This is a genomic window from Paractinoplanes maris (assembly GCF_023544465.1).
GTDB lineage: Bacteria > Actinomycetota > Actinomycetes > Mycobacteriales > Micromonosporaceae > Actinoplanes > Actinoplanes maris.
Map to the genome: position 1 here is coordinate 1 of NZ_JALPVL010000002.1, position 227,965 is coordinate 227,965.

At 71.1% G+C, this 227,965-nt stretch carries 219 protein-coding genes, 1 tRNA gene, 1 pseudogene and 1 riboswitch (1 of these 222 cut by a window edge); of the genes and pseudogenes, 74 read left to right on the plus strand and 147 right to left on the minus strand.

Translation table 11 applies throughout. The features are described 5' to 3' along the window. Window positions 1-72 precede the first annotated feature (72 nt). Window positions 73-1,227 (minus strand): acyl-CoA dehydrogenase family protein, encoded by a 1,155-nt coding sequence (locus tag NAG42_RS04880; RefSeq protein WP_250028384.1) that lies wholly within the window; start codon window positions 1,225-1,227, stop codon window positions 73-75. A 183-nt stretch (window positions 1,228-1,410) separates the two neighbouring features. Here NAG42_RS04880 and NAG42_RS04885 point away from each other — a divergent pair, with 183 nt between their 5' ends. Genes NAG42_RS04885 through NAG42_RS04895 form a run of 3 tightly spaced genes read left to right on the plus strand, consistent with a single transcriptional unit; the run spans window position 1,411 to window position 7,825 of the window. After that, window positions 1,411-6,525 (plus strand): SCO7613 C-terminal domain-containing membrane protein, encoded by a 5,115-nt coding sequence (locus NAG42_RS04885; RefSeq protein WP_250028386.1) that lies wholly within the window; start codon window positions 1,411-1,413, stop codon window positions 6,523-6,525. After that, window positions 6,525-7,157 carry a histidine phosphatase family protein gene (locus tag NAG42_RS04890; protein ID WP_250028388.1) on the plus strand — a complete coding sequence of 211 codons (633 nt, stop codon included), beginning with the start codon at window positions 6,525-6,527 and terminating at the stop codon, window positions 7,155-7,157. The genes NAG42_RS04885 and NAG42_RS04890 overlap by 1 nt, the downstream gene beginning before the upstream one ends. A gap of 50 nt (window positions 7,158-7,207) precedes the next feature. Continuing rightward, the gene (locus tag NAG42_RS04895) at window positions 7,208-7,825 is read left to right on the plus strand and encodes a hypothetical protein (RefSeq protein ID WP_250028390.1); all 618 of its coding nucleotides are present in this window, start codon (window positions 7,208-7,210) and stop codon (window positions 7,823-7,825) included. A gap of 1 nt (window position 7,826) precedes the next feature. Here NAG42_RS04895 and NAG42_RS04900 read toward each other — a convergent pair whose 3' ends face one another. The 10 genes from NAG42_RS04900 to mca all read right to left on the minus strand — a co-directional run bounded on the left by NAG42_RS04900 (window position 7,827) and on the right by mca (window position 18,853). Then, window positions 7,827-8,276, minus strand: a complete 450-nt coding sequence (locus NAG42_RS04900) for a SitI3 family protein (RefSeq protein ID WP_250028392.1) — start codon at window positions 8,274-8,276, stop codon at window positions 7,827-7,829. Between the two features lie 3 nt (window positions 8,277-8,279). Further along, window positions 8,280-8,861 (minus strand): CdiA C-terminal domain-containing protein, encoded by a 582-nt coding sequence (locus NAG42_RS04905; protein ID WP_438872366.1) that lies wholly within the window; start codon window positions 8,859-8,861, stop codon window positions 8,280-8,282. 120 nt (window positions 8,862-8,981) lie between these two features. Continuing rightward, window positions 8,982-10,487: a PstS family phosphate ABC transporter substrate-binding protein gene (locus NAG42_RS44805; RefSeq protein ID WP_250028394.1), complete on the minus strand. Its 1,506-nt coding sequence runs from the start codon at window positions 10,485-10,487 to the stop codon at window positions 8,982-8,984. An 82-nt stretch (window positions 10,488-10,569) separates the two neighbouring features. Further along, the gene (locus NAG42_RS04915; RefSeq protein WP_250028395.1) at window positions 10,570-10,983 is read right to left on the minus strand and encodes a glutaredoxin domain-containing protein; all 414 of its coding nucleotides are present in this window, start codon (window positions 10,981-10,983) and stop codon (window positions 10,570-10,572) included. 9 nt (window positions 10,984-10,992) lie between these two features. Continuing rightward, window positions 10,993-11,490: a 5-(carboxyamino)imidazole ribonucleotide mutase gene (gene purE / locus NAG42_RS04920; protein WP_250028396.1), complete on the minus strand. Its 498-nt coding sequence runs from the start codon at window positions 11,488-11,490 to the stop codon at window positions 10,993-10,995. After that, window positions 11,490-12,632, minus strand: a complete 1,143-nt coding sequence (locus tag NAG42_RS04925; protein ID WP_250028397.1) for a 5-(carboxyamino)imidazole ribonucleotide synthase — start codon at window positions 12,630-12,632, stop codon at window positions 11,490-11,492. The genes purE and NAG42_RS04925 overlap by 1 nt, the downstream gene beginning before the upstream one ends. Window positions 12,633-12,644: 12 nt before the next feature. Next, window positions 12,645-14,636 (minus strand): thioredoxin domain-containing protein, encoded by a 1,992-nt coding sequence (locus NAG42_RS04930; RefSeq protein ID WP_250028398.1) that lies wholly within the window; start codon window positions 14,634-14,636, stop codon window positions 12,645-12,647. A gap of 160 nt (window positions 14,637-14,796) precedes the next feature. Continuing rightward, a complete protein-coding gene (locus tag NAG42_RS04935; RefSeq protein WP_438872378.1) occupies window positions 14,797-17,289 on the minus strand; it encodes a putative bifunctional diguanylate cyclase/phosphodiesterase in 2,493 nt (830 codons plus the stop codon). A 303-nt stretch (window positions 17,290-17,592) separates the two neighbouring features. Next, the gene (locus NAG42_RS04940) at window positions 17,593-17,949 is read right to left on the minus strand and encodes a hypothetical protein (protein ID WP_250029305.1); all 357 of its coding nucleotides are present in this window, start codon (window positions 17,947-17,949) and stop codon (window positions 17,593-17,595) included. 22 nt (window positions 17,950-17,971) lie between these two features. Beyond that, window positions 17,972-18,853 carry a mycothiol conjugate amidase Mca gene (gene mca, locus NAG42_RS04945; RefSeq protein WP_250028400.1) on the minus strand — a complete coding sequence of 294 codons (882 nt, stop codon included), beginning with the start codon at window positions 18,851-18,853 and terminating at the stop codon, window positions 17,972-17,974. Between the two features lie 128 nt (window positions 18,854-18,981). Between mca and NAG42_RS04950 the strand changes: the two genes are divergently transcribed. Together NAG42_RS04950 and greA are read left to right on the plus strand one after the other, a co-directional pair. After that, window positions 18,982-19,404, plus strand: coding sequence for a DUF4307 domain-containing protein (locus NAG42_RS04950; protein ID WP_250028401.1), 423 nt, complete (start codon window positions 18,982-18,984; stop codon window positions 19,402-19,404). A 138-nt stretch (window positions 19,405-19,542) separates the two neighbouring features. Next, window positions 19,543-20,037, plus strand: a complete 495-nt coding sequence (gene greA / locus NAG42_RS04955; RefSeq protein WP_250028402.1) for a transcription elongation factor GreA — start codon at window positions 19,543-19,545, stop codon at window positions 20,035-20,037. A 56-nt stretch (window positions 20,038-20,093) separates the two neighbouring features. Here greA and ilvA read toward each other — a convergent pair whose 3' ends face one another. Genes ilvA through NAG42_RS04970 form a run of 3 tightly spaced genes read right to left on the minus strand, consistent with a single transcriptional unit; the run spans window position 20,094 to window position 23,895 of the window. After that, on the minus strand, window positions 20,094-21,344 hold the full coding sequence (gene ilvA / locus NAG42_RS04960; protein WP_250028403.1) for a threonine ammonia-lyase: 1,251 nt from the start codon (window positions 21,342-21,344) through the stop codon (window positions 20,094-20,096). Window positions 21,345-21,365: 21 nt separating this feature from the next. After that, window positions 21,366-22,727 carry an amidase gene (locus NAG42_RS04965; protein WP_250028404.1) on the minus strand — a complete coding sequence of 454 codons (1,362 nt, stop codon included), beginning with the start codon at window positions 22,725-22,727 and terminating at the stop codon, window positions 21,366-21,368. Between the two features lie 16 nt (window positions 22,728-22,743). After that, on the minus strand, window positions 22,744-23,895 hold the full coding sequence (locus tag NAG42_RS04970) for a cystathionine gamma-synthase (protein WP_250028405.1): 1,152 nt from the start codon (window positions 23,893-23,895) through the stop codon (window positions 22,744-22,746). A 24-nt stretch (window positions 23,896-23,919) separates the two neighbouring features. Between NAG42_RS04970 and NAG42_RS04975 the strand changes: the two genes are divergently transcribed. The 5 genes from NAG42_RS04975 (at window position 23,920) to NAG42_RS04995 (ending at window position 26,516) form a co-directional block, all read left to right on the plus strand. Then, the gene (locus NAG42_RS04975) at window positions 23,920-24,333 is read left to right on the plus strand and encodes an HIT family protein (protein WP_250028406.1); all 414 of its coding nucleotides are present in this window, start codon (window positions 23,920-23,922) and stop codon (window positions 24,331-24,333) included. A gap of 48 nt (window positions 24,334-24,381) precedes the next feature. Further along, the gene (gene msrA / locus NAG42_RS04980; protein WP_250028407.1) at window positions 24,382-25,044 is read left to right on the plus strand and encodes a peptide-methionine (S)-S-oxide reductase MsrA; all 663 of its coding nucleotides are present in this window, start codon (window positions 24,382-24,384) and stop codon (window positions 25,042-25,044) included. A 23-nt stretch (window positions 25,045-25,067) separates the two neighbouring features. Then, a complete protein-coding gene (locus NAG42_RS04985) occupies window positions 25,068-25,406 on the plus strand; it encodes a hypothetical protein (RefSeq protein ID WP_250028408.1) in 339 nt (112 codons plus the stop codon). A gap of 2 nt (window positions 25,407-25,408) precedes the next feature. Continuing rightward, complete coding sequence (locus tag NAG42_RS04990) at window positions 25,409-26,059, plus strand: nucleotidyl transferase AbiEii/AbiGii toxin family protein (RefSeq protein ID WP_250028409.1); 651 nt, start codon at window positions 25,409-25,411, stop codon at window positions 26,057-26,059. 127 nt (window positions 26,060-26,186) lie between these two features. Next, complete coding sequence (locus NAG42_RS04995) at window positions 26,187-26,516, plus strand: hypothetical protein (protein ID WP_250028411.1); 330 nt, start codon at window positions 26,187-26,189, stop codon at window positions 26,514-26,516. Here NAG42_RS04995 and NAG42_RS05000 read toward each other — a convergent pair. After that, complete coding sequence (locus tag NAG42_RS05000) at window positions 26,513-26,686, minus strand: hypothetical protein (protein WP_250028413.1); 174 nt, start codon at window positions 26,684-26,686, stop codon at window positions 26,513-26,515. The genes NAG42_RS04995 and NAG42_RS05000 overlap by 4 nt on opposite strands. Window positions 26,687-26,796: 110 nt before the next feature. Here NAG42_RS05000 and NAG42_RS05005 point away from each other — a divergent pair, with 110 nt between their 5' ends. The 4 genes from NAG42_RS05005 (at window position 26,797) to NAG42_RS05020 (ending at window position 30,942) form a co-directional block, all read left to right on the plus strand. Beyond that, a complete protein-coding gene (locus NAG42_RS05005; protein ID WP_250028414.1) occupies window positions 26,797-28,215 on the plus strand; it encodes a CYTH and CHAD domain-containing protein in 1,419 nt (472 codons plus the stop codon). Between the two features lie 54 nt (window positions 28,216-28,269). After that, complete coding sequence (gene ppk2, locus NAG42_RS05010) at window positions 28,270-29,244, plus strand: polyphosphate kinase 2 (RefSeq protein WP_250028416.1); 975 nt, start codon at window positions 28,270-28,272, stop codon at window positions 29,242-29,244. 280 nt (window positions 29,245-29,524) lie between these two features. Next, window positions 29,525-30,439, plus strand: coding sequence for a ribonuclease Z (locus tag NAG42_RS05015; protein WP_250028418.1), 915 nt, complete (start codon window positions 29,525-29,527; stop codon window positions 30,437-30,439). Continuing rightward, window positions 30,436-30,942 (plus strand): GNAT family N-acetyltransferase, encoded by a 507-nt coding sequence (locus NAG42_RS05020; RefSeq protein WP_250028420.1) that lies wholly within the window; start codon window positions 30,436-30,438, stop codon window positions 30,940-30,942. The genes NAG42_RS05015 and NAG42_RS05020 overlap by 4 nt, the downstream gene beginning before the upstream one ends. A gap of 291 nt (window positions 30,943-31,233) precedes the next feature. Here NAG42_RS05020 and NAG42_RS05025 read toward each other — a convergent pair whose 3' ends face one another. After that, window positions 31,234-31,503, minus strand: a complete 270-nt coding sequence (locus NAG42_RS05025; RefSeq protein ID WP_250028422.1) for a hypothetical protein — start codon at window positions 31,501-31,503, stop codon at window positions 31,234-31,236. A 214-nt stretch (window positions 31,504-31,717) separates the two neighbouring features. On the opposite strand from NAG42_RS05025, the gene NAG42_RS05030 reads away from it, so the two are divergent. From NAG42_RS05030 to NAG42_RS43945, 3 genes are all read left to right on the plus strand, one after another. Further along, window positions 31,718-32,662: a S1C family serine protease gene (locus tag NAG42_RS05030; protein WP_250028424.1), complete on the plus strand. Its 945-nt coding sequence runs from the start codon at window positions 31,718-31,720 to the stop codon at window positions 32,660-32,662. Window positions 32,663-32,828: 166 nt separating this feature from the next. After that, window positions 32,829-33,122: a hypothetical protein gene (locus tag NAG42_RS05035; RefSeq protein WP_250028425.1), complete on the plus strand. Its 294-nt coding sequence runs from the start codon at window positions 32,829-32,831 to the stop codon at window positions 33,120-33,122. A gap of 145 nt (window positions 33,123-33,267) precedes the next feature. Further along, window positions 33,268-35,418, plus strand: a complete 2,151-nt coding sequence (locus NAG42_RS43945) for a TPM domain-containing protein (protein WP_284044922.1) — start codon at window positions 33,268-33,270, stop codon at window positions 35,416-35,418. Window positions 35,419-36,005: 587 nt separating this feature from the next. On the opposite strand, the gene NAG42_RS05045 is transcribed toward NAG42_RS43945, so the two are convergent. Both NAG42_RS05045 and NAG42_RS05050 read right to left on the minus strand, forming a co-directional pair. After that, a complete protein-coding gene (locus NAG42_RS05045; RefSeq protein WP_250028427.1) occupies window positions 36,006-37,364 on the minus strand; it encodes a cystathionine beta-synthase in 1,359 nt (452 codons plus the stop codon). Between the two features lie 3 nt (window positions 37,365-37,367). Beyond that, on the minus strand, window positions 37,368-37,712 hold the full coding sequence (locus NAG42_RS05050; RefSeq protein ID WP_250028429.1) for a YkvA family protein: 345 nt from the start codon (window positions 37,710-37,712) through the stop codon (window positions 37,368-37,370). 175 nt (window positions 37,713-37,887) lie between these two features. Here NAG42_RS05050 and NAG42_RS05055 point away from each other — a divergent pair, with 175 nt between their 5' ends. The 3 genes from NAG42_RS05055 (at window position 37,888) to NAG42_RS05065 (ending at window position 41,080) form a co-directional block, all read left to right on the plus strand. Further along, window positions 37,888-38,940, plus strand: coding sequence for an SGNH/GDSL hydrolase family protein (locus NAG42_RS05055; RefSeq protein WP_438872379.1), 1,053 nt, complete (start codon window positions 37,888-37,890; stop codon window positions 38,938-38,940). A gap of 18 nt (window positions 38,941-38,958) precedes the next feature. Continuing rightward, window positions 38,959-39,750 (plus strand): SGNH/GDSL hydrolase family protein, encoded by a 792-nt coding sequence (locus NAG42_RS05060; protein WP_250028430.1) that lies wholly within the window; start codon window positions 38,959-38,961, stop codon window positions 39,748-39,750. Between the two features lie 85 nt (window positions 39,751-39,835). After that, on the plus strand, window positions 39,836-41,080 hold the full coding sequence (locus NAG42_RS05065) for an acetyl-CoA C-acetyltransferase (RefSeq protein ID WP_250028433.1): 1,245 nt from the start codon (window positions 39,836-39,838) through the stop codon (window positions 41,078-41,080). A gap of 247 nt (window positions 41,081-41,327) precedes the next feature. On the opposite strand, the gene NAG42_RS05070 is transcribed toward NAG42_RS05065, so the two are convergent. The 18 genes from NAG42_RS05070 to eno all read right to left on the minus strand — a co-directional run bounded on the left by NAG42_RS05070 (window position 41,328) and on the right by eno (window position 55,240). Then, entirely contained in the window at window positions 41,328-41,630 is a 303-nt protein-coding gene (locus NAG42_RS05070) for a hypothetical protein (RefSeq protein WP_250028434.1), read from the minus strand. Window positions 41,631-41,840: 210 nt separating this feature from the next. Beyond that, a complete protein-coding gene (locus NAG42_RS05075) occupies window positions 41,841-42,668 on the minus strand; it encodes a Bax inhibitor-1/YccA family protein (protein ID WP_250028436.1) in 828 nt (275 codons plus the stop codon). 145 nt (window positions 42,669-42,813) lie between these two features. Next, window positions 42,814-42,896: transfer RNA gene (locus NAG42_RS05080), tRNA-Leu, on the minus strand. 78 nt (window positions 42,897-42,974) lie between these two features. After that, window positions 42,975-44,339, minus strand: a complete 1,365-nt coding sequence (locus NAG42_RS05085) for an NAD(P)/FAD-dependent oxidoreductase (RefSeq protein ID WP_250028438.1) — start codon at window positions 44,337-44,339, stop codon at window positions 42,975-42,977. 100 nt (window positions 44,340-44,439) lie between these two features. After that, the gene (locus tag NAG42_RS05090) at window positions 44,440-45,000 is read right to left on the minus strand and encodes a hypothetical protein (protein WP_250028440.1); all 561 of its coding nucleotides are present in this window, start codon (window positions 44,998-45,000) and stop codon (window positions 44,440-44,442) included. Then, window positions 45,000-46,349, minus strand: coding sequence for a DUF58 domain-containing protein (locus NAG42_RS05095; protein WP_438872367.1), 1,350 nt, complete (start codon window positions 46,347-46,349; stop codon window positions 45,000-45,002). The genes NAG42_RS05090 and NAG42_RS05095 overlap by 1 nt, the downstream gene beginning before the upstream one ends. After that, window positions 46,346-47,356: an AAA family ATPase gene (locus NAG42_RS05100; protein WP_250028442.1), complete on the minus strand. Its 1,011-nt coding sequence runs from the start codon at window positions 47,354-47,356 to the stop codon at window positions 46,346-46,348. The genes NAG42_RS05095 and NAG42_RS05100 overlap by 4 nt, the downstream gene beginning before the upstream one ends. A gap of 13 nt (window positions 47,357-47,369) precedes the next feature. Then, the gene (locus tag NAG42_RS05105) at window positions 47,370-47,954 is read right to left on the minus strand and encodes a hypothetical protein (protein WP_250028444.1); all 585 of its coding nucleotides are present in this window, start codon (window positions 47,952-47,954) and stop codon (window positions 47,370-47,372) included. After that, window positions 47,951-48,637, minus strand: a complete 687-nt coding sequence (locus NAG42_RS05110) for a DUF4129 domain-containing protein (protein ID WP_250028446.1) — start codon at window positions 48,635-48,637, stop codon at window positions 47,951-47,953. Before NAG42_RS05110 ends, NAG42_RS05105 begins: the two co-directional genes overlap by 4 nt. A gap of 10 nt (window positions 48,638-48,647) precedes the next feature. Beyond that, window positions 48,648-49,385: a uracil-DNA glycosylase gene (locus NAG42_RS05115; protein WP_308201112.1), complete on the minus strand. Its 738-nt coding sequence runs from the start codon at window positions 49,383-49,385 to the stop codon at window positions 48,648-48,650. Window positions 49,386-49,436: 51 nt separating this feature from the next. Continuing rightward, window positions 49,437-49,889, minus strand: coding sequence for an LppU/SCO3897 family protein (locus NAG42_RS05120; protein ID WP_250028447.1), 453 nt, complete (start codon window positions 49,887-49,889; stop codon window positions 49,437-49,439). 97 nt (window positions 49,890-49,986) lie between these two features. Continuing rightward, entirely contained in the window at window positions 49,987-50,985 is a 999-nt protein-coding gene (locus NAG42_RS05125) for an HAAS signaling domain-containing protein (protein ID WP_250028449.1), read from the minus strand. Continuing rightward, window positions 50,982-51,311, minus strand: coding sequence for a PadR family transcriptional regulator (locus NAG42_RS05130; RefSeq protein ID WP_221376724.1), 330 nt, complete (start codon window positions 51,309-51,311; stop codon window positions 50,982-50,984). Before NAG42_RS05130 ends, NAG42_RS05125 begins: the two co-directional genes overlap by 4 nt. 69 nt (window positions 51,312-51,380) lie before the next feature. Next, a complete protein-coding gene (locus tag NAG42_RS05135) occupies window positions 51,381-52,286 on the minus strand; it encodes a Ppx/GppA phosphatase family protein (RefSeq protein WP_250028451.1) in 906 nt (301 codons plus the stop codon). Beyond that, window positions 52,283-52,777 carry an amino-acid N-acetyltransferase gene (locus tag NAG42_RS05140; protein WP_250028453.1) on the minus strand — a complete coding sequence of 165 codons (495 nt, stop codon included), beginning with the start codon at window positions 52,775-52,777 and terminating at the stop codon, window positions 52,283-52,285. Before NAG42_RS05140 ends, NAG42_RS05135 begins: the two co-directional genes overlap by 4 nt. Further along, entirely contained in the window at window positions 52,777-53,274 is a 498-nt protein-coding gene (locus NAG42_RS05145; RefSeq protein WP_250028454.1) for a DUF501 domain-containing protein, read from the minus strand. Before NAG42_RS05145 ends, NAG42_RS05140 begins: the two co-directional genes overlap by 1 nt. A gap of 2 nt (window positions 53,275-53,276) precedes the next feature. Further along, window positions 53,277-53,840, minus strand: a complete 564-nt coding sequence (locus tag NAG42_RS05150; RefSeq protein ID WP_250028456.1) for an FtsB family cell division protein — start codon at window positions 53,838-53,840, stop codon at window positions 53,277-53,279. A gap of 116 nt (window positions 53,841-53,956) precedes the next feature. After that, window positions 53,957-55,240: a phosphopyruvate hydratase gene (gene eno / locus NAG42_RS05155; RefSeq protein ID WP_250028458.1), complete on the minus strand. Its 1,284-nt coding sequence runs from the start codon at window positions 55,238-55,240 to the stop codon at window positions 53,957-53,959. A gap of 221 nt (window positions 55,241-55,461) precedes the next feature. Here eno and NAG42_RS05160 point away from each other — a divergent pair, with 221 nt between their 5' ends. The 5 genes from NAG42_RS05160 (at window position 55,462) to NAG42_RS05180 (ending at window position 59,417) form a co-directional block, all read left to right on the plus strand. After that, complete coding sequence (locus NAG42_RS05160; protein ID WP_250028460.1) at window positions 55,462-56,091, plus strand: PilZ domain-containing protein; 630 nt, start codon at window positions 55,462-55,464, stop codon at window positions 56,089-56,091. Between the two features lie 42 nt (window positions 56,092-56,133). After that, window positions 56,134-56,802, plus strand: a complete 669-nt coding sequence (locus NAG42_RS05165; protein ID WP_250028462.1) for a hypothetical protein — start codon at window positions 56,134-56,136, stop codon at window positions 56,800-56,802. 529 nt (window positions 56,803-57,331) lie between these two features. After that, window positions 57,332-57,844, plus strand: coding sequence for an RNA polymerase sigma factor (locus NAG42_RS05170; RefSeq protein WP_250028463.1), 513 nt, complete (start codon window positions 57,332-57,334; stop codon window positions 57,842-57,844). Continuing rightward, window positions 57,841-58,281 carry a hypothetical protein gene (locus NAG42_RS05175; protein WP_250028464.1) on the plus strand — a complete coding sequence of 147 codons (441 nt, stop codon included), beginning with the start codon at window positions 57,841-57,843 and terminating at the stop codon, window positions 58,279-58,281. The genes NAG42_RS05170 and NAG42_RS05175 overlap by 4 nt, the downstream gene beginning before the upstream one ends. A gap of 902 nt (window positions 58,282-59,183) precedes the next feature. Continuing rightward, window positions 59,184-59,417, plus strand: coding sequence for a hypothetical protein (locus NAG42_RS05180; protein WP_250028465.1), 234 nt, complete (start codon window positions 59,184-59,186; stop codon window positions 59,415-59,417). A gap of 256 nt (window positions 59,418-59,673) precedes the next feature. On the opposite strand, the gene NAG42_RS05185 is transcribed toward NAG42_RS05180, so the two are convergent. From NAG42_RS05185 to mfd, 4 genes are all read right to left on the minus strand, one after another. Next, window positions 59,674-61,290, minus strand: a complete 1,617-nt coding sequence (locus NAG42_RS05185) for a DUF885 domain-containing protein (protein ID WP_250028466.1) — start codon at window positions 61,288-61,290, stop codon at window positions 59,674-59,676. A 10-nt stretch (window positions 61,291-61,300) separates the two neighbouring features. After that, a complete protein-coding gene (locus NAG42_RS05190) occupies window positions 61,301-62,350 on the minus strand; it encodes a nucleoside triphosphate pyrophosphohydrolase (protein ID WP_250028467.1) in 1,050 nt (349 codons plus the stop codon). Between the two features lie 138 nt (window positions 62,351-62,488). Further along, a complete protein-coding gene (locus tag NAG42_RS05195) occupies window positions 62,489-63,238 on the minus strand; it encodes a hypothetical protein (RefSeq protein WP_250028468.1) in 750 nt (249 codons plus the stop codon). A gap of 134 nt (window positions 63,239-63,372) precedes the next feature. Beyond that, the gene (mfd, locus tag NAG42_RS05200; protein WP_250028469.1) at window positions 63,373-66,993 is read right to left on the minus strand and encodes a transcription-repair coupling factor; all 3,621 of its coding nucleotides are present in this window, start codon (window positions 66,991-66,993) and stop codon (window positions 63,373-63,375) included. Window positions 66,994-67,177: 184 nt separating this feature from the next. Between mfd and NAG42_RS05205 the strand changes: the two genes are divergently transcribed. From NAG42_RS05205 to NAG42_RS05230, 6 genes are all read left to right on the plus strand, one after another. Further along, on the plus strand, window positions 67,178-68,932 hold the full coding sequence (locus tag NAG42_RS05205) for a hydrogenase maturation protein (RefSeq protein WP_250028470.1): 1,755 nt from the start codon (window positions 67,178-67,180) through the stop codon (window positions 68,930-68,932). Then, window positions 68,932-70,668, plus strand: a complete 1,737-nt coding sequence (locus tag NAG42_RS05210; RefSeq protein ID WP_250028472.1) for a glycosyltransferase family 2 protein — start codon at window positions 68,932-68,934, stop codon at window positions 70,666-70,668. Before NAG42_RS05205 ends, NAG42_RS05210 begins: the two co-directional genes overlap by 1 nt. Beyond that, entirely contained in the window at window positions 70,665-72,614 is a 1,950-nt protein-coding gene (glxA, locus tag NAG42_RS05215; RefSeq protein ID WP_250028474.1) for a radical copper oxidase GlxA, read from the plus strand. The genes NAG42_RS05210 and glxA overlap by 4 nt, the downstream gene beginning before the upstream one ends. Beyond that, the gene (locus NAG42_RS05220) at window positions 72,614-73,618 is read left to right on the plus strand and encodes a glycoside hydrolase family 6 protein (protein WP_250028475.1); all 1,005 of its coding nucleotides are present in this window, start codon (window positions 72,614-72,616) and stop codon (window positions 73,616-73,618) included. Before glxA ends, NAG42_RS05220 begins: the two co-directional genes overlap by 1 nt. Before the next feature lie 114 nt (window positions 73,619-73,732). After that, window positions 73,733-76,528, plus strand: coding sequence for a phosphoenolpyruvate carboxylase (ppc, locus tag NAG42_RS05225; RefSeq protein WP_250028476.1), 2,796 nt, complete (start codon window positions 73,733-73,735; stop codon window positions 76,526-76,528). A 132-nt stretch (window positions 76,529-76,660) separates the two neighbouring features. Beyond that, the gene (locus tag NAG42_RS05230; RefSeq protein WP_250028477.1) at window positions 76,661-78,064 is read left to right on the plus strand and encodes a cellulase family glycosylhydrolase; all 1,404 of its coding nucleotides are present in this window, start codon (window positions 76,661-76,663) and stop codon (window positions 78,062-78,064) included. A gap of 55 nt (window positions 78,065-78,119) precedes the next feature. Here the strand turns inward: NAG42_RS05230 and NAG42_RS05235 are convergent, their stop codons facing one another. The 4 genes from NAG42_RS05235 to NAG42_RS05250 all read right to left on the minus strand — a co-directional run bounded on the left by NAG42_RS05235 (window position 78,120) and on the right by NAG42_RS05250 (window position 84,035). After that, window positions 78,120-78,659 carry a hypothetical protein gene (locus NAG42_RS05235; RefSeq protein WP_250028478.1) on the minus strand — a complete coding sequence of 180 codons (540 nt, stop codon included), beginning with the start codon at window positions 78,657-78,659 and terminating at the stop codon, window positions 78,120-78,122. Continuing rightward, window positions 78,659-82,360 carry an ALF repeat-containing protein gene (locus tag NAG42_RS05240; protein WP_250028479.1) on the minus strand — a complete coding sequence of 1,234 codons (3,702 nt, stop codon included), beginning with the start codon at window positions 82,358-82,360 and terminating at the stop codon, window positions 78,659-78,661. Before NAG42_RS05240 ends, NAG42_RS05235 begins: the two co-directional genes overlap by 1 nt. A gap of 199 nt (window positions 82,361-82,559) precedes the next feature. Continuing rightward, complete coding sequence (locus NAG42_RS05245) at window positions 82,560-83,039, minus strand: hypothetical protein (protein WP_250028480.1); 480 nt, start codon at window positions 83,037-83,039, stop codon at window positions 82,560-82,562. A gap of 231 nt (window positions 83,040-83,270) precedes the next feature. Continuing rightward, window positions 83,271-84,035, minus strand: coding sequence for a hypothetical protein (locus NAG42_RS05250; protein WP_250028481.1), 765 nt, complete (start codon window positions 84,033-84,035; stop codon window positions 83,271-83,273). 131 nt (window positions 84,036-84,166) lie between these two features. Between NAG42_RS05250 and NAG42_RS05255 the strand changes: the two genes are divergently transcribed. The 5 genes from NAG42_RS05255 to NAG42_RS05275 all read left to right on the plus strand — a co-directional run bounded on the left by NAG42_RS05255 (window position 84,167) and on the right by NAG42_RS05275 (window position 88,220). Further along, window positions 84,167-85,081, plus strand: a complete 915-nt coding sequence (locus tag NAG42_RS05255) for an ABC transporter ATP-binding protein (protein ID WP_250028482.1) — start codon at window positions 84,167-84,169, stop codon at window positions 85,079-85,081. Then, a complete protein-coding gene (locus NAG42_RS05260) occupies window positions 85,074-85,937 on the plus strand; it encodes an ABC transporter permease (protein WP_250028484.1) in 864 nt (287 codons plus the stop codon). The genes NAG42_RS05255 and NAG42_RS05260 overlap by 8 nt, the downstream gene beginning before the upstream one ends. Beyond that, window positions 85,934-86,845, plus strand: a complete 912-nt coding sequence (locus NAG42_RS05265; protein ID WP_250028486.1) for an ABC transporter ATP-binding protein — start codon at window positions 85,934-85,936, stop codon at window positions 86,843-86,845. The genes NAG42_RS05260 and NAG42_RS05265 overlap by 4 nt, the downstream gene beginning before the upstream one ends. Beyond that, the gene (locus NAG42_RS05270; RefSeq protein WP_250028488.1) at window positions 86,845-87,555 is read left to right on the plus strand and encodes an ABC transporter permease; all 711 of its coding nucleotides are present in this window, start codon (window positions 86,845-86,847) and stop codon (window positions 87,553-87,555) included. The genes NAG42_RS05265 and NAG42_RS05270 overlap by 1 nt, the downstream gene beginning before the upstream one ends. Window positions 87,556-87,650: 95 nt before the next feature. After that, window positions 87,651-88,220, plus strand: a complete 570-nt coding sequence (locus NAG42_RS05275) for a DUF4352 domain-containing protein (RefSeq protein WP_250028490.1) — start codon at window positions 87,651-87,653, stop codon at window positions 88,218-88,220. Window positions 88,221-88,223: 3 nt separating this feature from the next. Here the strand turns inward: NAG42_RS05275 and NAG42_RS05280 are convergent, their stop codons facing one another. Then, window positions 88,224-89,564, minus strand: a complete 1,341-nt coding sequence (locus NAG42_RS05280) for a glycoside hydrolase family 26 protein (RefSeq protein WP_250028491.1) — start codon at window positions 89,562-89,564, stop codon at window positions 88,224-88,226. A 245-nt stretch (window positions 89,565-89,809) separates the two neighbouring features. Here NAG42_RS05280 and cysC point away from each other — a divergent pair, with 245 nt between their 5' ends. From cysC to NAG42_RS05320, 8 genes are all read left to right on the plus strand, one after another. Then, a complete protein-coding gene (gene cysC, locus NAG42_RS05285) occupies window positions 89,810-91,330 on the plus strand; it encodes an adenylyl-sulfate kinase (protein WP_250028492.1) in 1,521 nt (506 codons plus the stop codon). A gap of 97 nt (window positions 91,331-91,427) precedes the next feature. Beyond that, window positions 91,428-93,209: a Wzz/FepE/Etk N-terminal domain-containing protein gene (locus NAG42_RS05290; RefSeq protein ID WP_250028493.1), complete on the plus strand. Its 1,782-nt coding sequence runs from the start codon at window positions 91,428-91,430 to the stop codon at window positions 93,207-93,209. Next, the gene (locus NAG42_RS05295; protein WP_250028494.1) at window positions 93,206-94,576 is read left to right on the plus strand and encodes a hypothetical protein; all 1,371 of its coding nucleotides are present in this window, start codon (window positions 93,206-93,208) and stop codon (window positions 94,574-94,576) included. The genes NAG42_RS05290 and NAG42_RS05295 overlap by 4 nt, the downstream gene beginning before the upstream one ends. Then, window positions 94,573-95,802 carry a hypothetical protein gene (locus NAG42_RS05300; protein ID WP_250028495.1) on the plus strand — a complete coding sequence of 410 codons (1,230 nt, stop codon included), beginning with the start codon at window positions 94,573-94,575 and terminating at the stop codon, window positions 95,800-95,802. The genes NAG42_RS05295 and NAG42_RS05300 overlap by 4 nt, the downstream gene beginning before the upstream one ends. 11 nt (window positions 95,803-95,813) lie before the next feature. Continuing rightward, window positions 95,814-96,689, plus strand: coding sequence for a sulfotransferase family protein (locus tag NAG42_RS05305; RefSeq protein WP_250028496.1), 876 nt, complete (start codon window positions 95,814-95,816; stop codon window positions 96,687-96,689). Continuing rightward, a complete protein-coding gene (locus NAG42_RS05310) occupies window positions 96,677-98,239 on the plus strand; it encodes a lipopolysaccharide biosynthesis protein (protein ID WP_250028497.1) in 1,563 nt (520 codons plus the stop codon). The genes NAG42_RS05305 and NAG42_RS05310 overlap by 13 nt, the downstream gene beginning before the upstream one ends. Then, window positions 98,236-98,970, plus strand: a complete 735-nt coding sequence (locus tag NAG42_RS05315) for a methyltransferase domain-containing protein (protein ID WP_250028498.1) — start codon at window positions 98,236-98,238, stop codon at window positions 98,968-98,970. Before NAG42_RS05310 ends, NAG42_RS05315 begins: the two co-directional genes overlap by 4 nt. Then, on the plus strand, window positions 98,957-99,958 hold the full coding sequence (locus NAG42_RS05320) for a glycosyl hydrolase (RefSeq protein ID WP_250028499.1): 1,002 nt from the start codon (window positions 98,957-98,959) through the stop codon (window positions 99,956-99,958). The genes NAG42_RS05315 and NAG42_RS05320 overlap by 14 nt, the downstream gene beginning before the upstream one ends. On the opposite strand, the gene NAG42_RS05325 is transcribed toward NAG42_RS05320, so the two are convergent. From NAG42_RS05325 to NAG42_RS05335, 3 genes are read right to left on the minus strand one after another with little or no spacing between them, the layout of a single operon-like run. After that, window positions 99,948-100,313 (minus strand): VOC family protein, encoded by a 366-nt coding sequence (locus tag NAG42_RS05325; RefSeq protein ID WP_250028501.1) that lies wholly within the window; start codon window positions 100,311-100,313, stop codon window positions 99,948-99,950. The two genes, NAG42_RS05320 and NAG42_RS05325, sit on opposite strands and share 11 nt — an antisense overlap. Before the next feature lie 29 nt (window positions 100,314-100,342). Next, window positions 100,343-100,690, minus strand: a complete 348-nt coding sequence (locus NAG42_RS05330) for a TraR/DksA family transcriptional regulator (RefSeq protein ID WP_250028502.1) — start codon at window positions 100,688-100,690, stop codon at window positions 100,343-100,345. A 9-nt stretch (window positions 100,691-100,699) separates the two neighbouring features. Then, window positions 100,700-101,497 carry a WecB/TagA/CpsF family glycosyltransferase gene (locus NAG42_RS05335; RefSeq protein ID WP_250028504.1) on the minus strand — a complete coding sequence of 266 codons (798 nt, stop codon included), beginning with the start codon at window positions 101,495-101,497 and terminating at the stop codon, window positions 100,700-100,702. A gap of 62 nt (window positions 101,498-101,559) precedes the next feature. Here NAG42_RS05335 and NAG42_RS05340 point away from each other — a divergent pair, with 62 nt between their 5' ends. The 4 genes from NAG42_RS05340 (at window position 101,560) to galT (ending at window position 105,404) form a co-directional block, all read left to right on the plus strand. Beyond that, window positions 101,560-102,504 carry a sulfotransferase gene (locus tag NAG42_RS05340; RefSeq protein WP_438872368.1) on the plus strand — a complete coding sequence of 315 codons (945 nt, stop codon included), beginning with the start codon at window positions 101,560-101,562 and terminating at the stop codon, window positions 102,502-102,504. Continuing rightward, complete coding sequence (locus NAG42_RS05345; protein WP_250028505.1) at window positions 102,501-103,415, plus strand: glycosyltransferase family 2 protein; 915 nt, start codon at window positions 102,501-102,503, stop codon at window positions 103,413-103,415. The genes NAG42_RS05340 and NAG42_RS05345 overlap by 4 nt, the downstream gene beginning before the upstream one ends. Window positions 103,416-103,542: 127 nt before the next feature. Next, window positions 103,543-104,319 carry a DeoR/GlpR family DNA-binding transcription regulator gene (locus NAG42_RS05350; RefSeq protein WP_250028507.1) on the plus strand — a complete coding sequence of 259 codons (777 nt, stop codon included), beginning with the start codon at window positions 103,543-103,545 and terminating at the stop codon, window positions 104,317-104,319. Next, the gene (gene galT, locus NAG42_RS05355; protein WP_250028508.1) at window positions 104,316-105,404 is read left to right on the plus strand and encodes a galactose-1-phosphate uridylyltransferase; all 1,089 of its coding nucleotides are present in this window, start codon (window positions 104,316-104,318) and stop codon (window positions 105,402-105,404) included. Before NAG42_RS05350 ends, galT begins: the two co-directional genes overlap by 4 nt. A 274-nt stretch (window positions 105,405-105,678) precedes the next feature. Here the strand turns inward: galT and NAG42_RS05360 are convergent, their stop codons facing one another. Further along, a complete protein-coding gene (locus NAG42_RS05360) occupies window positions 105,679-106,896 on the minus strand; it encodes an NADP-dependent isocitrate dehydrogenase (RefSeq protein ID WP_250028509.1) in 1,218 nt (405 codons plus the stop codon). Between the two features lie 251 nt (window positions 106,897-107,147). Here NAG42_RS05360 and NAG42_RS05365 point away from each other — a divergent pair, with 251 nt between their 5' ends. Further along, window positions 107,148-108,341: a PP2C family protein-serine/threonine phosphatase gene (locus tag NAG42_RS05365; protein ID WP_250028510.1), complete on the plus strand. Its 1,194-nt coding sequence runs from the start codon at window positions 107,148-107,150 to the stop codon at window positions 108,339-108,341. 44 nt (window positions 108,342-108,385) lie between these two features. Here NAG42_RS05365 and mdh read toward each other — a convergent pair whose 3' ends face one another. The 4 genes from mdh to purN all read right to left on the minus strand — a co-directional run bounded on the left by mdh (window position 108,386) and on the right by purN (window position 112,215). Continuing rightward, on the minus strand, window positions 108,386-109,336 hold the full coding sequence (gene mdh, locus NAG42_RS05370) for a malate dehydrogenase (protein ID WP_250028511.1): 951 nt from the start codon (window positions 109,334-109,336) through the stop codon (window positions 108,386-108,388). Between the two features lie 105 nt (window positions 109,337-109,441). After that, window positions 109,442-110,035 carry a pentapeptide repeat-containing protein gene (locus NAG42_RS05375; protein WP_250028512.1) on the minus strand — a complete coding sequence of 198 codons (594 nt, stop codon included), beginning with the start codon at window positions 110,033-110,035 and terminating at the stop codon, window positions 109,442-109,444. Further along, window positions 110,035-111,600, minus strand: a complete 1,566-nt coding sequence (gene purH, locus NAG42_RS05380; protein WP_250028513.1) for a bifunctional phosphoribosylaminoimidazolecarboxamide formyltransferase/IMP cyclohydrolase — start codon at window positions 111,598-111,600, stop codon at window positions 110,035-110,037. Before purH ends, NAG42_RS05375 begins: the two co-directional genes overlap by 1 nt. Continuing rightward, the gene (gene purN / locus NAG42_RS05385) at window positions 111,601-112,215 is read right to left on the minus strand and encodes a phosphoribosylglycinamide formyltransferase (RefSeq protein WP_250028514.1); all 615 of its coding nucleotides are present in this window, start codon (window positions 112,213-112,215) and stop codon (window positions 111,601-111,603) included. 148 nt (window positions 112,216-112,363) lie between these two features. On the opposite strand from purN, the gene NAG42_RS05390 reads away from it, so the two are divergent. Continuing rightward, window positions 112,364-112,711, plus strand: coding sequence for a DUF4190 domain-containing protein (locus NAG42_RS05390; protein WP_250028515.1), 348 nt, complete (start codon window positions 112,364-112,366; stop codon window positions 112,709-112,711). A gap of 160 nt (window positions 112,712-112,871) precedes the next feature. Here NAG42_RS05390 and NAG42_RS05395 read toward each other — a convergent pair whose 3' ends face one another. The 4 genes from NAG42_RS05395 to icmB all read right to left on the minus strand — a co-directional run bounded on the left by NAG42_RS05395 (window position 112,872) and on the right by icmB (window position 117,351). Next, on the minus strand, window positions 112,872-114,368 hold the full coding sequence (locus NAG42_RS05395; protein ID WP_250028517.1) for a cell division protein PerM: 1,497 nt from the start codon (window positions 114,366-114,368) through the stop codon (window positions 112,872-112,874). A 110-nt stretch (window positions 114,369-114,478) separates the two neighbouring features. Continuing rightward, window positions 114,479-115,360 carry a succinate--CoA ligase subunit alpha gene (gene sucD, locus NAG42_RS05400; RefSeq protein WP_250028518.1) on the minus strand — a complete coding sequence of 294 codons (882 nt, stop codon included), beginning with the start codon at window positions 115,358-115,360 and terminating at the stop codon, window positions 114,479-114,481. A 2-nt stretch (window positions 115,361-115,362) separates the two neighbouring features. Next, window positions 115,363-116,541 (minus strand): ADP-forming succinate--CoA ligase subunit beta, encoded by a 1,179-nt coding sequence (sucC, locus tag NAG42_RS05405; RefSeq protein WP_250028520.1) that lies wholly within the window; start codon window positions 116,539-116,541, stop codon window positions 115,363-115,365. Between the two features lie 405 nt (window positions 116,542-116,946). After that, window positions 116,947-117,351: a coenzyme B12-dependent isobutyryl CoA mutase small subunit gene (icmB, locus tag NAG42_RS05410; protein WP_250028521.1), complete on the minus strand. Its 405-nt coding sequence runs from the start codon at window positions 117,349-117,351 to the stop codon at window positions 116,947-116,949. Window positions 117,352-117,740: 389 nt separating this feature from the next. On the opposite strand from icmB, the gene NAG42_RS05415 reads away from it, so the two are divergent. Beyond that, entirely contained in the window at window positions 117,741-118,478 is a 738-nt protein-coding gene (locus NAG42_RS05415; RefSeq protein WP_250028523.1) for a M23 family metallopeptidase, read from the plus strand. Window positions 118,479-118,670: 192 nt separating this feature from the next. Beyond that, on the plus strand, window positions 118,671-119,432 hold the full coding sequence (locus NAG42_RS05420) for a M23 family metallopeptidase (protein ID WP_250028525.1): 762 nt from the start codon (window positions 118,671-118,673) through the stop codon (window positions 119,430-119,432). Here NAG42_RS05420 and pcrA read toward each other — a convergent pair. Beyond that, window positions 119,429-121,801, minus strand: coding sequence for a DNA helicase PcrA (pcrA, locus tag NAG42_RS05425; protein WP_250028527.1), 2,373 nt, complete (start codon window positions 121,799-121,801; stop codon window positions 119,429-119,431). The two genes, NAG42_RS05420 and pcrA, sit on opposite strands and share 4 nt — an antisense overlap. Before the next feature lie 188 nt (window positions 121,802-121,989). Between pcrA and NAG42_RS05430 the strand changes: the two genes are divergently transcribed. Together NAG42_RS05430 and NAG42_RS05435 are read left to right on the plus strand one after the other, a co-directional pair. Then, window positions 121,990-123,837: a bifunctional metallophosphatase/5'-nucleotidase gene (locus tag NAG42_RS05430; protein ID WP_250028528.1), complete on the plus strand. Its 1,848-nt coding sequence runs from the start codon at window positions 121,990-121,992 to the stop codon at window positions 123,835-123,837. Between the two features lie 318 nt (window positions 123,838-124,155). Then, entirely contained in the window at window positions 124,156-124,455 is a 300-nt protein-coding gene (locus NAG42_RS05435) for a chorismate mutase (RefSeq protein ID WP_250028530.1), read from the plus strand. A 4-nt stretch (window positions 124,456-124,459) separates the two neighbouring features. On the opposite strand, the gene NAG42_RS05440 is transcribed toward NAG42_RS05435, so the two are convergent. Beyond that, entirely contained in the window at window positions 124,460-125,014 is a 555-nt protein-coding gene (locus NAG42_RS05440; RefSeq protein WP_250028532.1) for a hypothetical protein, read from the minus strand. A gap of 145 nt (window positions 125,015-125,159) precedes the next feature. Between NAG42_RS05440 and NAG42_RS05445 the strand changes: the two genes are divergently transcribed. Next, complete coding sequence (locus NAG42_RS05445; protein WP_250028533.1) at window positions 125,160-127,376, plus strand: helix-turn-helix domain-containing protein; 2,217 nt, start codon at window positions 125,160-125,162, stop codon at window positions 127,374-127,376. Window positions 127,377-127,380: 4 nt separating this feature from the next. On the opposite strand, the gene NAG42_RS05450 is transcribed toward NAG42_RS05445, so the two are convergent. The 7 genes from NAG42_RS05450 to NAG42_RS05480 all read right to left on the minus strand — a co-directional run bounded on the left by NAG42_RS05450 (window position 127,381) and on the right by NAG42_RS05480 (window position 135,052). Further along, entirely contained in the window at window positions 127,381-128,364 is a 984-nt protein-coding gene (locus NAG42_RS05450) for an ABC transporter ATP-binding protein (RefSeq protein ID WP_250028535.1), read from the minus strand. After that, on the minus strand, window positions 128,357-129,385 hold the full coding sequence (locus tag NAG42_RS05455) for an ABC transporter ATP-binding protein (protein ID WP_250028537.1): 1,029 nt from the start codon (window positions 129,383-129,385) through the stop codon (window positions 128,357-128,359). Before NAG42_RS05455 ends, NAG42_RS05450 begins: the two co-directional genes overlap by 8 nt. A 7-nt stretch (window positions 129,386-129,392) precedes the next feature. After that, window positions 129,393-130,292 (minus strand): ABC transporter permease, encoded by a 900-nt coding sequence (locus tag NAG42_RS05460; RefSeq protein ID WP_250028538.1) that lies wholly within the window; start codon window positions 130,290-130,292, stop codon window positions 129,393-129,395. Next, entirely contained in the window at window positions 130,285-131,211 is a 927-nt protein-coding gene (locus NAG42_RS05465) for an ABC transporter permease (RefSeq protein WP_250028540.1), read from the minus strand. Before NAG42_RS05465 ends, NAG42_RS05460 begins: the two co-directional genes overlap by 8 nt. Before the next feature lie 93 nt (window positions 131,212-131,304). Beyond that, window positions 131,305-132,939, minus strand: coding sequence for a peptide ABC transporter substrate-binding protein (locus NAG42_RS05470; RefSeq protein ID WP_250028541.1), 1,635 nt, complete (start codon window positions 132,937-132,939; stop codon window positions 131,305-131,307). 215 nt (window positions 132,940-133,154) lie between these two features. After that, window positions 133,155-133,832: a response regulator gene (locus tag NAG42_RS05475; RefSeq protein WP_250028543.1), complete on the minus strand. Its 678-nt coding sequence runs from the start codon at window positions 133,830-133,832 to the stop codon at window positions 133,155-133,157. Continuing rightward, on the minus strand, window positions 133,829-135,052 hold the full coding sequence (locus NAG42_RS05480) for a PspC domain-containing protein (protein ID WP_284044991.1): 1,224 nt from the start codon (window positions 135,050-135,052) through the stop codon (window positions 133,829-133,831). The genes NAG42_RS05475 and NAG42_RS05480 overlap by 4 nt, the downstream gene beginning before the upstream one ends. Window positions 135,053-135,238: 186 nt before the next feature. On the opposite strand from NAG42_RS05480, the gene NAG42_RS05485 reads away from it, so the two are divergent. Genes NAG42_RS05485 through NAG42_RS05495 form a run of 3 tightly spaced genes read left to right on the plus strand, consistent with a single transcriptional unit; the run spans window position 135,239 to window position 138,459 of the window. Continuing rightward, complete coding sequence (locus tag NAG42_RS05485; RefSeq protein ID WP_250028545.1) at window positions 135,239-136,837, plus strand: PspC domain-containing protein; 1,599 nt, start codon at window positions 135,239-135,241, stop codon at window positions 136,835-136,837. Further along, window positions 136,834-137,187, plus strand: a complete 354-nt coding sequence (locus NAG42_RS05490) for a hypothetical protein (protein ID WP_250028547.1) — start codon at window positions 136,834-136,836, stop codon at window positions 137,185-137,187. The genes NAG42_RS05485 and NAG42_RS05490 overlap by 4 nt, the downstream gene beginning before the upstream one ends. A 27-nt stretch (window positions 137,188-137,214) precedes the next feature. Beyond that, window positions 137,215-138,459, plus strand: a complete 1,245-nt coding sequence (locus tag NAG42_RS05495; RefSeq protein ID WP_250028549.1) for a phosphatidylserine decarboxylase — start codon at window positions 137,215-137,217, stop codon at window positions 138,457-138,459. Window positions 138,460-139,768: 1,309 nt separating this feature from the next. Here NAG42_RS05495 and NAG42_RS05500 read toward each other — a convergent pair. The 3 genes from NAG42_RS05500 to NAG42_RS05510 form a co-directional block, all read right to left on the minus strand. Beyond that, entirely contained in the window at window positions 139,769-140,650 is an 882-nt protein-coding gene (locus NAG42_RS05500; RefSeq protein ID WP_250029311.1) for a CDP-alcohol phosphatidyltransferase family protein, read from the minus strand. Between the two features lie 368 nt (window positions 140,651-141,018). After that, on the minus strand, window positions 141,019-141,924 hold the full coding sequence (locus tag NAG42_RS05505; RefSeq protein ID WP_250028551.1) for an NUDIX hydrolase: 906 nt from the start codon (window positions 141,922-141,924) through the stop codon (window positions 141,019-141,021). 5 nt (window positions 141,925-141,929) lie between these two features. After that, on the minus strand, window positions 141,930-142,880 hold the full coding sequence (locus NAG42_RS05510) for an NUDIX domain-containing protein (RefSeq protein WP_250028552.1): 951 nt from the start codon (window positions 142,878-142,880) through the stop codon (window positions 141,930-141,932). 204 nt (window positions 142,881-143,084) lie between these two features. Between NAG42_RS05510 and NAG42_RS05515 the strand changes: the two genes are divergently transcribed. Further along, window positions 143,085-143,366 (plus strand): PspC domain-containing protein, encoded by a 282-nt coding sequence (locus NAG42_RS05515; RefSeq protein ID WP_250028554.1) that lies wholly within the window; start codon window positions 143,085-143,087, stop codon window positions 143,364-143,366. A 7-nt stretch (window positions 143,367-143,373) separates the two neighbouring features. Here the strand turns inward: NAG42_RS05515 and guaA are convergent, their stop codons facing one another. The 3 genes from guaA to NAG42_RS05530 form a co-directional block, all read right to left on the minus strand. Beyond that, a complete protein-coding gene (gene guaA / locus NAG42_RS05520) occupies window positions 143,374-144,921 on the minus strand; it encodes a glutamine-hydrolyzing GMP synthase (RefSeq protein ID WP_250028555.1) in 1,548 nt (515 codons plus the stop codon). Continuing rightward, window positions 144,918-146,312, minus strand: coding sequence for a S8 family serine peptidase (locus NAG42_RS05525; protein WP_250028556.1), 1,395 nt, complete (start codon window positions 146,310-146,312; stop codon window positions 144,918-144,920). Before NAG42_RS05525 ends, guaA begins: the two co-directional genes overlap by 4 nt. Before the next feature lie 104 nt (window positions 146,313-146,416). Further along, the gene (locus NAG42_RS05530; RefSeq protein WP_250028558.1) at window positions 146,417-148,207 is read right to left on the minus strand and encodes a S8 family serine peptidase; all 1,791 of its coding nucleotides are present in this window, start codon (window positions 148,205-148,207) and stop codon (window positions 146,417-146,419) included. A 131-nt stretch (window positions 148,208-148,338) separates the two neighbouring features. Between NAG42_RS05530 and NAG42_RS05535 the strand changes: the two genes are divergently transcribed. Beyond that, window positions 148,339-149,406 (plus strand): LCP family protein, encoded by a 1,068-nt coding sequence (locus tag NAG42_RS05535; RefSeq protein WP_250028559.1) that lies wholly within the window; start codon window positions 148,339-148,341, stop codon window positions 149,404-149,406. Here NAG42_RS05535 and NAG42_RS05540 read toward each other — a convergent pair whose 3' ends face one another. Genes NAG42_RS05540 through guaB form a run of 3 tightly spaced genes read right to left on the minus strand, consistent with a single transcriptional unit; the run spans window position 149,407 to window position 153,490 of the window. Further along, window positions 149,407-150,825 carry a M1 family metallopeptidase gene (locus NAG42_RS05540; protein ID WP_250028561.1) on the minus strand — a complete coding sequence of 473 codons (1,419 nt, stop codon included), beginning with the start codon at window positions 150,823-150,825 and terminating at the stop codon, window positions 149,407-149,409. A gap of 44 nt (window positions 150,826-150,869) precedes the next feature. Further along, a complete protein-coding gene (locus tag NAG42_RS05545) occupies window positions 150,870-151,988 on the minus strand; it encodes a GuaB3 family IMP dehydrogenase-related protein (RefSeq protein WP_250028562.1) in 1,119 nt (372 codons plus the stop codon). Window positions 151,989-152,002: 14 nt separating this feature from the next. Further along, a complete protein-coding gene (guaB, locus tag NAG42_RS05550) occupies window positions 152,003-153,490 on the minus strand; it encodes an IMP dehydrogenase (RefSeq protein ID WP_250028564.1) in 1,488 nt (495 codons plus the stop codon). 122 nt (window positions 153,491-153,612) lie between these two features. Here guaB and NAG42_RS05555 point away from each other — a divergent pair, with 122 nt between their 5' ends. Continuing rightward, window positions 153,613-154,014 (plus strand): DUF5319 domain-containing protein, encoded by a 402-nt coding sequence (locus NAG42_RS05555; RefSeq protein ID WP_250028565.1) that lies wholly within the window; start codon window positions 153,613-153,615, stop codon window positions 154,012-154,014. A gap of 29 nt (window positions 154,015-154,043) precedes the next feature. On the opposite strand, the gene NAG42_RS05560 is transcribed toward NAG42_RS05555, so the two are convergent. After that, window positions 154,044-154,898, minus strand: a complete 855-nt coding sequence (locus NAG42_RS05560) for a helix-turn-helix transcriptional regulator (protein WP_250028566.1) — start codon at window positions 154,896-154,898, stop codon at window positions 154,044-154,046. A 231-nt stretch (window positions 154,899-155,129) separates the two neighbouring features. Between NAG42_RS05560 and NAG42_RS05565 the strand changes: the two genes are divergently transcribed. After that, window positions 155,130-155,519 (plus strand): WhiB family transcriptional regulator, encoded by a 390-nt coding sequence (locus NAG42_RS05565; protein WP_250028567.1) that lies wholly within the window; start codon window positions 155,130-155,132, stop codon window positions 155,517-155,519. Window positions 155,520-155,683: 164 nt separating this feature from the next. Here NAG42_RS05565 and NAG42_RS05570 read toward each other — a convergent pair whose 3' ends face one another. The 9 genes from NAG42_RS05570 to NAG42_RS05610 all read right to left on the minus strand — a co-directional run bounded on the left by NAG42_RS05570 (window position 155,684) and on the right by NAG42_RS05610 (window position 166,693). Beyond that, window positions 155,684-157,270, minus strand: coding sequence for a molybdopterin-dependent oxidoreductase (locus NAG42_RS05570; protein WP_250028568.1), 1,587 nt, complete (start codon window positions 157,268-157,270; stop codon window positions 155,684-155,686). A gap of 71 nt (window positions 157,271-157,341) precedes the next feature. Then, the gene (locus NAG42_RS05575) at window positions 157,342-159,042 is read right to left on the minus strand and encodes a M16 family metallopeptidase (protein WP_250028569.1); all 1,701 of its coding nucleotides are present in this window, start codon (window positions 159,040-159,042) and stop codon (window positions 157,342-157,344) included. Then, complete coding sequence (locus tag NAG42_RS05580) at window positions 159,039-159,980, minus strand: hypothetical protein (RefSeq protein WP_250028570.1); 942 nt, start codon at window positions 159,978-159,980, stop codon at window positions 159,039-159,041. Before NAG42_RS05580 ends, NAG42_RS05575 begins: the two co-directional genes overlap by 4 nt. A gap of 93 nt (window positions 159,981-160,073) precedes the next feature. Next, window positions 160,074-161,252: an ROK family transcriptional regulator gene (locus tag NAG42_RS05585; RefSeq protein WP_250028571.1), complete on the minus strand. Its 1,179-nt coding sequence runs from the start codon at window positions 161,250-161,252 to the stop codon at window positions 160,074-160,076. 34 nt (window positions 161,253-161,286) lie between these two features. Beyond that, window positions 161,287-162,543, minus strand: a complete 1,257-nt coding sequence (locus tag NAG42_RS05590; protein WP_250028572.1) for a sugar ABC transporter permease — start codon at window positions 162,541-162,543, stop codon at window positions 161,287-161,289. Continuing rightward, window positions 162,540-163,355: an ATP-binding cassette domain-containing protein gene (locus tag NAG42_RS05595; protein ID WP_250028574.1), complete on the minus strand. Its 816-nt coding sequence runs from the start codon at window positions 163,353-163,355 to the stop codon at window positions 162,540-162,542. Before NAG42_RS05595 ends, NAG42_RS05590 begins: the two co-directional genes overlap by 4 nt. 161 nt (window positions 163,356-163,516) lie before the next feature. Next, on the minus strand, window positions 163,517-164,626 hold the full coding sequence (locus NAG42_RS05600; RefSeq protein ID WP_250028575.1) for a sugar ABC transporter substrate-binding protein: 1,110 nt from the start codon (window positions 164,624-164,626) through the stop codon (window positions 163,517-163,519). Window positions 164,627-165,019: 393 nt separating this feature from the next. Further along, window positions 165,020-165,505, minus strand: coding sequence for a Cys-tRNA(Pro) deacylase (gene ybaK, locus NAG42_RS05605; RefSeq protein WP_250028576.1), 486 nt, complete (start codon window positions 165,503-165,505; stop codon window positions 165,020-165,022). 18 nt (window positions 165,506-165,523) lie between these two features. After that, entirely contained in the window at window positions 165,524-166,693 is a 1,170-nt protein-coding gene (locus NAG42_RS05610) for a class I SAM-dependent methyltransferase (protein ID WP_250028577.1), read from the minus strand. Between the two features lie 237 nt (window positions 166,694-166,930). On the opposite strand from NAG42_RS05610, the gene groES reads away from it, so the two are divergent. The 3 genes from groES (at window position 166,931) to NAG42_RS05625 (ending at window position 169,412) form a co-directional block, all read left to right on the plus strand. After that, window positions 166,931-167,239, plus strand: a complete 309-nt coding sequence (gene groES, locus NAG42_RS05615) for a co-chaperone GroES (protein WP_015619077.1) — start codon at window positions 166,931-166,933, stop codon at window positions 167,237-167,239. Window positions 167,240-167,310: 71 nt separating this feature from the next. After that, a complete protein-coding gene (gene groL, locus NAG42_RS05620; RefSeq protein WP_250028578.1) occupies window positions 167,311-168,960 on the plus strand; it encodes a chaperonin GroEL in 1,650 nt (549 codons plus the stop codon). Between the two features lie 167 nt (window positions 168,961-169,127). After that, window positions 169,128-169,412, plus strand: coding sequence for a DUF1707 SHOCT-like domain-containing protein (locus NAG42_RS05625; protein WP_250028579.1), 285 nt, complete (start codon window positions 169,128-169,130; stop codon window positions 169,410-169,412). 236 nt (window positions 169,413-169,648) lie between these two features. Here the strand turns inward: NAG42_RS05625 and NAG42_RS05630 are convergent, their stop codons facing one another. The 12 genes from NAG42_RS05630 to NAG42_RS05685 form a co-directional block, all read right to left on the minus strand. Then, on the minus strand, window positions 169,649-171,451 hold the full coding sequence (locus tag NAG42_RS05630) for an ABC transporter ATP-binding protein (RefSeq protein ID WP_250028580.1): 1,803 nt from the start codon (window positions 171,449-171,451) through the stop codon (window positions 169,649-169,651). Beyond that, window positions 171,448-173,139, minus strand: a complete 1,692-nt coding sequence (locus NAG42_RS05635; RefSeq protein ID WP_250028581.1) for an ABC transporter ATP-binding protein — start codon at window positions 173,137-173,139, stop codon at window positions 171,448-171,450. Before NAG42_RS05635 ends, NAG42_RS05630 begins: the two co-directional genes overlap by 4 nt. A gap of 65 nt (window positions 173,140-173,204) precedes the next feature. Further along, window positions 173,205-173,459 carry a hypothetical protein gene (locus tag NAG42_RS05640; RefSeq protein ID WP_250028582.1) on the minus strand — a complete coding sequence of 85 codons (255 nt, stop codon included), beginning with the start codon at window positions 173,457-173,459 and terminating at the stop codon, window positions 173,205-173,207. 9 nt (window positions 173,460-173,468) lie between these two features. Beyond that, window positions 173,469-174,521, minus strand: coding sequence for a tRNA (adenosine(37)-N6)-threonylcarbamoyltransferase complex transferase subunit TsaD (tsaD, locus tag NAG42_RS05645; protein ID WP_250028583.1), 1,053 nt, complete (start codon window positions 174,519-174,521; stop codon window positions 173,469-173,471). Further along, entirely contained in the window at window positions 174,514-174,948 is a 435-nt protein-coding gene (rimI, locus tag NAG42_RS05650; RefSeq protein WP_250028585.1) for a ribosomal protein S18-alanine N-acetyltransferase, read from the minus strand. Before rimI ends, tsaD begins: the two co-directional genes overlap by 8 nt. Continuing rightward, entirely contained in the window at window positions 174,948-175,853 is a 906-nt protein-coding gene (gene tsaB / locus NAG42_RS05655) for a tRNA (adenosine(37)-N6)-threonylcarbamoyltransferase complex dimerization subunit type 1 TsaB (RefSeq protein WP_250028586.1), read from the minus strand. The genes rimI and tsaB overlap by 1 nt, the downstream gene beginning before the upstream one ends. Window positions 175,854-175,991: 138 nt before the next feature. After that, window positions 175,992-176,669 (minus strand): uracil-DNA glycosylase, encoded by a 678-nt coding sequence (ung, locus tag NAG42_RS05660; RefSeq protein WP_250029312.1) that lies wholly within the window; start codon window positions 176,667-176,669, stop codon window positions 175,992-175,994. Between the two features lie 76 nt (window positions 176,670-176,745). Then, window positions 176,746-177,222 (minus strand): tRNA (adenosine(37)-N6)-threonylcarbamoyltransferase complex ATPase subunit type 1 TsaE, encoded by a 477-nt coding sequence (tsaE, locus tag NAG42_RS05665; RefSeq protein ID WP_250028588.1) that lies wholly within the window; start codon window positions 177,220-177,222, stop codon window positions 176,746-176,748. After that, the gene (locus NAG42_RS05670) at window positions 177,219-178,298 is read right to left on the minus strand and encodes an alpha/beta fold hydrolase (RefSeq protein WP_250028590.1); all 1,080 of its coding nucleotides are present in this window, start codon (window positions 178,296-178,298) and stop codon (window positions 177,219-177,221) included. The genes tsaE and NAG42_RS05670 overlap by 4 nt, the downstream gene beginning before the upstream one ends. After that, window positions 178,295-179,473 (minus strand): alanine racemase, encoded by a 1,179-nt coding sequence (gene alr, locus NAG42_RS05675; protein ID WP_250028591.1) that lies wholly within the window; start codon window positions 179,471-179,473, stop codon window positions 178,295-178,297. The genes NAG42_RS05670 and alr overlap by 4 nt, the downstream gene beginning before the upstream one ends. 60 nt (window positions 179,474-179,533) lie before the next feature. Continuing rightward, complete coding sequence (locus NAG42_RS05680) at window positions 179,534-180,994, minus strand: NAD(P)H-hydrate dehydratase (protein ID WP_250028592.1); 1,461 nt, start codon at window positions 180,992-180,994, stop codon at window positions 179,534-179,536. An 86-nt stretch (window positions 180,995-181,080) separates the two neighbouring features. Next, a complete protein-coding gene (locus NAG42_RS05685; RefSeq protein ID WP_250001285.1) occupies window positions 181,081-181,449 on the minus strand; it encodes a holo-ACP synthase in 369 nt (122 codons plus the stop codon). A 153-nt stretch (window positions 181,450-181,602) separates the two neighbouring features. Between NAG42_RS05685 and NAG42_RS05690 the strand changes: the two genes are divergently transcribed. Together NAG42_RS05690 and NAG42_RS05695 are read left to right on the plus strand one after the other, a co-directional pair. After that, entirely contained in the window at window positions 181,603-181,890 is a 288-nt protein-coding gene (locus tag NAG42_RS05690; protein ID WP_250028593.1) for a hypothetical protein, read from the plus strand. Next, window positions 181,887-183,347 carry an alpha/beta hydrolase gene (locus tag NAG42_RS05695; protein ID WP_250028594.1) on the plus strand — a complete coding sequence of 487 codons (1,461 nt, stop codon included), beginning with the start codon at window positions 181,887-181,889 and terminating at the stop codon, window positions 183,345-183,347. The genes NAG42_RS05690 and NAG42_RS05695 overlap by 4 nt, the downstream gene beginning before the upstream one ends. Before the next feature lie 23 nt (window positions 183,348-183,370). Here the strand turns inward: NAG42_RS05695 and glmS are convergent, their stop codons facing one another. Beyond that, complete coding sequence (gene glmS, locus NAG42_RS05700) at window positions 183,371-185,254, minus strand: glutamine--fructose-6-phosphate transaminase (isomerizing) (protein ID WP_250028595.1); 1,884 nt, start codon at window positions 185,252-185,254, stop codon at window positions 183,371-183,373. Window positions 185,255-185,338: 84 nt separating this feature from the next. Here glmS and NAG42_RS05705 point away from each other — a divergent pair, with 84 nt between their 5' ends. Beyond that, complete coding sequence (locus NAG42_RS05705) at window positions 185,339-186,334, plus strand: MmpS family transport accessory protein (RefSeq protein ID WP_250028596.1); 996 nt, start codon at window positions 185,339-185,341, stop codon at window positions 186,332-186,334. A gap of 64 nt (window positions 186,335-186,398) precedes the next feature. After that, window positions 186,399-187,580, plus strand: coding sequence for a pyridoxal phosphate-dependent aminotransferase (locus NAG42_RS05710; protein WP_250028597.1), 1,182 nt, complete (start codon window positions 186,399-186,401; stop codon window positions 187,578-187,580). A gap of 170 nt (window positions 187,581-187,750) precedes the next feature. On the opposite strand, the gene glmM is transcribed toward NAG42_RS05710, so the two are convergent. The 3 genes from glmM to rplM form a co-directional block, all read right to left on the minus strand. Continuing rightward, window positions 187,751-189,103: a phosphoglucosamine mutase gene (gene glmM / locus NAG42_RS05715; RefSeq protein ID WP_250028598.1), complete on the minus strand. Its 1,353-nt coding sequence runs from the start codon at window positions 189,101-189,103 to the stop codon at window positions 187,751-187,753. A gap of 144 nt (window positions 189,104-189,247) precedes the next feature. Then, the gene (rpsI, locus tag NAG42_RS05720) at window positions 189,248-189,772 is read right to left on the minus strand and encodes a 30S ribosomal protein S9 (protein ID WP_284044929.1); all 525 of its coding nucleotides are present in this window, start codon (window positions 189,770-189,772) and stop codon (window positions 189,248-189,250) included. Between the two features lie 20 nt (window positions 189,773-189,792). Beyond that, a complete protein-coding gene (gene rplM / locus NAG42_RS05725; RefSeq protein ID WP_250001294.1) occupies window positions 189,793-190,236 on the minus strand; it encodes a 50S ribosomal protein L13 in 444 nt (147 codons plus the stop codon). 691 nt (window positions 190,237-190,927) lie between these two features. On the opposite strand from rplM, the gene NAG42_RS05730 reads away from it, so the two are divergent. Then, window positions 190,928-192,073 carry a uroporphyrinogen-III synthase gene (locus tag NAG42_RS05730; protein WP_250028599.1) on the plus strand — a complete coding sequence of 382 codons (1,146 nt, stop codon included), beginning with the start codon at window positions 190,928-190,930 and terminating at the stop codon, window positions 192,071-192,073. Window positions 192,074-192,349: 276 nt separating this feature from the next. On the opposite strand, the gene NAG42_RS05735 is transcribed toward NAG42_RS05730, so the two are convergent. The 4 genes from NAG42_RS05735 to NAG42_RS05750 are packed head-to-tail and all read right to left on the minus strand — an operon-like array spanning window position 192,350 to window position 196,767. After that, the gene (locus NAG42_RS05735; protein WP_250028600.1) at window positions 192,350-192,964 is read right to left on the minus strand and encodes a GTP-binding protein; all 615 of its coding nucleotides are present in this window, start codon (window positions 192,962-192,964) and stop codon (window positions 192,350-192,352) included. Further along, window positions 192,945-193,307: a DUF742 domain-containing protein gene (locus NAG42_RS05740; protein ID WP_250001301.1), complete on the minus strand. Its 363-nt coding sequence runs from the start codon at window positions 193,305-193,307 to the stop codon at window positions 192,945-192,947. Before NAG42_RS05740 ends, NAG42_RS05735 begins: the two co-directional genes overlap by 20 nt. 32 nt (window positions 193,308-193,339) lie before the next feature. Then, window positions 193,340-193,747, minus strand: a complete 408-nt coding sequence (locus NAG42_RS05745; protein ID WP_250028601.1) for a roadblock/LC7 domain-containing protein — start codon at window positions 193,745-193,747, stop codon at window positions 193,340-193,342. Beyond that, entirely contained in the window at window positions 193,744-196,767 is a 3,024-nt protein-coding gene (locus tag NAG42_RS05750) for a sensor histidine kinase (protein WP_250028602.1), read from the minus strand. Before NAG42_RS05750 ends, NAG42_RS05745 begins: the two co-directional genes overlap by 4 nt. 416 nt (window positions 196,768-197,183) lie before the next feature. Here NAG42_RS05750 and NAG42_RS05755 point away from each other — a divergent pair, with 416 nt between their 5' ends. From NAG42_RS05755 to NAG42_RS05765, 3 genes are all read left to right on the plus strand, one after another. Beyond that, window positions 197,184-198,341: an ABC transporter substrate-binding protein gene (locus NAG42_RS05755; protein WP_250028603.1), complete on the plus strand. Its 1,158-nt coding sequence runs from the start codon at window positions 197,184-197,186 to the stop codon at window positions 198,339-198,341. After that, complete coding sequence (locus NAG42_RS05760; protein ID WP_250028604.1) at window positions 198,338-199,087, plus strand: ABC transporter ATP-binding protein; 750 nt, start codon at window positions 198,338-198,340, stop codon at window positions 199,085-199,087. The genes NAG42_RS05755 and NAG42_RS05760 overlap by 4 nt, the downstream gene beginning before the upstream one ends. A 90-nt stretch (window positions 199,088-199,177) precedes the next feature. Beyond that, window positions 199,178-200,320, plus strand: coding sequence for a hypothetical protein (locus NAG42_RS05765; RefSeq protein WP_250028605.1), 1,143 nt, complete (start codon window positions 199,178-199,180; stop codon window positions 200,318-200,320). On the opposite strand, the gene thiC is transcribed toward NAG42_RS05765, so the two are convergent. The 9 genes and pseudogenes from thiC to NAG42_RS05810 all read right to left on the minus strand — a co-directional run bounded on the left by thiC (window position 200,286) and on the right by NAG42_RS05810 (window position 208,623). Continuing rightward, window positions 200,286-201,827: a phosphomethylpyrimidine synthase ThiC gene (gene thiC, locus NAG42_RS05770; RefSeq protein ID WP_250028606.1), complete on the minus strand. Its 1,542-nt coding sequence runs from the start codon at window positions 201,825-201,827 to the stop codon at window positions 200,286-200,288. The two genes, NAG42_RS05765 and thiC, sit on opposite strands and share 35 nt — an antisense overlap. Before the next feature lie 90 nt (window positions 201,828-201,917). Beyond that, a complete protein-coding gene (thiD, locus tag NAG42_RS05775) occupies window positions 201,918-202,679 on the minus strand; it encodes a bifunctional hydroxymethylpyrimidine kinase/phosphomethylpyrimidine kinase (protein ID WP_250028607.1) in 762 nt (253 codons plus the stop codon). Window positions 202,680-202,873: 194 nt separating this feature from the next. Beyond that, window positions 202,874-203,458: pseudogene (locus tag NAG42_RS05780) on the minus strand (thiamine phosphate synthase); the annotation flags it as partial. Next, a complete protein-coding gene (locus NAG42_RS05785) occupies window positions 203,452-204,201 on the minus strand; it encodes a thiazole synthase (protein ID WP_250028609.1) in 750 nt (249 codons plus the stop codon). The pseudogene NAG42_RS05780 and the gene NAG42_RS05785, both read right to left, overlap by 7 nt. 2 nt (window positions 204,202-204,203) lie before the next feature. Continuing rightward, on the minus strand, window positions 204,204-204,407 hold the full coding sequence (thiS, locus tag NAG42_RS05790) for a sulfur carrier protein ThiS (RefSeq protein ID WP_250028610.1): 204 nt from the start codon (window positions 204,405-204,407) through the stop codon (window positions 204,204-204,206). Continuing rightward, window positions 204,407-205,414: a glycine oxidase ThiO gene (gene thiO / locus NAG42_RS05795; RefSeq protein WP_250028611.1), complete on the minus strand. Its 1,008-nt coding sequence runs from the start codon at window positions 205,412-205,414 to the stop codon at window positions 204,407-204,409. Before thiO ends, thiS begins: the two co-directional genes overlap by 1 nt. Then, on the minus strand, window positions 205,411-206,046 hold the full coding sequence (locus NAG42_RS05800) for a thiamine phosphate synthase (RefSeq protein ID WP_438872369.1): 636 nt from the start codon (window positions 206,044-206,046) through the stop codon (window positions 205,411-205,413). The genes thiO and NAG42_RS05800 overlap by 4 nt, the downstream gene beginning before the upstream one ends. Continuing rightward, a riboswitch (TPP riboswitch) is annotated at window positions 206,040-206,151 on the minus strand. (Overlaps the previous gene by 7 nt.) 164 nt (window positions 206,152-206,315) lie before the next feature. Beyond that, window positions 206,316-207,962 (minus strand): ABC-F family ATP-binding cassette domain-containing protein, encoded by a 1,647-nt coding sequence (locus NAG42_RS05805; RefSeq protein WP_250028612.1) that lies wholly within the window; start codon window positions 207,960-207,962, stop codon window positions 206,316-206,318. A gap of 55 nt (window positions 207,963-208,017) precedes the next feature. Then, the gene (locus NAG42_RS05810) at window positions 208,018-208,623 is read right to left on the minus strand and encodes a class I SAM-dependent methyltransferase (RefSeq protein WP_250028613.1); all 606 of its coding nucleotides are present in this window, start codon (window positions 208,621-208,623) and stop codon (window positions 208,018-208,020) included. Between the two features lie 96 nt (window positions 208,624-208,719). Here NAG42_RS05810 and NAG42_RS05815 point away from each other — a divergent pair, with 96 nt between their 5' ends. After that, window positions 208,720-209,535, plus strand: coding sequence for a hypothetical protein (locus tag NAG42_RS05815; protein WP_250028614.1), 816 nt, complete (start codon window positions 208,720-208,722; stop codon window positions 209,533-209,535). A gap of 5 nt (window positions 209,536-209,540) precedes the next feature. On the opposite strand, the gene truA is transcribed toward NAG42_RS05815, so the two are convergent. The 33 genes from truA to rplC all read right to left on the minus strand — a co-directional run. Beyond that, on the minus strand, window positions 209,541-210,353 hold the full coding sequence (truA, locus tag NAG42_RS05820) for a tRNA pseudouridine(38-40) synthase TruA (RefSeq protein ID WP_250028615.1): 813 nt from the start codon (window positions 210,351-210,353) through the stop codon (window positions 209,541-209,543). A gap of 135 nt (window positions 210,354-210,488) precedes the next feature. After that, window positions 210,489-211,130 (minus strand): 50S ribosomal protein L17, encoded by a 642-nt coding sequence (gene rplQ / locus NAG42_RS05825; RefSeq protein ID WP_250028616.1) that lies wholly within the window; start codon window positions 211,128-211,130, stop codon window positions 210,489-210,491. A gap of 36 nt (window positions 211,131-211,166) precedes the next feature. After that, a complete protein-coding gene (locus NAG42_RS05830; protein WP_250028617.1) occupies window positions 211,167-212,189 on the minus strand; it encodes a DNA-directed RNA polymerase subunit alpha in 1,023 nt (340 codons plus the stop codon). Window positions 212,190-212,283: 94 nt separating this feature from the next. Continuing rightward, a complete protein-coding gene (rpsD, locus tag NAG42_RS05835; protein ID WP_250028618.1) occupies window positions 212,284-212,910 on the minus strand; it encodes a 30S ribosomal protein S4 in 627 nt (208 codons plus the stop codon). Window positions 212,911-212,926: 16 nt separating this feature from the next. Continuing rightward, window positions 212,927-213,334: a 30S ribosomal protein S11 gene (gene rpsK / locus NAG42_RS05840; protein WP_014440747.1), complete on the minus strand. Its 408-nt coding sequence runs from the start codon at window positions 213,332-213,334 to the stop codon at window positions 212,927-212,929. Between the two features lie 17 nt (window positions 213,335-213,351). Continuing rightward, complete coding sequence (rpsM, locus tag NAG42_RS05845) at window positions 213,352-213,732, minus strand: 30S ribosomal protein S13 (RefSeq protein ID WP_250028620.1); 381 nt, start codon at window positions 213,730-213,732, stop codon at window positions 213,352-213,354. 151 nt (window positions 213,733-213,883) lie between these two features. Further along, window positions 213,884-214,000, minus strand: a complete 117-nt coding sequence (rpmJ, locus tag NAG42_RS05850; protein ID WP_015619018.1) for a 50S ribosomal protein L36 — start codon at window positions 213,998-214,000, stop codon at window positions 213,884-213,886. Between the two features lie 54 nt (window positions 214,001-214,054). Next, window positions 214,055-214,276, minus strand: a complete 222-nt coding sequence (gene infA / locus NAG42_RS05855; protein ID WP_018347787.1) for a translation initiation factor IF-1 — start codon at window positions 214,274-214,276, stop codon at window positions 214,055-214,057. A gap of 230 nt (window positions 214,277-214,506) precedes the next feature. Continuing rightward, window positions 214,507-215,106 (minus strand): DUF1707 SHOCT-like domain-containing protein, encoded by a 600-nt coding sequence (locus NAG42_RS05860; RefSeq protein WP_438872380.1) that lies wholly within the window; start codon window positions 215,104-215,106, stop codon window positions 214,507-214,509. Between the two features lie 52 nt (window positions 215,107-215,158). Continuing rightward, window positions 215,159-215,587, minus strand: a complete 429-nt coding sequence (locus NAG42_RS05865; RefSeq protein ID WP_250028624.1) for a DUF1707 SHOCT-like domain-containing protein — start codon at window positions 215,585-215,587, stop codon at window positions 215,159-215,161. Between the two features lie 38 nt (window positions 215,588-215,625). Further along, window positions 215,626-216,459, minus strand: a complete 834-nt coding sequence (gene map / locus NAG42_RS05870) for a type I methionyl aminopeptidase (RefSeq protein ID WP_250028626.1) — start codon at window positions 216,457-216,459, stop codon at window positions 215,626-215,628. Window position 216,460: 1 nt separating this feature from the next. Next, window positions 216,461-217,114 (minus strand): adenylate kinase, encoded by a 654-nt coding sequence (locus tag NAG42_RS05875; protein ID WP_221376851.1) that lies wholly within the window; start codon window positions 217,112-217,114, stop codon window positions 216,461-216,463. Window positions 217,115-217,188: 74 nt separating this feature from the next. Next, window positions 217,189-218,532 carry a preprotein translocase subunit SecY gene (gene secY, locus NAG42_RS05880; RefSeq protein WP_250028628.1) on the minus strand — a complete coding sequence of 448 codons (1,344 nt, stop codon included), beginning with the start codon at window positions 218,530-218,532 and terminating at the stop codon, window positions 217,189-217,191. Between the two features lie 242 nt (window positions 218,533-218,774). After that, entirely contained in the window at window positions 218,775-219,224 is a 450-nt protein-coding gene (gene rplO / locus NAG42_RS05885) for a 50S ribosomal protein L15 (protein ID WP_250028631.1), read from the minus strand. After that, window positions 219,224-219,406: a 50S ribosomal protein L30 gene (gene rpmD / locus NAG42_RS05890; protein ID WP_014687772.1), complete on the minus strand. Its 183-nt coding sequence runs from the start codon at window positions 219,404-219,406 to the stop codon at window positions 219,224-219,226. The genes rplO and rpmD overlap by 1 nt, the downstream gene beginning before the upstream one ends. Then, a complete protein-coding gene (rpsE, locus tag NAG42_RS05895) occupies window positions 219,406-220,029 on the minus strand; it encodes a 30S ribosomal protein S5 (protein WP_250028633.1) in 624 nt (207 codons plus the stop codon). Before rpsE ends, rpmD begins: the two co-directional genes overlap by 1 nt. A gap of 13 nt (window positions 220,030-220,042) precedes the next feature. Next, window positions 220,043-220,438, minus strand: coding sequence for a 50S ribosomal protein L18 (gene rplR, locus NAG42_RS05900; protein WP_438872370.1), 396 nt, complete (start codon window positions 220,436-220,438; stop codon window positions 220,043-220,045). Continuing rightward, complete coding sequence (gene rplF, locus NAG42_RS05905) at window positions 220,435-220,974, minus strand: 50S ribosomal protein L6 (RefSeq protein WP_250028634.1); 540 nt, start codon at window positions 220,972-220,974, stop codon at window positions 220,435-220,437. Before rplF ends, rplR begins: the two co-directional genes overlap by 4 nt. Before the next feature lie 17 nt (window positions 220,975-220,991). Continuing rightward, window positions 220,992-221,399, minus strand: coding sequence for a 30S ribosomal protein S8 (gene rpsH / locus NAG42_RS05910; protein ID WP_250028636.1), 408 nt, complete (start codon window positions 221,397-221,399; stop codon window positions 220,992-220,994). Window positions 221,400-221,471: 72 nt separating this feature from the next. Continuing rightward, window positions 221,472-221,657: a type Z 30S ribosomal protein S14 gene (locus NAG42_RS05915; RefSeq protein ID WP_203681340.1), complete on the minus strand. Its 186-nt coding sequence runs from the start codon at window positions 221,655-221,657 to the stop codon at window positions 221,472-221,474. A 2-nt stretch (window positions 221,658-221,659) separates the two neighbouring features. Then, a complete protein-coding gene (rplE, locus tag NAG42_RS05920; protein ID WP_221376856.1) occupies window positions 221,660-222,229 on the minus strand; it encodes a 50S ribosomal protein L5 in 570 nt (189 codons plus the stop codon). Then, window positions 222,229-222,549, minus strand: coding sequence for a 50S ribosomal protein L24 (rplX, locus tag NAG42_RS05925; RefSeq protein WP_250029316.1), 321 nt, complete (start codon window positions 222,547-222,549; stop codon window positions 222,229-222,231). Before rplX ends, rplE begins: the two co-directional genes overlap by 1 nt. After that, window positions 222,546-222,914, minus strand: a complete 369-nt coding sequence (gene rplN, locus NAG42_RS05930) for a 50S ribosomal protein L14 (protein ID WP_023358185.1) — start codon at window positions 222,912-222,914, stop codon at window positions 222,546-222,548. Before rplN ends, rplX begins: the two co-directional genes overlap by 4 nt. A 92-nt stretch (window positions 222,915-223,006) precedes the next feature. Then, window positions 223,007-223,282, minus strand: coding sequence for a 30S ribosomal protein S17 (gene rpsQ / locus NAG42_RS05935; protein ID WP_250028637.1), 276 nt, complete (start codon window positions 223,280-223,282; stop codon window positions 223,007-223,009). Then, window positions 223,279-223,512: a 50S ribosomal protein L29 gene (rpmC, locus tag NAG42_RS05940; protein ID WP_250028639.1), complete on the minus strand. Its 234-nt coding sequence runs from the start codon at window positions 223,510-223,512 to the stop codon at window positions 223,279-223,281. The genes rpsQ and rpmC overlap by 4 nt, the downstream gene beginning before the upstream one ends. Then, window positions 223,512-223,937, minus strand: coding sequence for a 50S ribosomal protein L16 (rplP, locus tag NAG42_RS05945; protein WP_097322770.1), 426 nt, complete (start codon window positions 223,935-223,937; stop codon window positions 223,512-223,514). The genes rpmC and rplP overlap by 1 nt, the downstream gene beginning before the upstream one ends. A 3-nt stretch (window positions 223,938-223,940) precedes the next feature. Next, a complete protein-coding gene (rpsC, locus tag NAG42_RS05950) occupies window positions 223,941-224,801 on the minus strand; it encodes a 30S ribosomal protein S3 (protein ID WP_250028641.1) in 861 nt (286 codons plus the stop codon). Further along, window positions 224,801-225,262, minus strand: coding sequence for a 50S ribosomal protein L22 (gene rplV / locus NAG42_RS05955; RefSeq protein ID WP_250028642.1), 462 nt, complete (start codon window positions 225,260-225,262; stop codon window positions 224,801-224,803). The genes rpsC and rplV overlap by 1 nt, the downstream gene beginning before the upstream one ends. A gap of 31 nt (window positions 225,263-225,293) precedes the next feature. Further along, entirely contained in the window at window positions 225,294-225,575 is a 282-nt protein-coding gene (rpsS, locus tag NAG42_RS05960; RefSeq protein ID WP_097322773.1) for a 30S ribosomal protein S19, read from the minus strand. Between the two features lie 14 nt (window positions 225,576-225,589). After that, the gene (rplB, locus tag NAG42_RS05965) at window positions 225,590-226,429 is read right to left on the minus strand and encodes a 50S ribosomal protein L2 (RefSeq protein WP_250028643.1); all 840 of its coding nucleotides are present in this window, start codon (window positions 226,427-226,429) and stop codon (window positions 225,590-225,592) included. 13 nt (window positions 226,430-226,442) lie between these two features. Next, window positions 226,443-226,745 carry a 50S ribosomal protein L23 gene (gene rplW / locus NAG42_RS05970; protein ID WP_250028644.1) on the minus strand — a complete coding sequence of 101 codons (303 nt, stop codon included), beginning with the start codon at window positions 226,743-226,745 and terminating at the stop codon, window positions 226,443-226,445. Beyond that, window positions 226,742-227,389, minus strand: a complete 648-nt coding sequence (gene rplD, locus NAG42_RS05975; RefSeq protein ID WP_250028645.1) for a 50S ribosomal protein L4 — start codon at window positions 227,387-227,389, stop codon at window positions 226,742-226,744. Before rplD ends, rplW begins: the two co-directional genes overlap by 4 nt. Continuing rightward, window positions 227,386-227,965: the 3' portion of a 50S ribosomal protein L3 gene (gene rplC / locus NAG42_RS05980; protein WP_250028646.1), read on the minus strand. It continues 71 nt past the right edge of the window; the window shows 580 of its 651 coding nt (coding positions 72-651); its start codon lies off the right edge, out of view; the stop codon is at window positions 227,386-227,388. Before rplC ends, rplD begins: the two co-directional genes overlap by 4 nt.

The following is a 227,965-nucleotide window of genomic DNA, read 5'->3' on the forward strand; positions in this document are numbered from 1 at the left end:
CCCCCCCCCGCCGGGCCGCGCGCCCGCCGCGGGGGGCGCGGGGGGCCCCGCCCGCCCCCCCCCCGCGGCTCGTCAGTCCTTGAGCAGCTGGCGGGCCATGACGACGCGCTGGACCTGATTGGTGCCCTCGTAGATCTGGGTGATCTTGGCGTCCCGCATCATCCGCTCGACCGGGTAGTCGCGGGTGTAGCCGTAGCCGCCCAGCAGCTGGACGGCGTCGGTCGTGATCTCCATCGCGGCGTCCGAGGCGAAACACTTGGCGGCGGCGCCGAAGTAGGTCAGGTCGTCGTCGCCGCGCTCGCTCTTGCCGGCCGCCACGTAGGTGAGCTGGCGGGCCGCCTCGAGCTTCATGCCCATGTCGGCCAGCATGAACTGGACGCCCTGGAACTCGGCCACCGGCTTGCCGAACTGCTTGCGCTCCTTGACGTAGCCCTTGGCGAAGTCGAGCGCGCCCTGCGCGATGCCCAGCGCCTGCGCGGCGATCGTCACCCGGGTGTGATCGAGCGTCTTCATGGCGGTGGCGAAGCCGGTGCCCTCCTCGCCGATCATGCGGTCGGCCGGGATCCGGACGTTGTCGAAGTAGACCTCGCGGGTGGGCGAGCCCTTGATGCCGAGCTTCTTCTCGGGCGCGCCGAAGCTGACGCCGGCGTCCGACTTCTCGACCACGAACGCCGAGATGCCCTTCGAGCGCTTGGCCGGGTCGGTCACCGCGAAGACTGTGTAGAACTCGGAGACGCCGGCGTTGGTGATCCAGCGCTTCACCCCGTTGAGCACCCAGTGATCACCGTCACGCACGGCCCGGGTCGTCATCGACACGGCGTCCGAGCCGGCCTCGGGCTCGGAGAGGCAGTAGGAGAACATCGCCTCGCCGGAGGCCACCTTGGGCAGGTACTTCTGCTTGAGCTCCTCGGAGGCGGCGATCAGCAGCGGCATCGTGCCGAGCTTGTTGACCGCGGGGATCAGCGAGGACGAGCCGCAGGCGCGGGCGACCTCCTCGATCACGATCGCCGTGGCCAGGGCGTCGGCCCCGGCGCCGCCGTACTCCACCGGGATGTGCGGCGCGTGGAAGTCGCTGGAGCGCAGGGCGTCGTACGAGGCTTTCGGGAACTCACCGGTCTCGTCGGCCTCGGCCGCGTTCGGCGCCACCCGCGCGTCACACACCTCGCGCACCGCGGCCCGGATGGTCTCGTGATCCTCCGGCAGACGGTAGACGTCGAACTCACTCATAACCTGGCCCCTTCGCTCATGCGGTCCCGCCGCTATGTTACTGGCGCGTAGCGTACGCCGACCAGAGGCCGGGTAAGACGCCCGAGGGCGTTTTCTATAGATGTCGGCCCCCATGAGCCTGTTCTAATGAGGTGTCGGACCGGCATGCTTGGACAAGGCGTGGCGGCAGGTCGAGGAGGTTCCGTGGCGCAGGCTGAACAGCCCGACAGCTACGACGATGAGCTGGCCCGCATCGAGGCGTCGATCGCGGATCTGAAGATCCGTGACATGGCCGCGGCGAAGGAGCGCACCCAGATCGCCGCCAAGATCCAGGCGGCGCAGTTCCAGCGGGACATCCTGGCCCACGCCAATACCAAGAAAAAGGCCACCAGAAATCCCAAGACCCGGCGCGTACGGCGTCGCGGGCCGGACGAGTTCCCCCCGCCACCCCCGCCGACCGGCGGCCCGGCCGACGAACCGCCACCGGTTCCCACCGGCGGCCGAGCCCGCCCGGCCGGTCCGCGGCCCGACTGGGCGCCGCCCGCCTCGCCGCACACCGGTCCGCCCGGGGTCGCCACCGACGGTGTCACCATGCTGCTCGACGACCCGCCGCCGACCGAGCGGGTCGCCCCCGCGCCACGCCGCTCCGCGGGCTTCGGCGGCGCCGAGCACCACCCGCCCGAGGCGTCCTCCCAGTCGGTGCAGAACATTCTGCTCGCGCTGGGCGCGCTGCTCATCGGCGTGGCCGCGGTGGTCTTCGCCGGTGTCGCCGTCAGCAACCCGTTCGCGCGCGCGTTCATCCTCGCCCTGGCCACCACGACCGCCCTGGTGGCGGCACCCGGCATCGCCCGCCGCGGCCTCAGCTCGACCGGTGAGACGGTGGCCTGGGTCGGCCTGATCCTGCTGCCGCTGACCCTGTTCGCGCTGCACGGCAGTGAGCTCACCGGCGGCGTGGGCGTGCCCGTCCCGCTCTATCTGGGCATCACCTTCGCGCTCACCGCCATCGCCAGCTTCGTCTACGCCGGTTTCACCCGGCTCGCCGCGCCGCGCTACGCGACTGTCGTGGCCGTGCAGCCGGTTCCGCTGCTGCTGGCCGAGCCGATGATCGAGAGCCCGGCCGGCTGGGCCATGGCGCTGACCGTGGTCGCCGTGCTCGACCTGCTGCTGCTCACCACCGTGATCCGCAAGGGCCGGCTGCTCCCCCGGTGGCCGGTCGGGCGCCCGGTGGCGGCCGACCGGCAGCACCAGGACCCGGTGCTGCTGGCCGAGGACGCACCCGCGCGCCCCGAGTCGGCGGGCGAGGAGCCCGACCTCATCCTGCACGGCGCCACCACCCGGCGCCGCCAGGGCTGGCTGCGGACCCGCATCTTTCCCGGCCCGCGTCCCGAGGGGGCCCCGGCCGCGGGCTCGGTCCCGATCGAGCTGCCGGCCACGCCGCCGTCGGCCGACTGGCTGCGCGAGCTGACGTTCGCGCTGCTCTGCGTGGCCAGCGCGGGCGCCCTGCTCTATTCGTCGGTGGCGCTGCTGCAGGCCCGGGTGCTGCCCGACGCGCTGCGCTCCGGGCTGGTGCTGGTGCTGGCCGCGCTCACCGGGTTCGCCGCCGCCTGGCTGCTCGACAACCTGGTCGCCCGCAACATCGCCGGCGGCGTGCTGGCCCTGGCCGTGATCGGCGCGACGGCCCGCATCGCCGCCGTCGTGTCGCCGCACTGGACGCTGGCCGTGGCGGCCGCCGCCATCGCGGTCACCGGCGCGGTGGTGACCCTGGTCCCGCCCGAGGTGCGCCGCGGCCCGCAGATCGCCTCGGCCGTCGCGCTCGTCCTGATCGGCGTGGTGCTGGTCCTCGACTGCCTGCGCGCCGCCTTCGCGCCGCTGCAGGCCGCGCGCCCGGTCTGGCAGGCCGACACCGCCGGTTATGCCCAGCGGATGGCCGAGGCCGCCGGTGAGCTGGGCTGGCTGCTGGCCTTCAGCGCCCTGCTGGTCACGATCGCCGCCGCGCTCGCCCTGCCGCCCAGCGTGCGGCACGAGGGTGCGGTGGCCGGCATCGCGCTGACCGCCCTGGCCGTGCCCGCCTCGCTCGGGCTGAGCTGGTCCGAGGCCCCGTGGCCGCTGGTGATCGCCGCGGTCGGCCTCGGCGCCGCCGGTCTGGCCGCGACCACCCGCCGGACAGCGATCGTGCACGTGGCCGCGGCCGGGGTGGTCGGTCTCTTCGGCGCCGGGGCCGCGCTCGGCGCCGCCTGGCTGACCGCCGCCGTGCTCACCGCGATCGCGGGCGCCGGCGTCATGATCGCCGTGGCCGCCCGGCAGATCCCGATCCGCCTCTACGCCTGGCTGGTCGGCGACTGGGCCTCCGGCGCGGCCGCACTGGCCCTGCCCGGTGCCGTGGTCACCGCCGCGCTCGCCGTCGCCGACCGGGGCGACGGACCGCCGCCGACCGAGGCGGTCACCGTTCCGGCGCTGGCCGTCGGCTTCCTGGCCGTGGCGGCCACGCTCAGCTATGCGGCCGTCTTCCAGGTCGCCCGGCGTGACATCAGCCTGCCGCTGACCGCGGGCACCGGGCTCGGCGCGATCGCGCTGGCCCTGGCCGCCCTGCTCTCCCCCGGCGCCACCGCGCCCGACGTCTGGGTCGGCGCGCTCCTGCTGGTCGCGGCGGGCCTGCTGTTCTTCTCCAAGTCGATCGACAACGGCCGGCGCGCCGACCGGGTGCTCGACGGCCCCGACATCGCCGCCGCGGCGGCCACCGTGGCGATCTGCGGCGCGCTGGCCCGCGTGTTCGCGCTCGCCTTTCCCGAGGCGCCGCTGGCCGTGGCCGGCGTGGTGGTGCTGATCGTCGCGCTCGGCGTCGCCCTGCTGCCCGAGGAGTGGAGCCGCGGCCCCAACCGGGGTCTGGCCGTGGCCGGCGTGGTGGTCGGCGCGATCGCCGGCTACCTGGCGCTGGCCGGCGCCGTCCGCATGCTGGCCGTCCCGGCCGACCTCTGGAACGCCGACCTGACTGCCTACCCGGCCCCCGGCCCGGGCGCCTGGCAGGCACCGTTCGCCCTGGTGGCGGTCTCGGTCGCGGCGGCCATCGCGGCTCCCCGGCCGCGGTCGCACCTGTTCTCGGCGATCGCCGGGGCGGCGGCCGCGATCGGCGCGCCGTTCGCGCTGGGGCTGCCCTGGTGGTCACCCCTGCTGATCGGCGGGGCGGTCGCGATCGCGTACGCGATGGCCTCGATCTCGGCACTGGAGCCCGCGGCCGCGCTCTGCCGCGCCGGAGCGGGCGCCGCCGTGCTGCTGCACGCCGTGCTGGCCTCGCTCGCCCGGCCCTGGTCGACCGCGCTGTCCTTGCTGCTGGTGGTGATGATCGGCGCGCTCACCGCGGCCATGGCCCGCACCCGGGTGGCCCCGATCGAGAGCCCGCCCCCGGGCACCCCGCTGCCCCCGCCCGGCCGCTTCTGGGCGCCGTCCACGGTGACCGAGGCCGACCTGGCCCGCGACGACACCGGCATGCCGCGCCACCGGGCCCAGATCGGCGGCGCCGCCACCGGCGCGATCATGCTGGCCCTGCCCGGCGTCCTGGCCTCGGTCGCGGGCGACCAGCAGCACGACGCCATGGTCGTGCTCACCGCCGCGCTGGCCGCGTCCAGCCTCAGCCTGGCCATGCTGGCGCTGGCCGGCCGCTACATCCCGCAGTTCCTGCCGTGGGCCACGGTCGGCCTGGTCCTCGGCGCCACCATCACCGCGTTCGCGTCGATCCCGACCCCGCACCCGACCGCCCTCTACGCGGCGGCGGCGGCCCTGCTCGGCGTCCTGGCCGAGTTGCTGCGCGGCTCGATCCCGGCGCCCGGTCTCACCCTGGCCCGCGAGGGCGTCTTCTCGGGCAGCCGCTACCCGGTCCGCCGCTGGACCACGGCCCGCCCGCTCGGCCTGAGCGGCCGCTGGCTGGTCGACCCGGCCACCAGCGCGGTCGTGCTGGCGCTGCTGCCGACCATCCTGGCGCTGTTCTCGATCGCCCCCGCGCTGCGAGCCGCCCTGATCGACCCGCTGGGTCAGCTCACCCACATCTGGGACGGCCCGATCCTCGCGCTGGCCGAGCCGTCCTCGGGCTACGTCGACGGCACCAGCGTCCTGGCGATCGTGCTGCTCACCGGGGCCGCGGCGCTGGCCGCGATCGGCTTCGGCGGCAAGGCGTCCGAGGCGGTGCCGGTGATCCTGCCCGGCGTGGCCATCACCATCCTGATCGCACCGATCGCCCTGGACGCGCGCTACCCGACCGCGACCACCGCCGCCCTGGTCGTCTTCACCATCTCGATGCTGGGCCTGGCCCTCACCCTGCCGCCGGCCGGTCGCCGGTCGTCGCTGCTCGGCACGACCCGCACCATCGTCTTCGTGATCGGCCTGCTGGCCGGCAACGCGGGCCTGGCCGGCAGCCTCGCCCAGCAGCGCCTCACACTGTTCACCCTGGGCTGCGCGATCGGGGTCGGCCTGGTGGCCGCGCTGGGCGGCCGCAGCCGCTTCGCCCGCATCCTGGGCTGGCTGTTCGCGGCCGTGATGGGCCAGTTCTTCGTCCTCACCGCGGCGATCGCGGCCGGGGTGGAACGGCCGTGGGCCGCGTTCGGGGTGCTGGCCGTCGGGGCCGCGCTGCTGGTCCTGGAGGCCACGGTCCCGCGACTGGGTCTGCCGCAATACCGGGCCGAGGCCTCCACGGTGGAGTGGAGCGGATACGCGTCCGCGCTGATCGCCGGGGTGATGGCGTTCGACTCCCCGGCCCACCTGGCCGCGATGCTGTCCGCCTGGGGCGCCGTGCTCGGCCTGGCCGCCGCGCGGGTCGGCCGGCCGCCCAGCCAGCGGCGGGCGCTCTTCTGGACGGCGGTCGGCTTCGAGGTCGTGGGCGTGTGGCTGTTCGTCGCCCTGGCCGATGTCGCGCTTCCCGAGGCGTACACGTTGCCGTTCGCCGCCCTGGCCCTGCTGGTCGGCGTCATCGAGTCACGCGACCGGCCCGACCTGAGCAGCTGGGCCGCCTACGGCCCGGCGCTGCTGGCCGCGTTCGTCCCGACGATCGGCATCGTGCTGGCCGGCAACGGCGGCGAGACCCGCGAGGTCCTGTTGCTGCTGGCCGCGGTGGCCACCCTGATCCTCGGCTCCCGCAACCGTCAGCAGGCGCCGGTCGTGGTGGGCGCGGTGGCCACCATCGTGGCGGCCATCCATTTCGCCAGCACCCTCGTGGGCCCGTGGCTGGTGCTGGTGCCGCTGGGAGTGATCCTGCTCTGGGTGGGTGCCACCAACGAGAACCGCCGGCGTACCCGGGAGGGCCTGCGCGGCGCCCTGGTAAAGATGCGGTGATGAGAACGCTCCACGTCGTCACCCACCCCGAAGCCACCCATCACGTCGACCGACTGGTCGGCGGCTGGTTCGACTCCGACCTCACGGCACACGGGCTGTCCCAGGCGGCGGCGGTGGCCGAGACGCTGGCCGTCCGGGCGCCCCAGGCCGAGGTCCACTCCTCGGATCTCCTGCGCACCCGGCGGACGGCCGAGGTCATCGCGGCCAAGCTGGGCACGTCGGTGCTGCTGGACAGCGACCTGCGGGAGAAGTCGTTCGGTGAAGCGGGTGGCCGGCCACAGTCCTGGTTGGACGAGCGGTTCATCCCACCGCCGGCCTCCGGCGAACGGATGCGTCACGACGAGGGACTGCCCGGCGCCGAGACGAAATGGGACCTGGCCGTCCGGGTGTACGCGGCGGTGGAGCGCATCCTGACATCGGACGCACCGCACCAGGTGATCGTCACGCACGGGATGGCGGCCACGTTCGTCGTCGCGGCCTGGATCGAGATGCCGCTGGAAGCGGCGGGACGGGTGGCGTTCCGCTTCTCGCCCGGCGGCATCACGACGCTGCACGAGGACGACTACTTCCACAACCACGCGGTCGTCCAGCTCAACGAGGTGGCCCACCTGCCCGCTCCCGCCGTGCGCTAACCTGCGGCGACACGGGACCGTACGGGGGCAGAGTGCAACAGCGTGGGTGGGTGAACGCGGCGATCGCGGCGGTTGTCGTAATCGGCGTCGCGGCAGCGGTGGCGCAGATCCGGGCGGCGGACGAGGCCGAGGCCACCGTGATCGCCCCTCCCCACCGGACGGTCGACCCGGCGGTGGCCGAGGCGCGGCTGCTCGACAGCGTGCTCTACGTCGACGACTGGCGCGAATTCGGCAACCCGGTCGGCTTCACCTACGTGCCCAAATCCCGCCCGCCGGGGCTGGTGTCGCTGGGACCGGGCAACCCACCGAACCTGAGCGGTGGGTCGCACGAGGGAAGCGGAAACGGCGCCCACATCGACAGCTACCGCCTCGACGGCCTCTTCGTGGCGGTCGAGTTCTCGGCCCGCCCCACCGAGACCTGCACCAACGCGCAGGATCCGCCCCGAGCCATCTGCGTGCGCGACAACAAGCCCACCGTCCCCGACCCCGAGGACATCACCCTCCGCCACACGACGGCCTACTTCACCGCGGGCAACACCGGAAACCTGAAGTCGAAGAAGGCCGACGTGGCCAAGCGCTTCTGGGCGGACGCCGAGTTCGTCCCGGTCACGCAGGCGCCCTGGTACAACGAGCTGGTCACCCGGGCCGAAGCCGCCGTCCAGCAGTGACTCAGTCCGCGACCACCTGATCAGCGCCGTCGTGAATAGCCCACCAGCCGTCGCGTCGGTGTTTGACCACGACACCGTCCAACCGCGTGAGCAGCAGAATGTCACCGTTGACGAAGAAGGCGGCGTCCTCCGAGCCGGTTCCCAGCACCCGGCCGACGACGGTCAGCATGTTCCTCACCTGCCACTCGACGTCAGACGACTTGTCCATGCGAAACATGACCGACGTGTACGGCTCCGGCTCCCACAGCCAGTTGCCGTTGTCTCCGAGGACCTCGACGTAGCGGCTGCGGCCGGACAGTACGGTCGCGACGAACCCGTAGCGGTCATCGAGGGCGGCAACGAGCAGGGGTGCGGGTCCCACCGGACGATCGGCGGGATCGGGGAACGCGCGTTCGGCCACCACGTCAACGGCCGCACCACCGGCCAGGGTCAGTTCGTACTCGGTCGCCACGCGTCACGCTCCCCGTTCGGTGTAGGGCGGTAGGTCGAACTGGATGATGTCGCCATCCGCAGTGATGACCTTGACTTCCTTGAGGCCCGGCATCGGCCAGTCGGCGAACTGCCTTTGCAGCGCGGACAGATCACCGCGCCAATCCTCCAAGTTGATCACCACGCGTTGCGTCTGTCCGGCTTCAATCTTGCCCTCCTCAACCTGGCGCCAGACACCCCGGGGACTCTTCTCCGGATTCGTCGGTGAATAGGCGTCGAAGACTCGTCCCTCCAGCAGATAGTCCGGATTCTTGCTGGGATGGCCGTGGTCGCCGGACGCCGCCCTCGCCTGAGCGACCTCCTCCGGCGAGGGATTCTGCTTGATCCGCCAGCCGTTGCCGGCCAGAACCACGGCGCCCGAGTTCTCCATCTCCAGGGAGCGTTGGACTTCCCGGTCGTCGCGACGGGGAATCTCGGTAGGGCGCCCTTGCGGCGCACCGCCCGACATGCCGGTACGCCGGGTGACGAGCCCATCGGACTGCGTCGTGGCCGAGCCGGCGCGACCGGCCCGGGCCACACCGGAAGTGAAGTCCTGGCCCTCCCGCACGCTTTGCGGGTCGCGCCCGGCTCCGCGGCCACGTCTTCTCGCCATGGCGCGGCTAACCGGCGCGGCAGTACGGATCGAAGCTTTCCGTCACTCGCTCAATTGAAAGAAATGGATGCAACGCTAGTCGGCGGCCAGGGGGGCGGGGTGGCAGAGCTGGGGGTTGGCCAGTTCGGCGCAGGGGCGGTCGCCGTGGGCTCGGATGATGTCGGCGCCCACCTGGTTGGTCAGGTAGCGCAGGAAGCTGGCGGCCAGCGAATGGGCGTCCGGGTCGCCGTGGGTGTAGGCGAGCTCGGTCTCCCAGAACGGGTACGTGCCGTGGTCGGCGTCCGGCACGGTGGCGGGGCGGCCATCGATGCGTACGAGGGAAAGGCCCTCACGATCCGTGGCCGCACCCAGTTCGCTGTAGGCGAGTGCGCCCGGAACGTCGGTCACAGCGCGTAGCACCTCCTCGGTGGAGTTGCGGGCGCAGCGCACCACGCCGGCCGGTGAGCCGGGATCGCGGTCGCGGCAGTTGTCGGAGTTGCTGCCCGGCTCGCGCACCCCGTCGAGGATCCGGCGCTGGAAGGCGGCCCGCGTCCCCGAGCCGGGATTGCGGCTGATCAGACGGACCGGCACGTCGTGGCCGCCGATCTGCTTCCAGTTGGTGAGCTCGCCGCGGTAGAGCCGGCGGATCTGGTCGGTGGTCAGATCGCGTACCCCGGTCTCGCCGTTGACCACCAGCGTGAACAGCACGAACGCGATCGGCCGGGCGACCAGGCCGGGCAGGCCGTCGGGCTTGTCGCCGTCCGAGAAGGCCAGCAGGTCGGCTTTCTCGCCGGCTCGGTCGAGGGCCAGCAACCCCTCGCCGCTGCCCCGCAGCTCGAAGGCGAACGACGCCTCGGTGCAGACGTCCTGATAGGACTGGGCGGCCTCCCGGACGACCGGCTCGAAGGCCGTCGAACCGGCCAGGGTCAGCCGGCCGCCGGCGCAGTCCAACGGGGTGTCGGTGGTGCCGCGGAAGGAGATGACCGACTGCGCGACGACCAGCACGGCCAGGAAGGCGATCAGCGCCATCGCGCGCATCGAGGTCCCGGTGCGGCTGCGGGTCTCAATGATGCGACCGTCGCCGACGCCGCCCTTGATCGTGCCGACCACGATCGGGTCGGGGTAGGGCCCGTCGCCCTTCTTCGTGCCGTCCGAGCTGTCCAGGGCGGCCAGCACCTTGTAGTGGTCGTGCCGGTTCATCGGCACCTTGGGCAGCTCGACCAGGTCGTCGCTCACGGACAGCCCGGTCAGACTGGACCGCAGGTTCTCGTCGCTCAGCTCGGTCACGACGAGCCCGACGACCCGCCGGCCGGGGAAGCTCACCCGGATGCCGGCCTTGTCGTCGTCGCGGACCGCGTAGTCGTGCTCGTCGATGTTCGTGCGGCCGGTGTTCTCGATGCGCAGCAGCACGATGCTGGGGTCGACGAGCGGCACCCCGTTGTTGCTCAGCTCACTGAGCGCTCCCGGCGCGGCCGTCTCGCCGACGTCATTGGCCGTCGTGTCCAGCTGCACGCGGTAGCCGAGCCGCTTACGCCCCTTGACGAGGAACTCGTAGATCGCCGCGATGCCCGGCACGACGATACCGAGGGTCGCGAGCGCCACGCTCCACCACAAGTCGATGACCGCCTCCGCTCAGTGCAGCTCCGTCGAGCCTAGGAGCGCAGCCTGAACGGGATCCGAGCGTTCAGTGAAGGTTTCGGACCACCTGCGGTGAAGGGTTCACCAGGGACGCGCCGACGGCCACCACGGTCGGGACGGTCTCGTTGCCGCCGGCCACCGAGCGGACCGTCGCGGCGCCCTCGGGGTCGCTCCAGATGTCGACCCAGTGGTATCGGCCGGCCTGGCGGGCCAGTGAGCCCCGGAGCCGCAGGCAGAAGGGGCAACCGGGACGCCAGTAGATGATCGGGCGGCCGTCGGCGGCCTGGGCGGCGCGCGCCTCGGCGTCGGTGACCGATCGGGGAAACGCGGGCGGCGAGACCAGGGCGGCGATGGCGGCGAGAACCACGAAGAAGACCACCCCGGGCAGCGAACCGATCAGCACCCCGCCGAGCACCCCGACGGCAACGAGGATGATCGACTGTTGCCAGCGGCGCACCATGCAGCGAGATTACCCGAGCAACTGCTCCCGGAGCGCGGCGTCCTTCTCGGCGACGAGCTTCTCGAGACCGGCCTGGAAGTTGGCCATCTTGGTGCGCAGCTGCGGGTGGGCGGTGCCGAGGATGCGGACGGCGAGCAGGCCGGCGTTGCGGGCGCCACCGATCGACACGGTCGCCACCGGCACCCCGGCGGGCATCTGGACGATCGACAGCAGCGAATCCATGCCGTCGAGGTGCTTGAGCGGCACCGGCACGCCGATCACCGGCAGCGGCGTGAGCGCGGCCACCATGCCGGGCAGATGGGCGGCGCCCCCGGCACCGGCGATGATCGCCTGCAGGCCGCGGCCGGACGCGCTCTCCGCGTAATCGACCATCTTGCGGACCGTACGGTGGGCCGAGACGACGCCGACCTCGAACGGCACCTCGAACTCGGCGAGGGCGATCGCCGCCGCCTCCATCGTCGGCCAGTCCGAGTCACTGCCCATGATGATCCCGACGAGCGGTGCCATTACCGGCCTTCCTGCAGCCACTGGGCGGCCCGGGCCGCGCGGGCCCGCACCGAGGTCATGTCGTCGCCGAGCACAGTGACGTGCCCGATCTTGCGGCCCGGCCGGACCTGCTTGCCATAGAGGTGCACCCGCGCGCCGGGGTCGGTGGCGAAGAGATGGTGCAGGCGCTCGTCGATCGAGATGCCGCCCGGCTCGCCACCGAGCACGTTCGCCATCACGACGGCCGGGGCGGCGAGCGACGTCTCGCCCATCGGATAGTCGAGCACGGCCCGCAGGTGTTGCTCGAACTGCGAGGTGCGGGCGCCCTCGATGGTCCAGTGGCCGGAGTTGTGCGGGCGCATCGCGAGCTCGTTGACGACGATGCCGCCGATGGTCTCGAACAGCTCGACGGCCAGCAGACCGACCACGCCGAGCGCGTTGGCCAGGTCGATCGCGAGCTGCTGGGCCTTGAGCACGAGCGCCTCGGGCAGGTCGGGCGCGGGCGCGAGCACCTCGACGCAGATCCCGTCGCGCTGCACGGTCTCGGCCACCGGGTAGGCCGCCACCTGACCGAACGGCGAGCGGGCGACCAGGGCGGCGAGCTCGCGGCGCAGCGGCACCCGCTCCTCGACGATCAGCGGGGTGCCGGTCGCGACGAGTTCGGCCGCCTCCTCGGGCCCGGAGAGCATCCAGACGCCCCGGCCGTCGTACCCGCCTCGGGTGGCCTTGGCCACCACCGGCCAGGCGCCGCCCGAGAAGGTCTCGATGTCCTCCGCCGTCCGGACGTGCCCCCAGCGCGGCACCGGCGCGCCCAGCTCGGCCAGCCGCTCGCGCATCAGGCCCTTGTCCTGGGCGAACACCAGCGCCCGGGAGCCCGGATAGATCTTGACACCCTCGGCCTCGAGCGCCTCGATGTGCTCGGTCGGCACGTGCTCGTGGTCGAAGGTGACCGCCTCGCAGCCCTTCGCGAACTCCCGCAGCGCGGCCAGATCGGTATGGGTCCCGATCCGCACATCGGCCGCGACCAGCGCGGCACTGTCATCGGGCGACACGCTCAGCACACGCAGTGACTGACCGAGAGAGATAGCGGCCTGGTGGGTCATCCGGGCCAACTGGCCCCCGCCCACCATGCCGACCACAGGCAGACCGGTTCGGGTATCCATCGCGCCACCAGCCTACCGACTCAGGCGGGCCACCAGATCGTCCGGGCTGGTGACCGGGCGGTCGCAGACGAAACCCCGGCACACATACGCCGTGGGGACGCCGGACTGCAGCGGGCGGTCGGCCAGCAGCGGGACGCCGGGACGGTCGGGCTCGCCGGCCACGATCACCGTGCCGGGCGGGGCGCTGCGGTGGGCCGCGGCCAGCAGCGCGAGCTCCTCGCCGGGCGGGGCCACGATCGCGATCTCGTACGGCCCGGTGAGCGCCGCCTCGGCCACCGTCGCGGCATAACCCGCGAAGCGGGGGTGCCCGCCGATCACCGGGCCTGAGGTGGCCAGGGCGGCGTCGGCCGCCTCGCGGTAACTCGGCTCGCCGCTCAGAGCGGCGTAGGCCACCAGGGCCGCGCAGATCGACGACTGCCCCGACGGCGTGGCGTTGTCGGTCGGGTCGGCCGGGCGGGTGACCAGGCGCTCGGCGTCGTCGGCGGTGTCGTAGAAGCCGCCCCCGCCGGTGCCGAAGTGGGTTAGCGCCACGTCGAGCAGCTCGCGCGCCCGGTCGAGCCAGACGCCGTCGCCGGTCAGCTGGTGCACGGCCAGGAAGCCCTCGGCCACGCAGCCGTAGTCCTCCAGCACACCGGCCGGCTCCCCCACCACGCCGTCGCGCGAGACGCGGCGCAAGCGGCCGTCGACGACGTGGCGCTCGGCCAGCACGGTGGCGATCTCGATGGCGGCCACCCGGGACGACTCGGCGCCGGTCAGGATGCCGTGCTCGGCCAGCGCGGTGACGGCCAGGCCGTTCCACGAGGCGACCACCTTGTCGTCGCGGGCCGGCTGCGGGCGGCCGGCCCGGACCGCGAGCAACCTTTCCCGTACGTCTTTCCAGCGGTCGACCAGGGCCGGGTCGGCGGCGTCGATGTCGCGGGCGAGCACGAGCACGCTGCTGCCGTGCTCGAAGGTGCCCTGGGCGGTGACTCCGAACAGGTCGGCCGCCCAGGTGCCGTCGTCACCGAGGGCCTCGGTCAGCTGCTCGGGGGTCCAGGCGTACGTCAGACCCTCGACCCCGGCCGCGTCGGCGTCGAGTGCCGAGGCCAGCCCGCCGGCCGGGGTGCCGAGGTCGCGCAGCAGGAACTCGGCCGTCTCGTCGGCGACGCGCCGGGCGAACGGGTCGCCGGTGAGGCGCCAGAGCTGCGTGTAGACCCGCAGGAGCAGAGCGTTGTCATACAGCATCTTCTCGAAGTGCGGCACGGTCCAGGTCGCGTCGACCGCATAGCGCGCGAAGCCACCCGCGAGCTGGTCGTAGATGCCGCCCCGGCCCATCCGCTCGGCGGCGAAGCGGACCGCCTCGAGCGCCTCGCCGGAGCCGGTGCGCTGGTAGTGACGCAGCAGGAAGAGCAGGCTCATGTGCGGCGGGAACTTGGGGGCGCCGCCGAAGCCGCCGTTCGTCGTGTCCTGATCCTTGAGCAGTCCGCCGGCCGCGGCGGTGAGGAGCTCGGCCGAGATCGGCGCGGTGGGCCCCCCGACCAGCTGGGCCCCGCCAATCGCCTCGACCACGTTTGCGCCCTGCTGGATGACCTGCTCCCGCTGGTCGCGCCAGGCGGTGGTGACCGAGTCGAGCAGGCGGGCGAAATTGGCCTTGGGAAAATAGGTGCCGCAGAAGAAGGGGTCGCCGGCGGGGGTGGCGAAGACCGTCATCGGCCAGCCGCCCTGACCGGTCATGGCCTGGGTGGCGGTCATGTAGACGGCGTCGACGTCGGGCCGCTCCTCACGGTCGACCTTGATCGCGACGAAGCCGTCATTCATGAGCTGGGCGATCTGCTCGTCCTCGAAGGACTCATGCGCCATCACGTGGCACCAGTGGCAGGCCGCGTAGCCCACCGAGATCAGCACCGGCACGTCGCGTCGCTCGGCCTCGGCGAAGGCCTCGGCCGACCACTCCCACCAGTCGACGGGGTTGTCAGCGTGCTGAAGCAGATAGGGCGACGTAGCCCCGGCGAGACGGTTGGCCATGCCATCAAGCCTCTCACTTCGCGGCGCCGGCCACCCGGGGCAGGCCGATGTTGTGGATAACGCCTTGCTCGCGCGCGCGGCCATCCCGAGCCCCCACCCGCCTCGGGGCGAGGAGCCTACGGACAAATTCGGCGAGGTGGAGAGGGGCTGTGGATAACTTTTACGAGGCGTCGTCGGCGCGCAGCGGGCGGATGTTGGCCGGGGCCGCCGCGGCCAGGGCGGTCAGCGCCTGGACGATCTTGTCGGCGGGCATCGGCTTGCAGAAGTGGTAACCCTGCGCGGTGGGGCACTTGAGGGCGATCAGCGCCGCCCGCTGCTCCGTGGTCTCGACGCCCTCGGCGACCACCCGCACGCCGAGCCGGGCGCCCAGCTCGACCGCGCCGCGGACCACGGCCTCGGCGGCGGCGGATTCGATCATGTCGTCGACGAAGGAACGGTCGATCTTGAGTTCGTCGACCGGAGCCCGGGTCACTATCGCCAGCGATGAGTAGCCGGTGCCGAAGTCGTCCAGGGAGAGCTGCACCCCCATGTCCCGCAGCTCGGCCAGCACCTCGTCGACGATGCGCTCCTGGCTGACCGCGACCGATTCGGTGATCTCGAGGACCAGGTGGGCGGCGGGCGCCCGGTGCCGGCGCAGCGCCTCGGCGACCTGGGCCGGGAAGCCGGGGTCGAGCAGGCTGCGGGCCGACACGTTGACCGACACCGGCACGTCGACGCCGGCCGCCTGCCAGCTGCCGACCGCGTCGAGAGCCAGGTCGAGCACGCGGGCCGTGAACGCGGTGTGCAGCTCGGCCGAGTGCTCCACGGCCGGGACGAAATCGCCCGGCGAGAGCTGGCCCCGGCGCGGGTGCCGCCAGCGGACGAGGGCCTCGACCCCGGTCGGCGCCGCGGTGACCAGGTCGACCGCGGGCTGCAGGTGCAGCAGGATCTGGTCGTCGGCGGCCAGCGCGTCCTGCAGCTCGGCCAGCAGGGCCAGCCCGTCGGTGGTGACCGCGTCCTGGCCGGCGTCGAAGGCGCTGACGGCCACCTGCCGCCGCTTGGCCTGGCGCAGCGCGAGTGAGGCCCGGCGGACCAGCTCGCCCAGGTCGGTCCGGCCGGCCGGGCCGACCGCGACCCCGACCGCCACCTCGACGGCGAGCCGGACCCCGGACACCTCCAACGGCCGGATCAGGTTTTCGACCAGCTCGCGGGCGCGGCGCAGGGCCACCGGCAGCGGGTTGGGCTCCTCGCGCAGCAGCGCCGTCGAGTCGGTGAGGGTGGCCACGGTCGGCAGCAGCAGGGCGAACTCGTCGTCGCCGGTGCGGGCCACCAGGTCGCCCTCGCGGGCCAGGTCGGTCAGCCGCTCGGCCACCACGCGCAGCACCTCGTCGCCGTGCCGGTGGCCCAGGGTGCCGTTGACCTCGCGGAAGTCGTTGATGTCGAGCAGCAGCAGGGCGACCGGGCGGCGCCGGTCGAAGGAGCGCAGCAGCCGGTCGCCGTCGGTCAGCAGGGTGGTGCGGTTGAGCAGGCCGGTCAACCGGTCGTGGGCGACGTCGCGAGCGATCCGGGCCTCCAGATCGGCCAGCCGGCCGCGGGTCGCCGCGTCGTGCAGCGCCCCGGCCAGCGCGTCGCCGAAGGCCGAGATGGCGGCCTCGTCGCGCGGGGCGGGCAGGGTCGGGCCGGACAGCCACACGGTCAGCTCGCCGACCGCGTCGCCGGCCACCGCCATGGATCGGGTGATCGCGGGGCCGGGCAGCCCGGCCACCACGTTGTCGACCCCGGGGCCGTCCTCGGCGTAGCGGCGCTCACCGTCGCGGCCGCGCACCTCGATCTCGACCCGGCGGGCGCCGAAGACCTCGAGCGCGGCGGTCAGCCCGGCCCGGGCGACCTCGGCCTCGGAGCCGCCGGGCAGCGTCGCGGTGGCCGCCGAGAACGTCTCCCACATGCGGCGTTCCTCCTCGGCGCGCAGGTGGAAGCGGTAGGTGCGCTGGAGCAGCCAGAGCCCGGGCGCGAACGCGAGGAGCCAGAGCGGCCCGTCGACGATGGCGTGGACCGCGGCCAGGCCGACGACCACGTTGCCGACGAACATCGGAACCTTCGCGTACGAGGCCCGGAGGAGGATCTGCCGGGCCGGGGCGTCCCGGTGCAGCCGCAAGGTCAGCGTGGCCAGCCCGAACGTGATGAGCAGGTAGACGAGCGCGCCGGCGAGCAGGCCGGTCATCGTGCGCGTGCTGAGCACCGGGGCGTCCCGGGCGACCAGGGCGGCGACCGTGGTGGCGCCGGCCGCGCCGAGACTCAGCGAGGCCGCCAGGTGGGCCAGCTCGGCCACGTTGCGGTGCGAATCCCACCAGGACAGCAGCGCCCAGGCGATCAGCGCGCCGGTAAGGGTCGCCGCCGGCAGCCAGCCGGGCGGCGCGACCACGAAGCCGATGATGAAGGCGGCCTCGCCCCAGCTCACCGAGACCATGCCCCGGCCGAGCCGGAAGCGGAGCCGGGCCAGTTGACCGGCAGTGACGAGAGCCATCGCCAGGGCGACGCCGGCGACCGGGGTGAGTGGACGGTCGGCCGGGCGGTCGAGTGGCAACAGGACACCCAGGACGGCCACCAGAACGGCCGATCCGATCACTGCGGCGGTGAGCGCGCGGACCCCGCGGGAGCGGCCGGCGAGGCCCACCGCGTCGATCCAGGAGCGACGGGCGGAGGCCTCGGGGACCGGCGGCGCGGTCACGAGAAACCCCACGTGAGCAGCGGCACTGGCGAATGCACGTGCATCTGCAGCGGAGAAAACAGCGGGCGGGGAATGGTCATTTTCGGCGCCCCCTTCCGCGCAGGGATCAGGGGCGGTTAGGCCCCCGGCGGAAGGCTAAATCAATACCGATGAACAGAACAGGGCTTGACGCACGACGCGTATCGCCTTTACGTCAGACCAATACGGTGTGTGTCGTCCATCGACAGTCACGAACGGCCTGCGACGAGGTCAAACGCGACGGTTATCGCCGTCGGCGGAGCCACCGTCACGGTGAGTAGTAGTGCCCGTGACCTCGTCGTCCGCGGGGGCGCCGGCGCCCGCCGATCGATCCGCTTCGACGTCTGGCGAGGCTCCGCCGGCACCGGGACGCTCGAGATCCGCATTGAGCCGGGCGATCTCGGCCTCACGCTGCGTCTGCTTCGCGTCAGGAAAACTGTCGGGAAGCCGACGCAAGCGCTTGTTCATGTTGCGGATCAGCAGAACAGTCGCTATGGACATGAGCACGATGACGAACAACCCCATCGGGCCGGCCAGGCCGCCCGACCGGGTGTCGCCGAAGTTGTTGACCGCGACAAAGATGTCCATGTCCATGGGACGAGAGTACTGCTCAGTGGGCTTCGACCGACTCTCGGATGCCCGCGAACAGGTCGGACTCGGGGATCGGGCTGTCGATGACCGACCGGGCCAACTCGAAGTCCTCGGTGGGCCAGACCTTCTGCTGGAGCTCGAGCGGGATCTTGAACCAGAAGCCGTCGGGGTCGACCTGCGTGGCGTGGGCCCGCAGCGCCTCGTCGCGGATCTCGAAATACTCGCCGCACTCGACCCGCGTCGTGATCTTGTCACCACGGTCGTCGCGGTCGGACCATTTCTCGAGCCACTCCGCGTACGGCGACTCGAGCCCCGCCGCCAGCATGCCCTCGTGCAGGGCGAGCATGCGGGCCCGGGTCCAGCCCGAGTTGTAGTAGAGCTTGCGCGGCTGCCACGGCTCGCCCAGCTCGGGATAGCGCTCCGGGTCGCCGGCCTGGTCGAACGCCACCACCGCGACCTTGTGACACATGATGTGGTCGGGGTGCGGATAGCCACCGTTCTCGTCGTAGGTGGTCATCACGTGCGGGCGGAACTCGCGGATCAGCTTGATCAGCGGGATCGCTGCGGTCTCCGGATCCTGCAGACCGAAGCACCCGTCGGGCAGCGGCGGCAGCGGGTCACCCTCGGGCAGGCCGGAGTCGACGAAGCCGAGCCAGGACTGCTCGACCCCGAGGATCTCGCGGGCCCGGTCCATCTCGGCGCGCCGGATGGTCGAGATGTTCTCCCAGACGTCGGGGCGATCCATCCTCGGGTTGAGCACACTGCCGCGCTCGCCACCGGTGCAGGTCGCGACCATCACCCGGACACCCTCGGCGACGTACCGTGCCATGGTGGCGGCACCCTTACTGGACTCGTCGTCGGGGTGCGCGTGCACCGCCATGAGACGCAACTGCTCAGCCACAAAGACTCCTCGTACCTGACCCGCGCCTCGCACCTGACCCGCGGCTGGCGGGCTGGTGTCGGCTGCGAAGATGGACCCTGCCATTCTGTCGGATCCCTCCGACAAGAAACGCACGAGAGGTGCCCGAGGTGGACGAGACGCGCACCACAGAGCCGGTCTTCCCGCCGGGCCGCTACGGACGGCGCCGCTCCGGGCGCCGCCGGTCGGTGGTGCCGATCGTCGTGCTGGCCGTCGTCGTCCTCGCCTCGCTGCTGCTCTCGGTCCGGCTCTTCCAGCAGTTCGGTCAGACCGACTACGAGGCTCAGATCGTCGGCTGGGAGGAGCCGTCCGGCTCCGTGCTGGCCATCGAGTTCAAGGTGCGGGTCCCGGCCGGTCAGGCCGCCGAGTGCGTGCTGCGGGCCCGCGACTACGACGGCTTCGAGGTCGGGCGGCGCACGGTGGTCGTCCGGGCCGGCCGGAACGAAACGACAATCGACGCGAAAGAGACCGTCCCCACGACGGCCCGGGCCAGCGTCGGTGATGTGCTCAGCTGTCGACCGGCAGCCTCGTAGAACCACCCCTCAATCGCACAAAACAGGCACCGTGCGTACCGCTGGTAAGCTTGGTGATTCGCTCCGTTCAGCATTCCGCTCAGTGATGCTGAGCTTTTTCCTTTTGTAGACGGCTTCGTTCCAGCAAGGAGATCGCCCGTGTCCAGTTCAGAGGCGCCCAAGACTTGGCTTTCTCAGGACGCTCACGACCGGCTGCAGGCCGAGCTCGACGAGCTGATCGCCGGACGCCCGGCCATTGCCGCGGAGATCAACGCGCGCCGTGAGGAAGGCGACCTCCGCGAGAACGGCGGCTATCACGCCGCCCGCGAGGAGCAGAGCCGGCAGGAAGGCCGGATCCTGTACTTGAAGGAGTTCCTGCGCAACTCCGAGGTCGGCGAGGCCCAGGCGGCCGACAAGGTCGCCCCCGGCTCAGTCGTGACGATCTATTTCGACGACGACCAGAGCGACACCGAGACCTTCCTGCTCGGCTCGCGGGAGATCGCCTCCACCACCGACCTCACGGTCTACAGCCCCGAGTCGGCGCTGGGCACGGCCATCCTCGGCGCGGCCGAGGGCCAGACCGTCACCTACACGGCGCCCAGCGGCTCCGACATCAAGGTGACTGTGGTCAAGTTCGGCCCGTTCGAGGGCTGAGCAGACGTCCGGAGCCCGCGGCGGTCGCCGCGGGCTCTTTCGTGTCCGAGGCGTGGTCAGGGCGTGGTGTCGGCCAGCAGCGAGACCCGGTATCCGGAGTGGCGCAGCGTGCTGATCAGCGCGGCCGAGTGATCGGGACCCCGGGTCTCGACCGACAACGCGACCTCCGCCTCGCCGAAGCTGAGCCGCGGGCTCTGCCGCGAGTGCGCCACGTCGACCACATTGGCCCGCTGGTCGGCGATCTGGCCCAGCAGCCGGGCCAGCTCACCCGGCCGATCGGTGCAGCGCACCGCGAGCCGCAGGAACCGGCCCGCCGAGGCCAGACCGTGCTCGATCACCCGCAGCAGCAGCATCGGGTCGATGTTGCCGCCGGAGAGGATCGCCACCGCCGGGCCGTCGTCCAACGGGGCGTAGGCGCCGGTCAGCAGCGCCGCCACGCCGGCCGCACCGGCCGGCTCGACCACCGACTTGTGCCGCTCGAGCAGCACCAGCAGGGCCGCCGACAGATCCTCGTCGCTGACCGTCACGATCTCATCAACCAGCTTGCTGACGTGCGCGAACGTGAGATCGCCGGGGCGCAGCACGCAGATGCCGTCGGCGATCGTGACGCCCTTCGCCAGCTTCTGCGGCGATCCGGCGGCCAGCGAGGGCGGGTACGCCGCCGCGCCGCTCGCCTGCACCCCGACGACCCGGATGCCGGGCCGCATCGCCTTGGCCGCGACCGCCACCCCCGAGATCAGGCCGCCCCCGCCGACGGCGGTGATGATCGTGGTCACCTCGGGACACTGCTCGAGGATCTCCAAGCCCACGGTGCCCTGCCCGGCGATGACGTCCGGGTGGTCGAACGGGTGGATCAGCACCGCGCCGGTCCGGTCGGCGAAGTCACGGGCGGCTTCGAGGGAGTCGTCGACGCTCGTGCCCGCGTACTCGATCGCGGCGCCGTAGCCCCGGGTCGCGGTGACCTTGGGCAGGGGTGCCCCCTCGGGCATGAACACCGTGGCCCGGGCGCCCAGCATCTCGGCCGCGAGCGCGACCCCCTGCGCGTGGTTGCCGGCGCTGGCCGCGACGACCCCGCGGGCCCGCTCGGCATCGGACAGCCGCGAGATGCGGGTGTACGCGCCGCGAACCTTGTAGGAGCCGGCGCGCTGCTGGTTCTCACACTTGAGCCAGACCGGGGTGCCGGTGATCTCGGTGAGCGGGCGGGACGGGATCAGCGGGGTGGTCTTGACCACGCCGGTCAGCAGCTCGCGGGCGGCCTCGATGTCGGCCGGCGCGAGCAGGTCGAGCGGGTGGGGGGCACCATTCATGCCCCGAATGCTGCCACTGCCTCAGACGAAGGCGTGACGCTGCCACGGATTGAGGACCTCGAACTGGCCGGCCACGGCGAGCAGCAGGGCCTCCGAGTCGGGCGGCCCGACCAGCTGGATGCCCAGCGGGAGCCCGTCCGGGCGGGTGCCGACCGGCACCACGATGGCCGGCAGGCCGGCGACGTTCCAGGGCGCGGCGTACGGCGCGTACTTCATGCTGGCCGCCATGTTGTGCCGCCACGACCCGGCCGCGAGCCCGTCGGCGAGCGGCGGCGCGGCGGCCAGGGCCGGGGTGAGCAGCAGGTCGAGCGAGTTGTCGGCGAAGAACCCGATCGCCGCCTCGCGGTACGCGTCGCGCTGCGACTGCCGCACCAGCCCGGCCCGCAACGCCCACTTGCCGAGACGGATGTGCTGCCGGGTCCGCGGCTGGAGCTGCGCGAGCTGATAATCGGCCGACTCCCGATAGGCCGAGGCGAACCAGGTGGCCAGCGTGCCGATGCCCAGGGTCTGCGGGTACGGCGGGTTGGCCGTGACCGTGTCGTGCCCGGCCTGCACCAGCAGCTTGGACGCGGTGCTCACGGCCGAGGCGTTGGGCTCGTCGGCGCGTACGCCGGCCAGCGGTGACCGGACCGAGACGCCGACCCGCAGCCGGCTCGGTTCGACCAGCTTGATCGGGTCGCGGCCGGCCAGCACCGAGAAGCCCAGGGCGGCGTCGGTCACCGTCGTGGTCAGCACACCGTTCTCGGCCAGGCCGTACCAGTTGGTGATGCCCAGGTCGGACGGGACCACGCCGCGGCCCGGCTTGAGCCCGACCAGCCCGCAGCAGGCCGCCGGGATGCGGATCGAGCCGAGCCCGTCGTTGCACTGCGCGATCGGCACCAGCCCGGCCGCCACCGCGGCCGCGGCCCCGCCCGAGGAGCCGCCCGGCGTACGGTCGCGGTCCCAGGGGTTGCGGGTGGCACTCTCGGCGTCGTCGGTGACCGCCCACAGGCCCATCTCGGGCATGCGCGTCGTCCCGATCACGACCGCCCCGGCCCCGCGCAGCCGGCGGACCACCTCGTGGTCGTCCTCGGCCACCGACGTCGTCCGGGCGGCGGCCGAGCCGTTCCAGGTCGGCAGGCCGGCGACGGCGGTGTTCTCCTTGACCGCGACCGGCACCCCGGCCAGCGGCAGGTTGGCCAGGTCTTCCTGGTCGTCGACCTTCTCGGCCTCGGTGATGGCCTCGCCGCCGCGGATCACCCGGAAGGCGTCCAGGGTCGGGTCGGTGATCGAGATCTGCTCGAGATGGTCGGCGACGATCTGGGTGGCGGTCACGTCACCGCGCCGGACCGCGCGGGAGATCTGCCTCGCTGTCGCGCCTACCCAGGTCGCCCCGTCGCTCATTGCCTCTCCGGATGTGTCAGCCCAGCGCCTGCTCGAGGTCGGCGAGCAGATCGTCAACGGTTTCGATGCCGACAGACAGTCGCACGAGATCGGCTGGTACTTCAAGCGCCGAGCCCGCAGCGGACAGGTGTGTCATCTGCCCCGGGTGCTCGATCAGCGACTCGATGCCGCCCAGCGACTCGGCCAGCACGAAGAGCTTTGTCCGGTTGCAGATGTCGACGGCCTTCTCCATGCCCCCGGTCGCCCGGAACGACACCATGCCGCCGAAGCGCTGCATCTGCTTGGCCGCGACCTCGTGCCCCGGGTGCGTCTCGAGTCCCGGATAGAGGACCTCGGAGACCGCCGGGTGCTCGCTCAGGAAACCGACGATGCGCTCGGCGTTGTCACAGTGCCTTTCCATCCGTACGCCCAAGGTCTTGACACCCCGCAAGGTGAGCCACGCGTCGAAGGGGCCGTTGACCGCACCCATCGCGTTCTGGTGGAAGGCGAGGGTGTCGCCGAGCTCGGCGTCCGCCGTGATCAGGGCGCCACCGACCACATCGGAGTGGCCGCCGAGGTACTTGGTGGTCGAGTGCACGACCACGTCGGCGCCGAGGGCGAGCGGCTGCTGCAGGTACGGCGAGGCGAACGTGTTGTCGACCACCAGCAGCCCGTCGAACTCGTGGGAGAGACCGGCCAGCGCGGCGATGTCGGCGATGTTGAGCAGCGGGTTGGTCGGGGTCTCGGCCCAGATCATCTTGGTCACGCCCGGCCGGAAAGCGGCGCGCACCTGGTCGAGATCGTCGAGCGAGACGGCCGTCCAGTCCAGCCCCCAGTTCTCGGCCACCTTCGAGAAGAGGCGATAGGTTCCGCCGTACGCGTCATCGGGGATCACGACGTGGTCGCCCGGCCGGCACACCGCGCGCAGCAGCGTGTCCTCGGCGGCGAGACCGCTGGCGAAGGCGAGACCGCGGCGGCCGCCCTCGATCGCGGCCAGGCACTCCTGGAGGGCGTCGCGGGTGGGGTTGCCGGAGCGGCTGTACTCGTAACCGAGCCGGGGCGCGCCGACGGCGTCCTGGGCGTACGTGCTCGTCTGATAGATCGGGGGCACGACCGCACCGGTCCGGGGGTCCGGATCCTGGCCGGCGTGGATGGCGAGGGTGTCGAACCCGTAGTCGTTAGCCGTCATGCTCGGCAAGGCTAGTCTCACCAGGTGGCATCGTGCGTCTTCTGCGACATCGTGGCGGGCTCGGTGCCCGCGTTCAAGGTGGTCGACTCGCCCGACGGGGTGGGGTTCCTCGACACCCGGCCGGTCTTCAAGGGTCATGTGCTCGTGGTGCCGCGTGATCACGTGGTGACGTTGCCCGAGCTGCCGGCGGCCGATCTGCCCGGATTCTTCGGACTCGTGCAGCGGGTGTCCGCCGCCGTCCCCGCCGCGCTCGGCGCGCAGGGCACATTTGTGGCCAACAACAACATCGTTTCGCAGTCGGTGGCGCACCTGCACTTCCACGTGGTGCCGCGGACGAAGGGCGACGGTCTGCGGGGATTCTTCTGGCCCCGGCACAAGTACGCGAGCGACGAGGAAGCACTCGACTACGCCGGTCGCATCGCCGCCGAACTCGGGTAAGGATGGGGTGCCCCCCGGCGTTGCACCAGCCGGATGAAGGGAGTGACCGTGTTCCTGCGGCACAAGAAGCACGAGCTGATTACCCCCGACCAGGCCCTGCCGGGCCGCCCCCTGGAGATGCCGGTCGCCGACAAGCACACCGTGCTCGGCACCCCGCTCAAGGGCCCGTGGCCGGCCGGCTTCGAGGTAGCGGTCTTCGGAATGGGTTGTTTCTGGGGCGCCGAGCGCATCTTCTGGGAGCTGCCGGGCGTCCATTCGACGTCGGTCGGCTACGCGGGCGGGTTCACCAAGAACCCGACCTACGAGGAGACGTGCTCCGGATCGACCGGCCACGCCGAGGTGGTCCAGGTCGTCTACGACCCCAGCAAGATCCAGTACGAGGACCTGTTGAAGGCCTTCTGGGAGAACCACGACCCGACCCAGGGCATGCGCCAGGGCAACGACGTGGGCACCCAGTACCGTTCCGCGATCTACACGACCACGGACGACCAGGCCCGCATCGCGAAGGAGTCCCTGGACGCCTTCCAGCCGGTGGTCACCGCGGCCCGTCGCGGCCAGATCACCACCGAGATCCGCCCGCTGGGCGCGTATTTCTGGGCCGAGGACTATCACCAGCAGTACCTCTCGGACGCCAAGAACCCGTACGGCTACTGCAACCACGGCCCCAACGGCATGACCTGCCCCGTGGGTATCGCCCGCGTCGCCGAGTAAAGTCCGGGGGCAAAGGGGGCACGATGACAGACGGCGAAGCACCGCGGCGGCGGTATGCGAAGCCCGTCGTCGTGCCCGCTCGGCTGGATCTGCTCTGTGGCCCGACCACCGGCGTGATCCACCTTCCGCGTCACCTCAAGTGGTCGGGCAGCCCCGAGTACGACCTTGGCCAGCCGGGCCGAGTGGTGGATCTCTATCGCGCTGTGATCAACGAGGCCGCCACGCCTACCGATCTCCATACCTACCTTGATCGGGAGACTGTCGTGCGGCTCTGGGATGAAATGTGGCTGCCGGTATCGGTGCGCCAGGCGTGGGAGGCTCGCTTTCCCGAGCTGGCACAGCACCGCACCACGGCGGCCTGAGGGTGGATCCCCGGCACGAGCGTCTCGCCGAGATAGCCCTGACGGCCGGCGGACGCTTCGGTTTCGCTCTGGCGGGCGGATACGCGGTCAGCGCCCACGGGATGGGCAATCGACTCAGCGGTGACGTCGACCTCTTCACGGACTGGCAGCGGCGCGGCGACTTCGTGCTGGCTGTCGATGAAGTGGTGGCGGCGTTGACCGACCACGGGTTCGACGTGTCCGAAGTCATCCGCACCGACACCTTCGCGCGCCTGCTGCTGACCGACCGCAGCCAGGCCGGGTCGGAACCCGACAAGCTCGAGCTATCGGCCGACTGGCGGGCTCACGCACCCGTGCAGCTGGAAATCGGACCGGTACTTCACCCGGACGACGCCGTGGCCAACAAGATGATCGCCCTTTACGGCCGCGCCGCGGCCCGCGACTTCCTCGACGTCGACGCCGCGATCGCGTCCGGGCGCTACACCCGGGAGCATCTGCTCGCACTCGCCTCGTCCGCCGACTCCGGCTTCGTCCGCGAACGATTCGCGCAGGCTTTGGGAGTTCTGAGCCGGATCACCGACGCCGACTTCGCCCTGTACGGCCTGCCGGCCGGTCACCTGAGCGAGATGCGAGAGCGGTTCGGGCAGTGGCGGGAAGAACTGCTGGGCGGCTGATCAACCACTGCTGAGCCTCCGGCAACTGCCGGGGGCTGTTTTCATGCCTCGGAGTGGAAAAGATCGACATGTCCCGAAGTGGTTCGCACACTGGTAGGGACAGCGGTTGAGCGGGAGGTGAACCCCCATGCCGATTTTTTACAACGACGAGGAACGGCAGGCCTGGACCCTGGCCGAGGCGCTCGCCGAGCAGGCTGAGGAGTCGATGCGCGAGGCCCAGGCGGCGCTCGAGACCTGGAAGACCGGCAAGGAGATGAACCGGCTGCGCTGCCTCCGCAAGGGGATCAGCGAGTCGGACGCGGAGATCCGCTGGTCGGCTTCGTCCAACGCGAAGAACGCGCTCACCAACAACGGCTTCTATGTCGGGCTGGCCACCATGTATTACGGCGCCGCCTCGGCGCATTACTCCCGGGCCCTCTATCTGCGCAGCCTCGGCGGGCGGCCGATGGCGGCCTAAGCCGGATCGTCCTCGGGTGCCGGTGCGGTCTGCGACTGCGGCGCGGACGGCGCCGGCGACGACGACGGGGCCCCGGCGGCCGGGGTGGCCAGCGCCAGGCCGAGCACCGCGCCCGCGCTGATCAGGCCGAGGCCGGCCAGTGAGATCGGCCGGCGGTCAGACTTCTCCATGCGAATTACCTCCGGGACCGACGGTGACAGCTTGGCCTGAGATCGGGCTGTGCAGAAGCTGCGAATCACTTGGCCTGTGTGGCCGTCACCCGCTCGGGCAAGATGAACGTATGGAGATCGCCACCGAGACAGAGCGTAAATACGACGTGCCTGCCGAGTTTCGGCTGCCCGATCTCGCCGGTAAGGCCGGGATCAGCAGCACCGGCGGCGCCCGCACCCACGACCTGGACGCCACCTACTTCGACACCGACGACCTCGCCTTGATGAGAAACCGCCGGACACTTCGGCGGCGCACCGGCGGCGACGACGCCGGCTGGCATCTGAAGACGCCCGGCGAGGGGACAGACCGGACGGAGCACCGCATTCCGCTCAACGGCCGGCCGGAGACGGTTCCGGCCGAGCTGACCGCCCAGGTGCGCGCGATCATCCGCCGCCAGGGTCTGCGGCCCATCGCCCGGCTGCGCACCCACCGGGTCGAGACGCCGCTGCGTGACGCCGACGGAACGACGCTGGCCCTGGTCGCACAGGATCAGGTGACCGCCGAGACCGACGGCCGCGAGCAGCGCTGGCAGGAGATCGAGGTCGAGCTGGTCGACGGCGACCCCAAGCTGCTCGCCGCCGTCGAGAAGGTGCTGCTCAAGGCCGGGGCCACCGTGGCCCAGGGGCCGTCCAAGGTCGCCCGCGCCCTCGGTGACAAGCCCAAGCCGGCGCCCGCCAAGAAGCCCGGAAGCCCCGTTCTTCAGTACGTGCGGGAGCAGCGCGACGCCATCACCGGCTACGACCCGGGCGTACGCCGGGGTGACCCCGAAGCCGTGCACAAGATGCGCGTCGGCACGCGGCGCCTGCGCAGCACCCTCAAGACGTTCAAGCGCACCTTCGCCGACGACGCCGACCTGGGCGACGAGCTGAAGTGGCTGGCCGACCTGCTCGGTCAGGTGCGCGACGGCCAGGTGCAGGAGGGCAAGCTGCTGGCCGGGCTGGAGGAGGCAGGCGAGCAGTTCGCGCCGGTGGCCGCGCGCATCCGCGAGCACCTCGACAACCAGGTCGCCGAGGGTCGCACCGCGCTCGGCGAGGCGCTCGACAGCGAGCGCTACCTGACTCTGCTCGACCGCATCGACCGGCTCGCCGCGCAGGAGTGGGTGGAGGCCGACCCGATCCGGCGGGCCGCCAAGAGCCTGGCCAAGGCCGACGCGCTGCTCGACGAGGCGTTGTCCCACGGTGAGGACCACGAGCTGCACGACGCCCGCAAGGCCTACAAGCGGGCCCGGTACGCGGTCGAGGTCTTCCAGCCGGCGGCCGGGAAACCGGCGAAGAAGCTGGTCGACGCGCTGACCGAGCTGCAGGACGTGCTCGGCGCGCACCAGGACTCGGTGGTCGCCCGGGAGCTGCTGCACGAGCTGGGGCAGGACAGTTTCTGGTTCGGTGTGCTCTATGCCCGGCAGGAGCAGGTGGGCCAGGACACGTACGCGCAGTTGCCGGTTGTCGTGGAGACCTCGCGCAGGAAGAGCTTCCGCGCCTGGCTGGACTGATTGTTCACCTCCCAGCTCGTTGAGTAGTCACTCGTTCTGGGTAGTAATTGAGACATGCAGTCGGAGGCGGAGCACGAACAAGATCAGCAGAACGGTCACCACGAGGACCTCACCACGAGCCCTTACGACGGACCGGTCACGGAGTTGGGTGGTTATCGGGTCGCCGACGATGACGACGACGACCCGGTGCTGCTCAACGCCGACGGCACTCCGGTCGACACCTGGCGCGAGGATTACCCGTACGACGAGCGGATGCCCCGCGTCGAATACGACCACGACAAGCGCTTGCTCCAGATCGAGCTGCTCAAGCTGCAGAACTGGTGCAAGAGCACCGGCGAGCGCCTGGTGATCCTCTTCGAGGGCCGCGACGCCGCCGGCAAGGGCGGCACGATCAAGCGGTTCATGGAGCACCTGAACCCGCGGGGCGCGTCGGTGGTGGCTCTCGAGAAGCCGAACGAGCGCGAGAGCACCCAGTGGTATTACCAGCGCTACATCAAGCACCTGCCCTCGGCCGGCGAGATCATGATGTTCGACCGGTCCTGGTACAACCGGGCCGGCGTCGAGCGGGTGATGGGCTTCTGCACCCGGGCCGAGTACCTCGAGTTCATGCGCCAGACGCCGGAGCTGGAGCGGATGCTCGTGCGCTCCGGCATCCACCTGATCAAGTTCTGGTTCTCGGTGACCCAGGGCGAGCAGCGCACCCGCTTCGCCATCCGGCAGGTCGACCCCGTACGGCAGTGGAAGCTCTCCCCCAACGACCTTGCGTCGCTCGACAAGTGGGAGGACTACACCGAGGCCAAGGAGGCGATGTTCTTCTACACCGACACCGCCGACGCGCCGTGGACCGTGGTGAAGAGCAACGACAAGAAGCGCGCCCGCCTCGAGGCGATGCGGCACGTGCTCGCCCGCTTCGACTACGAGAACAAGGACTTCCAGATCGTCGGACGGCCCGACCCGCTGATCGTCGGACCGGCCTCACTGGCGGTCGAGGGCACCGAGATGTCCCCCCGCGTATTCCCGCGTCTGTAGTGATTCAAAAAGTGTTGGCGAGCACCGCCTCCGGTGGTTAACGTGGCCGTACACGTGAAGGGAGGTGGTCCGAAGTTGTATAGCAACGGGACTCGTGAGGTGGCTGTCCGCTAGCCGCTGTCCTCGACAGCTTCGTAGCAATACGTCGAGACCGTGTGGCAGCGGTGCGGCGAATACCAGATAGCCACCCGACCCCTGGGGATCCGGCCTAGTCCGACCGGACCGTGCATACGTGTGCGGAAGTCCCCAGGGGTCGCTTCATTTCCAGGGGGATCCGAGGGTGCGCGAGCTGGTCGTTCTGGGCACGGCGAGCCAGGTGCCGACCCGGCATCGCAACCACAACGGATATCTCCTGCGCTGGGACGACGAGGTGATCCTCTTCGACCCGGGCGAGGGCACCCAGCGCCAGATGCTGATGGCGGGCCTCGCGGTCACCCCGATCCGGCGCATCTGCATCACCCACTTCCACGGCGATCACAGCCTCGGCCTGCCCGGCATCCTGCAGCGCATCTCGCTCGACAAGGTGCCGCACCCGGTCACGGTCCACTACCCGGCGGCCGGCCAGGAGTTCTACGACCGCCTGCGGCACGCCACCAGCTACTGGGACAACGCCGACATCGTTGCTTCGCCGATCGAGGGCGCGAGCTTCTCGGCGCCGACCTCCGCGGGGCGCCTGACGGCGCTGCCACTGCGGCATTCACTTCCCACGTACGGGTATCGCCTGGACGAACCGGACGGGCGCCGGATGGTCCCCTCGCTGCTGGCCGAGCACTGCATCACCGGGCCCGCGGTCGGCGAGTTGCAGCGGACCGGGCGGGTGGGCGACGTGACCCTCGATCAGGTCAGCGCCGACCGGCCGGGGCAGAGTTTCGCCTTCATCATGGACACCGGCCTCTGCGACAACGTGTACGCGCTCGCCGCCGGCGTGGACCTGCTGGTCATCGAGTCGACGTTCCTGACCGAGGACGCCGAGATGGCCGCCATGGTGGGGCATCTGACGGCGGCCCAGGCCGGTGCGGTGGCGCGCGACGCGGGCGTACGGAAACTGGTTCTGACCCATTTCTCGCAGCGCTACTCCGACGCGTCCCGGTTCCTCGACGAGGCGCGGCAGTCCTTCGCGGGCGAGATCGTGGTGGCCGAGGACCTGGGACGGGTGCCGTTGCCCCCGCGGCGGGCGGCTACCGTCGCGGGATGAGCGTTTCCCTGCGTACGGCCGAGGATCTTGACCTGATGGCCGTCGGATCGGTGCATCAGCGCTCCCGGGTGGCCGCCTATGCCGGCATCCTGTCTCCGGCCACGCTCGAGCTGCGGACGGCCGCGGCCTTCGGCGAGTGGTGGACCGAGCGGTATCGCTGGGAGCGCGACACCCACGTCCTGACCGTCGCCGACCGGGACGGCGAGGTTGTCGGCTTCACCTACGTCGGCCCGTCGGAGACGCCGGACGCGGCCGAGCTGTACGCCATCCACGTCGCGCCCGAGCTCGTCGGGGCCGGCGTGGGGCGACTGCTGATGGTGGACGCGCTGGCGAAGCTGGCCAAGGTCGGCGGCTCGCGGGCGGTCCTGTGGGTGCTGGCGGCGAACGAGCGGGCGCGCGAGTTCTACGAGGCCGGGGGCTGGCTGCCGGACGGTGAGACCCGCACGGAGCCGGTCAACGGCGAGCCGGTCGATCAACTCCGGTACAGCGTCGACCTCGGTTAGCTGGGCGGGAGCGCGAGACCGTGATGGAACGGGGGAACCTGTGGTCTCGCACTCCCGCCAACCGTCCCGCCCGAACCGGGGGCGCGTCTGGCCGGAGACGCTGGACCAGCGGAGGCGTGCCGGTCCTGGTTCGGTTCCAGGGCGGGTCCTGCAGGCGGGAGGTCGCGGCGCTGGCGGGGCGCTGCGGACTCACCGCCGAGCGACGTCGTCCGGGCTGGGTAGCCGTGGCCTGCCGGGGGAGGTCAAGCGGACGGTCGACGTCGATGGCTTCGGGGCGTTTGTTGTGGCGGTTCAGTTGAAGTAGCCGCGGTTGGGTGTGGGGTGCCGGCGGTCGTCGGGACCGCGCATGGCCCGGATGCTGTTCAAGTCATGCCGTACGGTCCAGGCCTCCCGCCACGGCCGACGGGACGCGATGTCGGCTCGCTGGGCCAGCCGCCTCGGTGCGCACGGCCATCGCCATCCACACCAGACGCAGTTGCCGTCGTCTGCCGGTTCGGCGTGCCGTCCGAGCATCTGCTGGGCGTCCTGCCAGAGCAGGCGGTCCACAATGTCAGTCGGCATCGTCTGGTCGGCGGTGACCATTCCCCTGCCCTTTCGTCGGCGATCCGGGTGGCGGTCGGGTCGTCATACGTCCGTCACGACTCATACAACAGCCGTACGCCATCCACCGGTCGGACTTTCTGTGCGATTGTCGCGACCGAGCGTGACGGCCCCTGTTCGCCGTGGGCGGACGCCGCCCGGGCATCGATGCTGCTCACCCGGCGTTGAAGCGTCCATGGATACCGAACACACGGGTGTCGAATCACAGGCGCTCGATGCCTACAGCCGTGTGGTGACCGGCGTCGCCACCAGCCTGCTGCCGTCGGTCGCGGCCCTGACCGTACGCACGTCGCGCGGCCAGGGTGCCGGCTCGGCGGTCACCTTCACCGACGACGGATTCCTGCTCACCAATGCTCACGTGGTCGCCGGCGCGACCGGCGGAACGGCCGATTTCGCCGACGGCACCGAAACCCGCTTCGACGTGGTCGGCGCCGATCCCCTCTCCGATCTGGCCGTGGTCCGCGTGCTCAACCCGGGGGCGCCCGCCGCCCCGCTCGGCAACGCCGACGACCTCAAGATCGGCCAGCTGGTCGTGGCCGTGGGCAACCCGATGGGCCTGGCCGGATCGGTCACGGCCGGCGTCGTGTCCGGCCTCGGTCGCTCACTTCCGGCCCGCGACGGCCGGCGCGTACGCATCATCGACAACGTCATCCAGACCGACGCCGCTCTGAACCCAGGCAACTCCGGCGGCGCCCTGGCCGACTCCACCGGCACGGTGGTGGGGATCAACACGGCGGTGGCCGGATACGGCCTCGGCCTGGCCGTGCCGATCAACGTCACCACCCGCTCGATCATCGGCGACCTGGTCGCCAACGGCCGCGTCCGGCGGGCCTGGCTGGGAGTGGCCGGGGTGCCCGCGCCGCTGCCGCCCGCGCTGGCCGAGCGCCTGGGCCAGAAGCTGGGGCTGCGCGTGGTCGAGGTGGTCCCGGGGAGCCCGGCCGGAAACGCCGGCATCTATCTGGGCGACATCATCATCTCGGCCGGCGGGCAGCCGGCGACCACCGTCCAGGCGTTGCAGCGCCTGATGCTGGGCCCGGCCATCGGCGCCGACCTGCCGATGACCCTGCTCCGCAAGAACGCGCTGGTCGACGTCGTCACCATCCCGGCCGAGATGAACTGACCTCCCTCCGCCGCCCGGCCCCCTCCCCTGGCCGAGCGGCACCGGGCCGGCTCGCCCAGCCGGCCTGACAGCGCCCGGGTGCACCGAGCCGGCCCCTCCCCGCCGGCCAGCACCCGGGCGCTTCACGCGCCCCACCGGCTCGCGCAGCGGTGCGATACTTCCGCGCATGACCCGACCCGGTCTCCTGCTGGCCGCCATCGTGGACATGGCGCCAGGCCTCGCCGCCGAAGGCAGGCGCTACGAGGACGCCGTGCTGGCCCTCCTCCCCCGCCACGGCGGGACCCTGGAGTCGCGCCGGCGCAGCCTTGACGCCACGTCGGAGGTCCACCTGATCCGCTTCGACTCCCGGTCCGGCTACGACGCCTTCATGGTCGACCCCGACCGTCTGGCCCTGCGCGACCAGGCCGGCGCAGCCGCTCCCACCACCCGTGTCATCGAGCTCTCCAACGAATCGATCTGACCACCGAAGCCATCATGACGGACCGAGCCGGCCCGGAACGCGGTTGTCCACAGGCCCGCACGGCGACGGGTCCAGGGGCTCGGTTGTCCACAGGGCTGGGATCAACGCGGACGCGAACGCCCCGGGGGCCTAAGTTGGGCTGGTGATGCCGAAGCTGAGCCGAATCGTCCTCTCGCTGGTGGCCGCCCTGGGCGCGGTCGCGCTGATGGCGGGCCCCGCGGTGGCCCAGGCCCCCGAGCGGCTGGCCACGCAGGTGACCGATCCGACCGGTGCTCTCGACGACCGGGCCGGGGTCGACGCCGCGCTGGCCGATCTCCAGCGCGAGACGGGCATCCAGCTGTTCGTGGTGATGGTCGACTCGTTCGACGGCACGCCCGCCCAGGAGTGGACCGACGAGACGGCGCGGCTCAGCGACCTCGGCAACCGTGACGCGCTGCTCGCCGTGGCGGTCACCGACCGCGCCTATGCCTACTCGTTCCCCGAGGATTCGCGGATCAGCGACCGCGAGCTGTCCGACGTCGCGCAGAACGACATCGAGCCGGCACTGAGCCGCAGCGACTGGTCGGGCGCGGTGATCGCGGGGGCGCGGGGCTACGCCGACGCGGCCGGCGGCAGTGCCAGCAGCTTCGGCTGGGTGTTCCTGGTGCTGGGCATCATCGTCGTGGTCGTGCTCGCCTGGACGTGGCTGCGCAAGCGGCGCTCGGCCGCCCGCACCGCTCCCGCCGGCCCGGGCGCGGCACCGGCCGCACCCGCCGGCCCCACCACCGAGGAGCTGACCGCCCAGGCCAACGCCCTGCTCATCGAGCTCGACGACGACCTGCGGGCCGGCGAGCGCGAGCTGGAGCTGGCCGCCGCGCAGTACGGCGCCGAGGCCACAGCACCGTTCCGGGACGCGCTCGAGTCCGCCCGCAAAGACGTGGCCGAGGCATTCCGCCTGCGCATGACGCTCGACGAGGTGCCCGCGCCCGACGCCACGGCGCGCCGCGACACGCTGACCCAGATCGTCGCGCTCTGCCAGGCCGCCGACAACCGCTTGGACGCCGAGTCGGAGGCCTTCGACCGGCTGCGCGACCTGGAGGGCCGGGCCGCCGAGGCCGCCACCGAGATCGACCAGCGCCGCGCCGCGATCGAGGCCACCCTGCCCACCACCGAGGCCACCGTGCGGCAGCTGTCGTCCCACTACTCCGGCAGCGCCGTCACCGCGATCACCACCAACGTCGAGCAGGCCCGCGAGCGCCTCGCATTCGCAACGACAGCCCTGACCCGCGCCCGCCATTCCCTCACCGCCACCGGCGCCGCCCCCCACTCGGGCGCCGCCGCCAGCCCAAGCACCGCCGCCAGCCCAAGCACCGCCTCCAGCTCGAGCGCTGCTTCCGGCCCGGCTGCCGTGTCGGGTGGTGCCTCCCCGCACACCGGCTCAGGAGCCGGAGTCCCGGGCGGCGAGCGGGCGGAGGCCGCGCTCGCCGTGCGAGCGGCCGAGCAGGCCGTCGACCAGGCCGACCAGTTGGTCACGGCCGTGAGCCGAGCCGCCGTCGACCTGCCCGCCGCACGGTCCGCCGCCGACGCGCTGATCAACGAGATCAGCGGCGAGATCGCGGCCGGGCGGGCCGCGCTCACCGGCAACGCCGTCGCCCCGGCCGGACTGACGGCAGCCATCGCGGGTGGTGAGCAAGCGCTGGCCGAGGTACGCACGGCGTTCTCGGCGGAGCCGTCCGACCCGGTGGCCGCCGTCGCCACGCTGCAGGCGGCCGACGCCGCTCTGGATGCCGCTCTCGCCGAGGCCCGCGACGTCGCCGAACGGCTGGCTCACGACCGCAGCCTGCTGGCCCAGGAGCTGCCGGTGGCCAGGGCCGAGGTGGCCGCGACAAACGACTTCATCACCACGCGCCGCGGCGCCATCCGCTCCGAGGCCCGGGCCACGCTGTCCGAGGCGATCCGGCATCTGTCCATCGCCGAGAGCGTCGCCGGCACCGACCCGGCCACCGCTCTGGCCGAGGCCCGCCAGGCCCGCCAGCTGGCCGCCGACGCGGGCCGCTCGGCCGACCTCGACGTGCAGCGCTGGGGCGGGGGCTCGGGCTGGGGCGGAGGCCCCGGAGCCGGTTGGGGCGGGGGCCGGCAGGGCGGCTTTGATACGGGCGCCTTCGCTGGGGCTGTGCTCGGCGGCATCCTGTCCGGCGGCGGTGGGCGCTCGGGCGGCGGCTGGCACGGCGGCGGCTTCGGTGGCAGCGGCTCCCGGGGGCGGCGCACCGGCGGCGGCGGCGGAGGTGGCCGTAGAGGTGGCGGCGGCCGCTTCTGAGTGGGGGGGTTAAGAGTCAAGACCCTGGGGCTCCGCCCCAGACCCCGACCGCTCCGGGGGAAGGCAACCCGGGGCTTTCTTGCGGTGGGGGCTTGGTTGATCTCCCGGTGGCGGCAGCCGAGAGCGAATCGCAACGAAGGGGCAGAGGCAAACACACCCCGTTTGCCTCTGCCCCTTCGTCACGATGAGCTGTGGCTGCCGCCACCGGGAGATCAACCAAGCTGAGGATGGGACTGGGCGGGCGTACCCGCGGTTGCCCAGGTGACCCGCGACGTATGCCGAAGGCGGACGCGACCGGCGTTGTTAAGTTCCCGCAACCCAGCGCCTACGCCGGCCTGCCCGACTGGATCTCCTGGCTTCGTCCACAGCGCGGAAGCCCGACCGCCCGCCCGTCAGGGGACCGCCACCTCGACTTCGCCCGCAGCCGCGAGTGACCCCACGCCTCAGCGTGACGTGACCCCACGCGAGGTCGGGGCCGAGGGTGACCACGCTGGGCATAAAACGCTCCACAGCCCTGCGTGGTCACCCTCGGCCCCGACCGTCCAAGCGTAAGAAAGCCCAACCGACAATCCGTGAGCAAGAGCCGCTCAGGAAAGATGCGCCAGCAGATCCTGCCGGGTCAGCACGCCCGCCGGCTTGCCGTCGATCAGCACCATGGCGGCATCCGCTTTCTCCAGCAGCGACACGGCCTCGCTCACCGGCTGGCCACCACCGATCATCGGCAGGGGCTCGCCCATGTGGCGCTCTATCGTGTCGTGCAAGTGGGCCTGCCCGGTGAACAGCGCATCCAGCAACGCCTTCTCCGCGATCGACCCCGCCACCTCGCCCGTCACCACCGGTGGCTCCGCTTTCAGAACCGGCAGCTGCGAGATGCCGTACTCGCGCATGTAGTCGATCGCGTCGCGCACGGTTTCGGTGGGGTGGACGTGGATCAGGGGCGGCATCGCCCCGCCCTTTCCTTCCAGCGCGTCCGCCACCGTCGGCGCCCCCTCGACCGTGCGCAGGAAGCCGTACCGCGCCATCCAGTCGTCGTTGAAGATCTTCGACAGGTAGCCGCGGCCGCCGTCGGGGAGCAGGACCACGATCACGTCGCCCGGGTCGGCTCGGCGGGCCACCTCGAGTGCGGCCACCACCGCCATGCCGCAGGACCCACCGACCAGCAGCCCTTCCTCGCGGGCCAGGCGGCGGGTCATCTCGAACGAGTCGGAGTCGGAGACCTCGATGATCTCGTCGCAGATCTCCCGGTCGTACGTGGTCGGCCAGAAGTCCTCGCCCACGCCCTCGACCAGGTAGGGCCGGCCGGTTCCGCCGGAGTAGACCGAGCCTTCCGGGTCCGCGCCGATGACGCGTACGGGTCCTTGCTCTTTGAGATACCGCCCGACCCCGGTGACCGTCCCGCCGGTGCCGACCCCCGTCACGAAGTGGGTGATCTGGCCGTCGGTCTGCTTCCAGAGCTCGGGCCCGGTCTCTTCGTAGTGCGAGCGCGGGTTGGCCGCGTTGCTGTACTGGTCGGGCTTCCACGCGCCCGGCACTTCGCGGGCCAGGCGGTCGGAGACGTTGTAGTAGGAGCGCGGGTCCTCGGGCGCGACCGCCGTGGGGCAGACGACCACGTCCGCCCCGTACGCCTTCAGAACGTTCCGCTTGTCCTCGCTGACCTTGTCGGGGCAGACGAAGATGCACTTGTAGCCGCGCTGTTGAGCGACCAGGGCCAACCCGACGCCGGTGTTGCCACTGGTCGGCTCGACGATGGTGCCACCGGGCTTCAGCAGGCCGGCCTGTTCGGCGTCGAGCACCATCCGCAGGGCGATCCGGTCTTTCACCGAACCGCCGGGATTGAAGTACTCGACCTTGGCCAGCACCGTGGCGGCGATGCCCTCGGTGACTTTGTTCAGCTTGACGAGGGGGGTGTCCCCGATGATGTCGACGACGTTGTCGTAATAGCGCACACCTCAGACTACGACTACCCGGTCCTGTTGCCTCTCCCACTCCAGGAAGCGCTCGGTCTCGGCCAAAACCGACCCGGCCAGCCAGGCCACCATCACCGCGTCGTCGGCCAGACCGAAGACCCAGAGGAAGGCCTCGGGGATGACGTCGATGGGCGAAAGAACGTACGCGGTCGCCGCCGCCATCATGGCCAGGCGCACGCCGCCGTCGTACTGGCCGCGGGTGGTCGCCTTCATCATCCGCGGGACCGCCGCGATGCGGGTGGAGAGCGACGGGCCGCCCCGCGCGCCGGCCATCAGGGCCTTGGCGAGCGAGGTGAACGCCGCCGTCCGTTTCAGCGTCTTCGCCATGTTGTTCCCCTCTCGGTCATTCCAGCATGACTTGCGCGCGCCATGATTGCCTCTCGCCGCCGCGCGATAGCCTCGAATTCCCCACCCGCTTCCGATTTACGCGGCTCCCCGGAGCCGAGGGAGCGGGAGTTGCCCGGATCGAGCGACAGCGAGGGAGCCTGTGAGCACCATTCAGATCTCCGCGGAGGACCGGCGCCGGCTCAAACTGGCTGGTCAGATCCTCGGCGGCGTAACGGGCGCCCTGGCCACGATGACCGCCCTGTCGGCCGGCGTGCTGCTGCGGCAGGCCGCCGAGGCCCGCCGGATCATCCCGATGGCCGAGGCGCCCCCGCCGCGCGGCGACGGCTTGTACGGCGGGAAGTTCGGCGGCAAGGCGATCAGCATGGTCATCCTGGGCGATTCGACCGCCGCCGGCTACGGCGTGCACCGGCCGCGGGAGACGCCCGGGGCGCTGCTCGCCACCGGTGTGTCGCGGCGGCTGCACCGGCCCGTCCGCCTGCACCGCCTGGCCGTGGTCGGTTCGATGTCCTCCGGCCTGCCCTATCAGGTCGACGCCGCCCTGGAGTACGCCCCCGACGTCGCGGTCATCCTGATCGGTGGCAACGACGTCACCCACGTCTCCGATCGCGCGTCGGCCGTCCGCCACCTGGGGACCGAGGTGCGCCGGCTTCGCGAGGCCGGCTGCAAGGTGGTGGTCGGCACCTGCCCCGACATCGGCGCGATCCAGCCGATCAAGCCGCCGCTGCGCTGGCTGGCCCGCAAGTGGAGCCGCGACCTGGCCGCCGCCCAGACGGTCGCCGTCGTCGAGGCGGGCGGGCGCACGGTGTCGATCGGCGGTCTGCTCGGGCCGATGTTCGCGGCCGACCCGGTCCGGATGTACAGCTCGGACCGCTTCCATCCGTCGGCCGAGGGTTATGCCCGGGCCGCCGCCGTCGTGATGCCGACCCTCATGGCGGCACTCGGCGAGGACGACCGCGCGGTTCTGACCGGCGGCGAGGGGGTACGCAGTCTCCAGGAGGCCGCGCAGGAGGCGGTCCAGGCGCCGGGCACCGAGGTCAGCGCGGCCGGCCGCTGGGCCGTGTTGCGCCGGCATCCGTGGTTCGGCGAGCCGCGCTCGTGGTTCGGTCATCGGGCGGCGCCCGCGCCGGCTGACGGCGCTGTTCCCGGCGACCGCTCGGCATCGAGCGCCGTAGGGTGGACACCGGAGGATCATCAGCATGCTTCGTGATGCAGGGAGGCGAGTGGAGTGGCGGGTTTGAACGCACGGATCGGCAAGGCGGCGGCCACCGGTCTGCTCGCCGGCACAGTGGGCGGTGCCGCCCTGCTGATCGGCGAGGTGCTCGCGGCCAAGGCCCGGCGCTATGCCAAGCCGACCATGGGGCTGGCCCTGCGCACCTCGATGGGCCGGGTCTCGGCGCCGCCGCTGCGCCTGGTGCTGCTGGGCGACTCGGCGGCGATCGGCGTGGGTGTGGAGTGGTTGAGCGAGACGGTCGGCGGCCACCTGGCCCGGCTGCTCGCCGAGGGCGGTCCCGAGGTCGGCGAGCGGCACGTGCTGCTCTCCAGCGTCGGGGTGGCCGGCTCCCGCTCGTCCGACCTGGCCACCCAGGTGGCCCGGGCGCTGCTGGGCGAGCGCCCCGACGTCGCCGTGGTGCTGGTCGGCGCGCATGACGCCACCAGCCTGCGCAGCCCCGAGGAGTCGGCGGCCCAGCTGGGCACGGCCGTGCGCCGGTTGCGCGAGGCGGGCGTACGGGTCGTGGTCGGCACCTGCCCCGATCTGGGCGCGCTGCGAGCGATCGCTCCCCCGCTGCGCCAGATCGCCGGGGTGCTCGGCCGCCGCATGGCCAAGGCCCAGGTCAAGGCCGTGACCGCCGCGGGTGGCGCGGTCGTGCAGCTGGGCGATGAGACGGGCGCGGTGTTCCGGGCCGACGCCGGCACACTTTGCTACGACGGCTTCCACCCGTCGGCCGACGGCTACCGGGTGTGGGCCCATGCCCTCTATCCCGCCGTGGTCAAAGCGGCGATGACGCCGGCCGGTTAGGCAATGACGGATTCGTAGTCGAACATGACGCCTGTGTGACGAAGTTGTACTTCCGGCTAAGTTACTGGCCGGTTAAATTGGGGCCATGCCGGAAGCTGTCATTGTCGCCACCGCTCGATCCCCCATCGGCCGTGCAGCCAAGGGATCCTTGAGGGACCTGCGTCCCGACGACCTTGCCACCACCATCATCGACGCCGCGCTGGCCAAGGTGCCGCAGCTCGACCGCACCCTGATCGAGGATCTCTACCTCGGGTGCGGGCTTCCGGGTGGTGAGCAGGGCTTCAACATGGCCCGCGTGGTCGCCACCCAGCTCGGGCTGGACGGGTTGCCGGGCGCCACGGTCACCCGATACTGCTCGTCCTCGCTGCAGACCACCCGGATGGCGTTCCACGCGATCAAGGCCGGCGAGGGCGACATCTTTGTCTCGGCCGGTGTCGAGACCGTCTCGCGGTATGCCCGGGGCAGCTCCGACGGCCTCCCCTCCGAGGCGCAGGCCCTGGTCGGCGGCGGCTGGGAGAACCCCAAGTACGACGAGGCCCGGGCCCGCACCGCGAAGTACGCCGAGGGTGGCCAGACCTGGCACGACCCCCGTGACGACAACACGCTGCCCGACGTCTACATCGCGATGGGGCAGACCGCCGAGAACCTCGCCCAGATCAAGGGCGTGAGCCGCCAGGAGATGGACGAGTTCGGCGTACGCAGTCAGAACCTCGCCGAGAAGGCCATCGCCAACGGCTTCTGGGGTCGTGAGATCACCCCGGTGACGCTGCCCGACGGCACGGTCGTGTCGCAGGACGACGGCCCCCGCGCGGGCGTCACGCTGGAGGCGGTCTCGCAGCTCAAGCCGGTGTTCCGCCCGGACGGCCGGGTCACCGCGGGCAATTGCTGCCCGCTGAACGACGGCGCCGCGGCCGTGGTGATCATGAGTGACACCAAGGCCCGTGAGCTGGGCATCACCCCGCTGGCCCGGATCCTCTCGACCGGCGTCACCGCGCTCAGCCCCGAGATCATGGGTCTGGGCCCGGTCGAGGCGTCGAAGCAGGCGCTCAGGCGGGCCGGCATGAGCATCGGCGACGTCGACCTGGTCGAGATCAACGAGGCCTTCGCGGCGCAGGTGATCCCCTCGTACCAGGACCTGGGCATCCCGATCGAGAAGCTGAACGTGAACGGCGGCGCGATCGCCATCGGCCACCCGTTCGGCTCGACCGGCGCCCGGATGACCGGCACGCTGCTCAACGCGCTCGACTGGCACGACAAGAGCATCGGCCTCGAGACGATGTGCGTCGGCGGCGGTCAGGGCATGGCACTGATCATCGAGCGCCTCAGCTAGCACCGCAAGCTTCCGCCGGGTCCGGTCTGCCACGAGCGGCCGGGCTCGGCGGAGTCATGTCCGGCCACGCCAGCGCGAAACCACGCCTGACCAGGCACGCGCGCCCCCACGCGAGCGCGAAATCAGGCCCGGCCGGGCAAGCGCGAAGGCCCGCCCCACGCGGATGCGAAAAGCAGGCCCGGTCGGGCGAGCGCGAAGTCCCGCCCCACGCTGGTGCGAAGTCAGGTCCGGGCGAGTGGGCGTGGAGTCATTTGCGGTCGAGGGAGTAGCGCAGCTCGTTGACGGCTGCGGTGGCCTCGTCGAGCGCCGCGCCGGGCGGGGCGGCGGCGAGCAGGTCGTCGGCCATCACGCGCAGTTGGTCGGGCAGGATCATGTCGTGCTCGCGCGGCACCGGGCGGCGCGGCTGTCCCTCGGCGTCGGCTCCGAGGTCGGCCAAGAGCTGCACCAGGGCGTAGGCCCGGTCGTTGCGGCCGTCGACCCGCCAGCGCGGCTGCTCCCAGACGCGCACCTGGTTGAGCAGCCGGTCGACGGACGTGGCGAAGTCGGTCACGCCCGGCAGAATACGCGGAGCCGGACCTGGTCGCCCGGGGCGCCGAGGTCGCTTCATACCGGCACAGCAGGCCGGCAACCAGACGCGGCGAGCCGGTCAACCGGACGCGGCGGCCCGGCAACCGGATGCGGCGGGCCGGCGACCGGACGCGGCGGCGGCAAACAGAACGGCGCCCGGTCCGAGTGGACCGGGCGCCGATTTCCGTCGGAACTAGTCGTCCCCGCCTTGCAGGAAGCTCAGCAGGCGCAGGATCTCGATGTAGAGCCAGACCAGGCTGACCAGGATGCCGAAAGCGGCCACCCAGGAGTAGCGCTGGGGCAGGCCCATGCGGACGCCCTCCTCGACCTCGTTGAAGCTGAGGATGAAGCTCAGGGCGGCCACCACGATGCAGATGATGCTGAAGAGGTAACCGAGCGGGCCGTTGTCGCGCAGGCCGGTGTTGAAGCCGAACAGCGACAGGACCAGGTTGATCAGGATGACCGCGAACAGGCCACCCATCACGATGATCATGCCGCGCTGGAACTTCGGCGTGGCCCTGATGACCTTGGCTTTGTAGAGGAACGCGGTCAGGAAGAAGACGCCGAAGGTGGCGACCACCGCCTGCAGCACGACGCCCTGATAGCCGGCGATCGACGCGAAGACCTTGGAGGCCATGCCGACGAAGACACCCTCGACGACGGCGTAGGCCACGATGAGCGCGGGGTTGGCGATCCGCATGAACGAGATGACCAGGCCGAGGACCAGGCCGATCACCGCGGCCCCGATCCAGGCGACGGTGGTCGACGACGCGGGAATCACGTTCCAGGCGACGACGGCCGAGACACCCGTGATGCCGAGGAGCGTGACCGTCTTGACGACGACGTCGTCGACGGTCATCGGGCGCACGGCGGGCGGAGCGGCGGGGTAATCCGACGCGCCGGGATACGGCTGACCGTAACCCGGGGCGGCACCGGCGGGGCCGTAGGCCCCGGACCCGGCCGTACGCTCCCGCTCGGCCGCCTGGCCGAGGCGCGAGAGCACCGGGTTGGAAGTCTTCACTGTGTCCAGCCTCCCTTTGAGGTTGAGGCACGTTTGGCGTGCCCTACCAGCGTACGGGGTGCAGCTGATCAAGAAAGGCTCGGAATGCTGTGAACAGGCTGAAGGTAAGAACGTCGAAGTGAAGCGGGGACGATGCGGAGAGAAGTGCCCGGGGCGGGTCTCGAACCCGCACGCCTCGTGAGGCAGCCGCTTTTAAGGCGGCCGTGTCTGCCGTTCCACCACCCGGGCGGGCCTGGGCGCGTTACCGTGCCGCGGTAACGCTCCCAGGACACCTTATAAGCCCGGAGGGTACGAGAGGATACCGCCTCAGCGGGACCCGGCACCGACCTTGTCGCGGCCGTCGGCCGTCGGAGCCGGGACGGGCGGGGTCACCTCGGTGAACTCCTCACGCGGGGCGTGCAGCTGGTTGAGGGCCACCGTCTCGCGCTTGAACAGCGCGGCGAGCGTCCAGTCGGCGACCACCCGGGCCTTGCGGTGGAACGACGGGATGTGGCTCACGTGGTAGGAGCGGTGCATGAACCACGCCGGCCAGCCCTTGACCTTGATGCCGTAGACGTGCGCGACACCCTTGCCGAGGCCCAGGCCGGCGACGCTGCCGATGTACTTGTGCTTGTACTCCTTGGGCTCGCCCCCGAGGACGACCTGCCGGATGTTGTCGGCCAGCACCTTGGCCTGCCGCACCGCGTGCTGGGCGCTCGGCGAGCACCAGCCACCGGGGTTGGTCAGGTCGGGCACCTGGGCGCTGTCACCGGCGCTCCACGCGCCCTCGAGCACCGTGCCGTCGCTGTCGGCCACCTGCAGGGTGGGCAGGCAGTTGACGTGACCCTTGGGGCCGCGCGGCAGGTCGGTGTGGTCGAGCATCGGCGACGGCTTCACGCCGGCCGTCCAGACCAGGGTCTCGGCCCGGAACCGGTCGCCGTCGGAGAGCACGATCTCGCCGTCGACGCACGACTCGAGCCGGGTGTCCAGGCGCAGCGAGATGCCGCGCTTGTCGAGCTGGCGGGCCGCGTAGGCACCCATCTTGGGGCCGACCTCGGGCAGGATCCGGTTGGTCGCCTCGACCAGGACGAACTTGAGCTCGTTCTTGTCGAGCTCGGGGTAGTACTGCATGGCGTCGCGGACGACGTCCTCCATCTCGGCCAGCGCCTCGATGCCGGCGAAGCCGCCGCCGACGAAGACGAAGGACAAGGCGGCCTTGCGCACCTCGGGGTCGGGCGTGACGGCCGCGACGTCGAGCTGGTCGAGGATGTGGTTACGCAGGTAGATGGCCTCACCGATGGTCTTGAGGCCGATGCCGCGCTCGCTCAGGCCGGGGATCGGCAGCGTCCGCGAGACCGAGCCGGGGGCCACGATGATGTGGTCGTAGCTCATCTCGGTGGCCGGGCCCTCGATGGGCTGGATGGTCACCGTCTTGCGTGCGTGCTCCACCTTCGTGACCTCGCCGGCCACTACGCGACACTTCTTGAGCTCGCGGCGGAGCGGCACGACGCTGTGCCGCGGGGAGATGTTGCCGGCCGCTGCCTCGGGGAGGAACGGCTGGTACGTCATGTGCGGCTGCGGGTCGATGACGACGACCTCGGCCCGGCGCCGGTTGAGCTTCTTCGACAGGCGCAGGGCGGCGTAAAGACCGACGTGCCCTGCACCTACGACGACGATGCGCTGCGGATTCACGTTCGCCATTCTGGCGCCTGCGGGGGTCGTCGCGCCTCCTGGTGTGAGAAGCGTCAAAGGCATTTGTCAAGTGCTGTGACGCACATATTGCAGGCAGATTTCACGGTCTATGAACGAGGCGTGCTATGAGCAGCGTGGCCGCGGCGGCACCGGCCAGACCGACCACGGTGGCCACCAGGAACGGGCCACCGGCCAACTCGGCGGAGAGCCCCAGGGCGAACACGGTGAGTACCGCCGAGACGAGCACCACGGCCAGCGCCCGGGCCACCCACAGGCCCACGACGTCGATGTTGACCACCGCGTCGTACGGGAGAACGGCAGCCAGAGCCGTGAGCGAGTGTCCGAGGTAGAGCGCCGTCGCGATGACCAGCACCCGCCACAGCTCGACCGGCGCGTCCTGGGTGGTGTCGATCAGCCACCCGGCCACCACGACCAGGGCGGCGAAGGTGGCACCGCGCCCGCGCGGGGCGAAGGCCGGATAGAGCGCGACCGCGGCCAGCGGCACGAAATACTGCGTGCCGAACAGCGCGAACGGCCAGGCCACGGCCATCGCGACCAGCCCGCTCAGGCCGATGCCGCAGCGCACCAGGAACGGCAGCGTGGTGGCCCGGGACAGCGTCCGGCGGGCGTCGCCGGCCCGGCGCTTGATCATCGAGATCATCAACGCCCCCGGGGTGCCGAGGCGAGCCGGGCGACGTCGCGCAGGACCAGGTCGAGGCTGCCGGCGCCGGCCCAGTCGACGACCGGGATGCCGTGCTCGCGCAGGCGGCCCAGCACGTTGCCGCGCTCGATCTGCCAGAGCCGGGTGGCCAGCGGCGTCCACGGCCCGCGAGCCTCCGGGACCGAGCCCGCGGGCAGCGTGTCGACGGCGACGACGTAGCGGCCGGCCTGGGCCAGCAGCGCCAGCATGTCGGCCGAGCGCGGGTCGATCAGCGGGGTGAACACCATGACCAGCGCGTCCGACGACACGTGGTGGGCGCCGAAGTCGTGCTCGTGCTCCATCGGGTCGGCCCGCACGTCGAGCAGCCACTCCAGGGCGATCAGGTATTGCCGGCGGCCGGTGGCCGGGCGCAGCCGGCGGGCCGAGGCGCCGAACTCGAGCAACGACACCCGGTCGCCGCGCTGCAGGTAGTGCTCGGCGATCGCGGCCGCGGCCCGGACGGTCGTGTCGAGCACCGAGGCACTGCCCCCGACCCCGCCCGAGAGACCAACCTCGCCGAGCACGTCGAGCAGCAGCACCACTTCGGCGTCCCGGTCGGAGAGGGTCGAGGCGACGTGCAGGTCACGGGTGCGCAGCGAGACCCGCCAGTCGATGCGCCGCAGCCGGTCACCCGGGGCGAAGGGGCGCACGCCGGCGAGCTCGCCGCCCTCCCCCATGCGCCGGGACCGGTGCGCGCCGACCAGGCCCGCGGCGGCCGGCATGGCCTCGATGGCGTTGAACGGGTCGGTGACCGGATAGACGCGGACGCCGTGGGCGGGCGTCACCACCGGGCGGCACGCGAGCAGGCCACCGCAGGCAGCGACCCGGGCGGCGGCCGGGCCGACGTCTTGCCGGCCCCAGCGCAGTGCGTCGCCGGACAGGTCGACCGCGGCCCACCCGTCGGCCGCCACGGTGAGCGCGAACGGCCGGTCGGTGTGCTCCAGCTTGAGCCAGCGCGACGTGCGGGTGCGGACGACCACCAGGTCGTACGGGATGACGTCGGGGTTGGTCACGGTCACCGAGGCCTGCACCTGGCCGCCCTCGACCACCAGCTCCTCGTCGGCGCCGATGGCCAGCTCGGGCGCGGCCCGGGGCATCCGGCGCAGGTGGATCGCGGTGCCGATCGCGAACGGCGCGGCCAGCAGCACCAGGTCGACCCGGCCGAGCGCGACGCCGAGCACCAGCAGCAGGCCGGTGAGCAGCACGGCGCGGCCCAGCGCGCGGGTCGGCGCCCAGGCCGGGCCGTTACCGGCCTCGGCCGACGCGGCCGGCGGCACGGCACGGCGCAGCAGCGGCTCGGGCCCGGTCACGTCGTGCTGTGGCCGGTCGCGTACGTGGGCAGGGCTCCGCTGGCCGGGGCCGGAGTGGCCTGCAGGACCTCGTCGACCACGAAGGACGGGTCGACGCGGCGCAGCCACATCTCGGGGCGCAGGGTGATGCGGTGGGCCAGCGCCGGCCCGGCCACGTCCTTGACGTCCTCGGGCACCACGAAATCGCGGCCGGCCATCGCGGCCCGGGCCCGGGCCAGCAGCAGCAGCGCCAGCGAGCCGCGCGGGGACGAGCCGACCAGCACGGAGGCGTGCTCGCGGGTGGCCGAGGTGAGCGACACGATGTAGCGGCCGATCGAGTCCTCCACCGTGATCGCCTCGAGCGCCATCTGCATCGACTGCAGGGTGCGCGCGTCGACCACCGGCGGCAGGAAGCTTTCCTCCTGGCGGCGGTTCATCCGGCGCTGCAGGACCTCCCACTCCTCCTCGGCGGTCGGATAGCCGAAGGACACGCGCAGCATGAACCGGTCGAGCTGGGCCTCGGGCAGGGGGTAGGTGCCCTCGTACTCGATGGGGTTGGCCGTGGCCAGCACGTGGAAGGGCGGGTCGAGCCGGTAGGTGACGCCCTCGACCGAGACCTGCTTCTCCTGCATGGCCTCGAGCAGCGCGGACTGGGTCTTGGGCGGCGTCCGGTTGATCTCGTCGGCCAGCAGCATGTTGGTGAAGACCGGGCCGGCCCGGAAGGCGAAGTCACCCTTGCGCTGGTCGTAGAGGAACGAGCCGGTCACGTCGGCCGGCAGCAGGTCGGGCGTGAACTGCAGGCGGCGGAAGTCGAGGCCGAGCGCCTGCGCGAAACAGCGGGCGGTCAGCGTCTTGCCCAGGCCGGGCAGGTCCTCGAGCAGCACGTGACCGCCCGCGAGGATGCCGGCCAGCACCAGCTCGAGCGAGTCGCGCTTGCCGACCACCACGCTGCCCACCGAGTCGAGGACAGCACCGGCCAGCCGGCCCACCTCGTACGCGGGGAGGGCCTGCACGCCTGACTCCGTCACCATTGCACCCTTCTCACAGCTTCTCCAAAGTGTCCACGTAGGACTCCATCTCGCGCGCCTTGAGCCGGGGCCGGCCCCGATCGTGCAGGGCGGCCCAGAGCGGGTCGCCGAGCAGCTCGCGGGCCCGCCGCGGGTCGGTCGCCCGGGTGATGCCGTGGCGCAGCCGCAGCCTCTCGTCGGAGAGCTCGGCCAGCACCGGCAGAACGTTACGCGCATAGAGATCGTCGTCGGCCTGGGCCCGCTCGAGGCTGCGTTCCCAGCGCCGCACGGCGTCCCGCATCGCGTCGCTGCCGCTGCTGTTGCCGGAGCTGCCCCGGCGGTCGGAACGCTTCGGCGCGGGCGGCGGGCGGACCTCGGCCACGGCCAGCAGCACCAGCCGCAGTCCGCTCAGCGCGGCCACCACGAACAGGATCGAGATCTCGGTGTCGGCCGCGCGCAGCACCGCCACCACGACCGCGGTGGCCAGGCCGATCAGCAACAGGTTGCGCAGGATCCAGGCCGGCCACGACCGGCGGCGCGCGGGCGGGGCCGGCTCGTCGGCGACCGGCAGCTCGTCGCGGTAGCCGCCGAAGAGGTCGTCGAGCCCGCCCGTGCTCACGCGGCCACCCCCGCGCCGAGGTCGGCCCGGAGCCGCTCGAGCGCCGAGCGGGCCTGGCGGCGCATCTCGTCGTCGACGGTGTGCGTGGCGTATCGGGCCTCGCGGTAGACCTCGAGCAGCGCGGCCAGCACCTGCGCGTCGACCCGCTGCTCCTTCAGAAGGCGGCCGACCAGGTCGGTGGGGCTGTCGCCGGGGTGCCGCGAGGTGCCGGCCGCGGCGGCGGCCTGCTCCAGGCGGACCCAGCAGGCGATCACGGCGCGGCGGGGGTCGCGGTCGGTGTCGGAGAGCTCCTCCAGGCCGGCGTCGAGCGCGGCGACCAGCTCCTCGGCCGTCCGGGGCTGATCGGCGCGACCTCGCTTGCGCGGATTTTTGCCCGAGCGCCGGCGGCGGTCACGCACCAGCGAAGAGATCAGCAGGCCGACGATGACCAGGATGATCGCGCCGACGACGATCAGCGCCAGCGTGTCGATCCAGTCGGGCAGGCCGCGCGCCGCCTCGGGCGGGGGCGGCGGTGACTGGAACGACGGGGTCACGGTGGGCAGCAGGGGCGCCTGCGCGGCCGGCTGGTCGCGGGCGATCTGGTCGAGCTGGGGCTCGGACCGGGTGGCGGCCAGCGCGGTGCCGAAGAGCAGCACGAGGACGGCGGCCAGCGGCCACCACCGTCGCACCACCCCGAAATCCATCGACACCCTTCTATTGAGAAGCGAGCTCTTTGGCCTCGGCGAACACGTCGTCGAGCATGGCCGGGGTGAGCTTACCGGTGAAGGTGTTCTGCTGGCTGACGTGGAAGCACCCCAGCAGATCCGGCACACCCGGTTGGCTGACCAGCCGCCCGTGACCGAACTTCGGACGGGGCACCGGCGGCCGGACCCCGTACACCGCGGTCATCGCCGGCCACCACGCCTGCCAGGCGAAAGCGCCCAGCGCGACCACTACCCGCAAGGTGGGCCGGATCAGCTCGAGCTCGCGATGAAGCCACGGCGCGCACGTGTCGCGCTCCTGCGGGAGCGGCTTGTTGTCCGGCGGGGCGCAGCGCACGGCGGCGAAGATGCGCAGGTTGTGCACCGCGAGCCCGTCGTCGGCCGAGACGCTGGTCGGCTGGTTGGCCAGGCCGGCGCGGTGCAGAGCGGCGAAGAGCACGTCGCCCGAGCGGTCGCCGGTGAAGATGCGGCCGGTGCGGTTGCCGCCGTGCGCGGCCGGGGCCAGTCCGAGGATGGCGATCTCGGCGTCGGCCGGCCCGAACCCGGGCAGCGGCCGGCCCCAGTAGTGCTGATCGCGGAAGGCGGCACGCTTGGTGAGCGCGACCTCCTCACGCCAGGCGACCAGGCGCGGGCAGGCGAAACAATCCGCGATGTCCGCGTCCAGCACGCTGAGTGAGGCGGCCCGCGCCGCCGCGGCGGAGACCTCTTCGGGCGTACGGCTGATTCCCACCCCGCCAGCACAGCACCTCAGCCCGGGCCGCCGATCGCGGGGGTCGCTTCCTCAGGCCTGGGGCCGCAGGCACAGGACGTAGCCGTCGCCGGCGCTGTTGGCGAAGACGTAGAACACCTCTTCGGCCTTGAAGAACTTGTCGCAGGCCTTGCTCTGCGGCGAGGTCTCGCCGTCGACCCGGGCCACCACGGAGAACTTGGCGTCGGCCGAGGCGCAGTCGACGACGTTGGCGCCGGTCTCGGTGGTGCCCTCGTTCTTGACGTCCTGGTCGGACGCGATGCAGTCACCGGCCTTGGCGTCCTGGGCGTCGTCGCCGCCGTTGAGCAGCGACAGGAGCGCGTAGGTGCCGAGCCCCACGATGACCGCGACCAGGATGCCCACGACCAGCTTGCCGACGTTGCGCTTCCGGGGCTCGCCGGGCCGGCCCGGTTGGGCGTCGCCGACCAGCGGGAAGCCGGGGTGACCGGCCGGGGCCTCGGCCGGCGGCGGAACGGGGTTGCTCACGGAGTTCCTCTCGAGTGCCGGCCCAGGGGGCGGCCGGTCGCCGGGGGGAACATTAGGCGATTCGCCGTGGCCCCCGCGACCCGCGCCCTCGGTCCGGTTATCGCGAGGGTGACGCGCTGGTCGGAGTGGGCTCCTTCGGCGTCTTGGTGGGCGCGGCGGGCGAGCTCGGCGTCGCGTCGAGCGTCGGGGGGACGGACTCGGCCGGGGCCGCAGCCGGGGCCGAGGACGCGAACGGCGCGGCCTCGGGGCAGAACGGGAAGCCCATGTTGCGCGAGTGCTCGACCTCGCCGGTGTCCGGGTCGCTGCAATACGGGTTGCCCATGTTGATGGGCTGGCCCTCCTGGTCGAACAGGCGCGCGCCCGGCACCAGGCGGCCCTGGTTGTCATAGACGAAGACGTCCTGGATGTAGTCGTACGGGTTGCCGTTGCCGGAGTAGCCCACGTCGCTGTAACCGGGGTCGCGCACGTCGCTGTCGGCGCTGAAGAAGCCGCCGATCGCGATGAACATCAGCACCACCGTGCCGGCCTGGACCGCGAGCCGCGGCCAGCGGCTCAGCGAGTAGCGGCGCCGGCCGAAGGCGATGGACACGACGATGAAGCCGGTCAGCAGCACCAGCGCGACGAAGGTGCTGTTGCCGATGCGGGGCAGCAGGCCGACCTGGCTCGACTGGGCGTCGAGGAAGTACGCGACGGCCATCGCGGCCAGATAACCGCGCAGCACCCACCAGGCCGGCCGCAGCAGCACGAGGAAGTCGCTGGCCTTGGGGTAGCCGATCACCGGCCCGACCTTGACGTCGGCCCGGCCGAGGATCCGCAGCACGTCGGCCCGGGCCTCCAGGAGGGGCTCGAAGCGGCGCTTGGGTGGGTCGGGGAAGCCGCCGACGAAGGCCGCCGCCGTGGTGCGCAGCTCCGCCGCGTACGCCTCGGGGGTGCCCAGCCGGTCGGTGAGGGTGACCGTGTCCTCGGCCCGGATCTCGGCCAGGTGCTCGGGCAGGTCCTCGAGCAACTCGGCCCGGGTGGCCTCGGGCAGGTCGGCCAGCGCCGCGCGGACCCGCTCGACATAATCGGTGATCTCGTCCTGTGCCGTGGAGTTCACGCCGTCTCCCGCTCGCGAAGCAGATCGTCCATGGTGGATGCGAAGCCCTGCCACACTTTGCCCGACCGCTGCAACTCGGCGTGGCCGGCGGCGTTGAGGCCGTAGTACTTGCGGTGGGGGCCCTCGTCGCTGGGTACCACATAGGTGTTCAGGAAGCCGCCGGCGAACAGGCGCCGCAAGGTGCCGTAGACCGAGGCGTCACCGACCTCGTCGAGGCCGGCGGCGCGCAGTCGGCGGAGGATGTCGTAGCCGTAGCCGTCCCCGTCGCGCAGGGCGGCGAGCACGGCCAGGTCCAGGACACCCTTGAGCAGCTGGGTGGTATCCACGCGTGGACAGTACTTCGCAATGCGAAATACCGTCAAGAGCGAAGTACTGTCCGACCGGGAAATGCGGGATCAGACGAGGCTGTGACAGATGCCGTCGAGGATGTCGTGCTCGGAGGCGATCACCCGGTCGTGACCGGAACGCTCCAGGATGGTGCGCAGGATGAGCGCGCCGGCCCCGATGACATCGGCCCGGCCGGGGTGCATGACGGGCAGGGCGAGTCGCTCCTGGACGGTCATGGCCAGCAGCTCGGCGGTCACCCGGGACACGTCGGCCAGGGTCACCGTGCTGTGGTGGATGCGGCTGGAGTCGTACTGGGGAAGGCGCAGCGCCAGGGCGGTGACTGTCGTGACCGAGCCGGCCAGACCGACCAGGGTCCGGGCCTCGCGGCCGGGGACGGCGGTCAGGGCGATGTCGACGGCCGCGGTGATGTCGCGCTCGGCGTTGTGGATCTCGGCCGCGGTGGGCGGGTCGCTGTGCAGGTGCCGCTCGGTCATCCGGACGCAGCCGATGTCCATCGAGATGGCGTGGTCGACGCCGGTCGTCCCGGTGACGAACTCGGTCGAGCCGCCCCCGATGTCGACGACCAGGCAGGGACGCTCGGCGGTGAGGCCGGCGACGGCACCGGTGAAGGAGAGCCGGGCCTCCTCGGTGCCGCTGATCACCTCGGGGTCGATGCCGAGCACGCCGCGGACCATGTCGCGGAACTCCTGCGCGTTCTCGGCGTCGCGCGAGGCCGAGGTGGCACACATGCGCACCCGGGTCACGCCCAGTTCGGCGATCTCGGCCGCATAACCGAGCAGAGCCTTCCGGGTACGGGCGAGGGCGCCCTCGGAGAGCCGGCCGGTGCGGTCGACCCCCTCGCCGAGGCGGACGATCTCCATCCGGCGGGCGACGTCGGTCAGCCGCCCGTCAGCGGTGTCGGCGATGAGCAGGCGGATCGAGTTGGTCCCGCAGTCGATCCCGGCGACCCTCACAGGTGCAGCAGCATTCTCGTGTTCCCCAGGGTGTTGGGCTTGACCCGTTCCAGGTCGAGGAATTCGGCCACACCCTCGTCGTACGAGCGAAGAAGTTGCTCGTAGACGACGTGCGGGACGGGAGCGCCGTCGATCTCGGAGAAGCCGAACGAGCCGAAGAACCGGGTCTCGAAGGTCAGGCAGAAGACCCGCGCCACGCCCAGTTCGCGGGCCACGTCGATCAGGCGCTCGACGATGCGGTGACCGATCTTCTGCCCGCGGCAGGCCGGGTCGACCGCCACCGTACGGATCTCGGCCAGGTCTTCCCACATCACATGCAGGGCGCCGCAGCCATAGACCCGGTCGCGGTCGTCCACGGCCACCCAGAATTCCTGCACCGCCTCATACAGGGTGACCGTCGCCTTGCTGAGCAGCCGGCGGTCGGCCGTGTACGCGTCCACCAGATCCCGGATCGCGCGGACGTCCTTGGTGCGGGCGCGACGAATCTCCACTAGTCAGCCTTTTTCACACATGGGCCCTCGGCCCACCATGGTTCCACGGCGTCCCGGACCTCGTCCCCGAAAGGATTCACGCCCCGGCCCACAGCGAGCGCGTGCCCGAGGTGGACATGCAGGCATTTCACTCGATCGGGCATGCCCCCGGCGGCGACGTGCGCGATCTCCGGCACGTCCTCGATGGCCTTGCGCCGCGAGACGTAGTCCTCGGCGGCCTTCGCATACTGCTCGGCCAGCTCGGGATCGGTCGACAGGCGCTCCTGCATGTCGCGCATGACGCCGGCCGACTCCAGCCGGCTGCACGCGGCGGTGGCATGCGGGCAGGTCAGGTAGTAGAGCGTCGGGAAAGGCGTGCCGTCGTCCAGGCGGGGCGACGTCTCGACGACGTCGGGATTGCCGCAGGGGCAGCGGTGCGCGACGGCGCGCGTGCCCCGGGGACGACGGCCGAGCTGGGCCTCCACGATGTCGAGGTCGGCCTCATCGGGTTGTTCCATGATCAGTTGGGGGACTCCGCGTCTGCGGCTCGGACGCTGCTCCACAGCGTGTCGTACCAGCGGTCGGGTGCGGCCGCGGGTTGTTTCCGCCCGGCCTCGGCGGCGGCGCCGGCCGGATCGTTCAGCACGACCAGCGGGACCTCGCCCTCGCGCACGTAGAAGAGCTTCTCGCGGGCCTGGGCCCGGAGATACTCCGGGTCCTTCCACTTCTGGAGCTCCTGCGATTTCTGCGCGATGAGCTGGCGCTCCTCGGCCTGGTCGGCCTCGAGCTGGGTGATCTGCGACTCCTGGGCCAGATAGACCCGGAGCGGGTAGGTGTAGGCCAGCGCCAGCGCCAGGAAGACGACTATGAGGACCATCGCGCGGCCGGTCAGTGCTCTCGGCCGCGGGGCGGCGGTGCGCTTGGTGGTGGCCCGCGCCGCGTTTCCGGTACGCCGTTTCCTCTCGACCGGGCCGGTGGTGCGCGTCGTCCTCGTCGTCCTGCGGACCGCGCCGGTGGACCGGGCGCGCGACGTGCCGGGGCGGCGGGCCGGGCCCGGACCGCTCGGTGCTCGCCGCTGTGTCACCCCAACCCCCTCCGTCACGTGCCGTGGCGGCCCGCTGTCACACGTGTCGCGGCGCCCGCTGGAAACCTATGCCCGTTCCCGCGGGCGCCACAACTCCATGATCTAGCGGGTGCTCGTCACGCCGTGCGGTAACGCGGGAAAGCGCCCGCCCCGGCGTACCGGGCCGCACCCTCGAGCTGCTCCTCGATGCGCAGGAGCTGGTTGTATTTCGCGACCCGGTCGGACCGCGCCGGGGCACCGGTCTTGATCTGGCCACTGCCGACCGCGACGGCCAAGTCGGCGATCGTGGTGTCCTCGGTCTCGCCCGAGCGGTGGCTCATCATCGTCTTGAATCCGGCCCGGTGAGCCAGGTCGACGGCGTCCAGCGTCTCGGTCAGCGAGCCGATCTGGTTGACCTTGACGAGGACGGCGTTGGCCGCGCTCTCGGCGATGCCCCGGCCGATGCGGGTCGGGTTGGTGACGAACAGGTCGTCGCCGACGATCTGGATCTTGTTGCCGAGCTCGGCCGTCATCGCGCTCCAGCCGGCCCAGTCCTCCTCGTCGAGCGGGTCCTCGATCGAGACGATCGGGTACTCGGCGGCGAGCTTGGCGTAATACGCGATCATCTCGTCGGTCGACTTCGGGCTGCCCTCGAAGACGTACGACCCGTCCTTGTGGAACTCGGTCGCGGCGACGTCCATGGCCAGCACGATGTCGGTGCCCAGGGTGAAGCCGGCGGCCTGGACGGCCTCGGCGATCAGGTCGAGGGCGGAGGCGTTGGACGGCAGGCTCGGCGCGAAGCCGCCCTCGTCGCCCAGGCCGGTCGAAAGGCCCTTCTTCTTCAGCACCGACTTGAGCGCGTGGTAGACCTCGGCGCCGGTGCGCAGAGCCTCGCGGAAGGTCGGGGCGCCGATCGGCGCGATCATGAATTCCTGCACGTCGACGTTCGAGTCGGCGTGGGCGCCACCGTTGAGGATGTTCATCATCGGCACCGGCAGGACGGCGGCGTTGGGGCCACCGACATAGCGGAACAGCGGCAGCTCGGCGCTCAGCGCGGCCGCCTTGGCCACCGCGAGGGAGACACCCAGGATCGCGTTGGCCCCCAGCTCGGACTTGTCGGCGGTGCCGTCGAGGTCGAGCATCTTCTGGTCGATCAGGCGCTGCTCGCTCGCCTCGTAGCCGACCAGCTCGTCGGCGATCTTGTCTTCGACGTTCGAGACCGCGGTCTCGACGCCCTTGCCCAGGTAGCGGCCCTTGTCGCCGTCGCGCAGCTCGATCGCCTCGAACGCGCCGGTGGAAGCGCCCGAAGGCACTGCCGCGCGGCCTACCGTGCCGTCGTCGAGCCCGACCTCGACCTCGACGGTCGGGTTGCCCCGGGAGTCGAGAATCTCGCGGGCGACGATCGCTTCGATGGTGGCCATGTGTCGTGTCGCTCCCTCACGTTAAGGCTGCAGTTCACTCTCTTGAGGCTGCAGTTCACCGACCGCGACCCTGCGGCCGACCACGGCTCTGAGCGTATCGAGCCGTCGCGGGGTCCGTGCCGCTGCCCTTGGGTTTCCCCTCCGGCGCGAGCCCTTTTCACCTCAGATGCGGGGCTTCTTCGCCTCAGATCCGGGGCCTCTTCGCCGATGACGTGGGCACTATGAGCACACCCATGCTTCCCGCTGACGGGTCGTACATCGAGATGACCTCGTACGGCGAAACGCTGCCCGACGTACGCGTCGTCCAGGCCACCGAGGCGATGTTCACGCTGTCGCTGGCCCTGGACGACCTGCCCCCGGCCGACTCGGAAGTGACGCTGCGCTGGGCCGCGGCGCCCCGCGGCCGGTACGCCATCGCGGGCACCGTGGCCGCGATCGACGGGAACCGGGTGGAGGTGCGCTACTCCGGCGAACCCGCCATCGAGCAGAGCCGCGACTACGTGCGCGGGGGCGGCGGTGAGGCGATCGTGCTGCTGCTGCCCGGGCAGGCGGCCGCCGAGGGGACGATCCACGACCTGAGTGAAGGGTCCGTGCGGGCCCACTTCACGGACGTCGAGATGCAGCCGGGCGACGAGGTCACCCTGCGTATGCAGGTCGGCGACGAAGTGGTGGAGTTTCCGGCGCGGGCGGTCAAGGTGAGCTCGGTGCGGCAGCAGATCCCGGTCCGCGGCCCGCTGATCGTCGAACTGGTCGCCGTATTCACCGCGGCCGACGAGCACCAGGCCCGGATCATTCGGCGATACATCTATTCGCAGCAGATGAAGGCACGCTCCCGGGCGAGCGGGTCATAACTGGTTTGCCTCCAGTTGCGCGCATGGGCTTAGGTGTCAGGCGTGCCCGTTACCCGCCTGACACTCGCCGGCCTGGCCGTCGCGTGCTCGGCGCTGCTCGGCACGGCCGGCTGCGGCGACCTCGACGAGGCCAGCGCGGCCCCGCTGACCAGCGAAAGCCTGATCACCGAGACGGCTGATCAGCTGGCCGCCGGGTCGGCGCTGACCTACTCGGCGAAATACCAGGTGGCGGGCGGCGAGACGGCGACGGTGAGCCGGGCCCAGAGGCCGGCCCGGGCGGCGTACGTCTATCCGGGCGGCCGCCTGATCACGACGAACACGGTGACGATCCGCTGTACCGGCTCCTCGTGCACGTCCGACCGGACGGACGCGACGGCCGCGGCCTCGCTCGACCAGGCGCCGCTGGTGTCCCCCGAGGCCGCCCGCGCGATGCTGGCCGCGGCGGCGCTCGACCCGGCCGTGCAGACCGAGCAGCACGACACGACGATCGCCGGCCGGCACGCCACCTGCCTGACGCTCGACCAGGTGCACGGCACGCCGGCCCGCCAGTTCGACCTGTGCGTCACCAACGAGGGCGTCCTGGCCAGCTTCGCCGCCACCATCGACGGCGAGCGCATAGACCAGGCCCTGACCACGTACGCGGACGAGATCCCGCCGAACGCCTTCGTCGTCCCCACCGGCACCAAGCTGACCGACAAGTCCGCGAACTAGGCGCCCGTACCTCTTACCGGGCCCAGCCGTCCAACGCGCTGTTCCCGCGTTCTCACCCGTCTCCGCTCCGATCCCCCGCCGCACGGGACTCCACCCGGCCGGGTCTTCTGACGCGACGCGATTCTTGGCTTCGCGCCGGCGACTTCCACCCGGCCAGAATGTCTGATCCGGCGCGAACCTCGGCCTGGCTCCGCGCGTGCGACTCCGACCCGGATCTCCAATGCGCCCCTCAGCCCGGCTTCACGCGGCGACACCAACCGAATTCCGATGCGCCCCAACCTCAGCCCGGCTTCAGGCGTGCGACACGAACCGGATTTCTGACGCGCCGCGAACCTCAGCCCGGCTTGGCGCGACTGAGGAGGGCAGGAGGTGCCCGCGTTCCGCAGTGGCGATCGTCGGTGCGCGGGTGACCCGGCTCGCCGCGACGGTGACCCGGGGCGGTTGGGCGGCAGCGGGACCGCGGGCTCGAGTGGGGGGATGGTGCGCTGGTGAATCTTCGGTGGCGGGGGCGGCTCGGGCGGGGTGGCGGATGAGCGACGAACTGGTGGTGGTGCGGTGCCAGCTCGGTGAGCGGGAGGCCTTCGCGGAGTTGGTGACGGCGTGGCACGGGCGGGTGGAGCGCTACGTCGGGCGGATGCTCGGGCGGGCCGACGACGATGTGGTGCAAGAGGTGTGGCTGGCGGTTGTCCGAGGGCTGCCCCGGTTGCGGCAGCCGGATCGGTTCGCGCCCTGGCTGTTCGCGATCGCCCGGCGCGCGGTGATGAACCGGCTGCGGGACGCGTACGCCGCACCCGAGCCGGCGGCGCCCGACGACCAGCCGGACGAGGCGTCGGCCGTGGTCGACCGGGAGCTGATCGCCGGGGCGCTGGCCGCACTACCGGCTCGGGAGCGGGAAGTGCTGCTGCTGTTTCATCTCGAGGACCTGCCGCTCGACGCGTGCGCGCAGATCTGCGCCGTCCCGGTCGGCACCGTCAAGTCGCGGCTCAACCGGGGACGGCGGTTGCTGCGCGAAGAGCTGCTGCGAAAGGGGTACGAGGCATGACTCCGGAGGATGTGCTCGGCCGTCTCGGTGCGCCGCTGTCATTGCGCAGGCGTATCGCGTACGTCGGGGTGGCCTTTCTCGGACTGGTCGGCGCCGCGCTGATCGGGGTGCTGTGGGCGACCGAGCCGGGACTACCCGCGCGGACGCAGGTGTCGTTCGCCGTCCTGGTCGCCATCGGAGCCGGCTGGGCGGCCTTCGGCGGCTGGGCGATCACCCGGCGGACGCCGCTTTTCGCCCGCGACCGGGTGGTGGCGGGCTGGCTCGGACTGGTGGCGTGGACCGTCTTCACGGTCGGCTCCATGGTGGTCGCCCCGGCGGTGCCGGCCTGGCTGATCGTGCTGGTGGCACTACTGGGCGCCACCGCCGCGGCCAACCTCACACACGCGATCCGAACCCGCGCCGCGCTCCTGCGCCGCAAGTCCGAACTCGGCGGTTAGGGCCCATCCCAACGACCGCACAAAAGCTGCGCCACAAGCCCGAAACCGGCGGTCAACGCCCATCCCGCACGACAGCCGCACCACAAGCCCGAAACCGGCGGTCAGCGCCCGTCCCGCACGGCAGCTGCACCACAAGCCCGAAACCGGCGGTGAGCGCCCGTCCCGCACGACAGCTGTACGACAAGCCGGAACGGGGTTGCGCCCGTGCTGTTCACCGCACGGCCGCCGCACCACAAATCCGAAACCGACGGTCAGCGCTCGGCCGACCAATACGCCAAAGCTGTCTCACAAGCGCGCACTCGGCTGATAGGGGCTGTCTGAACGACCGCGCGGGAGTCAGGCGGTCGGGCCGCGTGAGAGGACGGGAGGGCGCGGGGTCGGTGTCGCGGCGGCCGGTGGCTGCCCTCGGAGAGGTGTTGGGGGTGCTCACAGCAGTGTCGCGAGGAGGGGGCGTAGGTGGTGGGCTCGGTGGCGTTGCCAAGGGCGCAGGGTGGGGTGGCCGGGTGGGGCGGGGAGCGTTGAGCGGTAGCGCCACATGCCGGACAGGGCGGCCACGAAACCGGGGGCTTCGGCGGGGAGGGGCTCGAGGACGGCGGTGGCTGCTTGGAGGGCTGCGGCTGGGCCGTCGCGGTGACCGGCGCCGGCGACGTCGGCGGCCAGGCGGGCTCGGTCGAGCCAGCCGGCGCCGGCGCAGGCGAAGCTCCACGACGAGGGTCGCGCGGCCGGCGCGCACGTCGACGATGGCGTTGTCCGCTCGGATGTCCTGGTGTACGAGCGTGGTGCCGGTGGTCCAATGCGGCCAGCCGGCGGCGAGACGGGCCAGCTGTGGGGCGTGCGTCCGCTCCCACGGATCGAGCAGGGCGGGATCGCCGTCGGTCAGCCGTTGCCAGCCGTCGAGGTCGGTGAGGAGGTCGCCGATCGGTGGGAGCGAGGCGGGGGCGGTCAGCGAACCGGTCTGCTCGCAGGCCGCGGTGACCAGGCCGATGCTGTCGCCCGTCCAGGGCGGACCGGCCGGGGCGCCGTCGGCGAGCGACATCACCAGGGCACACCAGTCGGCGGTCTCGACCGAGCCGATCAGCGTCGGCGCGGGCGCCGCCGAGGGCATCGCGGCGAGAGCGGCCGCTTCCTGCCGGTAGAACCGGTGGGAAGCATCACTCGCCGCCCGCGACACCGCTTTGACGAAGACCTGCCGTCCGCCGGCCAGCCGCAGGACCGCGGCCGGGCCCGGCGACATCCCACCATGCACGTCCCGGCTGCCCACCACGGTGGATCCGCACAGCTGGGCAACTGCGCGCCGCAGGGGCACGGGCGCACCCCGCCACGACGGCCGCACCGCGAACGACCCGCCCGCTACCCCTGACCCGGCGGAGGAGCCGCGAGTCATCGCGGCGGTCAGACGCCGAGGAGCGTGCGCAGGTGGCGCGGGGGTGGGGAGCCGTGGGCGAGCATGGCGTCGTGCCAGGCCTTGGGGGTGGCGCCGAACGGGCGGGCGGCGGCGATGGCGGCGACCTCGGTGTAGCCGACGAAATACGTGGAGAGCTGGGTGGAGGTGAGCAGGGCCCGGCGCCACTTGCCGGTGGCCTCGCCCTCCTCCTGGAAGCCGGCCCCGGTCATCAACGCCATGGCGTCCTGCTCCTGGAGGTCCTCGCAGTGCACCAGCTGGTCGATGATGGCGTTGAGGCTCATCCGCAGCTGCATCTTGAGCTGCTGAAGGCGTACGGGAAGGCCGCCGAAACCCAGGTCGGCCATCGCCTCCTCGGCGTAGACGGCCCAGCCCTCGACGAACGGGCCGGACCAGCCCAGGGCCCGCACACGGGTCGCGGAGCGGAAGCGGCGGCTGTGGGCGAGCTGGAGGAAGTGGCCGGGCATCGCCTCGTGGATCGTGAGGTTGCGCAGCATGTAGTTGTTGTATTCGCGGTAGAACGACTCGACGCGCTCCGGGGACCAGTCGGCCGGGGCCGGCGCGATGCAATAGAACGTGGGCACGTCGGCCGTCTCGAGCGGGCCGGGCGGGTCGCAATAGGCCACGGCCACGCCCCGGGCGAACTCGGGCATCTCCTCGATGACGCACGGGTCGTCGAGCAGGGTGACGACGTCGTGCTTACGGACGAACTCGGTCGCCTCCTCCATCGTGGCCTTGGCCAGGTCGACGATGGTGTCGTCGGACGGGTGCTGAGCGCCCAGTGAATCGAGGGCCCGGCGGACTGTCTCATCGGTGGCGGGGGCGCCGGTCAGCTCGGCGGCGGCCTCGCGCAGCCGCTCGCCGATGCGGTCGACATTGGCCCTGGCCCGGGACAGCACCTCGGCGGCGGGCAGCTCGGTGTCGAGCGTGTGCCAGAGACGGGCCTCCCACAGGCGCCGGCCGAGCCGCGGGTCGCGGCCGGGCTCGCCGCTGTCGACCGAGGCCCGCAGCCAGCCGTCGAACTCGGCCAGCGCGGCCAGGGCGGCCGACGACGACTGCTCGATGACGGAGTGCAGGGCGGGCTCCTGCGCCACGAGCGCGGGCAGCTCGTCACGGATCAACGCGGCCGTGCCGGCGAACTGGCCGATCGCCGTCTCGGCGTGGATGCGCGGCACGTCTCGCAGCACCGCCCGGGCGGTGGCCAGCGCGTCGGGGATGGCGGCGAGGCGGCCGGCCAGGCTGGACAGCCGCTCCTCGGCCGGAGCGAACTGGCGGGAGATCAATGCGTGCAGCAGCGGGCCGGGATTGTGCTCGAGCGGATTCCACTCGTGCTCGCGCACGTCGCTCAGCTCGAACAGGCCGCGCTCGGCGATGGCGCTGAGCATGGCGTGGTCGACCTGCTCCTCGGGGGCGAGCGCGTCGGTGTCGACACCCGAGAGCGCGTCGGTCGCGTCGCGCAGCATGGCCAGGCGGGCCTGGGCGGCGGCGGGCGACAGGTCGGGCAGGCGATCGTCGAACCGGTGGTCACCGGTGTAGGTGGCCAGCCCGGGCTCACTCTCCAGGATGGCGTCGACGATGCTCTCGGCGAGCGGTACGAACTCAGGCATGCCGTGAAAGTTACTCGGCCCCACCGACATTTTTCCGCTCCTCGGCCCGCACGTCCTCCGCGTACTCCAGTGCCGCGCGGCGAAGCTCCTGCTCGGCGTCCTCGTCGCCGGCGCGCGCCTCGGCCACGATCCGGAGCAGTCGCGCTCCGATACCGGGACCGTCGGGAAGGCGTACGTCGAGACCGGCTCGATGCGTACGCTGAAGGATCTTGGCTGCCAGGGCGAGAGCCGGCTGACTCGTCGCGATGCCGTCGAGCACCGAATCGCGGGACTTCTCGGCCTTCTTGATGCGGTCCCAGTTCTCGGTGATCTCCTCGATGTCGGCGACCTCGGTCCCGGCGAAGACGTGCGGGTTGCGCCGCACCATCTTGTCGACCAGGCCGCCGGCCACGTCGTCGACCGTCCAGGCTTCGTCCTCGCCCAGTTCCTCGGCGAGCCGCGCGTGCAGCACGATCTGCAGCAGCACGTCGCCCAGTTCCTCGCGCAAGGCGTCGGTGTCGCCGGCCTCGATCGCGTCGTAGGCCTCGTAGCTCTCCTCGAGCAGGTAGGGGGCGAGGGTGCGGTGGGTCTGCGCCCGCTTCCAGGGGTCGCCGCCGGGCGAGACGAGGCGGTCCATCACCGCGACGGCGTCGAGGAGGCGGGCGCCGGGCGGGTCCCACGAGCCGTACATCAGCTCGAGCTCGGCCAGGGCGGGCTCGCGCGCCAGGCGCAGGCCGAGAGTGCGGGCGAAGCTCTCGTCACCGGCCGGGCCGGCCAGCCAGACGACCGCGGCGTCGCCGCTTCCCGCCGCGCTGTGGCCCGGTTCGCTGGCGCCCGGTTCGCTGGTGCGCGGCTCGCTGGTGCGCGGCTCGCTGGCGGCTTTGGTCAGCTCGGCCAGCAGGCGCTCGGGGTCGCTGTCGATCACGGTGACTGGTACGCCGCTGCTGCGCAGGGCCGCGGTCTGCTCGGACTCGGCGGCGGTGAAGACCGGGTGGGCCCGCAGAACGTCCCACGCGGCGGCGGTGAGCAGGCCCGCGGGCAGGCGGGGCGAGGTGACGAGCAGAACGATCCGAGCGGTCATGGTCGCCACTGTGCCAGCTCGTTTTTTCGGCCCGTGCGCCGCCGCCTCCCCCGCCCGCCCAGGGAAGGGAGAGGTGGGGCCACACTACTGGCTGTCAAGCGGGTGGGGCCGGGTTATCCACAGGCTGTGGATGAGTGGTCAGGAGACGTCGGTGACCGGGTTGCTGCCGGTGGTCTGGCCGAGCGGGACGGTCACCAGGGGGCGGAGCGCGCCGTTCTGCGTCTGGAACTCCAGGACCGGGATGCCGAGGGGCTGGTAGCGCGGGTTCACCGTGATCTTCATGCCCTCGGTGGTCTCGGCGACCTCCTTGCGGACCGCGGCGGCCGTCTTGACCAGGGCCAGGTTCTCGGCCGGGAGCTGGGTCTTGAACTGGTCGAACGTGGTGTCGGCGGGCACCTCTTGGGCCGACACGAGCACGTCGAAGACCTCGCGCAGGTCGTCGTCGGACGGGTTCGCCGCGCCGGCCTGCACCTTGGTGCGCAGGGCGCGGATCAGCGCATCCGACTCGGCGTAGAGGCGCACGTATTCCGCGTCCTGGGGCAGCCGCAGCTGGGTCGCGTAGTCGCCCAGCGGCAGCTCGGCGGGCAGGCTCACCGCCTCGCGCCGGGCCACCTCGGTCAGCACGTCGCGGCTGACCAGCGTGCGGACCACGTCGGTGCGGGTGATCGTCAGGGCGGCGGGGGGCGCGCTCGCCTCGGGCTGCTCGGCGGCCGCGGACTGCACCGCCGTGGAAGCGTTGTCCCAGACCTCCTGCACGCGCGCCTCGGTCACCCGGGTGCTGTCGCCGATGTAGGCGGCCACGGACGGCTCGGACCGGCAGGCGGAGAGTCCGCCCACGGCCAGGGACGCAACGACGACGATGGATGCGAGTCGGCGAGCATGCTGCATGGGGTCGACTCTCTCACGTCGGTTATGACCCAAGTCACCCGGCCCCGCGAGAAGAGGATCACATCACGCCGGCCGGTGGTCCCCCTGTTCCGGCGCGAGCGCGGGTGACCGCGGCACGCGCCGGAACCAGGGGGTCAGACCTTCGCCGCCACGGGTGCGGGGACCTCACCCAGGACGTCCTTGAGCAGCTGGGCGCACCACTCGAGCAGGGCCTGGTCGCGCAGCGGCTCGCCGCCGACGCGCCGGGTGCTCGGGCGGGGCACGCTGACCTGGTCGTTGGCGTGCTTGTAGACCGAGTCGGGGTGGTAGCGCTTCAACCGCAGCTGCTTGGAGTCGGGCAGCGGCAGCGGGCTGAAGCGCAGGTGCTTGCCCTGCATCGACACGTCGGTCAGGCCGTAGGCCCGGGCCAGCAGGCGGAAGCGGGCCACTGCGATCAGGTTGGCCACCTGGGCCGGCGGCTCGCCGTAGCGGTCGGTCATCTCGGCCACCACCTCGTCGAGTTTCGCGTTGTCGCGGGCCTCGGCCAGCTTGCGGTACATCTCGAGGCGCAGCCGCTCGACCGAGATGTAGTCGACCGGCAGGTGCGCGTCGACCGGCAGGTCGATCTTGACCTCGGGCTCCTCCTCGGGGCGCTCGCCCTTGAACGCCTGCACCGCCTCGCCCACCATCCGCACGTACAGGTCGAAGCCGACGCCCTCGATGTGGCCGGACTGCTCACCGCCGAGCAGGTTGCCGGCGCCGCGGATCTCGAGGTCTTTCATCGCCACATACATGCCCGCGCCGAGCTCGGTGTGCTGGGCGATCGTGGCCAGCCGCTCGTGGGCCTGCTCGGTGAGCGGCTTCTCGCGGGGGTAGAGGAAATACGCGTACGCGCGTTCGCGCCCCCGGCCGACCCGGCCCCGGATCTGGTGGAGCTGGGCCAGGCCGAGCAGGTCGGCCCGCTCGACGATCAGCGTGTTGGCGTTCGGGATGTCGATGCCGGACTCGACGATGGTGGTGCAGACCAGGACGTCGTACTCCTTCTCCCAGAAGCCGACCATCACCTTTTCCAGCTGGTCCTCGCTCATCTGGCCGTGCGCCACCGCGACCCGCGCCTCGGGCACCAGCTCGCGCAGTTTGCGGGCCGCCTTGTCGATCGACTCGACCCGGTTGTGCAGGTAGAACACCTGGCCGTCGCGGAGCAGCTCGCGGTGGATGGCCGCCGCCACCTGCTTGTCGTCCTGCGCGCCGACGAACGTGAGCACCGGGTGGCGCTCCTCGGGCGGGGTCGCGATGGTCGACATCTCGCGGATGCCGGTGATCGCCATCTCGAGCGTCCGCGGGATCGGCGTGGCCGACATGGTCAGCACGTCGACCGAGGCCCGCAGGGCCTTGAGCTGCTCCTTGTGCTCGACGCCGAAGCGCTGCTCCTCGTCGACGATGATCAGGCCGACGTTCTTGAACTTGGTCGAGTTGGACAGCAGGCGGTGGGTGCCGATCACGATGTCGGCCGTGCCGTCGGCCGCCTGCTCGAGCGTCTGCTTGGCCTCGGACGGGGTCTGGAAGCGGGACAGCTGCTTGATCGTGATGGGGAACTGACCCATCCGGTCGGTGAACGTGTTGAAGTGCTGCTGGGCCAGCAGCGTGGTCGGCACCAGCACCGCGACCTGCTTGCCGTCCTGCACCGCCTTGAAGGCGGCCCGGACCGCGATCTCGGTCTTGCCGTAGCCGACGTCACCGCAGATCAGCCTGTCCATCGGGACGGACAGCTCCATGTCCTGCTTGACCTCGGAGATCGCCGACAGCTGGTCGGGCGTCTCCTGGTAGGGGAACGCGTCCTCGAGCTCGCGCTGCCACGGCGTGTCGGGGCCGAACGAGTGGCCCTTGGACGCCTGCCGGGCCGCGTAGAGCTGGATGAGCTGGGCCGCGATCTCCCGGACGGCCTTGCGGGCGCGGGCCTTGCTCTTCTGCCAGTCGGTGCCGCCCATCTTGTGCAGCGCGGGCGACTCGCCGCCGACGTAGCGGGACAGCTGGTCGAGCTGGTCGGTGGGCACGTAGAGCCGGTCGCCGGGCTGGCCGCGCTTGGACGCGGCGTACTCGAGCACGATGTATTCGCGGTCGGCGCCGTTGACCGTACGCTGCACCAGCTCGACATAGCGGCCGATGCCGTGCTGCTCGTGCACCACGAAGTCGCCCGGCTTGAGCTCGAGCGGGTCGATCGTGTTGCGCCGGCGGGACGGCATCTTGCGCATGTCCTTGGTGGACGCGCCGCGCCCGCCGGTGATGTCGTTGCCGGTGATGATGGCCAGCCGCGAGCCGGCGTCGACAAATCCGTGGTTGAGCCCGCCGCAGGTGACCAGCAGCTGGCCGGGCTCGATCGGGGTCTCGATGGAGTCGGCCGGGGTGACACCGAGGCCGGCGTCGCGCAGCACCTCGGTGGCCCGCTGGGCGGTGCCGTGACCCTCGAAGACGAGCGCGATGGCCCAGCCCGCGGCAGCCCAGTCGTGCAGGTCGGCGGCGAGCTTGGCGGTGTCACCGTGATAGAGCGGCACCGGCTGGGCGGCCAGCGCCACGGCGTCGCCGAGGTCGGGCGAGACCTCGACCTGCGGGGTCTCCAGCCACGGCTGGTCGTCCGAGGCGGGCGCGTCGGCCTCGGCAAGGCCGAACGGGGACACCGTCCACCACGGCTGCTGCAGGGTGGCGGCGTGGGCCCGGACGTCGGCCAGGGTCTTGAAAGCGGCGGCACCGACATCGATCGGGGCCTGACCACCCACCGCGGCCGCGGCCCAGGACGCCTCGAGGAACTCGTCGGAGGTCCGGGTGAGGTCGTGGGCCCGGGTGCGGATGCGCTCGGGGTCGCAGAGCACGACGTGGGTGCCGGCCGGCATGGTGTCGATCAGCAGCTCCATGCTGCCGGTGCCGTCGAGCAGCGCCGGCGCCAGCGACTCCATGCCCTCGACCGGGATGCCCTCGGCCAGCTTGTCGAGGATCTCGGCGATCTCCGGGTGCTCGGCCGCCAGCTCGGCGGCCCGCGCGCGCACGGACGGGGTCAGCAACAGCTCCCGGCAGGGCGGCGCCCACAGCGAGGAGACGGGGTCGATGGTGCGCTGGTCGGCGACGGCGAAGGTGCGGATCTCCTCCACCTCGTCGCCCCAGAACTCGACCCGCGACGGGTGCTCGTCGGTGGGCGGGAAGACGTCGAGGATGCCACCGCGGACGGCGAACTCGCCGCGCTTGGTGACCAGGTCGACCCGGGCGTAGGCCATGTCGGAGAGCCGCCGCGAGACCTCCTCGAGCTCGGCCGAGCCACCGGTGGTGAGCTCGACCGGCTCGAGGTCGCCCAGCCCCTTGAGCTGCGGCTGAAGCACGGACCGGACCGGGGCGACGACGACCTGGATGGGGTCGGAGCCGGGGTGGGCGAGCCGGCGGAGCACGGCCAGGCGGCGGCCGACCGTGTCGGACCGGGGGGAGAGGCGCTCGTGGGGCAGCGTCTCCCACGACGGGAAGACGGCCACCCGCGACGGGCTGATCAGGCAGCCCAGGGCGTCGGCCAGGTCGTCGGCCTCGCGGCTGGTCGCGGTGACCGCGAGAACGGCCCGGCCGGCTCCGCCACTCTCGGCGGTGGCGGCCAGGGCGGCCACGATGAAGGGCCGCAGCGAGGCGGGCGCGGTGAGGTCGAGCGCGTCGGACTCGGCAAAGCCCTGACGAGCGAGATCGCGGGCACGCGCGAGCCCGCGGTCGCGGAGTGCGGCGGGAATGAGACCGGACAACTGCATTGCAGAACACCCCGAACACGTCGAAAAACCCCGGTCGCCGGGAGGGGCGGGGGTACGTCGGCAAGTTTAGTCCGACCCACCGACATTCCCAGGCTGCGCACCAATAACGCACAGCATGTCCGGCATATGCATCGATACCGGGTCATAGTGGGCATCGGCGGAAAGCATTCCCTGGGGAGGCAACGTGCGAATCCTGCTGCTCGTTACGGCGTTCAACGGCTTGAGCCAGCGCGCCTGGTGTGCGCTGCGAGAGGCCGGGCACGACGTCGGGGTGCAGCTGGCCACCAGCGCGTCCGACATGATCGATGGCGTGCGGGCCACGGATCCCGAGCTGATCCTGTGCCCGTTCCTCAAGGATCGGGTGCCGGCCGAGATCTGGAAGAAGCGGCGCACGGTGATCATCCACCCCGGGCCGGTCGGTGATCGCGGCCCGTCCTCGCTGGACTGGGCGATCGCCGAGGGCGCGCGCAGCTGGGGCGTCACGGCGCTGCAGGCGGTCGAGGAGATGGACGCCGGGCCGATCTGGGCGACCCGCACCTTCCCCCTGCCGGCCGCCGCCCCGCGCAAGTCGTCGCTCTACAACGGCCCGGTCGCCGACGCCGCCCTGGAGTGCGTCCTCGAGACCGTGGCCAAGGCCGCCGACCCGGCGTTCAAGCCGGTGCCGGCCGATGCCGCGCCGACCGAACTGCCCGGCGCCCGCCCGCGACCGTTGATGAAGCAGGACGACCGCGTCTTCGACTGGTCGGACGCCACCGAGCGGATCCTGCGCAAGATCCGGGCCGCCGACGGTGCTCCGGGGGTGCGCACCGAGCTCGCCGGGCAGCCGGTCTTCGCCTACGACGCCACCGCGGGCCTGGCCCGCGGTGGCCGGCCGGGCACGGTGCTCGGCCGGCGCCAGGGTGCCGTGCTGGTCGGCACCGGCGACGGCAGCCTCTGGGTCGGTCATCTGCGCGACACCGAGGGCGGCATCAAGCTCCCGGCGACCACCCTGCTCGGCTCGCGGCTGCGGGGCGTGCCCAACTCCCCCGTGCCGATCGGCACCGAGCCGGAGTCACCGGTCTCGTACCGCCAGGTGCGTTACCGCCGCACCGGCCGGATCGGCTGGCTGGCGTTCGACTTCTACAACGGCGCGATGGCACCCGGGCACTGCCGGCGACTGCTCGCGGCGCTGCGCCACGCGGTCGCGCAGAACACCGACGTGCTGGTGTTGCGCGGTGGCACCGACGCGTTCAGCAACGGCATCCACCTCAACGTGATCGACGCGTCGTCCGACCCGGCCGGCAGTGCCTGGGCCAACATCCGGGCGATCAACGACGTGTGCCGCGAGATCATCACCTGCACCAAGCAGGTGGTCGTGGCGGCGTACGCCGGAAGCGCGGGCGCCGGCGGCGTGATGCTCGGCCTCGGGGCCGACGTCGTCGCGGCGCGTGCGGGCATCGTGCTCAACCCCTATTACGAGATGGGCCTGTTCGGGTCCGAGCTGCACACGTTCACGCTGCCCCGGCGGGTCGGCGCCGACCAGGCGCAGCAGCTGGTGGACGACAAGCTGCCGGTCAGTGCCGAGCAGGCGGCCCGGATCGGGCTGGTCGACGAGGTCGGGCCGCGCCACCCCGACGCGTACACGGAATGGCTCACCGCCCTGGCCGAACGCGAGAGCGAACCGCGCACCGCCCGCCGGCGCCGTCAGGCGAAGGCCCGCCGGCTGGCCGGCGAGCGCGTTCCGCTGGAGGTCTACGAGGCTCGGGAGCTGGCCGAGATGAGCCGCGACATGTTCGGCGACCGCAACGGTTTCATCGCCGCCCGGCACGCCTTCGTCACCAAGGCCCCGCCGGCCGGGACACCCGAGCGCCTCCGGCTCACGCCGGCCAACGTCAGCCGGATCGCGCCGAAAGAGAAGCGGAAGCCGGCGGTGCGCCCCGCTGTGCCGCTCTCCGCCTGATGAGCACGGTTCGCGACGTTCCGACCGGCCGGGTCCGGGTCAGCGCGGCACTGCAAGCGGCCACCATGCTGCTGCCCGCGCGTTACAACTACAGCGCCTACAGCGTGCTCGCCGGCCCGGCCGATCCGGCGCCCACAGAGGACAGACCCTATTCCGTACGCATGAAGCGCCTGGCCCGCCGACGGCCGGTGCTCACCATCCTGATCACCCTGTTCGCGTTCGCCTTCGAAAGCACGTTCTTCGGCTGGCTGATCGCGTCGATCGAGATCCCGGACCGCCGGTTGCACCCGCTCCTCTACGGCGGGGCGATCGTGATGATCGCCGCGACCGCCGTGATCGAGCTCTTCCGGCTGGTCAATGTGGTCACGCTCTGCCTGGCCACGCTGTGGGCGCGCGACCCGGTGCCGGTGGTGCCGGACACGACGCTGCGGGTGGCCTTCCTGACGACGATCGTGCCCGGCAAGGAGCCGGTGGCGATGGTCGAGCGGACCCTGCGCGCCGCCCGCAACGTGCGCTACTGCGGGACGTACGAGGTGTGGTTGCTCGACGAGGGCGACGACGCCGAGGTCAAGGCGATGTGCGAGCGGCTCGGGGTACACCACTTCAGCCGGCGCGGCATCGATCGGTTCAACACGTCGTCCGGTGCCTTCAAGGCGAAGACCAAGCACGGCAACTACAACGCGTGGGTCGACGTGCACGGCGACGACTACGACGTGTTCGTCTCGGTCGACCCCGATCACGTACCACTGCCCAATTTCTGCGAGCGGCTGCTGGGCTACTTCCGGGACCCGGCCGTCGGTTTCGTGGTGGGGCCGCAGATCTATGGCAACTACGACAACCTGGTCACCCGGTGGGCGGAGTCGCAGCAGTACCTGTTCCACTCGCTGTTGCAGCGGGCCGGCAACCGGCGCGGGATCGCCATGCTGGTGGGCACCAACAACGCCGTACGCATCAAGGCCCTGAAATCGATCGGCGGGCTCCAGGACTCGATCACCGAGGACATGGCGACCAGCCTCGCGTTGCACGCGGCCAAGTGGCGCTCGGTCTACACGCCCGACGTGCTGGCGGTCGGCGAAGGACCCTCGTCCTGGACCGACTACTTCACCCAGCAGCACCGCTGGTCGCGCGGCACCGACGAGGTCATGGTGCGCCAGTTCGCCCGGATGGCGCTCAAGCTCGGCCCGGGCCGGGCGATCCACTATGGCCTGTTGATGTCGTACTACCCGCTGACCGCACTGGCCTGGCTGCTCGGCGCGCTCAACGCGTTCTGCTACCTCGTGCTCGGCGCGCAGGGCGTGTACGTCCCGCAGGAGGTGTGGCTGATGCTCTACATCGACGCCGCGCTCTTCCAGGTCGGGCTGTACGTCTTCAACCGGCGGCACAACACCAGCCCGCACGAGGAAGCCGGCTCGTCCGGCCTGACCGGCATGGTGGCCTCCACGCTGTCCACGCCGATCTACGTCTCGTCGTTCGTCGGGGCGCTGCTGCGCCGTCAGTCCGGTTTCGTGGTGACGCCCAAGGGCGACTCGACCAGCCCCGATCGGCTCGCCACGTTCGCCCCGGGGCTGCGCTGGGCGGTGTTCTTCGTCGCCATGCTCGTGGTCGCCGCGGTCACCGGTCACGTCGACAGCGCGATGTTCGTCTGGCCCGCGCTCAACCTGATCATCTGCCTCACCCCGCCGGCCCTCTGGTTCGCCCGGATCCGGCGCCGTCGACCCGAGGAGTCCCCCGCATGAAGCCCCGCCCCCGCCCCAGTCTCGCGCGCCGGATGGCCAGCGGAACCGTCGCGGTGGTGGTGCTCGCCGTGGTCGCGTTCGCGAACCGCCCGGTCCTCGCGGCCGGATCCGAGGCGTTGCACAACTACTCGATCAACCGTCAGTCCTACAAGGAGAAGCACGGCCACTGGGCCGCCCTGCCGGTGCCTCCGCGCTTCAAGGTGAATGCCATCCACGCCGCGCTGCTGAGCACGGGCAAGGTGCTGATCGTGGCGGGCAGCGGCAACAACCGCGACCAGTTCGAGAAGGGCACGTTCCGGACGGTGCTCTACGACCCGCGGACCGAGAAGTTCAGCGAGGTGCCGACGCCGACCGACGTCTTCTGCGCGGGCCACAGCTTCCTGGCCAACGGCAACCTGCTCATCGCGGGTGGGACCAAGTCGTACGAGGTGCTCGAGAAGGACGTGAAGCGGGCCGGTGGCGTCATGAAGGTGAAGAACGAGTCGCCGGACGGCGGGCCGCGGGTGTTCCCGAAGGGCACCAGGTTCCGCTCGGCGACCGGGCACCAGTACGTCAGCCGGACCGCGTTCACCGTCCCGGCCGCGACCAAGGTGGCGCACGGCCCGCACGTGGCGGTCACCGCGGGCGAGACCGAGGTCTGGGTCGACGCCGTCCGCGCCGGGGACACCCCCGTCGTCCGCACGGGTGCGTTGTACCGGATCGACGGTCTGACCGGGCTGGACGGCAACAACGTCTACGGCGTCGCCGACAAGATCACGCGGGAGAAGCAGGAGTACGGGGGCGACAAGACCTCGTACGAGTTCGACCCGCGCACCGAGCGCTACCACCGGACCGGCGACCTGACCGAGCACCGCTGGTATCCGACCCTGGTCACCAGGACCGACGGCAACGTGCTGGCGGTCTCCGGGCTGGACGAGTTCGGCCGGATCATCCCGGGGCGCAACGAGGTCTACCACGCCCGCACGCGCACCTGGTCGGCCGCGCCCCGGCTCCAGCGCTACTTCCCCACCTATCCGAGCCTGCACCTGATGGCCGACGGCCGGGTCTTCTACTCGGGCGCCAACAGCGGTTACGGCTCGGATCGGGAGGGCCGGACGCCGGGGATCTGGAACCTGAACGGCAACCGCTTCCAGCCCGTGCCCGGGCTGCGGCAGCCGGAGCTCAACGAGACCGCCACCTCGGTCCTGCTGCCGCCGGTGCAGAAGCAGCAGGTGATGATGCTGGGCGGGGGCGGCGTGGGCGATTCGCCGATCTCGACCGCCCGCACCGACATCGTCGACCTGAGCGGGCGCAAGCCGGCCTACCGTCCCGGGCCCGACCTGCCCAAGCCGGCGCGTTACCTGTCGGCTGTCGTGCTGCCCGACGACACCGTCTTCACCAGCGGCGGCTCGTCCGGTTACCGCGGCGGGCCCTATCGGGGCGAGAAGCGCAGCGATCTCTACAACGCGCAGTTCTACCTGCCGGAGACCAATTCCTTCCGTACGGCGGCCGAGTCCACCGTCGGGCGCAACTACCACTCCGAGGCGATCCTGCTGCCCGACGGCCGGGTCATCACGATGGGCAGCGATCCGCTCTACGACCGTTCGGGCCGGGCCCCGGGCACGTTCGAGCAGCGCATCGAGGTCTACAGCCCGCCCTACCTGTTCCGCGGACCGCGGCCGGCGATCACCCACGCGCCGGGCGAGATCCGGCGCGGCGGGACCTTCGTGGCCGGCACCCCGGACGCGGCCCGGATCGCCTCGGCCCGGCTGGTCCGGCCCAGCTCGGTCACCCACGGCACCGACACCGACCAGCGCTCGGTCGCGCTCGGTCTGCGGCGCTCGGCCGGCCGCCTCGAGCTGACCGTGCCGCGACCGGCCGGGGTGGCGCCCTCGGGCTGGTACATGCTCTTCCTCCTCGACGACCGGGGACGGCCGTCGGTCGCCCGCTGGGTCCGGGTCCGGTGATGGCCCGCCGTTCCCGCCTGGCCCTGACCGTCTCGGCCTCGCTCGTCGCCCTCGGCACCGTCGCCGTGGCGGCCGGGGCCCGCGAACGTGATCCCGAGGTGCATACCCCGGCCCCGCCCCGGGCGGTCAGCCCGCACCTCTACGTCGACCCGTCGGGCGCGGCGGTGACTGCCGTGCGCGGCCTCGAGCGGGCCGGCCGGCGGACCGAGGCGACGATCATCCGCCGGATCGCCGACCAGCCGACCTCCGTCTGGTTCACCGACGCCGCGCCCGGATACGCCGAGCGGGCGCGGGGGCTGGCCGTCGCGGCGGCGGCCGTCCGGCGGACGCCCGTGCTGACGCTGTATTTCATCCCCTACCGGGACTGCTCGGGGCATTCGTCCGGTGGGGCGGCCGACGGCGCCGCCTACCGGAGGTGGGTGACCGCGCTGGCCGGGGCCCTGCGCGGTCACCGCGCCATCGTGGTGCTGGAGCCGGACGCGGTGGCCCAGGCCGTGCGCGGCTGCCTCACGCCGGCTCGCCGGGCCGAGCGCTACGAGCTGCTGCGGTACGCCGTCGCCGCGCTGCGCGCCGGGCCCGGGGTGCGCGTCTATCTCGACGCGGGCAACCCGACCTGGATCCCGGCGGCCGGGATCGGACCGGCGCTGCGCGCGTCCGGGGTCACCGCGGCCAGCGGGTTCGCGCTCAACGTGGCCAATTTCGAGACCACGGCCGACAACCTGCGCTACGGCCTGGCCGTGTCCCGGACCGTGGGCGGCAAGCACTTCGTGGTCGACACCAGCCGCAACGGCAACGGGCCGGCCCAGCGCGGGGCGGGTGACCGGCACTGGTGCAACCCGCCCGGGCGCAAGCTGGGCCCGGCGCCGACGCTGACCACCGGCTACCCGCTCGTCGACGCGTACTTGTGGGTGAAACGTCCCGGCGAGTCCGATGGCGCGTGCGCGCCGGGGCAGCCCGCCGCGGGCCGGTGGTACTCCGCGTACGCCCTGGGTCTTGCCCGATGAGAACGGTGCGTGAGACTTACCTCAATTACCCCCCGTGTGGGGTCGCGCCGATACGATCGGCGGAGTCGGGACAGTGCTGTCCTGGAGCACCTTTGAGGCTAAGGAGCGCCCCCGATGACAGACCAGCACGGCCACCTGGACCCCGACGGTCCCGATGCCGCCCTGCGAGCGGACATCCGCCGTATCGGCACGCTGCTCGGACAGACCCTGGCCCGCCAGGAAGGCCGCCCGCTGCTCGACCTGGTCGAGGAGATCCGCGCGCTCGTCCGGCAGGATCCGCAGGCCGCAGCCGACCGTCTCGCCGCCATGGACGTCACGACCGGCACCAAGCTGGCCCGCGCGTTCTCCACCTACTTCCAGCTGGCGAACATCACCGAGCAGGTGCACCGCTCGCGTGATCTGCGCCGGCGCCGGGCCCGCGACGGCGGCTGGCTCGACCAGGCGGCCAAGCTGATCGCCGAGAAGGGTGTGCCGACCGACGAGATCGCCGCGGCCGCCCGTCGTCTCGCCGTCCGCCCGGTCTTCACCGCCCACCCGACCGAGGCGTCGCGCCGCTCGATCCTGTCCAAGCTGCGCCAGCTGGCCGACGCGCTCGACGCCGAGGCCGCCGCCGCGGTGCTCTACGGCCAGAACGACACCACCGCCTCGACCCGCAAGTTCGCCGAGCTCATCGACCTGCTGTGGCAGACCGACGAGCTGCGGCTGGACCGGCCGGAGCCGACCGACGAGGCCCGCAACGCCGTCTATTACCTGCGGGAGCTCTATGCCGAGGCGGCCCCGCAGGTGCTGGCCGACCTGGCCGAGACGCTGCGCCAGCTCGGGGTCGAGACCGCCCCGACGGCCCGGCCGCTGACCTTCGGCTCGTGGATCGGCGGCGACCGCGACGGCAACCCGTTCGTCACGCCGGCCGTCACCCGCGACGTGCTGATGATCCAGCATGAGCAGGGCATCCAGGCCACCGAGGCGGCGATGGACCAGCTCATCGACATGTTGTCGGTGTCCCGGCGGCTGCGCGGGGTCTCGCTCGACCTGTCCGCGTCGCTGGCCACCGACCTCGACAACCTGCCCGAGGTGGCGCCCCGGTTCCGCCGGACCAACGCCGAGGAGCCCTACCGTCTCAAGGTCCGGGCGATCAAGGCGAAGCTGGCCAACACCCGCTCCCGGCTGCGCAACGGCACCGCGCACGTGCCCGGCCGCGACTACCTGGGCAGCGACGAGCTGGTCAGCGACCTCGAGCTGATCCGGGCCTCGCTGGCCCGCAACTCGGGGCAGCTGACCGCGGTCGGCGTGGTCGCCACGGCGATCCGGACCGTCTCGGCCTTCGGCCTGCAACTGGCCACTCTGGACGTGCGCGAGCACGCCGAGAAGCACCACGAGGTGCTCCAGCAGATGTACACCCAGGTCGGCGAGGTGGACGACTACGCCACGCTCGACCGGGCCGACCGCACCAAGCTGCTGGCCACCGAGCTGACCGGCCGGCGGCCGCTGAGCAGCGCCGACACGCCGCTCACGGACTCGGCGCGCAAGACGTTCGACGTGTTCAACACGATCCGCGACGTGCAGGACCGGTTCGGGGCGGATGTCGTCGAGACGTACATCATCTCGATGACCCTCGGTGTGGACGACGTGCTGGCGGCGGCCGTGCTGGCCCGGGAGGCCGGCCTGGTCGACATCCAGACCGGGCGGGCCCGGGTCAACATCGTGCCGCTGCTCGAGACGCCGGCCGAGCTCGACGCGGGCGGTGAGCTGCTCGACGAGATGCTGTCGCTGCCGGCCTACCGGTCGATCGTGCGGGCCCGGGGCGACGTGCAGGAGGTGATGCTCGGCTACTCCGACTCCAACAAGGAGGGCGGCATCACCACCAGCCAGTGGGGGATCCACAAGGCGCAGCGCTCGCTGCGTGACGTGGCGGCCCGGCACGGCGTACGCCTGCGACTCTTCCACGGCCGCGGTGGCACCGTCGGCCGCGGTGGCGGTCCCACCCACGAGGCGATCCTGGCCCAGCCGTACGGCACGCTGGACGGCGCGATCAAGGTGACCGAGCAGGGCGAGGTCATCTCCGACAAGTACACGCTGCCCGCCCTGGCCCGGGAGAACCTGGAGCTGACGGTGGCCGCGGTGCTGCAGGCGACACTGCTGCACACCAGCCCGTCGGTCGACCTCAACCGGCTCGAGCGGTGGGACGCCACGATGGACTCCGCCTCGGACGCGGCCTTCGCCCAGTACCGCAAGCTGGTCGAGAACCCGGACCTGCCGGCCTACTTCTGGGCGGCCACCCCGACCGAGTTGCTCGGCGCCCTCAACATCGGCTCCCGCCCGGCCAAGCGGCCCAACACCGATGCCGGGCTGGGCGGCCTGCGGGCCATCCCGTGGGTGTTCGGCTGGACGCAGACGCGGCAGATCGTGCCCGGCTGGTTCGGCGTCGGCACCGGTCTCAAGGCGGCTCGCGAGGCCGGCCACACCGAGACACTGCAGGAGATGTACGGCAACTGGCAGTTCTTCCAGACGTTCGTGTCCAACGTCGAGATGATGCTGACCAAGACCGACCTGGACATCGCCCGCCGCTACGTCGAGACCCTGGTGCCGGAACACCTCCGCCCGATCTTCACCACGATCGAGCAGGAGTACGAGCTGACCGTCCGCGAGATCCTGGCCATCACCGGCACGTCCTCGCTGCTGGAGAATCAGCCCGAGCTCAAGCGGACGCTGGACGTGCGCGACACGTACCTCGAGCCGCTGCACCACCTGCAGGTGGCCCTGCTCCGGCAGTACCGCGACGCGGGTGAGGCCGACCGGCAGACCGTGGTGGCGCCGGGAGCACGGCGGGTGCCGTCCGACTCGACGGCGCTCGAGCGGGCTCTGCTCACGTCGGTGAACGGCATCGCGGCCGGTATGCGCAACACCGGCTGATTTGCGCCTCTGTGGCGGGCCTGGGATCTGATCCCGGGCCCGTTCCGCATTGCGGGCTCATCGAGGAGCGGCTATGGTCCGTGGGAGCGCTCCCACACCCCCTCCCCTCACACCGATGGAGCCCCTATCCCCATGCGCAGATGGAGACTTGCCGCCGGCGTCGCCGTAGCGGTCGCCGCCGCCTCGGTGGCCACGGTCATCGCCCTGCCGGCCAGCGCCGAGACCGCCGCCTTCACGGTGACGGGCTCGTGGAGCACCGGTTACCAGGGTCAGGTCGAGGTCCGGAACACCACGTCGTCCACGATCAGCACCTGGCGGGTGCAGCTCACCCTGCCCGCCGGCACGACGGTCGTCAACTCCTGGAACGCCACGCAGTCCGCCTCCGGCTCGACCTACACGTTCACGCCGGCCGGCTGGAACGGCACGCTGGCCGCGGGCGCCTCCACGTCGTTCGGCTTCATCGCGAACGGCACCGGGCGGCCGACCTCGTGCTCGGTCAACGGCGCGTCCTGTGACGGATCGTCCAACCCGACCACACCACCGACCACGCCGCCCACCACCCCGCCGGCTACCACCCCGCCGGCGACCACCCCGCCGCCCACCGGCTCGACGCCGGTCGCTCAGAACGGGCAGCTGCGGGTGTGCGGCGTGAAGCTGTGCAACCAGAACGGCAAGGCCATCCAGCTCCGCGGCATGAGCACGCACGGCCTGCAGTGGTTCGCCGACTGCTACAACGACGCCTCGATCGACGCGCTGGCCGACGACTGGAAGGCCGACCTGCTGCGGGTCTCGATGTATGTGCAGGAGGGCGGCTACGAGACCAACCCGGCCGGCTTCACCGCGCAGGTCAACAACCTGGTCGAGGAGGCCACCCAGCGCGGGCTGTACTCCATCATCGACTTCCACACACTGACCCCGGGTGACCCGAACTACAACCTGGCCCGGGCCAAGACGTTCTTCGCCGAGGTGTCGGCCCGCCACGCCTCGAAGAACAACGTCATCTACGAGATCGCCAACGAGCCCAACGGCGTCAGCTGGGCCGGCATCAAGAGCTACGCCGAGCAGGTCATCCCGGTGATCCGGGCCAACGACCCGGACGCCGTCATCATCGTCGGCACCCGCGGCTGGTCGTCGCTCGGCGTCTCCGACGGCTCGAGCTCGAGCGAGATCACGGCCAACCCGGTCAACGCGTCCAACATCATGTACGCGTTCCACTTCTACGCCGCCTCGCACAAGGACAACTACCGGGCCGAGGTCCAGCGCGCGGCCGCCTCGCTGCCGCTGTTCGTCACCGAGTTCGGCACCGTGACCGCCACCGGCGGTGGCCAGGTCGATCTGGCGAGCACCGGCACGTGGCTCGACCTGCTCGACCGGCTGCAGATCAGCTACGCCAACTGGACGTACTCGGACGCCGGCGAGAGCAGTGCGGCCTTCAAGCCGAACACCTGCGGCGGCCCGACCTACGCCGGCACCGGCGTGCTGACCGAGTCCGGCACCTACCTGCGCACCCGCATCCGCACGGCCGACAACTTCTGATCGGCGTCTGACGCACGTGTGCCCCGAGCCTCCCACCCGGCTCGGGGCACACGTGTCAGGGCAGTCGGTCGCGCAGTTCCAGCCAGGGCCGCAGCCGATCAGCTGTCTCGGGGGGAAGGAACGCCGTCAACGTCCGTAACGGGTTGAGCATCTGCTTGAGCTGCCGCAGCCGGATCAGGTCGGGCAGCGGTGGGCGCTCGCGCGCCTCGACCAGGGCGGTGGCCCCGGCCAGGGGCATCGGCAGCCGCTGGAAGAACACCTCGGCCACCCGCTCCGGACGCCATTCGTCCGGCAACGTGTCCACCGGCACCGACCGCGCGAGCACCTCGGTCATCGCGGAGCGGGCCACGACCACCTCATGGGGCGGACGCGCCGCCGCCTGTTCCATGGCGGCCAGGGCCAGGCTGTAGGCGCCGACGTAACGCCGCCAGTCGGAGCCCTCGGCCAGAGCCGCGTAGATGCTGGTCGTCAGCACGTCGGTCACGGTCAGCCAGTCGGCGGGCTCCCCCACCGGCGAATCACCCGCACCGGTCAGCAGCCAGTCCGCCAGCCGGTCCGGATCGAACCGGCCGGCGAACGACAACGAGTCAGTCATTACGGGAACGTGATCCCATACTTGGCGAAGCCCTTCCGGCCGAGCGCGACGGAAGCGGCCGACGGCTGGTAGTGGCCGCTGCGCTCGTCGATCTCCGCGCCGAAGTATCCACCGCTACCGTCATCAAAGATCATCGCTTCTCCCGCCGCCAGCACGGACTTGCCGTCGGCCAGGATCGAGTGCTTGACCTCGACACCGTTCTTCGTCTTCTGGACGACCATCAGACTACCGTCGGTGAGGATCGCCCATTTGATCTTCTCGCCGGACTGCACGTACTCGCGGAACCGGGCGTTGTCCGGCCGGACAGCGGCGAGCCCGACGGATGCCGCCTCGCGAACCTCCTGGTCGTAAAGACGTTCGAGCAGGTTCGGCCAAGGCTTGCACTCTTCGGGCTCCGCCATCGCCGCGAGGGAGAATCCCGCCCGCCGGTTGCTCAGGCTCGTGCAGGGCACGCCCTTCTTCTTCCGGAACGTCTTGAGCTCGCGGATCAGATCGACGCCACGCTTGCCACCGGGCAGCCAGCCGCCCACCGGCAACATCGAGAACAAGCTCTCCGCGGCGCCCGTCTTGTCACCCTCGAGATAGGACACCATCGCGTCCAGGGCATCACACGGCTCACCCACGACCGGAACGAAGCCGCACAGGGTCAGCACGATGTGCATGACCAGGACCGTGCGCTCCTTGTCCTGCTTCAGCTTGTCGAAGTAGAGCGGCATGACCTGCTCACAGGCGGGCGCGTTCGAGCCGAACCGGATGGTGCAGAAGTTCTCGTCGTTGTCGATGGCGGCGATCAGCTGATCGCCGTTGCACCGGATGCCCTGCATGTAGAGCCGGATGTCGCCGCATTTGGCCTGCAGCACCGCCTGCTGCTGGCGACGCCTCTCGTCCTCTTCCTTCTTGCGCAGGTCCAAGGAGATCTTCAAGGTGTCGACGGCGGCCTGGGCCGCCTCGGCGGCGCTCTTCTGCGCGTCGTCGGCCGACTTCTTGGCGTCCGCCGCCCGGCGACGGGCGAACTCGGCGCTGGACCGGGCGGCCGCGGCCGCGTTGCGAGCCTTGGCCGCCGAGGCCTCAGCCTGCTCGGCGCTGCGCTTCGCGGCAGCCGCGGCGTTCTTCGCCGTCTGCGCCGACTGCGCGGCGTCCGCGGCTGATTTCTTGGCGTTTTCGGCCGAGGTCTGCGCCGCCGTCGCGTACGACTTCGCGTCGTCCGCCGACTGCTTGGCCATCGTCTCGTAGGACTTGGCGGCGTCGGTCGCCTGTCGCGCGATGGCTGCCGCCTGAGCCGCGAGCGCCGCCTGCTGCTTGGCCACGGCGGCCGCCCGCGCCGCATCCTGGACCAAGGAATCGATCTTGGCCGCGTGCGCCGCGGCCTCCTCGTCGCGCTGCTGCGCCTTGAACCGGGTCGTCGCCAGGAAGTGCTGCGCGTAGGACCGGGGTCCGGACAGCGCCACCTGCGCCGCCGCCTTCACCTCGGGACCGCCGGCCGTCATGATCTGGCCGATCTCGATCCGCGCGTCCTGGTCGGCGGCCACGTATCGGCCCTCGCGCAGGAACCGGTCCCGGTCCTCGGCCGAACCGCTCAGCGCGGCCTGACCGGCATTCGCCATCGCCGGTCCGCCCGCGGTCATCAGCTTACCGACCAGGACCCGGTCGTCGTGTTCCTTGTCCGGGTAGGCCCGCGTCTGCAGGAACGACCGGACCGCTGCCGTCGTGCCGGCGACGGCGGTCGTGGCGGCCGCCTTCAAGCCGGCGTTGTCGGTCGATTCGATGATGGCCCCGACGGTTTCCCGATCGTCCTGCTCGGTGGCCATCGGGAGGCTGGTGCGAACGAAGGCGATGACATCGGCGTCGGTGCCGACGAGTGCGGTCTCGGCCGCGGTCCGGGTCCATCCCCCGCCGGTGGTCAGCAGGCGGCTCGCGACCTGACGCCCGAGCGAGACCACGGTCGCGGTCGGCGCGCCGGGCTGCGATGCCTCGGCGATCAACCGCTCGGTCTCCGCATCGCGCTGGGCCTCTTCGCCCTCGTCCCAGCGAGCCTGGTCCAGGTTCGCCTGCTCGATCTCCCGCTGCTCCTCGGCGGCGAGCATGTTCTCGACCCGCTGGGCGTCGATCCGAGCCTGGTCCGCCTCACGGGCCAGCCGCGCGATCCGGCCGGCTTCCGCCGCCGCCTGCTCCGCCACCCGGGCCGCGGCCAAGGCGTTGTCAGCGTGCTGACGGGCCTCCTCGGACGCCTTACTCGTCTTGCCGGCGTTCAGCGCCGCCCGTTCGGCGGCGGCCGCGGCCCGCTCGGCATGAGCCGCGGAGTCGTTGGCGAAGGTCTGGGCGCTGCCCGCGGCGTCGGCCGACTGCTGGGCATATCGCTGGGAGGCCGCGGCCGCCTTGGCCGCCTCGCTCGCCTTGCGCCGGGCCTTGGCGGCGGCCCGGTCAGCCTCGGCGGAGGAGGCACCGGCCGCGGCCGCCTGCCGACCGGCCTCGCTCGCGGCGTTCGCCGCGGCCGCCGAATCGGCCACCGCGCCGCCCGCTGCCGCGGCGGCCGTGGCCGACTGCTGGGCCGCGGTCCGGGCCAGGCCGGCGGCCGCCGCCGCCTCGCGGGTGCTCTTGGCCACGGCCTTGGCGTTCTGAGCGGCCTTGTTCGCCGCGTCGGCCTTCGTGGCATCGGTCGCCGCGTCGAACGCCGCACGGTCGGCCCGGCTGGCCGCGTCGCCGGCCCGCGCGGCCGCGGTGACCGCCCGGGAGGCGGCTCTGGCCGCCGTACGCGCCGCCGCGTTGGCCGCATTGGCCGCGCTCACCGCGACCTGCGCCGCATCGGCCGCACGCTTGGCCGCATCGGCAGCACGCTTCGCGGCCCGGGCCGCCTTGACCGCCGAATCCTTGGCCGCGGCGGTCTCCCGCGCGGCATCCTCGGCGGCCAGCCGGGCCAGGCGCGCCGTCTCGACCGCCCGGGCCGACGCGGCCTTCGCCGCCGTCGTCTCCCGGATCGCCAGTTTGCTGGCCTCGTTGGCCTGCTGCACCAGCTCGGTCACGGTCTGCAGCTCGTCGTCCCGGGCGCGGGCCACATCCTGCCCGTACGACAGGAACTCCTCGATGTCCTCCGGTGTGCCCGACAGGGCCGCCTGCGCCGCCGCCTTGAGGTTGCTGCCACCGCCCGACATGATCTGCCCGACCTGGGTCCGATCGTCATGCCGCTGCGCCACGTATTGCTGGGTCCGCAGGAACTCCTCGATGTCGGCCGTGGTGCCGTTGAGAGCCAGCTGGCCCAGCCGCTGCACCTCCCCGCCGCCGCCCGTCATGACCTGGCCGACGCGGGCCCGCTCGTCGCGGTCCCACGAGGTCTCCCAGCCGGCCTCGAGGAAGTCGCGCCGGTTCTTCGCGGTCCCGTCGAGGGCGGCTTGACCGGCGGTCCGCATCGCCGTGCCGCCGACCGCGATGAGCTCCGCGATGGCGTCGCGATCGTCGAGATCACGCGCCTTCATCAGACCGTTCGGCACAAAATCCCGCAGCGCCGAGTCCGGCCCGGTCAGTGCCGCCTCCGCAGCCGCGGCCACGTTGTCGTCACCGAACAGCTTCATCTTGACGGCCAGCGCGCGCACCGCCGCCGGGTCGGTGTCGGTCACCGCCGCGGAGGCCGGGGCCGGCACTCCGACGAACGTCGTCATGATCGCGGCCGCGGCGGCCGCCATCACGAGCCTTTGCCGGACTCTCATCTGGTTGTTGTTCCTTTCGGCCCGGCTACAGCGGTCGTGGCGCGGCAGCGACGTTCAGGTCGGCGAGTCGGAGGGACGGGAGGTGACCGTCCACCGCACCGCGGCGCCGTGACACGCCAACCGCGGCAGGGCAGCACGGATCAGCACCCGCTCGTCGAGCGCGCGCCGATCCGCCTGGTCGAGACTGTGGAGAAGGTTGTCAGGCGCGAAGCTCCAGGAGCGTGGCCGACGGCCGGTTCTCCGCCTCGCCCACCGCGGTCCACCAGTTCTGCTGCACCTGCTTGGTCTCGGTCTCGGTCTCCCCCTCGACCTGCAGGGTCGCCTCCAGCGGCTTGTTCTCGCTGTAGACGTAGGTGCTGCGGCCGATCTCCAGCTTCAGGTAGCCGTGCGCGCCCCTCAGCTGGAAGCAGACGTAGTCCGCGAAGTCGTAGGACTCGATCTTGATGACGTCACCCGCGACGTCGCAGTCCACGAAAAGGATGTTGCCATCGCCTGAGATCAGCTTCAGGTTGTGCTCGGCCAGGATCGCGTCACGCCCGGGGTACGCGAAGTCCTCGACCAGTGAGCCGGGGCTGTCGGCCGCGCCGGCCGGCTGCTGGGCGACAGCCACCGCTGCGGCCACGGCGGCAACGGCGGCAAGGCTCGCCGCGGCGACGGCCTTTCGGGGCAACGCGAGCATCGAGATCTCCAGTGGTCGAGACCCACGAGGAAGCACGCTTGCGCCCAGCCTCGGCACATGCCGAGGCCACCCTGGCGACGTTCACGAGTCGTGACCAGCACGACTCCCCCGTGGATCCATGAACAGTCGACGCAGATTAACAGCCGACGATCCATGGCGGAGTGTGACGTAGGTAAAAACTTCGATGTCTTGGGTGAACAGCTCCCGGCCCCGGAACGGTCGAGTGGCTGTTCAGGCGGGGGTGCTGAGCGCCGGCACCCCGGCCAGACGTTCGCCGATGACGAGGGACGGCCGGCTCCAGGCGGCTCGCAGCGCGGCCTGATCGGGCGCCTCGGACAGGAACCATCCCGAGTGGAACGTCCCCCGCGGCCATCCCCGCGTTTCGCACAACCGCGCCATTCCGGTCAGCTGGTGGCTGAGCCGCCGGGAGACGTACGCGTCGAGGCCGATCGGCCGGCCGGCGGCCAGCGCCGACGGGGTCGGGGTCGACCCCTCCGAGTGCAGCACGGCGTAGGCCGGATCGAGCACGGTGCAGCACGTCTCGAGATAACGCAGCACCACGGACTGCCGTTCCTCGGCGGCCGCCCGCTCCTCGTCGGTCCAGAGTCCCCGGGGCACCGCGAAGGCGCCCGCCTCCACCGTCACCTCCACCGGATGCCGGTCGGCCGGCAGCCGCTCGCCCGGTGTGGCCGCGTACGAGACGCCGGCCGCCCCGACGCCGGGCAGATGCATCGACACCCGGTAAGCGCTCCCGTCCCGCACGCTGCGGCGCACATCCCGGACCGAGCGCCCACCCGCGTACGAGATGCCGGGCGCGTCCGGCACGCGAGAGAACGCGGTTGCCGCCGGCCCGAAGAACATCGACCCGCTGAAAGTCCCCCCGCACTCCTCGAGCACGGCGCCGACCGCGGCCAGCGCCGGCTCGTCGTGCACCCGATCGAGCCACAGGCCGAAGGTCAGGAAGACCCCACCCGGCCACATCGACGTGAGTCTCATGTCCGATCCAACGCGCCGACCACCGGACAGGGTGCGGTCCTCGAAAGCTGAGAGCGGGCTGAGAGAACCCCCGGTCGACTCAGGGTTTAACCGGATCCGGGTGAGTGCGTGCGGTTCCTAGGCTGTGAGGCGTGACCATCATCGCGACACAGTCGCTCACGAAGACGTACGGCGGCGGGGTGACCGCTCTCCGCGAGCTCACCGTCGACGTCGAGGCGGGCGTGATCGGGCTGGTCGGCGCCAACGGCGCCGGCAAGAGCACTTTCATCAAGATCATGCTTGGGCTGACCGCACCCACCAGCGGCGAGGTCCGGGTCTTCGGACTTGACCCGGTGACCGAGACCGACCAGGTGCGGGCGCGCGTCGGCTACATGCCGGAGAACGACTGCCTGCCGCCGGACGTGTCGGCCAGCGAGTTCGTGACCCACCTGGGCCGGCTCAGCGGGCTGCCCAGGACGGCCGCCCGCGAGCGGGCCTCCGAGGCGCTGCGCCACGTCGGCCTCTACGAGGAGCGCTACCGTCAGATCGGTGGCTACTCGACCGGCATGAAGCAGCGCGTCAAGCTGGCCCAGGCCCTGGTCCACGACCCCGACCTGCTGCTGCTGGACGAGCCGACCAACGGCCTCGACCCGGCCGGCCGCGACGCCATGCTCAATCTGGTGCACCGCATCGGCACCGAGTTCGGCATCTCCGTCGTCGTCTGCTCGCACCTGCTCGGTGAGGTCGAGCGCATCTGCGACTCGCTGATCGCGATCGAGGGTGGCCGCCTGCTGCGGGCCGACCGGATCTCGGCCATGACGGCGGCCTCCGACATCCTGGCCGTCGAGGTCAGCGAGGGCACCGACGAGCTGGCCGAGGCGCTGACCCAGCTCCAGCTGACGGTGACCCGCGAGGGCCGCCTGCTGCTGGTGCCGCTCACCGCGGAGTCCGACTACGACGCCATCCTGCGGGCCGTCGCCGAGCTGGACCTGCCCCTGCACCGCCTCGACCAGCGACGCCACCGGGTGGCCGAGCTCTTCACCACGAAGGAGACGGCCGATGTCTGACGCCGGCGTCATCCACGACATCGGATATCAGCGCTACGAGGGCCCACGTCTGGGCCGCTCCGCGGTGTTCGGCGCGATCTACCAGCACGGGCTGCGGGCCTCGTTCGGGCTCGGCCGCTCGGCCAAGGCCAAGATCTTCCCGTGGCTGGTCGCGGGCATCGTCCTGCTGGTCGCGGTGATCAACGCCGCGGTGAAGGCCCAGGCCAACATCATTCTGTTCGACTACTTCTCGTTCGACGACACGATGAGCTGGCTGGTCATCTTCTTCGTCGCCATCGTCGCGCCCGAGCTGGTCTCGCGGGACATGCGCTCGGGGGTGCTGCCGCTCTACTTCAGCCGGCCGCTGCGCGCCTTCGACTACATCGGGGCCAAGTTCGTCGCGCTGGCCACCGCGGTCTTCCTGCTGCTGGGCGTGCCGCAGCTGATCATGTTCCTCGGTGGGGCGTTCACCACCGACGACGGCGCCAAGGGTGTGTGGAACGAATTCCTCGACCTGCTGCCGGGCTGGGGCTACAGCCTGCTCTGGGCCGTGGTCTTCGCCTCGATCAGCCTGCTGATCGCCTCGGTCACCGGCAAGCGCGCCTTCGCGGCCGGCGGCATCGTCGCCTTCTTCCTGATGACCGCGCCGGTCGTCGGTGTGCTGAGCATCCTGCCGTCGTCGACCGCCCAGCACCTGGCCGGGCTGGCCAGCCCGATGTCGCTGCTGGTCGGCGTCCAGGCCTGGCTGCGCGGCCGCAACGACCTCGACCTCGACGTCGGCGACTTCGGCGTCATCTACGGCATCGAGGCCTTCTGCCTGGTCTTCGCGGCCCTGCTGCTGTTGCTGGCCCGCTACCGGAAGGTGGCCTCCCTGTGAGCACCGTCGAGCTCGAGAACGTCTCCCGCTGGTACGGCAACGTGGTCGCCGTCAACGACATCAGCATGACGCTGCAGCCCGGGGTGACCGGCCTGCTCGGTCCCAACGGGGCCGGCAAGACCACGGTGCTGCACATGATGGCCGGCTTCCTCGCCCCGTCCAAGGGCTCGGTCACCATCGACAACGCGCCGACCTGGCGCAACCCCGGCATCTATCGCACCCTGGGCCTGGTCGCCGAGCGCGAGGCCGTGCACGGCTTCCTCACCGCCCACGAGTTCGTGCTGGCCTGCGCCAAGATGCAGAAACTGCCCGACCCGGCCGCCGCGACCAAGCGGGCCCTCGAGCTCGTCGAGATGACGAGCGCGCAGGACAGGCGTATCGACACCTTCTCCAAGGGCATGCGGCAGCGCACCCGGGTGGCCGCCGCGCTGGTCCACGAGCCGCAGGTGCTGCTGCTCGACGAGCCGTTCAACGGCATGGACCCGCGCCAGCGCATGCACATGATGGAGCTGCTGCACAAGCTCGGCGACGAGGGCCACACCATCCTGTTCAGCTCGCACATCCTGGAGGAGGTCGAGCAGCTGTCCGGGCTGGTCCAGGTGATCGTCGCGGGCCGGCTGGCCGCCTCGGGCGACTACCGGCGCATCCGGCGGCTGATGACCAACCGGCCGCACGTCTTCGCGCTGCAGAGCTCGGACGACCGCCGGCTCGCGGTCGCGCTGATCGGCGAGAAATCGGTGAGCGGCATCGAGGTCGAGGCGAACGGGCTGACCGTGCGCGCGTCCGACTACGGCAGCTTCACCCGCGCCCTGCCGCGCATCGCCCTGGGCGAGGGCATCCGGCTGCGCAAGGTGCTGCCGTCCGACGAGTCCCTGGAGAGCGTCTTCTCCTACCTGCTGGAGGCATGATGTCCACGGTCGCCTACATCACCGCACGCGGTCTGCTCGGCCGCCGCCGGGTGCTTCTGCTGCTGCCGCTGCCGCTGTTGCTGGTCGGTCTGGCGCTGATCTGCCGGGCGTACGACGTGGATCCCGACCAGTGGGGGCAGGCGGTGGTCGTCGGGCTCGGCCTGGCGGTCATGCTCCCGGTCATCTCGCTGATCATCGGCACCGGCGTGCTCGGCTCCGAGGTCGACGACGGCACGATCGTGCACATCCTGACCAAGCCACTGGCCCGTCGCGACATCATCCTGGCCAAGCTGCTGGTGGCGGCCGGGGTGAGCGCCGTGACCTCGGCCATCCCGCTCTTCGTGACCGGGGTGCTGGCCGACTCGGTGCGCTTCGGGCTCGCGCTCGTGGTCGGGGCCGTGGCCGGCGCCATCGCCTATTCGGCCCTGTTCCTGCTCCTGAGCCTGGTCACCCGGCGGCCGGTGCTGCTCGGGCTGGCCTACATCCTGGTCTGGGAGGGCCTGCTCGGACGGTTCGTCAGCGGCACCCGGGTGCTCTCGATCGAGCAGTACGTCATCACGATCGCCGACCGGATCGCGCCGACCGGCATGCTCGACGGCAAGGTCTCGGTGCCGGTCGCCATCGTGATGACCGTGATCTTCGCGATCGGCGGCACGATCTACGCCGTCAACCGGCTCGGGTCGTTCAGCGTGGCCGGGGAAACCAGCTAGACGCCTCGAGCTTCTGACCGATCGGACCGGTGCGGACAGTGACGGGTGTGGTTTGGATGAGTGCACCTCGTCCACCGCCGCCCGGGAGCGCCCGCATGACTCAGCCAGCGCCCGCACCGACCGAGGACACATATTCGCCGGCTCACCCACGGCCCGTTCGATGGCCGTGGGTGGCCGGCGTCGTCGTCCTCCTGCTCGCCGCCGCGGGCGTCTACTACTTCATGCTGCGTGACGCCGACGACGGCCAGGAGATCGTGACGACCGCGGGCGGCGAGCTCAACAAACCGGTCCGGGACGGCAAGTTCTCCTTCACCGTCACCGGCGTGCGCTGCGGGGTGGCCAAGGTCGGCGACGAGTTCGTCGACCTCGAGCCGGACGGCGCCTACTGCCTGGTCGACGTTCAGGTCAAGAACGGCGGGACGACCGTCGAGTTCTTCGACAGCACCTCGCAGAAGGCGTACGACGCGTCGGGCGCCGAGTTCGCGACCGACATGCAGGCCGAGGTGTTCGTCAACACCGACGCCCAGAACTTCCTCGACCCGATCAACCCGGGCCGCCAGGTCAAGGGAGTTCTGGTCTTCGACGTGCCGGTGCGGACCGCCCTCGGGTCGGTCGTGCTGCACGAGTCGTCCTCGTCGGCCGGCGCCCGGATCGCCGTCAAGTGACCGCTACCGGCGTGGCGTGACCGCGACCTGGAAGATCGGCAGCCGGCCGAGCTTGCGGTAGGCGTCGAGGGCGGCCGGCGTGCTGTCCACCGACGAGTCCTGGCCCTTCTGGTTGCTCGGCGTCTCGAACTGCACCATCGCCTTGATCCGCGGGAACTCCCGGATCTCGCTGCCCATCCGGCGGTAGAAGTCGGCCTTGTATCTCGGGTTCCGCTTGGACGACCAGACGCCCCACTCGGCCAGCATCAGCGGCTTACGGGGGTGCCGGGCGGCCATCCAGTTGTAGAAGCCGGGCCAGGCCCGCTTGCCCTCGAGCCGGCGGTTGAAGACCTCGGAGAACTGGCCGTGGCCGTAACCGGGGTCGCTGTAGGCGTAGGTGTCGAGGCCGATCCAGTCGACCACGTCGTCGCCCGGGTACATCTGGGCGAACCAGCTCTTCTGCGCGTGCGGCACGTAGGTCATGTGCACCAGCACGCTGACGATGTTGTCGGCACCCTTGGCCCGCAGCCGCTTGATGACGTGCCGGTACATCGCGGCGTAGTCGCGCGCGGTGTACCCGGAGCCGGCCTTCTCCCGGACGTCGTTCTCGCCCTCGTGGTGGACGGCGAAGAAGAACTGCTCGGGGAAGTTCTTCTTGATGTGCACGGCGAGCCGGTCGAGGTAGGCGTCGGTCCGCTTGTCCCCCTTGGCGATCTTGGCCCAGGAGGCGGACTCGGGCTTCCAGTTGAGGAACAGGATGCGCCGCTGACCCGGCTGGTGGGCGATCCTGATCTCCTGCTCGGTCGGGAAGAGCTGGCGGATCCCGCCGTGGTAGGCGTGATAGACGGCCTGATGCCGGCCGGTCTTGCGCTCGAAGCGGGCCAGGGCCGAGGCGCCCCGGCTCTCGGTGTGCGCCCCGGGCGCGACGCCCCACAGGACGCCACAGGTGGGCACCAGGTTGTGACCGGTGTAACAGCGGCTCCCGCGGCGCGGCGGCGCGTCGACCACGGTGGCGGCCTGCGCGGCCGGGGCCCGACGGGCCAGCGGCGGCCCGTCCGGCCGGGCCGGGAGCGCGGTGAGCGGCAACGCCACCCCGCCTGCCCGGGCGGCCGCGGCTGACGCCGACGCCGACACCGCCGAGGACGACGACACCGCCGACGAGGACGGGACCGCCGACGACGACGCGCCGGGCGCCGCGGAGGAGCCGGGCGCGCCGGGCGCCGCGGAGGAGCCGGGCGCGCCGGGCGCCGAGGACGGCCGTCGCGCCGGGGCGAGGGCATCGGGGACGCCGGGCTGCTCGGCCGCCGGTGGCAGAGCGGGAACGGTGACGGTCGGGTCGCCGGACATCTCCACCGGCAGACTCATCTGGCTCACGCCTCCGGTCCAGGCCCACACGACCGTGGCGGCGACGGAAAGGGCGAGAGCCGTGGGAACGGCTGCTATTTGAACTAGCCGGTTACGGCGGGGACGTCGACTCACGATCAGCCAGTATTGTGACAAAGGTCCGTTTTGTCTATTACCGGTCGGGAATTGCCGGAGGGAGACCCGTCTCGACCTCGATCAGCGGGGCTGCGAAACTGTCCCCTAATCGGCCGCAGGGGGATACGGAAGTGAATGGTTCGGTGCTGCCCGAGGACGTGCTGCGCGACGCGCCGTCGTACACCCCGCAACCGCATGAGCTGGCGGATCTGGAACTCCTGCTCAGCGGCGCCTACGCGCCCCTGAGCGGATTTCTGGGCCGCGCCGACCTCGCCGCGCTCCGCCGCCGGGGCCGGCTCGCGGACGGGACACGATGGCCGGTCGCGGTCACTGTGGAGATCCCGGAGGAGATCGCGACGCGACTGGTCCTCGAGGACCCGCTGCACCGCACGATCGTCCTGACCGACCCCGAGGGTGCGCCGGTGGCCGCGCTCGAGGTCAGCGACGCCTGGCCGACGACCGAGCGCCGGTACGGCGTCGGCGGCCTGGTGCGGCGGATGGGCGACGGCGGGCACGGCCCGTTCCAGCGCCTCCGGCGGACGCCCGAGGAGGTGCGCGCCCTGCTGCCCCCGGGCCGGGTGCTCGGCGTGATCGCCGACCGGCCCCTGCACCGGCCGCAGCTGGCCCAGATCGCCCACGCGGCCCGCACCCTGGGCGCCCACCTGCTGATCATGATCCCGGTGAGCGGTCCCGGCCCCGACGGCCTGCCGCCCGAGGCCCTGGTCCGGGCCATCTTCGCCGCCCGCGACCGGCTGCCCCCGGCCACGATCGTCGCCGTCCCGCTGCTGACCCGCGGCGACGAGATGCGCGACGCGCTGCTGCGCGCCCGCGTCGCCGGGTCCTACGGCGTGACCCACGTGCTGTCCACCGGCGACATGCTCTCCGGCGGCAACGTCCGGGTGCTCGTCCCGCGCGACCTGGCCTACGACAACCGCGACGGCCAGTGGCGCGGGCGCGACGACATCCCACCGCGCAACCGGCGGCTCGCCATGACCCCGGCCGAGGTCGACGACCTGCTCGACCGGGGCTTCCCGCTGCCCGAGTGGCACACTCCCCCGGCCGTGGCCAAGGAGCTGGTCCGCGCCCGCCCGCCGCGCCGGCACCGCGGTCTGGTCGTCTTCTTCACCGGGTTCTCGGGCTCGGGCAAGTCCACGATCGCCCGCGGCCTGGCCGACTCCCTGCGGGAGAGCGGCGAGCGCACGATCACGCTGCTCGACGGGGACGTGGTGCGCCGCGAGCTCTCGGCCGGGCTGGGCTTCAGCAAGGCTGACCGGGACGCCAACGTCCGCCGGATCGGCTGGGTGGCGGCCGAGGTGGGCCGGCATCGGGGGATGGCCGTCGCCTGTCCGATCGCGCCCTACGAGAGCGCCCGGGCCGCCGTCCGCGCGATGGCCGTCGAGGCGGGTGCGGGCTTCGTGCTGGTGCACGTCAACACTCCGCTCGAGATCTGTGAGCAGCGCGATCGCAAAGGCCTCTACGCCCGCGCGCGGGCCGGGCAGCTGCGCGGGATGACCGGCATCGACGACCCGTACGAGGAGCCGGCCGACGCCGAGCTGTCGATCGACACGACGACGATCACGGTGCCCGAGGCCATCGACATCGTCGCCGCTTACCTGGTGGAGCACGGCTGGGTGGAGCCGAAAATGCAGTAAGCCATCACGTAGGCGGGAGTGAGCCGTTTACCCCTCCGGGGGCAAACGCCCGATTGATGTCACCTTCTCACTCCATCCCCGAAAGGGCCGCCTACCGATGGAAGCGTCTCGCCCTGCCGATGTCTCGCATTATCTCGGCGTCTTCCGCCGGCACTGGTGGATCGCGCTGCTCGCGACGGGTGCCGGGCTGGGCGCGGGCGCCGGGCTGACCTCGGCCATGCCGAAGGTCTACCAGTCCTCCACCGCCGTCCTCGTCCAAGCCGTCGACCAGGACACCAACGCCCAGGGCGGCCGCACCAAGGGCATGGTCAACCTCGACACCGAGGCCCAGCTGGTCGGCTCGGGCGCGGTCGCCGCCAAGGCCGCCGCACTGCTGCGCAGCCCCCGCACGCCGATCGAGCTCGCCCGCGACGTGTCGGTCGAGGTGCCCGCCAACACCACCGTGCTGATGGTGACCTTCCGGGCCGGCCGGCCCGAGGAGGCCCAGGCCGGCTCGCACGCGTTCGCCGAGGCCTACCTGCGCAACCGCGAGGAGACCGCCCAGAACGGCCTCAACCAGCAGATCAAGACGCTCTCGGCGAAGATCCGGCAGCTCACCACCACGCTCGGCGGGATCAACGCCCGGCTCGCCCGGGCCACCCGGGGCAGCTCGGACGAGAGCAACCTGATGAGCCTGCGGCAGAACTCGCAGAACCAGCTCAACGGCATGACCGGCAAGCTCAACGAGCTCACCACGACCACGATCGGCGCGGGCAGCATCATCAGCGACGCCCGGCTGCCCGAGGAGCCGGTCAGCCCCAACCCGATGATCAACCTGGCCACCGGTGGCATGCTCGGCCTGCTGCTCGGGCTCGGCCTGGCGTTCCTCCGCGAGCGGTACGACCGCCGGCTGCGCTCCGCCTCGGACGTCCGCGACCGGGGGCGCATGCACGTGCTGGCCGCCCTCGACGAGCGCACCACGCCGCACTTCGACGATGTGTTGCAGCCCTACGGCGCCGGCGGCCGGATCTTCAACCGGCTGCGCAACGAGGTGCTGGCCACCCTGCCCCCGGGCGATCAGGTCATCGTGGTCACCGGGGCCAGCCGCGGCTCGGCCAGCACGCTGGTCGCCGCCAACCTGGCCGCCGCCCTGGCCCGTACCGGAAGTGACGTCGTGCTGATCGGCGCGCATCTGCCGGACAGCGTGGTGGATGCCGCCCCGCTGGCCCGGATGCTCGGCGTGTCGGCCGTACCCGGACTGTCCGACCTGCTGGCCGGGCGCGTCGGCCTGGCCCGGGCGCTGCAGCGCACCCCGCGCATCCCGTCGCTGCGGGTCATCACCACGGGTGGCACCGCCACCGCGGCCGGGCTCATGCAGTCGCAGCGGCTGCGGGACACGCTGGAGGCGTTGCGCCGGCAGGGCGGCTACGTCGTCATCGAGGCACCGTCGACCGCCAGCAGTGCCGACGCACAGAGCCTGGCCAGCCTGGCCGACGCCGCGATCCTCGCCGTCGAGCTGCGCCGGGCCCGTCGCCCGGCCCTGCTCGACGCGGCCGAGCAACTGCGGCGGGTGGGCACCCCGCTGCTGGGCGCCGTGGTGCTGCCCCGCCTGACCCACCTGCGGGCGGCCGAGCCGATGGGCCCGGCCGTCACGCTGACGCCACCGTCGCCGTCGCCGTCGCCGGGCCCGCGACCGGACGAGACGGCGGTTCTCGACCGGGAACTGATGCAGCCGAAGCGCTTCCCGACCAACACCGTGTCGAGTGCCGAGCGGACTGCCGCCACCCAGCAGTTGAGGCAGCGGGTCGCGGACAGCGCCGAGGAGATCACCGCGGTCATCGACATGTCCGGACTGGACACCTCGGACAGCTCCCAGAAGCCCGACGGCGACCCGGCGTGACCGCGGTGTCCCAGGCCACGGCGCAGGTCGCCGGCGGCCCGGCACACGTCGCGCGCACCGTGGCCCTGCCGGCCTGGCCGGTGGCGAGCATCCTGGCCTTCTATCCGATCTGGTGGGCGCTCGGCCTGGGCGTCCTGATCTTCGCGCTGATGGCCGTGCCGATGCTCTATCTGCTGATCCGGCGGCGCGCGGCGGGCCGGCCGGTCCGGCTCCCACCCGGCTTCGGCTGGTGGGTGCTCTTCCTGGTCGCCGTGGTGGTCAGCATCGGGGCACTCGGGGCCGACCCGGCGGGCACGGTGGCCGGGCACGCCACCGGCCGGCTGCTCCCGGCGGGCTACAAGGCGCTCATGTACGCCTCGCTGACCGTGCTGCTGGTCTACGCGGGCAACCTCACCGAGGCTGAGCTGCCGAAGCGCCGCCTGGTCAAACTGCTCGGCTGGCTGTTCGTGGTGACCGTCCTGGGCGGGCTGCTGGGCATGGTGGCCGGCACGTTCGAGTTCACCTCGCCGGTCGAGTGGCTGCTGCCGGGCAGCGTGCGCAACAAGGGCTTCGTGCAGTCGCTCGTGCACCCGTACGCGGCCCAGATCATGGACATCGTCGGCGACAGCCAGCCCCGCCCGGCCGCGCCCTGGGGATACACCAACACCTGGGGCAACAACTTCTGCCTGCTGGCCGGCTGGCTGGTCGTGGCGGCCTGGCAGTACGGCCGCGGCAAGGCGAAGTTCTGGGCGAGCGTCTGCCTCGTCGTGTCGATCGCCCCCGCCGTGTTCTCGCTCAACCGCGGCCTGTGGATCGGCATGGGCGTGGTCATCGTCTATGTCGCGGCCCGCAATGTGCTCGCCGGCAAGTTGTGGATCCTGGGCGCCGTCGCGGTGGCCGGGGCACTGCTGACCGTCTCGCTGGTCGCCACGCCGCTCGGCACCGTGGTCGGGGCCCGGCTCGACAACGGCAAGTCCAACGGCGTGCGCTCGTTCCTCATCGAGCGGGCCCTGGACGGCTTCCAGGGTTCACCGGTGATCGGATACGGCGGCACGCGCAACACCGTCGGCGGCCGGAACTCGATCACGGTCGGCGAGAGTGCGGGCTGCGAGCGCTGCGGCAACTTCACGGTCGGCGGCAACGGCCAGCTGTGGCAGCTGCTCTTCGCGCACGGCGCGGTGGGCACCGCCGGTTATCTGGGCTTCTTCGCGTACGGCCTGTGGCGGTTCCGCCGCGACCGCAGTGCCATCGGGGTGGCGGGCGGCGCCGCGATCGTCACGTCGTTCTCCGCGATGCTCTGGTACAACTCGCTGGTCACCCCGCTGGCCTTCATGGTTCTGGCGTTTGCGCTGCTCTGGCGCAACTCATCCGAGGGGGAAACGACATGAGCCCGGTGAAGACCGCGCCCGCCGAGCTGACCGCGAAGGACGCCGAGCTGCGCACGCGGTATCTGACCGAGGTGATGGACCTGCTCTATCCACCCCCGTGCCGCACCGATGGCACGCCCGGCACCCCGATCGCCGAATACCTGGTGGTGCCGGACGCCCGGCGTCCCCGGCTGCTGGTGCCCTCGGGCTCGCGCCGGGTGGCCGCCGCGGCCGTCCGGCGCTACGCCGAGCCGCAGTCGCGGGTGGCCCGGCTCAAGCGCGAGGCCGTCGTCGCCGCGGTGCGCACCGGCGCGTCCAGCGTGCTGCTGCGCGACCGGATCCGGGTCACCGGGCCGTTCTCCCAGAGCATCGACGGGCACCTGAGCGAGGCGCTCGCCCGCGAGCTGTCGGTGAGTGTCCACATCGGTCCGGCGCGGGCCAACCGCAAGCCGGTGCTCCAGCTGATCGGGCCGGACGGGGACACCTTCGGCTTCGGCAAGCTCGGGCCCGGGCCGCTCACCCAGCAGCTGGTGCGGGCCGAGACGGCCGCCCTGACCTCGCTCAACAACAGCGGGCTGACCCAGCTGACCGTCCCCCGGGTGCTGCACTCGGGGCAGTGGCGCGGGCTCGAGGTGCTGGTGCAGTCGGCGCTGCCGGTGTGGCTGCCCCGGGCGCCGCTGAGCCGGCGCCGGCTGGTCGCGGCGATGCTCGACATCGCCGGCTGCTGCGGCCACACCACGGGCGCGCTCACCGGCAGCGCCTACTGGCACGAGCTGCGGGCCCGGCTGGACGCGGTGGGCGACCGGCCCGAGGGGGTGGCGCTGGCCTCGGCGGCCGAGCTGCTGGTGCGGCGGGCCGGCGACCTCGTCCTGCGCTACGGCGCGTGGCACGGCGACTGGGCGCCCTGGAACATGGCCAACATCGCCGACACGCTGCTCGTCTGGGACTGGGAGCGCTTCGCCGGCGGGGTGCCGCTCGGCTTCGACGCCGTGCACCACGAACTGCAGAAGCGCATCCAGGAGACGCCGGATGCCAAGGACGCGGTGGAGGCCACCGTGCGGGGCGCGGCCGAGTTGCTGGCGCCGTTCGGCGTCCCGGTGGCCGGCCGTGAGGTGACCGCCCTGCTCTACCTGGTCGAGCTGGCCACCCGATATCTGACCGACCGCCAGGCCGAGGCCGGCGCCCGCCTGGGTGTGCTCGGCACCTGGCTGCTGCCGGTGCTGATCCGGCGGGTCGAGGAGCTCTGAGGAGACCAACCATGGACGTCCGTAATCTGCCGGCGCCGGTGAAACGCGTCGTGCACCTGGGTTCGCGCTCGCTGGGCCGGCTGACCGCGCCGGGCCGGATGACGCCGGCTTTCCTGATCTGCGGCGGGCAGCGCTGCGGCACGACCTCGCTCTACCGCGCGCTGGCCGGGCACCCGGTGGTGCTCAAGGCCGTGCTGCACAAGGGCGTGCACTACTTCGACACGTCCTACGACCGCGGCATGGCCTGGTACAAGGGTCATTTCCCGATGCTGCGCAGCGCCGAGAAGATCGGCGAGCGATACGGGGTGACGCCGCAGACCTTCGAGTCCAGCCCCTACTACATGTACCACCCGCAGGCGGCGGCCCGGATCGCCCGCGACCTGCCGCAGGCCCGGATCGTCGTGCTCGTCCGCGACCCGGTCGAGCGTGCCTATTCGCAGCACCATCACGAGGTCGCCCGTGGCTTCGAGACCGAGCGGGACTTCGGGGCCGCGCTGGCCCTCGAGCCGGCTCGCCTGCACAAGCAGGAGGAGCGGCTGGCCGAGGACCCGCGGTACTACAGCTTCGGCCACCAGCACCACGCCTACCGGGCCCGGGGCGAATACGCCCGCTACCTCAGCGTGATGGCCCAGCACGTCGGTCGCGAGCGCATCCACGTGGTGGAGAGCGAGCGGTTCTTCGCCGAGCCCGAGCCGGTCTACGACGAGGTGTGCGAGTTCCTGGGCCTGCCCAGCTATCTGGAGCGGCCGGCCTTCGAGCGGCACAACGCGCGCCCGCGGCAGAGCGACATGGACCCGGGGCTGCGCCGGGAGCTGACCGATCACTACCTCCCTCACGACGAGGCCCTCGTGCCTTGGCTGGGGCGCATGCCGGTATGGCGGTCCTAGACCAACCGGCTCCGGTCACCCGGGGGGTCGCCCGCGGCGGGCTGGCCAACATGGCCGGCTCGGCGCTGGCCGGCGGGGCGGGCGTGGTGGTCACCTGGGTGGTGGCCCGCTCGCTGGGCGCCGAGCAGGCGGGCGCGTTCTTCGCCGCCACGGCCGCGTTCGTGCTCGTCGGCGGGCTGGCCAAGCTGGGCACGCAGACCGGGCTCGTCTACTGGCCGGCCAAGCTGCGGGCCACCGGCCGGGAGCACCTGCTGGGCGCCTGCCTGCGCGCCGGGCTGAGTCCGGTGATCGTGTTCTCGGCGGTGCTGGCCGGGGCGATGTGGCTGGCCGCGCCGGCGATCGCGCACGTCACCGCCCGCGAGGCCGGGCAGGTCGTGGACGCGCACACCGCCGGGCTGCGCGTGCTGGCGGTCTTCCTGCCGTTGCAGGCGCTGACCGACGCGCTGCTCACGGCCACCCGCGGATACCGGGCGATGCGACCGACCGTGCTGCTCGACCGGATCCTGCGCAGCGGTCTGCAGCTGGTGCTGGTCGGCGCGGCCGGGGTCGCCACCTTGTGGACGGCCGGATCGTTGCCGGCCTTCGCGCTCGCCTGGGCGGCGCCCTACCTCCCGGTGACGGTGCTCTCGGCGTACGCGCTCCGCAAGGTCTATCGCGCGAGCAAGCCGCCCGGGGTGACCACCCACCGGGCCGAGCGCCGGGCCCTGCGACGCGAGTTCTGGCGATTCACCGGGCCGCGGGCGCTGGCCAGCGTGGCCCAGCTCGCCCTGCAGCGCATCGACGTGCTGCTCGTGGCGGCCCTGGGTGGGCTGGCGCCGGCCGCGGTCTACGCCGTGGCGGGCCGGTTCGTCGTGCTCATCCAGTTCGCCAACCAGGGGATCTCGCAGTCGGTGCAGCCCCGGCTGGCCGAGGCGCTCGCGGTCGGCGACCGTCCGACGGCCAACCACCTCTACCGGACCGCCACCGGCTGGCTCGTGCTCGTCACGTGGCCGGTCATCCTGCTGGTGATCTTCTTCGCGCCGCTGTGGCTGCGGCTGTTCGGCGATCGCTACGCGGCCGAGGGCGCGCCGGTGGTGACCGTGCTGGCCGCCGCGATGCTGGTCGCCACCGGCTGCGGCATGGTCGACATGGTGCTGGCGATGGCCGGGCGCACCTCGTGGAACCTGGCCAACGTGCTGGTCGCACTGGTCGTCACGATCACCCTGGACGTGCTGCTGATCCCCCGGTACGGCGCTCTGGGCGCGGCGATCGGGCTGGCCTGCTCGATGGTCGCCAACAACCTGCTGCCGCTGATCCAGGTCGGCCGGTCGGTCGGCCTGCACCCGTTCGGCCGGGGCACGCGGGCCGCCGCCGCCCTGTCGCTCGCCTGTTTCGGCGTACTCCCGTGGGCCGTCACCGCGATGGCCGGCGACGGCCCCGCCGGCCGGACCCTCGCCATGCTCGCCGCCGGACCCGCGTTCCTGGCCGGCGTCTGGCTCCTACGCGTTCCGCTCGCTCTGGGCGCATTCCAACCGAAGACCGCGTTCAAACCGAAGAGGAGGACGAGTTGACCACCGACTACACCAAGGTGTTCCAGGACAGCGATGCCGTCGAGAAGTACGAGAACATCACGTACGCGCCGGACAGCTACGCCTCGCAGATCAACGAGCGCCAGCAGGACTACCTGCGCACGCTGGTCCGCCGCGAGTTCGGGCCGCTGGCGCCGGTGCAGCACGACTTCGCCTGCGGCACCGGGCGGGCCATCCGCACCCTGCACGGGCTGGTGCGCGAGGCGCACGGCTACGACACGTCGGCCGAGATGATGGCCAAGGCGGCCGAGGTCGGGTCGCGCGCGACCTGGCACCAGGTGGCCCCGGACGGGCCGGTGCCGCACCCGGAGCCGGCCGGCTTCCCGGCCATCGTGACCATGTTCCGCCTGCTGCTCAATGTGGATGACGCGGTCCGCGACCGGGCGCTCGCGTTCGCCGCCCGGGCCCTGCCCACCGCCGACTCGGGCATCCTGGTCGTCGAGAACCACGGCAACGCCGGGTCGGTACGCCACCTGCGGGCCCGCCGGCACAAGGACGAGCGCTGGTTCGCCGAGCTGTCCCACGCCGAGGTCGCCACGCTGCTCGACCGGCACGGCTTCGTCATCGTCGAGCGGCGCGGCTTCTCGATGATCACCCCGTCGTTGCACGGCAACCGGGTGGCGCGGGCGGCCGACGCGGCGATGCGACGGCTGCCGGGCAGCGACGCCTACGCCGTCAACGTTCTCTACACCGCGCGTCGTGTCCACGCGTAAGCGCTACGCGGCCGTGCTGGTCGCCGCTGTGCTGCTGCTGGCCGGCTGCACGTCCGACCCGGACGAGCCGGCGCCGCCGCCCGCGCCCGACCTGACCCGGGCGCCGGGTGCCGTGGCTGTCAACAAGGGGCCGTTCCAGGCCGGCCCGGTCAAGGCACCCCGGCGCGGGGCACTGTTCGGCGCGTGGATCAAGCCGGACGAGCTGACCCACGTGGGCCGGCTCGCGGCGGTCGAGAGCCTCCAGGCCGACCTGGGCCGGTCGCTGACCATCGTCAACACCTACCGCCGCTTCGAGCAGATGGTCGGCACGCCGTCCGACAAGGAGTTCCTGGCCCGGGGCGCGACGCTCATGGTGAGCTGGGCGACCGGCGACAACCGGTCCATCCTGGACGGTGAGCACGACGACCTGATCCGCAAGCAGGCGCGGGCCATCCGCAAGATCAGGACACCGGTGCTGCTGCGGATGCGCTGGGAGATGGACCGGCCCAACCTGCGGGCGACGATGTGGTCGGGCCCCGACTACATCGCGGCCTGGAAATACGTCCGGGACATCTTCCGCCAGGAACGGGCGAACAACGTCTCGTGGGTGTGGTGCCCGACCGCCGAGGGGTTCATCCGGGGCGACGCGCCCGGCTTCTATCCGGGCGACGACCAGGTCGACTGGACGTGCGTGGACGTCTATGCCGGGGAGCGCTTCGAACCCATCGGCACCCTGATGGGCCCGTTCCTGACCTGGGCCGCGCAGCGCCCGAAGCCGATCGTGATCGGCGAGTTCGGGGTGGCCAGGGCGTGGGGCTCGGCGGGCCGGGCGGCCTGGCTCAAGGACGCGCGGCGCACCTTCAAGGTGAACCCGCAGATCAAGGCGATCACCTACTTCGAGTCGAACCCCGAGGGCAACGGACCCAAGAAGCAGTTCCAGCTGACCGGCGATCCGCCGGCGTTCAAGGAGTTCCAGTCCATGGTGCGGGATCCCTATTTCAGTCCCTGATCTCCTCCAGGAACTCGAGCCGGTTGCCGTGATCGTCCTGTGCGTAGAACCGCCGGTGGCCCGGGAAGTGGGGATCCCACTGCACCGGGCGGCCGGCGGTCTCCAGCATCCCGGCCAGCAGGTCGAGACCCGTCACGAGTACGCCGGGGTGAGCGCGCGTCTGCGGCCGGAAATCCTCGACCGGGCTGACGTGCACCTCCCACCCGCCGCCCCGGAACCAGCAGCCGCCCCGGGCCGCCAGCACGGGCGGCTTGGCCAGCTCGATCATCCCCAGCACACCGGCGTAGAACGCGCGGGCCGCCTCTTCGCCACCGGGCGGGCACAGGATCTGGACGTGATGCAGGCGCTCGAACATGCCACTTATTAAACCGTACGTACGTCTTGCTAGCGACCCGCTCGCTGGGCACAGGCGACGCACGTGGTGGCGAACGGGCGGATCTCGAGACGCTCGGCCGCGATGACCTCGCCGCACACCTCACAGCGGCCGTAGGTGCCGGCGTCCAGCCGGGTGAGGGCGTCGTCGACCGATACCAACTGGGCCCGGGCCGCCGCCAGGACGGCGGTCAGCTGCGCCCGCTCGTAGGCGATCGTCGCGCCCTCGGGGTCGTGCTCGTCGTCGGCGTTGTCGGCCCGGGACGCCTCGAACAGGGCCCGGAGATCCGCGTCGAGCGTGGCGATCTCGAGCTTGGCCTGCTCGCGCAGCCGCTCCAGCGCGATCCGGTGACTGTCCACGGCTCCAACCTAGCGAGCCCGGGCGCGCTGGGCCGGGGCCTGGGCGAGCAGGCGCAACGCGTACGGGGCGTCGTGGCGCAGGTAGCGGCCGGCCAGGCGGCGGGGCTCGGTGCCGAGGCGGTGCGCCCATTCCAGGCCGGTGCGCTGCATCCAGCGCGGGGCCCGCTCGATGTCGCCGGCGATGAAGTTGACCGCGGCGCCACAACCCAGGAACCAGGTTTGCGGCAGCTCGGCCCGCAACCGCGTGATCACGCGCTCCTGCTTGGGATAGCCCAGGCCGACGAAGACCAGGTCGGGGCGGGCGTCGACCACCTTCGCGCAGACATCGGCGTACGCCAAAGGATCCCGCTCGAAGCCGAACGGCGGGCAGCTCGTGCCGGCCAAGCGCAGACCCGGACAGGTGGCCAGGAGCCGATCGGCGGCCCGGGTGGCGCCGTCCGGGGTGGCGTCGTCGGTCGCCGGCGCACCGCCGAGCACGAAGATCGAACGGCCGTCCAGACCGAGGCCGGCCGAGAGAGTCCGGATCAGGCTGCTGCCGGCCACCCGCTCGGGCAGGGGCGTCCCGCTCAGCTTGCTCGCCCAGACCAGCGGCATGCCGTCGGCGACGATCAGGTCGGCGTCGGCCAGGTGCCGGCGGCACTCGTCGTCACGCTGGGCCCGGCGCAGGATGTCGATGTTCGGGGTCAGGATCCGGCCGCCGCGGCCGTGCGTCAGCGCATCCCGCACGACCGCCACCACCTCGGCCTCGGTGATCCGATCGATGCCGGTCCCGTCGAGCTGGACCCGATCGAAAGCCTCGACTGACACGCCACGCCTCCTTCACGCTTGTTGGTTCGTTATACGAGCGAAACGAGCGAAGGTGGGCCAAAGTGGCACGAGTGCTATTTCTGGGTGGATTAGGACGAAGCGGGACAACGCTCGTCGAACGCCTGCTAGGCGAGCTACCCGGGGTGTGCACGCTCGGTGAGATCGTCCACCTGTGGCAGCGCGATCTGCGCGACGACGAACGGTGCGGCTGCGGAGCCCGCTTCTCGGCCTGTGCGTTCTGGCGGCGGGTCGGGCAGTACGCCTTCGGCGGCTGGCAGAACGTCGACGTCGACCGGGTGCACGCGCTGCGCGACGCGGTCGAGCGCACCCGGCACATCCCCCGGCTGGCCACCGCCGTCGAGCCGCCCGACGAGGTGCACGAGTACGCACACTTCTACGCGCGGGTGTACGCCGCCGCGGCCGAGATCGCCGGTGCGCGGGTGGTGGTCGACTCGTCCAAGCACTCGGCACTCGCCCACGTGCTGCGCTGGGCCCCCGACATCGACCTCCGTGTGCTGCACGTCGTACGGGACGCACGCGGGGTGGCGTATTCGTGGACCAAGAAGGTCTCCCGGCCCGAGACCGACGGCGCCGACGAGATGACCCGGTACTCCCCCGGTCGCTCGGCACTTCTGTGGAACGCTCACAACGCCGCTTTCGGGCTGCTGGCCAAGCGCGGCGTGGCCGTGCACCGGCTGCGCTACGAGGAGTTCCTGGCCGACCCGCGGACGCAGTTGCTGTCGATCGCTGACTTCGCCGGGCTGCGGCTGCGACCCGAGGACCTGTCCTTCCTGGGCGACGGCTACGCCGACCTCAAGGTCGGGCACAGCGCCGCCGGCAACCCGATGCGCTTCACCGTCGGCCGGCTGCCGCTGCGCCACGACGACGCCTGGAAGCGCTCGCTGCCGCCCAGCCAGAGGCGCCTGGTCGGCACGGTCTGCGCCCCGATGCTGCGGGCCTACGGATACCCGCTGTCTGTCCCGTCGTCGCCCGAGGAGATTCGATGAACTGGCCGTCCGTCGGCGTCGTCATTCCCACCCGCAACCGGCCCGAGCTCGTGCGCAAGGCGATCGGCGCGGTCCGTGACCAGCGCTACCCGGGTGAGGTCAAAGTGCTGGTGGTCTATGACCAGACCGAGCCCGACTACCTGCTCGCCGCGACCGACGACGTCCAGGTGCTGGTGCTGACCAACTGGCGCACCTCGGGCCTGGCCGGCGCCCGCAACACCGGCATCCTGGCCCTCGACACCGAGTTCGTGGCGTTCTGCGACGACGACGACCAGTGGCATCCCGACAAGCTCCGCCGCCAGGTGGCGGCGCTGATGGCCGAGCCCGACGCCGAGTTCGCGACGTGTGCGATCGAGGTCGAGTACGAGGGCAAGTGCACCCCGCGGCTGGCCGGGCGGCCCCGGGTCACGGTCGACGACCTGGCCCGCTCCCGGATGGCGATGCTGCACTCGTCGTCGTTCCTGATCCGCCGGGCGGCGCTGGCCGACGACGCGATCGGCCTGGTCGCCGAGGACGCCCCGGGCAGCCAGAACGAGGACTGGGACCTGCTGCTGCGGGCCGCCCGCCGGGCACCGATCGTGCACCTCGACGAGCCGCTCGTCCGGGTCCTGTGGGGCCGCACCTCGCACTACGCCTACGAGTACGCCACCAAGATCAGCTCCCTGCGCTGGATGATGCAACGGCACCCCGAGATCAGCGGCTGCCGGCCCGGTGCGGCCCGCGTCTACGGCCAGCTCGCGTGCTGGTCGGCCGCCACCGGCAACCGCAGCCAGGCGTGGCAGTTCAGCAAGGAGGCCGTACGCGCGAACTGGAAGGAACCGCGCACCGCGATCGCGCTCGCCGCGATGACCGGAGCGGTAAAAGTTGAGAACGTTCTCTCCGCCCTCCACAAGCGCGGACGCGGAATCTGACTCCCGCCGGCCAGGCCGGCCGCCCTCCCGGGAAACGACTGAAGGCCCGACTCTTTCGCGCACGCCCGATCACCAGGTAGTGTTCGGGCGTGTTCGATTTAGTGCGGTTCCCGGCGGCGGTCCACTGATGCTGGCACAGCAGCGACAGGCCGCGATACTCGACCGTGTCCGAGCGGCCGGCGGCGTCCGGGTCAGCGAGCTCGCCTCGGAATACGGCGTCTCCGACATGACCATCCGCCGCGACCTGGAGTCCCTGGCCGACCGGGGCCTGCTGGCGAAGGTACACGGCGGCGCCACCACGGTGAGCCCGGGCTCGGCCCACGAGCCCGGCTTCGCGGCCAAGAGTGTGCGCCAGCGCGGTGAGAAGGCGGCCATGGCCATGCGCGCCGCCGCGCTCGTCTCCCCCGGCGACGCGATCGCGCTCTCCGCCGGCACGACCACCGCCGGCCTGGCCCAGCGCCTGGTCGACGTGCCCTCGCTGACCGTGGTGACCAACTCGATCCCGGTCGCCGACATCTTCTATCGGGCCGGCCGGCCCGACCAGACCGTCGTGCTGACCGGCGGGACGCGGACGCCGTCGGACGCTCTCGTCGGCCCGGTCGCGGTCGCCGCCATCGGCACCCTGCACCTCGACATGCTCTTTCTGGGCGTGCACGGCATGAGCGAACGCGCCGGCTACACCACCCCCAACCTCATGGAGGCCGACGTCAACCGGGCTCTGGTCGAGGCCGCCGAGCGCCTCGTCGTGCTGGCCGACCACACCAAGTGGGGCACGGTCGGCATCTCCTCGATCGTGCCGCTCGAGCGCGCGGACGTCCTGATCACCGATGACGGGCTGGACGAGCCGGCCCGCTCCCTGTTGGCCGAGACGGTCCGGGAGCTTGTCGTGGTGACTGCGCAGTGACCTTCAAGAGCCGCGAGGCGATCCGCCTGTCCGACGGGCGCGAGCTGATCTATTTCAACGAGGAGGCGAACGACTGGGTGTCCTATCCGGACACCCGGCAGCTGCCGCCCCCACCGCCCACCTCCCAGCTCCGGCACGACCCGCTGCTCGACGAGTGGGTGGCGGTCGCCGCCCACCGCCAGACCCGCACGTTCATGCCGCCGCCGGACGCCTGCCCGCTGTGCCCGGCCAAGCCGTCGTTCGCCGGCGAGATCCCGGCCCCCGGCTACGACGTGGTCGTCTTCGAGAACCAGTTCCCGTCGTTCAGCGACCGCGTCCCGCCGGACGAGATCACCGAGGTGACCGGCCTGGTGCCGGTGCGCCCGGGCATCGGGCGCTGCGAGGTCGTGTGCTTCACCAGCGACCACGGCAGCGCCTTCGCCGAGCTGCCGCCGTCGCGGGTGCGCACGGTCGTCGACGCGCTCGCCGACCGCACCGCCGAGCTGTCCGGCCGGCCCGGGGTGGCGCAGGTGTTCCCGTTCGAGAACAGGGGCGTCGAGATCGGCGTGACCCTGCAGCACCCGCACGGGCAGATCTACGCGTTCCCGACCGTGCCCCCGCGCACCAAGCTGATGCTGGCCGCGGCCGGGCGCCACCTCGCCCGTACGGGAAACGATCTTTACACCGACGTGCTGGCGGCCGAGCGGGCCGACGGGGCCCGGGTGATCGGTTCCAACGAGCATTGGACGGCGTACGTGCCGGCCGCCGCCCGCTGGCCCTTCGAGGTGCACCTCGCCCCCCATCGCAAGGTGCCCGACCTGCCGGCGCTCTCCGATGCCGAGCGCGACGCCTTCGGCCCGCTCTACCTGGACCTGCTGCGGCGCTTCGACGGCTTGTTCGGCCGGCCGATGCCGTACATCTCGGCCTGGAACCAGGCGGTGGTCGGCGAGGGCCGCGAGCTCGGTTACCTGCACCTGCAGCTGTTCAGCATCCGCCGCGCGGCCGACAAGCTGAAATACCTGGCCGGCTCGGAGTCGGCGATGGGCTTCTTCGTGAACGACATCGTCCCCGAGCGAGCGGCCCAGCTGCTGCGCGAGGCCGCCTGAGAATTTTGGGGGCGGGGGGCCCGGGACAGGACCCCCGCAAGGGGAAGGGACGGCAGGCGAGCAAACGCCCACGCCGGTCGTGGATGCCGCGAGAACCGGTCGGCGCCCGGGACAAGGCGGCCGGACCGGTGGGCGACCTCTCGGCGCCCCGACCGTCATCCGTTCTGACTGGTGCAACGACCCGAGTTACCACTGGTTACGAAATCAAACATGCGTTTTCGCGCATGCCTCGGCCGAGAAAAAGGGCCGCCGGGATGCCCCGGCGGCCCTTGTCTCAGGCAGCGAGCTTGCGAGCCAGGTTCTCGTCGAGCGCGTTCATGAACTCGTCGGTCGACAGCCACGGGGCGTCACGCGAGATGAGCAGCGCGAGGTCCTTGGTCATCTGGCCGCCCTCGACGGTCTCGACGCAGACCTTCTCGAGCGTCTCGGCGAACTCGGTCACCGCGGGGGTGCCGTCGAGGACGCCGCGGTGCTTGAGGCCGCCGGTCCAGGCGAAGATCGACGCGATCGGGTTGGTCGACGTCTTCTCGCCCTTCTGCCACTGTCGGTAGTGCCGGGTGACCGTGCCGTGCGCGGCCTCGGCCTCGACGGTCTTGCCGTCGGGCGTCATCAGCACGGAGGTCATCAGGCCGAGCGAGCCGAAGCCCTGGGCCACGGTGTCGGACTGCACGTCACCGTCGTAGTTCTTGCAGGCCCAGACGTAGCCGCCCTCCCACTTCATCGCGGCCGCGACCATGTCGTCGATCAGCCGGTGCTCGTAGGTGAGGCCGGCCGCCTTGAACTTCTCGGCGAACTCCGACTCGAAGACCTCGGCGAACAGGTCCTTGAACCGGCCGTCGTAGGCCTTGAGGATCGTGTTCTTGGTCGACAGGTAGACCGGGTAGTTGCGGGCCAGGCCATACCGGAACGACGCCCGCGCGAAGTCGCGGATCGAGTCGTCGAAGTTGTACATGCCCATGCCGATGCCGCCGGCCGGGAAGTCGGCCACGTGGAACTCGATCGGCTCCGAGCCGTCGGTCGGCGTGAAGGTCATCGTGAACTTGCCGGCCTTGGGCGCGACGAAGTCGGTGGCCTTGTACTGGTCGCCGTGGGCGTGCCGGCCGATGATGATCGGCTTGGTCCAGCCGGGCACCAGGCGCGGCACATTCTGCATGATGATGGGCTCGCGGAAGACGACGCCGCCGAGGATGTTGCGGATGGTGCCGTTGGGCGACCGCCACATCTTCTTCAGGCCGAACTCCTCGACGCGGGCCTCGTCGGGGGTGATGGTCGCGCACTTGACGCCGACGCCATGCTGTTTGATGGCATTGGCCGCGTCGATCGTCACCTGGTCGTCGGTCTCGTCGCGGTGCTGGATCGACAGGTCGTAGTACTCGAGCGGGACCTCGAGATAGGGCAGGATCAGCTGCTCCCGGATCTGCTTCCAGATGATCCGGGTCATCTCGTCGCCGTCGAGCTCCACGACCGGGTTTGTGACCTTGATTTTCGCCATGCGGCCGGCGCTCCTCTCCCGAAAACCATTCTTAGCAGTACGAGCGTACTGCAGGACTCGTCACCCGCGCCGGGCGGCCCCGGTCGGCTTCTCCCCATCAGTCTGGCCGCTTCCTGGCCCGGCGGCCGGGAGGACAGGGCTTTCGGCCCCTGTCACTCGCCTCCCCGGCAGTGGCATCATTTGATGCCGCAGTGGGATCGACGAGGAGGCCAGTGGACGCGACGATGGGCGATGCGCGCCACCGTGCCCTGGTGAGCCCCGCCCGGCTGGGCTCGCTTTCGCGTACGGGACTCGACTCCCTGGCCGACCCCGCGCTCGACCGGTTCGCCGAGATGGTGCGCACCGTCCTGCGTGTGCCGGTGGCCCTCGTGACCCTGGTCGATGCCGATCGGCAGTTCTTCCCGGGCGCCTGCGGCCTGGGCGAGCCCTGGCTGGGCTCCCGCGAGACCCCGCTGTCGCACTCGTTCTGCCAGCATGTCGTGGCCACGGCCGAGCCGCTGATCGTCACCGATGCCCGGCTCGACCCCCGGGTGAGCGACAATCTGGCCATCGACGACCTCGGCGTGGTCGGCTACGCGGGGATGCCGCTGACCGACGCCCAGGGCGAGGTGCTCGGGTCGCTCTGCGCCATCGACCATCAGCCCCGCGACTGGACCGCGGCCGAGCTGAGCCTGCTGGCCGCGCTGGCCGTGAGCTGCTCGGACAGCCTGCGGTTGCGGATCGCCAACCACCGCACCGAGTCGGCCGCCGCCACCATGCAGAAGGCCCTGCTCACCGCGCTGCCGCAGCACGAGCACCTGCGGATGGCCGCGCGCTACCTGCCCGCCCACCACGAGGACCACGTGGGCGGCGACTGGTACGACGCGATCAGCCTCGACGGGGGCCGGCTGGCCGTCGTGATCGGCGACGTGGCCGGGCACAGCATCGACGCCGCGGCCCGGATGAGCGAATACCGCGGCATGCTGCGCACCCTGCTGATCGACCGGCACGAGCCGCCCTCGGCCCTGCTCCGCCGGCTCGAGCACACCGGGCGCGCGCTCGGCCTCGACGGCATCGCCACGGTGCTGGTGGCCTACCTCGACCCCGACCCCACCGGCGGGCACACGCTGACCTGGTCGAACGCGGGCCACCCGCCGCCGACGCTGATCGACGGCGACGAGGTCACACTGCTCACCGGCCGCGACCCGCTGCTCGGGGCGGGCCGGCGGATCTCCCGCCGCAACCACACCCGCCACCTGACCCCCGGCAGCACGCTCGTGCTGCACACCGACGGACTGATCGAGACCCGGTCGGCCACCATCGACGAGGGGGTGGACCGGCTGCACAAGACCCTGGCCGCGAACGCCGGCGCCGAGCCCGGCGAGCTGGCCGAGGCGCTCGTGGCCGGGGCGACCCTCGGCGACGACGACGTCGCCATTCTGATCATCGCCACACCGGGTGAATAGGAAAGGCCGGGATCTCGTCCCGGCCTTTCTCAACGATCGGTGGATCAGAGGCTGGCCACGTCGGCCTGCTTGGCCCGGACGGCCTCGGCGGCCTCCTTGAGACCGGCCACCTCGGCGTCGGTGAGCTTGTCCTCGACGACCTTCTTGATGCCCTCGGCCCCGATCTGGGCCTCGACGCCCAGATAGACGCCGGAGATGCCGTACTCACCGTCGACCCAGGCGCAGACCGGCAGGACCTCGCCGGAGTCCTCGACCACGGCCTTGGCCATGCGGGCGGCCGCGGCCGACGGGGCGTAATAGGCCGAACCGGTCTTGAGCAGCGCGACCACCTCGGCGCCACCGTTCCGGGTACGGACGACGAGTTCCTCGATCTTGTCGGCCGGGAGCAGGTCGGACAGCGGCTTGCCGTCGACCGTGCAGCGCGACGGGACCGGCACCATGGTGTCGCCGTGCGAGCCCAGCGTGAGCGCCTTGACACTCTTGACCGGCACGGCCAGCGTCTCGGCGATCGAGTTGGTGAAGCGCGCGGTGTCGAGCACACCGGCCTGACCGAACACCCTGTTCTTGGGGAACTGGGTGGCCAGCTGGGCCAGCGCGGTCATCTCGTCGACCGGGTTCGAGACCACGATGACCACGGCGTTGGGCGCGTACTTGGCGATGTTCTCGGCCACCTGGCGCACGATCTTGGCGTTGACCTCGAGCAGGTCCATGCGGCTCATGCCGGGCTTGCGGGGCAGGCCCGCGGTCACCACGACCACGTCGGAGCCCTCGATGGCCTCGTAGCCCTCACCGTTGGGGCCGGTGGTGGCGCCGACGACCTTGGTCTCGAAGCCCTCGATCGGCCGGGACTGGTTCATGTCGAGCGCGAGACCGGCCGGCTTGCCCTCGAGGATGTCGGTCAGCACCACCGTCTCGAAGATGTCGTACTCGGCCAGGCGCTGCGCGGTCGTCGAGCCGTAGAAACCGGCACCTACGACGGTTACCTTCTTGCCCATAGCTCCATCCACTCCCAGTCTCCGGCACGTTTTTCCGGACGCTATCAGTCGGTTAACGGCGTATTACCGGCCGGTCGGGTCAACGCCAGATAAGCCACTACCCGGTCAGCTCACTTTCGCGCCGTACGCCGAGGCGAACTGCACGGCCTGGCCGATATCGATCTTGGCGCCGGTGAGGTCGAGGCCCCGCAGCTCGACCCCGTCGAGGTCGGCGCCGCGCAGGTCGGCCCCCTTGAGCCGCACGTCGGTCAGCCGCGCGTTGGACAGATCGGCTCCGCGCAGGTCGGCCCGGCTCAGGTCGGCGCCCATCAGGTCGGCCTCCCGCAACCGTAGGCCGCCCAGCCCGGCACCGGTCAGATTCTGCCCGCGCAGCGAGACGAACCCCCAGTCGCCGCCCTCGATGGTGATCGGGCGCAGCCCGCAGTCGACGAACTGGCTACCGGTCAGCTTGCAATCGGTCAGCGTGGCGTCGAAGAACGAGCAGCGCTGCAACGTCGACTGCAGGAGCGCCACCCGCTCGAGCACCGCCGCGTTGAACCGGACGTTGCCGAACGTGCAGTTGGTGAAGACGCAGCCGGTCAGCCGCGCCTCCGACCAGTCGACGTCGTGGAACGCGCAATCCTCGTAGCGGACACCGGCGACCTCCTCCAGCGCCCAGTCCCGGCCGCTGAAGGTCGTGTCCTGAACGAGGTCGGACATCAGCCGTGGTAGAAGTGCCGGGTGCCGGTCAGATAGACGGTCATACCGGCCTTCGCGGCCGCCTCGATCACCTTTTCGTCGCGGATCGAGCCGCCCGGCTGCACGACCGCCTTGACACCGGCCGCGATCAGCACCTCGAGCCCGTCGGGGAACGGGAAGAACGCGTCGGACGCGGCCACGCTGCCCTTGGCCCGCTCGGCGCCGGCCCGGTTGACCGCCAGGTGCGCCGAGTCGACCCGGTTGACCTGACCCATGCCGACGCCGACGGTGGCGCCGCCCGAGGCCAGCAGGATCGCGTTGCTCTTCACGCTGCGGATCGCGCGCCAGGCGAAGGTCAGGTCGGCCAGCTCCTCGGCCGAGGCCGGCTCGCCGGTCGCCAGCGTCCAATTCGCCGGATCGTCGCCCGGGGCGTCGACGCGGTCGGCCATCTGCACCAGCACGCCGCCGCCGATCTGCTTGATCTCGGCCGGCGCCGGGGCCCAGGCCGGGGCGACCAGCACGCGCAGCTTCTTCTTGAGCCGGAAGATGTCGAGCGCGGCCAGCTCGTACGACGGGGCGACGATCACCTCGGTGAAGATGCCGTCGAGCTGCTTGGCCATCGCCTCGGTGACCTCGCGGTTGACCGCGATGACCCCGCCGAACGCCGACACCGGGTCGCAGTCGTTGGCCTTGCGGTGCGCCTCGGCCACGTCGGCCCCGACCGCGATGCCGCACGGGTTGGCGTGCTTGATGATCGCCACGCAGGGCTGGTCGAAGTCGTTGGCGCTGCGCCAGGCGGCGTCGGCGTCGACGTAGTTGTTGAACGACAGCTCGCCACCGTGCACCAGCTCGGCCTGCGCGAGGCCGGCGGGCGCGTTGCGGTCGAGGTAGAGCGCGGCCGGCTGGTGCGGGTTCTCCCCGTACCGCAAGGTGTTGGCCCGCTCGAGGGCGAGGCCGGCGAACTCGGGCCACTCGCTGGGCGACAGCGTCGTGGCCGTCCAGTTGGCCACCGCCACGTCGTACTCCGCGATGTCGGCGAAGGCCCGGGAGGCGAGCGCCTTGCGCTGGGTCAGCGTGAAGCCGCCGGCGGCCAGGGCCTCGACGATCAGGGGATAAGCCTCGACCATCGTCACCACGGCGACCGAGGGGTGATTTTTGGCGGCCGCGCGCACCATCGCCGGGCCGCCGATGTCGATCTGCTCGACGCACTCGTCGACGCTCGCGCCCGACGCCACCGTCTGCGTGAACGGATAGAGGTTGCTGACCAGCAGCTCGAACGGCGGGATGTCGAGCTCGGCCAGCTGAGCGGCGTGGGTCTCGAGCCGCAGGTCGGCCAGCAGACCGGCGTGCACCCGCGGGTGCAGCGTCTTGACCCGGCCGTCGAGGGTCTCGGGGAAGCCGGTGAGCTGCTCGACCCGGGTGACCGCGACGCCGGCCGCCTCGACCGTGGCCGCGGTGGAGCCGGTGGACACGATCTCGACCCCCGCGGCGGCCAGCGCCCGGGCGAGCTCGACGAGGCCGGTCTTGTCGTAAACGCTCAGCAGCGCCCGCTTGATCGGGCGGCGGCCCTCGTCGGGGGAAGTCATTTAAATGCGTACCTTCCTGTTCTCGATGGTCCAGCCCTCGCGCACCAGGCGGCCGACCCACTCGACCAGCTGGGCCCGCTCGGCCACCTTGATCCGCTCGGTCAGCGTCTCCTCCGTGTCGTCGTCGAGCACGGGGACCGCGACCTGGGCGATGATCGGTCCGGTGTCGACGCCGGCGTCGACGAAGAAGAGGGTCGCCCCGGCGATCTTGACGCCGTAGGCGAGCGCGTCACGCGGGCCGTGGATGCCCGGGAAGGCCGGCAGCAACGCGTTGTGCGTGTTGATGTAGCGATCGCCGAACGCGGCCAGGAACCGCGGGCCGACCAGCTTGAGAAAGCCGGCCGAGACCACCAGGTCGGGCTTGAACTCGGCCACGTGGGCGGCGAGGGCGGCATCCCAGTCGTCACGGGTCTCGTAGGCCTTGACCCGGTCGACGAACGTCGGCACCCCGGCCGCGGCGGCCCGGTCGAGCCCGGCGATGCCGTCCCGGTCGGCACCCACGGCCACGACCTGGGCGCCGTAAGCGGGATCGGCGGCGGCGTCGAGGAGGGCCTGCAGGTTGCTGCCCGAGCCGGAGACCAGGACGACCAGGCGGGCGGGCGCGGGGTCGGTCACCTGAGCACCCTATCGCCGCGAGCCGGGACGGCCGACAACGGGTCAGGCCCGAGGGCAGGCGAAACTGCTGATCATCGGATACGCTGCCGGTCCTCACAGATTCGACTTCTTCACTTGTCAAGTGCCATATGTAACGGGAGGCCAGCGCGTGACTACCCCACCCCCCTACTACGGTCCTCCGGGCGGAGAGCCGGCCGGCATGCCGGCCGCTCCCAGCAACACCCAGGGCCTGGTCGGCATGATTCTCGGGATCGTCGCGATCCCGCTGGTCTGCTGCTTCTACCTCGGCATCCCGCTGGGCATCGCGGGCGCGGTCCTCGGTTACCTCGGCCTGCAGAAGGCCAACCGGGGGCAGGCGACCAACCGCAGCCAGGCGCTGACCGGCGTCATCTGCGGCGCGGTCGCGGTCGTGCTGGGCATCGGCCTGCTGATCTGGGCGCTCACCGCCGGCCAGAACATCAACTGGGAAGACATCACCAACAACTCGGGCAACTGACCCGTACGGTGGAAGGGGCGCCCGATGGGTGCCCCTTTTGCTGTGCCTTGCGCGCCGGGTTTCGCCAGGCCTTGCGCGCCGGGTTTCGCCAGGCCTCGCGCGCCGGGTTTCGCCAGGCCTTGCGCGCCGGGTTTCGCCAGGCCTTGCGCGCCGGGTTTCGCTAGGCCTTGGGGGTCGGGCGGAACTGCCGGGCGGCGGCCGCGCCGATGACCGCGGAGACACCCAGGACGACCGTCGCGACCATGCCCACCGGCCACGGGTCGGGGCCGATGGTGGCCATCCGGCCGTCGCCCAGCGGGCCCCCGGAGAACCAGGTCATCAGGCCCAGGACGACGCCGGCGGCCGGGCCCGCGAGCAGACCGCCGCCGAGCACGAGCGACCAGGCCGGTGCCGGCTTTCCGGCGTCCTTGGCCTCGCCGGCCAGGCGCAGCGTGAGCAGCCAGCCCGCGGCCAGGCCGGCCAGCACGGGCAGGGCCAGCAACAGGGCCCCGGCCGCGCCCATCGGGCCGTTGGGCAGTCCGGCCAGCAGGGGCAGGGTGGGCAGCGGGCCGACGGTCACCTCGGTCAGCCGGATGATCGAGCCGGTGCCGAGCGCGAAGCCGGGGCCGAGCAGATAGGCCACCGCCCAGACCGAGCCGTTCACCCCGTAGGCCAGGCTGACCAGCGTGATGCCGGCCTGACCGGCCACCCCGGTGCGGTAAGCCGAGATCATGTCGGCCGCCTGGCCGCCGCCGAGGGCCACCGACAGGCCGGTGACCGCGGCCCCGGACGCGAGCACGAACAGCGCCGCGATGACGCCGGTGCGCAGGCCGTGCCGCAACGGGCCGGGCAGGCGACCGGCCCACACGCTGAGCGCGTCGGTGCCGCGCAGTGACCCGGCCAGTGCCCCGGCCAGCCCGATCACGAAGAAGTTGAGCGCGGCCCGGCCGGCGGTGACCTCGGTGCCCTTGTCGTCGACGACGAGCGCGAGGATCGAGCCGAGCAGCGAATAGGTCAGTGCGATGGCGAAGGCCACCGACAGCGCGCGCGCCGTCGATCGGGAGCGGCGGGCGCCGACAGCTCGGGTGACATGCAGCCCGGCCCGGTTGAGCCGCCAGACGATCAGCATGCTGAGCAGCAGCGGGGCCAGGCCGAGGGACCCGATCGAGGTGCCGATGGGCACGCCGTGACCGAGCATCCAGCCGGCCAGCCCGGCGTGGGCGGCGCCGGCCAGGCCGCCGCTGCCCTCGAGGGTGCGGGCCAGCCCGACGACGGCGGCGACCGGGAGGTACGACAGCAGGGCCGCCCAGAGCGTGGCGAACATGGCCGCCACCGGTAGGGGGGCGCGGCTCGGCGGGCGCTGGGGCGGGCGGCGCTGGCTGGGCAGCCGGACGGTCTCGCGGTTGGCCAGCACCTCGTCGTCGACCAGAACGGTGCGCTGTTCCCTCCGTACCGCCTCGGTCGGTCTCCCGATGCCCTCGGTCGGTCTTGTGATGCCCTCGGTCGGCCTGGCGATGCCCTCCGTCGGCCTTTCGATGGCCTCGGTCGGGCGTCGCACATCGACCGGTCCGGTCTGACGAGTGACGTCGGCCGGCCCGGTCTCCTGGGCGACGTCGGCCGCCTCGGCGACCGCGAAGGGGTCGTCCAAGTCGTCGGGACGGTCGGAGGTGCTGGGCATCGCCGACTACTTTTCCACGTCGGAGCCGGGTCGGCGATGCACCAACGACGGCGCGCCGCCGTTCAGGTCGCGGGGACCCGGACGACGGCGCGCCGATCGGTCGTGCGTGCTCAGCTCATGACCTCACGCATGAGGCGAGCGGTCTCGCTCGGCGTCTTGCCGACCTTGACCCCCGCGGCCTCGAGCGCTTCCTTCTTGGCGTCCGCGGTGCCCGCGGAACCCGAGATGATCGCGCCGGCGTGGCCCATGGTCTTGCCGGGCGGGGCGGTGAAGCCGGCGATGTAGCCCACCACCGGCTTGGTGACGTTCGCCTTGATGAACTCGGCGGCCCGCTCCTCGGCGTCGCCACCGATCTCACCGATCATGACGATCGCGTCGGTGTCGGGGTCGTCCTGGAACGCCTTGAGGGCGTCGATGTGCGTGGTGCCGATGACCGGGTCGCCGCCGATGCCGACCGCGGTCGAGAAGCCGAAGTCGCGCAGCTCGTACATCAGCTGGTAGGTCAGCGTGCCGCTCTTGCTGACCAGACCGATGCGGCCGCCCGGGGTGATGTCGGCCGGGATGATGCCGGCGTTGCTGGCACCGGGCGACGCGATGCCCGGGCAGTTCGGGCCGATGATCCGGGTCTTCTGGCCGCGGTCCACGTTGTAGGCCCAGGCGGCCGCGCTGTCCTGCACGGGGACGCCCTCGGTGATGACGACGGCCAGCGGGATCTCGGCGTCGATCGCCTCGACGATCGCGGCCTTGGTGAACGCCGGCGGCACGAAGATGACCGACACGTCGGCGCCGGTCTCCTTCATCGCCTCGCTGACGCTCGCGAAGACCGGAAGCGACGTACCGTCGAAGTCGACCGTCGTGCCGGCCTTGCGCGGGTTCACGCCACCGACCACATTGGTGCCCGCGGCCAGCATGCGCCGGGTGTGCTTCGAGCCTTCGGAGCCGGTCATGCCCTGGACGATGACCTTGGAGTCCTTGGTGAGCCAGATAGCCATGATTACTTCCCCGCAGCCGCAAGCTCGGCGGCCCGAGCGGCCGCTCCGTCCATCGTGTCCACCCGCTCGACCAGCGGGTTGTTCGCGCCGTCGAGGATGGCCCGGCCCGCCTCGGCGTTGTTGCCGTCGAGGCGTACCACGAGCGGCTTGGTGACCGTCTCGCCGCGCTCGGTGAGCAGGGCGAGGGCCTGGATGATGCCGTTGGCGACCTCGTCGCAGGCGGTGATGCCGCCGAAGACGTTGACGAAGACCGACTTCACGGCCGGGTCGCCGAGCACGATCTCGAGACCGTTGGCCATCACCTGGGCGCTGGCGCCACCGCCGATGTCGAGGAAGTTGGCCGGCTTGACGTTGCCGTGCTGCTCGCCGGCGTAGGCGACCACGTCGAGAGTGGACATGACCAGGCCCGCGCCGTTGCCGATGATGCCGACCTCGCCGTCGAGCTTGACGTAGTTGAGGTTCTTGGCCTTGGCCGCCTGCTCCAGCGGGTCGACCGCGGACTGGTCGACCAGCGCCTCGTGGTCGGGGTGCCGGAACGCCGCGTTCTCGTCCAGCGTGATCTTGGCGTCGAGCAGGAGCACCCGGCCGTCGCCGACCTTGGCCAGCGGGTTGACCTCGACCAGCGTGGCGTCCTCGGCCACGAAGGCCTGCCAGAGCTTCACCGCGATGTCGACGATCTGCTCGGCGACCTCGGCCGGATACTGCGCCGCGGCGACGATCTCGCGGGCCTTCGCCTCGTCGACACCCTTGCTGGCGTCGATGGCGATCTTGGCAACCCGGTCCGGCTGCTCCTCGGCGACCGTCTCGATCTCCATGCCGCCGGCGACGCTGGCGATGCAGAGGAAGGTGCGGTTGGCCCGGTCGAGCAGGTAGGAGAAGTAGTACTCCTCCTTGATGTCGGCCGTCTCGGCCAGCATCACCTTGTGAACCGTGTGGCCCTTGATGTCCATGCCCAGGATGTCGGTCGCGCGGGCCTCGGCCTCGTCCGCACCGTCGGCCAGCTTGACGCCGCCCGCCTTGCCCCGGCCACCGACCTTGACCTGCGCCTTGACGACGACCTTGCCGCCGAGCCGCTCGGCGATCGCCCGAGCCTCCTGCGGGGTCTCGGCGACGCCACCGCCCAGCACGGGCAGCCCGTGCCGTTCGAAGAGGTCGCGCCCCTGATATTCGAACAGGTCCACGTGTCTCCTTTCGCTCGCGACGCCAAGCGCCGGCAAGCCGCACCATTGCGTCCCGACCTGTGTGCGCGGCGGCCGTTGAAGGCGTCGCCGGCGTGAAGAATGTCCGGCCCTGCGGGCCGTCAATCGCAGAGTAGCGACCCGAGCTGCCTCTTCGGAGGCGCGGGTGCACGGTGTGCAAGACCGCACACCTGGGACCGGTGGGGCGGCTGCGGAAAATGAGCCGTAACCCCGCTCCCGAGCCGTCGTTGAGAGGGGTGTCGGAACGCTGAGGCGCATCGGCAAGCAGGCGGCCGATGCCCTGTCGGTCGAGGGGTGGCGGCGGGGCATCGTGCATGGAGGGGCCGGACGTGTGAGGGGTGCGTCCGGCCTCTCCCCTTGCCTATTGACTCTCAACGTCCGGGCTGGTCACGCCACTGGTGACGAGACATTGGCGCGTACCCATTCGATGATGGACGCGGTAGTCGCACCCGGCGTGAATATGCGGGCGACTCCGAGCTTTTCCAATTCGGCGATGTCGTCGGCCGGGATGATGCCACCGCCGAATACCACGATGTCGGCCGCGTCACGCTGCGCGAGCAACTCGACGACGCGGCGGAACAATGTCATGTGCGCCCCGGACAGAACGGACAATCCGATCGCGTCCGCATCCTCCTGGACAGCAGTCTCGACAATCTGCTCCGGCGTCTGATGCAGGCCGGTGTAGACGACCTCCATACCGGCGTCGCGCAGCGCTCGGGCCACCACCTTGGCCCCGCGGTCGTGCCCGTCCAGCCCCGGCTTCGCCACGACCACCCTGATCCGTGCTTGCATCCTGACCCTCCGAGCCACTGACCGCACTGTCACCTGAACGAACGGTAACCCGACGGGGCCGCCGGGAGGTAGACGCCGCCCCGATCACATGATCACCTGCGGTCACCGAAACTGTATTCTGCGTCACCTCACTATCTGCTTTGAATGCCATTACTCCGCGTGCGCGAACACTTCTTCAAGAAAGCCCGCTAATTCGGACATCTACTGCGCAATGAGGACCCGGAACTGTCAGCGATTTGGCGCTGCGACTTGTGACACGGCAGGGGTTTGGCTACCGTGGCTCCCGGCTGTCAACCAGTTAACTCTGATCTGACAGCGCGGACCGGCTCGATTCACCGAAAGTTCGGCTTCGAGAACGCCGCACCTATGCCACCGACGGAGGGTTGTTCGTGCGCCAGCGCTTGTCGTCTGAGCCCGATCGTTATCGCGGTCGTCGCCGCGTCCCCACCCCTCCGCGCAGCCGCTACGCCGTCGCCGTCACGTCCGCCTTCGTCGGAGCGGGCGTCGTTGCTCTGGGCGCCTCCAACATGCCCGACGCCAAGCAGGTCGACCCCCAGGCCCTTCAGGGTCTCGGCGGCAACCAGGCGGCGGTGCAGGCACTGGCCGAGCGTGACGCCGACACCGGCGCCGCCTCGCGTGGCGACAGCCGTGACGCGGCATCCAAGACCAAGGTGAGCGCCGCCGAGGCCGCGGCCGACGTCTGGCTGCTCCCCCTCGAGGAATACACGTTCACCTCGGGCTACGGCGTCCGGTGGGAGAAACTGCACGCGGGCATCGACCTGGCCGCCCCCGAGGGCCTGCCGTTCAAGTCGATCCACGCCGGCAAGGTCACCCAGGCGGGCTACTTCGGCGCCTACGGCTACTCGATCACGGTCGAGGACGACGAGGGCAACGAGGTCATCTACGCCCACTCCCGCCGCGTGCTGGTCAAGAAGGGCGACGTCGTCAAGGCCGGTCAGGTCATCGGCCAGGTCGGCAACACCGGCGCCTCGTACGGCACCCACCTGCACCTCGAGATTCACGTCAAGGGCGCCCCCACCGACCCGATCCCCTTCCTGCGCCAGCGCGGCGTCGACATCAAGCTCCAGGTCGAGTCGGTCTTCGCCGGCATCGCCGCTGCTTCCTGAGTCACTCCCCTCGCGCCGCTGACGGTTATCTACCCGTCCGCGAACGGTCAAACCGTCGCCAATAGGGTGATCCCCCGCATGGGCGCTCGGTTGCAACTCGGTTGAACCGGGCCGCACCTCCCTCAAGATCTCCTCGGACGGGCCGACAGGCAGATGTCGGTGAGCCGTTTTGCGTCTGGGAGGTCGTACCGCGTGGCATCTCGAGCCGAAACCCGTTCCGCCGGGCGTCACCGCCCGGGCCCGGCCGGACGGCACCGTGCGCCGCGCACTTCTCCGCTCGCGCCGCTCGCCTCCGGCCGGGGTCGCACCGTACTGCTGACGGCCGCCCTCGGCGGCGCCCTCGCCACCGGAGTGGCCGGTGGCACCGCCGCTGCCGCCGCCGACAAGCAGCCCGCTCCAGCCGGCCTGGTCACGGCCTCACCGGCGCCCGAGCCCGACGCCGCCGCTCTCGTGCCCACCGGCCCGTGGAAGCCGCCGGCCGCCGGGACAGCCTCCGCCGCCCCCCTGAAGCTCAAGAAGCACGTAGTGGCCACCGTCAAGAAGCCGGTGGCGGCGGCCTGGGTCAACCCGAACCCGAGCGGCCGGGTGACCTCCTGTTATGGCGAGCGCTGGGGCCGGCTGCACGCGGGTGTCGACATCGCCGGGCCGGACGGCTCACCGATCCTGTCCGCCGGTGACGGTGTCGTGGTGCGGGCGGGCGCGGCGCAGGGCTACGGGAACGCCGTCCTCATCGACCACGGCAACGGCTACCTCACCCACTACGGCCACATGTCGGCCGTGCACGTGCGGGAGGGCCAGCGGGTCGAGGCCGGCGAGCAGATCGGCGACGAGGGCTCCACCGGCCACTCCACCGGGCCGCACCTGCACTTCGAGGTGCACCAGGGTTACTACAAGAACCCGATCGAGCCCACCGCGTGGTTGCTCGAGCGGGGTGTCAGCGTGCCGGGCTGTTAGATCTTCTCGATCGGCGCGTGCCGCAGGATCAGCCACATCACCTGGTCGCCGAAGTCGATCTGGGCCCGGGCACCGGGGCCCTGCCCCTCGACGGTGACCACCCGGCCGAGGCCGTAGCGCTGATGGTTGACGCGGTCGCCGGCCGACACCTTGGGAGCCTGCGGCAGCTCGCTGGCCGTCGACAGCTTGCTGGCGTCGATGCCGAGCCGGCTCGCCAGCTGCTGCGCCTTCGGCGTACCCCCGGCGAAGCCGCCCCCGCGGGACCGGTCGCCGCCACCGCGACCACCCACGCCGCCACCGGTGCCCGACCATGAGGTGTAGGAGCCGGCCGTGCGCTCCCAGCGGACCAGCTCGGGCGGCAACTCGTCGGTGAAGCGCGAGGGTGGGTTGTATTGCGGCTGCCCCCACGCGCCCCGGGTGACCGCGCGCGAGAGATAGAGCCGCTGGCGGGCCCGGGTGATGCCCACATAGGCCAGCCGGCGCTCCTCCTCGAGCTCGTTGTTGTCACCGAGCGCGCGGGTGTGCGGGAAGACGCCGTCCTCCAGACCGGTCAGGAAGACGACCGGGAACTCCAGCCCCTTGGCGGTGTGCAGCGTCATCAGCGTGACCACGCCCTGGTGCTCGGGGTCGTCGTTGGGCAGCTGGTCGGCGTCGGCCACCAGAGCCACCTGCTCGAGGAAGCCGGCCAGGGTGGCAGCCGGCGCCTCGTCGTCCTCGTCGGCCTGGGCCTCGACGCGCTCGGTGTACTCCCGGGCGACGCTCACCAGCTCCTGCAGATTTTCCACCCGGCCCTGGTCCTGCGGGTCGAGGCTCTCCTCCAGCTCGGAGAGCAGCCCGGAACGCTGCAGAGCCACCTCGAGCACCTCCTCGGGCGGGGAGGTGGTCGACAGCTCGCGCAGGTCGTCGAGGAGCTGGACGAAGTCGGTGACGCTGTTGGCCGCGCGGGCCGAGATGCCGGGTGCGTCCTTCACCCGGCGCAGGGCCTGGCCGAACGAGATGCGGTCGCGGCTCGACAACGCCTCGATGCAGGCCTCGGCCCGGTCGCCGATGCCCCGCTTGGGGGTGTTGAGCACGCGGCGGATGCTCACCGTGTCGTCGTCGTTGACCACCGAGCGCAGGTAGGCCAGCGCGTCGCGGACCTCTTTGCGCTCGTAGAACCGGACGCCGCCGACCACCTTGTAGGGCAGGCCGACGCGGATGAACACCTCTTCGAAGACGCGGGACTGGGCGTTGGTGCGATAGAAGACCGCCACGTCTCCCGGGCGCACGTCACCCTTGTCGCTCAACCGGTCGATCTCGCGGGCCACCCAGTCGGCCTCGGCGTGCTCGGTGTCGGCCACGTAGCCGACGATCTGCTCGCCCGCGCCCTGGTCGCTCCAGAGCCGCTTGGGCTTGCGGGAGGTGTTGCGGTCGATCACCGCGTTGGCCGCGGACAGGATCGTCTGGGTGGAGCGGTAGTTCTGCTCGAGCAGGATCGTGCGGGCGTCGGGATAGTCGCGCTCGAACTCGAGGATGTTGCGGATGGTCGCGCCGCGGAAGGCGTAGATCGACTGGTCGGCGTCACCGACGACGCACAGCTCGGCCGGCTCGACCTCGCCGCCCTTAACCCCGACGAGCTCTTTGACCAGCATGTACTGCGCGTGGTTGGTGTCCTGGTATTCGTCGACCATGACGTGGCGGAAGCGGCGACGATAGGCCTCGGCGACGTGCGGATGCGACTGGAAGAGGTGGACGGTGGCCATGATGATGTCGTCGAAGTCGAGTGCGTGGGCCTCCCGGAGGCGGCGCTGATAAAGCTCGTACGCCTCGGCGACGGCCCGCTCGTTGGGGCCCTTGGCCTTCTCCTTGAACTCCTCGGGCTCGACCAGCTCGTTCTTCAGGTTGGAGACCTGGGCGGCCAGACTGCGCGCGGAATACCGTTTCGGGTCGAGGTCGAGCTCGCGGATCACCAGCGTCATGAGGCGGCGCGAGTCGTCGGCGTCGTAGATCGAGAACGTGCTCTTGAGCCCGGCGTGCTCGTGCTCGGCGCGCAGGATACGCACGCAGGCCGAGTGGAAGGTCGACACCCACATCAGCCGCGCGCGCGGGCCGACGAGATGGGCGACCCGCTCCTTCATCTCGCCGGCGGCCTTGTTGGTGAACGTGATCGCGATGATCTGGCCGGGATGGACGTCCCGCTCGGCCAGCAGATAGGCGATGCGATGGGTGAGCACCCGGGTCTTGCCCGAGCCGGCGCCGGCCACGATCAGCAGCGGCGAGCCGGCGTGGGTCACGGCATCGCGCTGGGGGCCGTTGAGGCCGGTCAGCAGGGCCTCGGGATCGTGTCTCGGGCGGGGCCGGGACTCGGCGGGCTGGCGCGTCGCGGGCATGGCGAACAGCGTGCCGTCAGGGGTTTCAGAAGTAGGTCGCATCGCGGGGGCAAGTCTATGCCGACCCCCCGACAAGAAACTCCCGCCGCACAGACACCTTCTCGTTGTCCACAGGTGGTAGCGCGCACCAGCATCGATGCATCAGGCTGTCGGAGTTCACCGGACACTCAATCGGGAGATCGAACACCATGGACCGTTCCCGTCGCCGGGTCGTGCTGCGTCACCTCGCCGCACCGGCTCTGGCCCTGGCCGTGGTCGCCGCGTTGTCGCCGGCCACCGGCTTCACCCAGCCCGCGGCGGCCGCGCCGCCCGAGTTCCAGCCGGTCGGTGTCAGTTCCGGGTCCACCGGCGCGACCGTCAAGGGCCAGTTCCTGAGCTACAACGACTTCCACGGCGCGATCGACCCGCCCGGTGGCAGTGGCGCGGTGGTCAACGCGGCCGGCACGTCCACCCCCGCCGGGGGCGTGGAATACCTGGCGACGTATCTCAAGAAGCTGCGGGCCGAGGCCAAGACCGAGGGCCGTCAGACGGTGACCGTGGGCGCCGGTGACCTCATCGGGGCGACCCCGCTGGTCAGTGCCGCGTTCCACGACGAGCCGACCATCGAGCTGATGAACCAGATCGGCCTGCAGGTGAGCTCGGTCGGCAACCACGAGTTCGACGAGGGGGTCACCGAGCTGCTCCGCATGCAGCGCGGCGGCTGCCACCCGACCGACGGCTGCCAGGACGGCGACGGTTTCGGCGGCGCCAAGTTCAACTACCTCGCGGCCAACACGATCAACAAGAAGACCGGCCTGCCGATCCTGCCGCCGATCGACATCAAGCTGATCAAGGGTGTCCCGGTCGGCTTCGTCGGCCTGACGCTCGAGGGCACCGCGGCGATCGTCAACCCGGCCGGCATCAAGGACGTGCGCTTCGCCGACGAGGTCGAGACGGCCAACAAGTGGAGCAACGTGCTCAAGCTGCTCGGCGTCAAGGCGCAGGTGTTGCTGGTGCACGAGGGCGGCTCGCAGGGCACAGCCACGCCGACCCCCGGGGTGAGCGACTGCACCGGCTTCACCGGTCCGATCGTGCCGATCGTGGCCGGGCTCAACCCCGAGTTCGGGCTGGTCGTCTCCGGTCACACCCACCGGTTCTACTCCTGCGAGCTGCCCAACAAGAAGGGCACCTCGGTCGTCACCAGCGCCGGCACCAACGGTCAGCTGGTCACCGACATCGACTGGTCGATCGACCGGCGCACCGGCCGGTTCGCCGACATCACCGCCAAGAACGTGATCGTCCAGAACGGCGTGCCCGACGGCAACGGCGGCTGGCTGCGCGACGCCAACGGCGTCTTCGTCAAGAATCCGGCGACGGCCGACCCGGACGCCAAGAAGATCGCCGACAAATACCGGACGGCGGTCGCCCCGATCGCCAACCGGATCGTCGGGCGCATCACGGCCGACATCACCCGCACCGCGACGCCGGCCGGCGAGAGCCCGCTCGGTGACGTGATCGCGGACGCTCAGCTGGCCCGGACCACGGGCGCCGGCGCGCAGATCGCGCTGATGAACCCGGGCGGCATCCGGGCCGACTTCGACGCCGAGGCGTCAGCCGGCGGCGAGGCGACCGGCGAGGTCACGTACGGCGAGGCGTTCACCGTGCAGCCGTTCAACAACCTCGTGGTCACCCAGGCCTTCACCGGGGCCCAGCTCAAAGAGGCACTGGAGCAGCAGTTCGCGGGTTACAACGGCCAGACGACGACCAAGATCCTTCAGGTGTCGGCCGGCTTCACCTACACGTGGAGCGCCTCGGCCCCGCTCGGCTCCAAGATCTCGGCGCTGGCCCTGAACGGCACCCCGGTCGACCCCGCCGCGTCCTACCAGGTCACCACCAACGACTTCCTGGCCAACGGTGGCGACGGCTTCTCGGCGCTGACCGCCGGCACGGGCCGCGTCACCGCACCCGGCTTCGACGTCGACGCCCTGGTGGCCTATCTGGGCGCGGGCGACCCGGTCGCGCCCGGCCCGGCCAACCGCATCTCCACCACCGGCTGATCACCCCGCCGGCCGCCCGGCCTCGGCCGGGCGGCCGGCGTCGGCCCACTTCCGCAGGTGGCGGTCCGTCGAACGCCGCGCCGGAGCGGGTGGTGGCGTCCCACGGATCGGGCGGTTTCCTTGCGTAGCCGTTCCGGGCGGGGGCATACTCGGCAACGTGATCCAGCAGGCGCGATTTTATGGCTACGGCACCGGAGTCCCGGCGACCGTAGGCCGCGTCTGAACGACAGACCTACATCAAGCCCCGGGCTTCACCGCCCGGGGCTTGATGCTGCCCGGGCCGGGTCGACCGGGGCGCAAGCACCCGAGGAGCACGACATGAGCGCCGACGCCACCGACGTGATGGACCAGAACACCGGGGCCGGCGAGCCGCTGGCCGCCGACGAGATCCGCGCGATGCGCGAGCGGATCGACGAGATCGACCAGCAGCTCATCGACCTGTGGCTGGAGCGGGCCCGCCTCTCCCAGACGGTCGGCAGGACCCGCATGGCCAGCGGCGGCACCCGCCTGGTCCTCTCCCGCGAACGCGAAATCGTCGAACGCTTCCGCGAGGCCCTCGGCCCCGACGGCGCCCAGGTGGCCCTGATGATCCTCCGCGCCGGCCGCGGCCCCCTCTGACCCTTCAACAGGTGGGCAGGCCGTTCGGCGGGGTGTCACCGGGGTTCTTCGGCAAAGTCGTCCAGAGGTCCGGGATCCAGCGGCCGTTGGTCAGCTTGTCCCAGACCGCCCAGGTGCTCGGCTGACCGGGCGCTGGGTCCTTGTCGGTCACCGATTCGCCGTGCCGTTCCTGGCACACCACACCCACGACCGTGCCGTCCAGATAGCCGTCGGCGAAGTGCGCACCCCGACCGGCCTGCGGATAGGTGAAGACGCCGTCCGAGCCGGAGTTGACGATGCGTGCCCACACCGGCGGAGCAGACGTGGTCGCCCCGGCCGAGATCTGCGGCTGCGGTTGCGGTGCGCCGCGCCCCTGCCGGTCGAGCGCGACACCGGCGATCACCGTGCCGACGACAGCGGCCACGGCGGCCAAGGTCCCCAGGACCCCCGGGTTGCCGATGGTGATCTTCGAGTTCTTGATCTGACTGATCTGGTGACCGTCGCGCCCGATCCCACCCTGGGGCGGGGTCACGGGTCGCCGCGCCGGCTTGCGCCTCGGCTGCTTGGTCGATGTCGTCATCGCACACCTCCTCAAGTGTCCAGCCTGACGGGAATGAGCGTCGCGACTGTCCCCCGAGGGACAACCAAGGTCAGGTTCGCGTCGCTGACCAGGGTGATGACCCTCGATCAGGCGAGACGAACAGGGAACACCGCATACTGGACAGGTGAGCCGTGAGGGCACGGAGGGGGTCCAGTCGCCCTCCGCGCTGCGCGACTTCTTCGCCGAGCTTCGCGAACTGGCTCGCGTCCGCGAGGGCTCGGTTGTCTCGGGCCGCGAGATCGCGAATCGTGCGAACCTGTCCCCGTCGCACACCCATCGTGTGCTGACTGGAGTAAAGGTGCCCAGCGTCGAGTTCGCCGAGGCCATGGTGCGCGCGCTGGGTGGCTCCGCGCTTCAGCTGAGCCGGGCGAAGGCCCTCGTCGAGGCTGCTCCACGGCCGGAACCCGGTCCCGCCAAGCCGTCGGACCTGCCCGAGGAGACCCGGGCTTTCGCCGGACGCGTGGACTATCTCCACGCGATCTCCGCCGCGTCCGAGACCCACGGCCGCCTTCTGGTCACCGGAACCGGTGGCATGGGAAAAAGCTGGCTCGTCTCGCGGTGGGCCCATCAGAACGCCCGGCGCTTCGGCTCCGGTCAGCTCTACGCCGACCTGCACGGCTTCGACGACGCGGTGCAGCCCACGATGCCGGAAGAGCTCATCGAGGAGTTCCTGCTGGCCCTCGGCGTGACCAAGCTGCCGGACAGCGCACCACGCCGGGCCGCGCTCTACCGACGTCTGACCAACCGCAGGATGCTGGTGGTTCTGGACAACGCCGCTGACGCGACACAGGTACGAGCCCTGCTCCCGGGCCGAGGGTCCACGCTGCTGGTGACCAGCCGCAACGACCTGACCGATCTCCAGGTGCACCACGGAGCTCGTCGCATCGTCCTCGACCCGATGACCGACGGCGAGGCTCTTGACCTGATGATCATCCGGCTCGGCCGGGGTCGCGTCGAGAGCGAGTCCGAGGCGGCTACCGAGATCGTCAAGGCATGCGCCGGACATCCACTCGCACTCAGCATCGTCGCCGCGCGCCTGGAGACCTATCCGGACTGGTCACTGGCGTCGCTCGCCGCTGAGCTCGGCAACGACGACCGCAGGCTGCGGGTTCTCGACCGGTTGGCGACAGTGCTGTCCTGGTCCGACCGATTCGATCCGCCGATGCGCCGAGCAATGTGTCTGCTGAGCACCGCACCGGTCACCGAGCTCGGTGTCGACGCGGTCGCGGCGCTGCTCGGCATGCCGGCGCGAGACGTCGACGACTGCCTCCGCGAATTCGAAGGCGCCGGCCTGCTCCAGAGGAAAGCCGACTCCCGATACTTCATGCACCCTCTCGTCCGCCTGTACTGGATGCACCAGACGCCGGAGGTGCTCGGTGACGACGCCGCGCAGGCGGCGGTACGACGGCTCGTCGACTTCCTCCTGCACTCAGCTTTCGACGGCGAACGTCTGCTGTCACCGCAGCGCCCGGCCATCACGCTCACCGATACGACCCGCGATGTGCGACCGGCCCCTCTGAGGACGGCGGCGGAGGCTATGGGCTGGTTCGACGCCGAAGGCACGACGCTCCTCGCCATGCAACGGGCCGCCGCCGAACGTGACTGGGACAGCGCAGTCTGGCAGCTGGCCTGGTCGATGGACGACTATCTCTATCGACGAGGACTGGCGGAACCACACCGGCGGGCGTGGCGTCTCGGGCTCGAAGCGGCCGAACGGCTCGGCGTCGCCCGGATCGTCGCCCTCGCCCACCTGTGCCTCGGCCGGGTCTCGAGGGAGGTCCACCACCTCGAACGGGCACTCCGGCTGATCCCGGACGACGACCTCGCCAGCCGAGCACAGGCTCACCGGGTGATGGCGCTGATCCTCGAGTCGGCAACGGAGACACGCCGATCGCTGCACCACGCCATCGCGGCGCTTCGCCTGTTCCGGGTGCTCGGCCTGCCCGTCTGGGAGGCCGTCCAGCTCAACGCGATCGGCGAACAGGTGGCGGGGATCGGTCATCCGGACACGGGACGTGAGCTCTGCCGGCGGGCCTTGGACCTTCACCAGCGGCACCACCACCGCCCGGGCGAGGCGGCGACCGAGGACGGTCTCGGAACCGTCGAGAAGCACGCTGGTGCGATCGAAGCGGCCAAGAACCACTACGAGCGCGCCATCGAGATCTACCTGGAGATCGGCAACGACTCGTCCGCGGCCGACACCCTCGGCCGGCTCGGGGAGATGATCGCGGACACCGACGGCGCCGAGGGCGAGCGGGTACTGCGGCGGGCTCTTCGGCTCTTCCGCGAACAGCGCCGGATGGGTGAGGCCGACCGGATCCGCAAGTTGATGCGCCGCTGAGCCGTCAGAAGCGGCGCATCACGTCGCGGACCTCGGCGAAATGGCAGGCGCTGGGGTGGGGGGAGCGCTGGCGGATCTCGAGCAGGGGCTCGTGGTCGGCGCAGGTCGGCTGGGCCTTCCAGCAGCGTGTGCGGAAGCGGCAGCCCGACGGCGGATCGGCCGGGGAGGGGACCTCGCCTTCGAGCATGATGTGGTCGCGGCGGCCGCGCAGGCGGGGGTCGGGGACGGGGACCGCCGAAAGCAACGCCTGGGTGTAGGGGTGTGTGGGCTGTTCGTAGATGGCCGCGTGGTTACCGATCTCGACGACTTTGCCCAGGTACATGACGGCTACCCGGTCGGAGATGTGGCGGACCACCGACAGGTCGTGGGCGATGAAGAGGTACGACAGACCCAGCTCGCGCTGCAGGCCCTCGAGCAGGTTGATCACCTGGGCCTGGATCGAGACGTCCAGAGCGGACACCGGCTCGTCGCAGACGATGATCTCGGGGCGGAGGGCCAGCGCGCGGGCGATGCCGATGCGCTGGCGCTGGCCGCCCGAGAACTGGTGCGGGTAGCGGTTGAGGTGGTCGGGGTTCAGGCCGACGATGTCGAGCAGTTCCTGTACCGCCCGCGCCTTGCCGTACTGCGGCACCGCGTCGGGGTGGATGTCGTACGGCTCGCCGATGATGTCCCCCACCGTCATCCGCGGGTTCAGCGACGTGTACGGGTCCTGGAGCACCATTTGGATGTTGCGGCGCGCCCGGCGCAGGGCCGAGCCCTTCAGCCGCACCATGTCCTCGCCCCGCACCCGGATCTCGCCGTGTGTCGGCTTCTCCAGTCCGACCAGCAACTTGGCCAGCGTCGACTTGCCGCAGCCGGACTCCCCCACCACCCCGAGCGTCTCGCCCCGGCGCAGTTGCAGGTCGACCCCGTCCACCGCCCGGACGGCACCTTTGCGGGCCTTGAAGTGCTTGACCAGTCCGCGGGTCTCGAGCACGACGTCAGACACCGAGGACCTCCCGGACGAAATGGCAGTTGGTGACCCGCTGGGGCGCGATCCGGTAGGCGGGCGGCGGTTCCAGGCGGCAGATCTCCCGGGCGTACGCGCATCGGGGGTGGAAGGCGCAGCCGCTCGGGATGTCGGTGAGCGCCGGCGGCAGCCCGCGGATCACCTTGAGCGGCTGTCCTTTGTGGTCGAGGCGCGGGATCGATTCGAGCAGCGCCTTGGTGTAGGCGTGCGCCGGGTGCGCGTAGATGTCGTACACCGGCGCCTGTTCGACAACCTTCCCGGCGTACATGACGGAGATCCGATCCGCGACGTCGGCCACCACCCCCATGTCGTGGGTGATCAGCAGCAGGCCCATGTTGCGCTGCCGCTGCAGTTCGGCCAGCAGGCTCATGATCTGCGCCTGCACGGTCACGTCGAGGGCCGTGGTGGGTTCGTCGGCGATCAGCACCTCGGGGTCCAGGGCGATCGCCATCGCGATCATGACGCGCTGGCGCATGCCGCCGGAGAACTGGTGCGGGTAGTCGTCGACGCGGCGTCGCGCGTCCGGGATGCGTACCTGATCGAGCAGGTCCACGGCGCGGCGCTTGGCCTCGCGGCGGGAGGTCCCGCGGTGGACCCGGAAGAGCTCGGCGAGCTGGAATCCGACGGTGTAGACCGGGTTCAGGGCACTGAGCGCGTCCTGGAAGATCATCGCGATGCGGTTGGCCCGCACCTTGCGGCGTTCGCTCTCGGGCAGGCGCAGCAGGTCGACGCCGCGATAGCGCACCTCGCCCTGGGTCACGTAGCCGGGCGGTGTGTCGAGGATGCCCATGATCGCCTGCGCGGTCACCGACTTGCCGCAGCCCGACTCGCCCAGCACGGCCAGGGTCTCCCCCGGGTTGAGCCACAGGTCGACGCCGTTCACCGCCCGGGCGACGCCGTCCCGGGTGCGGAACTCGACGTGCAGGTTGTCCACCTCGAGCAGCGGTGCCCGCGGGTCCAGGCCGGGCAGCGCGTCGATTTGTGCCCTGATGTCGGTCATCGTCGCCTCACCGCAGTTTCGGGTCGAAGGCGTCGCGGATGGCGTCGCCGAGCATGATGAAGGCGAGCACGGTGGCCGCCAGGAAGATCGACGGCCACACCAGCGGTGCGGCCACGGTGCGGGCGTACGGTCCGGCCTCGGCGATCGCCAGACCCCAGCTGACCGCGTCGCCCTTGAGACCCACCCCGAGGTACGACAGGGTGGCCTCGCCGGCGATGTTGATGCCGAGCAGGACGGTCAGCACCACGATGAACGGGCTGATCGCGTTGGGCAGGATGTGCCGGAGCATCAGCCGGGCCGGGCTCGCGCCGAGCATCCGCGCCGCGGCCACGTAGTCCTGGTTCTTCGCCGAGATCACGGCCGCCCGCATCACCCGGGCCGCGGTGGTCCAGCCGAGCACCCCGAGCGTCACGATCATGGCCACCACGCCGTTGCTCTCCGGGTCCGACGAGAGGCGCTTGGCCAGCACGATCGCGCCGAGCAGGAACGGGATGGCGAGCACGATGTCGACGAAACGGGAGAGCACGGCGTCGACCCAGCGGCCGAAATAGCCGGCCACGAGCCCGACGACCAGGCCGATCAGCCCGGCGAGGAGCGTGGCACCGAGGCCGACGAGGAGGGAGTCGCGAGCCCCGTACACGGTCTTGGCATAGACGTCGCAGCCCTGGAAGTCGTAGCCGAAGAGCGCGTCGCCGCCCGCGTTCTTGCGGGAGAGCAGGCAGTCGCGCGGGTCGGCCGACGTGAACAGCGACGGCCAGGCAGCCATCAGCACCACGACGACGACCAGCACCGCCGCGATCCAGAAGACCTTCCGGGTACGCAGGTCGTGCCAGGCGTCGGCGGCCAGGCTCCGGCTCACCCGCGAGTCCGGGACCTCGACTGTGGACACGGCGTTGAAGTCACTCATAGCGGATCCGGGGGTCGAGGGCGGCGTAGAGCAGGTCGACGATCAGATTGATCACCAGGAAGACGATCACGAGCACGCTGACGAAGCCCACCACCAGCGGCCCGTCCTCGGTCCGGATGCCGCGGAAGAGGTTGAAGCCGACACCGGGGATGTTGAAGACGGCCTCGGTCACCACGGCCCCGGACATCAGCGCGCCGATGTCCACCCCGATGAGCGTGATCACCGGGATCAGCGAGTTCCGCAGGACGTGCACCCCGACCACGCGCCGGGGCGCGAGGCCCTTGGCCCGGGCCGTACGGACGTAGTCGGCGCGCAGGTTCTCGGCCACTGACGAGCGGGTCACCCGCAACTCAGTGGCCACGACCAAGGTGCCCAGCACGAGAGCCGGCAACAGCAGTTGGTAGAGGTTCGCGTCCCGGGTGGCGGTGGGCGGGAACCAGCCGAGCTGGATGCCGAAGATCAGCTGGGCCAGCGGTGCCAGCACGACGATCGGCATGGCCAGCACGACCAGCGTCAGGGTCAGCGTGACGGTGTCGAACACGCCGCCGCGCCGCAGGCCGGAGAGCACCCCGGCGCCGACCGCGATGACCGACGCGATGACGATCGCCAGCAGAGCCAGCCGGATGGTCACCGGCCAGGCCTGGGCCAGCATGTCGCCGATTGAGCGACCGGTCAGCGACTCGCCGAAGTCGCCGGTGAGCAGGGCGGTCACGTAGTGCCAGTACTGCGCGAAGAAGCCGTCGTCGAGGTGGAAGCGGGCGTTCAACTCGGCGCGCTGGCTGTCGGTGATCGGACGGTCACCGGCGAGCACCTGGAACGGGTCATCGATGTTGGCGAACATCAGCGCGTAGACGACGAAGGTGGCCCCGAAGAAGGTGAGGACCATCTGGAGCAAGCGCCGCACGATGTAGCGGAACATTCAGGGAGCCTTTTGGGCGAGGGGACAGGCAGACAAAACGGTGGCGCCACGGTTTCACCGAAACCGTGGCGCCACCACCGTTCGAGCGGCCACTTACGCGGCGAAGTCGATCGAGTAGATGTCGACCTTCTGGTAGAGATCCATGGTCACGTCGGTCACCCGCTCGGAGTAGCCGAAGACGTTCTGGCCGAAGCGGAGCGGCAACACCGGCATGTCCCGCACCAGCAGATCCTCGGCCTCGCGCCACAGCTTCTCGGCCTGCGCGGTGGTCGGCGCGGCCGAGCCCTGACGGACCAGGCTGTCGTACGTGCTGTTCTTGTAGCCGTAGTAGTTCGACGAGCCGTCGCTGGTGTAGAGCGGACCGAGGTAGTTCTCCATCAGCGGGTAGTCCATGGTCCAGCCGAGCCGGATCAGACCGACATCCTGCTTGGCCCGCACCTTGTCCAGCAGGGCGCCGAGCTTGGGCTGGGGCGCGCCCGAGCAGTTGATGCCTAGGGACGCCTTGATCTGGTTGCACATCGCGTCGATCCAGGCCTTGTGGCCGCCGTCCGCGTTGTACCCGATCTTGATGTCCCGGGGACCGTTGGCCGCGGTGTAGAGCTGCCGGGCCTTGGTCGGGTTGTATTCGCACCACTCGCCGCAGCTGTTCGGCCGGGCGCCCTTGACCACCGGCGACACGAACGACTTGGCCGGCGTCTCGGAACCGAGGAAGACCTGGTCGGTCATCTCCTCGCGGTTGATCGCCATGGACAGCGCGCGGCGCACGTTCGGGTTCTTGTACTTGTCCTCGTAGAGCGGGAAGCCCATGAACGAGAACGCGGAGCTGGGGGTCTTGCCGAGGCGGGCTCCGAGGTCACCGGAGGCCGAGCCGAGGCTCTCGATCGGGATCTTCGTCTCGACGTCGAGGTTGCCGGCCATCAGGTCGGCGTACTGCGCGCCCAGGTCCTGATAGATCTTCCAGGTGATGCCCGCGATCTTGGGAACCGTGCCCTTGAAGTCGGGCACCTGCTCGACGACGATCTTCTCGTCGTGGTTCCACTTGCCCTTGAACTTGAACGGGCCGTTGCCGATCGGGGCCTCACCGTACGCCTTGTCGAGCACCCCCTCGGCCGAGAACGCGGCCTTGGGCAGCGGAAGGAAGGCGTCGTAGCCCATGACCGACTGCCACCCGGTGAAGGACTCGGAGAGCGTCACCGTGAAGGTCAGGTTGTTGACCTTCTTGAGCCCCCGCAGCGTCTTGGCCTTGGGCTCGGGCGCCTTCTCGGGGCCACCGTCGTCGGGGTCCTTCGACTGCATGTCGGCGAAGCCGTCGATCCGGCCGTAGAAGTAGGACGCCAGCTGGGCGTTCGGCCCGTACGCGCCGTAGTTCCAGGCGTTGATGTAGTTGTCGGCGGTGACCGGCTCGCCGTTGCTGAAGGTGAAGCCCGGCTTGAGCTTGACGGTCCAGACCCGGTTGGCCTTGTCGTGCGTGATCGCCTGGGCCGCCACGGGATACGGCGAATTCTGCGGGTCGAACCGCACGAGCGGATAGAAGATCGACGCGAGCACCTGCGAGGCGTTCGACTCCACGGCGTTGGACGGAACCAGGCTCGACGGCTCGCCGATCCCGATGCTGATGCTGTTCGGCAGAATTTCGGTGTCTTCCGAGGTACTACCGCTGCAGCCGGCCGCCACCAAGGCGATGGTGGCCAGCGAGGCCACCATCTTCCACGGGCTTTTCCCAGGCATGTGGGGGGTGCCTCCTTCAGGGGCGCTCACGGGGGTCGTGTGAGACGCAGCAACTGTGACACAGAGCCAACAAGTGGCAAGGCCCCGTTATCAAGCCGATATTAGTCAAACCCCTGGAGCGAGCCTTTTCCCAGGCGTAGAAGAAACCCCTAACCTGCGACAATGGCTGGCCGTGCACGGCCGCGCACCCACCGCAGCGCTGGCTTTATGAACGTTCAGACGAGGCGCCGATCAGCCGCCCATCGTGACAATTCGTAACGGTTGCTCATTTGGAGCTTCCGCAAGACGTTCGAGACATGTGTCTCCACCGTCTTGATCGAGATGAAAAGCTCCTTCGCGATCTCTTTGTACGCATAACCCCGCGCGAGCAGGCGCAGAACCTCGCGCTCGCGGTTGGTCAGCTGGTCGAGCTCGGGGTCGGCCACCGGCACGTCGGGCCGCGAGGCGAAGGCGTCGAGCACGAAGCCGGCCAGCCGTGGACTGAACACCGCGTCGCCGTCGGCCACCCGGCGGATCGCCGCGGCCAGCTCGTCGGGCGAGATGGTCTTGGTGACATAACCACGGGCGCCGGCCCGGATCAGGCCGATCACGTCCTCGGCGGCGTCGGAGACGGAAAGGGCCAGAAAGCGTACGTGGGGGTGACTGCGCCGCATCGCGTCGAGCACCGCCCGGCCACCGCCGTCGGGCATGTGCACGTCGAGCAGCACCACATCGGGCTCGATCGCGGCGATCCGGCTGACCGCCTCGGCCACCGAGCTCGCCTCGCCGACCACCTCGACGTGAGCGCCCAGCTCGGCCCGGACACCGGCCCGGAACATCGCGTGGTCGTCGACCAGAAAGACGGTGAGCCGGCGGTCGGGTGCGCCGCCCTGGGGCTCCTGGAGCTCGGTCATCGTGCTGCCTCCTTCTGGGCCGCCACACTCTCGCGCGACACGGACATGGTCAGCCTGACCTCGGTCCCGTCGCCGGGAGCACTGCGGATCTCCGCCTTGCCTCCGTGGCGCTGCATGCGCCCGATGATGGAGCCTCGCACGCCGTGCCGTGACTCCTGCACCCCGGACAGCTCGAAACCGGCGCCGCGGTCGCGCACGAACACGCTCAGCTCCTCCGGCTCGACCTCGGCGTAGAGCGACACCGTCTGCACCCCGGCGTGGCGGGCCGCGTTGACCAGCGCCTCGCGGGCGGCCGCGACCAGCGCCGCGACCCGGTCGTCGCACTCGGTGTCGCCGACCACCACGGTCTCGACGGTGATCGCGTACGTGTCCTCGACCTCGGCCGCGGCCTGCTCGAGAGCCGCGGCGAAACGCTCGGTGGGCGAGGCGGTCGGCTTGTAGAGCCAGTTGCGCAGGCTGCGCTCCTGGCCCCGGGCCAGCCGCTGCACCTCTTTGATGTCGGCCGAATTGCGCTGGATCAGGGCCAGCGTGTGCAGCACCTGATCGTGGATCATGGCGGCCAGCTCGGCCCGCTCCTGCTCGCGGATCCGGCCCTCGCGCTCGGTGCGCAGCTGGTTGAACATGCGCCACAGCAGCGGCGCGGCCACCACCCCGACCCCGAGCAGACCGACCAGGGCGAAGATGACACCGTTGACGACGGCGGACAGGCTGCCGGCCGGGGCGTAGACCGCGACGACGCCGATGATGCCGGTGGCGACCAGCACCCCGCCGCCGATGAAGCGGAACAGGAAGAAACGGCGGTCGCTCTCGGCCACCACCGCGGCCAGCCATGGCTGCTGCGGCATCACGCCGCCCAGGCTGCGGCGGCTGGGGTCCGACTGGTGCCAGATGATGCCGGCGCCGACCGCGACGACCGCGATGAGCCAGCCGACCGTGCCGGCGACACTGTCGTCGAAGACGAGGGCCTGCAGCAGCACCACACCGAGGCCGATGGCGGCGAACGGGAGCAGCATGGCCCGGTCGCGCCGCTGAGGCGGGTCGGTGGTGGCTAGCTGCTGCGGGAGCACGGCCCAGAAGGCGGCGTAGAGAAGGAGGCCCAGACCGTTGAAGCCGAGCAGCACCACCAGCGCGATGCGCACGACCAGCACGGGCACGCCCAGGTGCTGCGCCAGCCCGGACGCGACACCCGCGACGATGCGGTGGTCGCGCGGCCGGTACAGGCGGCGCGTGGGTGGGGTGGCGGCGGCGGTGATGGTTCCTCCTCGACTCGTGTCCTCCGATCGTCACACGTTCGGGCGGCTGGAGCCACGGGGAACTCCCCCAGGTATCCGGGCCCCGGATCTCAGGGTGGCCTCAGGGTCGCCGCCCGAAGCGGCTCGGGTGCCCGCGGGGCGAGGATCGGTGTCATGAACGACGAAGCTGCCGCAGCGCGGGGTCCGTCCGGCGCCGACCCCACCACTCCGTCGGCGACTTCGGCGCCGGCTTCCGAGCCCGGCCCCGCCACCGAACCCGGCCCCGCGACCGAACCCGGCCCCGCGACCGAACCCGGCCCCGCGACCGAACCCGGCCCCGCGACCGAACCCGGCCCCGCGACTGAGCCCGGCCCGGCCGGGGGATTCAATCCGCCGCCGTGGTTCTCCAGTCCCGGTGGCACCGGGCCGACCTTCTCGCGCGACAAGCTCGTGCGTTCCCGGCAGGGCCGTTACCTGGCCGGCGTCTGTGGCGCCCTGGCCCGCTCGACCAACACCGACCCGGTCCTGTGGCGCGTGCTGTTCGCCGTGCTCGGTGTGATCAGCGGTGTCGGTGTGCTGCTCTACCTGATCGCCTGGCTGGTCATCCCGGCCGAGGGCGACACCGCCTCGCCGATCGAGTCGCTGCTCGGCAAGGGCCGCTCGGGCATGGCGCCGGTCTCGGTGGTGCTGCTCGGCGGCGCGGCCGTCCTCTCCTTCGCCTTCATCGTGCAGGACGGCATGCGCGCCAGCCTGCTGGCCTGCGCGGTCATCCTCGGCGCGATCCTGCTCATCAAGCGCAGCGGCGGCAATCAACAGCCCGCCGCCGGCGGTCAGCAGCCGGCCGGCGGCACAGCTTTTCCGGCGCCCGATTTTCCGGCGTCCGCACCGCCCGCACCGTTCGGTCCGAGCCCGTTCGGGCAGACCGCCGAGTTCGGTGCCGTCCCGCCCGCCGCACCGCCGGCGGCCGCGACCGCACCGTCCGCCGAGCCGCTGACCGAGCCCCTCGTCGCGCCGGCCGCACCGGCGGCCCCACCCACGCCGCCGCCCTATGCGCCGCCCACCGGTGGCTACCGGCCGCCCTTCGCGCCGCACGGCCCCTACGCCCGGCCCACGCCGGTCACCTATCCGCCGGCGCCCCCGGCCCCGGCCGCGGTCAAGCCGCCGAAGCCGCCCCGCGAGCGCTCCAAGCTGGGCCGCCTCACGTTCTTCGCGCTGATCATGGTGGTCGGTGTGCTGGCCGCGATCGACATGGCCGGCGCGAGCATCGCGGTCTCCGCCTACTTCGCCGCCGCCCTGGTCACGATCGCCCTCGGCCTGATCGTCGGCACCTGGTTGGGCCGGGCCCGCGGACTGATCGCGCTGGGCCTGCTCGCCTCGGTCGGCCTGCTGATCTCGGGCGGCGCCGAGCGGTGGGGCGGCGAGGTCGGCAACAGCGTCTACCGGCCGGCCACGCTCGGCGCGGTCGCCGACCGGTACGACTTCACCGCCGGCAACGCCACGCTCGACCTGCGACAGGTCGACTTCACCGGGCAGGACCAGACTGTCACCGTGACGATGAAGGTCGGACAGCTGCGGGTGCTCCTGCCGCCGACCGTCGACACGACCACCACGCTCCAGGTCGACAACGCCCGGGCCGTCGTCTTCGGCAAGGAGTTCAACGACCGTGAGGTCGACGGCCAGAGCCTGACCGACCTCGGGACCGACGGCACCGGCGGCGGCACCCTCAAACTCGACCTGCAGTTGGACACGGGCAACCTGGAGGTTCTCCGATGAGGCCGCACCGCACCGATGGCGTCTCACTCAGCTTCGGCGTGCTGTTCCTGCTGGTCGTGGCGTGGTGGGCGGTGTCCCGCGTGGTGACCGTCCACCTGCCCGCGGTGGGCTGGCTGGTGGCCGGCGGCCTGATCGTCTTCGGCGTGATCGGCCTGCTCGGCGCGCTGCGGTCGGCCCGCGGGACATCCACCCCGGCGCCGGCCCCCGAGCAGCCGGCCGAGCCGGAGCTGCCCGGTGACCTGTCCCCCGAGGTGCACGCCTCGATCGTCCGCGAGCTGATGGACGACCCGGGCGACCGGTTCGCCCAGGAGCACCCGGGCCTGGCATCCGAGCGGCCGCGCACGGACTGAGACGGGCCGCGCAATATGCTCGTCGGCATGACTCCCTTCCCCGCCGTGTCCCGTGCGCCGATCGTGGGAGTCGGCGTCACGGCTGCCCGCGCGCTGACCGCCGAGTTCGCCCGGCACAACGCGGCCTCGTCCGCCATGGTGTTCGGCGCCGACCACTCCTCACCGGTGGTGGCCAGCGCGGTCGAGGCCCTGCTGCCCGGCGACCGCCTCACCCTGGTCGCCGGCGAGCGCAGCACAGCCGACCTGCTGCGCGACCACATCGACGGGCTCGGCAGCTGGATCGCCGAGCGGGTGCACGTGGTCGAGTCGCTCGACGAGGCCGAGCCGGCCGACGTGGTGATCGTCGGCGAGCCGCTGACCGGCACCGCCGACGACGTGCGAGACCTGCTCGACCGGCTGGGCAAGCACCTCGCCGACGGCGCCGTCGTCGCGCTCGCGGTCCCGGCCACACCGGGCCGCACCGGCGGCGCCGCGGCCGAGCTGTTCCGGCAGAGCGCGCTCTTCGGGGTCGGCTCCGACCTCGTGGTGCGCAACCAGCCGCCGCTGCGCGTGCACAAGCTGCGCTTCACCCCGGCCGACGCCCGCGTGGCGACCCAGCTCGCCCCGGTCTACCGGCCGTCCAGCGTCCCGGTCACCCGGGGCATGCACATCGACTCCAACGGTGTGGCCGCCGCGGGCATCGCGCTCGGCTTGGCCGCCGTGGCCCGCGTCGCCCGGCCGAAATCGAAGCTGTGGCTGCTGCCGGCCCTGGCCGCGGCGCCGGTGGCCGCGTTCTTCCGCGACCCCGAGCGTGAGCTGCCGGACGACCCGGCCGCGGTGGTGGCGGCGGCCGACGGGCGGGTGCTGTCGATCGAGCGGATGACCGACGAGCGGTTCGGGCCGGGCGAGTTCCTGCGCATCGCGGTGTTCCTGTCGGTGCTCGACGTGCACGTCAACCGCGTCCCGGTGGCCGGCCGCGTCACCGACTACTTCGTCGAGGACGGCGGCTACGCCAACGCGATGACCGCCGCGGCCGAGCACAACGTGGCGGCCTACACGGTCCTCGACACCGAGCACGGGCCGGTCGCGATCGCCCAGCGGACCGGCCTGATCGCCCGCCGCATCGTGCAGCGCGTCCCGGTGGGCACGCTGGTCGCCCGGGGCGAGCGAATGGGCCTGATCCGCTTCGGCTCGCGCACCGACGTCTACCTGCCCGCCGACCGGGCCGAATCCCTGGTCAGCGTCAACGACAAGGTGATCGGCGGCTCCTCGATCATCGCCCGCTGGTTGTAACTGTAACTCTGGTCGCCGCTCCGCGACTCCGGGGATTTCGCCCTGGGAGGTCGAGGACTTGGGCCCCGAAAACGGCCTCGCTTCGCTTGCCGTTTTCGGTGCCCAAGTCCTCGACGGGCGAAATCCGACTTTGGTCGCGGTTACTGAACCCCGCCGTTGCCGAGGCCGGCCTTCGGGCTCCACCTAGCAGGGTTCCAACATCGCGCCGGACTGGCCGAGGGCCGTGGCCGCGGTTTCTGCGACGCCCGTGGCTCGACGAGTGAAGCCGGACTTCGCTCCCAGTTGCCCCCGCGTCAGGTCAGCCGCCGACAGGGCATACCGAACTCGGCAGCTGCTAGCCGCCGCAACTGCTATCGAGTCGGGCCCCAGGGCGGGCGAAAGCGACTTAGCTCTGTTTCCCGCTGCCGTCATCAGACCAGCCGATCACAGAGCAATCCGCCGCAGCCGTCCTCAAGCCAGCCCCGACAGGGCGAAACCCGAGTCAGCCAGCCCCGCCCCCGTGCCGCCATCAGGCCAGCCCACCGCAGAGCAACCCGCCGCAGCCGTCCTCAAGCCAGCCCCAACGGGCCCAACCCAGGTCAGCTCCGCGCCCCCGTGCCGTCATCAGGCCAGCCCACCGCAGAGCAAGCGCCACGGCCGTCATCGCCAGCCCCAACGGGTCAAACCCGATTGAACTCCGCGCCCGTCGCCGCCGCCGTCATCAGACCAGCTCACCACAGCAATCGCCACGACCGCATTGCCGGCCCCAAGGGGGCGAAACCCGACTCAGTTCCGCCCCCGTGCCGCCATCAGGCCATGCCACCACAGAACAACCCGCCACGGCCGTCATCGCGCCAGTCCGCAACGGGCGAAACACACCGCCCCCATGCCGACACACCACAGAACAACCCGCCACGGCCGTCATCGCGCCAGTCCGCAACGCGGCAAGACCCGACTCGACACCGCCCTATGCCGCCTTCAGGCCAACCCACCACGCCGAGCAAGCGCCACGGCCCTTATCGCGCCAGCCCCCCACGGGCGAAACCGAGTCAGCTCCGCGCCGGTTGCCGTCGTCCGGGCAGCCACCACGGAGCAACCTGCGGCGGCTCTTCATGGGGTTGGCTCGACGGCGGAGCCGGGCTTGGCTGCGCTTATGCGCCCGCTGATGTTGGCGAGCCGGGCCCTGGAGAGGGCAGACCGGGACTCCGCTGCGGCTTGCCGGCGGTGGCGTTGGGGGTTGTGTTCTTGGTGGGGCATGGCTTGGCTGCGGTTGCGTGGGGCTGACACGAAAAAGGCCGCCCCGGGTGGGACGGCCTTTTCGGGTGAACTGTCAGACGGGGGTGTGGCGGGTGCGGAGCCACATGACCGGGCCGCTGAGCAGGTAGGCGGCTACCAGCAGGACGAAGGTCAGGCGGGCGCCGACCAGGGCGCCGACGATGGGGAGCAGCCAGAGCCAGGCGGGCAGGCGGACCAGGCGCGCCAGTTTTGCGTACGGGAAGCTCGAGACCATCGCGAAGGCGAGCAGGGCCACGCCGGCGAGCTGGACCGGGCCGGGCAACGGCAGGTCGATCAGCACGGTGAGGGCGAGCACGGCCGCGACCAGGGTGGTCGGGACGCCGCAGAAGAACTTGCCGTCCTTGGGTGACACGTTGAAGCGGGCCAGCCGGATGGCGGCACACGCGGCGACCAGCATGCAGGCCACCGCGGCGGCCGGGGTCGGCACCGTGTGGGCCAGCGAGGCGTAGACCACGACCGGCGCGGCCAGGCCGAAGGAGCACATGTCGGCCAGCGAGTCCATCTGGGCGCCGAACGGGCTGGAGACGCCCAGCTTGCGGGCGAGCGCCCCGTCGAGGCCGTCGAAGGCCACGCAGGCGACCAGGAAGGCGGCCGCGAGCCGGACGTCGCCGTGCATGGCGAGCAGGATCGCGGTCAGGCCCAGGGCCAGGCTCGCCAGCGTGCAGCCCTGGACGAGCGCGAAGCTCAGCCGCCGGGCAGTGGTGTGCTCGCCGGGGAGCAGCGACACCTCGGCCGGTTGCTCGACCGGCGCGGGGATCGCCAGGTGCGGGACGGCCGGGCCGTGGGACCGGCCGTGCTCGGCACCGGTGTAGATGACTTCGGCCCGGGTGGCGGTGGCGGCACGACTGGACTCAGCGTTCCGGCGCCCCACGCGCACCAACAGGGCCTGCCGCGCGAGCGTTCCGCCGCGGCGCAGCCGGCCTGCCCAACGACGACCGGCGGGACGGGGACTATCCGTCGAGCGACGCCGGCGCCAAGGGGTTCTCGGCACGTGTTTCCTCCATGGGATCAGGTGACCCATCGCGATCGCGGTGGGCTGCGGCCCGGTAGCCCCTCGCACATGGGGCCCGGGGAAATGTGCGGGTAACACCATCGCACAGCGAGTCGACCTTGGCGAGAAGCCGAATCGGCCGTCGTTGGCCCGTTCACTCCGCCGGCGAGCTCAACTGGCTGGATCTGAGCTGGCGGGATCCGGGCGCTTGGGCCTGACTGGGGGCCTGAGCTGCTCGGATCGGAGACGACGGAGGGGACAGGTCACTTGCCTCACCTCTCCCTGATGCGATTTTACCTCGCCCGTTCCGCTTCGACCCGGGCTACGGCGGTGGCGGCCAGTTCGGTCAGGCTGAGCTCCTTGGCCTCGGCGAGTGTGAACCAGCCCGCCTCGGCGGTGGATCCGCCTGCTTCTTCCGTCACTACTGATTCCGTCGGCAGCTCGATCGAAACCCTGAACAGCACGCGGATCACATGCCAGTCGATCGGCACGCCCTCGGGTCCCAGGGCCGTGGGGTCGTAACGGTGCGACATGCCGAGCAGGCCGGTCACCCGGCCGTGTTGCGAAGTCTCCTCGATCAGTTCGCGGGCGAGCGCGACCTCGGGCGTTTCGCCGTGGTCGGTGCCGCCGCCGGGCAGGTGCCACCGGCCGGCCCCGGGATAGCCCGGGGCGATGCGGGTGAGCAGGATCCGGCCGTCCGGGTCGGTCGCCGCCGCGTACGCTCCGAAGCGCTGCACCCGCTCCGGCCGCGACAGCTCCTCGCCGTCCTCCGGCGTGTCCCACTTCGGGGTGTCACCGACGCCGAGCGCGACCGCCGTGAAGGGCATCAGCGGCAAAACAGACAAGTCTGTCTGAGCCACCCATTCGACCCGCTCCGTCGTTCCCTCGGCTTCGAAGCGCATCGTCCCGCCGGTCACCGACACGTCGTAGATGACCCGGTCGGTGTGCTCGAGCTCCCCGGTCGGCAGGCGGAAGACATCGGCGGTGACCGTCCGCAAGCCGTCGATCTTGACAGACAGACCGGTCTCCTCGCCGAACTCGCGCACCACCGCGTCGTCCGGATGCTCGCCCTGATCGACGCCGCCGCCCGGCAGCGTCCAGAGCCCGGGGAACGAACTCAGCGGAGAGTTCCGGGCGAGCAGCACCCGCCCGGTCTCGTCGCGGCAGATCCCGTACGCCCCGACCCTTCTGATCTTCACCCGGCCTAGATTAGTCCCGCCTTGCTCAGGGCCTCGGCCGTCACCTCGGTCAGCTCGTCCTCGGGGAGGTCGGCGACCTGCTTGACCGGGACCCAGCGGGCCTCGGAGGTGGAGCCGCCCACATCCTTGACGGCCACCTCGGTCGGGTCGTCGACGATCACCCGGTAGAAGGCGCGCACACCGTGCCAGTCGATCGGGTAGCCCTCGGGGCCCAGTGACGCGGCGTCACGGTGACTGGCCACTCCCAGGAGTTCGACGAGCCGGCCGGCCTGACCGGTCTCCTCGACCAGCTCGCGGATCAGCGCGGTGCCGGGCTGCTCGCCGTAGTCGGTGCCGCCGCCGGGCAGGTGCCAGCGGCCCTCTCCGGGATAGCCGGGGGCGATACGGGTGAGCAGCAGGGTCTTGTCGTGCGGGTCGGTCGCGATCGCGTACGCCGCGAAGCGCTGTGCCCGATGCAGCCCGTCCGGCCCGGGGTAGGCGTAGAACGACGGGAAGGTGGGCGCCGGCTCGGGCCGCAGGTCGGCCGAGGCGCCGCCCAGTCCGAGCGCGTCGGCGGTGAACTGCCGGAGCTTGAGCCGCCCGGCCTCCTCGAGGGTGTGCCAGCGGGCCAGGTCGGTGGGGTGCCCGACCCGGTCGACCAGCGTGCCGCCGCGCAGCGACACCGAGTAGATGAGGCGGTCGGTGTGGATGGTGACACCGCGGTGTGGCAGCGCGCGCATGTCGGCCAGCACATCGCGGAGTCCGGTGACAGCGACGGAGAGGCCGGTTTCGGCGGCCGTCTCGCGTACGACGGTGTGGTTGGGGTCTTCGCCGTGGTCGACGGCGCCACCGGGCAACGACCAGACGCCGGGGGTGCCGGAACGGCTGGAGGCACGGACAAGCAGCACGCGGCCGTCGTCGTCGGTGGCAACGGCGTAGGCGGCGATCCGGCGGAGCGGTTCCAGTGCGGGGGTCACAGGGCGGCATTCTGCCCGGAATATGTGAACTCCAGAAAACGTCTGTCGGATTCCTGACAGGGGGTTTGCGCTGCGTAATTGCTGATCAGAGCGGTTCCCTGCACAAAGCGCTCGTGATCCACTACGCGGTGTAATGGCTAAATCAGGGTCCGTATCGGGGTGCTCACCGAGGTCGCCGGGCCGTCACGCGGCGACCATGGCTATATGAATCAGCTCTCCCACGGCGGCCCCGAAGCGCCGTACAAGCAGCTCCGCCGGCCTCTCGACGACCGGCTCGCCGCGGGCGTCTGCGGTGGCGTCGGCCGCTACTTCGACATCGACCCCGTGCTGGTCCGGGTGGCCTTCGCGCTGCTCGCAGTGGTCACCCTGGGCACCGCCCTGATCGCGTACCCGATCATGTGGTTCCTGATGCCCGAGGAGCCGGCCCCGGCCCCGCCGGTGTGGCGCGACCCGAGCGACCCGACGTGGGGCCGCCCGGCGGCTTAGAACACGCTCACTCCCACTCGATGGTGCCCGGCGGCTTGCTCGTGACGTCGAGGACGACCCGGTTGATGTCGCGCACCTCGTTGGTGATGCGCGTCGAGATCTTGGCGATCGTCTCGTAGGGCAGGCGCGACCAGTCGGCGGTCATCGCGTCCTCGCTGGAGACCGGCCGCAGCACGATCGGGTGACCGTAGGTGCGACCGTCGCCCTGCACGCCGACGCTGCGCACGTCGGCCAGCAGCACCACCGGGAACTGCCACACGTCGCGGTCGAGGCCGGCCGCGGTGAGCTCCTCGCGGGCGATCAGGTCGGCCGCACGCAGCAGGTCGAGCCGCTCGCGGTCGACCGCGCCGATGATGCGGATGGCCAGGCCGGGGCCGGGGAACGGGTGCCGCTGGACCATCTCCTCGGGCAGGCCGAGCTCCTTGCCGAGCGCGCGCACCTCGTCCTTGAAGAGGGTGCGCAGCGGCTCGATCAGCGCGAACTGCAGATCGTCGGGGAGGCCGCCCACGTTGTGGTGCGACTTGATGTTCGCCGTGCCGGTGCCGCCGCCCGACTCGACCACATCGGGATAGAGCGTGCCCTGCACCAGGAACTCGATGTGCCGCTCGTCGTCGAGCTCGCGCGCCGCGGCCTCGAACGTCCGGATGAACTCGCGTCCGATGATCTTGCGCTTCTGCTCCGGGTCGGTGACGCCGGCCAGATGACCCAGGAAGACATCGGAAGCGTCGACCACCTTGAGCCGGATGCCGGTGGCGGCGACGTAGTCCTTCTCGACCTGCTCGGCCTCGCCCGACCGCAGCAGGCCGTGGTCGACGAAGATGCAGGTCAGCTGGTCGCCGACGGCCTTGTGAACGAGCGCCGCGGCCACCGCCGAGTCAACCCCGCCGGAGAGACCGCAGATCACCTGCTTGTCGCCGACCTGCTCGCGGATCGCGGCGACCTGGTCGTCGATGATGTTGCCCGGGGTCCAGGTCGGCTCGAGGCCCGCGATGTCGTACAGGAAGCGCTTGAGCATCTCCTGCCCCTGCTCGGTGTGCGCCACCTCGGGGTGGAACTGGACACCGGCCCGGCGGGCGGTCAGATCCTCGAAGGCAGCCACCGGCGCACCCGGTGTCGACGCGGTGACCGCGAAGCCCTGCGGCGCGACGGCGACACTGTCACCGTGGCTCATCCAGACCGGCAGGTCGGCGGGCAGCTCGCGCAGCAGCGTGCCGCCCTGGGCGGTCAGGTGGGTGCGACCGTACTCCCGCGAGCCGGTGTGGGCCACCGTGCCACCGAGCGCCTGAGCCATGGCCTGGAAGCCGTAGCAGATGCCGAAGACCGGCACCTCGTTGTCGAACAGGCCCGCGTCGAGCACGGGCGCGCCGGGCTCGTAGACGCTGGACGGGCCGCCGGACAGGATGATCGCGGCCGGGTTCTTGGCCAGCATCTCGGCCACCGGCATCGAGTGCGGGACGATCTCGGAATAGACCCGCGCCTCCCGCACACGGCGAGCGATCAGCTGGGCGTATTGGGCGCCGAAGTCGACGACGAGGACCGGGCGGGGAGTACTCACCCGCCGAGTTTACCGTTGGCGACCCGCCGGTTCCCGGCCCGGTCGTACGCGCGAACCTGCACGCTGCGTGCCTTCGCGGGCACGGTGAACCGGCTCACCGGCCCGGCGCGACGGACGGTGACGCGGCCGTTGACCACCAGTTCCAGCCGGGCCACGCCGGACACGTCGGCCACCCGGGCGATGAGGGTACGACCGGACTTCGCGAGCCGCACGACCGGAGCGACATTGTCGGCCCGCACGCTGCGCCGCACCACAGCAAGGTTGCCGCGGCGGTCGTAGGCGCGCAGCTCCAGCGGGACGGTCGCGGTGCCGGGTGCGGACTGCCAGGCGAACGAGTACGGCGCGGTGGTGTCGGTGCCGATCAAGCGACCCCCGGCGTACAGCTGGACCCGCGCGACGCCGTGCTGGTCGGCCGCCGCGGCCGTGATCGTGACTCGGCCGCGCACCAAGGCGCCGACCGCGCCGAAGGCGACAGCCGGCCGGGTGACGTCGCCGTCGACGGGCAACGCCCGCAGCGCGGCGGGCACATCGATGCGGCCGGACGGCAGCGCCCGGGTGGTGACGAGCGCGGTGCGGATCTGCGTGGCCGTCGGCGCCGGATCGGTCGAGGCGAGCAGACCGGCCGCCCCGGCCACGAACGGGGTGGCCGACGAGGTGCCGCAATACTGTCCGATCAGGCCGGTCGGGCCCTGCGCCGGGTTGCAACCGGGTGCGGTGACGTCGACCCAGCTGCCGTGATTGGACCAGTCGTAGCGGCTTCCGGACGACGTGACCCCACCGACCGCCAGCACCGACGGGATCGCCGCCGGGTAGTGCGCGGTGGCCACTCCCCGGTTGCCGGCCGCGGCGACGACCAGGGCCCCCTTGGTCTCCGCGTAGGCGACGGCGTCGCGCAGCAGCGGGCTGTCGTCCGATCCGCCCAGCGACAGGCTGATCACCGAAGCGCCCTGATCGGCGGCCCAGCGCAGGCCGAGGGCGATGTCGGTGTAGCTGCCGCCGCCCTTGGCGTTGAGCACCTTGACCGGCAGGATCCGGCAGAACCAGCAGACGCCGGCGATGCCGGTGCGGTTGTTGCCGGACGCGGCGATCACGGTCGCGGCCATCGTGCCGTGCCCGTTGTCGTCGGACGCGTCGTTGTCGTGGTTGGCGAAGTCGCGGCCGGGCAGCAGCCGGCCGGCCAGATCGGGCAGCGGGCTCACCCCGGTGTCGACCACCGCGACGATGACCCGGGACGAGCCGCGGACCGACGACCAGGCGTCGTCGACGTGGGTCTGCGTGACACCCCACTGGCCGGCGAAGCCGGGGTCGGCCGGCCGCACCGGGGCGGCCTGGGCCGGGGCGGCGACCAGCATCGACGCACCGGCGATGAGACCAGCGACCAGCTTCCGCATGCTTGGGACCTCGCAACAGTGAAGGAGCCGGCCACGATGGCCGGCTCCTTCACGTTCGGTCTGTTGCGCGGTCGTCCGGTTGATAACCCGGAGCGATCGGGGTGCTAGCGGGTATAGGTCAGCTTGACCGAGTTGGTGGTGTTGCCGGCCTTGTCGTAGCCACGCACCTGCACCGTGAAGCTCTTCGGCACCGAGGTGGCGGCGAAGGTGAACGGCTTGACGACCGTACGGGTCTGCGAGGCCTTGCCGTTGATCAGCAGCACCCACTTGCCCATGCCGCTGCCGGTGTCCGACCCGCTGAACTTGATCGTCACCGTGCCCTTGAGCTTGGTGCCGCTCTTGGGCGCGTAGGTGATCTTGGTGGCCGGGGCCTTGTTGTCCACGGTGACGACGCCCTTGACAACCTTCTGGTTGTTGGCCTTGTCGAAGATCCGCAGCTCGATGTTCGTCTTGCCCGAGTAGCCGGCCGTGTTGAAGATGATGCCGTAGGGCGCGTTGCGGCTGTAGTTCTTGTAGACGCCGTTCACGTAGAGCAGCGACTTCTGGATGCCGGAACGGTCGTCCTTGAGGCCCACCGGACGGACCGGGATGCTGCCCCGGGCGAAGCCGCCGTTCGGGGTGATGCCGGTGGCCGTCGGAGCCGTGCGGTCGGTCGGGACGTCGAACGAGGCCGACGCGTCGACCAGGCCGTAGGTGACGCCGCTGACCTTGCGGGCCGAGGCTCCCTTGTAGATCGAGCTCGCGATCGACCAGCCGGTGTAGCTCGGGTTCCGCGTCTTCACCAGGGCGGCGACGCCGGCCACGATCGGCGCCGAGAACGACGTGCCGCTGGTGCCGGAGTTGTAGTTGCCGTACCGGTCCATGGTCATCACGTCGCCCACCGCGGCCACGTCGACCCATGTCGCGCCGGACGCGTTACGCGACGAGTACGCCGTCAGCGTCTGGTTGCCGTAGGTGCAGTCGGGGTCGGTGGCCCACTCCGGGCAGCGCCGGGTCGCGCCGACCGTCAGCACGTCGGGGTAGGCCGCCGGGTACTGCAGCGAGGTGTTGCCCTCGTTGCCCGCCGCCGCCACGACCAGCGCGTTGTTGGTGTTGGCGTAGGCCACCGCGTCCTGCAGAACCTTGGCGCCGGGACCACCGAGCGACAGGTTGAGGATGCGGGCGCCGTTCTTGACGGCCCAGATGATGCCCTGAGCGACGTCGCTGGCCGAGCCCGAGCCCCGCGAGTCGAGCACCTTGACCGGCATGATCTTGCAGGACCAGCAGACGCCGGCCATGCCCTGGTTGTTGTTGCCCCGGGCGGCGATCAGCGCGGCGACCGAGGTGCCGTGACCGCGGTCGTCGTTCGTGGTCTTGTCGTCGTTGACGAAGTCGTGCCCGGCCACGGTCGCGCCGGCCAGGTCACCGACCGGGTTGACGCCGGTGTCGATGACCGCGACGACCACGCCGGAGCCCGTGGTGGTGTCCCACGCCTGCGGCGCGCGCACCGCATACATCTCGTTCTGGTATTTGAAGGACGGGTCGTTCGGAGTCTCGAACTCCTTGACCTGGACGTCCTTTTCCACATAGGCGACGTTGGGGTCGCTGCGCAGGGCGGCGATGGCCGACGCGCTGCGGCCGCTCGAGACCGTCACGCGGGCGGCGTTGATCTCGGCCAGCGTGTTCTGTGAGGTGGTCGAGTCGGCGGTCCGCAGGCCGGCGGCCGAGAGGCTGCGGGTCGTGACGGCGCGGTCGACACCGGCCTTGTAGCCGACGATGAGCTGGACAGGAGTATTGGCGGTGGCCGACGTGGTCGTCTCGTCGGCGGCCAGGGCCCAGGTGGTCACGCTCGTCATCGACACGACGACGGCGGTGGAGATGAGACCGACGGTGACCCGTCGTTTGTTGAGCTTCATTGAAGCGTGTGCCTCCCCCGTTGATTCGCGGCGGTCAGCGTACGGGTGAATGCCCCTGCTGCCATCACCCGTTTCACATATCGAGATCTTGCCCCATTGAGCTGGCGATCACGCTCGCCTACTGTTCCGGCATGCGGAACAAGAGGGCGGGCTGGGTGATCACCGGAGCGGTGGTCGTCGCACTTCTCGCGGCTGGTGGCATCGCCTGGGCCGTGCGCTCGGAGCCGGACCGGCAGGCATCAGCCTCGGCCTCGGCCGCGCCACCGACGTCGACGGCCGGGCCCATCACACCGGCGCCGTCCCCCGGCGCCGACATCAAGGGGCCGCTCGACCTGCTGCTGATCGGTGTCGATACCCGCGTGTCCATTCCGGGCTGGGAGCCGCACGCCGACGCGATCATGCTGCTGCACGTGGAGCCGGACCTCGAGTCCGCATACCTCTACTCCCTCCCGCGCGACCTGCGGGTCAAGGTCCCGGGGTCCGGCACCCACAAAGTGACCGAGGCGATGAGCCGCGGCTCCCGGGTGGCGGGCAGCAAGCAGCCGAGCACCGAGAAGGGCTACGAGCTGCTGGCCAAGTCGATCAGCGGGTACACCGGGATCAAGGAGTTCCAGGCCGGGGCGATCCTCAACTTCGGTGGCCTGGCCAAGCTGACCGACCAGCTCGGCGGCATCGACCTGGTGATCGATCAGAGGGTGGAGTCGCGGCACCGTAAGCCCGACGGCTCGCTGCGCCCGCTGCGCGGCGGTGACTACGTGGGGCCGCAGGCCGTCTATCAGCCCGGCCGGCGGCACCTGGTGGGCTGGCAGGCCATCGACTACGCCCGTCAGCGTTACGGGCTGCCCGAGGGCGACTACGACCGGCAGCGCCACCAGCGGCAACTCGTCGGTGCGCTGTTGACCAAGGCGCTCGGTGAGGGGCTGGACACCGATCCGGCGAAAGTCGACCCGCTGATCGACGCGCTGGGTGACACCTTTGTCTATCTGGGCGGGCGCAAGCCGGTCGAGTACGCCTACGCGCTGCGCAACCTCTCCCCCGAGAAGATCACCCGGGTCAGCCTGCCCGGTCGCGGGGTCGGGCGGGGCAGCGGATACCTCGGCGAGCAGCTCACCGACGAGGGCCGGGGTTTCGTCCAGGCTGTGGCCCGGGGCAAGGCGGCGGCCTATCTGGCCGGTCATCCCAAGCTGGTCGACAAGTAGCTAAGGCTTGGCCGGCTTGCCGTCGGTGAACAGCCAGGACTGGAAGAGAGCGTCGAGCTGTTTGCCGGAGATGTCCTCGGCCATGGCGATGAGGTCGTCGGTGCTCGCGTTGCCGTTCTTGTGCTCGCTGGTCCAGCGCTGGAGCAGCTGGTCGAAGGCGGCGTCGCCGATCGTCTTGCGCAGGGCGTAGACGGTCATGCCGCCGCGCTGATAGACGGCCTGGCCGAAAATCCGGGGCGCGCCGGGGTTGCCGGCCTGGCCGGGCTGCTCCCAGGCGTACGAGTTGTAGACGCTGTCGAAGCTCTGCTCGACGGTCTGCACGCCCTGGTGCTCGTCCCACAACCACTCGGCATAGGTCGCGAAGCCCTCGTTGAGCCAGATGTCCTGCCACTTCTCGAGGGCCACGCTGTCACCGAACCACTGGTGGGCCAGCTCGTGGGCGACGACCGACTCGTTCGGCCCGCCGCTGAAGAACGCGGGCCCGTACACCGGCCGGCTCTGCGTCTCGAGCGCGTAGCCGATGCTCCGGTCGGCCACCGCCACACCGCCGTTGGCGTCGAACGGGTACGGCCCGAACTTGGTGGCCAGGAAGTCGGTGATCTCGCCGGTCTTCGCCAGCGACCGGGCGGCCGGACCGTCGGCGGGCAGGGACTCGTCGACCGCCAGCACCATCGGCTTGCCGTCGTGGGTGGTGGTCGTGACCCGGTACTGGCCGATCACCACCATGGCCAGATAGCTGGCCAGCGGTGAGCTCTCCGACCAGCTCCAGGTCGTCCAGCCGCCGGTCGTCCGTTTCGGGCCGGGCACACCGTTGCTGATCGCCTCGACCCCGTCGGGCACGGTCATCTCGAGCTTGAAGGTGGCCTTGTCGGACGGGTGGTCGTTGACCGGGAACCAGGTGCTGGCCGACTCGGGCTGGCCCAGGGCCACCGCGCCGTCGGGGTTCTCCAGCCAGCCGCCGTCGCCGAGGACCGAGTTGGTGAACTGGCTGGGCTCGCCGCCGTACTCGATCACCGTGGTGAACGCGCGGCCGTTGACGATGCCGGTGGCCGGGGTGATGGTCAGCTCGGTCCCCGCGGCCGACGAGCTGGCCCGTACGCCGTCGACCGTCACATTCCTGGCGGCCAGCTTGGACAGATCGAGGTTGAACTTCGACAGGTCCTGCTTGGCCGTGGCGGTGATGGTCGCCGTGCCGGTGAGCTGGTCGGTGCGCGGGTCGTAGCGGACCTTCAGGTCGTAGCCGGCCACGTCGTAGCCGCCGTTGCCGTATTTCGGGAAGTACGGGTCGCCGATGCCCTCCGCGCCGGGAGCGAAGGCCGGCGCGGAGGAGGAGGACGGCGCGGGGGCCGGCTCGTCATCCACGGAACAGCCGGCCACCGCCAACACCAGACCCAGAACACCAGCACCCGTACGCCTCATAGGCGCGAGGTTAGCGCTGCCACCCGAAAGGGGGAGGAAAGGACTCAGCGGTCGAGGACCAGCGCGACCTTCTGAAACTCCTTGACGTCGCGGTAGCCGCACTTGGCCATCGCGCGCCGCAGGCCGCCGAACAGGTTGAGCTGGCCGTCGGCCCGGTCGGCCGGACCGAAGAGCAGCTCCTCGAGCGTGCCGTCGGGCTCACCGGCGATGCAGAAGCCACCGCGGGGCAGCTGCGGGTGGCTGGCCGACGAGTGCCACCAGGCGCCGCCGGCCGGGGAGCCCTCGGCCAGCGACAGCGGCTCGCCGAGCATCACCGCGTCGGCGCCGCAGCCGATCGCCTTGGCGATGTCACCCGACGTGGAGATGCCGCCGTCGGCGATCAGGTGGACGTACCGCCCGCCGGTCTCGTCGAGGTAATCGCGGCGCGCGGCCGCGGCGTCGGCGATCGCGGACGCCATCGGCACCCGGATGCCGAGCACCGTGTCAGTGGTCGACCACTCGTCGGCCCCCACCCCGACGATCACGCCGGCCGCTCCGGTCCGCATGAGGTGCAGCGCCGTCTTGTAGTCGGTGCAGCCGCCGACGATGACCGGCAGGTCGAGGTCGGCGATGAACTCCTTGAGGTTGAGCGGCTCGTCCGTGGTGGACACGTGCTCGGCGCTGACCAGCGTGCCCTGGATGACCAGCAGGTCGACACCCGCGTCGAGCACCACCGGGGCGAGCGCGAGCGTGTGCTGCGGCGACACCCGGACGGCGACGGTGATGCCACCCTCGCGCATGGTGCGCACCCGCTCGGCGATCAGCTCGGGCTTGATCGGCTCGGAGTAGACCTCCTGCAGCCGCCGGGTCGCGTCGGCGTCCTCGTCGAGCGAGGCCAGCTCCTCCAGGATCTTGCTCGGGTCCTCGTACCGCGTCCACAGGCCCTCGGCGTTGAGCACCCCGAGACCGCCGAGGCGGCCCAGGGCGACCGCGGACTCCGGGCTCATGGTCGCGTCGGACGGATGCGCCACGCACGGGATCTTGAAGGGGTAGGCGTCGACCCGCCACTCGGTGGACACGTCGTCCACGTCGCGGGTGCGCCGGCTCGGGACGATGGCGATGTCGTCCAGGTGGTACCCGCGCTGAGCGGTCTTGCCGAGACCGATCTCCACGACGTCACGCATGATCAGGACTTCCTTTAGCGGGAGTGGTAATTCGGGGCCTCGGCGGTCATCTGGATGTCGTGCGGGTGGCTTTCCTTGAGGCCCGCCGCGGTAATCCTGATGAGCTGGCCACGCTGCTGCAAGTCGGGGATCGTCTCGGCCCCGGCGTAGCCCATCGCGAGCCGGACGCCGCCGACCAGCTGGGCCACCACCCGCGACAGCGGGCCACGGTAGGGAACCTGGCCCTCGACACCCTCGGGAACCAGCTTCTCCTCCGGCACATCATGCTGGAAATAGCGGTCCTTGGAGTACGACTTGGCCTGACCGCGTGACTGCATGGCGCCCAGCGAGCCCATCCCGCGATACGACTTGTACTGCTTGCCGTTGACGAAGATGAGGTCGCCGGGGCTCTCCTCGGAGCCGGCCAGCAGGCCACCGAGCATCACGGTCTCGGCGCCGGCCACGATGGCCTTGGCGATGTCCCCGCTGTATTGGATGCCGCCGTCGGCGATCACCGGGACGCCGAACGGCGCGCACGCGCGCTGCGCCTCCATGACGGCGGTGATCTGCGGGACACCGACACCGGCGACGATGCGGGTGGTGCAGATGGCGCCCGGACCGACACCGACCTTGACCGCGTCGGCCCCGGCCTCGGCCATCGCCTTGGCCCCGGCGTAGGTCGCCACGTTGCCGCCGACGATGTCGGTCGGGGTGTCGCGCTTGAGCCGGGCGATCATGTCGAGGACCTGACGCTGGTGACCGTGCGAGGTGTCCACGATGATCACGTCGACGCCGGCGTCGATGAGGCCGCGGGCACGCTTGTAGGACTCGTCGCCCACGCCGACCGCGGCGGCGACCCGCAGGCGTCCCTGGTCGTCCTTGGTCGCGTGGGGGAACTGCTCGGACTTGGTGAAGTCCTTGACCGTGATCAGACCGCGCAGCCGGCCGCTGTCGTCGATGAGCGGCAGCTTTTCGATCTTGTGCTGCTGGAGCAGGGCGAGCGCGCCGTCCTTGCTCACGCCGACCGGCGCGGTGATCAACGGCATCTTGGTCATGACGTCGCGGACCTTGGCCTGATCGTCGGTGACGAAGCGCATGTCACGGTTGGTCACGATGCCGACCAGGGTGCCGTCGCCCGCGGTGACCGGCACACCCGAGATGCGGTAGCGGCCGCAGAGCTGGTCGACGTCTCGCAGCGTGTCGTCCGGGCTGCAGGTCACCGGGTTGGTGATCATGCCGGACTCGGAGCGCTTCACGAGGTCGACCTGGGCCGCCTGGTCCTCGGGGGAGAGATTGCGGTGCAGGACGCCGATGCCACCCTCGCGGGCCATGGCGATCGCCATGCGCGCCTCGGTCACCGTGTCCATCGCCGCGGACAGCAGCGGGATGGTCAGCTCGATGGTGCGGGTCAGCCGGGTCCTGGTGTTGACCCGGCTCGGCACGATGTCCGATTCGCCGGGCTGGAGGAGCACGTCGTCGAAGGTCAGACCGAGCGGTACCGTGCGGGCCGAGTCAGATTCCACGGAGCATCCCTCAAAGATGGAAGACGAATGGTTCATCGTACCCATCCGCTGTGCGTCGCCTCGCGCGACGGACAGCACGTGCGGGCCAGCACACATCCGTCAAGGGTGAGTACGGTAAGGGGGTGCAAGATGAGCCCATCGACCCGTTCAACGGCGATCCCACCGACCCGGCCGCGGGACTCGACGACCTCGACGAGGACGCCGAGGCCGAGCCGCTGACCGATGCCGAACGGCAGGACGTCGTCGAGGATCTGTCCGACCTCGAGATCTACCAGGCGCTGCTGAGCCCGACGGGCATCCGGGGCCTGGTCATCGAGTGTGAGGACTGTCATGAGCCGCACTACTTCGACTGGGACCTGCTGCGGGGCAACCTGCGGCATCTGCTGAGCAGTGGGCGGCCGCGGGTGCACGAGCCGGCTTACGATCCCGACCCCGATCACTACGTCACGTGGGAGTACGCGCGCGGCTACGCCGACGGCGTCCACGACACGCTGACCGAGGGCAACGAGGACGAAAAGGAGTAGGCCCGGGGTTGCCCGGGCCTACTCCGACATCAAGCGACCAGTCCGGCTCGGAAGCCCGCGGCCACCGCGTGTGCGCGGTCCCTGGCCCCCAGCTTCCGGAAGAGCCGCCGGGCGTGCGTCTTGACCGTGTCCTCCGAGACGAAGAGCTCACGCCCGATCTCGGCGTTGCTCTTGCCGTCGGCCATCCCCCGCAGCACCTGCAGCTCGCGCTCGGTGAGGGTGAGCCGCCGGCCCGCGGGCGCCGGGTCGGCCACGCCGACCTGGGTCTCGTTGCCCGGCCAGGCCACCATCGGACGGCCGGTGGCCGGATCGATGGGAGCATCGCCACGCTGCGCCGGGACCATCGGCGCGTTGGGCCCGAGCATGGCCGGCACGGCCGCCGCGTTCGGCGAGCCCATGCCGAGCCCACCGTTCTGATAGGCCGCGCGGGCCGCGGTCGAGTTGTTGTTGCGGGCCCCACCGGCGACGGTGGCGGGCTGGGCGTTGGCGCCGTTGATCGGCATGCCCTGCGGGCGCACCGGGAGGAGCAGCAGGAGCAGCGCCTTGGCGACGACACTGACCAGGTCGTGCTCGACGCCACGGATGACACCGCGGGCACCGGCGGCGACTGCCGCCGCGGCCACCCGGGGGTCTTCGGCGCCGAAGAGCACCACCTGAGCCTGTGGCGCGCGAGCCAGGACGCGCCGGGTGAAGCCGACGCTGTCGGGACGAGTTACGGCGGTGTCAGCCAGGACCACTTCAGCCGGCCGTTCAGCCAGGCGGATCATGGCCTCGGTCTCGCTGACCGCGGTCCGGACGACGCCGGTCATGCCGAGCCGGGCCGCGGTGGACGCGACGGTCTGGGCCGCCAGCGGGGTACGGACGCACACGAGGACGGTACGCACAGTGATCCTCCTTCTCTCTCAGAGGAGATCACGCGAGGGCCGCAGCATTACGCGCTTTAGATGGAAAAAATGGGAAAGATCGGTATGACTTGCCAGACCGATGTCATGCGGCTCCAGAAGACATCGACAAGTTGCGTGTGAGCCCCCGAACACGGGGGTAACACCGCGACAGGCCTGAGCAAGGCCCCTCATGACGACACTCCGCGGTGCCGCGCGGGAGGAGGGTGTTCCATGTCGAACGTTCGCAGACTGCCCGGGCCCATCGCCGACCTGTGGGACTGGCAGCGCCTCGGTTTGTGCCGAGGCCGGGACAGCGCGCAGTTCTTCCACCCGGACGGCGAGCGCGGTTCGTCCCGCAACCGCCGGGAAGCCAAAGCCAAGAGCATGTGCGGCGCGTGTCCCGTGCGGGCCGAGTGCGCCGCCCACGCCCTCGCGGTGCGAGAGCCGTACGGGGTCTGGGGAGGCTTCAGCGAAGCGGAGCGGCTGCGGCTGCTCGCGGTCGGCTGGGAGGACCTCGCCGACCGTCATCACGGACGCGTCGACCTTGTCCGGCTCGAGGCCCGGCTCGGCCGGCCCCACAAGTCGGCCGTACCGGCGCAGCGGCACTCGCCGGCCGCCTGACGTCGCCGGGACGGCATCACCATGACGATCCGGTCCCCCATCGGGGGCCGGTTCGCGTTGTTCGACGGCTCTTCATCAACCGTATTGGTGGACATGCAAGCCACCGTATGAGCGACTTGCGTCATCACAACGGACCGCTGGTGCGGCCTTCAACCAAATGGCATTCAGGCGACGTCGACGGAGACCGCGTGCCATCCGGAGGCCCCGTCCGGCGCCGGCGACGCGGGCGTGCTGGTCTGGGTCGCCCCTGACCCGTCGGTGGCCCGCACCCGCAGCCGGTGCTTACCCGGAGTCGCCGCCCACGCGTAGCTCCACTCGCGCCACGTGTCGCTGGAGACCGTGGCGGCCAGTGTCGCCTCGGCCCAGGCGCCGTCGTCGACCTGCACCTCGACCTTGTCGATCCCGCGGTGCTGGGCCCAGGCCACCCCGCCCACGGTCACCGTCCCGGCTTTCCGGTCGGCCCCGTCGCGCGGCGTGTCGATCCGCGACTCGGTCTTGATCGGCGCCTGCTGCGACCAGCCGCGCGGGACCCAGTAGGCGTCGAAGTCGGCGAACCGGCTCAGCTCGATCTCGGTGATCCACTTGCAGGCGCTGACATAGCCGTACAGCCCCGGCACCACCATCCGGGCCGGGAAACCGTGGTCGACCGGCAGGGGCTCGCCGTTCATACCGACGGCCAGCAGAGCATCCCGCCCGTCCATCAGGGTCGCCGTCGGGCTGCCGCACGTCCACCCGTCCACCGAGCGCTGCACGACCTGGTCGGCGCCGGGCAGCGGATCGGCCTCGGCCAGCAGCTCGCGGATCGGCGTCCCGAGCCACAACGCGTTGCCGATCAGATCGCCGCCGACCTCGTTGGACACGCAGGCCAGCGTCACGTACCGCTCGATCATCGGCCGCTGCAGCAGCTGCTCCCAGGTCAGGGTGATCGGGTTGCGCACCATGCCGTGGATGCGCAGCTGCCACGTCGCCGGATCCACCTGCGGCGGGATCAGGGCGGTGTCGATGCGATAGAAGTCCTTGTTGGGCGAGATGTACGGCGTCACCCCCGGCACCTGGACGCCCGAGGGCAGCGGCGGCGCGGTCTGCCGGGGCGCGGGCAGCACGACGTCGTCACGGGCCGCCGTCACCGTCTGCCGCGAGCCGAGCCACCGCCCGCCGAAGCCGACGACCGCCGCCGAGCCGAACGTGATGCCGAGCAGCTTGAGGAAATAACGACGATCATCGACGTACGCCGGTCCGCCCACCGCCGGTGGCGGCGCCCCGAGCTCGTCGCCCCGGCCGCCGACGCCGGCCCCGACCGGCACCCGGGCCTGCTCGGTCACCAGTGAGCCGGCCCGGTCGAGCAGCACGCGCAGCACCACGACGGCCAGCGCGGCGCCCACCACCGTCGGGAGCCAGGCGAAGACGCCCGCGTCGTGCCGCGTCTGAGCCGCCGCCACGCCGACCGCCGCGAACAGGACGATGCCGGCCAGGCCCAGGCGCCACGACCGCACGGCGAGCACACCCACGCCGTACGCGTAGGCCGCCAGCAGCACGGCCGTGCCCACGATCAACGCCGTCTTGTCGTGCACGCCGAAGACGCTGACCCCGAAGTCCTTGACCGGCCCGGGCACGTTGTCGACGACCACGCCCCCGACCGCGGGCAGCGGCGCGGTCAACGGTCCGGTCACCACCGCCACGGCCTCGGCCACACCCACGGCGACCGCGGCGGCCGCCACTCCGGCCAGTCCCGCGCCCACCGAAAGCTTCACTCCCTCATCCTGCTCCCCCGGCGTGCCCGCGGCGAGACCGGCGGTGGCCGGGTGGGCAACGACACCGTGGATCAGCGCCGGCGGGCGTGCCGGACCGTGGTGACGGCACCGGCCACGCACACTCCGGCCACACCGAGCGCCACCGTGAGGCCGATCAGGCCGGTGGAGAGGTCGACCAGGCCGGTGCTGAGCTCGTAGCCGACCCGGCTCGCCATGGCCAGCCCGACCAGGGCCACCACCACGAAAATCACGATCCGGCGCACCACGCCGGCTCGGGTGCGCTGCTCCGGAGCGGCCGGCCCGGGCGATCCGGCGACGGGCGCCGGCTCCGGTTGAGGAATCCGAGCGGGGTCGCGGGCCGGCTGGTCGACCCGGGCGGCCGGTGGGATCAGGGCGTCGAGCCGCCGGACCGCATCGGCGCCGTTCTCGTGGAGGGTGGGCTCGACGAGCACCATGATGCCGTCGGTGCCGACGAACTGACGACCGCCGTCGGGCCAGGCGCGGACGATGGCGCAGTCGTCGAACCGTACGGTCGCGCAGTTGTCCTCCGCGACGATGCTGACGCCGTCCGAGCCGATGATCAGCTTCTCGCCCGGCGTGTCCAGCGAGCGGAAACCGGTGCCCCGCACGGCCTCCTCGGAACGGGTGGGAGCGGCGGTGAACCCGGCCCAGTCGGCCCGGCTCTGCGGCGTCATCATCAGCCCGGTACCCCAGGCGTGCGCCGCCACCCGCGCGACCTCGGCCGCGGTGACCGCCCGCAGCCCGTCGGCCACCTCGTCGGCGCCGAGCACGGCCCGCCCGGACAGCAGGTTGAACGCCTGCCCCGGCAACCGCGCGCCCTGCTCCTCGGCGTGCCGCAACGCCTCGGTCTGCTTCTTGATCACCGCGGCCACGTCGGCCTCGTCGACCCGGCCCACCCGCAGCCCGGCCAGCACGTCGACGAACGCGCCGACAACGGCGCCCTGCTTGTCCGCCAGCGCGTCGGCGACGGCGGTGACCTGCCCCTGGTCCACCCCGAACGGCTCGTAGACCGCGTTCGCCGCGTAGGACAGGCCACCTTCCTGACGCAACTCGCGGAACATCACCCGCTCGAGCACCCCGGCGAAGACGGCTGACTCCGGCGCCCGCGGCACCAGGGCGTCCCAGACGAGCACGTTGGACGAGCCGGCGAACCAGGCCGGGGTGACGGGCAGCGCCGACGACATCGCCGGCGGCTTCCGGCGTACGCCGGTGGCCAGGTCCAGCCGCAGGCCGGCCGGCACCTCGTCGCCGGCCACCCAGAGCACGGCGTTCTCCCTGGTGAAGAAGCGCTGCACCCAGTCGCGCAGGTCGTCCTCGGTGATCGCCGGCAGGCCCCACTCGGGATAGCTGGGCAGGCCGTAGTCGCGGGCGCCGTGCCGCCACAGCGCCATCTGGCTGGCCGCGCCCGTGTTGCGCCCCTGCGCCTCGGCCCGCAGCAGGTCCTTCTCGACGGCCAGCCGGTGCATGGGCAGATCGCGCAGCGAGGAGCAGACCGCCGTGAGGAACTCGCCCAGCTCGTCGGCCGAGCCGTGCATGTGGAAGAACGTGTACTCGACGCCGGTGGCCCCGTTGTAGTGGTAGTCGGCCACCCCGGTGGAGAAGAGCGCCAGATGCTCGATGAGGTGGGTGATGCCCCGCCGGGCCGGCGGCTCGTCGGCCGACCCGACCCGGAAGGCCAGGCCGGCGTGTCCGGGGCCGGTGGCCGGCGACAGCAGGGCCGGCACCCCGTCGATCTCGATCTGCTTGATCATCGGCTCGCTCCAGCCAGGGCCCGCCGGCGGTGGTTGCGGACCTGCTCGGCCACATCGCCGCCCAGATAGGTCCAGGGATATTCAGTGGCCCGATCGCCGAGCAGGGCGAAGAGCGGAGCCGCCGAGCGGCGGTCACCGATCAGGCTGAAGACGAAGGCGAAGGTGCTCGCCGCCTCCACCCAGCCGTGGTCGCGGCCGAAGTCGGGGTGTAGCACCGACCGTTCGGCCGCTTCCCGGAGCTCGGTGCGGACCGGGCCGCCGTGCAGGTACGCCGTCCGGGTGCCGGCCGGCAGATCGGCCCAGTGCTCGATGTGAGCCTCCGCGACCAGCACGCCTTGCACGGCACCGGGCGGCGCGGCCAGCATCTGCTCGCGACTCCACGGGTGCAGCGTCTCCCAGGTGCCGCCCCACTTGGGACAGAGCTGTTGCAACATCTGGAACTGTGCCGTCAGGTTGTGCGGGTCGAGCGCCGTGACCTTGTCGAAGCGGCGCCGGGTCTCGGCCGGCCCCACCTCCAGCCCGCGGGCCGACACCAGGCGGGCCGCCCAGATGGCCGGGTCGCCGGGGTTGCGGGCGGCGCCGTCGATCAGCACCGCCTCGGCCTGACGCAGCCAGTCGTGGAACTCGCTGAACTGCTGGGAGCTGACGTATTGAGCCCGGGCATCCGAGCGGATGGCCCAGCCGATGTCGATGAGGCGGAAGCCGAGCATGGCCGCGGCCGCCCCGTCGTCCGGATCCCGGTCGAGTACCTCGCGCAGCACCCGCTCGGCGTCGGCGAACCCGCCCTGCCGGATGACCATGGTGCGCCCGGCCGGCGGCAGACCGTCGACCACGCCCCGGACACCGGCCCAGTCCCCGGCCACCAGCCGCTCCCGCACGGCGGCGACCTCCGGATAAGCGTCCGCGGGATCGAGCTGGACGCGATCTGACCCATTCACGGCCGGGAGCATAGACGATCTTGCACATCGGCACCGCCCGGCGGACGACGAAGCCGTTCCGCACGGGCGGAACGGCTTCGGGCGTACCGGATCTCAGCTCAGCAGGGGGTCCTCGAGGAGGTGCTCGAAGGCGAGCTCGGCCGCGCCGATGAGGGCCGCGTCGGTGCCGAGCTCGGGGGTGCGCAGCCGGATGTGCTCGCGACAGGCGGGCAGGGCGATCGCGGTGAGCCGGCTGCGGATCTGGGCCGCGGCGACCAGGTAGACGTCGCGGAGGGTGCCGCCGAAGATCACGGCCTCGGGGTTGAAGATGTTGACCAGGTTGCCGACACCGAAGCCGATCCACTCGCCGACCTGCCGCACGGCGAACTGGGCCTGGCTGTCGCCGCGCATGGCCGCCTCGACCACGCCCAGCACCGCCTCGCGTCCGGTCTGGCCGGCCCGGCCGGCGTGCTTGAGCAACGCGTACTCGCCGATCTCGGTCTCCCAGCAACCGCGCGAACCGCAACTGCACTCGCGGCCGTACGGGTTGACCACCATGTGGCCGACCTCGCCGCCGTAACCGCCGTGACCGGCCACCCGGCGGCCGTCGGCGATGATGCCGGCGCCCACCCCGACATCGCCGTACAGGTAGATGACGTTGTCGCAGCCCGCCGCCGCACCCCGGCTGTGCTCGACCAGGGCCGAGACGTCGGCGTGGTTGCCCATCGTCAGCCGGCCCGGGTCACCGAGCTCGGCGCGGAGCGCGGCACCGACCGGTTCCTCGACCCAGCCGATGGTGGGGGCCAGCCGGACCATCCCGTCGGCCCGGCGGACCATCCCGGCCACGGCCACCCCGGTGCCGACGAAGTGACCGTCGCCCGGCACGTCGGCCCGCATCTCACGGACGAATTCGGCCAGCGGCTTCACGGCGTCGATCACCTGCATGCCGCGCGGCCGGTCGGTCTCCCGGCGGTCCAGGATGCGGCCGCCCAGCCCGACCCGGGCCGCCCGCAGGCGGTCCACCTCGATGCTCAACGCGTACGCGTAGACCCGGGACGACTCGGGCCGGACGACCAGCGACGGTCGTCCGGCCCGGCCGGTCTCTCGTGGCGCCGCCTCGGTGACCAGACCAGCGGTGGTCAGATCGGCGGTCAGGGCTCCGATGGTGCTGCGGTTCAGGCCGAGCCGATTGGTGAGCTCCGCCCGGGACGTTGCTCCGTGAACGTGCACGTAACGGAGCAGCGTCCCGAGATTGTGCCGGCGAATCTCCTCCTGGCTGGGGCCGGCCCGCATCAGCGCGCCGTCCCCGGAACCAGGTGGAACTCGTTCATCGGTTGCCGGTTGCGGCCGCTCTGCGCCGGGCCAGGGCGTCGACGCTCGCGGCGATCAGCAGGATGACGCCGGTGAAGATGTACTTCTGACCGGCGCTGAAGCCGAGCAGACCCATGCCGTTGTCGATGACGGCGATCACCGCGCCACCGATGACGGCGTTGATGACCTTGCCCTTACCACCGAAGAGGCTGGTACCACCGATGACGGCCGCGCCCACCGAGTACAGCAGGATGTTGCTGCCACCGGTGTTCGGGTCGACCGACGAGGCCCGGCTGACGGCCATGATGCCGCCGATCGCGGCCATGAACGACGCGATCACGAAGACCGAGATGCGGATCCGGTCGACCGGGATACCGGCCCGGCGGGCCGCCTCGGTGTTGCCGCCGACCGCGTAGACGTGCCGGCCGTAGCTGGTGCGACCCAGCACGAACGTCCAGAGCACCAGGAAGAACGCGATGATCGGGACGACGATCGGGACACCCTTGAGGGAGTTGATCGCCGGGTTGATCGCCCGCTCCTGGGTGAGCAGCGCGGTGGCCACGAGGACCAGGACGGCCAAGCCGCCGATGCGCAGCAGCACGATGCCCAGCGGGTCGGTGACCAGGCCCCGCTTGGCCCGGCTCCGCACCTGGTTGAACTGCACCGCGGCGTACCCGAGAACCGCGACGATGGCGAGGATCCAGCTCCACGTCACCGAGAGGTTGTCGTTGTTCAGCGAGTTGAAGAACTCGTCGCGGGTCGAGATGTTGGTGCCGCCGCCGAGCAGCACCAGCAGCAGGCCCTGGAAGCCCAGGAACGCGGCCAGGGTGACGACGAACGACGGAATGCCGATCTTCGCGACCAGGAAGCCGAGCACGAAGCCGATCACGAGGCCGGTGATCAGGGCGACCGGGATCGCCGTGTACCAGTCCCAGCCGTGGTTGGTCAGCAGGATGGCGACGACCGCGCCGCACACACCACTGGCGAAACCGGCGGAGAGGTCGATCTCGCCCAGCAGCAGGACGAAGATCAGGCCCATCGCGATGAAGACGACCTGGGCACCCTGGTTGAACAGGTTGGCGAAGTTCAGCGAGCTGAAGAACGTGTCGCGGGCGACGCCGAAGATGAGGCTGAGCACCACGAGGCCGAGGATGGCCGGCAGCGAGCCCAGATCACCGCCGCGGACGCGGCCCCAGTAGTCGTTGAGGTAGCTGCCGACGGTCGGCTTGACGACCTTGACGCCGCCGGCCGTGGTGGTCGTGGTGGTGCTCACTTGTCGCCTCCCGGCGTGATGTCGACGACGTCTCCGCCGAAGTCGGCGGGCTTCTCGGGAGGCAGGCCGAGGTTGCCACTGCGACCGCCGGTGATCAGCTCGACCACCTGCGAGTGGGTCACGTCGGTGGTCTTGACCTGGGCCGCCATGCGACCGAGGTAGAGCGCCGCGATGCGGTCGGAGACCGCGAACACGTCGTTCATGTTGTGCGAGATCAGCACCACGCCGAGGCCGTTGTCGGCCAGCCGGCGCACGAGCTCGAGCACCTGGGCGGTCTGCGCCACACCGAGGGCGGCGGTCGGCTCGTCCAGGATGACGACCTTGGAGTTCCAGAGCACGGCCTTGGCGATCGCCACGGTCTGCCGCTGCCCACCGGAGAGGCTGGCGACGAGCTGTCGCAGCGACTTCACGGTGCGCACCGAAAGGCTGGCGAGCGTGTCCCCGGCCATCTGCTCCATCGTCGGCTCGTCGAGCACGATGCCGCGCTTCTTCTCACGGCCGAGGAACATGTTCTGGACGATGTCCAGGTTGTCGCAGAGTGCGAGGTCCTGGTAGACGACCTCGATGCCGAGCGCGGACGCGTCGCGGGGGCTGTGGATGGCCACCTGGTTGCCGTCGTAGGTGACTGTGCCCGAGTCGATCGTGTAGATGCCACTGATGCACTTGACCAGCGTCGACTTGCCGGCGCCGTTGTCGCCGACGAGAGCGGTGACCTCGCCGGGATAGACGCTGAGGCCGACGTCGTGCAGGACCTGAACGGGACCGAAGCTTTTGTCGATCCCGTTGAGCTCCAAGAGGGGTGTCGCGGCCACGGTGGTTCTCCTTCGCTAAGTGACCGGGTTGCCGCCCGCGGCGATGCCACGGGCGGCGGGTGGGGGGAAACCCAACTCCGGCGCCGCCCACACCCCCGTTCCCGGGGAGGTGAGCGGCGCCGTCGTCAGTTCGGGTCTAGCCCGTCATCAGTTGAGGATTTTCAGCTGATTCCCGCGTCGGTGCAGGCCTTGGCGAAGTCGGCGGTGCAGACCGCGTCCTTGGTCACGAAGCCGTCGTCGATGACCTTCTTGACGGTGTCCTTGGTGATCGACTCGGGGTCGAGCAGCACCGAGGGCACGTCCTTGCCCGACTCCGGGTCCTTGGTGGTGCCGGTGGCCGTGGTCGGCTTCTGCTGCTTGGCCAGCGCGATCGCCAGCTCGGAGGCCGCGTCGGCCTCCTTCTTGATCGCCTTGTAGACCGTCATGCACTGGTCGCCGGCGAGGATGTTCTGCAGGCCCTGAACGGTGGCGTCCTGGCCGGTCACCGGGACCTGGCCGTTCAGCTTGTTCTTCTTCAGCACGGAGATGACCGCGTTACCGAGGCCGTCGTTCGCCGCGAGAACACCCTTGATGTTCTTGTTCGAGGTCAGCATCTGCTCGAAGATCGTGCCGGCCTGAGCGTTGTCCCAGTCCGGAACGGGCTGGTTCGGGCCCTTGGCGTAGGTGCCGTCGGCGTACTTCGGGTTCAGGACCGAGTCGTAACCCTGGGCGAACAGGGTCGCGTTGTTGTCGGTCGGGGAGCCGTTGAGCTCGGCGACGACCGGCTTGGTGTACTTCTTCTCGGTCAGGCAGTCGACCAGGCCCTGGCCCTGCAGCTCGCCGACCTTGACGTTGTCGAACGACACGTAGTAGTCCGCGCCGCCGCTGAGGGTCAGGCGGTCGTAGTCGATCGTCGCGATACCGGCCTTCTTGGCCTTCTCGAGGACGGCCTTACCGGTGCCGGAGTCCAGGTTGACGATCATGAGGACCTTGACGCCGCTCGAGATCATGCCGTCGGCGATGGTCTGGAACTGGGTCTTGTCGCCCTGAGCGTTCTGGATCTCGACCGGAACGCCGGCCGCGTCGAACGCCGCCTTCAGGAACTTCGGGTCGTCGGTGCCCCACCGCTGCGAGCTCTTGGTGTCGGGCAGGATGATGCCGACCTTGCCGGCCGAGGCGTTGCTGCCGGTGCCGCCGCCGGAGGAGTCGCTGCCACTGTCGTCGCCACAGGCGGCGACGCTGCTGGTCGCCAGCAGGCCGACCGCGGCAAGGGCGAAGATTCCCTTACGCATTCCTGGTGTCCTTTCGGGTAAAGCCGGGGATTCGATCGAATTCGATGGTGCGCGCTGCGGGAGTGTCGCTCCCCGAGACGCCGAATGATCAAGTGATCGAGTGATCTGAAACTAGTTTGTTGTGTCCGGCAACGTATTCCCGTTGCGGCCGGTTACACAAGCGGTGTCGGCGGGCGATCTCGTAACCCGGCATAACAATCCGGCAACACGGCGGTGATAGAGGCCGGACGGCCCTGGTGAAGGCGGGTCGCCCATCCGGCACCGATCGCTGACGTGACTCACCATGTGACGCTAAGTCAGGCACCTGACCGGTTCGCCCCGTTCTAGAGAGAAAGATCCTCTCGGCGCGTAACGTTGTCGTAACGGCTCGCGGCTCTTCGGATATTTCTGCCTTTATGTCCGAATCGTGGCGGTGGTCGCCTCGGTGAGACGGATCAGGTCAGCGGGGGCCAGACTCACCTGGAGACCACGCCGACCGGCCGAGACGAACATCAGATCCAGCCCCAGCGCCGAGTCGTCGATGACCGTCGCCAGCTTCTTGCGTTGCCCCAGGGGGCTGATGCCGCCCCGAACGTAGCCGCTGCTCCGCTCGGCCGCGGCCCGGTCGGCCAGGACAGCCCGTTTACCCCCGGCCGCCTGCCCGAGTGCCTTCAGATCGAGGTCGCCGGTCACCGGCACCACCCCGACGACGAGCGCGCCGTCGACCTCGGCGACCAAGGTCTTGAAGACCCGCTCCGGCGCCACGCCGAGCGCCTCCGCCACCAGCGCGCCGTAGTTGGGAGCGTCCGGCGACACCTCGTACGGGTGCAGGGTGTGCTCGACCTTCTGCGCGGTCAGCAACGCGGTGGCCGGCGTGCCGGCCGCGGCCTTCTTCGCCATGCCGGAACCGTACTGCTCCTAGGCTCGGCACAGGAGCACGGTCGGGGCGCCGGCCACCCGGGTCAGCACCAGGGAGGCGGCGTGCGGACCGGACAGCCGCAGATCCTTGCGCAACTGGTCCGGCTCCAGGGCCGAGCCCCGCTTGCGGATCTCCAGCCGGCCGACGCCGCGCTCGCGCAACAGGGCCCGCAACCGCTTGAGCGAGAACGGCAGCACGTCGGTGATCTCGAGACGGCGGGCGAACGGGGTGGCGACGCCCTCGTCGGAGTACACGTACGCGATCGTGGCATCGGCGAGCCGGCCGCCGACCGTCTCGGCGAACTCGGCGACCAGGTGGGACCGCACCACGGCCGGGTCGGGGTCATAGACGTACGCCCCCACGCCGCCCACCGGTGCGGCCCGGGTGCCACTGCCGGTCAGCTCGGCGCCGCCCGGCAACAAGCTCGCCCGGCGCGGGTCACGCGCCAGCGGCCCGCACCAGAAGGCCGCCTCGACCAGGTCGCCGCCGACGCTGACCCACTCCCCCTCGGCTTCCGGTGGCAGCAGGTCGTGGTCGATCCCCGGGGCCAGCTTGAGCACCGTACGAGGGACCCGGCCGGCCAGCGCCGCGATGAAATCCCAGGGCGGGGAGTACGACCGGGGGTCGAACACCCGTCCGCGGCCGGCCCGGCGCCGCGCGGGGTCGGCGAAGACCGCGTCGTAGTCCTCCACCGGCACGGTGGTGGCGTCGGCGCACTCGACAGTGATCCGGTCGGCCAGACCGAGCGCCCGGGCGTTGGCCGCGGCCATCTCGGCGGTGACCGGATCGGCGTCGACGGCGTGGACCGAGATGCCGGCCCGCGCCGCCGCCAGCGCGTCGGAGCCCAGCCCGCACCCGAGGTCGGCCAGGGTCCGCACCCCGGCCGCGGCCAGCCGGGCCGCTCGCCGGTCGGCCACCACGGCCCGGGTGGCCTGCTCGAGACCGGCCCGGGTGAAGAACATGACGGCCGCGTCCGGGCCGAATTTGGCGGCCGCGCGGCGCCGCAGATCGACCTGGGTCAGCGCGGCGGCGGCGAGATCGGGCGGGACCCCGGCCGAGCGCAGCGCGGAGGCGGCGGCCAGCGGGTCGGCCCCGGCCGTCTCGCGGGCCAGGGCCAGGGCGGTCACCCCTTCAGGCGTACGCAATCGGGCAGTCGACTCGGCGGTCACGCAGGCATTCTCCTCGGCACGCCAGGTCTGGCACTCTGGTTGACGGAGTGCTAGTTCCGGCCTAATCTCGATTAGCACTCTCAACATGAGGGTGCCAGCCGAGAGCCCGTACTGGGCAATCGGTGGGCACCAGGCGGACCGGCACCCGCGACGACGGCCCCGCCCGGTGGCATGAGGCAGCAGAGTTCTGGCCGGCCAATCTCTGGCCGGCGAAACGATACCCAGGAGGGTATGCCCGTGACTACCGCGACCAAGGTTGCGATCAAGCCGCTCGAGGACCGCATCGTGGTCCAGGCGAACGAGGCTGAGACGACCACGGCGTCGGGCATCGTGATCCCCGACACCGCCAAGGAGAAGCCGCAGGAGGGCACCGTCCTCGCTGTCGGCCCCGGCCGCATCGACGACAAGGGCAACCGCATCCCGGTTGACGTCAAGGTCGGCGAGACGGTCCTCTACTCGAAGTACGGCGGCACCGAGGTCAAGTACGCCGGCGAGGAGTACCTGGTGCTCTCCGCCCGCGACGTCCTCGCGGTCATCGAGAAGTGACCTACTGACAGTGCTGACCGCCCTGACCCGCACTCGTGGGTCAGGGCGTCGGTGCGTGAAGGGACCAATACATGGCGAAGATTCTCAGCTTCTCTGACGACGCCCGGCACCTGCTGGAGCACGGCGTCAACACGCTCGCCGACACGGTCAAGGTCACCCTCGGCCCGCGCGGCCGCAACGTCGTCCTGGACAAGAAGTTCGGCGCTCCCACGATCACCAACGACGGCGTCACCATCGCCAAGGAGATCGAGCTCACCGACCCGTACGAGAACCTCGGTGCGCAGCTGGTCAAGGAGGTGGCGACGAAGACCAACGACGTCGCCGGCGACGGGACCACGACCGCCACCGTGCTCGCCCAGGCTCTGGTGCGCGAGGGCCTGCGCAACGTCACCGCGGGTGCCAACCCGATCGGTCTCAAGCGCGGCATGGACCAGGCCTCCGAGGTCGTGTCCAAGGCGCTGCTGGCCAAGGCCGTCGAGGTCGCCGACCACAAGGCGATCGCCAACGTGGCCACCATCTCGGCCCAGGACTCCACGATCGGCGAGCTCATCGCCGAGGCGATGGACCGGGTCGGCCGCGACGGCGTCATCACCGTCGAGGAGGGCTCGGCGATGCTGACCGAGCTCGAGGTCACCGAGGGTCTGCAGTTCGACAAGGGCTTCATCTCGCCGAACTTCGTGACCGACGCCGAGTCGCAGGAGGCCGTCCTCGAGGACGCGCACATCCTGATCACGACTCAGAAGATCTCCAGCATCGAAGAGATGCTGCCCCTGCTGGAGAAGGTGCTGCAGTCGGGCAAGCCGCTGCTCATCATCGCCGAGGACGTCGACGGCCAGGCCCTGTCCACCCTGGTGGTCAACGCCCTGCGCAAGACGCTGAAGGTGGCGGCCGTCAAGGCGCCCGGCTTCGGCGACCGCCGCAAGGCGATGCTGCAGGACATGGCCATCGCCACGGGTGGCGAGCTGATCGCGCCCGAGCTCGGCTACAAGCTCGACCAGGTCACCCTCGACATGCTGGGCACCGCCCGGCGGGTCGTGGTCGACAAGGAGAACACCACGGTCGTCGACGGTGGCGGCAAGAGCGCCGAGGTCACCGACCGGGTCGCGCAGATCCGCAAGGAGATCGAGGCCTCCGACTCCGACTGGGACCGCGAGAAGCTCCAGGAGCGCCTCGCGAAGCTCTCCGGCGGCATCGCGGTGATCAAGGTCGGTGCCGCGACCGAGGTCGAGATGAAGGAGCGCAAGCACCGCATCGAGGACGCCATCGCGGCGACCAAGGCCGCGGTCGAGGAGGGCACCGTCCCCGGCGGCGGCGTCGCCCTGGCCCAGGTGGCCAAGGAGCTCGACGGTGGCCTCGGCCTCACCGGCGAGGAGGCGATCGGTGTCTCGATCGTCCGCAAGGCGCTGGTGGAGCCGTTGCGCTGGATCGCGCAGAACGCCGGTCACGACGGTTACGTCGTGGTGGGCAAGGTCGCCGACCTCGACTGGGGTCACGGCCTGAACGCCGCGACCGACCAGTACGTCGACCTGGCCGGGGCCGGCATCATCGACCCGGTGAAGGTGACCCGCAACGCGGTCTCCAACGCCGTCTCGATCGCCGGCCTGCTGCTGACCACGGAAAGCCTCGTGGTCGAGAAGCCGGCCGAGCCGGAGCCGGCCGCGGGCGGTGGCCACGGCCACAGCCACGGTGGCCACGGCCACCAGCACGGCCCGGGCTTCTGACCGGACAGCAACGCCAGAAAGGGCGCGCCCCGCACGGGGCGCGCCCTTTCGCGTCCGAACCCCGCGAGGGGCGCGCCCCTTCGCGTCCGGGTCCCTCGCGTCCCCGTCAGTTGGGCGCGCTCGCCGGTGCGTGCCCGGAGTCGCGCCACGGCGGTAGAGTGCGCCCCGTGGACATCTGGGCATCCGACGAGGACCGCGCGCGGACGGTGGCCGCGCTCGAGCAGCACGCCGGCGCGGGGCGCCTGACACTCGACGAGTTCGCCGAGCGGGCCCAGGTCGCCCACGGCGCCCGCACGATGGACGAGCTCGCCGCGGTCGTCGGCGACCTGCCGGCCGACAACGCCGGCGCGACAGCCGCCACCGAGCCCAGCCGCGACCTGCTCATCCTTTTCGCCGTGGCCGCCGCGACGCTGATCCTGCTCGGCATCTTCATCGCCGTGATCCGCGCCTGACCCCAGCCCCGTCACCGTCACCGCCGTCACCGCCACCCGCCAGCGCCGTCACCGCCGCCGCCGTCACCCGCCAGCGCCGCCACCGCCACCCGCCGCCGCCGTCACCCGCCAGCGCCGCCACCGCCACCCGCCAGCGCCGCCACCGCCACCCGCCGCCGCTGTCACCCGCCGCCGCTGTCACCCGCCGCCGCTGTCACCCGCCGGCGCCCGTTAGCGCCGTCAGCGGCGCCGGGGCGTCAGTGGGTGGCTCCCGCTCGTGCTGAGTCGGCGTCAGCCGGCTCGTTCGGGTCGGGGACACGCTCGCCGTGCCAGGAACGCCATAGCGCCGCATACGGGCCGTCGGCCGCGACCAGCTCGTCGTGCGAGCCCAGCTCGGTGATGCGCCCGTCCTCGACGACGGCGACCCGGTCGGCGTCGTGGGCCGAGAACAACCGGTGGGCGATCGCCACCACCGTCCGGCCGTGCAGCACCGCGGCCAGGGAGCGCTCCAACGAGCGGGCCGCCCGCGGATCGAGCAGCGACGTCGCCTCGTCGAGCACCAGCGTGTGCGGGTCGGCCAGCACGAGCCGGGCCAGCGCGAGCTGCTGAGCCTGCGCGGCGGTGAGCAGATGCCCGCCCACCCCGACGATCGTTTCGAGCCCCTCGGGCAGGGCCACCGCCCACTCGAGAGCGTGCACCGCAGCCAGCGCCGACCGCACCTCGTCGTCGCCCGCCCCCGGACGGACCATCGCGATGTTGTCGCGCACCGTGCCGATGAAGACGTGATGCTCCTGCGTCACCAGGGCCACCTCGGTGCGCAGCCGGTCGAGCGGCAGGTCGTGCAGCGGCACCCCGCCCACCGTGACCGCTCCGCTCACCGGTTGGTGCACCCCGGCCAGCAACCGGCCCAGAGTCGATTTCCCCGCTCCGGACGGGCCGACGACGGCGAGCCGCTCCCCCGGCTCGAGGGTCAGGTCGATGCCGTGCAGCACCTCACGACCGGCCACATAGGAGAAGCGGACGTCGCGCACCTCGATGCGGGCGCCCACCGGCTCGGCCGCGATCGGCGCCGGCTCCTCCCCGGTCTCGGCCGCCACACCCAGCAGGCGGGCCAGCGACGCCGCCCCGACCTGCACCTCGTCGAGCCAGCCGAGCAGCCGGTCGAGCGGATCGATCAGCATCTGCACATAGATCACCGCGGTCGTCAGCTGGCCCAGCGACACCGAACCGCGCAGATAGAGCCACCCACCGACCAGCAGCGTGGCGACCACCGGCAGCACATAGCTCACCTCGATGACGGGAAACCACACCGTCCGCAGGAAGAGCGTGTATTTCTCGGCCACCCACGACCGGCGCAGGTCGGCGTCGGACCGCTCGATCCGCTGGCTGCGGCGGCGCATCGCGTCGACCGTGCGGGCGCCCTCGACCGTCTCGGCGAGCCCGTCGGTCACCGTCGAATAGACCGCGTTCTGCCGCAGGTAACCCTGGGGTGCCCGGCGCAGGTACCACCTGGTGCCGACCACGATGATCGGCACCGCGACCAGCAACGGCACGGCCAGCAGCGGCCCGGTGAGCACCAGAGCGCCGACCACCAGCGCCACCGTGATCAGCGCGATCGCCGTCTCGGGCACGGCCAGCCGCACACAGCGCGACAACGCGTCCACATCGCGGGTCGTCCGCGTCAGCAGGTCACCGGAACCCGCCCGCTCGACTGTGGAGAGCGGCAGGGCGAGCACCCGCTCGACGAACTCCTCACGCAGCCGGGCCAGCACCTGCTCGCCGAGCCGGGCCGACCACAGATAGGCGAATCGGGTCAGGACCGCCTGGAGCACGACGAACCCGGCGATCACCGCGGCCAGGCGGTCGACGACCCCGGCACCCTCGCCGTGCCGGATGGCCTCGACCAGGTCACCGAGCAGCCGTGGCCCGACCAGCCCGGCCACGGCCGCCAGCACGTGCAGCCCGAGGGTGAGGCCGAGCACGCGCGGATAGCGCCGGAAGAGGTCACGGGCATAACGACGCACCTGGGCGCTGCTCGCCACCGGCAGGAGATTGGTCACTGCTCCTCCTCACGCAGGACGGTGCGGGCGTAGGACGGCTCGCTCGCCAGCAGGCCGTGATGGGTGCCGTCGGCCGTCACCCGGCCTTGCTCGACGAAGAGCACCCGATCGACGCGGTCGAGCACCAGCGGGCTGGACGTGCAGAGCACCGTGGTGCGGCCCGCACGCGCGGTGATCAGGCGGTCGGCGATGCGCGCCTCGGTGTGCGCGTCGACGGCGCTGGTCGGCTCGACCAGGATCAGCACATCAGGATCGGCCACCAGGGCCCGCACCAGCCGCAGCCGCTGCTGCTGGCCGCCCGAGAAGGTGCGGCCGCGCTCGGCGACCTCGCTGTTGAGCCCGTCAGGCAGGGCCTCCAGGATGTCGGTCGCGGCCGCGGTATGCAGTGCCCCGGGCAACCGGCCGCTGCCGGACGGGTCGAGATCGGCGCGCATCGGGCCGGTGAACAGGCGTGCGTCGTTGTCGGCGACCAGCACCCGCTCGCGCACCGTGGCCAGCTCGAACGAGCCCAGCGGCACGCCGTCGATCAGGGCGCCCTCGGCGTAGCGGCCCAGCCGGTCGGCGATGGTGGCGGCCTCGGCCGGCACGGAGGCGACGATCGCGGTGATCTCATCGGGCCGGATCGTCACGCCGGAGGCCGGATCGGACAGCTCGCCGCGGAACCGCTCGGCCGGCACCGGCTCGGCCGGGTCGGGCAGGTCGGTCGTCGAGCGCAGCATGCCGACGACCCGGCGCGCGGAGACATGACCGCGGGTCAGCTTGTCGATCGCCTCGGTGAGCTGCCGCAGCGGCGTGACCAGGAAGGCCGCATACGCGTAGAAGGACACCAGCTGGCCCAGCGTGATGTGACCGCTCAGCGCGAAGCGGGCCCCCAGCCAGGTGACCAGCACCAGGAAGATGCCCGGCAGCAGCACCTGGGCCGCCTCGAGCAACGACTCGACCCGGGCCGTGCGCACCCCGGCGCCGCGCAGCCGCTGCGACTCCTCGCGGTAACGCTCACCCATCACCGCCTCGCCGCCGACGCCGCGCAGCACCCGCAGCCCGCCGACCAGATCGGCCGCGCGCCCGGTGAGCAGGCCCTGCTGCTCGCGGGAGGCCTGCTGACGCCGGTGCAGCGGGCGGATCAGCAGGCCGACCACCGCCATCAGCAGCGGCACCCCGAGCACGACCACCAGGCCGAGCGGCACCGACGTGGTGAGCAGGATGATCGACACGGCGAGCACCGCGATGAGCGAGCCGGTGCCGCGGGCGGTGATGTCGATCGCCGAGCCGATCTGGCGGATGTCGGACGTGCCGATCGCGACGACCTCGCCGGTGTCGAGCCGGCGGGGGAGCGCCGATCCGAGCCGGCCGGCCTGACGGACCGTGACCTGGACGGTGGTGAACATGGCACCGAGGAAATTGACGACCGCGAATCGGTGCCGCGCGATGCCGAACACGGCCTGCCCGATGCCGACGGCCAGCAGAACCAGGCTCCAGACCAGCAGTGCGCGATGGTCGCGGCCGGTCGCGGCGTCGATCGCCTTGCCCACGATGGCCGGGACGAAGGCCTGGCAGAGCATCCAGAGGACGGCCAGCGTGATCGCCGCGTAGACCGGCCGCCAGGCTCGCCGCACCAGCCACCGCAGATAGGCGATGGCCGATCGGTCGTCGGGGCGGCCGGGCTCGGCGTCGGGGAGATTTCGCATCAGAGCCCCGACGTTACGGGCGGGGTACGACAGTTCGCGACGCCATTTCGCCGCCCGTGACCGACCTAACGATCGACCGGCGAGAAGTCCCAGACGTGCGGCGCGCGGGCGATCAGTTCGGCCGGCGGGGCGGGCAGATCCTCTGGGGTGTTGCGCCACTTCGAGATGACGACGATCCGGTTGTCGGTGGACGTGAAGACGTCGCTCGACACGTGCTGCGGCAGCACCTCGACCTGCGGCAGCGCCACGTCACAGACCCACGACAGCAGCTCGTCGAACCCGCTGCGCGAGGCCCGTATCTCCCACATCCGTGCGATCATGCTGGCTTCCTACCCCGCCACGCTGACCGCGGTCAATGGCATCGCGGAATCGGCCGGCAGATCGAGACGACTCGGGGCAACCCCGGCGGCGACCAGGCGTGAGCCCAGCGCCGCGACCATCGCGCCGTTGTCCGTGCACAACTGTGGACGGGGCACCCGCACCTCGATGCCGTGCTTGGCCGCACGCTCCTCGGCCAGCACCCGCAACCTCGAGTTCGCCGCGACACCGCCACCGATGAGCAGCGTCCCCACACCGTGGGCCCGGCAGGCCTCGATCGCCTTGGCGGTGAGCACGTCGCACACCGCCTCCTGGAACGAGGCCGAGACGTCGGCGATCGGCACGGGCTCGCCGTCGCGCTCGCGGGCCTCGACCCAGCGGGCCACCGCGGTCTTGAGCCCCGAGAAGGAGAAGTCGAACCGGTGCGCGGCCAGGTCCTTGGGCGCGGTGAGACCGCGCGGGAAGGCGATCGACGCCCGGTCACCGTCCCGAGCCGTACGGTCGATGATGGGACCTCCCGGGAACCCGAGCCCCAGCAGTCGCGCGACCTTGTCGAACGCCTCACCCGCGGCGTCGTCGATCGTGGCCCCGAGCGGCGTCACCCCGTTGGTCAGGTCGTCGACCAGCAGCAGCGAGGAGTGCCCGCCCGAGACCAGCATCGCGATGGCCGGCTCGGGCAGCGGGCCGTGCTCGAGAGTGTCCACTGCCACATGCGCGGCCAGGTGATTCACGCCATAGATCGGCTTCTCCGCGGCCAGGGCGTATCCCTTAGCCGCCGCGACCCCGACCAGCAGCGCCCCGGCCAGGCCGGGCCCGCTGGTCACGGCGATCGCGTCGAGGTCGGCCAGGGTCACCCCGGCCTCGTCGAGCGCCCGCTGCATGGTCGGGACGAGCGCCTCGAGGTGCGCCCGGCTGGCCACCTCGGGCACGACCCCGCCGAACCGTGCGTGCTGCTCCACACTGGACGCCAGCGCGTCGGCCAGCAGGGTGTGCCCGCGCACGATGCCGATACCGGTCTCGTCGCAGGAGGTCTCGATGCCGAGGACCAGGGGCTCGTCAGACATTCCGCATCATCACCAGGGCGTCCGTGTTGCTGGGTTGGTAATAGCCCCGCCGGATGCCGACGGGCTCGAAATCGTACGTCGCGTACAGGTGCTGGGCGGCGGCGTTGTCCACCGCGACCTCCAGCAGCGTCTGCTTGATCCCGAGCCGGCCGGCCTCACCCAGCAGCGCCTCGAGCAGGACCCGGCCGGTGCCACGGCGCTGCCCGGAACGGCGGACGGCGATATTTTGCACCCACGCCTCGTCCGGCGTGGCGGCGAGACCCGCATACCCCAGGAGCTCGTCGCCGTCGACCGCGACGACGTAGAAGTTGCGTTGCGCCAGCTCGTTCCAGAACATGGCGGCCGACCACTTCTCGTCGCCGAAGAGGTCGGCCTCGACGGGCAGCACGTCGGCGATGTGCCACCACCGGAAGCGCTCTATGTGCATCAGGTCAGCACCGGCTTGCGCCCGGCGGGCTCGACCGCGTCGGGACGGCGCAGATAGAGCGGGGTGAGGATCTCACTCGGGGCGCCCGCGCGGAGGCGGTCGGCAGCCAGCGCGACGAGGGCGGCGCCGGGCGGGTAGAGCAGGTGTTCCTCGACCGGAACCCCGAGCAGGTCGCCGTATTTGAGGGCGCCCTCCCCCACGGCCCGATCGACCAGGCCGTGCACGCTCGGCTGCTGATCCACGGAAGCGCGCCCGGTCAGGTCGACGCCGTCGTCGCGGGCTGTGGCCTGGCCGATCAGGTTGTCGGCCTCGGCCCGGGCGAGCGCCGCGGCGACCCGGGCGGCGTCGGCGCCGGCCAGCGCGGTGGCCGCCTCGAGGACCTCGGACTCGGCCAGGGCGGCGGTCTCGGTGGCCAACCGGTTGCGAGCGCGGCTGGTGGTGGCGACGCCGGCCCGCAGGATCCGGGCGGCCACATCGGCCGGGCGGGCCACGTCGGGTCCGAGGACGCGGACGCCGTCGAGGTACGTCGCGTAATAGACCTCACGGCGGCGGGCGTCGGTCGCGACCAGCACCCGGCCCGGCCCGGCGGCCCGGCCCAGACCGTCCAGCGAGCACACCCCGTACGCCGGGATCGCGAGAGCCTGGGCCATGCTCGCCGCCGTGGCCAGGCCGACGCGCAGCCCGGTGAACGGCCCCGGCCCGAGCCCGGCGACGATCGCGTCGAGGTCGCGCGGGCGCACCCCCGCCTCGGCCAGGGTGGCCTCGATCTCGGGAGCCAGTTTCTCGCCGTGCGCGCGGGGGTCGACGGTCCGCCGCTCGGCCACCCCGCGCAGCCCGTCGGCGGTCACCTCCACCAGGGCGGCCGTCGAGGCGGGGGTAGCGGTGTCCAGAGCCAGTACGAGCACGGTCCGACCCTAACGCGCCCCGGCCCGCGCTCAGCGCACCCACCACTCGACCGCGCCGCCGGCGGTCCACTCCGCCCGACCAGGACGACGCCGGCGAGCGGTCGGTCACCCGTCACGTCCCGCGAGCCGGGCGAAGCGTCAGCCGGCCACGGGCGCGGTGCGCGGGTCCCAGTCGATGACGTCGCGGCCGCCGTCGGCCAGCGCCTTGTTGGCCGCGCTGAACGGACGGCTGCCCAGGAAGCCCACGCGGTTGAGCGGGCTCGGGTGACCGGCCTCGATCACGACATGCGCGGGATTGGTGATCAGCGCGGCTTTCTTGCGCGCGTAACCACCCCAGAGCAGGAACACCACGCGGTCGTCGCGGGCGTTCAGCGCGCGGATCGTCGCATCGGTGAAGGCCTCCCAACCCTTGCCGGCGTGCGACGCGGCGGCCGCGGCGCGGACGGTCAGCACCGCGTTGAGCAGCAACACCCCCTGCCGCGCCCAACCGGTGAGGTCACCGGCCGCGGGCGGCGCCACCCCGACATCGGCGGCCAGCTCCTTGAAGACGTTGCGCAGCGACGGCGGGATCCGCACGCCCTCGCGCACGCTGAAGCTCAGCCCATGCGCCTGCCCCGGCCCGTGATAGGGATCCTGTCCGAGGATCAGCACCCGGGTCTGCTCGGGCGCGCAGAGCCGGTAGGCCGCGAAGAGATCCTCGATCGGCGGATAGATCGTGTGCGTCGCGTACTCCGCGGTCACGAACTCGCTGAGCGCGGCCGTCGCCCTCTCGTCGAGAAACCCGGCAAGCTCCGCTCGCCACCCGGCCGGCAGCATCTCCGCCAGATCCACGTTCTTCCCTTCGACATCTGCTCGTCGCGGCCCCGGTTGACCGCCTTGCCCGCTGTGCTGATCAGCCGCGCGGCGCTGGGTCGTCGCTGTGCAGCTGCTTGATCCGGGTGGCCCAGTCGCCGCCGTGCGGCACCAGCTCGACCACCCGGGTGTCGTCGTCGAGGCGATCGAGACGCACCCGCAGATATTCGTCGTTGAGCTGCTCGACCAGGCCGGCGCCCCACTCGACCACGGTGACCGCGTCGTCGGCCGAGGCGTCCAGGTCGAGGTCGTCGATCTCGGCGCGCGGGTCGGGGCGGTCGCCCAACCGGTATGCGTCGGCGTGCACCAGCGGCGTGCGGCCCCGATGCACCCGCGCGATCACAAAGGTCGGCGAGGTGATCGCGTCGGTGACGCCCAGCCCGGCCCCGATGCCCTGCACCATCGCCGTCTTGCCGGCGCCCAGCGGGCCGGTCAGCAGCACCAGGTCACCCGGGCGCAGGATCGACGCGAGCCGCCGCCCGAACTCCCGGGTGTCGTCGACGGTGGGCAGCTTCACGAGATCTTCTCCAGGAACGGCAGCAGTGCGGCGTTGACCTCGTCGGCCTTCTCGAGCATCACCACGTGGCCGCTGTTGTCCACTTTGATCAACTCCGCCTCGGGCAGGTGCTTGAGGATCTCCTCGGAGTGCGTCACCGGCGTCAGATAGTCGCGGGTGCCGACGATCACCAGCACCGGAACCCCCCGCAACGCCGACAGGGCCGGGAAGCGGTTGTGCGTATAGAGCGTGTGCAGGTATTTCGTCAGCGTCTCGACCGAGGTCTTCGAGTTCATGGTCTCCACGAAGGTGACCAACGACGGACTGGGCTTGGGCTCACCGAAGCCGTAGCGCCGGGTCAGCAGCCAGGCCAGGTCGGACGACACCACCCGGGCCCGGTCGATCGTGTTGCCGCCCAGGTGGGCCGCCTTGCCCCAGAGCGGGAAGAAGGGAGCGCTGGCCCGGGCGACCAGGGTGGGGATGCCCAGCTTGGTCTTGTCGATCAGACCGGCCGAAGTGGACATCAGCACGACACCGGTCACCCGTTTGCCGAACCACTCCGGATACTGCTCGGCGAACGCCATGATCGTCATGCCACCCATCGAGTGGCCGACCAGGATGATGTGGCCGTCGGGCACGGTCGCGTTGAGCACCGCGGCCAGCGACTTGCCGAGCGCCGCGATGTCGTAGTCGCCGGACTTGAGCCGGCTCGACCGGCCGTGCCCGGGCTGGTCGTAGAAGACCAGCCGGTGATCGCCGCGGTCGGCGAGGGCCTGACGCTGGAAATAGAAGGTGCCCATGTCGAGCGCGAACCCGTGCACGAAGACGATCGTGGGCTTGGTGCCCGGCTCGCGGGGCTCCACGATCTCGACGTGCAACTCGGTGCCGTCGGCCGCGGTGACCGTCTGCTCCCGGTCGAACGGCTGATCGCCGAAGGGCTCGTCGACGTGCGGATCGCCGGGCGCGTTGACCGAGCGCCGCACCAGCACCCGCTCGACCGCGAACGCCGTGGCCAGACCCGCCGCGAGCACGCCGACGGCCGCGCCCACCACGCCGACCTGCTTGGCCCGCCGCGACGACCCCTTGGCCGGACTCATGCCCCACCCCCAGCATCCCGGTCCTCGACCCCGCCTTCCAGGGCGTCGCCGGGGGATGACCCGCCGCCGCCGTCATAAACGCGGGGGACCCGGGTGCTGCCGAAGCGGGTCACGATCTCGTAGTTGATCGTGCCGGCCACCGCGGCCCAGTCGTCGGCGGTGGGCGCGCCGTCGTCACCAGGCCCGAAGAGCGTCGCCACCTCGCCCGTCGTCACGTCGTCGTCGCCCACGTCGAGAACGATCTGATCCATGCAGACCCGGCCGGCGATCGTCCGGCGCTTGCCGCCGAGCTGCACCGGCCCGGCGTTCGAGGCCGCGCGCGGCACCCCGTCGGCGTAGCCCAGCGGCACCAGCGCCAGCGTCGTCTCGCGCTCGGTGAAGTAGGTGTGCCCGTAGGACACCCCCTGACCGGCCGGCACCCGCTTGGTCAGAGCCACCCGGGCCCGCGCGGTCATCGCCGGTCGCAGCCCGAAGGTCTCGCCCTCGATCGGCGACAGACCGTAGACCGCGATGCCCGGACGCACCAGGTCGTAGTGGGAGTCGGGGCGGGTCAACGTCGCCGCCGAGTTGGCGATGTGCCGATAGCGCGGCGTGATGCCGAAGCGCTCGGCGACCGCCAGCCCGTCGGCGAAGGCCGCCAGCTGATGATCGATGGTCTCGTGACCCGGCGCGTCCGCGTAGACGAAATGGCTCCAGACGCCGACCACGTCGATCTCGCCGTCGGCCTGAGCCTTCGCCGCGGCCTCCAGCAACGCCGGCCACTCGGCCGCGGTCGCACCGCCCCGGGCCAGGCCGGTATCGATCTTCAGGTGGACCCGGGCCGTGCGCTCGGCCCGCCGGGCCGCGCTGACCAGCTCCCCCAGCAGCTCGAGGCTGCCCGCGCTGAGGTCGACATCGGCCGCGACACCCTCGTGCAGCGGCAGCCCGGGTGAATGCAGCCAGGCCAGCACCGGCACGTCGATTCCGGCCCGGCGCAGCGTCAAACCCTCGTCGAGCGTCGCCACCCCGAGCCAGGTCGCCCCGCCGGCCAGCGCGGCCCGGGCCGACGGCAGCATGCCGTGCCCGTAGCCGTCGCCCTTGACCACCGCCATGACCTCGGCGGTGGTGCCGGCGCGCAGCAACGCGACGTTGTCCCGGATGGCGTCCAGATCGATCCGGACCTCGGCCTGCCACATGATTCCCAGCCTACCGATCGGTATGACGGTTCTGTTTCCGCAGCTCAGCCCTCACCGCGATCACCGAGGAGCACCGATGAGATCGCGAACCGTAGCCCGGAGCGCGGTGGCGATGTCGGGCGCGGTGACCGGGCCGCCCCCGGCCGCCCGCCGGCCGGCCAGCCCGTGGGCATAAGCCGCCGCGGCCGCGGCCCGCTCGGGCGGCAGACCGCCCGCGAGCAGCGACCCCAGCAGGCCGGCCAGCACGTCGCCGCTGCCCGCCGTGGCCAGCGCGGACGTGCCGGTCGGGTTGACCAGCACCGCACCGGCCGGGGTGGCCACGATCGTCCGGTCGCCCTTGAGCAGCACCACCGCGTTGGTCCACGAGGCCAGCTTGAGGGCCGCGCCAACCCGGTCGGCGCCGGGTGCCTCACCCGCCAGCCGCTTGAACTCGCCGTCGTGCGGCGTGATCACCACCGGCGCGTCGCGGCGCAGATCGTCCGCGTGCTTGCCGTCGACCAGCAGAGTCAGCGCATCGGCATCCAGCACCACCGGCAACGGGGTGGCGAGGACGCTGCGCAGTGTGGTGCGGGCCTCGTCGCCGGTGCCGAGCCCCGAGCCGCACACCCAGGCCTGCACCCGGCCCGCGTCGGCGACCTTGGGCGTGGCCACCACTGACGGGTGGGCTCGCACGACGTCTTCGTAGGCGCTCCCCGCATAGCGGACCATGCCCGTCGGGCCGGCGAGCGCGCCACTCACCCCGAGCAGCGCGGCCCCCGGATAGGTGGCCGAGCCGGTGGCGATGCCGACCACGCCGCGGGTGTATTTGTCGGAGGTGGGACCGGGATGCGGCCACCAGCCGGCGACGTCACCGGCATCGGGCACCGCCAGCGCCGGATCGGCCCGCAGCACCGGCCCGAGGCCGATGTCGACCAGCTCGACGTGGCCGCAGCGCACCGCGGCCGGGCCGACGACGTGCGCGGGCTTGAGACAGCCGAAGGTGACGGTGACGTCGGCGTGCACCGCCTCGCCGGGCACGTCGCCGGTGTCGACCGCCACGCCGCTCGGCACGTCCACGGCGACGACCACAGCTCGTACGCCGGAACGCCCGCGCAGCTCACTCAGCCGATCCGCCAGGGCTGCCGCCGGCGGGCGCAGACCGCCGGTGGCGCCGATCCCGACGATGCCGTCGAGCACCAGGTCGGCCCGCTCGGGCAGCTCGCGCACGGTGAAGCCGCCGGCCTCGCGCAACGCCCGCAGCCCGGCCAGGTGGACCCGCTCGGGGCTCAGCAGCAGCGCCCGCACCTGGGCGCCGCGCCGGGCCAGGGCAGCGCCGGCATAGAGCGTGTCGCCACCGTTGTCACCGCTGCCGACCAGCAGCACCACGCGAGCGCCGTAGACGCCGCCACCGTCCTCCAGCAGGAGCGCACAGCGCCTCGCCAGCCCGGCGGCGGCCCGCTGCATGAGGGTGCCCTCGGGCAATGTCGCCATCAGGTTTCGTTCCGCCGCGCGCACATCCGCGACCCGCCAAGCCTGCCGCATCAGCCCTCCGCTCCTGTTGAGACGATGCCGACTGTTCTAGCGCAAGCCTGCGACATTTTCCCGCCGGCGCCGCCCGGGGGGCCCGGTCAGGACTCCGCGACCACCATCGCCGAGGCGATGCCGCCGTCGTGCGAGAGCGAGAGGTGCCACCGGTTGACCCCGCGCTCGGTGGCGACGGCGGCGACCGTGCCGGACACCGTGAGCCACGGGCGGCCGTCCGGGTCGGCGACGATCTCGCAGTCGTGCCACAGCATGCCCGCGGGCGCGCCGAGCGCCTTGGCCACCGCTTCCTTGGCCGCGAACCGCGCCGCCAGCGACTCGGCCGACCGCGGATTTCCCGAGACGGTCAGCCGCTCACCCTCGGTGAAGAGCCGGACCGCCAGCGACGGCGTCCGGTCGAGGGCGCGCGCGAAGCGCTCCACCAGGACCACGTCGATGCCGACAGCCACGATCACGGCCCAACTTTATCGGTAGCCGCCTCTTACCATCCGGCCGAGCGCCGGACCCGGCCTGTGGACGACGGGCGGCTGTCGTCCACAGGCCCCGCCACGGCCGGTCCGCGGGCCCTACCGTCGTCGCATCACACCGCCGGACCCAGGAGGTCGCCGATGAACCCCGAGCTCGAAGTCGATGCCGACGCACTGCGACGTGCAGCCGCGGGCGTCGCCGCCGGCGGCGATCGGGTCGGTGCCGCGACCGGCGACGAACCGCCGGTGCCACTGACACCACGCTGGGCCGCCGCCGACGCGGCCCTGCTGGCCGGCGCGGCGGCCCGCGGCCAGCTCGCGCTGATCGGCGCCGGGATCGACGAGACCGCCCGCCGCATCGGGGAGGCCGCTGCCGCCTACGAGCTGGCCGATGCCCGTGCCGTCACCCGCCTGCGGCTCACCCGATGACCTCCGCCGTCCACGAGCGTCTGCGGGTCACCGACCCGGAGCGATGGCGGGCGCTCGCCCTCTCCTGGCGCCGCTGGGCGACCTTGGCCGGCCGCTTGGCCGCCGAGCTCGGCCCGCGGGTGGCCGCCCTGGGCGCGGCCTGGCGGGGCGCGGCGGCCACCGCGGCCACCCGCCGGCTGCACGAGCTGCGCGGCCGGCTCGTGGCCTTCCGCTTGCGGTGCTGGCTGGCCGACCAAGTGGCCAGCGAGTTCGCCGCAGCCCTGGCCCGCGCGCGGGCGCTGCTCTCCCGTGGCGCTCGCGAGAGCGCCCTCGAGCTGGCGGCCCGGGCCGACGCCGAGGCCACCGATCGGTTCCAGCGGCTGACCGAGGTGATGCGCACCCCGCCGCAACCACCACCCGGCGACAGCCGGCCCGACTGCACCACCTCGCCGGCCGGCGTGCACGCGTGGTGGTCCGCGCTTGAAGTCGAGGAGCGGCATTGGCTGCTGGCGACCGAGGCGGCCTGGCTGGCCCGGCTCGACGGGCTCCCCGCGAGCGACCGCGACGTCGCCAACCGCCTGCTGCTCGACGACCGCCGGGAGGAGATCGACCGGGCGATCGCCGGGGCCACCGGGCGCGAGCGTGACCGGCTGCGGGACAAGCGCGACGGACTGGCCGCGCTGAGCGACCGGCTCGGCGACGAGGCCGGCCCGCGGGCCTATCTGCTGAGCCTCGACCTGAGCGAGGAGGGCCGGGCGGTGGTGGCGCTCGGCGATCCCGACCGGGCCAGCGGCGTGCTCACCCAGGTCCCGGGGATGACGGCCGATCTGGCCTCGCTCGGCGGCGAGCTGTCCCGGGCCGAGCGGGTCGCGGTGCGCGCCGCCGAGCTGAGGCCCGAGTCGGCCACCAGCGCGGTGCTCTGGCTCGACTACGACGCCCCCGATTTTGTCGACGAGGCGGCGAGCGCTCGCCGGGCCGAGGCCGCGGCGCCCGCGTTGCGGCACTTCCAGGAGGGTCTGCGGGCCGGGCACGAGGGTCCGCCCGCGCGCCAGGTCGTGCTCGGCCACAGCTACGGGTCGCTGGTGGTCGGCAAGGCGGCGGCCGGTGAGGGGTTCGCGGCCGACGGCGTGGTCTTCGTGGGCTCGCCCGGCGTCGGGGTCGGCTCGGCCCACGATCTGCGGGTGCCACCGGGTGAGGTCTGGTCGTCCACCTCCCGCAGCGACGTGATCCAGTACGCGGCGGTCTCACCGGGCAGCCTGGTCCGTGATCTGGCCGTGGCCGGCAGCGTGCCGGTGGCCGGGCCGTGGCTGGCCTTCGGCCGGCCCGAGCGCGACCTGTGGTTCGGCCCCAATCCCAGCGGTCCCGGCTTCGGGGCCACCGTGTTCGCCAGCGCGCCGGGCGGCGGTCACGCCGGCTACTGGGACCGCGGCAGCCCGTCCCTCGACAAGCTGGCCGCCATCACGCTGGGTGCGGCGTGATGGCGGCCGGCCGGTCGGACGTTCTACTCGACGGTGACCGACTTCGCGAGGTTGCGGGGCTGGTCGACGTCGTGACCACGGGCCGAGGCGATCTCGCAGGCCAGGATCTGCAGCGGCACGGTGGTCATCAGAGGCGCCAGCAGCGTCGGTGTGGCCGGCACCGGGATCAGGTGGTCGGCGTAGGCGGCGACGCTGTCGTCACCCTCCTCGGCGATCACGATGGTGCGGGCGCCGCGGGCCCGGACCTCCTGGATGTTCGAGACGACCTTGTCCCGGATGACGCCGCGGCCGGCCGGCGAGGGCACCACGCAGACCACCGGTGTGCCCTCGTCGATCAGGGCGATCGGCCCGTGCTTCAGCTCACCGGCGGCAAAGCCCTCGGCGTGCATGTAGGCGAGCTCCTTGAGCTTGAGCGCGCCCTCCAGCGCCACCGGATATCCGACGTGGCGACCGATGAAGAGCACCGTCGAGGCGCTCTTGAGGTCGCGGCCGAGCGCGCGGACCTCCTCCATCGAGCCCAGCAGGGTGCGCAAGCTGTCGGGGGTGCTCTGCAGTTTCTCGACCACGGCGGCGACCTCGTCGGCATACATGACGCCGCGGATCTGAGCCAGGTGCAGGCCGATGAGATAGCAGGCGACCAGCTGGGTGAGGAACGCCTTGGTCGACGCCACCGCGATCTCGGGACCGCCGTGTGTGTAAAGCACCGCGTCGGACTCGCGCGGGATCGTCGAGCCGTTGGTGTTGCAGATGGCCAGGACGCGGGCCTTCTGCTCCTTGGCGTGGCGCAGCGCCATCAGCGTGTCCATCGTCTCGCCGGACTGGCTGATCACGATCACCAGCGTCGAGCGGTCGAGGATCGGGTCGCGGTAGCGGAACTCGCTGGCCAGCTCGACCTCGCACGGGAGGCGCACCCAGTGCTCGATGGCGTATTTGGCGACCATGCCCGCGTTGTAGGAGGTGCCGCAGGCGATGATGAAGATCTTGTCGACGTCGCGCAGGTCCTGGTCGGTGAGCCGCACCTCGTCGAGGACGATCTCGCCGCGGTCGGAGAGCCGGCCCAGCAGCGTGTCGGCGATGGCCTGGGGCTGCTCGGCGATCTCCTTGAGCATGAAGTAGTCGAATCCGCCCTTCTCGGCGGCCGAGGCGTCCCAGTCGATGTGGAACTCCTTGCCCTGCTGGGCCGAGCCGTCGAAGCCGGTGATCTCGATGCCGGCCGGCGTGATCAGGACGACCTGGTCCTGGCCCAGCTCGATCGCCTCGCGGGTGTATTCGATGAAGGCCGAGACGTCGCTGGCCAGGAAGTTCTCGCCGTCGCCGCGACCCACGACCAGCGGCGAGTTGCGCCGGGCGGCGACGACCGCGTCGGGCACCTCGACGTCGATGGCCAGCAGGGTGAAGGCACCCTCGAGCCGGCGCACCGTGCGGCGCATGCCCTCGGCCAGCAGCTCCGGCCCCTCGGCGTGACCCGACTCGCGCAGCGCCCGCACCTCGGCCGCGAGCAGGTGAGCGGCGCACTCGGTGTCGGTGTCGCTGGTGAACTCGACACCGGTCGCCTCGAGCTCGGCCCGCAGACGGGCGAAGTTCTCGATGATGCCGTTGTGGATGACCGCCACCCGGCCGTCCCGCGAGACGTGCGGGTGCGCGTTGCGGTCGGTCGGACCGCCATGGGTGGCCCAGCGGGTGTGCCCGATGCCGGTCAGCCCGCGGGCGATGCCGGGGTCGGCCGCCTCGACCAGTGCCTTCTCCAGGTTGGCGAGCTTGCCCGCTTTCTTCTCGGTCAGAACGGCGCCGTCGTCCACGACAGCGACACCGGCGGAGTCGTACCCGCGGTATTCCAGCCTGCGCAGTCCGTCAATAACGATGCTGAGCGCCGGTCGACCGCCGACGTACCCCACGATGCCACACATGGCCGTGACTCTAGCCGACGACCGCTCACCCGTCATGCTCGAGAAGCACCCTTTCGAGCACTCGGCCTGCGCAGAAAAGGCCGAATGGACGACAGCACCCTCGGACGGCTGGCGTCGTTGGCGTACCGTCGGCTACCGCGCCACGACAGCGCGCTCGCACCGGGAGACATGTTGAGCAATCAGCCCGACAATCGGCAGCCGGACGGCACCTCTGAGCCGACGGCCCCCGGCCGCCCGGCCTCCGGGCCGCCGTCCTACACACCCGGGTATGCGCCGCTGCCCCAGCCGCCGAACCCCGACTATCCGCCGACGTCCGAGTTCCCGGCCGTCCCGACGGATCAGTTCCCGGCGGCCTACGAGCCTCCGGCGCAGTACGCCCCGCCGCCGCCTGAGTACGCCCCGACCCAGTACGCGCCGGCCCAGTACACCCCGCCGGGTTCCGGCGCTCCGGGTTCGGGCGCTGCGGGGTACGGCCCTCCTGGGTACGGCCCTCCCCCCGGCCATCCGGCGCAGCCCGACCCGGGGCCGGCCGGCCGGCCGCCGCGCAAGAGCAAGCTGCCGATCGTCGCGGTGATCGTGGCGGTCACCCTGCTGCTCTGCGGCGGTGTCGCGACCGCGGGTGTGCTCATCGCGCGCAACGTCGCCGACCGGGCCGAGCGGGCCATCCCCGACCTGCCGACGGCCGCACCCCAGCTGCCCGACCTGCCGTCGGCCGCCCCGGACATCCCCGACCTGCCCACCGAGCTGCCGGATCTGCCCAGCCTGCCGGCCGCCCCCGATCTCAACGGTCGCAAGATCTCGGTGACCTACGAAGTGAGCGGCGAGGGTCAGGCGTCCCAGATCCTCTACGTCGAGAAGCTGGGTGACGCCCCCAAGCGGCTGCAGAACGTCGACCTGCCGTGGAAGTTCACCGCCGAGATGGAGACGCCCGCGCTGGTTTCGGTCGTCGCCATGCGGATCGGCACGTCGGAGGGCACGATTAGTTGCCGGGCTCTGGTCGACGGGGCCGAGGTGAAGCAACGCACCTCCAGCGCGAGCACCGTCGCCACGGCCACGTGCACCCACTTCGCCATCGACTGACCCGGGCGGCCGGGCCGACGCCGCCCGGCCGGGTGCGAACCGCTGAGCAGGAGGACGACCGATCTTGACGAGCGACCCGCTGGTCGAACGGATGCGCCCGTTCGGCACCACGATCTTCACCGAGATGTCCGCCCTGGCCACCAGCACCGGCTCGATCAATCTGGGGCAGGGCTTCCCCGACACCGACGGGCCGCCCGAGATGCTGGCGGCCGCGGCCCGGGCCCTGCGCGAGGGGTCCAACCAATACCCGCCCCTGCCCGGCATCCCCGCCCTGCGGGCCGCTGTCGCCGCTCACGAGCAGCGCTTCTGGCAGCTCGAGCGCGACCCCGGCAGCGAGGTCGTGATCACCGCCGGGGCCACCGAGGCGATCGCGGCCGCCATCCTGGCCCTGTGTGAGCCCGGCGACGAGGTCGTCACGTTCGAGCCGTACTACGACTCGTACGCCGCCTCGATCACCCTGGCCGGGGCCGCCCGCCGGCCGGTGACGCTGCGGCCGGGCGCCGACGGCCGTTACCGCTTCGACGAGGGTGAGTTGCGCGCGGCTTTCGGCCCGCGCACCCGGCTGGTGCTCCTGAACTCGCCGCACAACCCGACCGGCAAGGTCTTCACGCGGGCCGAGCTGGGCCTGGTCGCCGAGCTCTGCCAGGAGCACGACACCTACGCCGTGACCGACGAGGTCTACGAGCACCTGGTCTTCACCGATGCCGCCGAGCCGCACGTCCCGCTGGCCGGCCTGCCTGGCATGCGGGAGCGCACGCTGCGCATCTCCTCGGCCGGCAAGACGTTCTCGTGCACGGGCTGGAAGGTCGGCTGGGCCACCGGTCCAGCCCGGCTGGTGTCCGCGCTGACGCGCGTGAAGCAGTTCCTGACTTTTGTGAACGCCGGTCCGCTGCAGCCCGCCGTGGCCGTGGCGCTCGGCTTGGGCGACGACTACTTCACCGGCTTCCGCGATGAGTTGCAGGCCCGCCGCGACCATCTGACGGCCGGGCTGACCCGGGCCGGGTTCGCCGTGCAGCCTTCCGAGGGCACGTATTTCGTGACGGCCGACATCACGCCGATGGGTGGCACCGACGGCATCGAGTTCTGCCGCGAGCTGCCCGGCCGGTGCGGCGTGGTGGCCGTGCCGACGCAGGTCTTCTACGACAACCGGGAGGCGGGCCGCCATCTGATCCGCTTCGCCTTCTGCAAGCGGGAATCCGTGATCGACGAGGCCGCCGCACGCCTGGCCAAGCTGAGCCGGGCGTAGCCGGGCCGGGCCGGGCCGAATCGGCCGGGCCGGGCCGGCTCAGGCGGGCCGGGCTGAATCGGCCTGGTCGGGCCGGGCCGGCTCAGGCGGGCTGGGCTGATGCGGGCTGGGCTGAGGCGGGCACGAAAAAGCGGGCCGGCCCCGAGGGACCGGCCCGCTCCGAACGTCGATCAGGCGGCCGGGCTGGCCGACCGCACCTCTTCGGCGATCCGCTCGGCGACCTCGCGGGCGTGCTCCTCGGTGGCGGCCTCGACCATCACCCGGACCAACAGCTCGGTGCCCGACGGGCGCAGCAGCACCCGGCCGGTCTCGCCCAGCTCGTTCTCGGCCAGCGCCACGGCGGCCTGCACGGCCGGGGCCGAAGCGCCCGCCGCCCGGTCACCGACGCGCACGTTGATCAGGACCTGCGGCAGCGTGTGGACCACGGAGGCGAGATCGGCCAGCGACTTGCCGGTCGACGCCAGCTGGGCCATCAGGTGCAGCCCGGTCAGCACGCCGTCGCCGGTGGTGGCGTAGGCGGGCATCACGATGTGCCCGCTCTGCTCGCCGCCCAGTGCCAGCCCGCCCGCGGCCAGCTCCTCCAGCACATACCGGTCGCCGACCTTGGTCTCGAGCAGCTTGATGCCGGACTGCTTCATGGCGATCCGCAGACCGAGGTTGCTCATCACGGTCGCGACCAGCGTGTCGTCGGTCAGCGTCCCGGCGTCGCGCATCGCCAGCGCCAGGATCGCCATGATCTGGTCACCGTCGACGACCTCGCCCGAGGCGGTCACGGCCAGGCAGCGGTCCGCGTCGCCGTCGTGGGCCAGGCCCAGGTCGGCCCCCTCGGCCAGCACGGCGTCGCGCACCTTGTCGAGGTGCGTCGAGCCGCACTCTTCGTTGATGTTCAGGCCGTCCGGGTCGGCGTGGATCGCGATGACCTCGGCGCCGGCCTCCTCGTAGGCGACCGGGGCGACCTCGCTGGCCGCGCCGTTCGCGCAGTCGACCACGACCTTGATGCCGTCGAGCCGGTTGGGGACGGAGCCCACCAGGTGCTTCACGTAGTGCTCGGCCCCGTCGAGCAGGTCGTGCACCCGCCCGATGGCGGCGCCGGTCGGACGACCGAGCAGCCCGTGCCCGTCCGCGACAGCCTGCTCGATGCGCTCCTCCAGCTCGTCCGGCAGCTTGGTGCCGCCGGCGGCGAAGAGCTTGATCCCGTTGTCGGGCATCGGGTTGTGCGAGGCGGAGAGCATCACGCCGAGGTCGGCGTTGGTCTGGCCGACCAGGAAGGCGACCGCGGGGGTGGGCAGGACGCCGACGCGTACCACGTTGGCCCCGGCGCTGGTGAGCCCGGCGACCACGGCCGCCTCGAGCATCTCGCCGCTGGCCCGCGGGTCACGCCCGACGATCGCCAGCGGCTGGTGGCTGCTGTCGCTCTCGACCAGCACGCGCGCGGCCGCGACGGCGACGCTGAGGGCCAGTTCCGGGGTGAGATCGCCATTCGCGAGCCCGCGTACGCCATCGGTGCCGAACAGACGCCCCATAGAGGCTTCCTTTCCCCGGATTCATCCCTGAGGGAGAGACGAACACGGGTGCGTTGAGAAGGGAGGGGAACGCAAAACGGCCGGGCCGGCCCCCTCGAGAACATCAGGGGGGCGCAACCCGGCCGTGTCAGACTCGGCGCAAAATCAGCGCTTCGAGTACTGCGGAGCCTTGCGGGCCTTCTTGAGACCGTACTTCTTGCTCTCCTTGACGCGGGCGTCACGGGTGAGGAAGCCGGCCTTCTTGAGGGCGGGACGATCGTCGGGCTCGTTGGTGATCAGCGCCCGGGCGATGCCGAGGCGGAGCGCACCGGCCTGACCGGTGATGCCGCCGCCACGCAGGTTGGCGATGACGTCGAACTGCTCGGTCTTCTCCGAGGTCTCGAACGGCTCACGGATGAGCTGCTGGTGGACCTTGCTCGGGAAGTAGGCCTCGAGGTCGCGGCCGTTGCAGGTGATCTTGCCGGTGCCGGGGATGAGACGCACCCGGACGATGGCCTCCTTGCGGCGGCCGACGGTCTGGATGGGACGGTCACCGGGACGCGGGGCGCGGACCGGGGCCGGCGCGGGCGTCTCGACGACGACCACGGTCTCGGCGGGCGTCTCGACAACGACCGTGCCGGCGGGCTCCTCGACGGTCTCGACGACCTCGGGCTCGATAACGTCGGACATGCTGCTGCCTTCTCCCGCGCTCACTGCGCGATCTGGGTGATTACGAACGGCTGGGGCTGCTGCGCCGCGTGCGGGTGCTCAGCGCCCGGGTAGACCTTCAGCTTCTTGATGATCTGCCGCGCGAGCTTGTTGTGCGGGAGCATGCCCTTCACGGCCAGCTCGATCGCCTTCTCGGGGCGCTTGCTCAGCAGCTCCTCGTAACCGACCTGCTTGAGACCGCCCGGGTAACCCGAGTGGCGGTACGCCACCTTGGTCTGCCGCTTGTTGCCGGTCAGGGCGACCTTGCCGGCATTGATGATCACCACGAAGTCGCCGGTGTCGACATGCGGGGCGAAGGTCGGCTTGTGCTTGCCGCGCAGGAGAGTCGCGGTGTGGGTGGCCAGCCGACCCAGAACGACGTCAGAAGCGTCGATAATGTGCCACTGACGCTCGATCTCACCCGGCTTCGGGCTGTACGTACGCACAGAATTACCTTGTCTTGTCGTCGGTCTGGGGTCGCGCGCTGGTCGCGCCGAACGCGAACATCAAGCCCACCCGTGAGGGTGAGCCCGCAGCTGTCGCACAACAGCAGGCAACAATACCCGGCTGCGCGGCGAGTGGTCAAAACGTGGTGGGTCGCGAACAGATCGCGGTGCTGCACAGCGAAAGATCACGGTGCTGCCTCGCGAAGGATCGCGTCACGTTCGGTGGTCTCGCCCAGCGCGCGGACGCGACCTCCAAGAATAACCGTAGGCAAGCATACCCGCTCGCGCAGGCACGCCCGAAGCCGGGACCCGGCGTCACGAAGGTCACAGGTCGATGGCTCTTAGCAGGCTCGAAACAAACGGGACGCAGGGGCGAAATTCCTCACCGGCACGCTTCCGGCATGGGCAATGGTGCATACACCTCGACGACGCGGGACCGGCGCAGCCGCCGCGGTCGGGGACGACGCACTATTGAAAGGCCACCGTCAGGGTTGAGGACGGACCTGACGGTGACCGCCGGACCGGCTTCCCGGTCCGGCGAGGAGGAGTCGTGGCGCGTGCCGTGCGGAGGTACGGCGGAGAACGCAGGCGTGACATGGGAGCGGGTCGACGCTGAGGACGGCGGGCTCCGAGCGTGCCCTTCGGTGGACCGGACGGCCGCGCCACGACTTCTGACCAGCCGGCAGGCCGGATGAGCGAGCGTACGGGGGGAACGCGCCGGACGGTCATCACAGCGGCCGCCCTGGCCGAGCCGACCGCGTCGCTCTCCGGATACACGGTCGGGGTCACCGCCGACCGCCGGCGTGACGAGCTGGCCAATCTGCTCGAGAGCCGGGGCGCCCGGGTGGTGCTGGCCCCCGCGCTGCGCATCGTCCCGATCGCCGACGACGCCGAACTCCGGGCGGCCACCCGCGCCTGCCTCGACCTGCCGCCCGACATCGTGCTGGTCAACACCGGCATCGGCATGCGCGGCTGGCTCGAGGCGGCCGAGAGCTGGGGCCTGGCCGACCCGCTGCGCGACGCGCTCTCCCGGGCCTATCTGATCGGCCGCGGCCCCAAGGCGCGGGCCGCGATCCGCTCGGCCGGGCTGCACGACCAGTGGTCACCCGAGGGCGAGAGTTACGAGGAGGTCGTCGAGCACCTCAAGGCGCGGGGCGTCGCCGGCCTGACCGTGGCGATGCAGCTGCACGGCGAGAGCCAGCCCGAATACACCGAGGCGCTGGAGCAGGCGGGCGCCCGGGTGATCGAGGTCCCGGTCTATCGCTGGGCTCCGCCGACCGACCCCGCCCCGCTGCACCGCCTGGTCGACCTGATCACGGCCCGGCTGGTCGACGCGGTCACGTTCACCGCCGCCCCGGCCGTGCAGGCACTGCTGCGCACCGCGGGCCCCGCCGCCGACGCGGTCCTGGAGGCGCTCCGCCATGACGTCATGGCCGCCTGCGTGGGCCCGGTGACCGCCGGCCCGCTGCGCCGCCACAACGTCCCGGTCGTCACCCCGGCCCGGGCCCGCCTGAGCTCACTGGTCCGCACGATCGTCGACGAGCTGCCGCAGCGCGCCGTCTCCCTCAAGGTGGCCGGCCACGCACTCACGCTGCGCGGCCACGCCGCCATCGTCGACGGCGAGCTCCGCCCGCTGGCCCCCGCCCCGATGGCCGTCCTGCGCGCCTTGGCCGCAGTCCCCGGCCGCGTGCTCTCCCGGGCCGCCCTGCTGCACGCCCTCCCCCGAGGCGCCGACGAACACGCCGTCGAAATGGCCGTAGCCCGCCTGCGCGCCGGCCTCGCAGCCCCCGGCGTAATCCAAACCGTGGTCAAACGCGGCTACCGACTCCCCGTCTGAAGCCCACTACCCGACCGAGCCGACCGGGTTCGACGTACGCCGATCAGGCTCTCCGTCGAAGCCGGCATGGGATCGGTCCGCTCACGGTGGGTTCGGCGACGGCGGTGCGACTGTGGGGTTCGGGCGCAACCACTCACGCACGTCGCGCGGGTGGGGTGAGCGTCCTGGGCGCGCCAGCGCCCTGCTCGCCCCGCCCGCGCCCTCGGCGGGAGCAGCGATCCGCACTCCCCACCCCGCTACGACATCAAGCCTTTGATCTTGGTTTGGAAAGCCCACTCACACTCTCGCTGGATAGCCGCCTTGTTCGGCCACGAGCGTCGCCATGGCGTGTTCCACCACTCCCACCAGCACTTGCTTGACCGAGTCGCGATGCCTCGCGTCGCACATGACCAGCGGCACGTGGGCCGGGATGGCCAGCGCCTCCCGCACCTCGTCCGGCTCGTAGCGCGGCGCCCCGTCGAAGCAGTTCAGCGCCACCAGATAGGGCAGGTGGCGGTTCTCGAAGTAGTCGAGCGGGGCGAACGCGTCCGCGATGCGACGGGTGTCGACCAGCACGGCCGCACCGACCGCACCCCGGATCAGCTCGTCCCACATGAACCAGAAGCGGGTCTGCCCGGGGGTGCCGAAAAGGTAGAGGATCAGGTCGTCGGCCATCGTGATGCGGCCGAAGTCCATCGCCACCGTGGTGGTCCCCTTGCCGGGCACCTTGGACGCGTCGTCGATCCCCTGCCCGGCTGAGGTCATCACGGCCTCGGTGGTCAGTGGTTCGATCTCGGAGACCGCTCCGACCAACGTCGTCTTACCCACGCCGAAGCCACCGGCGACGACGATCTTCGCCGAGGTGATCTCCTTGGGTTGCGCCCCCGCCCGCTCAGAGCTTGCGAAGTCCACTCAACACCCTTTCCAGCAGATCCATCCGCTCCGTGAACCCAGTTTTGGGAGCGGCGCTGTGCAACGACAGCAGCCCATCGGCCACCATGTCCGCCACCAGCACCCGGGCCACACCCAGCGGAAGCCGGGTCAGCGCCGAGAGCTCGGCCAGCGATTGCGCCTTCGCCTCGCACAGCACGGCGATGCGGTATTTGTCGTGCCCGGCGAACCGGGACTCTTGCAGACCGGCCTGGCTGGCGACCAGGACCGCCTCGATCGGGATGTCCCGACGCGGCTCGGTGCGTCCGCGAGTGACCGCGTACGGGCGTACCAGGTTGCCTCTCGGGTCCTGTGGCTGGCCCATCGCGCGATCACCCCCTTCCGTCGAGCCGGCGACTAATGACTGACTGCTTCGCGTGCGGTCGGCGACAGCGAGGCACCGACCCGCTCGACCAGCAACGCCATCTCGTATCCGACCTGGCCCACGTCGCAGCTGCGCGCGGCCAGCACGGCCATCGAGGAGCCGTCGCTGATCGACATGAGGAACAGGTAGCCGCTGTCCATCTCGATGATCGTCTGGTTGACCGCGCCCGCGTTGAACATGCGGGAGGCGCCGTCGGTCAGGCTGACCACGCCGGACGTGATGGCGGCCAGTTGGTCGGCCCGGTCGGTCGGCAGATCGCGGGACGCCGCCAGCAGCAGGCCGTCGGCGGACACGGCCACGACGTGGGCGATGCCGGCGACGCTGTTGGCGAAGTTGTTGAGCAGCCAGCCCATGTCCTGCATGGTGGGGGGCCTGGTCACCGATCGTTCTCCTTAGCCTGGGTGAAGGACTCGGCGGAGCCGTCGGTCCGTCCACGTTGCACACCCCGGTGATACGCGGAAAGGAGCCCGCGGACCTCGTCGGGACTGCGCCTGTTCTGGTTGCGCGGCCCGGGCTGTACGCCGCCGGGCACCAGCTGCGCCTGGGGAACACGTTTGGGGAGACCGGACCGCGTGGTGCCGGCGTCGACGGGATCGGCCGCTGCCATCGCCTTCTGCCACCCCTCGTCGGCCGTGGTCCGCCACTTGTCCTCGGCCGCGGGACGCGGCTTCGGCACGGAGCGTCCATTGTGCCCGTTGCTCGACGGGGCCGCAGCCGGGGGCGCGGCCGGGGCCGGGGCCGCCGGAGCCGCGGGGGGCGGCGGCGAGACCGGCACGGGCGGTGGCGCCGGCGTCGGCGTCGGCGTCGGGGTTGGCGTCGGGGTTGCTTTCGCCGCGCCCGGCGAGCTGTTGGGCGGCGGGGCGTAGCCGGCGGTCGGCATGCCCCACTCCTCCTGGCTCGCCGCGTCGTGGTCGCGGAACCAGCTCTGCTGCATCTGCACGAAGATCGGTGAGTCGTTGCGCTCGTCGGCCGTCGGCGGGGCCGACACCGGCGGAACCGGCGGCATCGCGGCGAGCGCGGCACCCCACGAGCTGCCGGTCGGCGGTGCGGGCGGCGAGACCGGCTCCGGCGCCACCGGCCCAGGCGCCACGACGGGCGTCTGCATCGCCGGTGCCTGTGCGGTACGGGGCTGCACGGTCGGGGTCTGCACGGTGGCGGTGAAGCCGTTCATGGTCGGCGCGCTCTGGGCGTCGTCGACCGCCTTCGTCACCCGGGTCGGCAGCGGCGGACGGTTCGGCGTCGGCCGCACGTCCGGGTCGGCCGGCGGCCGCTGCGACGGGAAGACCGGCAGCTGGGGGTGCGCGCTCGGCGGCGGCGGGGTCGGCTCGTGCCACGGCTCGGGCGCGATCGCCGGCAGGGTCGCGGTGGCCGACCGGCCCGCGCGGGAGTCCCAGCCACCCCCGTACGGCGCGGTGCCGAGCTCCTGCGGCCGGGCCGGCGGGTCGATCCGCCGGCTGGGCAGCACCACGATCGTGCTCGGCAGCGTGACCTGGGCGACCGTGCCGCCCTCGATGTTGGCCCGCAGCTCGACGCGGACGCCGTAGCGGGCGGCGAGCCGGCCGACCACGGCCAGGCCCATCAGCCGGAACGCGGCCACGTCGACGCTCGGCGGCTCGGAGAGACGGCGGTTGAGCTGGTCCATCTGCTCCTCGGACATGCCGAGGCCGCGGTCCTCGACCTGGATCACCACGTAGTCGCGGATGCGGCGTCCGTCGGCCACCACGATCGTGTTGGGCGGCGAGAACCGGGTGGCGTTGTCGAGCAGCTCGGCGACCAGGCGGACCACGTCGTTGACGGCGAGCGCGGCGATCGAGATGTCGGTGTCGACCGTGCCGAACTCGACGCGGTTGTAGAGCTCGACCTCGGACTGGGCGGCGCGCAGCGCGTCGACCAGCAGCGCGTCCTCCCGGCGGGGGGCGCTGGAGTCGGCGCCCGCCAGCACCAGCAGGTTCTCGTCGTTGCGGCGCATCCGGGTCGCCAGGTGGTCGAGTTCGAAGAGCTGCGCGAGCCGCTTCGGGTCCTCCTCGGTGCGCTCGATCTGGTCGAGCTCGCCGATCATCCGGTCGACCAGCGACTGACTGCGCCGGGCGAGGTTGAGGAACATCGTCGAGACGCTGGTGCGCAGCGCGGCCTGCTCGGCCGCGACGCGGACCGCCTCGCGGTGGACCACGTTGAAGGCCTGGGCGACCTGGCCGATCTCGTCGCGGTTGGACAGCTTGATCGGGTCGCGCAGCTGGCTGACGATGTCGTCGGCCCCACCCTCACCGAGGTTGCGGGCGTCGCGCAGCCGGGCCACCGCGTCCGGCAGGTCGCGGTTGGCCACCGCGAGCGCGCCCTCCCGCAGCTTGCGCAGCGACAGGTTGAGCGAGCGGGCCAGGATGACCGCGAGCACGATGGCCAGGATCAGCACGAGCACGACCAGCGCCGACTCGATGGCCGCCTGGCGCACGACGGCGTCGCGGTCGGCCGAGGCCTGATCGACGACATCGGACTCGAGCTCCTGCTCGGCCCAGCGCATCAGGTCGACCACCGCGCCGAAAGCCTGGGCGATCTCGGGAGCCTGGACCCCGCCGCCGTTGCCGGCCCGGGCCAGCTGGGTGGCCACGCCGTCGAGCAGGTTGACCGCGTCACCGCTGACCACGTTCTCCACCAGGGAGCGCTGGGCCGGGTCGGCGACGAGGGAGAAAGCGAGCAGGGCCTCCTGCTGGCTGGTCTGGGTGGCGATGAACGCGGTGCGCTGCTCCGGGCTGAGGTCGCCGGTGATCTGGGCCGCGTAGGAGATGGCGCCCTGCTCGGCGGTGCCGGCCTTGGCCCGGCCGAAGGCGGCGATCGCGCGCAGCCGGTCGGCCACGTCGCCGTCGCCCGCGTACTGGCTGAGCGCCTCGGCGTAGCCGACCAGGTCGGTGATCACCACGCCGTAGCGGGAGACGACCTCGGCCACGGCGATGCCGTTGCGGTCGCCGACCGCGGTGCGGGTGGCGTCCATCGTGTTCAGGTGGTCGTCGATGCGGGCCAGCCGGTCGCGCACGGCGGCCGGTGGATCCTCCACATCGGCCCGGTGAGCACGGTAGATCTGGATCTGCGCGTCGCTGCCGGCCACGGCCGACTGGTAGGCGCCGGCCTTGGCATCCGGGTTGCCCAGATAGGCGGCGGCCGCCATGCGCTCGACGTTCAACAGCTGGGTGAGCCCGGAGATGTCGGTCTCCAGCTTGGTCAGTTCCTCGACGGTGCCCGCCTCGGCGGCACGTTGCCCGACATCGACCAGCCGGGTGGTGGCCAGCGCGACCACGGCGACCAGCGGGACGACCAGGATCAGGGCGAGCTTGGCGCGGATGCGGGCGTCTCGCAGGCGGGGGAAGACACCACGGCGTGCCACCTGGGTCGAGGATCCGGTGCTCACGACTTCTCCTCCGTGGTCTTCCCCATGGCTTTTCGCCCGCAGGACCTCGCGCGGCCCGGGAATTTCATCAGAACGGACATCCCTTTGGGAAGTCTGGAAACACCCGGAAACGAACTTCGTGTCCGAGTGCAAGGATTAGCGGCCGTTCCACTTTCGACAGGCGGAGCGCTTTGACGTGCGCGAATATATTGACCACGACAATCAGTGACGACTCGGTCACCGCGTACCCCCAAGATTTCAACCAGTATGTGAGACAAGCGTCTCGTTCCATCGATGAGGCGCCGCTTGACCAGGGGCCTTCACGTTGGCAAGGTTTGGCGCGATCGAACGGACACGCTGTCCGTGTCGTCGCCCTCCCCGGCAGACCACGATGGCGCCGGCGCTCCAGCCTTCCCGCCCCTCTAGGAGGCACCGCAGTGCGGCTCCCCCGCATCACCGCGGCCATCGCCGTGGCATCGATGCTTCTCGCCGGCGCGGCCGGCTGTACCTCGGACGACGACGCCCCCGACCGCAGCACCGTGGTGGTGGCGGCCGATCTCAACAACTCCTCGGCGGTCGACCTCGCGTACGCCCGGGCCCTGCAGCTGCGGATCGAGCAGATCAACGCCTCCGGGCAGCTGGGCGACCGGAAGCTGGAGCTGCGCACCCAGGACAACCGCAACGACCCGACGGTGTCGCTGCGCAACATCAGCACGTTCGCCGACGACCCGGCCGTGGCCGCGGTGATCAGCGGCATCTGCGACGCGTGCGTCGTCGGCGCGGCCAAGACGATCAACGACAAACGCATCCCGACGATCTCGCTGGCCGCCGCCGACCAGGTCACCAACCCGGTCGGCCAACGGCAGTACATCTTCAAGCTCGGCCCGAACTCCACGGACAGCGCCGCCGCGCTGGTCAGCGAGTTCACCCGGGCCGGGGTCAAGAAGATCGCGGTGCTGCACACCAACGATCTCTACGGCCGGGGCGCCAACACGGCCCTGACCGGCGCGCTGCGCGGCACGGGCATCACGGTGGCCGCCACCCGCGGGGTCAAGCCGGCCGCCAGCGACATCGCCCAGTCGGTCGGCACCCTGACCGACACCAAGCCGCAGGCGCTGGTCGTGCTCACCCCGCCCGACCTGGCCCAGCAGGCCGCGACCGACGCCTACGCCGCGAACTACCGCGAGGCCGTCTACTTCGACGCGGCCGCCGCGAGTGACCTGTTCATCCCCCGGGCCGCCGTCACCGCCACCAACAACGCGACGATGGTGTTCACCCAGACCCTGGCGATCGACGACGTGATTGCGACGACGCCGGCCAAGTCCGCCCGCAAGCAGTGGTTCCGCGACTACACGTCCCGGTACGGCAGCTACTCGGGAGTGGCCTCGTTCGCCGCGGACGCCGCCGACCTGATCGCCGACGCGGTGGCCCGGGTCGGCGCCGACCGCCCCCGGATCCGCGAGATCATCGAGACCTCCCAGGTCGACGGCCTCTCCGGCCCGATCCGGCTCACCCCCGACAACCACTCCGGCCTGATGCCCCAGGCGCTCACGCTGCTGGTGGCCCGGGCCGGCCGCTGGCGGCTCGCGTCATGATCCGCGTCGACCAGGTGTCCCGGACCTTCACCGGCCGCTCGGGCACGGTCGAGGCGCTGCGCGAGGTGAGCCTCGAGGTCGGCAACGGCGAGTTCGTGGCCGTGGTGGGCCGGTCCGGCTGCGGCAAGTCGACGCTGCTGCGGTTGATCGCGGGCCTGCTGCCGCCGACCGCGGGCCGCGTCGACGTGGGCGGCGAGCAGGTCGTCAAGCCGCGGCGGGACGTGTCGATGATGTTCCAGCGCCCGGCCCTGCTGCCGTGGCGCTCGGTGCTCGACAACGTGCTGCTGCCGGTGCAGATCTTCGGCTGGCGCAAGGCGCAGTATCGCGATCGGGCCCACGAGCTGCTCGAGCTGACCGGCCTGACCGGCTTCGAGAAACGGCTGCCGCACGAGCTTTCGGGCGGCATGCAGCAGCGGGTGGCCCTGTGCCGCGCGCTGATCGGGCGCCCGCAGGTGATGTTGATGGACGAGCCGTTCTCGGCCCTCGACCCGCTGATCCGCGAGGAGCTGTCGGGCGAGTTGCAGCGCATCCACATGGAACAGGAGGCGACCACCGTCTTCGTCACCCACTCGATCGACGAGGCGGTGCTGCTGGCCGACCGGGTGGTCGTGCTGAGCCCGCGGCCGGGCCGGGTGCGCGAGATCGTCGACGTGCGCATTCCCCGTCCGCGAACGCTGGGCCGGACGGCGCATTCGGACGAAGTCGCCCGGTGCAGCGCGTTGCTTCATGATCTTTTGATGGCCTAGCATTACTCTTCGTATATTTATCTGAGCGGGTTTTTAAGAATCGACCCCCGCTGTTGAGCGCATAGGCGAGGAAACCGTAACGTGCCGGGCATGGCATTTCGCACATGGGCGAAGTTGGTGGCAACCGCATTCGGCGCCGCGGCGCTGGTCGGCGCCGGTCAGCTGGGCCTGGCCTACGGGCTGGGCGTCCTCACCTTCTCCCGTGTCGTCGAGGTCACCGACCGTGACGCCTGGACGGCTCAGCTGGCCTGGGTCGCCTGGTTCGCCATGACCGCAGCGGCGGCCGGCGGGCTGGCCGGACGCGCCCACCTCACCCCGCGCGCGGGCGCCGGCACCAGGCTGATCGGCGGGATCGCGGCCGGTCTGGGCGCGGCCACGATCGTGCCGCTGACCATGCAGCCGGCCCGCAGTGCCGAGGTCGCCGGTGTGAACGCGGTGTTCGTGATCGGGGCGTGCGCGATCCTGGGCTCGGCGGCCGGCATCTTCGCCGCGTGGGCCGCCCTCGGGCGCAACGCCACCCGGTGGAACATGGTGGCGCTGGCCGCGGTGGTCTGGCTGCTCGCGCTCGTCTCGGTGGCGCCCTCGCTGAAGTCGGGTGACCAACCTTCCACCGTACGGCTGGGGGTGCTCGACGCCGATTTTGTGCCGGCCGACCTGGTCGAGCGGGCCTCGCTGTTCACGATGCCGGTGCTCGCCCTGATCTGCGGGCTCGCGGTGGGGCTGGTCGCCCGCCGCCGGATGTCCACAATGGCCGTCGCGCTGGCCGGGCTGGCCGGTCCGGCGCTGCTGACCCTGGCCTATCTGATCGCGGGCCCGGGCTCGGGGCGGGGCCAGGAATTGCCGTACTGGGCCGCCATGACCGCCGCCGGCGCGGGCGTGCTCGGCTCGGTGCTGGCCGCCGTGCTGGGCCGCGGCCCGGCCACCGACCGGCCCCGCAAGCCGAGGGCCGCCCCGCCCTCCCCCGAGCGCCCGCCGCTGCCCCAGCGCGACGCGCAGCCCGAGTCGGCGATCGCCAAGGCGGCGACCAAACCCGGACCGGGACTGCCCGGCACGGGGGCCGCCCAGGCGATCACCGGCCGTGCGTCGGTGCCCGCCCGGGCCGCCGTCGCCGCCCGCGCCGCGGTGGCCGCTCAGCGCCCCGACGAGGAACTGCGCCCGTCGGACACCGGCGTCATCACCATGCCTCCGTTCAACGGGTTCAGCCCGCCTCAGCAGCCGCCTCACCAGCGCTGAGCGGCACATAGACCCGGCTGCCACCGGCCACGAACTCGGCCGACTTGCGGCCCATGCCCTGCGCCTTCAGTTCGTGGCTGATCTTCATGGAGCAGAACTTCGGGCCGCACATCGAGCAGAAATGCGCCGTCTTCGCGGGCTCGGCGGGCAGCGTCTCGTCGTGATAGGCGCGGGCCGTGCCCGGATCGAGGGCCAGCTCGAACTGGTCCTCCCAGCGGAACTCGAAGCGCGCCTTGGACAACGCGTCGTCCCAGTCCTGCGCGCCCGGGTGCCCCTTGGCCAGGTCGGCCGCGTGCGCCGCGATCTTGTAGGCGATCATCCCGGCCTTCACGTCCTCCCGGCCGGGCAGCCCGAGGTGCTCCTTCGGAGTGACGTAGCAGAGCATCGCCGTGCCGAACATGCCGATCATCGCCGCGCCGATGGCCGACGTGATGTGGTCGTAGGCCGGAGCGACATCGGTCGTCAGCGGCCCCAGCGTGTAAAAGGGGGCACCCCCGCAGAGTTCGACCTGCAGATCCACGTTCTCCTTGATCTTGTGCATCGGCACGTGGCCCGGCCCCTCGACCATCACCTGCACGTCGTGCTCCCATGCCCGGTGGGTCAGCTCCCCGAGCGTCCGCAGCTCGGCGAACTGCGCCTCGTCGTTGGCGTCGGCGATGGACCCGGGCCGCAGACCGTCGCCGAGCGAGAACGTGATGTCGTACTCGGCGAAGATGGCGCAGAGCTCGTCGAAATTCGTGTAGAGGAAGTTCTCCTCGTGGTGGGCCAGGCACCAGGCCGCCATGATCGAGCCACCCCGCGAGACGATCCCGGTGACCCGGTCAGCGGCCAGCGGCACGTGCGGCAGCAACACCCCGGCATGGATCGTCATGTAGTCCACACCCTGCGCGGCCTGCTCCAGAATGGTCTCGCGGAACAGCGGCCAGGTCAGCTTCACCGGGTCGCCCTTGACCTTTTCGAGCGCCTGATAGATCGGCACCGTGCCGATCGGTACGGGCGAGTTCCGGATGATCGCCTCGCGGGTCTCGTGGATCCGCGGCCCGGTCGACAGGTCCATCACCGTGTCGGCTCCCCACCGGGTCGCCCAGGTCAGCTTCTCGACCTCCTCGGCGACCGACGAGGTCACCGCCGACGTGCCGATGTTCGCGTTGACCTTCACCAGGAACCGGGCGCCGATGATCATGGGCTCGGACTCGGGGTGGTGGCGGTTGGCCGGCAGCACGGCCCGGCCGGCCGCGATCTCCGAGCGCACCAGCTCGACCGGCACGTTCTCCCGGACCGCCACGAATTCCATCTCGGGCGTGACAAGCCCGGCCCGGGCCGACGCCAGCTGGGTGCGACCGGTCGTCCAGGGTGCGCGCAGCGGTGGCAGGCCCTGCTCGGGGTCGCTGCCCGGGCCGGACGTGTCGTAGAGCCGGACGGGATCGTTGCCGCCACTCAGCTCGACCGACACGAACGGCACCTGGATGTCGGGTCGCGGTCCCTGTACGTACGTCTTGCGCCTCATTCTTTTCCTCCCCTATCGGTACAAAACAGACGGATAATGGGCGCACGGATTCCCCGGGTCGCCCTGATCGGCCGGGGTCGGCCGGGTCGGCTAAGAGACGAAGTGGTTCAGCGGACCGGGTCCCGCGCCCAGCCGCCAGTCGCGCCCGCCCGTGAGCGCCGCGGTCACATATCGCTTGGCATTCCGTACGGCGGCCGGCACCGCATCACCGGCAGCCAGCCGCACTGCGATGGCCGACGAGAAGGTGCAGCCCGACCCGTGGTTGTTGAGCGTGGCCACCGGTTCCCCGGGCAGCGTCTCGGTCACGCCGTCGTGGTGCAGGACATCGATCGCCAGCTCGCTGCCGGTCACCACGACGGCGCGCGCTCCCCGGCGAGCCAGACGTTCCGCCGCCTCGGCCATTTCCTCGGCCGTCTCGACCGGGATTCCGGCCAGGGCGCCGGCTTCCTGCCGGTTCGGGGTCAGGACACAGGGGTACGCGACCAGGGGCGCCACCGAGGCGGTCTCCGCGAGCCGGGCGCCCGAGGTGGCCACGAGCACCGGATCGACGACCAGGTTGGGCAGACGATCGGCCCGGGCCAGCAGCAGTTCGGCCACGGCCGGGTCGCCGATCATGCCCACCTTGACCGCGGCGACCGGCAGGTCGTCGAGCACCGCGTCGAGCTGCGCCGCCACCACCTCGATCGGGATCGGGTGGATCGCGGTGACGCCCCGGGTGTTCTGCGCCGTGACCGCCGTGATGACCGAGGCACCGTACGCCCCGAGCGCCGCGAACGTCTTGAGGTCGGCCTGAATGCCCGCGCCCCCACCGGAATCCGACCCGGCGATGGTCAGCACCACCGGCGGCGTCACGACGGCCCCACCGGCGTTCGCCCCGCCCACCCGGCCGACGTGCCTGTGGATAACTTGAGCCCCGCCCCAGCGGAACCCGATAGGCTGCCCACCCTGGGTGGGGCGGCGGCTTCCGCTTCTGCTCCGACTTCCGCTGCTGCGCCTGCGCCGGCGCCGGCTCCGGTTGCTGCGCCCGCGCCCGCTCCGGCTGCTGCGCCCGCTCCGGCTCCGGCTCCGGCTGAAAACGCGCGGGACAGCTCGGCAGCCGTCCGTTCCGGGTCGCCGGATCGCATGATCGCGCCGAGCACGGCAACCCCGGCCGCCCCCGCCGCCGCGCATTCCGCCGCCCGCCTCGCCGAGTCGACCCCACCGAGCGCCAGCCACGAAACCCCACCCGCCAGCCGCCCCGCCTCCACCGCTCCCAGCGCCGGCCCATAACCCGGCTTCGTCACGGTCGGCCAGATCGGCGACAGCGTCACATAATCCTCAATGGACAGCTGCGGCACACCATGAGCCGAGCGCCCCACCAGTCCCACCGCACCAGCCGGCAACGGATCATTCGCGCTCAGATGCACCGCGTCCCCGCCCAGCGGATCCGGCCCGGCGACGATCAACCGCCCGTCCGGCACCACCGTTCGCAACGCCTCCGCCAGCGCGACCCTCTCGCCGTACGGAAGATCTCTCTCCCGCAGAACGACCCAGCCCGCGCCGCCGCGGACCGCCGCCCGCACCACGTCGACGACCGCCCCGGCCGCCAGCTTCCGGTCGGTCAGCACGACCAGCCCGCTCGGCGTCACCACTGGGCCAGCCCGTCATCCGATGTGGACGCCAGCGCGTGGAAGCGTCGCGGGATGCGCCCGGCCTGATACGCCAGCCGCCCCGCGACCACTGCGTGCCGCATGGCCGTGGCCATCGCCGCCGGATCGTCGGACCGGGTGATCGCGCTGGCGATGAGCACCGCGTCACAGCCCAGTTCCATCGCGAGAGCCGCGTCCGAGGCCGTGCCGATGCCCGCGTCCAGCACTACCGGCACGTCGACACTCTGCCGGATCAGCCGGATGTGGTGCGGGTTGGAGATGCCCAGGCCCGAGCCGATCGGTGACCCGGCCGGCATCACCGCCGCGCAGCCCACATCGGCGAGTCGGCGGGCCAGGATCGGGTCGTCGCTCGTGTACGGCAGCACCGTGAACCCGTCGCCCACCAGCGTCTCGGCGGCCCGCAGCAGTTCGATCCCGTCCGGCAGCAGGGTCCGCTCGTCGCCGATCACCTCGAGCTTGATCAGATCGGTCTCGAACGCGTCCCGGGCCAGGTGGGCTGTCTTCACCGCGTCGGCCGCCGTGTAGCAGCCGGCCGTGTTGGGCAGCACCCGCACGCCGAGCCGGTCGAGCATCGGCAGCAGCCCCGGCCCGGCCGCGTCGACCCGGCGCAACGCCACGGTGACCAGCTCGGTCTCCGACGCGACGATCGCCTCTTCGAGCGCGGTCAGGCTGTTCGCGCCGCCCGTGCCCAGGATGAGCCGTGATTCTTGGAAGAGTGCGGACATCGTCAGCCTCCCTGCGCCGCGGTGAGCACCTCGACGGAGTCGCCCTCGGTCAGCGCCCGGCCGTCCCAGGTCGACCGCGGCACCACTTCGCCGTTGACCGCGACCGCCACACCGCGCCGGGCCTCGGTGATGGTCTCGACCAGTTCCCGTACGGACAGGTCGCGCACGAACCCGTCGGAGCTGCGCCCGTTGACCGTCAGCCGCATCAGAACCGCCCCGGCGAGAAGTCGGCCAGCATCGGGTCGGCCTCGCCGGTGAGCACCAGTTCGGCGATCAGGTCGGCGGTGACCGGCGCCAGCAGGATGCCGTTGCGGAAGTGTCCGGCCGCCACCACCACGCGGTCGTCGAGCCGGCCCAGCAGCGGCGCGTTGTCCGGCGTGCCGGGGCGGTGCCCGGCCGTGGTCTCGGTGAGCTCACACTCGGCCAGGGCGGGCACCAGGTCGAGCGCCGCCCGCAGCAACTCGTGCACGCCACCGGCCGTGACCGTCAGATCGGTGCGCTCCTCCTGGGTCGCCCCGACCACCACTTCGCCGTCGGCGCGGGGCACGACGTAGACCTCGCGCCCGTCGACCGCGGCGTCGAGCACGTGCCGCACCAGTCCGGGCTCGCCGCGCAGCCGCAGCACCTGGCCCTTCACCGGCCGCACAGGCAGCCCGGTCAGCGCGGCCGTGCCACAACCGGCCGCCACCACGACCGTCCGGGCGTCCACGTCGGACACTGCCGTCACCCGCTTGGGGACGATCCGCGCGCCGAGCCGTTCCCGCAGCGCGCTCACCACCTTGCGCGGATCCACCTGGCGTTCCCGGGAGGAGAAGACCCCGGCCCGTACGCGGACCGACAGCGCCGGTTCGAGCTCGCGCAACTCCGAGGGGCGCAGCAACGGCAGCGCCTGCCGGGTCCAGACCCGCGCCCGCCCGGCCAGGTCGTCGGCCGTCATCGCCAGGCTGAGGGTGCCCGCGTCGTCATAGCCGACACCGACTCCCAGCTCCGCGGCGAAATCCGGCCACCGGTCGGCCGAACGCTCCATCAGCCGGATCAGGGCCGGGTCCTCGTGTTCGGACTCACCGCCCGGGGCGAGCATCCCGGCCGCCACGGGCCAGGCGGCGCCCTCGTCGCCGCCGTCGAGCACGGTCACGTCGGCGCCCCGGCTCACCAGCCGCCAGGCGATCGACAGGCCGACGATCCCACCGCCGACCACCACGATGTCGCTCATGCCACCGCCCCCGAAATGACCGGCGCACCGGAGGAGGCCGACCGGCCGTCGCGATCGTCGAGGGCCCGCAGGAAGGCGACCGTGGCCCCGGCCGGATCACCGGCGACGGCCGAGATCGCGGCCACGCCGTGGCAGTCGAGCAGTCCCACCCGCTCGGGCGTGATACCGGCGATCGCTATCACCGGAGTGCCGGGTACGGCCCCGGTCACCGCGGCGACGCCGGCCGGGCCGATCGGGTCGGGCAGCCCGGTCTTGCTGCTGGTCGCGAAGGCCGGACCGACGCCGAGGTAGGTCGCCCCGGCGGCCACCGCGGCGCGCGCGTCCGCCGGGTTGCGGCAGGTAGCGCCGAGGATGGCGGACGGGCCCAGTGCCCGGCGGGCGGCGGCCACCGGCAGGTCGTCGGCGCCCACGTGGACGCCGTCGGCGCCGGCCGCGAGCGCCACCCCGACCCGGTCGTCGACCAGGCAGAGCGCCCCGGCCGGGCGGCACAGCTCGAGGGCGGCCACCGTCAGGGCGTACGCCTCACGGTCGTGGGACTTGACCCGCACCTGGACGGCGACCGGGCCGTGGCCGAGCACGCCGCGGATGACGTCGAGCGAGTCGGTGACGATGTGCAAACGCGGAAACGACAACGGACGCTCCTCCCTGCGCCGGCATGATCCGGATCAGGTTCGACGGTCGGGGGCCGCGTCAGCCCCCCTCTCAGCCCGGTGCACCGGACTCCCGTGGGGTTGTGTTGCCTCGGACCATAACCCGGCCCGGGGCGAAAAAACTAGCGATCGCCGCCGGTGAGATGTGGCTCGGTTTTCCGACGGTTGCGGGGTTTGCAGACGGCGGAAAACCGCGCCACATCTCACCGGTTACCAGGCGATCGCCGCGGAGCGGAGCGACGCCTTCCAGCTCAGCGCACGTCCCAGACCGGTTCTGGAGTCTCGACGACCTCGCCGTCGCCCTGGAACAGCACGAAGCGGTCGAAGGACCGGGTGAACCAGCGGTCGTGGGTGACCGCGATCACGGTGCCCTCGAAGAGGCGCAGCCCCTCCTCCAGCGCCTCGGCCGAGGCCAGGTCGAGGTTGTCGGTCGGCTCGTCGAGCAGCAGCACGGTCGCGCCCGACAGCTCGAGCAGCAGCACCAAGAAGCGGGCCTGCTGACCACCCGAGAGCGTGCCGAACCGCTGGTCGCCCTGCGCCGCCAGCTCGTAGCGGTTGAGCGCCTTCATCGCCCCGGCCCGGTCCATTCCGGACCGATGGTCGTCGCCGCGCCAGAGGATCTCGACCGGCGTGCGTCCGAGCAGTTCGGGCCGGTCGTGGGTCTGCGAGAAATGACCGGGCCGGACCCGGGCGCCGAGCCGGGCGACACCGCTGTGCGCCACGTGGGCCAGCGGGGCCCCGTCGACCGGTTTGTTCTCGGCCTCGGGGTCGCTGCCGCCGGCCGCGAGCAGCCGCAGGAAGTGCGACTTGCCGGTGCCGTTGGCGCCCAGCACCGCGACCCGGTCGCCATACCAGATCTCGAGATCGAACGGGAATGTCAGGTCGTCCATCTCGAGCTGTTCGACGATCACCGCACGCTTGGCCGTGCGGCCACCCCGCAGGTTCATCCGCAGCGACTGGTCCTTGGGCGGCGTGGGCGGCGGGCCGGCCTCCTCGAACTTGCGCAGCCGGGTCTGGGCGGCCTGATAGCGCGAGGCCATGCCGTCGTTGAAGGTCGCTTTCTGCTTGAGCGACAGCACCAGATCCTTGAGCTTCTGATGCTCCTCGTCCCAGCGGCGGCGATTTTCCTCCATCCGGTCGTGGCGATGCACGCGAGCCTCGTGCCACGACGCGAAACCGCCGGGATGGGTCCAGGCGCTGCCGCCCTCGACGGCCACCACGCGGTCGGCGGTCTGGGCCAGCAGCTCGCGATCGTGCGAGACGTAGAGCACGGATTTGGGCGACTCGCGGAGCCGGGCCTCGAGCCAGCGTTTGCCGGGCACGTCGAGGAAGTTGTCGGGCTCGTCCAGCAGCAGCACCTCGTCGTCGCCGCGCAGCAGCAGATCGAGCGCGAACCGCTTCTGCTGCCCACCGGAGAGTGTCCGCACCGGACGGTGCCGCACCTCGTCCCACGGCTTGCCGAGGATCGCCACCGCCACGGTGTCGAAGAGCACCTCGACGTCGTAACCCCCGGCCTCACCCCAGGAGGCCAAGGCATTCGCGTACGCCAATTGGCTGCGCTCGGTGTCGTCGAGCGCGGCGGCCGCCTTGGCCAGCCGGTCGCCGGCCGCGCCGAGGGCGGGTGACACGAGGGAGAGGGCCAGGTCCTCCAGCGTACGGTCGTCGCCGATCATGCCGATGAACTGGCGCATCACGCCGAGCCCACCGGAGCGCGCGATCGTGCCCTCGGGCAGCGCGAGGTCGCCGGCCACCATGCGCAGCAGCGTGGTCTTGCCCGCGCCGTTCGGCCCGACCAGCGCGACCTTCGCCCCCTCGCCGACCCGGAACGCGACGTCGGCGAAGAGCCGGCGCCCGTCGGGCAGCACGTATCCGGCTCCGGCGACATCCACGTAACCCATGGCCGCCATCATCCCTGCGAGTGAGCGCTTTTGGCACCCGGATTTCGGTCGTGGCTCAGCTGGTCACGCGGAGCACGCGGAAGCCCTTCTGGCTGGCCACCCGGTCGACGTGCCATCCGCGCTCGACCAGCCAGGCGTGAAGAGAGTCACCGCCCAGGTGCCGGTTGATCACCAGCCAGGCCACGCCGACCGGGGCCAGCCGGGGCAGCCAGCGCTCCATCAGCGCGCGCAGCTCGGCCTTGCCCACGTGGGTCGGCGGGTTGCTCCAGATCTGGTCGAAGGTGACATCGGCCGGCACCTCGTCGGGCCCGGCCACCCGCACCCGCCCGGCCAGCCCCAGCGCCTCGGCGTTGAGCGCGGTCAGGTCGCGCGCTCGGGCATTCACGTCGACCGCGTGCACCACCGCCGACGGCGCCTCGGTCGCCAGCACACAGGCGATCGGCCCGTATCCGCAGCCGAGGTCGAGAAACGTGCCGGTGACGTCGGCCGTCGGCAGGCCACCCTTGCGCAGCAGCACGGCTGTGCCGGGGTCGAGCCGGCCCGCGCTGAACACCCCGGAGGCCACGGTCAGCCGATAGTCCCGGCCCGCGACGTTGAACTCGATCTCGCTGCGCACCTCGGGCGCGGCCGGTTCGGCACTGAAGTAATGGTCGGCGGTCACCACACCAGTCTGCCGCCGGATAACGCGCGACTGTCCGGCGGGGTGCCGCACATTGTGTGCGTTCATAGATCACCGTGCGCCTCTAGCGTGGTCGCCATGCGGTACGGCACCCCTTTTCGTCCAGCCCACCGCGCGACCGCCGACGGCGGCCTGGTGCTCCTGGTCCGCGGCATCGGATCGGGCGGTCAGCACCGGCCGCCGCCGGCGCCACCCCTCCCGCGCACCCGACGACCCCCGGCCCGCCGCCGGGCCGCGCCTCGCCCCTCCGTCGAGCCGCAGCGTGCCGTGCTGTGGCTGACCCAGGGCCTGGCCGGCGTGATTCTGCTCGGTCTGGCCCTGACGATCGGCTTCCTGGTGCTGTCCTCGGACCGGCACCAGCCGACGTCGGTCATCACGACCGCCCCGGGCCTGTTCACCGCGGACGAGCTGCGACCGGCGGGCGCCTCGGGGGCCTACCGCGTCGAGATGCGACAGAGCGGCGCCGACTGCCGCGAGGCCACCACCGGACAGCTGGGAGCCGTGCTGATGAGTCACGGCTGCAGCTCGGTCGAGCGGGCCGGGCTGACCGCCCCGTATCCCGGCGGTTATCTGGTCACCGCCGGGGCCTTCACCCTGGCCGACGCCGGTGCCGCCGCGGAGGTCGACGATCTCGTACGCGGGCTGGTCGAGACCGGGGACGGCGGGTTCACCACGATCCCGGCCGGGCGCGGCGGCGACCCGTCGACCGCGCAGGTCGGCTGGCACGTCCGCGGCAACTACCTGCTCTACTGCGTGATCACCCGGCCCGGCGGCGCGCTGGTGCCCGACGGCGACCCGTACGCGGCCCGGATCACCGCCGACCTCGTCGACACCCACCTCGGCGAGTCCCGGCCGGCACCCCCACAGCCGCCCGGCGTGCTCGCCGATTCCTGAGAGGGCTAAGCGCGCAGCCGGCGGGTGGCCTCGGCCCGCGCCGCGTAGTCGTTCTCGTCCGGATAGCCGACCGCGATCAGGGTGAGCCCGCGGGCCGGCGCGACAGTGACCGAGCTGGACCGTTCGGGCAGGGCCAGCAGCGTGGACGGCCAGCCCGGGTCGCGCCGCCCGTCCCCCACGGTCAGCAGCGCCCCGACCAGGCTGCGCACCATCGACTGGCAGAACGCGTCGGCCTGCACGGTCGCCACGACGACGCCGTCCGGGTCGCGGCGCCAGTCGAGCCGCGTGATGGCCCGGATCGTGGTGGCGTGCTCCTTGCGTTTGCAGTAGGCCGCGTAGTCGTGCTCACCGGTCAGCCCGGAGGAAGCCACGTTGAGCCGATCGACGTCGAGCGGCCGCACCCACCCCACGGTGTCGTGGCGCCGCAGTGGTTCCGGCCCCCACACCGTGTCGGCCACCCGGTATTCGTACCGCCGGAACGTGGCCGAGAACCGGGCGTCGAAGGTCGGCGGCACCGGCGTCACGGCCGTCACCCGGGCGTCCGGGGGCATGAGGGCGGCCAGCCGTCGCAGCAGGGACGATTCCAGACCCTCCCACGCCGGGACGGGCAGATCGATGTGGCAGACCTGACCCGAGGCGTGCACCCCGGCATCCGTACGCCCGGCGACGGTCAGCCCCAGCGGCGTCTCCGCCCCGACGAGCCGCCCGAGCGCCTCGACGAGCACCCCGGCCACCGTGCGCTGTCCCGGTTGGACGGCCCACCCCGAGAAGTCGGCGCCGTCGTACGAGACGTCCAGTCGCAAGCGGATGGATTCCATGAGCCGCAGCTTTCTCCTCGGCCTCGACCAACGACGGCGCCGGGGAACACCCCGGCGAACCACGGAGGCCACCGAACCCGTACATGAAAGAACCCGGCGCCCCCAGAAAGAGGGCGCCGGGTCCGATACAGCTAATTACGCCTTGGCGTCGGTGTCTTCGCCTTCGGCCTTGTCGCCGGGGCCCTCGGCGCCCTTGTCACCGGAAGCGTTCACCGGCGGCTCGGCGTCCTGGTCCGCGGCAGCGTCCGCAGCGGTCGCGTTCGAAGCGGTCTCGTCCGAAGCGGTCGCGTCGGAAGCCGGCGCGTCCGAAGCGGTCGCGGCCGGGGTCTCGTCCTCGCGGGCGAGCGCCTCGACCTTGTCCTGCTGCGCGGTGGACTTGCGGGCCGCCTTCTTGGCCGGCGCCGTGGTCGCCGCGATCTGCAGCTCCTCGACCAGCTCGATGACGGCCATGGGAGCGGCGTCACCCTTGCGCGGGCCGGTCTTGGTGATCCGGGTGTAGCCACCCGGCCGGTTGCCGTAACGCGGAGCGATCTGCTCGAACAGGGCGTACACGACGTCCTTGTCCTTCACCGTGGCCAGCACGCGGCGACGGTTGTGCAGGTCGCCGCGCTTGGCCTTGGTGATGAGCTGCTCAGCCAGGGGGCGCAGCCGGCGCGCCTTGGCCTCGGTGGTCTTGATCTTCCCGTGCCGGAAAAGCTCGGTGGCCAGGTTGGCCAGGATGAGCTTCTCGTGCGCCGGGCTGCCGCCGAGGCGGGCTCCCTTGGTGGGCGTGGGCATTTCAAATGCTCCTTGTAAAAGGCGGGCCGGGGCGCTTTACAGCTGCTCGGTCTCGCGGTAATCGTCGGTGTCGTAATCCACGTCGCCGAACGAGTCCACGACGTGCGCGGGGTCGAAGGACGGCGCGCTGTCCTTGAGGCCCAGGCCCATTCCGGCGAGCTTCATCTTGACCTCGTCGATGCTCTTCTGACCGAAATTCCTTATATCCAGAAGGTCGGCCTCCGTCCGCCCGATGAGTTCACCAACGGCGTTGATGCCCTCGCGCTTGAGGCAGTTGTAGGACCGGACGGTGAGGTCCAGCTCCTCGATCGGCAGCGCCAGGTCGGCCGCGAGCTGCGCGTCCTGCGGCGACGGGCCGATGTCGATGCCCTCGGCGGTCTCGTCCAGCTCCCGGCACAGGCCGAACAGCTCGACCAGCGTGGAGCCGGCCGAGGCCAGCGCGGTGCGCGGCGAGATGGACGCCTTGGACTCGACGTCGATGATCAGACGGTCGAAGTCGGTGCGCTGCTCGACACGGGTCGCCTCGACGCGGTAGGTCACCTTCATGACCGGCGAGTAGATCGAGTCGACCGGGATGCGGCCGATCTCGGCGCCGGCGCTCTTGTTCTGCGCCGCCGTGACGTAGCCACGGCCCCGCTCGACGGTGAGCTCCATGTCGAGCCGGCCCTTGCTGTTGAGCGTGGCCAGCTTGAGGTCGGGGTTGTGCACGGACACGCCGGCCGGGGGCTGGATGTCACCGGCGGTGACGTCGCCCGGGCCCTGCTTGCGCAGGTACATGCTGACCGGCTCGTCGTGCTCGGAGCTGACGGTCAGCTCCTTGACGTTCATGACCAGCTCGACCACGTCCTCCTTGACACCGGGGATGGTGGTGAACTCGTGCAGAACGCCGTCGATCTTGATGCTCGTGACCGCCGCGCCCGGGATGGACGACAGCAGGGTCCGACGGAGCGAGTTGCCGAGGGTGTAGCCGAAGCCCGGCTCCAGAGGCTCGATGGTGAACCGGGAGCGGGTCTCGCTGATCGACTCTTCGGAGAGGGTCGGCCGCTGGCTGATGAGCACGCTGTTTTCTTCTTTCTGTCAGGCCATCCGCTATTTGATGGCCGTCCGGTGGTGCAACCGGAGGGCGCCACGGTCGGCGCCCCCCGGCGGAGCACTACTTGGAGTAGAGCTCGACGATCAGCTGCTCCTGGACCTGGGTGTCGATGACGCCCCGGGCCGGAAGCGAGTGAACGAGAACCTTCATCTCGCTCGGGATGGGCTCGAGCCACGCCGGCACGGGCCGCTGACCGGCCTGAGCCTGGGCGACGACGAAGGGGGTCATCTCCTTCGACTTCTCCCGCGTGGTCACGATGTCGTGCTCCTTGACGCGGTACGACGGGATGTCGACCTTGACGCCGTTGACCAGGAAGTGGCCGTGCTTGACCAGCTGCCGGGCCATGTCCCGGGACTGCGCGAGGCCGGCCCGGTAGACGACGTTGTCGAGACGCGACTCGAGGATCTGCAGCAGCACCTCACCGGTCTTGCCGGGCTTGGTGACAGCCTCCTCGTAGTAACCGCGGAACTGCTTCTCGAGCACGCCGTAGACGCGGCGGGCCTTCTGCTTCTCGCGGTGCTGGAGCAGGTACTCGGTCTCCTTGGTCCGGCCACGGCCGTGCTGGCCGGGCGGGAAGGGACGCGACTCGAACGGGCACTTGGGCCCGTCGCACTTGCTGCCCTTGAGGAAAAGCTTCATCTTCTCGCGGCGGCAGCGCTTGCAGTCCGCCCCTGTGTAACGAGCCATGCTTCTTGTCTCTCCCTTAGACCCGGCGGCGCTTCGGCGGACGGCATCCGTTGTGCGGCTGCGGCGTGACGTCACTGATCTGCCCGACCTCGAGGCCGGCGGCCTGCAGCGAACGGATCGCGGTCTCACGGCCGGAGCCGGGACCCTTGACGAACACGTCGACCTTGCGCATGCCGTGCTCCATCGCCCGGCGAGCGGCGGCCTCGGCGGCCAGCTGCGCGGCGAACGGGGTCGACTTGCGGGAGCCCTTGAAGCCCACCTGGCCGGACGAGGCCCAGGAGATGACCGCACCGGTCGGGTCGGTGATCGACACGATGGTGTTGTTGAAGGTGCTCTTGATGTGCGCCTGCCCGTGGGCGACGTTCTTGCGTTCCTTGCGCCGGACCTTCTTGACGGCGGCCCCAGCGCGTGCCTTCGGTGGCATAAGTCAGTGCGCTCCTATTACTTCCGACCGGGCTTCTTCTTACCGGCGACCGTGCGCTTCGGACCCTTGCGGGTACGAGCGTTGGTACGTGTCCGCTGACCCCGCACGGGGAGACCCCGGCGGTGGCGGATGCCGGCGTACGAGCCGATCTCAACCTTGCGGCGGATGTCCGCGGCGACCTCGCGGCGAAGGTCACCTTCAACCTTGAAATTGCCCTCGATGTAGTCGCGGAGCTGAACCAGCTCCTCGTCCGTGAGGTCCTTGGCGCGCTTGTTCAGGTCAATACCGGTGGCGGTCAGTGCTTCGACAGCACGGGTGCGACCGATTCCGTAGACGTAGGTGAGCGCGATCTCCATCCGCTTGTCGCGGGGCAGATCGACGCCGACGAGACGTGCCATAAGCGGGCGTACTCCTCAGAATCGTTCGGAGGTCTGTGCCCCTCCCACCCCGTCTGCCCGGACGGGCCCCGGCCTCCGCGCCGGGGGTGTGCCACTCGCGTGGCTGGGACGAGCTTGTTCGTGAGACCGGATCTGACAGCGTTGCCGGGGCTCAGCCCTGGCGCTGCTTGTGGCGCGCGTCGGTCTTGCAGATGACCATGACGCGGCCATGCCGCCGGATGACCCGGCAGTTGTTGCAGATCCGCTTGACGCTCGGCTTGACCTTCACGGTTTGCCTTAACTCTCAGTCGGACGGGTTCACTGGAACTTCCCGTCCCCGCGGTTACTTGTAGCGGTAGACGATTCGCCCACGGGTGAGGTCGTACGGCGAAAGCTCGACGACGACTCTGTCCTCGGGAAGGATGCGGATGTAGTGCTGCCGCATCTTGCCTGAGATGTGTGCGAGCACCCTGTGACCATTTGCGAGCTCAACGCGGAACATAGCGTTCGGCAGGGGCTCGATCACACGGCCCTCGATCTCGATGGCTCCGTCTTTCTTAGGCATGTCCTCCGCTACCTGACACTGGGGTTCGGGATTAGCTGCAACGTCTTACCCGGGTCGTCGCCGACCCGGACCAGCCGCGGCTCCCGCCGGCCTCGAAGCGCTGAGGACATGCGAGAGTGGACGCTGCGCGCCAGCTAGCCAGTGTACGCGCGCCTCACCGGCACACCAAACTGAGGTCGCCGATACCCGGGGTCGGGTGTGTTGCCGCCCGGAAAACCGGACAATCGAGGCTAATCAACCCGACGAGGCTTCGGCGGCAGGTCGCCGCGGGCCACCGCCTCGGCGATGAACGCCTTCCGCTGCTCCTTCGTCGCCTTGGCCGGCAACTCCCCCGCCGCGACGGCTCGCGCCCGCAGCGCCTTGCGACTGCGCTTGTGCTCCCGCAGCCGGCGGCGATGCTCCGCGTCCTGGGCGTGCTTGTGGGGCTCACCAGTGGCCAGACCGGCGATCGTCCGGAAGACGAGCACCACACCCCAGGGCCCGACGATCCAGACCGGCCAATAGAACACCGCCTCGCTGCTCGCCAGCGACGAGACGCCCCAGATGAGCGTGAAGAACACCAGCGCCTTGGCCCACGAGCCCCAGACGTGCCCCAGCCAGGCCGCCCGATCCCCCTCGGGCGCCGCGACGGCGACCTCGGCCGGCCGGGCCGGCACGAGCGGAGCGGCGTTCGGCAGGTCGGTCAGCAAGCGGTCGAGCTCGGCGTAGGTCTTGGCCGCGTACGCACCCTGGAGGCGCTCGTCGTACTCGGTGAGATCGAGGCGGCCCTCCTCCAGCGCGAGGCGCAACTGGTCGGCCACCTGCCGGCGGTCCTCGTCGGCGGCCCGCATCTGCTCCCGGCTCACCTCAGCCATCGTGGCACCCCCGATCCAGTGCGCCCGGTCAGCGGCCGCGGCCGCCGAACCGCTGGCCGAAGAAGCCGAGGATGAGCGGGATGAGCGTCCAGACCGGCCAGAAGTAGAGCAGCTCACCCGAGGCGACGCTGCTCACCAGCCAGATCAGCGTGCAGACCAGCACGACGCCGGCGTAGGGACCGACCCACTGGGCCGGGCCGGACCGCTCCTGTCCCTTGGCGGTCAGGGGTGACGCCGGTGCGGTGGCGGGCTGGATCTGCGAATGCTGCACCGGGACAGTCCCGGGCAGGTCGTCGAGCAGGCCGTCCAGGTCGGCGTAGGTCTTCGCCGCATATGTCCGCTGCAGGCGCTCGTCGTACTCGTGCAGGTCGAGCCGGCCCTCGTCGAGCGCCGACTTGAGCTGTTCCGCGACTGCCTTGCGGTCACCGTCGCCGGCGCGCATCTGTTCCCGACCCATGCGTCCCAGCATGCCCGAGAGAACCAGCTGTCGGTAGGTCAGGACTGGCGCGAGGTGACCAGGTCGCCGAGGCGGGCCCGGCCCCCGTCCGGCGCGGTGGTCACCCAGACGCCGTCCTCCAGCAGGCACATCGTGTGCTCCACGTGGGCGGCGATCGAGTGGTCGCGGGTGACCACGGTCCAGCCGTCGTCGAGCTCGGCGGTGCGCGGCGAGCCCAGCGTGATCATCGGCTCGATGGCCAGGCACAGGCCGGGCACCAGGCGCGGTCCCTTGCCGGGCTTGCCGTGGTTGAGCACGTGCGGGTCCTGGTGCATCTCGGTGCCGATGCCGTGGCCGCCGTAGCCGTCGACGATGCCGTACCGCCCGGCCTTGCGAACCGCCTTCTCGACGTTGAACGAGACGTCGGTGAGCTTGCCCCGGCCGTTCGCCGCGCCCCGCGCCGCGGCCGCGATGCCGGCCCACATGGCGTCCTCGGCGACCTCGGCCATCTTGAGCAGTGCCGGGTCGGTCTCACCGACGCCGACGGTGATCGCCGAGTCGCCGTGCCAGCCGTCCAGGATCGCGCCGCAGTCGAGCGAGATCAGGTCACCCTCGCGCAGCACCTGCCCGGTGCTGGGGATGCCGTGCACGACCTGCTCGTTGACCGAGGCACAGATCGAGGCGGGGAAGCCGTGATAGCCCTTGAACGACGGGACCGCGCCGGCGTCGACGATCACCTTCTCGGCGATCGCGTCGAGGTCGGCGGTCGAGACGCCGGGGGCCACGGCCTCCCGCATCGCCTGCAGCGCGGCGGCGACGACCAGGCCGGCGCCGCGCATCTTCTCGATCTGCTCGGGGGTCTTCAGCTGAATATCCAGCTGGGGGCGGCGCATGTCAGCCCCCGTAGGACCGCAGGGCGTCGATGGCACGGACCGTGACGTCCTCGACCGGTCCGGTCGCGTCGATCCCCACCAGCTTGCCCTGCGCGCCGAAGAAGTCGACCAGGGGCGCGGTCTTGTCGGCGTACTCGACCAGGCGGTTGGCGATCGTCTCGGCCTTGTCGTCGTCACGCTGGAACAGCTCCGACCCACAGCGGTCGCAGATGTTCTCCTTGCTGGTCGGGTCGAACTCGACGTGCCAGATCTTGCCGCAACCGCGGCAGGTCCGGCGGCCCGAGAGCCGCCGGATGACCTCGTCGTCGTCGACCACGAGCTCCATCACCAGATCGAGCGCGGTGCCGAGGTCGGCCAGCAGCTTGTCGAGAGCCGAGGCCTGCGGCACCGTCCGCGGGAAGCCGTCGAGCAGGAAGCCGTCACCGGCGTCCGGCTCGGCCAGCCGGTCCCGGACCATGTTGATGGTCACTTCGTCCGGAACCAGCTGCCCCGCGTCCATGTAGCGCTTCGCCTCGACACCCAGCGGTGTCCCCTGCGAGACGTTCGCCCGGAAGATGTCTCCGGTCGAGATCTTCGGTACGGCGAGATGGGCAGCGATGAACTCAGCCTGGGTCCCCTTGCCGGCCCCCGGAGGGCCCACCAGTACCAGCCGCACCTACATCGCCTCGCTTCGGTGAGAACGAGCCTCGCTGACCGCCGGCGCAAGAGCAGCGCCGAGCTTGCCTGCCACTACCGGAGGAACCCTTCGTAGTTGCGCTGCATCAGCTGGCTCTCGATCTGCTTCACCGTCTCCAGACCCACACCGACCATGATCAGCACTGCCGTACCACCGAACGGGAAGTTCTGGTACTGCTGCGCGTCGAGCCAGATGAAGAAGAAGTTCGGCAGAACCGAGATCAGACCAAGGTACAGGGCACCGGGAAGCGTGATCCGACTGAGGATGAAGTCCAGGTAGTCGGCGGTGGGCTTGCCCGGGCGGATACCCGGAACGAAGCCACCGTACTTCTTCATGTTGTCCGCGACCTCGGTCGGGTTGAACGTGATCGAGACGTAGAAGTACGTGAAGAAGATGATCAGCAGGAAGTAGACCCCGATGTAGAGCTCGCTCGTGGGATCGGCCAGCCACCGCTGGATCCAGACCTGGTAGCCCTTGAGGTTGTTCGGGTCGAAGAACTGCAGGTAGAGCTGCGGGAGATAAAGCAGCGACGACGCGAAGATGACCGGGACGACACCCGCCTGGTTGACCTTGAGCGGGATGTAGGTCGACGTGCCGCCATACATCCGCCGGCCGATCATGCGCTTGGCGTACTGCACGGGGATGCGCCGCTGCGCCTGCTCGATGAAGACCACCAGGCCGATGATGACCAGGACCAGCACGATGACCAGGATGAACTTGCCGACGCCGCTGGACTCCTTGATCGACCAACCCTCACCGGGGAGGCGGGCGGCGATCGAGGTGAAGATCAGGACGGACATGCCGTTGCCGACACCGCGGTCCGTGATCAGCTCGCCCAGCCACATGACCATGCCGGTGCCGGCGGTCATGGTCAGGACCAGGACCGACAACGTGAGCCACACCGGCAGGCCGGTGTTCTCGGGGATGATCTGGAGCGTCGGGTCGTTCTGGTCACAGGCGTTGCCGAACAACTGCCCGGTGCGCGCGAGGGCGACGAAAGCCGAGGACTGCAGGACCGCGAGGCCCAGCGTGAGGTAGCGCGTATACTGCGTGATCTTGGCCTGGCCGGACTGGCCCTCCTTGCGAAGCTGCTCGAGGCGGGGAATCACCACGGTCAGCAACTGCAGGATGATCGATGCCGTGATGTACGGCATGATGCCCAGCGCGAACACCGACAACTGGAGCAGCGCGCCACCTGAGAACAGGTTCAACAGGTTGAGGACGCCGCTGCTGTCGGAGGAGTTCACGATGTCGAGGCACCGCCGCACGTTGGTGTAGGACACACCAGGGCTGGGCAAGGTGGCACCGAGCCGGTACAGCGCAATGATGAAGACCGTGAACAGCAGCTTCTTGCGCAGGTCAGGCGTCCGGAACGCACTGGTAAAGGCGGAGAGCAACTTCTTCCTCCTGCGCGAGGTTACCGCCGCAATCGGCGGGTGGGGGAAGGCATCGGTCCGGACGACCGATATCCCTAGCTGGGAACGGACTCTAACAGTCTTAATGGAGCGCGGTGTGTCACGGTAGCCTGCACCGCGCGTAGGCATTTGGCCCAGACGCAAAAGACCAGGTCAGACGCCACAATGGGGATGGCTGCCCGAGCGACGCGTTCGCAACGCCCGGGCAGACACCCCCACAAGCCTCACAGCTCGGTGGTGGAACCACCGGCTGCGGCGATCTTCTCCTTGGCCGACTCGCTGAACGCGTGCGCCTTGATGGTCAGCGACACGCCGCCCAGCTCGCCCGAGCCGAGGACCTTGACCGGCTGGTTCTTGCGAACCGCGCCCGCCTCGAACAGCTCGTCCGGGCCGACCTCGCCGCCGTTCGGGAACAGCTCGGCGAGGCGGTCCAGGTTCACGACCTGGAAGACGACCTTGTTGCGGGGCCGGTTCTTGAGCCCCTTGAGCTTCGGCAGACGCATGTGGAGGGGCATCTGCCCACCCTCGAACGCCGCCGGGGTGTTCTTACGGGCACCGGTGCCCTTGGTGCCGCGGCCGGCCGTCTTGCCCTTGGAGCCCTCACCACGACCCACACGGGTCTTGGCCGTCTTGGCTCCGGGCGCCGGACGCAGGTGGTGGACCTTGATCGCCATTACTCGACCTCCTCAACAGTCACGAGGTGGTTCACGGCGAAGATCATGCCCCGAATCTCGGGGCGGTCCTCCTTGACCACCACATCGTTGATCCGCTTCAGGCCGAGCGACCGCAGGGAGTCCCGCTGGTTCTGCTTGCGGCCGATCTCGGACCGGATCTGGGTGACCTTCAAGCGCGCCATCAGTGCACCGCCGCTTCCGCCCGCGCCGCCAGCATGGCCGCCGGCGCCACGTCCTCGACCGGCAGACCACGACGGGCCGCGACCTGCTCCGGGGACTCGAGGCCCTTCAGAGCGGCCACCGTCGCGTGGACGATGTTGATCGGGTTCGACGAGCCGAGGCTCTTCGACAGGATGTCGTGGATGCCGGCGCACTCCAGGACGGCGCGCACCGGGCCACCGGCGATGACACCGGTACCAGCCGACGCCGGCTTGAGCAGGACGACACCCGCGGCAGCCTCACCGGTGATCGGGTGCGGGATCGTGGCACCGATCCGCGGAACCTTGAAGAAGTGCTTCTTGGCCTCCTCGACGCCCTTGGCGATGGCCGCGGGCACCTCCTTGGCCTTTCCGTAGCCGATGCCGACGGTGCCGTCGCCGTCGCCCACGATCACCAGAGCGGTGAAGCTGAAGCGACGACCACCCTTGACGACCTTGGCGACACGGTTGATCGCGACGACCCGCTCGAGATGCGGGGTCTTGTCGACGGGCGCGTTGCCGCGGCCGCCCTCACGGCGGTTGTCCCGGCGGTTGCCACCCTCGGTGTTACCGCCGGACCCGCCGCCTCGGCGCTGCTGACCAGGCATAGGTCAATTCCTCCTAGAACTCGAGTCCGGCTTCGCGAGCGGCGTCAGCCAGCGCGGCGATCCGCCCCGCGTACTTGTTGCCACCGCGGTCGAAGACGACCTTGGACACGCCCGCGGCCTTGGCCCGGTCGGCGAGCAGAGCGCCGACCTTGCCGGCCTGTGCGCTCTTGTCACCCTCGCCGCCCCGCAGGGAGGCGTCGAGCGTGGAGGCCGAGGCCAGCGTGTGGCCCTTGAGGTCGTCGATGATCTGCGCGGTGATGTGCCGCGACGACCGGGTGACGACCAGACGGGGACGCTCGGCGGTACCGCGGAGGTTCCGACGGACCCGGAAGTGCCGACGCGCCTTTCCGACAGCCCGCTTGGCGGCGGCACCCGCGCCATTGCGACGCTTGAGCAGCGTGGCGGTCACTTCTTACCTGCCTTTCCGGCCTTACGGCGGATGACCTCGCCCTGGTACTTGACGCCCTTGCCCTTGTAGGGCTCCGGCGGGCGGATCTTCCGGATGTTGGCGGCGACCTCGCCGACGAGCTGCTTGTCGATGCCCGCCACCGTGAACTGCGTCGGGCGCTCCACCGTGAAGCTGATGCCGGCCGGGGGCACGATGTTGACCGGGTGCGAGAAGCCGAGGGCGAACTCGAGGTCCTTGCCCTTGGCCGTGACCCGGTAACCGGTGCCGTTGATCTCCAGCGTCTTCTTGTAGCCCTCGGTGACGCCGACGATCATGTTGGCGACCAGGGTACGAGAAAGGCCGTGGAGCTCCTTGGCCCGGCGCTCGTCGTTGGGGCGGTTGACGTGCAGCTCGGCACCGTCCTGCTCGACCGTGATCGGCTCGGCAACGGTGTGCGACAGCTCGCCCTTGGGGCCCTTGACCTTGACGGTCTGGCCCGTGATGGTGACATCGACGCCGGCCGGGACCGGGATCGACTTACGTCCGATTCGCGACATGGTTTCTCAGTCTCCAGTTACCAGACGAAGGCGAGGACTTCCCCGCCAACGCTCCGCTTGCGGGCCTGCCGGTCGGTCAGCAGTCCCTGGGACGTCGAAATGATCGCGACGCCCAGGCCGCCGAGCACCCGCGGGAGCTCTTCGGACTTGGCGTAAACCCGGAGGCCGGGCTTCGAGACGCGCTTGATACCGGCGAGACTGCGCTCGCGGTTCTGGCCGTACTTGAGCTCAACGACCAGACGCCTGCCGACAGCGCCTTCCTCGGGCTCCTCGGCCGACCAGGAGGCGATGTAACCCTCAGCCTTGAGGACCTCGGCGATGTTCGCCTTGATCTTCGAGAAGGGCATGGTCACCTTGTCGTGGTACGCCTGGTTGGCGTTACGCAGACGCGTCAGCATGTCTGCGATCGGGTCCGTCATCGTCATGGGTGTTCGTCAACCTTTCTCGCCGGGGTTCCCACTAGTTGCAGGCCTACGGCGAAGCGGTGTTGCTATGGGTTACCAGGAGGCCTTCGACACGCCGGGCAGCTCACCACGGTGAGCCATGTCCCGCAGGCAAACCCGGCACAGGCCGAACTTGCGGTAGACCGAGTGCGGACGTCCGCACTTCTGGCAGCGGGTGTACGCACGCACGGCGAACTTCGGCTTCGCGGCCGCCTTGAGGATCAGCGCCTTCTTAGCCATGCTCAGTTCTCCTTGAACGGGAAGCCCAGGAGCTTCAGCAGCGCCCGGCCCTCGTCGTCGGTGTCGGCGGTCGTGACCACCGTGATGTCCATGCCCCGCGTGCGATCGATCCGGTCCTGGTCGATCTCGTGGAACACCGACTGCTCGGTCAGACCGAAGGTGTAGTTACCGTGCCCGTCGAGCTTGCGCCCGTCGAGGCCGCGGAAGTCACGGATACGGGGCAGCGCGATCGACAGAAGCCGGTCGAGGAACTCCCACATCCGGTCATTGCGCAGGGTCACCTTCGCGCCGATCGGCATGCCCTCACGCAGCTTGAACTGCGCGATGGACTTGGTCGCCCGCCGCACGAGCGGCTTCTGACCGGTAATGGTGGTCAGGTCACGCACGGCGCCGTCGATCAGCTTGGCGTCGCGGGCGGCCTCGCCCACACCCATGTTCACAACGACCTTCACCAGGCCGGGAACCTGCATGGGGTTGCCGTACTTGTACTGCTCCTGAAGCGCGGCGATGACCTCGCTGCGGTACTTCTGCTTCAGGCGCGGCAGAGTTTTGGTCTCGGTGGCGGCAGTCATCAGAGTTCCTTACCGGTCGTACGAGCGATACGGACCTTGTTGCCGTTCTCGTCGACCTTGTAACCGATGCGGGTCGGCTTGCCCTGGTCGTCGACGATCTGCACATTCGAGATGTGGATCGCGGCTTCCTGGGTGACGATGCCACCGGTCTTCGAACCACGCTGGGTGGTACGGATGCGTTCGTGCTTCTTGATGCGGTTGACGCCCTCGACCAGGATCTTGTCCTGCCGCGGGAAGGCCGCGATGACCTTGCCCTTGGCACCCTTGTCCTTGCCGGCGATGACGACGACCGTGTCGCCCTTCTTGATCTTCACGGTCAGAGCACCTCCGGCGCCAGGCTGATGATCTTCATGAACCGCTTGTCGCGCAGCTCGCGCCCGACCGGGCCGAAGATGCGGGTACCGCGGGGGTCCCCGCCGTCCTTGATGATGACGGCGGCGTTCTCGTCGAAGCGGATGTACGAGCCGTCGGGACGACGACGCTCCTTGGCGGTGCGGACGATGACCGCCTTGACGACGTCACCCTTCTTCACACCGGCGCCCGGAATGGCGTCCTTGACCGTGGCCACGATGACGTCACCGATGCTCGCGTAACGGCGACCCGAGCCGCCGAGCACACGGATGCACAGGATCTCCCGGGCACCCGTGTTGTCAGCGACGCGCAGTCGCGACTCCTGCTGAATCACGTCTGTCTCCTATGTCTGCCAGTTCTCCGTCAGGTTCGGCGAAGCTTGGCGGAACGATGGTGGCGGGGCCGGGCGTTGCCGGCCCCGCGCACTCACTTGGCCTTTTCGAGGATCTCCACGACACGCCACCGCTTGGTGGCCGACAGCGGACGGGTCTCCATCAGCAGGACCCGGTCGCCGGTACCGCACGCGTTCTGCTCGTCGTGCACCTTGAGCTTGCGGGTGCGCCGCAGAACCTTGCCGTAGAGGGCGTGCTTGACACGGTCCTCGACCTCGACGACGACGGTCTTGTCCATCTTGTCGCTGACCACGAGACCCTCGCGAACCTTGCGGTTGGCGCGGGCTGTGGCCGTGCTCTCGTCACTCATGCTGTCACCTCATCCGGCGCAACCGAGAGCCCGAGCTCACGTTCACGCATGATCGTATAGATCTTCGCGATGTCCTTGCGGACGACCTGCAGCCGACGATGATTGTCGAGCTGGCCGGTCGCGCCCTGCACGCGAAGGTTGAACAGCTCCGCCTTGGCCTCCCGCAGTCGCGAAGTCAGCTCCTCGGAGGAGAGTTCGCGCAGCTCGGATGCCTTAACGCCCGCTGCCATCAGCTTTCACCCACTTCGCGTGTCACGATGCGGCACTTCATCGGGAGCTTGTGGATCGCACGGCGCATCGCCTCGCGCGCGATCGTCTCGTTCGGGAACGACATCTCGAAGAGAATGCGTCCCGGCTTGACGTTCGCCACCCACCACTCGGGAGAACCCTTACCGGAACCCATGCGGGTCTCGGCCGGCTTCTTGGTCAGAGCGTTGTCGGGGAAGACCGAGATCCAGACCTTGCCACCACGCTTGATGTGACGGGTCATCGCGATACGAGCCGACTCGATCTGCCGGTTGGTCACGTACGCGGGCTCCAGCGCCTGGATACCGAACTCACCGAAGACGACCCGGTTGCCGCCCTTGGACGCGCCGTGGCGGTCCGGGTGGTGCGGCTTGCGGAAGCCCTTCGGGGGCTTACGCGGCATCAGCATGTGTCAGCCCTCCTGCTGCGTCTCGGCCACAGCCGGCGCCGCGGCGATGGCCGCGTCGTTGGCATTGTCGCCGGTCGGGGTGTCGCCCTTGGCCTGGGCGGCTGCGGCAGCGCGGCCGGCCTCGGTGCCACCCGCGGTCGTGCCGGACGAACCGGAACGGCCACGACGCGGACGCTCGGCCCGGTCGGCACGGTCCCGGCGCGGGCGAGCCGGCGCCTCGGCGACAGCTTCGCGACCCGGCACGGCGTCGCCCTTGTAGATCCAGACCTTCACGCCGATGCGGCCGAACGTGGTACGGGCCTCGAAGAAGCCGTACTCGATGTTGGCCCGCAGCGTGTGCAGCGGAACGCGACCCTCACGGTAGAACTCCGTGCGGCTCATCTCCGCGCCGCCGAGGCGACCGGAGACCTGCACCCGGATGCCCTTGCAGATCGGGTTCTTCATGGCCGACTGCATGGCCTTGCGCATCGCCCGGCGGAAGCTGACCCGGGAGGACAGCTGCTCGGCGACGCCCTGCGCCACCAGCTGAGCGTCCGACTCCGGGCTCTTCACCTCGAGGATGTTCAGCTGGACCTGCTTGCCGGTGAGCTTCTCGAGCTCGCCGCGGATCCGGTCGGCCTCCGCGCCCTTACGGCCGATGACGATGCCCGGCCGGGCGGTGTGGATGTCGACGCGTACCCGGTCACGGGTGCGCTCGATGTCCACCTTGGAGATGCCGGCGCGCTCGAGGCCCTTGGACATCATCCGGCGGATCTTGACGTCCTCGCCGATGTAGTCCTTGTAGAGCTTGTCGGCGAACCACCGGGACCTCCAGTCGGTGGAGATACCGAGGCGGAATCCGGTGGGGTGAACTTTCTGGCCCATTACTCGGACTCCTCCGTGGTCTGGGACTGCGCGGCGGGCGCGGCCTTGGCCGGCGCCGCCTTCTTCGCCGCGGCGGCCTTCTTGGCAGGCCGCGCGACCTGGACCGCCTCGACGGCGATCGTGATGTGGCAGGTGCGCTTGCGGATCCGGTACGCCCGGCCCTGCGCCCGCGGACGGAACCGCTTGAGCGTCGGGCCCTCGTCGACGAACGCCTCGCTGACCATGAGTGCGTCAGGGTCGAGCCGCTCGTTGTTCTCCGCGTTCGCGATGGCACTCGCGAGCACCTTGTAGACCTGCTCGCTCGCCGACTGCGGGGCGAACTGCAGGACGATCAGAGCCTCCTTCGCGGGCAGACCGCGGACGAGGTTGACCACACGGCGTGCCTTGTTCGGCGAGATGCGGACGTGCTTCGCAACCGCGCGACTTCCCGGCAGCGCCGGTGCGTCGTTCTTCGTTGGCATCGCTGTGACCCCTTTCTTATCCGTGGACTGACTAGCGACGACGGCTCTTGCGGTCGTCCTTCTCGTGACCCTTGAACGTGCGGGTCAGAGCGAACTCCCCGAGCTTGTGACCGACCATGGCCTCGGTGATGAACACCGGGACGTGCTTGCGCCCGTCGTGCACGGCGATCGTGTGCCCCAGCATGTCGGGGATGATCATCGAGCGCCGCGACCAGGTCTTGATGACGTTCTTCGAGTTCTTCTCGTTCTGGACTTCCACCTTCTTGAGCAGGTGGTCGTCGACGAACGGGCCCTTCTTCAGGCTGCGTGGCATCTTCTAAACTCCCGTTACCCGCGCTTGCGGGTGGCGTAGCGGCGGCGAACGATCAGCTTGTCGCTCTCCTGGCCCTTGCGGCGGGTACGACCCTCGGGCTTACCAGCCGGGTTGACCGGGTGGCGACCACCAGAGGTCTTACCCTCACCACCACCGTGCGGGTGGTCGATCGGGTTCATGGCGACACCGCGGACGGTCGGGCGCTTGCCCTTCCAGCGCATGCGGCCGGCCTTGCCCCAGTTGATGTTCGACTGTTCGGCATTGCCGATCTCGCCGACCGTGGCACGGCATCGGATGTCGACCCGGCGGATCTCACCGGAGGGCATACGCAGCGTGGCGTAGGCACCTTCACGGCCGAGCAGCTGGATACCGACACCGGCCGAGCGGGCCAGCTTGGCGCCACCGCCGGGACGAAGCTCCACACCGTGGACCGTCGTACCGACCGGGATGTTGCGCAGGGGAAGGTTGTTCCCCGGCTTGATGTCCGCGCCCGGGCCGGACTCGACCCGGTCACCCTGCTTGAGGTCCTTCGGCGCGAGGATGTAGCGCTTCTCGCCGTCGGCGTAGTGCAGCAGAGCGATGCGGGACGTGCGGTTCGGGTCGTACTCGATGTGCGCGACCTTGGCCGGCACGCCGTCCTTGTCGACCCGCTTGAAGTCGATCAGCCGGTACTGCCGCTTGTGACCGCCGCCCTGGTGCCGCGTGGTGATGCGGCCGTGGACGTTGCGACCACCCTTCTTGGGCAGCGGAACCAGCAGAGACTTCTCCGGCGTCGACCGGGTGATCTCGGCGAAGTCGGCGACGCTCGAGCCGCGACGGCCCGGCGTGGTCGGCTTGTACTTACGGATAGCCATTTTTTACAACCCCTTAGCTGACCGGGCCGCCGAAGGCCTCGATACGGTCGCCGTCAGCCAGCTTCACCAGCGCGCGCTTGGTCGCCTTGCGCTGCCCGAAACCGGTCCGGGTGCGCTTGCGCTTGCCCTGGCGGTTCGAGGTGTTCACCGTGAGCACGCGGACGTTGAAGATCTGCTGGATCGCGATCTTGACCTGGGTCTTGTTCGCGTCCGGGTGGACGAGGAACGTGTACCAGTTCTGGTCGAGAACGCTGTAGCTCTTCTCGGACACGACCGGCTTGATGATGACGTCGCGCGGGTCGGCGATGGTGCTCACTTGTTCTCCTCCTCGGCGGTCGCCGGAACGCCCAGGAACTCGTCGAGCGCTTCCTTGGTGAAGACCACCTCGTCGGCGACCAGCACGTCGTACGTGTTGAGCTGGCCGGCCTCGAGCAGGTGCACGGTCGCCTCGTTGCGCAGCGAGAGCCAGTTCAGCTCGTCGGTGCTGCTCAGCACGACCAGGACCTTGGTGGACTCGGTGGCCTTGCGCAGCGTGGCGATCGCGCCCTTGGTCGACGGCTTGTCGCCGCTGACGAAGGCCTCGACCACGTGCACGCGGCCTTCGCGGGCCCGGTCGGAGAGGGCGCCCCGCAGAGCGGCCGCCTTCATCTTCTTGGGGGTCCGCTGGCTGTAGTCGCGCGGCACGGGACCGTGCACGACGCCACCGCCGGTGAACTGAGGAGCGCGGATCGAGCCCTGACGGGCGCGACCGGTGCCCTTCTGCTTGTACGGCTTCTTGCCGCCGCCGGCGACCTCACCGCGCGTCTTGGCCTTGGCCGTGCCCTGGCGAGCAGCCGCGAGCTGGGCCACCACGACCTGGTGCATCAGCGGGATGTTCGCCTGCACGTCGAAGATCGCGTCCGGCAGGTCGACCGAGCCGGCCTTGTTGCCCTCAACGTTGATCACGTCGACCGAGCTCACTTGACACCGCCCTTCTTCGCCGCGGTGCGGACCAGGACAAGCGCGCCCTTGGGGCCGGGCACCGCGCCCTTGACCAGGATCAGGTTGTTCTCGGTGTCCACCGCCTGCACGGTCAGGTTCTGCACGGTGAAGCGCTGGCTACCCATCCGACCGGCCATCCGCACGCCCTTGAAGACACGACCGGGGGTCGCGCAGGCGCCGATGGAACCGGGCGAGCGGTGCTTGCGCTCGACACCGTGGCTGGCCTTCAGGCCGTGGAAGCCGTGCCGCTTGATGACACCGGCGTAGCCCTTGCCCTTGGTCTTACCGGTGACGTCGATCGGCGAACCGACCGCGAACGCCTCGACGGTGACCTCCTGGCCGAGCTCGTACTCACCGGCGTCGGTGGTGCGCAGCTCGACGACGTGGCGCCTCGGCGACACACCGGCCTTCGCGAAGTGACCGCCCTCGGGCTTGTTCACCTTGCGCGGGTCGATCGCGCCGTATGCCAGCTGGACGGCCGCATAGCCGTCCTTCTCGTCTGTCCGGACCTGGGTCACGACACAAGGGCCGGCCTGCACCACGGTCACCGGGACG

Bases quoted from the DNA above. Each gene is read 5' to 3' on its own strand.
- NAG42_RS05220 (WP_250028475.1), top strand. From the start codon at position 72,614: ATGGCCCGCCGTTCCCGCCTGGCCCTGACCGTCTCGGCCTCGCTCGTC.
- rpmC (WP_250028639.1), bottom strand. From the start codon at position 223,512: ATGGCAGCGGGCGTTAAGGCATCCGAGCTGCGCGAACTCTCCTCCGAG.
- NAG42_RS05495 (WP_250028549.1), top strand. From the start codon at position 137,215: ATGACTCCCTTCCCCGCCGTGTCCCGTGCGCCGATCGTGGGAGTCGGC.
- tsaD (WP_250028583.1), bottom strand. From the start codon at position 174,521: ATGTCTGACGAGCCCCTGGTCCTCGGCATCGAGACCTCCTGCGACGAG.
- glxA (WP_250028474.1), top strand. From the start codon at position 70,665: ATGAAGCCCCGCCCCCGCCCCAGTCTCGCGCGCCGGATGGCCAGCGGA.
- NAG42_RS05190 (WP_250028467.1), bottom strand. From the start codon at position 62,350: ATGACCGCTCGGATCGTTCTGCTCGTCACCTCGCCCCGCCTGCCCGCG.
- NAG42_RS05860 (WP_438872380.1), bottom strand. From the start codon at position 215,106: ATGCGGGCCGCCGACGAGGACCGCCGGCAGGTGGCCGACCAGTTGCGC.
- rplP (WP_097322770.1), bottom strand. From the start codon at position 223,937: ATGCTGATGCCGCGTAAGCCCCCGAAGGGCTTCCGCAAGCCGCACCAC.
- NAG42_RS05575 (WP_250028569.1), bottom strand. From the start codon at position 159,042: ATGATCAAGCAGATCGAGATCGACGGGGTGCCGGCCCTGCTGTCGCCG.
- NAG42_RS05260 (WP_250028484.1), top strand. From the start codon at position 85,074: ATGTCTGACGCCGGCGTCATCCACGACATCGGATATCAGCGCTACGAG.
- rpsE (WP_250028633.1), bottom strand. From the start codon at position 220,029: ATGCCTGGTCAGCAGCGCCGAGGCGGCGGGTCCGGCGGTAACACCGAG.
- rpsI (WP_284044929.1), bottom strand. From the start codon at position 189,772: ATGTCCGACGTTATCGAGCCCGAGGTCGTCGAGACCGTCGAGGAGCCC.
- groL (WP_250028578.1), top strand. From the start codon at position 167,311: ATGGCGAAGATTCTCAGCTTCTCTGACGACGCCCGGCACCTGCTGGAG.
- NAG42_RS05050 (WP_250028429.1), bottom strand. From the start codon at position 37,712: ATGGCGAAGACGCTGAAACGGACGGCGGCGTTCACCTCGCTCGCCAAG.
- NAG42_RS05670 (WP_250028590.1), bottom strand. From the start codon at position 178,298: ATGAGTCCGGCCAAGGGGTCGTCGCGGCGGGCCAAGCAGGTCGGCGTG.
- rplQ (WP_250028616.1), bottom strand. From the start codon at position 211,130: ATGCCCACGCCCACCAAGGGAGCCCGCCTCGGCGGCAGCCCGGCGCAC.
- icmB (WP_250028521.1), bottom strand. From the start codon at position 117,351: ATGCAAGCACGGATCAGGGTGGTCGTGGCGAAGCCGGGGCTGGACGGG.
- NAG42_RS05160 (WP_250028460.1), top strand. From the start codon at position 55,462: ATGAGCACACCCATGCTTCCCGCTGACGGGTCGTACATCGAGATGACC.
- NAG42_RS05240 (WP_250028479.1), bottom strand. From the start codon at position 82,360: ATGAGAGTCCGGCAAAGGCTCGTGATGGCGGCCGCCGCGGCCGCGATC.
- NAG42_RS04915 (WP_250028395.1), bottom strand. From the start codon at position 10,983: ATGGTGCGCCGCTGGCAACAGTCGATCATCCTCGTTGCCGTCGGGGTG.
- NAG42_RS05020 (WP_250028420.1), top strand. From the start codon at position 30,436: ATGAGCGTTTCCCTGCGTACGGCCGAGGATCTTGACCTGATGGCCGTC.
- truA (WP_250028615.1), bottom strand. From the start codon at position 210,353: ATGGAATCCATCCGCTTGCGACTGGACGTCTCGTACGACGGCGCCGAC.
- mfd (WP_250028469.1), bottom strand. From the start codon at position 66,993: ATGCAGTTGTCCGGTCTCATTCCCGCCGCACTCCGCGACCGCGGGCTC.
- NAG42_RS04970 (WP_250028405.1), bottom strand. From the start codon at position 23,895: ATGACGGCTAACGACTACGGGTTCGACACCCTCGCCATCCACGCCGGC.
- NAG42_RS05485 (WP_250028545.1), top strand. From the start codon at position 135,239: ATGAACGACGAAGCTGCCGCAGCGCGGGGTCCGTCCGGCGCCGACCCC.
- NAG42_RS05455 (WP_250028537.1), bottom strand. From the start codon at position 129,385: ATGACCGACATCAGGGCACAAATCGACGCGCTGCCCGGCCTGGACCCG.
- NAG42_RS05460 (WP_250028538.1), bottom strand. From the start codon at position 130,292: ATGAGTGACTTCAACGCCGTGTCCACAGTCGAGGTCCCGGACTCGCGG.
- NAG42_RS05000 (WP_250028413.1), bottom strand. From the start codon at position 26,686: ATGGAGAAGTCTGACCGCCGGCCGATCTCACTGGCCGGCCTCGGCCTG.
- rpsS (WP_097322773.1), bottom strand. From the start codon at position 225,575: ATGCCACGCAGCCTGAAGAAGGGCCCGTTCGTCGACGACCACCTGCTC.
- ppk2 (WP_250028416.1), top strand. From the start codon at position 28,270: ATGCAGTCGGAGGCGGAGCACGAACAAGATCAGCAGAACGGTCACCAC.
- NAG42_RS05300 (WP_250028495.1), top strand. From the start codon at position 94,573: ATGAGCCCGGTGAAGACCGCGCCCGCCGAGCTGACCGCGAAGGACGCC.
- sucD (WP_250028518.1), bottom strand. From the start codon at position 115,360: ATGGCTATCTGGCTCACCAAGGACTCCAAGGTCATCGTCCAGGGCATG.
- rpsK (WP_014440747.1), bottom strand. From the start codon at position 213,334: ATGCCACCGAAGGCACGCGCTGGGGCCGCCGTCAAGAAGGTCCGGCGC.
- NAG42_RS05765 (WP_250028605.1), top strand. From the start codon at position 199,178: ATGGCATTTCGCACATGGGCGAAGTTGGTGGCAACCGCATTCGGCGCC.
- NAG42_RS05690 (WP_250028593.1), top strand. From the start codon at position 181,603: ATGAACCCCGAGCTCGAAGTCGATGCCGACGCACTGCGACGTGCAGCC.
- ppc (WP_250028476.1), top strand. From the start codon at position 73,733: ATGACAGACCAGCACGGCCACCTGGACCCCGACGGTCCCGATGCCGCC.
- NAG42_RS05525 (WP_250028556.1), bottom strand. From the start codon at position 146,312: ATGCGGAAGCTGGTCGCTGGTCTCATCGCCGGTGCGTCGATGCTGGTC.
- NAG42_RS05345 (WP_250028505.1), top strand. From the start codon at position 102,501: ATGAACTGGCCGTCCGTCGGCGTCGTCATTCCCACCCGCAACCGGCCC.
- NAG42_RS05805 (WP_250028612.1), bottom strand. From the start codon at position 207,962: ATGGGTTACGTGGATGTCGCCGGAGCCGGATACGTGCTGCCCGACGGG.
- NAG42_RS05440 (WP_250028532.1), bottom strand. From the start codon at position 125,014: ATGACGACATCGACCAAGCAGCCGAGGCGCAAGCCGGCGCGGCGACCC.
- rpmD (WP_014687772.1), bottom strand. From the start codon at position 219,406: ATGGCGCGCTTGAAGGTCACCCAGATCCGGTCCGAGATCGGCCGCAAG.
- eno (WP_250028458.1), bottom strand. From the start codon at position 55,240: ATGGCCACCATCGAAGCGATCGTCGCCCGCGAGATTCTCGACTCCCGG.
- NAG42_RS05090 (WP_250028440.1), bottom strand. From the start codon at position 45,000: ATGATCTCGATGATCAAGCGCCGGGCCGGCGACGCCCGCCGGACGCTG.
- ung (WP_250029312.1), bottom strand. From the start codon at position 176,669: ATGCTGCCGGCCGGGTGGCGAGCGGAGCTTGCCGGGTTTCTCGACGAG.
- purH (WP_250028513.1), bottom strand. From the start codon at position 111,600: ATGACTTCCCCCGACGAGGGCCGCCGCCCGATCAAGCGGGCGCTGCTG.
- NAG42_RS04985 (WP_250028408.1), top strand. From the start codon at position 25,068: ATGACAGACGGCGAAGCACCGCGGCGGCGGTATGCGAAGCCCGTCGTC.
- NAG42_RS05540 (WP_250028561.1), bottom strand. From the start codon at position 150,825: ATGAGGCGTACGGGTGCTGGTGTTCTGGGTCTGGTGTTGGCGGTGGCC.
- NAG42_RS05535 (WP_250028559.1), top strand. From the start codon at position 148,339: ATGCGGAACAAGAGGGCGGGCTGGGTGATCACCGGAGCGGTGGTCGTC.
- NAG42_RS05245 (WP_250028480.1), bottom strand. From the start codon at position 83,039: ATGCTCGCGTTGCCCCGAAAGGCCGTCGCCGCGGCGAGCCTTGCCGCC.
- NAG42_RS05490 (WP_250028547.1), top strand. From the start codon at position 136,834: ATGAGGCCGCACCGCACCGATGGCGTCTCACTCAGCTTCGGCGTGCTG.
- NAG42_RS04965 (WP_250028404.1), bottom strand. From the start codon at position 22,727: ATGAGCGACGGGGCGACCTGGGTAGGCGCGACAGCGAGGCAGATCTCC.
- glmM (WP_250028598.1), bottom strand. From the start codon at position 189,103: ATGGGGCGTCTGTTCGGCACCGATGGCGTACGCGGGCTCGCGAATGGC.
- NAG42_RS05185 (WP_250028466.1), bottom strand. From the start codon at position 61,290: ATGCCTGAGTTCGTACCGCTCGCCGAGAGCATCGTCGACGCCATCCTG.
- NAG42_RS05695 (WP_250028594.1), top strand. From the start codon at position 181,887: ATGACCTCCGCCGTCCACGAGCGTCTGCGGGTCACCGACCCGGAGCGA.
- NAG42_RS43945 (WP_284044922.1), top strand. From the start codon at position 33,268: ATGCCGAAGCTGAGCCGAATCGTCCTCTCGCTGGTGGCCGCCCTGGGC.
- mdh (WP_250028511.1), bottom strand. From the start codon at position 109,336: ATGGGCAAGAAGGTAACCGTCGTAGGTGCCGGTTTCTACGGCTCGACG.
- NAG42_RS04925 (WP_250028397.1), bottom strand. From the start codon at position 12,632: ATGGATACCCGAACCGGTCTGCCTGTGGTCGGCATGGTGGGCGGGGGC.
- NAG42_RS05035 (WP_250028425.1), top strand. From the start codon at position 32,829: ATGACCCGACCCGGTCTCCTGCTGGCCGCCATCGTGGACATGGCGCCA.
- NAG42_RS05915 (WP_203681340.1), bottom strand. From the start codon at position 221,657: ATGGCTAAGAAGGCGCTGATCCTCAAGGCGGCCGCGAAGCCGAAGTTC.
- NAG42_RS05760 (WP_250028604.1), top strand. From the start codon at position 198,338: ATGATCCGCGTCGACCAGGTGTCCCGGACCTTCACCGGCCGCTCGGGC.
- NAG42_RS05290 (WP_250028493.1), top strand. From the start codon at position 91,428: ATGGAAGCGTCTCGCCCTGCCGATGTCTCGCATTATCTCGGCGTCTTC.
- rpsM (WP_250028620.1), bottom strand. From the start codon at position 213,732: ATGGCACGTCTCGTCGGCGTCGATCTGCCCCGCGACAAGCGGATGGAG.
- NAG42_RS05325 (WP_250028501.1), bottom strand. From the start codon at position 100,313: ATGTTCGAGCGCCTGCATCACGTCCAGATCCTGTGCCCGCCCGGTGGC.
- NAG42_RS05145 (WP_250028454.1), bottom strand. From the start codon at position 53,274: ATGGAACAACCCGATGAGGCCGACCTCGACATCGTGGAGGCCCAGCTC.
- NAG42_RS05705 (WP_250028596.1), top strand. From the start codon at position 185,339: ATGGACGACAGCACCCTCGGACGGCTGGCGTCGTTGGCGTACCGTCGG.
- NAG42_RS05435 (WP_250028530.1), top strand. From the start codon at position 124,156: ATGAGCGCCGACGCCACCGACGTGATGGACCAGAACACCGGGGCCGGC.
- NAG42_RS05565 (WP_250028567.1), top strand. From the start codon at position 155,130: ATGTCGAACGTTCGCAGACTGCCCGGGCCCATCGCCGACCTGTGGGAC.
- alr (WP_250028591.1), bottom strand. From the start codon at position 179,473: ATGTGGCAGGCCGAGGTCCGGATCGATCTGGACGCCATCCGGGACAAC.
- rplB (WP_250028643.1), bottom strand. From the start codon at position 226,429: ATGGCTATCCGTAAGTACAAGCCGACCACGCCGGGCCGTCGCGGCTCG.
- map (WP_250028626.1), bottom strand. From the start codon at position 216,459: ATGCGCCGCCCCCAGCTGGATATTCAGCTGAAGACCCCCGAGCAGATC.
- NAG42_RS05640 (WP_250028582.1), bottom strand. From the start codon at position 173,459: ATGATCGCACGGATGTGGGAGATACGGGCCTCGCGCAGCGGGTTCGAC.
- NAG42_RS05465 (WP_250028540.1), bottom strand. From the start codon at position 131,211: ATGTTCCGCTACATCGTGCGGCGCTTGCTCCAGATGGTCCTCACCTTC.
- NAG42_RS05530 (WP_250028558.1), bottom strand. From the start codon at position 148,207: ATGAAGCTCAACAAACGACGGGTCACCGTCGGTCTCATCTCCACCGCC.
- NAG42_RS05730 (WP_250028599.1), top strand. From the start codon at position 190,928: ATGAGCGAGCGTACGGGGGGAACGCGCCGGACGGTCATCACAGCGGCC.
- rplV (WP_250028642.1), bottom strand. From the start codon at position 225,262: ATGCCAACGAAGAACGACGCACCGGCGCTGCCGGGAAGTCGCGCGGTT.
- NAG42_RS05005 (WP_250028414.1), top strand. From the start codon at position 26,797: ATGGAGATCGCCACCGAGACAGAGCGTAAATACGACGTGCCTGCCGAG.
- NAG42_RS05815 (WP_250028614.1), top strand. From the start codon at position 208,720: ATGCGGTACGGCACCCCTTTTCGTCCAGCCCACCGCGCGACCGCCGAC.
- NAG42_RS05470 (WP_250028541.1), bottom strand. From the start codon at position 132,939: ATGCCTGGGAAAAGCCCGTGGAAGATGGTGGCCTCGCTGGCCACCATC.
- NAG42_RS05475 (WP_250028543.1), bottom strand. From the start codon at position 133,832: ATGACCGAGCTCCAGGAGCCCCAGGGCGGCGCACCCGACCGCCGGCTC.
- NAG42_RS04940 (WP_250029305.1), bottom strand. From the start codon at position 17,949: ATGGACATCTTTGTCGCGGTCAACAACTTCGGCGACACCCGGTCGGGC.
- ilvA (WP_250028403.1), bottom strand. From the start codon at position 21,344: ATGAATGGTGCCCCCCACCCGCTCGACCTGCTCGCGCCGGCCGACATC.
- rplF (WP_250028634.1), bottom strand. From the start codon at position 220,974: ATGTCGCGAATCGGACGTAAGTCGATCCCGGTCCCGGCCGGCGTCGAT.
- NAG42_RS05170 (WP_250028463.1), top strand. From the start codon at position 57,332: ATGAGCGACGAACTGGTGGTGGTGCGGTGCCAGCTCGGTGAGCGGGAG.
- NAG42_RS05210 (WP_250028472.1), top strand. From the start codon at position 68,932: ATGAGCACGGTTCGCGACGTTCCGACCGGCCGGGTCCGGGTCAGCGCG.
- NAG42_RS05680 (WP_250028592.1), bottom strand. From the start codon at position 180,994: ATGCGGCAGGCTTGGCGGGTCGCGGATGTGCGCGCGGCGGAACGAAAC.
- NAG42_RS05865 (WP_250028624.1), bottom strand. From the start codon at position 215,587: ATGGGTCGGGAACAGATGCGCGCCGGCGACGGTGACCGCAAGGCAGTC.
- NAG42_RS05350 (WP_250028507.1), top strand. From the start codon at position 103,543: ATGCTGGCACAGCAGCGACAGGCCGCGATACTCGACCGTGTCCGAGCG.
- NAG42_RS04995 (WP_250028411.1), top strand. From the start codon at position 26,187: ATGCCGATTTTTTACAACGACGAGGAACGGCAGGCCTGGACCCTGGCC.
- NAG42_RS05600 (WP_250028575.1), bottom strand. From the start codon at position 164,626: ATGCGTAAGGGAATCTTCGCCCTTGCCGCGGTCGGCCTGCTGGCGACC.
- NAG42_RS05310 (WP_250028497.1), top strand. From the start codon at position 96,677: ATGGCGGTCCTAGACCAACCGGCTCCGGTCACCCGGGGGGTCGCCCGC.
- NAG42_RS04880 (WP_250028384.1), bottom strand. From the start codon at position 1,227: ATGAGTGAGTTCGACGTCTACCGTCTGCCGGAGGATCACGAGACCATC.
- infA (WP_018347787.1), bottom strand. From the start codon at position 214,276: ATGCCTAAGAAAGACGGAGCCATCGAGATCGAGGGCCGTGTGATCGAG.
- NAG42_RS05195 (WP_250028468.1), bottom strand. From the start codon at position 63,238: ATGCAGCATGCTCGCCGACTCGCATCCATCGTCGTCGTTGCGTCCCTG.
- NAG42_RS05250 (WP_250028481.1), bottom strand. From the start codon at position 84,035: ATGAGACTCACGTCGATGTGGCCGGGTGGGGTCTTCCTGACCTTCGGC.
- NAG42_RS05515 (WP_250028554.1), top strand. From the start codon at position 143,085: ATGAATCAGCTCTCCCACGGCGGCCCCGAAGCGCCGTACAAGCAGCTC.
- ybaK (WP_250028576.1), bottom strand. From the start codon at position 165,505: ATGGCGAAGAAGGCCGCGGCCGGCACGCCGGCCACCGCGTTGCTGACC.
- thiS (WP_250028610.1), bottom strand. From the start codon at position 204,407: ATGCGGCTGACGGTCAACGGGCGCAGCTCCGACGGGTTCGTGCGCGAC.
- NAG42_RS05175 (WP_250028464.1), top strand. From the start codon at position 57,841: ATGACTCCGGAGGATGTGCTCGGCCGTCTCGGTGCGCCGCTGTCATTG.
- NAG42_RS05545 (WP_250028562.1), bottom strand. From the start codon at position 151,988: ATGCGTGACGTCGTGGAGATCGGTCTCGGCAAGACCGCTCAGCGCGGG.
- rpsH (WP_250028636.1), bottom strand. From the start codon at position 221,399: ATGACGATGACGGACCCGATCGCAGACATGCTGACGCGTCTGCGTAAC.
- NAG42_RS04890 (WP_250028388.1), top strand. From the start codon at position 6,525: ATGAGAACGCTCCACGTCGTCACCCACCCCGAAGCCACCCATCACGTC.
- thiC (WP_250028606.1), bottom strand. From the start codon at position 201,827: ATGAGGCGCAAGACGTACGTACAGGGACCGCGACCCGACATCCAGGTG.
- NAG42_RS05360 (WP_250028509.1), bottom strand. From the start codon at position 106,896: ATGGCGAAAATCAAGGTCACAAACCCGGTCGTGGAGCTCGACGGCGAC.
- rpsQ (WP_250028637.1), bottom strand. From the start codon at position 223,282: ATGAGTGACGAGAGCACGGCCACAGCCCGCGCCAACCGCAAGGTTCGC.
- NAG42_RS05275 (WP_250028490.1), top strand. From the start codon at position 87,651: ATGACTCAGCCAGCGCCCGCACCGACCGAGGACACATATTCGCCGGCT.
- NAG42_RS05230 (WP_250028477.1), top strand. From the start codon at position 76,661: ATGCGCAGATGGAGACTTGCCGCCGGCGTCGCCGTAGCGGTCGCCGCC.
- purE (WP_250028396.1), bottom strand. From the start codon at position 11,490: ATGGCACCGCTCGTCGGGATCATCATGGGCAGTGACTCGGACTGGCCG.
- rpsD (WP_250028618.1), bottom strand. From the start codon at position 212,910: ATGGCTCGTTACACAGGGGCGGACTGCAAGCGCTGCCGCCGCGAGAAG.
- NAG42_RS05785 (WP_250028609.1), bottom strand. From the start codon at position 204,201: ATGTCCGCACTCTTCCAAGAATCACGGCTCATCCTGGGCACGGGCGGC.
- NAG42_RS05585 (WP_250028571.1), bottom strand. From the start codon at position 161,252: ATGCGGGCCGGCCCCAGCCAGGAGGAGATTCGCCGGCACAATCTCGGG.
- thiO (WP_250028611.1), bottom strand. From the start codon at position 205,414: ATGAGCGACATCGTGGTGGTCGGCGGTGGGATCGTCGGCCTGTCGATC.
- NAG42_RS05635 (WP_250028581.1), bottom strand. From the start codon at position 173,139: ATGCGAAATCTCCCCGACGCCGAGCCCGGCCGCCCCGACGACCGATCG.
- NAG42_RS05740 (WP_250001301.1), bottom strand. From the start codon at position 193,307: ATGGGCCAGCCACAGGACCCGAGAGGCAACCTGGTACGCCCGTACGCG.
- NAG42_RS05430 (WP_250028528.1), top strand. From the start codon at position 121,990: ATGGACCGTTCCCGTCGCCGGGTCGTGCTGCGTCACCTCGCCGCACCG.
- rpsC (WP_250028641.1), bottom strand. From the start codon at position 224,801: ATGGGCCAGAAAGTTCACCCCACCGGATTCCGCCTCGGTATCTCCACC.
- NAG42_RS05305 (WP_250028496.1), top strand. From the start codon at position 95,814: ATGGACGTCCGTAATCTGCCGGCGCCGGTGAAACGCGTCGTGCACCTG.
- rimI (WP_250028585.1), bottom strand. From the start codon at position 174,948: ATGCACATAGAGCGCTTCCGGTGGTGGCACATCGCCGACGTGCTGCCC.
- rplE (WP_221376856.1), bottom strand. From the start codon at position 222,229: ATGACTGCCGCCACCGAGACCAAAACTCTGCCGCGCCTGAAGCAGAAG.
- NAG42_RS05375 (WP_250028512.1), bottom strand. From the start codon at position 110,035: ATGTCCGACCTCGTTCAGGACACGACCTTCAGCGGCCGGGACTGGGCG.
- NAG42_RS05270 (WP_250028488.1), top strand. From the start codon at position 86,845: ATGTCCACGGTCGCCTACATCACCGCACGCGGTCTGCTCGGCCGCCGC.
- NAG42_RS05065 (WP_250028433.1), top strand. From the start codon at position 39,836: ATGCCGGAAGCTGTCATTGTCGCCACCGCTCGATCCCCCATCGGCCGT.
- NAG42_RS05395 (WP_250028517.1), bottom strand. From the start codon at position 114,368: ATGCCCAGCACCTCCGACCGTCCCGACGACTTGGACGACCCCTTCGCG.
- NAG42_RS05280 (WP_250028491.1), bottom strand. From the start codon at position 89,564: ATGAGTCTGCCGGTGGAGATGTCCGGCGACCCGACCGTCACCGTTCCC.
- NAG42_RS04930 (WP_250028398.1), bottom strand. From the start codon at position 14,636: ATGGCCAACCGTCTCGCCGGGGCTACGTCGCCCTATCTGCTTCAGCAC.
- rplO (WP_250028631.1), bottom strand. From the start codon at position 219,224: ATGGCGATCAAGGTCCACCACCTGCGTCCGGCGCCCGGAGCCAAGACG.
- NAG42_RS05025 (WP_250028422.1), bottom strand. From the start codon at position 31,503: ATGCCGACTGACATTGTGGACCGCCTGCTCTGGCAGGACGCCCAGCAG.
- NAG42_RS05235 (WP_250028478.1), bottom strand. From the start codon at position 78,659: ATGACTGACTCGTTGTCGTTCGCCGGCCGGTTCGATCCGGACCGGCTG.
- NAG42_RS05030 (WP_250028424.1), top strand. From the start codon at position 31,718: ATGGATACCGAACACACGGGTGTCGAATCACAGGCGCTCGATGCCTAC.
- pcrA (WP_250028527.1), bottom strand. From the start codon at position 121,801: ATGCCCGCGACGCGCCAGCCCGCCGAGTCCCGGCCCCGCCCGAGACAC.
- NAG42_RS05110 (WP_250028446.1), bottom strand. From the start codon at position 48,637: ATGGATTTCGGGGTGGTGCGACGGTGGTGGCCGCTGGCCGCCGTCCTC.
- glmS (WP_250028595.1), bottom strand. From the start codon at position 185,254: ATGTGTGGCATCGTGGGGTACGTCGGCGGTCGACCGGCGCTCAGCATC.